We start from the raw sequence: 166,693 nt of genomic DNA, 5'->3' as shown, positions 1-166,693 counted from the left end.
CGTCAGAGACGATGACGTAGATAGGTTGCAGATGTAAAGGCAGTAATGTCAAAGTCGAGCAATACTAATCACCCGTGACTTTCGGTTTTCACAGGACGTACGTTTCGAAGTTTATAATTTAAGTGCATTGTTTTCGCTTCTGCTTTCAATACGGATCTTTTTTTAAAAAGAAATTAAGGTGGTTATAGCACGAGGGTCCCACCTCTTCCCATACCGAACAGAGAAGTTAAGCCTCGTCACGCCGATGGTACTGCGCAAAGTGGGAGAGTAGGTAGCCGCCACATAAAGGAGCCTTGTCGGAAGGGGGAGATGACCCCCGGAAGATCAGGCTCCTGTTTTATATGTACAGACCAAGAACATCAGATCAATACCCAATACCCACACCCATACCACACTCACACCCATACCACTACCATACTATTATCCATACCACTTCATCCCTGAAGAATTACCTCTCCCCACAATCCCGTACAGCCCCTTCCCAGTCTGCCCGGTTACGTTACCGTCAGTCCCTCGAAGCCCCGGGAATCCCCGATGTTTAAACATGAACATGCGGTGAGGGGATTTTCTTATCTCCTTTTTCTTACACCTTATTTATTTTAATCCTTTAGCCGGATCTTGTAGCCGAAAGGGACATGAGGTATAGATATATTTTTGTTTTTCTGTATACATTTTCTTGTTCTCTTAACAATAATAATAACTGGTATGTTATGTTTAATTGTGGAATGTGATGTGTTGTAAATAAGAATATTGCAAATTATAATAATTTTATTTTGTAATTATTGTATTTTACAACTATCTTTGCATCAAGTTTATGGTTTTCATTTATATGGAAGTCATAGGAAATTAAAAAGAACGAATATGAAAAAAATGAGTATGCTGTTTATTGCAGCAATGTCGGTATTGTCGGTATTAGCCGAAGGATACCAGGTAAATTTACAGAGCGTAAAACAAACCGGGATGGGGCATGTAGGTGCGTCAATGAAATTAGGGGCAGAGAGCATGCATTTTAATCCGGCGGGATTGGCTTTTACTAAGAATGCGATAGATATTTCCTTAGGTGCGTCTTGTATATTTTCTGAAATTACCTATAAAGATAAAGGAACAGGGATAAAAGAGCATACGGATAATAGTGTAAGTACTCCTCTTTATGCTTATGCTTCTTTCAAAATTTATGATAATTTGTCTGCTGGAATAAGTTTTACTACCCCTTATGGCAGTAGTCTTAACTGGGGGAAAAATTGGTCCGGTGCAGATTTGGTGCAGGATATATCTTTAAAAGCATATGTCGTACAGCCTACTGTATCGTATAAGATATTACCTAATTTGAGTATCGGTGCAGGTCTTATGATTGGATTTGGTAATGTGGAGCTTTCCCGTGCTTTATTACCGGCGGGCTCTATTCCTACTTTACCCGGGGTGATTCCTGTTTCTGCAACGTTGACGGGGAATTCGGCTGTCAGGGTCGGTTATAATGTTGGCGCCATGTGGGATATCACGGATCGCCTTACAGTAGGAGCTTCATTCCGTTCTAAAGTTAGTTTGAAAGTAAAAGAGGGTACGGCGCGTCTTGATTATGCGAATGAACAAGTAAAACAATTTGTGCAGCAAAATCCCAGTTTTCCAAAATTGGATGAAGGGACATTTTCTGCAGAAATGCCGATGCCTGCAAATTTGAATATAGGAGCTTCTTATCGTTTAGGTCAACGTTGGTTATTGGCTGCCGAAATACAGACTGTGTTTTGGAAAGCATATGATGAGCTTAGTCTCCAGTTTACAGAAGAAGTTTTAGGCGGATACAATATTACTGCCCGCAAAGATTATAAGAATACTTTAATTTACAGGTTAGGTGCCGAGTGTGAGGTGACTAATCGTTTAGATCTCAGAGCCGGAATTTATTACGACCAGACTCCGATCAGGAGTGATCTGTATAACCCGGAGACTCCTGGTATGGATAAGCTTGGTATGTCTGTCGGACTTAGTTTCCGTCCTATAAAAAGTCTGTCGGTCGATTTTGCTTTCTTATATATACAGGGAATAGGGAAGGACGGTTCATATCCTCATCCAGAAATATCGAATCCTGGTAAATTATTTGAAGGGCATTATACTTCACAGGCGTTTACTCCTACTTTAGGAGTTACTTACCGTTATTAATAATATATAATATACTTTTTGCCTGGAGAGAATGTGTATTTCTTTTCAGGCTTTTTTTTGAAAGGAGACGAATGAAATTTCTGTTAAGGAAAAAGTTATAAAAAAAGTACGAAAGCTTTTGGAATTCAGATAAAAACAGTACCTTTGCAGTCCGATTATTACCAAAATTAGAGACAAATTACACAGTGGATAGTGCTTCTGTGTCCGAAGCCTGTATGTGCTGTGTTGTAATTAAGTAATTAACAATTAAACATTTAAGCAGTGGATACTTTAAGTTATAAGACCATTTCTGCAAACAAAGCAACTGTAAAAAAAGAATGGGTTGTAGTTGATGCAACCGATCAAGTGTTGGGTCGTTTGTGTGCTAAGGTTGCCAAGCTTTTGCGTGGCAAATATAAACCGAGCTATACCCCTCATGTAGACTGTGGTGATAATGTAATTATTATCAATGCCGACAAAGTGAAATTAACAGGTAAAAAATGGACAGATCGCGTATATCTGAATTATACCGGATATCCTGGAGGTCAAAGAGAAATTTCTCCCGCCGAATTGATGAAGAAAGGTGAAAGCAGACTGTTCAACCGAGTAGTTAAGGGTATGTTGCCCAAAAATAAATTGGGAGCCCAGTTGCTGGATAACCTGTATGTTTATGCTGGGAGTGAACATCCGCATGACGCACAACAACCGAAATCAATAGATATAAACACCCTTAAATAAGAAGTATGGAAGTAGTTAATGCAATAGGTAGACGTAAAGCTGCAGTAGCACGTGTATTCGTAAGCGAAGGTACAGGGGTAATCACTATAAACAAACGTGATTTGGCAATATACTTCCCTTCATCCATTCTTCAGTTTATCGTAAAGCAGCCTCTTTCGAAATTAGGCGTTGCCGAACAATACGATATTAAAGTGAATTTGGATGGTGGAGGTTACAAGGGTCAAGCGGAAGCATTGCGTTTGGCAATTGCCCGTGCCCTGGTAAAAATCAACCCTGAGAACAAACCTGCACTTAAGGCAGAAGGATTCATGACTCGTGACCCGCGTGCTGTAGAGCGTAAAAAACCTGGTCGTCCCAAGGCTCGTAAGAGATTCCAGTTCAGCAAACGTTAATATTATTTGTGAGCTTCTGGCGACAAGTATGCAAGCGTTTAGTATCCAAACGGCAGGGACTCCCTATAATGGAACTACCCTGCAGTTGAATTAGTAGAAAGTAAACGAATTAAAAAAAAAATGGCTATTACAAATTTCGAACAATTATTAGAAGCCGGTTGTCATTTCGGACACCTGAAGAGAAAATGGAATCCGGCTATGGCTCCTTATATTTTTATGGAGCGCAATGGTATTCATATCATTGACTTATACAAAACAGTTGCAAAAATAGATGAAGCTGCGGCAGCCCTCAGATCGATTGCAAAATCGGGTAAGAAGGTTTTGTTCGTAGCAACTAAAAAACAAGCTAAACAGGTTGTTGCCGATAAGGCTTCTGCCATAAATATGCCTTACGTTATAGAACGCTGGCCTGGTGGTATGTTAACGAACTTCCCTACTATACGTAAGGCGGTTAAGAAAATGACCACGATCGATAAAATGACTAAAGACGGTACGTTTGATAATCTTTCCAAACGTGAAAAATTACAGATTACCCGTCAGCGTGCCAAATTGGAAAAAACTCTGGGAAGTATCGCCGACCTTACGCGTCTGCCTTCAGCTTTGTTCGTTGTAGACGTTATGAAAGAGCATATTGCTGTTCGCGAAGCTAACCGTTTGGGTATTCCTGTATTTGCCATGGTAGATACAAATTCCGATCCTTCAAATATTGATTTCATTATTCCGGCTAATGATGATGCTTCTAAATCTATAGAAGTTATTCTGGATGCTGTTTGCGGTGCAATGGCCGAAGGTTTGGAAGAACGTAAGGCAGAAAAAGTAGACACTGCTGCTGCTGAAGGTGAGAATGCTCCCAAAAAGGAGAAAAAGGCTCGTGTGGCAAAAAGAATTCAGAAAGAGGACGAAGAAGCTCTCAATGCTAATGTAGCAGAAAAGTTCCTCAAAGATACTGAAGAATAATAATTATCCGGTAACGGAATAAAGAGTGAGAGCCCGAAAAAGGTCTTGCTCTTTGTTCGTTTCTTAACTAAAACTTAAAGGAGATAAAAAATATGGCAGTTACAATGGCAGAAATCAGTCACCTCCGTAAATTAACCGGAGCTGGTATGATGGATTGTAAAAATGCTTTGAACGAAGCAAACGGCGATATGGAAGCCGCGAAAGAAATTATCCGTAAAAAAGGTCAGGCAGTTGCTGCAAAACGAGAAGATCGTGAGGCTTCCGAAGGTTGTGTACTGGCCGCTCACAAAGGAACATTTGCTGCTATCGTTGCTTTGAAATGCGAAACGGACTTTGTTGCTAAGAATGCAGATTTTGTAGCGCTTACCCAAGCTATTCTTGATGCTGCACTTGAGAATAAACCGGCCGATATGGTGGCTTTAAAAGCAATGACGTTGAATGGCAAAACTGTTGCGGAACTTATTGTGGAGGAAATAGGAAAGACAGGTGAAAAAATGGAACTCGGTTATTATGAATATCTTGAGGCTCCTTCTACCATGTCATACATACACATGGGAAGTAAATTGGCTACAGTTGTCGGCTTTAATCTACCTGAAGTTGATTTCCAGGTTGGTCGCGACGTGGCTATGCAGGCTGCAGCAATGGCTCCTATTGCGGTTAATCGTAATGAAATGCCCGCCGATGTTGTAGCTAAAGAGTTTGAAATAGCAAAAGATAAGGCTCGTCAAGAAGGAAAGAAAGAAGAAATGCTGGATAGGATTGCCGAGGGCCGTCTTAACAAGTTCTTCCAAGAAGCTACTTTGCTGGAGCAAACTTTTGTAAAAGATCCTAAGAAAACTATCGACAGTTATTTGAAAGAGCAAAATAAGGATCTTACTTGTGTTGGATTTAAACGTGTTACTTTGAACGAAGAATAATCTCTGCTTCACATAACAATTATGGTTAGGGCTATACGTAATCGTATGGCCCTAATCTTTTTGCTTTATCGGTAGTAACAAATTACGCCGGTATGTTATTTCTTTTAAATCAATTACCTTTGCAGAAAAAATGTATGGCGAAAGACAAGCTTGTCACATCGAATTATTGTTATATTTTGTGTGCTAATTTTTTATTGTTTTTTGGTTTTTATCTTTTATTGCCGGTATTGCCGTTTTATCTGACTGAGATGTTCGATACGGGTAATGCCGTAGTAGGTATAGTATTGTCTTGTTATACGTTAGCAGCATTAACGGTTCGTCCTTTTTCCGGTTATTTACTCGATACATTTTCACGCAAGCCATTGTATTTACTGGCCTATTTTGTTTTTACCGCTATTTTTGCCGGTTATCTGTTAGCCGGTACGCTGTTTCTTTTTACCGTGTTACGTATTATTCATGGTCTCGCGTTCGGTATGGTGACGGTATCGGGTAATACCATTGTTATAGATATAATGCCTTCATCCCGTAGAGGAGAGGGTTTGGGGTATTATGGCCTGGCTAATAATATTGCAATGTCTATAGGGCCGATGACCGGACTTTTCTTACATGATTATTATTCATTTACCATAATTTTTTTGTGTTCTCTTTTAGCATGTACTCTCGGACTTGTTATGGCTTCATTGGTTAAAACGCCTGTTAAACAACCTGTCAAGAGAGAACCGGTATCTTTAGACAGATTTATTTTGCTAAAAGGAATTCCGGCAGGTATCGATTTGCTGTTGCTTTCTGTTCCCTATGGTATGACTACCACTTACGTTGCTATGTATGCCCGGGAAATCGGAATAGCGGACGGCACAGGTGTTTTCTTTACTTTAATGGCTGTGGGACTGGCGGTTTCGCGTTTGTTTTCGGGCCGGCAAGTAGATAAAGGACGCATTCCCCAGGTTATTTCTTTTGGTATGTATCTCGCTTGCTTTTGTTTTTTTGTGTTGTCGTCTTGTGCGGCATTGATGTCCTGGAATGTATTATTGGCGACTTCGGTCTTTTTTTCCGTGGCCCTTTTTCTGGGTATTGCTTTCGGTACCATGTTTCCTGCTTTCAATACTTTGTTTATAAATCTGGCTTCCAACAACCAGCGGGGAACGGCGACTTCTACCTATCTTACTTCCTGGGATGTGGGCATAGGAATAGGTTTGGTGATAGGAGGATATATAGCGCAAGTCAGTACATTTAATAAAGCTTATCTGTTCGGAGCTTGCCTGACACTGGCTTCTGTACTGTATTTTAAATGGAAAGTTGTGCCTCATTATAACCGGAACAAACTAAGATAGTTTTGTTTTGTAAAGAAAACAATCGGATTTGTTTTTATTATAATATTGTTTCCTTATTTTACTAAAGGAAATAGCCGGAACGAAAATCGTGAGGGTGATAGTTCGTTCCGGCAGAATAGAATTAAGATTAAGGAGATAATTTAATTGATAGATAGGCGGGATTTTATGTCCTTTTTGTCCGAAAGTTTTTGCCCGGAAGTTTCTGCGTCACATTTTATCTTGAGAGTATATGTTTTTTCTCCCTGATGGGTATTGGCTTTTACTTTACAGCCTTTTATGGGGCTTGGAGATATTTCGGACGGCTGTGTATATTCATTGATCCGGAAAGAGACTATGCCCCAAAATTTTCTGTCAATAGGGGATATATCTTCTTGTAAGTTGTTATAACGGAATTCAAGCTTTAAATATCCTTCTTCGTCGGGGTTATTAATAATGTTATAGTCCTGTACAAGATTAACCATATGTTTACTGCCGGGTGCTCCCCAAGATTCGAATTGTACGGTCAGGTATTCGTTACTTGCCCATATGCTTAATATATTTACTACATCGTTACCGATACTATCTGCAGTTTGGGGGGTAATGGGAATGATATTTTTGACGAGAACGGTATCTATATCGTTGATTCGTGCATAATAACTGTATCCCTGATAGTTTTCTTCCAGCAACGTGAAATTAATAATAACTCTTTTTCCGTCTTGTCGGTAGATGGAAGGTATCGCATTTCCGTTTGAAGGTAAAATAGTACGTTTACAATCGTCTAATTTCAAATAAGGCATTTCTCCATCTTTTACAACCATGTTTCCTACTGCCAGTGAGCCACTGTAAATATATGCGTCGTTATCGTTATCGTCACAGGATTGAAATAAAGAGCCCGTGAGTATTAGGCATCCTAATAATAGATATGTCCGAATTCTTTTCATGTTTGACTATTTTATAAGTTATGGTTAAATAATAGTTAAGAGAGTTTTATTGAACTGCTTGTTGAATAAACCGTAAATACGATAGAATACTGCATATAAAAATGTTAAAATGATGAAATAAAAAAATAATCTGTGAATGGTGCAGTATTTTTAATTTACTTGCATTTTTATATAAAATACGATTTATCGGAATGAGTGAAGAGGAATTGGCCGAACAGTGCCGGAAGAAAGATATGTTTGCTCAGAACCAATTATATAAATTATATGCAGGCGGATTGTTTACTCTTTGCGTGCGTTATTCAGGGGATAAAGAGACTGCAAAGGATCTGCTCCACGATGGTTTTTTGAAAATATATACTTCTTTCGATCAGTTTACTTACCGTGGTGATGGTTCACTACGGGCGTGGTTGAGCCGTGTTATGGTCAATACCGCCCTCGAATATCTTCGTAAAAATGAAAAAATGAACATGGGCTTTACGATGGATGAAATACCTGAAATATCCGATACGCACGAAGATACTGATGAAATTACTTTGCTTCCTCAAAGTGTCTTGATGGAATATATCTCGGAACTTCCTACCGGATATCGTACGGTATTCAACCTGTATATTTTTGAGGAAAAATCTCATAAAGAAATAGCTGCTTTATTGGGCATACATGAGAAAAGTTCTTCTTCTCAACTCTGCCGTGCGAAAATGATATTGATGAAACGTATCCGGGAGTATGTAAATAAAAACGAATATGAAACAGGAAGATAATTGGTCTGCTAAATTCCGGGAAAAGATGAGCGATTATTCGCTGTCAGCACCCGATGAAGTTTGGGAAGAACTTGAGAAGGAGTTGTCTTCAGCCAAGATCGTAAAGATACGTTATTGCCGTTTAAGGGCAATAGCAGCTGTTATTCTTTTGTTTCTGTTGTCATCGGTAGGAGTTTATTATATAATGAATACGGCGGAAGAAAAAGATTATCCTGTGGAATTATCGGAGAGTATTTTGCCTGTTGATGAGAGTTTTATACCGGACTTACCTGTTAAAGAAGAATATTTTGTTACGGATAATGATGTGAAACTAAAGTCTTTGAAGCAGCATAATATAGTAGTTACTTCTTATAATGTCCCTGTTGTAACGAAGATGGAAAGAACCGTAACCGAAGATACGACAAATACTACGGTCGGGATACCTGGTTCGCATGAATGTATTTCAGAAAAAGATAAAGTACCGGTAACGTATGGTGGGGAGAGGCCTAAAAAGCAAAATATTCCCGTTATTAATAAAAGATATCGGGAAAAAGATAATAGCTGGACTCTCGGATTATATGCAGGAAATCATATACTTGCTTCTGAAAAAAAACAATATGGGTTCAGTAACCTGAACAGGAGAAATGTCCCTGTACTTTCATCGCTGGCCGCAGTAGCTAATCCTGCCGCGAACGAAGCGGAAAGAGCCTATCGTGATATTATGTTTAATAATATCAATGATAATCCTCGTACAAGTATTACCCACCATTTTCCTTTATCGTTCGGAGTGACAGTGCGGAAAGATATTAATGATCGTTTTTCTATCGAAAGCGGTCTTACTTATTCGTTATTATCGTCGGAGTTGACTGCCGGGAATGCATCTTATTATGTACAAGAACAAAAGTTACATTATTTGGGTATTCCTTTGAAAGGGAATTGGAATTATGTTAAGAAAAAATATTTTACATTATATCTATCGGCAGGGGGGATGGTAGAAACTTGCATATCATCGCAGCTCAGAACAAAATATAAATTGGACGGTTATTCTTCGTTTTCTCATGATGAAGAACTAAAAGTAGATAGATTACAGTGGTCTATTTCCGCTTCAACCGGTGTACAATATGATATAATCCGCCATATAGGAATATATTTCGAACCGGGTATCGTTTATTATTTTAATGACGGCACACAAATCTCTACCATTCGTAAAGAAAAACCGTTCAATATTAATATTCAAATGGGGTTACGTTTTGGATTTTAATATATCCGGTTTTTATTTCGCATGGGGGAACAGGGGTATGTTTCTTCTTTGTTATTTTAATCCTCCGTTTTTCTTGAATGCATAAAAAGTATCCCTGCTTATATTGAAATAACGGCAAATAGATTTTGTCGTATATCCTTGTGCCTGCATTTCCAATATTTTTTCTTTATTGTGGGCTAATCTTTGTTGTTTATAATTATCTCCTTTAGCCCGGCCTAGTTTCATTCCCGATGCTTTGCGTACAGCGAGAGCTTCTTTGGTACGTTGAGAGATAAGTTTGTGTTCTATCTGTGCTGCCAGCCCGAAAGCAAATGCCATTATCTGGCTGCTTATACTGTCATCAAATTCATATCCGTCTTTCGTACTGTATAATAAAACTCCCTCTTCAAGTAAAACTCCCAGTATGGACATGATGTCCAGTAGGCTACGGCTAAGCCTGGATATTTCGGTAACTATAAGTATGTCTCCTTTTTTTATACGTTTTATTAATTTACCCAATTCCCTGTCTTTTTCTTTCTTTTTTCCACTGACAACTTCTTTTACCCAACGATCAATAACCAGCCCTTTGCGTGAAGCGAATTTCTCAATTTCTTCTTTCTGATTATTCAAGTGCTGTTTGTTCGTACTAACTCTCAAATATGCAATAACCATGATAATAGCTGTGTTTTAATTTTAAAATTAAAACAACAATATATATCTATAGTTACTAAATAAGAATAAAAAAATGTGATTTTAAAAGAATAGAATGTTAAAGAGATACGGTTTTAACGTTCGTCATAACCATATGTTTAATTGCAAAATTAAACAAATCTCCGTGAATAGCAAAGAATTGTTTATAAAATTATTATTCCAAGAGATTATTTTAATATATAATATATATAAATTTTTACTCATTTTCATTCTTATATAATTACTTTTTCTTTATCGAATATGACGAACGTTATAATCATAATAATTAGGTGTTAGAAATTGATTGTATTTTCAGGATTGATAATTTGTGAAGAAAGAAGACGAGAATAAAGAATTTATAAGTACCGTTTTGAGATGAAAAAACCTATGAAAGAAGGAACCCGGGTGTGGATATTTAGTGAGTCCATTCGTAAATTAGGTTTTCCGGATATTATTCGTCGTTCCGATAATCATTTTCTCAATATATTTTTCTATGTTATGAAAGGCTTCGATTGTGTAAAAGAAGGGACTATTGTAGACATTGAACCGTATGAGGAGGAAGATGCAAAGGGAAAAATAATCACCGGATATCGATATAAGTATATATTTCGCTATAAATATTCAAATAATAGATGAATAATGGGAGATTTAATTCCCGGGTTTATTATCTCATGTGAATGACCGTAATAGACCCTTTTTTATTTTTTATATTTCTGCAAAAATTTCTTTCTGTTGTACTATGGTGTTTAATCCTTTTAAAAGTGAATAATTAAATAGCCCTTAAGAATTTTTATTAACTTAATCTTTCTTGTCTGTTTGCAAGGATATATATAATTAAAGCTGGTTTAAGGAATAAATTTAGTCAAGAAATTACAAATAATTTTCGGCAGATAAATATGGCTTTTTTTCGATATGACATGGGTTCTGTGGTTCTTTTATATATTAATGATAGATTTTTCTTGTTTGCGTATTAATGTGCCTGAAATTATTATTAAGTGAATAAATGTCGGTTAATTTATCCAAAGGTTGCGCATAGGTACTTCGGTAATTGTATATAAAATCTGAAAAAAGAAAATATTAGAATATGAGCCGTAGTTTGTGTGAATCCGGATTTTTTTGCTTGTTTTATTATGCGGTTACCGGTTCGGATTATATCTTATATCAAAATAGTAAATCATACGAGATACATTCTGTCTATTTTATATAATGAATCCGGTATTTACGTGAAATATAAGATATAATCTGGGAGAGTATGTATGAATAATGTACGAGGAGAATATAAAATAAAAAAAATTGATTGTCTCACGACAACCAATCTTCGTTAACCTTAATTCTAATACCATGAAAAACACAGTGCAAATATACGCCTCTTTTTAAATCTGTCAATGATTTTATCGTAAAAAAGTCCATGGTTTAACATATATTAAAAATGAAGGTTTGTTTCTGTCATTTTGTAAACAGATATTTGTAATATTATTACATTATGATTACAAAAGGTGGTTATGCTGGCTATGTTGTGTTTTATTTTTTATTTTGTTTCTGTGAAATTAATAAGAATATCTGTAACTTCCTGATGGCTTTTGTTAAATTTATAGTAGCTGTTGATATCAACGGCAGATACCGTATTTAGTAGATCCAGACAAAAAGACGCTTTATATGATGCCTGCAATGCTTTTTTCAAAATTCTTATTTGTTCTTTTTTTTCCCGGGTATGAGCTGCAGTTTCAATGAGTCCTCCTACAGCTACTATCTGTTTTATTAATTCCTGTGTCAGCTGATTTTCGGCAAGTCCGTGGCTCATGCTACGTGCCAGAGACATCATATTTTGAGCCATTTCCATTTTAGGCCCGTTGAGTTTGCATATATCCATTACGGTTTTGTTTAAGTTTATTATTCATGTAAACAAGTAAGTGACTTTTTTTGTCCTGAAAATATCTGAAAAGAATCCGGATAAATGATAAATGGCGTTTTATTATTTAAAACTATGTAAATCTTTGAAATATATATAGTGGGTTTTGTTATAGATAATATGAATTAAATTTATAAGATATGAAGAAGATTGATAGTTGGTTTATATTATGTTGTTTGCTTATACCTATATTATTTGTTTCTTGTCATGATGATGATAAGATTGATTATAATGATATGCCGGAGGCCATTCATACTTTTATTAATGACTATTTTCCGGGAACTACCGTTACAAAATCAGAAAAAATCAGTGGGGAAGCACATTATAAAGTGAATCTGTCAAATGGTTTCGAACTGAAATTCTATAAAGAAGGAGGTTGGCAGGAAATAGACGGAAATAATCAGCCATTACCTCAGGCCTTGTTGTATGAAATATTACCTGGGAATGTTATAACGTATGTGGCTACACAATATCCTGCCGCTTCTGTTGTTGAAGCGGAACGCCATGATTATGGTTATAAGATAGAGTTGAATACAGCTCCGGAAGTAGATTTGAAATTTGATAATGACGGTTTGATTATTCAGTCATAAATTAATTAAAGCGTTTTCCTGCGGTAGCGGGTAAAGCAATAAGAATAGGGATGACGGTCGTCGGCCGGCATTTCTGTTCTTTCTGTTTCTTCCCATTTGTCGGTGTCAATGGCAGGAAAAAAGGTATCGGCATCGTCGAATATATGATGTATGTGAGTGATATATAGATTCTCAGCCATTCCGATAGTTTCTTTGTATAGTGTAGCTCCACCGATGATGAACAGTTCTTCATTATCCGGATACTTGGAGATTGCATCCTGAAGGGAGTGAAATACTTTGGCCCCCGGAAACAACGCATCTTTACGACGGCTGAGAACGATGTTCTCCCGGTTGGGGAGAGCTCCCTTCGGCAAAGATTCAAAAGTTTTTCGGCCCATGATAATAGTGTGTCCTAATGTCAGCGTTTTAAAATGTTTCAGGTCATTGGGAAGATGACATAGTAAATCTTGCTCTTTTCCGATGGCGCCGTTTCCGGCGACTGCAGCTATTAGAGATAGTCTGGCCATAGTTATTATAGTTAAACAGAGACAGTACCTTTAATGGCCGGATAAGGATCGTATCCGGTCAAAGAAAAATCTTCGTATGTGAAATGGAAAATGTCCTTAATTTCAGGATTTATGATCATTTTAGGCAAAGGACGGGGTTCTCTTGTTAACTGTAACATCACTTGTTCTCTGTGATTGTTGTAGATATGCGCATCTCCCAGAGTATGGATGAAATCACCCGCTTTGAGCCCGGTAACCTGAGCCATCATTTGTAACAGTAAAGCATATGAAGCGATATTAAAAGGTACTCCCAGAAATATATCGGCACTTCTTTGGTATAATTGAAGACTTAGACGGCCTTCGGCTACATAGAACTGAAAGAAGGCATGACAGGGAGGCAGATTCATCTGAGGCAAATCTGCGACATTCCAGGAACTGACAATAATACGACGGGAGTCGGGATTGTGCTTAATTGTTTCTACCGCATTCTTTATTTGGTCTATATGTCCTCCGTTATAGTCGGGCCAGGAACGCCACTGGTATCCGTAAATATGTCCCAGGTTTCCTTTTTCATCGGCCCATTCATTCCATATCCTTACGCCGTTTTCTTGTAAATATTTTACATTCGTATCACCTTTAAGAAACCAAAGCAGTTCGTGTATAATGGATTTCAAATGTACTTTCTTAGTAGTAAGAAGAGGAAAGCCGTCTTCCAGATTGAATCTCATTTGATAGCCGAAAACACTTGTGGTGCCTGTACCTGTCCTGTCTTCTTTCGAAATCCCGTTGTCCAGGACATGTCGTAATAATTCTAAATATTGTTTCATAAGTTCGGACGTAAAAAACTTAAAGATCATACCTGTACTTTATCTTTTGTGCAGGACGATTTTCTTTTATTGCAAATGTAATAATAAAGCGGAGAAAAATACAGATATTATCTGTATTTTGAGTATTGCTCCGAAGCATATCTGTATTTTATTATTATAAATATGAAGATACCGGATTGTGATAATAAGTTAAAAAATAGTGTGTTTTGCAACTAATTTTCAGGGAGGTAAGTCTATTATAATAAATATATCTACTTTTACTTAATATGGTGATGCGAACTGATATTTTTCTATTCATAAAAACGATTAATTATAATTTATATTTCTGATGGTACGATTGGAAGATGTAAACAAAACTTATTTTGGAGGAAGTCCTCTGCATGTGCTGAAGGGTATAAATCTGGAGATAGCGAAAGGCGAAATGGTCTCGATCATGGGTGCGTCGGGTTCCGGAAAATCCACGTTATTAAATATTCTGGGAATTCTTGATAATTACGACTCTGGAAACTATTATCTGAATGATGTTTTGATAAAAGGCCTTTCCGAAACGAAGGCTGCCGAATACAGAAACCGTATGATCGGCTTTGTGTTCCAGTCTTTCAACCTTATTTCTTTTAAGAATGCAATGGAGAATGTGGCTTTGCCGTTGTACTACCAGCATGTATCGAGAAAAAAGAGAAATGAAATGGCTATGGAATATCTGGACCGTGTAGGCTTGCGAGAACATGCTTTACATTTGCCCAGTGAAATGTCGGGAGGTCAAAAACAGCGGGTCGCTATTGCCCGCGCTTTGATTGCCAACCCTCAAATGATTCTGGCCGATGAGCCTACAGGCGCATTGGACAGTACGACTTCTCAGGAAGTTATAGACCTGTTGCGTGAAGTGAATGAGACGCAAGGAATGACAATGGTGGTTGTGACCCATGAACGCGATATTGCGGCACAAACAGATAAAGTGATACATATTAAGGACGGGATCATTGGTTCCATTGAAAACCTGAGATAAATATAATATGCTGGATATTTGGGAAGAGATATGGAGTTCTTTACAAAAGAATAAATTACGTACGTTCCTTACGGGATTTTCTGTCGCGTGGGGTATTTTTATGCTTATACTTTTACTGGGATCGGGGAACGGACTGAAAAACGGAGTCAAAAAACAATTCGGAGATCGTGCTAAAAATTCGATGGTCGTGTGGCCGGGGCGCACTTCTTTGCCTTGGAACGGCTTGCAAAAGGGACGTAAAGTCAAATTTGGAAATCAGTCTCTCCGGTATTTGAAACAACAACATCCCGAGATCAGTAAAATTACTCCTACATTCAGTTTATGGAATACTACTATTTCGTATGGAAAAGAATATACGAATAACAGTACTACCGGAGTATCGCCTGATTTTAAAGAGATCAGGAATATAGAGGTTAAGCCGGGTAACGGGCGGTTTGTGAACGAGACCGACATACGAGACCGTAGAAAAGTAGTAATACTGCATGAACGAACTGCGGAATTATTGTTTAAAAATGAAAGAGAGAAAGCCCTGGGAAAATATGTAAAGATCAATAATCTTGCTTTTCAGGTAGTGGGTATTTATAGTGATGAGAATCTGAGCCGTACCCCTTCGGTATTTATGCCTTTAACGGCTGCTCAGTTACTAAGGCCTGATACATGGGGCTACGGCAGTTTCGAATTTACCGTGGATGGTATAAAAAGCAAAGAGGAAGGGAGTGCTTTTGAGCAATCTGTACGCAAAACTTTAGGTCAGGCTTTGTCTTATAATCCTCAGGACCAGCGCGCTGTATGGGTGTGGAATGTTCTGGAAAACTATATGCAGACTATGGGAATATTTAACGGGATATCTTTTTTCATCTGGATCATAGGGATAGGAACATTAATAGCCGGAATTGTCGGTGTGAGCAATATCATGTTGATAACAGTAAAAGAACGTACCCGGGAATTCGGTATTCGTAAGGCATTGGGAGCCTCTCCTGTATCTATATTGAAGCTGGTGGTCGTGGAGTCAGTACTGATCACTTTATTTTTCGGATATATAGGAATGGTTTTGGGTATCGGCGTTACCGAAGGAGTGGCATGGATATTGAACCAAAATCCGGTAGGAGAAGGAGGCTTTGCGGTATTTACAAATCCTACGGTAGAATTGCCTATAGCCGTTGCAGCGACTGCTGTTCTGGTTTTGGCAGGTGTTTTGGCAGGATATTTTCCGGCTCGTAAGGCGGTGAAAATAAGACCTATCGAAGCTTTGCGTAATGAATGATAAAAGAAGAAAAATATGTTCGATTTAGATAAGTGGCAGGAAATATGGCATACGATTACCCGAAACAAGATGAGGAGTGTCCTTACAGCTTTTGGTGTATTCTGGGGTATTTTTATGTTGGTTGTCATGTCCGGCGCCGGACATGGATTACAATCGGGAATAGAATCTAATATCAAGGGATTTGCCAACAATACTTGTTATTTTTTTTCGAACCTGACTACCGAGCCTTATAAAGGGTTCAAAAGGGGGCGTTGGTGGGATTTGCATACTACCGATATGGATGCGATACGCCAAAAATTTCCCGAGGTGAAATATATTTCGGCTATATTGTTCGGTTATAATAGTGATAATAATACTTTACGAGGGGATAAATACGGGACCTATTCTATTAAGGGGCTTTCTCCTGATTATAGATTTATCGAACCTCAGGAGATGATATATGGCCGTTATATCAATGAGGTTGATATCCGGGAGATGCGTAAGGTTTGTATTATCGGCAAGCGGGTGTATGAAGAGATGTTCTTGCCGGGAGAGAATCCGTTGGGACAGATATTACAGGTAAACGGCATTGCTTACCGGGTTATCGGAGTTAACAATCCGGTTACACAGGTGCAGATCGGGGGACGTTCCGAAGAAACTATTATTATCCCGTTTAGCACTATGCAAAAAAGTTACCAGTTTGGAGACCAGATAGACTGTATCGCTTTGACCGCTTATGACAGTTATCCAGTGACCGATTTGGAGGAACCGGTTAAAATGCTTATTAAGGAGCGTAACCGGATAGCCCCCAATGATCTGCAGGCTGTAGATAGCATGAATGTCGCTAAAGAATTTAAAATGTTTAACGGATTATTCATGGGGATAGCGTGGCTTATCTGGATAGTGGGAACAGGAACTTTACTGGCCGGTATCGTAGGGGTGAGCAATATTATGATGGTTACGGTGCGTGAGCGAACTAAAGAGATAGGAATCCGCAGAGCTTTAGGGGCTAAGCCTTTTACCATAATGGTTCAGATTTTGAGTGAGAGCATGGTTCTTACATGTATTGCCGGTTTTTTAGGCCTTCTTTCCGGAGTGGGTTTATTGCAAATCGTGGATACTTTTATGAGTAATTTTGCAGAAAGTGGAAGCGACAAAATATTTTTCGGTTCGCCTCAAATTCCGTTCAGTACGGCGATTATGGCTTCTGCCGTATTGCTCGTATTGGGTACCTTGGCAGGGCTGTTGCCGGCTTACCGGGCTTTACAGATAAAAGCGATAGATGCCATACGCGAAGAATAATAATAAAATAGATAGATTGGTTATGAGAAAGTATGTAAAGATTTTTTTTCTGGTTATAGCCCTTCTCCTTTTGTTGGGCACATTTGTTTTCCTATGGATGAAATCCCAGCCAAAGGAAGAGCGTTATGAAGTGATAAGTCCGGAGAAGACTTCGATAGAGAAAAAAACGGTGGCTACAGGAAAAGTCGAGCCCAGAGACGAAGTGCTTATAAAACCCCAGATATCGGGAATTGTTGCCGAAGTATATAAAGAAGCCGGGGAAATGGTGAAAGCCGGAGATGTATTGGCTCTGGTAAAAGTGATCCCTGAGATGGGAACATTGAATGCTGCAGAATCCCGTGTAAATGTAGCTAAAATTAACGAAGAGCAGGGCCGCAGGGAATTTACCCGTACTCAGGATCTTTATAAATCGGGAGTTATCTCCAAAGAAGATTATGAAAAAGCAAAAGCCGAATTTGACAGACAGAAAGAAGAACTGGTGAATGCGCAGGATAATCTTGAAATAGTCCGTGACGGTATAGCCAGGCGTTCCGCTCAATACAGTAATACGCAGATACGTTCTACGGTGACCGGTATGATTCTGGATGTTCCCGTGAAAGTCGGTAATTCGGTTATTCAGTCCAATAATTTCAATGATGGTACGACAATCGCTACTATTGCCGATATGAGTGATATGATTTTTAAAGGAAAGATAGATGAGACGGAAGTGGGACGTTTGAAAGAAGGTATGCCTATTTCATTGACTGTAGGAGCGCTTACCGATGAGAAATTCAATGCGGTGCTTGAGTATATATCGCCTAAAGGTACCGAGGAAAATGGTTCCATTCTGTTTGAGATAAAGGCCGCAGTGACGATTCCCGATACGGTTTTTGTCAGATCCGGCTATAGTGCTAATGCTGAAATTATTCTTGAAAAACGAGACAGTGTTGTCGCAATACCTGAGAGTGCCGTAGAGTTCGAAGGAAAAAAAACTTATGTACAGCTGGTGACCGATACCATAAACAAACCTCAGCAATTTAAAAAGAAAGAAGTGGAACTTGGGCTTTCCGACGGTATTAAGATAGAAGTGAAAAAAGGAATAACGGTTAAAGATCTTATTCGTGGAAATAAAATAATCGTCCGGTAAATGTGTAATGCCATATATGTGAATGATCTAATTTAATAATATGATACATATGAAATTATTATATAAGTTATTTGTCCTTTGTATTGTTTTATCTTGTTGTGTATTTAATTCGTATTCTCAGGAAGAGGGGTGGACTCTGGGCCAATGCATCGATTATGCGATTACTCATAATATTGAAGTTCGTCAAAAACAGTTGGCGAAAGAAAATACGGAGATTTCATTGAATACAAGTAGAATGAGCCGTTTACCGGATTTGAATGCCGACGCCGGACAAGGTTTTTATTTTGGGCGTGGACCCGGTCGAGAAGGAAATTATATAGATCAGTCTCAGGCGAATACTTCTTTATCGGTGAGTTCCAGTATCCCGATTTTTACAGGAATGCGTATCTACAATGAGGTGAAAGCCGGGAAAATGGATCTGTTGGCTTCGGTTGAGAACCTGAATAAAGCAAAAGAGGATATTTCTTTGCGTGTGACATCTTATTTTTTTCAAGTCCTTTTTAATCGGGAATTGTTGGAAATCGCCCGGAAACAAGTGGAACTAAGTAAAGAGCAGGTTGTTAAGACCGAGGCGTTGGTCGCTGCCGGAAAAAATCCTGAATCGGCTGTTTATGATAGTAAAGCTACATTGGCAAGTGATGAGTTGGCTTATACTCAAGCCGCCAATGATCTTACGCTGGCTCTTTTGGACCTGGCACAGCTATTAAATTTACCGGCTTCGAAAACATTTGACGTCTCGGCTCCGGACATAGAGCGAATGGAGGTAGAGCAACTGGCGTCGCTGGTGCGTCCGGATTCTTTGTATGCATTTACGGTAGACCGCCGTCCCGGTATACGTGCTGCCCGTTTTTCTTTGGAATCGAGCAAGTATGAAGTAAAAGTCGCTCAGTCCGGATTTTATCCGACATTATCTTTAGGCGGTTCTTATAGTACGGGGTATTATCATTCTTACAGCAGTGAGAGTGTAAATGATGCATTCGGAAATCAACTGAAAAATAACTCCAGCGAGAATGTGAGGCTATCGTTGAATATTCCTATCTTTAATCGTTTGGCTACTCGTAATAGGGTGAAACAGGCTAAAGTGCAGGTTTTACAGCAAAGTCTTATGCTTGAGGATGCAGAACAGGCTTTATATAAAGAGATTGAACAGGCGTACTATACGGCGGTAGCCGCTCATAAAAAATTAAGTTCAAGTCGGCAGGCTGTCAAGGCCGCCCGTATCTCGATGGAATATGAGCAGATAAAATACGGAGCTGGAAAGTCCACTTCTTTCGAATATAACGATGTAAAGACGAGGTATGAGAAAGCTTTATCGGATGAAGCTCAGGCTCGTTACGAATATTTATTCCGCACGAAAATCCTTGATTTTTATAATGGGAAGCCTTTAAGTGAGTAGTTTTTATTTATAGAAAAGGAAGAGCCCTGTTTAGCTGAGCAAAAACAGGGGCTTTCTTTTTTATCTTATTTTTATCATATTACCGAATCCGCTGTACATGATGGAAACGCCTATTTGATATCCCTGTGTTTCGACAGGAGCTAGCAGATTATATTCACCCCGGGTAAGATATATACGTGTACGTAAACTGGACGTGAACATTTCCCTGTGTCCCAGGAAAAAAGAGGGTACCATAGAGACGATAGAAGAAAAGCGATAGTCGAAGTTAAGTCCTATTGTCCAGTTAAAATCCGATTTAGTAATATTGGTCGATTTACGGTTTTCTGTTTCCAGTACGCGGGAATAACAGGTTCGGGCACCCCCGGCGAACGGAGTAAGAGCGAAGTAACGGGTAGAAATAATATCATATCCTACAGTAACACCCATGGTCGAGTATGTCGTATGTAATCCCTTCCGCCAGTTATCCGATACGTCTTTGTACTGAACATGGATATCTTGTTTTATGCCTGATGTCCCTACACCTATGTCACCGAACAGGTGTAGGCGTTTGTATGCTAAATCCAGTCCGATATTAAATTGCCAGGCGGGAGTAAAAAAGTCCGAGATATTTCCTGCGGGAATGGAAATCCCTCCTCCTATATTCAGTCCGTACCCGAAGGAACGCGGTATAAATGTGGGTATATCGGGAATCGGAGTTTCAGCCAGTTCTTTTCCTACATAGAATTCCCATTCCTGTAGTTTCTGCTCATTGGCTCCGTGGAGCGTTTCTTCCGCCATTTTTTTCTCTTGTTCATGGAAAAGCTCCATATAATATTTATATTGGTTGTCGGCTTCGAATTCGGATAATCCGGTGTTCAATTCAGCCTGTAACCGGCGACGGTAAAGTTCCAGCAGATCAAATTGTGCCTGATAATATCTGAGTGAATTTTCGTTTTGTGCTTCATCCGATACAAAAGATTGTGCACGGTCTACGAAAGCTTTGGCAATCGGGCGGATGGTCTTCTGGTTATTATGTTTTGTTTTTTCTATATCGACTTGTATGCCCGCCTTGAATTTTGACGGGATTCCTTTCCATTGTATAGTATCCTGAAAATCTTTCCAGGTCAGAGCTCCGCCGTCCCAGTAGCGATAACTTGCCGGATGCCTGCCGGATGCGTAAACGCAGAAAGCAAAACATGCACATAATAAAAGAAAGTACCGTTTCATAATAGTTCTGAATAAGTAATTATAAACTTTCGAGCATTCGTTTCAAAACGACCTGAGCTGAAATTTCCCGGTTTGCTGCCTCCGGAATAACTAAAGAACAAGAGCTTTCAATAACGTCATCCGTTACGATCATGTTACGCCTTACCGGCAGACAGTGAAGAAAATAGGCCTGGTTGGTAAGCTTCATCTTTTCTGTGTCAACCGTCCATGAACGGTCTGTAGAGATCACTTTGCCATAGTTCGGTTCCTCATAGGCACTCCAGTTTTTCGCGTAAATAAAATCGGCCCCTTCAAAAGCTTTTCTTTGATCATATTCAATTCGGGCTTTTCCTGTAAATGCCGGATCCAGTTCATAGCCTTTTGGATGAGTGATTACAAATTCATAATCTGTTTTGTTCATCCATTCGGCGAAAGAGTTGGGGACAGCCTGGGGAAGTGCCCGGGGGTGAGGAGCCCATGTCATCACTACTTTGGGACGTTCCGTCTTTTTATATTCTTCGATGGTGATGAGGTCTGCGAAACTTTGCAACGGATGCCGTGTGGCCGCTTCCATGCTGAATACGGGTCTGCCCGAATATTGTATGAACTGGTTTAATATTTTTTCTTCGTAATCGTCCTGTTTGTTTTCAAATTGTGCGAAGGCGCGCACCCCGATAATGTCGCAGTAACAGCCCATTACGGGAACGGCTTCCAGCAAGTGCTCGGGTTTGTCTCCGTCCATAATAACACCCCGTTCCGTTTCCAGTTTCCAGGCACCTTGATTTATGTCCAGTACTATTACGTTCATTCCCAGGTTCATCGCGGCTTTTTGGGTACTTAGCCGTGTTCTTAAACTGGAATTAAAAAATATCATCATCAGGGTTCTGTTATGTCCCAGGTGCCGGAAGGCAAAGCGGTCTTTCTTCACTTCAAAAGCCTCTTTGAGTGCGATCTTCAAATCTCCTAAATCATGTACGTTCGTGAAGTGTTTCATTTTATCTTTGTCTTAGTTTAATTTCTGGTTTGCCCGTTTCCGGTAATAATGTATTTATAGCTGGTAAGTTCGGGTAATGCCATAGGTCCGCGCGCATGTAATTTTTGGGTACTTATCCCTATTTCGGCTCCGAATCCGAATTGTGCTCCGTCGGTAAATGCGGTAGAGACGTTAGTATATACGCAAGCTGCATCGATCTCTTTGCTGAAACGGCGGCTATATTTTTCATTTTCGGTAATGATACATTCGCTGTGTCCGGATGTGTATTTGGATATATGTCTGATGCCCTCGTTTATATCTGCTACTGTTTTTATTGCCATTTTATAATCGAGGAATTCGGTTCCGAAACTATTTTCTTCGGCCGGCTTCAACAGTTTTTCGGGATAATGTCCGTTGAGTGCAGAGAACGCTTCATTGTCGGCATATATGATAACATCTTTTTCCTCCAGCTTTTGACAGAGAAGAGGCAGGTCTTTTAACCGGGAGCGGTCTACTACGACACAGTCCAGTGCGTTACAAACACTGACACGTCTGGTTTTCGCGTTGAAAATAATATCTGCTCCCTTTTGCGTATCTCCCGACGACTCAAAATAAGTATGACAAATACCGGCTCCGGTTTCTATAACCGGAACTTTGGAGTTTTCACGTACGTATTGGATCAATCCCTTGCTTCCTCTCGGAATGATCAGGTCTACATAATCAACAGCAGTTAATAACTCGGCGGTAGCTTCCCGGTCAGGCGGTAGTAAAACTACTGTGTCAGAGTTTATTCCGAAAGTTATCAACACTTTGTTGATAATGTTGATAATGGCAGAATTGGAGTATTGCGCGTCCGAACCCCCTTTGAGGATACAGGCGTTTCCGGATTTCAAACAAAGAGAAAAGACATCGAAACTTACGTTCGGACGGGCTTCATAGATAATACCTATCACGCCGAACGGAACCGATATTTTGGAGATTTTCATACCGTTGGGTCGCGTAGTCTCTGATAATATATGCCCTAACGGAGAAGGCAAGGCCGCTACCTTACGCATATCTTCTGATATACCGGATATACGTTCTGGAGTAAGCATTAATCTGTCGTATTTAGGATTATTCTTATCCATTAAAGCCAGGTCGCGTGCATTTTCCCGCAGAATATATTCTGCGCATTTTTCCGCTTCATCCGCTACCGACAGCAAAATACGGTTAATCGTGTTTTCATCTGTCAGGTTGAGTTCTCTCGATGCAGCTTTTACTGCTTTAAATGTTTGGTTCAAAGATGACATATAATCGTTTTCTTAATGCAAAAATAGAAAAAAAGGATAGGAACCCGATGAAAAACGGTTTAAATTTTAAGTATCAAGGTAATAAAGAATAATATTTATTATCTTTTTTGCCGGATACCCGTAAAAGTGTAAGATAACAAAAGGTTACTGTACCCAAAAGCCTTTTGTTATATATATTTATATACGGTTCAATCCAGGTATAAATAATCGTAATGAATAAGGGGGCGGCTTCCCTGTTTACCTATCTTTGCCCGGGCGGTTTCACTGTCGCAACCGATACGTCCTACTCCTATGGCATCTCCATTGTGATTGAAGATTTTTACGATATCATCTTTTTCAAATTCGCCTTCGATACGTGTAACACCTATTGGCAGGAGGCTCGTAGCTTTAGTAGAAGTCATGGCTATGCATGCTCCTTCATTGATATGTATTTCTCCTTTTGCAAAACCTTCGGAGTGTGCGATCCATTTTTTTACGCTGGATGTCGGTTTCCCCGAAGGTGAAAAGCGGGTGCAAACTACCCGGCTGCCTGTTGCTGCCAAGTCCGGCAGGATATTGTCCCTTTTGCCGTTCGCAATGATGACCTCTATTCCTTCATCCGCTACTTTACGGGCTATATTATATTTGGTCAACATTCCACCTCTTCCAAAGGAAGATTTCCCTGTTTGGATATATTTCGATATGTCTGGCTTAGAATGGTTTATTTCCGTAATGACCTGTGATCCAGGATCTGCCGGATTTCCGTTATATATGCCGTCGATGTTGCTTAAGATGATCAATGCTTCTGCATTCATCATAGTAGCAATAAGTCCGGATAGTTCGTCATTATCGGTAAACATAAGCTCGGTAACCGATATCGTATCATTTTCGTTAACGATAGGGATGACTTTATTTTCCAGCATCACATCCATGCAGTGTTTCTGGTTCAGGTAGTGCCGGCGCGTGGCAAAGTTTTCTTTCATGGTAAGAACCTGTCCGCAGGCGATGCCATGATCGCGGAACAGCTCGTAGTACCGGTTGATGAGTTTGGCTTGCCCCACTGCGGAGAAAAGTTGCCGGGCCGATACCGAATCCAGTTTCTGGTGTTTTTTGAGTTCGCTTCGTCCTGATGCAACGGCTCCCGAAGAAATGATGATTACTTCCAACCCTGATTTGTGCAATTCGGCTATCTGATCCGTCAAGGATGACATCCGGGTAAAATCCAGAGTTCCGTCCTTACGGGTAAGTACGTTACTTCCGATTTTTATGGCTATGCGTTTGTATTTATACATGGATATTACAGATTTGAAATAACGAATTTGGCTATCATCCCGGAATATTCGGACCATTCGGGATCTTGTTCTACCCCTATGGTGATGGGAAGAGCGGGAAATCTGCTTAATGTCGTGTTAATTATTTCGGACATGTTGTCGATGTTCGAAACATAAAAAACATACAGAACCTGTCCGGCGCCGGTGTGCATGGCTGTCATAACGGCTACAGGCTTTTTCTCAAGTTCTTCTTTCAGCAGATTCATGATGTGGTCTATAATTTCCGCTTCATGATCGGTAGGCATTCCGTTTTTGTTCCCCGTATATTTCCATTGTATTTCGGCCCGTACCGGAAATTGTCCGGAGTTTCTTATGTTGTCCAGATGAGTCCTTCCCCGGGTAATGATCTTTCCCCCGTCCGATTCGGATTCGCCGATAAACCATTCGTTGCTTATTTGCATGATTCGCTTCTTACTGATTGTTTTTATTCCGGATTTCCACCCGGCGGATTTTTCCGCTTATTGTTTTGGGCAATTCGTTCACGAATTCGATAATACGCGGGTATTTATAAGGAGCAGTGACTTTCTTGACATGGTTCTGTATCTCTTTGATGAGCTCTTCCCCCGCCTTATCTTTATAGTCGGCCGCCAGAACGATCGTGGCTTTTACCACTTGTCCCCGTATTTCATCGGGTACACCTGTTATGGCACATTCAACTACGGCCGGATGAGTCATTAATGCGCTTTCCACTTCGAACGGCCCGATGCGGTATCCGGACGATTTGATCACATCGTCGGCACGTCCGACAAACCAGAAATAGCCGTCTTCGTCTCTCCAGGCCACATCTCCTGTATAATAGATATTATCGTGATAAGCTTCCCGGGTGAGCTCGGGGGCCCTGTAATATTCTTTGAATAATCCCAGAGGCTTTCCTTTTTCGGTGCGGATGACTATCTGACCTTGTTCTCCGTCTTCGGCCCAGCGTCCGTCGCTGGTCAGTAAATCGATATCGTACTGAGGATTGCGTATGCCCATAGAACCCGGTTTAGGATTTATCCACGGATAAGTGGCGATTGTTAAGGTCGTTTCCGTCTGGCCGAATCCTTCCATCAGTTTAATACCTGTCAGTCTCAGCCATTCTTCATATACTTTAGGATTGAGAGCTTCGCCTGCGATCGTACAGTATTTAAGGGAAGAGATATCATATTTACTTAGGTCTTCCCGGATGAGGAAACGGAATACGGTAGGAGGAGCGCAGAACGATGTAATACGATATTCTTCGAACATGCCAAGGACGTCCGACGGTGTAAATTTGTCGAAATCATATACGAAAACATTGGCACCGGCTATCCATTGTCCGTAGAGTTTTCCCCATACGGCTTTTCCCCAACCCGTATCGGCCAGTGTCAGGTGGAGACTGTCTTTATGCAGGTTGTGCCAGAATGAACCGGTAATGATATGTCCGAGGGGGTAGGTGAAATCATGAGCAACCATTTTAGGTTCTCCGGTAGTACCGGAAGTGAAATATAAAAGCGATGTGTCATCATTGTTGTTCACATGTTCCGGCCGGGAGAATGCGGGTGCTTTGTCCAATCCTTCGTGAAAATTTTTCCAGCCATCAGGAGTGTCCGGACCGATAGAAACGATATGCTTTAGTGACGGAGATGCAGGGATTGCCCGGTTTATGTGCCCTGTAACGATGTCTTCGCCTACGGCTACGATCATTTTTATATCGGCTGCATTACAACGGTAAATAATATCCTTTTCGGTAAGCAGGTGTGTGGCGGGTATGCACACGGCTCCTAATTTATGAAGGGCTATAATAGAAAACCAAAATTCATACCGGCGTTTGAGAATGAGCATGACCATATCTCCGTGCCCGATACCGAGTGATTGGAAATAGGCTGCCGTCTTGTCGCTTTCTCTTTTTATATCGGCGAAAGTAAAATCTATTTTTTCTCCTTTGTCATTTGTCCATAGTAAGGCTTTTTTATCCGGTTCGATACGAGCCCATTCATCGACTATGTCGTAGCCGAAGTTAAAATTTTCGGGAACCTTTACTTTGAAGTTTTGCATAAAATCCTCCTGTGAAGAAAAGGAGGTTTTGTCTAAAAATCTTTCTACCATAATCCTATTTTATGCAGGCATAAGCCTTTTTACTGTAATCTTGAAATGATGTTTATAATATAACAGCCAGAAATTTGACGGGTTTATTTCCAAGGGCTTTCATTCCATGCTCGCGCATAGAGTCGAACATGATACTGTCTCCTTCTTCCAGAATAAGTTCTTTTCCTCCTATCCGGAGCAGACATTTTCCTTCGATAATCAGATTGAATTCTTGTCCGGGATGAGTATTCAGGGTAAAGGGAACTTCATTCCTGTTCGGCTCTACCGTTACCATGAAAGGGTCGGCTTTTCGGTTGATAAATCCTGCGGCAAGAGACTGGTATTTATAAGCTTTCGTTCTTTCTACGGCAGCACCTTTACCTTTTCGGGTCAGGAAATAAGAACTCATGCGAGGTTCGTTGCCGAACATGAGGGTAGGCAATTCGATGCTGTAATGCTGGGCGATCTGGTGCAGCACGCTTACAGGTATATCTTTTACTCCCGATTCATATCCCAGATACGTATTCGTGTCGATGTTGCAAACTTGGGCCATTTCTTCAGGCTGGAGTTCCAGTGCGTCCCTCAATCCTTTGAGCCTGTCTGCTATTTGTTTGATTTGTTCGTTCATTTCTGCGGTCCTGTTTAGAAATGTTTGGATTGAAAATTTTATATTCTGTTTACAAAGGTAACAAATGTGTTTTAAAAATATAATTATTGTCTGTAAAAACTGACGACTTATTATTTCAGAGGGGGATTTTGTTTTATGGAGATCGTATTTTCCGGATATAAAAAATATATTGTTTTTTTATGTTCTGCAAAGTTGCGTTTCGTGTCATATTCCCTCTTTATAATTGAAAAATCTATTCCGTTTGAAAAAATAATTGTTACATTTGTGGAAATTTAATTTCATATTGTATGTTGAGTATTGCGGAAAGACATAAATATATACTTGAAAAACTGGCAAAACAAGGTTTTGTAAAAGTTTATGAAATAGCTCAGGAATTAGATGTAACTACGGTTACCGTAAGAAAGGATCTAAAGTATCTGGAAGATAAAAAGTTGCTTTTCCGTACTCATGGAAGTGCCAGTCCGGTTAATCCTCATGCTCCCGATATGAATATCCTGATAAAGGAAAAAAGGAATAGTGATGAGAAACGGCGTATCGCTTTGGCTGCTCTGGAGCAAATCGAGCAGAACGATTCTATTATTCTGGGTTCGGGAAGTACCGTATATGCCGTGGCGGAGCAAATCAAGCAAGGCGGCAACCTGACGGTCGTAACTTCTTCCTTGCAGGTTTCTACCTTGCTTAATTCTTTGGAAGATACGACGGTTATACAGTTGGGAGGAACTTTGCGTAAAAGTTCTTTTTCAGTAGTCGGAGATACCGCTATTAAGGCTTTTGATGAAATAGCCTGTTCGAAATTTATCATGGGGGTAGACGGCATAGACCTGGATTATGGTCTTACCACTTCTAATATAGATGAAGCGCGACTTAACCGTAAAATGATAGAATCTTCTCTCCGACTTATTGTTGTCGCTGATTCGTCCAAATTCGGTCGCCGTGGTTTTGGGAAAATCTGTAATCTGGATGAAGTGGACGTTATTATTACCGATTCCAATGTTCCTGAAGCGACAGTGCGTGTGCTGGAAGAATCGGGCGTACAGATTGTTATTGTATAAGAAATCTGTTTCGATATTATTATGAAGCCTTTTTTTAAAGGCTTTTTTTATTTAATAAATATAAACAAAATATTTTTGAATGAATATATTTTGTTAATAAAAGAAACAAAAGGTGTGGTGTTGGTTTCTTTTTATGTATATTTGATTGCGAATAAATATTGAAAGTAATTATAAACGAAAATAGGAACATCATATAATCGTAATTTAAAATCTAATATATGAGAACAATAATGTTTTTCGGAAGTATGGAAGAGATTCCTTTCAGAAGAAATAATGGTTGCTTATTGCGTAGTATGTGAAGCGTATTGTATATGTTGCGATTGTCTTGATAATAGAAGAGACTTTTCATATAACAGAGAGGAGTTAAATCAAAATAGATAAAGAAAATGGAGCATATGGATCAGGATACCTCCAAACGGTTTAAATATTGGCAGACGCGGACGATTATCGCTACGATGGTAGGCTATGCCTTGTTTTATTTTGTAAGAAAGAACTTTAGCCTGGCTATGCCGGGTATGGAAACCGACCTGGGCATTACAAAAACCAGCCTGGGGCTTTTTCTTACGTTGAACGGTCTGGTCTACGGTTTGTCCCGTTTTGTGAACGGAATACTGGCAGACAGGATGAATGCCCGCTATTATATGGCAATAGGCCTTGCATTGTGTGCTTTGGTGAATTTTGCATTCGGTTTTGCGGAATCCGTGTCCGGAACGTTACTGGGATGGGGTATCGGCAAAAACCAGATGCAGGCGATGATTCTTTTCATGGGGGTTATGTGGGTTTTGAATGGTTTCTTGCAGGGGACGGGTTTTCCTCCCTGTGCCCGGTTGCTCACACATTGGATTCCCCCTAAAGAGCTGGCGACGAAAATGTCGGTATGGAATACCTCTCATTCCATCGGTGCAGGGCTGGTCGTTATCCTGTGCGGATATATAATGGGACATTACGGAGCCGGGGGATGGAAATATTGTTTTTTTATTCCGGCAGCGATTTCTTTTGCAGGAGCCATTGTTTTATTTATCGCTTTACGTGATACCCCTACGTCGGTAGGTCTGCCGGAAATACCGGGAACCGGAGCAGAGTATAAAAAAGATGGTAAAAAAGAAACTTCGGCTGAGAACAAAGCGTTTTTAAGGCGTAAAGTTTTCGGTAATCCTTTGATATGGATTCTGGCGATAGCCAATTTTTTCGTATATATCGTTCGCTTCTCTGTGTTGGATTGGGGACCTACCCTTTTAAGCCAGTCAAAAGGACTGTCTTTGGAGAATGCCGGCTGGCTGGTAGCACTGTTTGAAATATCGGGAATTCTGGGTATGCTGTTCTCCGGCTGGGCTACCGATAAATTCCTGAAAGGACGTGCCCACCGTACCTGTGTATTTTGTATGTTAGGCTCCGCCTTGTTTATCTTTATATTCTGGCAATTACCCTCAGGAGCTCCCGTATGGCTTTTGTTCGCTTCGCTGTGTGCCGCCGGTTTTTGTATATACGGTCCCCAGGCCCTTATCGGCATAGCTGCTGCTAACCAGGCTACGAAACGTGCTGCCGCTACGGCTAATGGCTTTACCGGACTGTTCGGTTATGCCAGTACTATTGTATCGGGTGTAGGTCTGGGTGCGCTGGCCCAGCATTGCGGTTGGGGATATGCCTATATGGCCATGATAGGTATTGCGGTAATAGGCATGCTCGTGTTCCTGATGATGTGGAATGCGAAAGCCGATGGTTATGAAGAAGAACAAGTTTAAAAACAATTGAGACTATGAATTTCGATAAAAAGATACTCGAACGTGCGGCCCGCATCAAACATGTCGCATTAGATATGGACGGTACCATTTATAAAGGAGGCACTCTATTTCCTTTTACTATTCCTTTTCTGGATAAGTTGAAAAGAATGGGTATCGGTTATTCGTTTCTGACTAATAATCCTTCCAGAAGCTGTGACGATTATTTAAATCATTTGTCACAGATGGGTATAAAGGCGGCCCCCGAAGAATTATATACGACAGCTTTAGCGACGATAGATTATATTAAAACTCATTTCCCTGCATACAGGCGGTTATTTATATTAGGTACGCCCAGCATGATCGGAGAGTTTGAAAGAGCCGGGTTCGTGTCAGTAGGGGAAAATGCATGCGACGTACCCGATGCCGTGGTAGTTGCATTCGACAGTACGCTTGTATATAAGCGGATGTGCAGGGCGGCCTGGTGGATAGAGCAGGGAAAAACTTATATAGCGACAAATCCCGACCGGATATGTCCTACGGACGAGCCTACCGTATTGGTGGATTGCGGTTCTATTTGTGCCGCGTTGGAATATGCGACCGGCCGCAAGCCGGATATCGTAATGGGGAAACCCGATCCTAATATGCTTACGGGTATATTGAACCGCCATCGTTTGGAACCTTCCCAGGTAGCCATGGTGGGCGACCGGGTATATACCGATTTGCTTATGGCGCACCGGGCGCATACTCTTGGGGTACTGGTTCTTTCGGGAGAAACAGCCCGGGAAACGGGAGAGCGTGCCGATCCCCGTCCCGACGTTATTTTAGAAAATCTTGAAAGCCTCGGCAAGCTGTTGGAGGAAGCCCGGCATAACTGATCTTTCTTTTGGAATATTATTATGCAACGCATGCCAAATGAATGCTATTGGCATGCGTTCCGTTTTTATTTATTATTGGCCTGCCGGATACTTGTTCGGTTCGTTTCTCAAACTTCCTATCCATTCCATATACATTTTTTCAGGTATTCTCCGGTAACCCAGACGATATAAGTCGGCGTATGTTTTTTCTATCTCCAGATACATTTTTTTTATGGAAACATCTTCAAATAGATCTTCTGCTTTTCGAACCTGTTTTTCTTTCATTAATGATTGTATATATGACTTTCCCGCTTCCGCTTTTGTCAGGATGGCATTGGCGTTTGTCTTATGATATTTAAGAGCCGTATTGCAACATTTTATGATAAAATCGGGGTTTTGGTTGCCGTATTTATGCCGGTAACCGTGCGCCAGGTCTACCAGGCAATTTGCAATAGCCTGCCGGGTATTGACGGTATCCATATATAAATTGTTACAAATGGCTTCGGTATTTATATATCCCGATGCCATGATCCAGGCATCTACCGGGAAAGTAGCGCTGGTAAGTTCTGTATTATACCACCCGGTCATTTCCGAAAATAGTTTGATATATATATGATTGGGAGCATAAGCGAGGTAACAGGGTATGCCCAGTTCGTCCGATAATATCTTATACAAATAAGGAAGAGAATGGCAGTTGCCTGTTCCGCTTGCTAATAATTTAGAGACGAACATTTGAGACCAGTCTGTTTCACCCCATACGTCGTCAAAATCGTACGTATAAGGCAAATGTACCATAATATGAGTGGAATCCAGAGAAATTGCGATGCTGTCGGTAAGAATTTTAAACAGCGATGAGTGCATGATAACATTATCTTTATCGGTGCCATTATAATCAATGAGGGGTGAACTGGATATCATTTTTGTCAGTCTTAATAATATATCCAGTTCTTCGTTCAGTTCGTCTGTATTTAAAGCACCGTCATAATAAGCGTTCTCCGTTGCAAAAACCGCATTCGTAAAATCTGGAGGTATTTCGTTTTCCAGCATTTTATTCAGAAAATCGTAAGCTTTCTCGTAGGTATCGGGTAACTGAGCCGCTAACGGCTGGAAAAGTAACAGCGTTATTATATTTATAAGAATTTTTTTCATGCTAATTAATACTTTATGGGTTAATTAACCGGTTGTCAGTATAATAAATCTTTTTACTTGGAGATGATATTTTTGTGTCATTCTTTTTTATCGGTATTTTTTAATCAAAACTACGATTAAATTATTTTTTATCACAGTCCAGTTCCGGTTGTTTATACCATCCCATCGCTTTGTTTGTAACTACTTTTTTATAATTTTTCAGGTTGTTCTTGCAGAAATAGTAGTCAGCTCCTTTTTTCTTTTCGGATATTCCGGATGCGGGAATGGCAACAAAACTGTCCACGTTCATGGAGTCTATATGGTTGTATTTTTGTAATACGTCTACCATCTCTTTGGTGATGATATGGGGAAGTGTATCGCTCCACCAATAGAATAATTTTCCGTCCACAATCATATATTTGTTTGGGATACCTTTTGAATAAGAGCCGATTTTATCGTTAGATCCGGGAAAAAGTTTATCTTTGTCCTGTCCGAAAATACTTACTCCTAATATGTCTTTATCGTCTATGTATGCATATATGGAAAAAATACTGTCGTCATTTCTTAGATAACAGGTGTTCATAAAATCGGTTATGGCATTTTCAATGGCTTCGTTCGTTCCTCCTTTCGATACGAGAAGTTGTTTCCATGGGGAGCAACTGCAGATAAGTAGGATAAAAATAATGAGTATGGAATTGGATGCTTTCATGATATTAATATTCTATGGTTGGATAACCGGTTGTCAGAATGATAAATCTTTTTACTTGGGGATGATATTCATGTGTTTGGTTTTTTTGTAGATAATTTTTGATGAAAATTACAATTAAGCTATTTTTTATCACAGTCCAGTTTCGGTTGTTTATACCATCCCATCGCTTTGTTTGTAACTACTTTTTTATAATTTTTCAGGTTGTTCTTGCAGAAATAGTAGTCAGCTCCTTTTTTCTTTTCGGATATTCCGGATGCGGGAATGGCAACAAAACTGTCCACGTTCATGGAGTCTATATGGTTGTATTTTTGTAATACGTCTACCATCTCTCTGGTGATGATATGGGGAAGTGTATCGCTTTTCCAATAGAACAATTTTCCGTCCACAATCATATATTTGTTTGGGATACCTTTTGAATAAGAGCCGATTTTATCATTGGATCCTGGAAAATGTTTATATTCATTCCTTCCAAAAATACTTACTCCTAATATGTCTTTATTATCTATATATATACGTATTGAAAAAATACTGTCGTCATTTCTTAGGTAGCAGGTGTTCATAAAATCGGTTATGGCATTTTCAATGGCTTCGTTCGTTCCTCCTTTCGATACGAGAAGTTGTTTCCATGGGGAGCAACTGCAGATAAGTAGGATAAAAATAATGAGTATGGAATTGGATGCTTTCATGATATTAATATTCTATGGTTGGATAACCGGTTGTCAGAATGATAAATCTTTTTACTTGGGAATGATATTCTTGTGTTTGGTTTTTTCTGGCTATGTCCTTTCTTGACGATTGTAGTTTGTCGCTTTCCGCCGCAAATCTGGGATGGGTATGAAAATCGGTATTATGTTCCGCTTTATTATACAGGTCGGGTCTTGCCCGGTATAGCATAAAAGAGCTTTTAGCCTCGTCATATTTATTATTCCTGTAAGGAGCTACTCCTATGTATTTGATATCGCTCCCCCCTTTATCCGTCAGATAATATCCGCCGATCTCTTTTCCGACAAAATCGGAGAATTGCGTAATAAAAGATTCGAAACCTCCCACCGAGGCCTGGTTTTCTCCCCCTATATCTATTACGTTATGGTTGGTCATAAAATTGATACCGTCTTTTAAGATTCCCTTTTCTATATTATCTATTTGTGTTTTTGCATTTCCCCTTTTGTCGGTCTTTAAGGTATACGTATCGTTCTTTTTGTCATAAGAGAATTTTCCTATCTGGTCATATTTATCTTCGTTCTTTACGGCTAAGATAAGGTTTCCCGTTTCGTTGTCGTACCTGTAAATATCCATTCCGTCGGTATCCACGAATCTCATGGGATTATTGGCACAATAGGCATAAGGACTGATCCAGGGGTATTTCTCGCAGAGAGGATCTATGGAAAGGAACCGGCTGGATATCTCTCCCTGATAAGCGGCGGCCGTCGTATCATCGGAAAGCAAACAGACTATTTTCCCCGATCGTGTATCCAGCAGTACGGTTCCTATCTGCACGGTTTCTTCCTGATTGAATGTTTCGGGATACCGTCCTTTGCTCAGGGTGAGGGTTTCTTTTTCAAACCCGTGCAGCCGGAATATGTCCTGTGCGTGTACGCCGTTTATAATGAACAGTGTGAGCGCGAGCGATAATATTCTTTTCATATAATTGTATTTTAGTCTTTTTTATTTCCGGAATAGCGGATATTTTTATATTTTCTTTGTTTATTCTTTCACCATGTTTTTCCTCCATGTTTCGTATATTTCCTGAGGTATTTCCCGGAATCCCCGGCTGTCGATCCTGCGGTATGTTTCATCGCGCTTTTGCCATAAATCGTATATCCGGGGGAAACGTGTTTTGAGGACTTCGGGATGGGGACGTCCTGCCTGTCTGACGGTGTAGTCGAACAGCAAGGTCAGGTAGTTGGACCTGAGTACCCATCCCGATAAATTTTCGGGGTCGTATTTCAGGATGGAATCGGTACACTGCTCTGTAAATCCGTCGAAACCGAATTTACGGGAATATCCCATAGCCAGATCCGCCAGGCACTGGGCGACCGTTTGCTTCCGGCTTTGGGGCGACATATAGGTGCCGTTTTTTATCGCTTCCGCCGTTATGAACCCGGAGCCTGCGATAAATGCGTCGCTGACGACGCGTCCGTTGGTGAGTTCCAGATTATGCCATGTTCCAGTGTTATCCCGGAATTTTACATACATGTGGGAGGGGGAATAGGCCGGGAATGCTTCGGTTCCGGTCTCTTCGCAAAGAATAAGGTAGAGCAGCGGCAATGAGTGGCATTGCCCTGTACGGGTAGCCAGCAGTTTATTCACGAACATTTTAGACCACTCTTTTTCCCCTTTGGTATCTTCGAAATCATACCTGAAAGGATAAGATATCAGCGTACTTTCCCGGGAACGGTTCTTTAGCCTTAATGTATCGGACATCGCCCTGAAAAGCATGATGTTTCTCGTTACGGGATTGTTCCAGTCATGGCAGTCTTCTTTTGCTTTTTCCCGGGCTGTTCGTATTATATCTCCGATGGCTTTGTCGTACGTATTCCTGTCCAGCGTGTTTCCGAAATAAGCATTTTCTACCATGAATACGGCGTCTTTTATATTAACGGGTATATCACCCCTGAGCATACCGGATAGCATACCCGCGGCATCGCGGTAGAATTCCGTTCCCTGCATCCATTCCCTGGACGGAAGTTCGTACCGGATAAAAGCTTCAGAACGGTATATTTCGTTTATTATCTGCCGGTTCTTTGCATTCCTAAGCTGTATCTCTCCCCGTTCGTTCTCGAACATATCTGCCTGATTGCGGGAAGCGGAATTTTCCGGCTGCGATATAGGGACAGTCTCTTCGTGCGGGCTTCCTATCGTGACCGGAGGCAGCAACGGTGCCGGCTGGGGAGGGAGGAATGAGGGAAGCCGTGTCTGCCCCGAAATTCCTGTTACAAACAGGAATACACTGAGTAGTAGTAATATAGAATGGCGGTATTTCATTATTTTAAGGTTGTAATACAAATATAATTAAATTTTTTGTATAACTCAAAATAATGAATAAAAACAGAACGAGATTTTGTTTTTACCGGAGAAAGTCAAATTTGTATGACAGTAAAAAATCAGGCTGCTTTATTTAAACTGTCTGGTGAGGTATAACGGATCGCAAATTTATTCTTTTTCTTCGCCCGGTAGATATTGGTAAGCCCCGATATCTACAGATGAAAAACGGCTGTTCCCGTACATATCTGTATCGAGCGGAGGTTTGCAATAGAGTGGATTACCATTCCCGATAGCGTCCGACTTATCCGAAGCTATCCGGAAATCGAAAATATAATCGTCTCCTGTCGCTATAAAGTAAGGCTTGCCTGTCCATACCGTATTCATGAAGTTGGCATCGTCCGAACCGTTTGCCCGCAACAGGCAATTGTTTAAATGAATTTCTGTTCCGGTTAAATCGCCCGGATCTATTTCGGATGTGTTTCCTGTGACTATACAATTGTTGAAAGAGGCTTTGAGCCATTGTGTTTCTGCGGGAGCCCCATCCTCTGGGATGAGACGCGACATGGAAACTATAGGGGATAGAATGACACTGAATATATTATAGTTGACGATCGTACAATGGGTGAATTCATGTTTACCTCCGATTAACGCTACGACAGATCCGCCGGCATTAGAGAATTCGCTGTTCCAGGAATAAGTTTGGCATTCGGTCCCTGTAAACAGATTTTTCGTAGCGTTCCGCATAACGGAGTTTCCTATTTCCAGTTTCATCCGGTCCGTATCGCAGGAATCCAGTTGAATGCCGTTCGTAGTACCTCTTACCGAGGTATATATCATCCGGTTCCCGTAGCTTTCTTCTTTAAAGTATATGCCATCCCATTGACCGGGGGTCCAATCGTACGGCAGATTGGAAAACAGCCGGTCGAGGCGGTCGCCCCGCAGTGTAACCGTTTTTTCCCGAGTACCTTCCGAGATAAGCCGTCCCTGAACGATAAATTTCGCTTTATCATGGAAATGCAGGGTTGCGCCGGGGGAAAGCTGAAGTTCCGCATTCGGTGCTACGACCAGACTATCGTAGATAAGGTAAGGGCGTTCCGCATTCAGTACGGTATTCCCGGTAATAGTCTCTCCCCGTTTGATAATTACGTCCTGCCCGTAAGCCATCAGTTTTACATCCTGTCTTACTCCGTTGGTCATGAAAACGATGGAATCTCTTATGAGTATGGGGTTATTCCTGTCCGTAGGATTTATATTCGCCCCTACATAGATAAACAGGCTGTCCTTTCCCCTGATTTCTATATCCGATAATTCTTTACCGGAGAATCCGTCCACGTTCATGAAGAATCCCGAATTCCCGGCATCGGCCAGTTTTATCGAAGAGATATTCAGTGATTTTTTGCTCCGGTTATACACCTTGAAGATACGGGTAGAGGTTCCGATGTCGGTAAATACCGTATCGAAGCGTACCGTATCGGTCGAAAAAGTAAGCACATCGTTAGGGCTGCTCGAAAAATCATCTTCGATGCAACTCGTCAGCAGACCGCCTGAAAGAGCGGCTAACAACAGGAATATCAAAACTAAATGTTTCATCTCTTTATTAACGTTGCCCGTATCCCTTTATTGTTTCCGCTCATTTGTTTTTCTCCGGAATCCCGGCCGGCTTTATTGCAGGATAGGGAAACAAAATGTAAATTTGTGCCGGACCAAAACGGACTATTATGAAATATTACCTTATTGCAGGAGAAGCATCGGGCGATTTACATGCGGCCAATCTGATGAAGTCTTTAAAAGAACAGGATACCGCTGCTGAATTTCGCTTTTTCGGAGGCGATCTTATGGCATCCCAGGGCGGAACTATGGTCAGGCATTATCGTGAAATGGCTTATATGGGATTTATTCCGGTACTGATGAACCTGAATAAGGTACTGCGTAATATACGTGACTGCAAGAAGGATATAGCCGAATTTCATCCCGATGTAGTCATATTGGTGGATTATCCGGGGTTCAATCTGAAAATTGCCGGATATGTCAGGGAAAAACTGAATATCCCGGTTCATTATTATATCTCTCCTAAGATATGGGCCTGGAAGGAATACCGGATAAAAAGTATACGCCGTTATGTCGATAAGATGTATTCCATCCTGCCCTTCGAAGTCCCTTTTTACCGGAAGCACCGTTATGAAATAGATTATGTGGGAAACCCTACGGTGGACGAGATGGCGGTACGTCCGATGGCGGATGAAACCTTTCAGGATTTTATATCCGCTTGCGGATTGCCTGACAAGCCCGTTATTGCTTTGTTGGCCGGAAGCCGGATCTCTGAGATAAAGAGTAATCTTCCGGTTATGCTGAAAGCAGCTTCCGTTTTTCCCGAATATCAGATGGTGATAGCCGGGGCTCCCGCTATCGAAGATTCCTTGTATAGGGACCTTTCGCAAGGATATGATGTTTCGGTGGTTTCGGGAAAGACTTACCGTCTGTTGCAGCAGGCTTCTGCTGCACTGGTTACTTCGGGTACGGCTACTCTTGAAACAGCATTGTTGCGCGTACCGCAGGTCGTTTGTTATTATATGGGAGGAGGGAAATTTACTTACAATCTGTTTAAGCGGTGGCTGAATGTACGGTTCGTTTCTCTGGTGAATCTCATCGCCGATGATGAGGTCGTAAAAGAGTTGCTTGCCTGCTATTGTACTCCGGATAATGTCCGGGACGAGCTGAGACGTTTACTGTATGATAAAGATTACCGGGATAAGATGTCGGACGGCTATGATCGTATGGCCGCATTGTTGGGTGAGCCGGGTGCTCCCGTCAGGGCGGCCCGTGAAATAATCAAGACGTTGCGTGCCGGGCACTGATTCTCTATTGAATGCTTTCGATAAATGAGCCGAAATTAGTGAACCGGCTTTCTTTCCCTTTTTCCGTGAATATGATCTCGTGGGCTGAAACTACTTGTACGACAGGGAGGCGGTCGCGTTTGTTTTTATCGAAAGTGCAGGCGATGTGGTTCCGGTTCAGGGCGTTTACCGTCCAGTGCGTAAGAGTTTCGTCCGGAGTATCTACGAAGATTTCCCGGGACCATTTGACAGTCGGGTAGTATACGCCGTGCAAAAGGTCGAACCGGATATCGTCCTTACTGAAAAGGGAGTCCATGTATCCGTCCAGAATAATATCTTCGGTAGTTCCGCATACCAATCCTCCTTCCCGGGAAAGAAGCCAGAGTTTATCCGCTAATATGAGAGCCTGTTCCATGTCGTGCGTGGACAGAAGAATGGTCTTTTTCTGACGGTTGGCTATCTGGTGGAGCAATGACATGATTTCTATACGACTCACTACATCCAGAAATGCCGTAGGTTCGTCCAGCAATATTAAAGGACATTCTTGTGCGAGGGCTTTCGCTATCATTACTTTCTGCCGTTCACCGTCGGATAGCTCGGCCATATAGTTTTTCTTTTTATGCCCTATACCTACGGCTTCGATAGATTCTTCCACGATTTCTTTATCATGGCGGTTAAGACGTCCGAAGAAACCGGTGTGCGGTTGTCTTCCCAGTGATACGAGCTCGTATACCGAGAGTCCTCCCGTTTGTGTCTTATCGGTGAGCACTACTCCTATTTTACGGGAAAGCTCTCGTTCGGAATACCGGGAAAGTATTTTCCCTTCCAGTTCCAGAGTTCCTTCGATAGGGGGTTGTGAAGCCGCCATGGTTCTCAATAATGTCGATTTTCCCGCGCCGTTAGGTCCCAGCAAGCAGGTGAGTTCTCCCGGAAACAGATCGAGGGCTATATGTTCATGTATACGTTTTTCTCCTTTTTTCCCGGAGTTATAACCGATACACAGGTTCTTTGCCGATATGACGGGAGCTTTTTTCATCAGTTAAAATATTGTATTTTACGCTGGTTGATAATTACATAAATAATAACAGGTGCTCCCAGAACGGGGGTAATGGCATTTAGCGGAATGATGCCCGATTCTCCGGGAATCACACATATCAGGTTGCATAATAAAGCAATAGCGCTGCCCGATAACAATGTAACGGGGAGCAGGGTATTATGATTGGATGTTCCCAGCAGAAGGCGTGCTATATGAGGTACTGCGAGTCCTATAAATGAAATAGGACCGCAAAATGCCGTGGTTACGGCTGTCAGCAGACCGGTAGCGATCAATAACCAGTTTCGGACTTTTTTAATGTTGATACCCAGGTTTTCGGCATAACGGTTGCCCAGTAATAAAGCGTTTAACGGTTTGATAAGCAATAGTGAAATACCTAGCCCGGTCAATGTAGTAAAGCTGAAAAACGGAAGCTGGCCGAGCGACACGCCGCCGAAATTTCCCATACCCCATATCATAAAAGAGTGTACTCCTTCGGCTGTCGCGAAAAAGTTAAGCAGCGATATTGCCGAGGAAGTGATATAGCCTATCATAATACCGATGATAAGCAACATGATATTGCTTTTAACGAGAGTGGAAAAAAATAAGATAAGTCCCATGACCAGGACAGAACCGGCGAAAGCTCCTGCTATAATGGAAAAAAAACCGGTAAGGGTGTAAGTTCCTGCTCCTATGCTTCCGCCGAATAACAGCATAACTAGAGCTACCCCCAGACTGGCTCCCGTATTAATACCTAATATAGAAGGTCCTGCCAGGGGATTGCTGAAAGCCGTTTGCAGCATCAGTCCCGATACGGCGAGTGCCGCTCCGGCTAAAAGCGCTGTTATGGTTTGAGGCAGCCGGGATTCCAGGATAATAAAACGCCAGCTATCTTTTTCTACTTCGTTTCCGCATAAGATATTCCATACGGCTTCTGCCGGAATGCGAACCGAACCTATCAGCAGATTTCCTATGATCAATAACAGGATAATCACTGAGAGCAGGAGGGCATACCGTGTTCCTCTGGATATGTGCACTGCATGTTTCATTCGGACAAAGAAGTGAAATATTCGGGTTGATATCCGGGAAGCAGCTCGGGATGAAAAATCTTTATCAGGTCTTTCAAAAGCCGTTCCGGATGGAAAGGAAATTCTTCGTAATACGGGATTTTAGCCGTATTGCATCCGTATATATTTTTTTTCTGAAAAGCTTTGAAATTGGCGTAAGGTGCATAATCTTTTTTTATTTCGTTATAGGTTTTGTCTTTATCCTGATAGTATTTGATCAGCCAGAAATCAGCGTCATGAGCCTGGTCGAACACGACTTCGAAAGAAAGAGGAAAAGAGCCGCTTTGTTGGTTCCGGTTCCATATATAGTTCGCACCTGCATCGGCAAATATACGGGCCATGTAGCTTTTACCTCCGGGGACGTACCAGGCCGAACCGCTTTTCATTTCGCTGAAAACAGAAGGAGTTTCGGATGAATTTTGAGCTTGTTTCTGCAGATCGGTATATTCCTGTTCAATCCGTGAGAAAAGAGAGTCGGCTGCTGTCTCTTTTCCGTATAAAAAACCGAATAATTTTATCCATTCGGCTCTTCCTAAGGGAGAGGTCTCCATATAATCGGCACATTCGACAAGGGGGATACCTGTTTTTTCTATCGGTCCGTAACCGCTGTTTTCAAAAGGAGAAAGCAGTATGGCGTCCGGATTCATATCGATGATTTTTTCTATGTCGGGATTCATGGAGTTTCCGGCATCGGTTATTTTGCCGGCAGTACAACGCTCCAGTATGGCCGGTTGGTTACTATACCGCAGGTCACATACTCCCCCGATCTGTTCCAATGCTCCTAATTCCTGCAGTATACCTGTATGTACCGAAGAGTAAATTACCGTATTGGTTAATGGAATACGTAGTACGGTTCCTACCGGGAGTTGTTCCGGTACGGGGCTATCTTTCGGTATGGCAATGTAAGTATGCAATGTCCCGGTAGAATCCCAAGGATTGAGTATGTCTATGCGTGTATAATCTCCGTAAGAGGTCATAGTAAACCCTTCGGCGTATTTGATAGCGGTTTTAATTCCGTCCCCGGTAGTCGGTTTTTTGTTTTGCCCGCAGCCGGAGAGAATGAACAGAATCAGTAAAAACAGGATGAATGGTTTTATTCTCATCGCATTGTTGTTGCTTTACAGATTGTTCAGGAAACCGAAATTTCTGGGCGAAACACCTGCATCTAAAGTTGAAATATAATTTCCGTTATTGTCAAAGACAAAAACTTTTCCTTTTCCGGTATAGTTTTTATTGCTTTGACCTATATAAATATAGTAGGTAATAGGATCTATTCCCAATGAATAAGGAGTGTCGATGACGGACGGGTCTTTCAGAAAGTTCGTGTTGATAATTTTTTCTGATTTTGTGTCCAATACGACATACTCGCGCGTAGCAGATCCGTAGGGATTATTGATCAGGTATAGATATAATCCGTTACGTACCATTATATTCGCGCCTTGAGGCAAGACGGTAACATTTCCGTCGGGTGAGATGCGTTGCAGGATACCCGGTTCTCCGTATACGCTCAATGAAATTACATATACGTCGTTGAACTGATCTGCACACATATTGATGGGATTGGCTGCTACCGGAATTGTTGTTTCTTCGGTAAAAGATTCCAGATTGACTACAGACACGGTGTTATTATATCCTGTCATATATTGTTCTCCTCCAGAATTAGCGACATATAATTTACCGTTGGCTATAGCCATTTGTTCGGGATTCGGGCCGACTGCCGCAACCGCTTCTATTTCCAGGTTGGCCGTATCGATGCGGGCTACATGTCCGTCGTACAAAGATACATATATTTTATTGCCGTTTGTTACGAAATATCTGGGTTTCTGAGTTCCGCTTAGTTTTATGCTCTTGAGTGTTTCACAGGTAAATTTGTCCATCACTTCTATTGTTTTGGATTCGGATACTGTTACATACATTTTAGATCCGTATATCAGGATATCTTGTCCTGTGTCTCCCAGTTGTTTTTTTCCGTTGTTTATATTGCCCGTGTACAGGTCGATGTAAGAGAGATTCGAATTATCGGCTCCCCATACGCCTTCATTAAGGACATATACGCCGTGAGTTGTTGGTACAAAATAATCGGGGTCGTCGTCTCCCCAGCAGGAAGTAAGGAACATGGTCAATATTGCCGCACTGTACAATAAGATTTTTTTCATAAGAATGATGTATTAGTTTAATGGACCTTCAAAAGCAAGCATAAAGAGATAAAAAGACAAAGATCTTTCTTCCCCTTATCGCTTTTTCCGGCCGATAGTTTGTTAATTGTTTGTATAATAAGTAATACCGGCTCCATACCGGATTTTGCATAAAGCTGTGCAAAGATACTTTTTTATTCTGAATCTGAGGCACAAGAATGAAATTGCGCGATTTTTTAACGAACCGTGATATGGAAGCATCCTTGTTTTATTTCATATTTTACATAACATTGTCCGGTGTTACGAAGATCCAGCAGCACTTCTCCTAAAAGATGGCGTAACTCTTCTGTTTTTATTTCATATAAAGAGTCGGTTTTGTTATAGCGGTTATAAGCAATGTCGAATGTCGTACCAAACCGGTGTGCCGAATTTTCACTGGCATTCACATTGCGCTTTCTTAATTTTTTTACAGTGTTATCTGTCCTAAGTATGCTGGTGACAACAATCTGGTAGCCCGACGCTCCCCGGCTTTGTAAAGAGTCTGTGAAATTCTTGCCTATGGTCATAAGCAGCCATTTTGCTTTGGGAACAAGATAAGGAACCGAGAATTTGAGAGGATCTATTGTAAAATACTGACAACTGTCTACGCGAGCCAGGGTCCAGAATCCTTTATTTTGAGCAGTCTCGAGTGAGGCTAAAGGGCTTATTCCGTTCTTGCGTGCTGCTTCGAGATGCAAATCGTTCATGTCATTGAAAACAGTTTTGAATTTGCCGAAAGGGATCGTTTTTATTGTTGTTTTCACAGGTCCTTCCGGGATTATTGTGCGACTGTTGTCTTTACAGGAAACGAAAATGCCGATGCTGATTAATATCCATATCCAGCCGTACCATTTCATCGAGGGCATATTAATCTCTTTTTAAATTTATTTTTTCGGATAACCGATCGTTTGGCATAATAGAATTTCCTGATTTTCATTTAATTTGAGTATACGGGAAAGCTCGTTTTTGTCAAACGATCCTCTTACTACCGTTCCCAAGCATTCCGAAGCACTATATAGATAGATATTTTGTGCAATAAATCCGCAATCGGCATAAGCCATCTGTATGTTCGGCATTTTAGTTTTATCACAAACAAATACTAAATTTACAGGAGCCGTATATACAAAATCTTGTGATCCTGCAGCTTTTCTGTAGTCTCCCTTTGTTATTTCCTTTAATTCGTTAAGTGATGCATCGTATATAAATGTACTTTGGGAAGTTATGATATATATAGCTATTTCCTGTCGGTTCATTGCTGAAGGAGCGGTGCGTTTGCCTTCTCTGTTATATCCGAAGCCGGCCCATAAAAGATTTGATAATGTTTGGTCAGAAAGAGTCCGGGACGTATCGAAGTCTCTTGTAGATTGTCTTTGCGACAAAACTTCCATCAGAGGTTTACCTCCTGTTTTTTGTGGTTCCGGAAGTTTTATCGTTTGAGCAAATGTAGAAATAGCGGGAATAATAAGTCCTGCCAGAAAAAGAGTATACCGTTTCATTTTATCTATTTTTGTGTGTTTTTGCAAAGATAACTTTGTTTATAAAAAAAGCATAGGATGGATAATGCTTTTATAAAAAAATATTACTTTTACGTGTTATTATGTATTCTATGTTATGATGATACGCATCAGGGCTATTTTAATATGCATGCTTTCTCTTTTAGGATGGGTAAGCGGTAAAGCTCAACCGAACGATTCATTGAGTATAAGTTTGCTTACTTGTTCTCCGGGAACTGAGATATATGAACTGTTCGGTCATACGGGTATCCGGGTTCAGCAATTCGGGGAAACGCCTTTCGATATAGTTTTTAATTATGGAATGTTCAGTTTTAACGCTCCTAATTTTGTTTACCGTTTTACCAAGGGAGAAACAGACTATTGTTTAGGAGTAAATGATTTCAGGGATTTTATTACGGCCTATGTCATGAGGGATTCCCGGGTAGACGAACAGATACTAAACCTTACCGGATCGCAAAAAAGAGCCCTGTTGGATGCTTTGATAGAAAATGCGCGTCCCGAAAACCGTACGTACAGGTATTCTTTTCTTTTCGATAATTGCGCTACACGGCCCAGAGATATGATATCCCGTTTTGTGGCCGGGCGTATAGAATATGCCGATCCTCGCGATACGATTTCTTTCCGGCAGGAAATAGACCGCTATGCCGGCCGTTATAGCTGGTTCGTTTTCGGTATAGACCTGGCGTTGGGGGAGCCCTTGGACCGGCCTGCTACTTACATGCAACAGATGTTTGTTCCAATGATCTTACAACAGGCTTTCGAGAGTGCGAAGGTAATACCGGAAGACGGGAGAGATTCTTATTATCTGGTGGAGCGCAGTGTGGTACTATATGTCCCGGACAAGCCTTTGGAAGTGGAGCTTACTCCGCCCTGGATATCACCTTTGGCTTGTTCTTTTTATTTATTGCTACTGGTATTGCTTGTTTCGTTATGGGATGTAAAAAGGAAAAAAGTAACCCGTTTGTTCGATACCGTTTTTTACTCTATGTACGGACTGACGGGCTGTTTGCTTTTCTTTCTGATGTTCATATCCGAGCATCCGGCGACTTACCCTAATTATTCCGCTTTCTGGCTGAATCCTTTTAGCCTGTTCCCTGCTGTTTTTATTTGGGTAAAAAGATTTAAAAAAGTAGTTGGTTATTATCATTTTGCTAACTTTGCGGTACTTTTTGTATTCCTGCTGTGCTCTCCGTGGATACCGCAGTATTTTCACTGGGCGTTTTTGCCTTTAATATTAGCTTCGATGACACGTTCATTGAGTTATTTGGCGGTGATGAGTTTGCAGGATAATGATTGGATAACGAGGAATAGATGAACAAAGTTTTAGCATCTCTTTTATTAGCGCTTATGACCGCGCCTTTACGGGCTCAAATCCCCGCGGATGTGCCTCAGCTTGTAGTGGGTATCACTGTGGACCAGTTGCGTACCGACTATATTATGGCGTTGCAGCATTTATTCGGCGAAAAGGGTTTCAAACGCCTGATGAAAGAAGGTCTCGTATATGAAAATGTCACATTTGGTTTCCCTAATGTGGATTGTTCTTCCGCCTTATCTGTTATCTATACCGGTACATACCCTTTTTATAACGGGATACCTTCCGACAAAGTTTACAATCTTTCGTTACGCCGGGAAGAATTTGCATTGAACGATCCTGAAAAGATAGGAAATTATACCGATGAGACATATTCTCCGAAGAATCTGAAAACTTCTACCCTGAGCGATGAAATAAAGATCGTAGGAAATGGATTAGGACGGGTCTTCTCTGTAGCTCCTTCGGCCCAGCATGCTATTATAAGTGCCGGACATGCCGCGAACAGTGCTTTTTGGCTGAATGAAAAGAACGGTAAATGGGCTACTACGACATATTACCTGGATGTTCCCGTATATGTGGAGCAGCGTAATTATAATCAGTCGTTGTCGTTGCGTATCGATACTCTGGCGTGGGTTCCTCTTTTGTCACCGGAAAAATATACGGCACTTCCTTATTTGCGGAAAGATTTTCCTTTTAAACATATTTTTCCTAAGAACCGGTACGATAAATATGCACAGTTTAAGACGACGGCACTGGTGAATACAGAAGTGACGGCTGTCGCTAAAGATTTTTTGGATAAAGGACTTTTGGGACGCCGGGGGTATCTGGATATGCTGAATGTGGGATATACGGCCGGCACCTATCAGAATAAAACGATTCAGTTATACAGTCTGGAAATACAGGATATGTATGTTCGTCTGGATAAAGAGATTGCTGATTTACTGGATTATATAGATCGTACTGTCGGATTGAAACGTACGGTTATATTCCTGGCTTCTACCGGTTATTTCCGGGGCGAGGGAAAAGAGTCGTCTCAATACAATATACCTGATGGAGAATTTTATCCCAAGCGTGCGGTTTCTTTGTTGAATATGTATCTGATGGCTCTTTACGGTCAGGGAGATTGGGTGGCCGGTTATCATAACCGCCAGATATATCTGAACCATAAACTGGTTAAAGAAAAAGACCTGAAGCTGGATGAGATCCAGTCTCAGGCGGCTGAATTTCTTATTCAAATGGCCGGAGTACAGGATGTATTTACTTCACGCCGTTTATTATTGGGTAACAGCAATGAACATATTGACGCGCTGCGCCGGGGATATTATCCGAAATTGTCCGGGGATATTTTATTGGAACTGAATCCGGGCTGGGAAGTCGTATATGAGGATGTGCATGATACGAGAGAATATGTACGTGGAAATGCTATCCCCTCACCTTTATTTATCCTGTCAGAAAAAATAAAGCCGCAACATATTACCCGTCCTATCAAAGCTACGGAGATAGCTCCCACTGTAGCCAGATTACTTCGCATTCGTTCTCCAAACGGCTCTACAGAATCTCCATTGCCTGAAGTAGAGTAATTCGCTATTTTATATGGAGATAGCAAGAATTTTCATTATTTTTGTAAACGATAAACAAAAATTGCCGGCAGGCAATTGGATTTCCTGAATAATAAAAAACAATATATGGCATTTAATGATTTACTTAAAAAGCTGTTTGGCAATAAGTCGCAGCGGGATTTAAAAGAAATAGATCCCTATATCGCTAAAATTAAAGCGATATCTCCAACTCTTGAAAATATATCGAATGATGAATTACGCGGTCGTATTGATGTTATTAAGCAATCGCTCCGTGACCGGGTTGCCCCCGATCGTGAACAGGTAGCAGAGCTTAAGAAACAGGTGGAAGATATGGATTATGACAAGCGCGAAGCGGTATGGGAGGAAGTTGATAAAATAGAAAAACATATTCTGGAAAAACTGGAAGAAGGACTGGACGAAGCTTTACCTGAAGCTTTTGCTGTTATGAAAGAGACTGCCCGCCGTTTTAGTCAAAATGAAACGATAGAAGTAACTGCCACGCAATTTGACCGGGACTTGTCCATCAAACACGATTTCGTGCGTATCGATGGTGATAAAGCTATATATGTGAATCACTGGATGGCCGGAGGTAATGAGGTTACCTGGGATATGGTGCATTATGATGTACAGCTGATCGGCGGTGTCGTTCTTCATAAAGGTAAGATCGCCGAAATGGCGACAGGTGAAGGTAAGACTTTGGTGGCTACATTGCCTGTATTCCTGAATGCTCTTACAGGTAACGGAGTACATGTTGTTACGGTGAATGACTATCTGTCTAAACGTGACTCCGAGTGGATGGGACCGTTATATATGTTCCACGGATTGTCGGTAGATTGTATCGACAAGCACCAGCCGAATTCACCTGAAAGACGCGACGCTTATAATGCCGATATTACTTTCGGTACAAATAATGAATTCGGTTTCGACTATCTTCGTGATAATATGTCCGGCTCCCCGCTGGATCTGGTGCAGCGTATGCATAATTACGCTATTGTCGATGAGGTTGACTCCGTGTTGATCGATGATGCACGTACCCCGTTGATCATTTCCGGGCCTATTCCCAAGGGGGAAGACCAGCTTTTCGAAGAGTTATGTCCTAAGGTAGAGCAGGTGGTTAAGGCTCAGCGTACTTTTGTGACAAAAATACTGGCCGAGGCCAAAACAAAGATTGCGTCGGATAATAAAGACATACGTAAAGAAGGTGCGACATTATTATTTCGTGCATTTAAAGGTTTACCTAAGAACGGTGCTCTTATTAAATTTCTGAGCGAACCCGGTATAAAACCATTGTTATTGGAAACTGAAGCTTATTATATGGCGGAAAATAACCGCAATATGCCGCAGGCAACGGAGCCGTTGTATTTCGTTATTGATGAAAAGAACAACAGTATAGAGCTTACCGATAAAGGACTCGATATGATTACCGGGAATTCCGATGATTCCCAGTTCTTCGTGTTGCCTGATATTACTGCGCAGCTTTCTGCTTTGGAGAACGAGAGTCTTACCCCTGAGGAGAAGCAAATCAAAAAAGACGAGTTGATGCAGAATTATGCTGTAAAAGCCGAGCGGGTACATACGGTTAATCAATTGTTGAAAGCTTATACACTTTTCGAACGGGATACGGAATATGTCGTTATCGATAATAAAGTAAAGATTGTTGATGAACAGACCGGACGTATTATGGAAGGACGCCGTTATTCCGACGGGCTTCACCAAGCCATAGAGGCAAAAGAAAGGGTAAAAGTGGAAGCTGCTACTCAAACGTTTGCAACTATTACGCTCCAGAATTATTTCCGTATGTACCATAAACTGGCAGGTATGACCGGAACGGCAGAAACGGAAGCCGGAGAGTTTTGGGATATCTACAAGCTGGATGTGGTAACTATTCCTACGAACAAACCTATCGCCCGTGCCGATATGAACGATAGGGTATATAAGACCAAGAGAGAAAAATATACAGCGATCATAGAAGAGATCGTCGCTATGCATGAAGCCAAGCGTCCGGTATTGGTTGGTACGACTTCGGTAGAGATCTCTGAATTGATAAGCAAGATGCTCGATCTTCGTAAGATAAAACATAACGTATTGAACGCCAAGTTGCACCAACGCGAAGCCGATATCGTAGCCCAGGCAGGACAAAGCGGTATGGTGACGATTGCTACCAATATGGCCGGCCGTGGTACCGACATCAAGCTGGCGCCCGAAGTGAAAGCTGCCGGCGGTTTGGCGATTATCGGTACCGAGCGTCATGAGTCCCGTCGTGTGGACCGTCAGTTGAGGGGGCGTGCCGGACGTCAGGGAGATCCGGGTTCTTCTGTATTCTTTGTTTCTTTTGAAGATGCTGTAATGCGTCTTTTCGTAGCCGATAAGGTGGTTAAGATGCTTGACCGTTTGGGATTGAAAGACGGTGAAATGATCGAGGCGAATATGGTTAACAACGCTATCGAGAATGCTCAGAAGCGGGTTGAAGAAAATAACTTCGGTATACGTAAACGTTTGCTGGAATATGATGATGTGATGAACGCCCAGCGTAATGTGATTTATACCAAACGCCATCATGCCCTTATCGGTGAACGTATAGGTCTCGATATTATGAATATGTTCTACGATGTGGTGGAATCTATGGTCGAAACATACAGTAATCATTCCGATTACGAAGACTTCTCGATGGATATATTCAAAACCTTTGCTATCGAAATGCCGTTCGACGCAGCCCAGTTCCGTTCTTTGAAAAAACAGGAGCAAATAGATATGCTTTATGATGCAATTGTAGCAGCGTTTAAACGCAAAGCGGACCGGATGGCTGAGATCGCTGATTTGAATATACGTCCTATATTAGAGGAACGCGGTCTTAAAGGCATTATTAGAGTTCCTATCACCGACGGTAAACGTGCTTACGGCATTGCTTGCGACATCGAAGAATCTTGCAGGACAAATGCCAAGTCTGTGGTGAAACAATTCCAGAAAGCCGTGGTGCTTATGACGATAGATGATTCGTGGAAAGAACACCTTCGTGAATTGGATCAGTTACGTCAGTCGGTACAAAATGCCAGTTATGAGCAAAAAGATCCTTTGTTGATTTATAAACTGGAGTCTTTTAACCTTTTCAAGGAAATGGTGGAAAATATGAACCGGAAAGCGGTGGCGATTCTTATGAGGGGACAAATTATCGTACAAGAACCGGCAGCTGTACATCAGGCTCCTCCGGAACGACGTCAGGATTATAGCAAATATAGCGCACAGAAAGAAGCTTATCCGGGTCAGCAAGCCCAGGCTCAGGCAGCGGCTGCGCCGCAGGGTGGGCGTCCTAAAACAGAGCCTGTAAAGGCCGGTCCGAAGATTGGTCGTAATGATCCTTGTCCTTGCGGTAGCGGAAAGAAATATAAGAACTGCCATGGCAAATTAGCTTGATATTTTGATTAATAGTTCCATATAAGCATAGGGACAAAATATATCCTAATAATGGGCCTGTCTAAACTATTAGACAGGCTCGTTTTGATAAAGTAAAGTTTTCTTTTACTCGGAAAGAAAACTTTACTTTATATAATAAGTATTTTGTATTTCTGCTTGATGGCATTTAATATAAACCGGTTGAATGGTTATGATAACATTTGTATTAAAAATAAAGTGCCAAAATAATTGGGGGGCTGTTTCTCTCTCGCTTGAGATAATTAATTAAAATCATCCGGTTTCGTTTAGATATTAATTGTCTTGTATAAACAGGATTGGTCGGAGAAAAATAGCGATATATAGCAAGGTATATTTTTTGTGAGTAATTTATTAAAATCGGTAACTAAGTACCGAACGAATAACCGCTATTTATTAAATAACGGTTTATGTATAGTTGGATAATAAAACTTAAGGATGGAATTAATCTTTCGTTATATGTAAAAAAATGAGACTAAATAACTTTTATTATTAGATAGTCTTATTTGTGTTTTCAGGTAATCTTTGCATTTCCATATAATAAGATGAATATGCACATCTTTATATATGGAAATATTTTGCTTAGTATAGATATAACCCTTACAATACTTGTATATGCAGCTGCTTTTCTAATATATCGATACGTTTACTTAGTAAATCAATTATTTTACTGTTTGCCTTAATAAGATCCCGCAATTCGTCGGAAGCTTCTATCTTGATCGTGCTGCTGTCTTTGGCTATTCCTATATTGGTTCCGATTGTCCCGGCATTATTAAAATAAGCGCTTCCGTCAATTCTTTTAAATAACTCTAAAGCAGACATGTTTAGTACTTCTGCAATTTTATTTAGTCTTGTTAGAGTTAAATCTGTTTCCCCGTATTCTATTTTGCAATAGGCGCTTGTCGAGAGATTTAACTTTTCTCCCATTTGTTCCTGAGTTAAGTTTTTTTCTTGCCGAAGCAGTTGTAGCCGTTGTCCGATAATCTTTTTTAAATCAGTTTCCATAAGTTTTCAAAATTAGGAGAGTTACTCTTCTTTTATTGGGTAAATGTAGTAAGAATAGTGGATATAATGAGTGTTAATCTGTGCTTATCTTTGTAAAAAATAAACAAGATAGTTATTGATAGGAAAAAATAGAGCATTTTTTGTTTTTCAATTTCTAAAACCATTATGAAATATCTATGGAATAAGTTTTGTCTAAAAGGGCGAAATTACATGTGTATAGGGTTGTCTTAATGGGAAGCAATTAATGCAGTATATGTTGAGAATTGCTTATAAATATAAAGAACTTTGAGTGGAGCACCGATGCTGAATACCGTGAGATGATGATTAATTACATTTGCATCCCTTGTAAGTGTTTTCTTTTATTTTGTCTGGACTCATATTTAGAGATAATTTAATTATAGTTTAATCGGCTTTCTTTGAAAGAGAGCATAATCTAATTTACGTATGAAAAAAAACATCTGTTTTCTATTGTTAATTTTTTCTGTATCAGTATTATTCCCTTCATGTGGAGGCTCGAAAAAAGTGGCTGTGGCATCTTATCCTGAATATACGGGAGAAGGTAATACCGGGTCTAAAAGGGTAACTAAGGTAAAAGAGATGATTGATGAATGTGAGAAATTGTCTTTAGAAGCTCCGAGTGGAGAATTGCGTGCTTATGCCAGTGCTATTGATGAAGATCGTGATTTTGCTCGCCAGCAGGCAGTGTTATATGCGAAAGCACAAGTTGTTTCGGATGTTGAACAGTTGGTATTGAATGTGATGAAAGGATATAGGGCTAAAACGAAGAAGAATGGTGTAAGTTCCAGTTCCTCGGATACAAGGCAAGATATAGGTGGTATGGCTGAAATGTTGGTGGAAGGAAGCCGTATTATCTGTTCCAATCGTTATGCATTATCTGATGGTACTTATGAATGCTCTGTATGCGTTGCTATAGATAATCCTGCAGTAGAAAAAATGGCAGGTGCTGCTGTACTTTCGGATGATGAAAAATTGGGGGTAGAATTTGAAGCTCAAAAGTTTCGTGACTCTTACAAAGAAGAATTGGAAAAATATCGAGTTATGAAGTCCGCAAAGAAATAGGTATGAGAAAACTGTTAATTCTATTCTTTTTGCTGTGTATGTCAGGTTTGGGGAGCTTGAATGCACAACAAAAGTCCGATCGTTTGCGTCCGCGTTGGCTTACCTCATCATTACCAGTCGCTAAGTCCGCTTCGTATATTTTTTTAGATGCGTCTGGGATAGGAAATACGTTAGAAGAAGCTCGTCAGCGTTCTTTTGTGAATCTTTCGACTAAACTGGAACATGAGCGGGGTATAAAAGTGAATAGCTCTATGAAAGTGAACAGTCAGTCTATCCGTCAAGGAGGTGAACGTGAGCAGAAAACTTATCAATCCTATCAAATGGAGTGTGTTGAAAAGGGCAAAGAACTTGTTATGACAACTCGGATCGTGGATGAATACTGGGAACGGGATAGTCGTGGCTATACGTGTTATGTTCTTTATACTGTTACTGATAATAAGTGTGCAGGCGGAAGTTATGAAGATGAAATCCGTTTAACTACTTCTTACGGAGCAAAAGGTTTCTTTTATTCATTAATTCCGGGTGTGGGACAACTATATAAAGGAAGTAAGCTGAAAGGAGGTTTGATACTGGGGGGAACAGCTGCTTGTGCAGGTATGATTGTTGTGGCCGAAAATCAGCGTTCTACATATATAAAGAAAATGCGGGAAAAGCCTAAATTCAAGGAATTTTATAGTGATAAGGCTGGAAACTGGGAGAATGTACGCAATGGATTCATTGGTGCAGCAGCAGCCTTGTATGTCTATAACCTGATAGATGCAGCGGTGGCTCCTGGGCGTAGGCGTGTTATAGTGGAACAAAATCAACGTGTTCACGTGTCATTTATTCCTGCTTGGAGTATCGATGGCGTGGGAATGTCATTGGTGATGAATTTTTAATATAATTAATCGATAAAAAATGAAGCGTATATTTTATTTGCTGGTATTATTTTTAGCAGTTTCATGTACAAAAGAACCAGAGGTAATGACCGGGGATATTATGGGTGTTGTTACGGAGTCGGGAAGTGGAACGACTCTTTTATCGGGTGTAACTGTTAGTATTGTTTCTAATGGAAAGAGTACGACAACAGGAAGTAATGGACAGTTTCTCTTTGCCGCTCTGGAACCGAAAACTTATAGTTTGCAGTTTGTGAAGGATGGTTATGTGTCGGATACTCGCTATGTGACTGTTATTGCAGGAGAAGAGGCTAAATGTGATATGCAATTAGTTCCGGAAAAGAACGATGCCAATATAAAAATAACTCCTACTTCATTAAATTTCGGAATAACACAAACTCAATTGTCTATAACTATTACTAATAATGGAAATACTGAAACCGAATGGACGTTAGATTTGGGTGGTGTTTCGTGGTTGGAAGCCGATCAAATCTCCGGACGTATAGCTTCCAAAAAGACACAGAGTGTTGTATTCAAAGTGGATCGTGAGAAATTGGGGAAAGTGGAAAGTGTAATTGTAAAACTATACGCATTCGGTAACTCATATCCGATTTCCGTGTCTTGTGCTCCTGAAAATGCAAAGTCTGATATGTATGTTTCTCCTTTGACATTGAATTTTTCGGATGTTGCATTGGAACTGCCTTTAACTATAACGAACAGAGGAACTGCCGATTTGAATTGGACTTTAACAGATTTGTCGGTTTCTTATATATCGGTTCCAGAAAAACAAGGTACGATAGTTCCGGGCGGAAATAAAATCTTGCAGGTGAAATTGAACCGGGAGATGATACCCGATGAAGTGAATACTAACTTTGTCATATCGGATGGAATTAAACAAGAGGCTGTGACGGTGAAAGCCATCAGGGCTAAAGCTGTCATGTCTGTATCTCCGTTATTATTAGATTTTGGGGAAAATAAGAAAGAGTTATCGTTTAATATTGCTAATACAGGTAATAAAGAATTGAATTGGACGATAGCGTCTTTAGATGAGTCATGTTTATCTGTATCTCCTGTTTCTGGTCGTGTGCCTGCACAAGGATATACGCAGGTTAATGTAACATTGAACCGGACGGCAATGCCACAGACCCTAAATACCGGGATACGGATTTCGGATGGAGAACACTGGGAAACGATTAATGTAGTAGGGGCTAAAGGTAATGAAGTTGCCGATGTGGTAGTATCGGAAGGGCTTTATACTTATTATAAGTTTGATGATAATTATAATGATGCTACAGAAAATGGGATACATGGATTCGGCTCCAATTCTCCTTCTTTTGTGACTGGAGTTACTGCCGATTCAAAAGCTGTGAAATTTAGCCGAACGGATGGGAGCTCTTTTGTTGTGCCTAAACCTATTATTGATTCTCGAAACATGACTGTCAGTTTTTGGGGAAAAGGATTCAGTGACGGAAATATTTTTTATATGGTTTCTTCTATTCAGAACACTCCCATGTTTACTTTGAGTATGAGCGGCGGTTCATTGAAGTTTGTTGTGTCACGCTACAATAATGTGTACCAGTATAGTAATAGTGGTACTTTTACACATCCTGCTTTAATGGATAACCAATGGCATCATATAGCATTAGTATCGGATTATGAGTTGACTACTTACTCTACGGTTACTACGATCTTGTATGTGGACGGACAGGCTGTTGATGTAGTAACTGAGGAGGCTAATCACTTTAGTGAGAATGGAGGAAGCCAGTCGTCTTATGGCACGGGAATTAAATTTGTGATGGGGGGAAGCGTAAAATTGAACAGTACTACTACGCTGAATGCTACTAATATGTCTATCGATAATTTACGAGTATATGACAATCGTCGTTTGTCTGCTAATGAAATCAAGAATATTTATAATGCGAAGCAATAAGACAAAATAAGGACTTTATATGAAACGATTGTTCCTTTTTCTATTTGTTTTTTGCAGTGGAATTGCTTTTACGCAGACTTTTTCGACTGAATTCCAGGAGTATAGAAATAAAGTTAAGGCAGAGTTTAACGAATATAAAAATAGAAAACAAACGGAGTTTGAAAATTATCGTAAGGTAAGGAATGAAGAGTTTGCTGTTTATTTGGCAACATCGTGGAAAGATTATATGTCGTTTTCTGCTAAGACGTTGAAAAACAGGAGTAAACCCGTTGCTCCTGTTATTTATGATGAACAGGATTTACATGTGCCTTCAAAACTTCCGGTATCTCAGGTAATTTCACCACCTTCTGTTATTCAAGACGTACCCTTGAGTATTGCTCCTCCGATAAGTCCGGGAGAAAAGAAAAATCTGTATCGTTTTCTGTTCTATGGCACAGCTTGCTATATGCATTATATTCCCGATGAAAATATTGGGTTAGAAAACTTGACTGAAGAATCTGTGAGCAAATGCTGGAAACAGTTGTCTAAAGATAAATATGCGACTTTGATTGATGATTGTGTAAGGTTGAAGAGTGAATTGAATTTGTGTGATTGGGGATATGTGAAACTAGTAGAAACTGTATCGGCCCATTTGTTTCCAGGGTTATCAGATTTTCAAGCTGTGGTCAGCACTTATTTGTTAGTGCAGTCTGGTTATGATGTCCGGTTATGCCGCATGGGACAAAGTTTACAGATGCTGATTCATTCAAGCGATCAATTATTTCAATTGAATTATTACATAATAAACGGGAAAAAGTATTATCCTACACATCCCATAAAACAAGGACAATGTATCCAGACCTATCCGGACGATTTTTCAGTAAAGTGTATACCTGTAAGGATGCTTATGAATAAATATCCGAATTTTGATACAGATATAGCAGATCGGTATACCTATGTATCTTCTTCTTGGAAAGAAGTCGCTCCGTTTCGTATATCGGTTAATCCGGCTGTAATCCGGTTTTATAAAGATTATCCACAATGTGAATGGAATCTTTATGGACAGGCAGCTTTAAGCCCGGAATTTAAGAAGCAAGTATTACCTTTTTTTCAGCGGCTACTTACAGGAAAATCGCAGTTGGAAGCTGTCGGCTTATTAATAAATTACGTACAGTATGGTTTCTCATATAAAACTGATCATGATCAATTCGGTTATGAGAAACCCTTCTTTGTGGATGAAAATTTCTATTATCCGTTTAATGATTGTGAAGACCGTTCTATTTTATTTGCCAGTCTTGTAAAAGAATTGTTGAAAATGGATGTTGTATATTTGTATTATCCAAATCATTTGGCAACTGCAGTCTTGTTTTCGGATTCGGTAGAAGGTGATTCGGTTATGGTGGCGGGTAAAAGATATATTGTATGTGATCCTACTTATATAGGTGCTCCGATAGGACAAGCCATGCCTTGTTATAAATCGGTTGCGGCAAAGGTGATATTCATAGATTAATACGATTTCTTTGAAATATAGCTGTAATGATAATAAAAGGCTTCCTGATTCAGGTGGCCTTTTGTTGTTTAAACTACATTTGAAGAACAAATCACAAGACAAAAGCAAATAAATAAATTGTATAAGAGGGAAGATAAGACGGTTTTTTTAATTGCGGATTTTTTCTTATATTTGTAGTATGACTTCTCTCTCGGATGCCAATTTGGGAGATACAGGTGGGTAAATAAAGGATTTTATTATTACTATCGGTCGGAGAGGACGGATGTAATGATTGCTGAAATGGTGATCCATTTTTTTATAAGATTCTTTTTTCCGGAATATAAAAACACGATTTGTCCGGAAAATAATCCGTTGAAGTTTATATAAGTTGTTAGCTCTGTATAGGATAAATTATAGAGAAATCGTAAATGAAATATACAGGAAGAGTTAATTCTTATAGGATTGAATTATTGTTTGATAAAACGAATATCAGTCTTTTAAAAAAGGCCTTTCATAAATAGGATCACGGATAACGTTCGTGTAAGAGAGAATGAACATTTTCAGGCTTTGTATGGATTTTTCATCCCGGGCCGTTAACCAAAACTGAGATTAAGATGAATAAACACAAAACGTTACATTCATTTACGTTGCACAATTACCGGGAGATCCCCCAAATTGCCGGATTGTCGCAGGAAAGTATCGAAGCTATCGAAGTAGTAGGGAGAGTTTTACCGTTCAAAACAAATAATTATGTGGTGGACGAGTTGATAAATTGGGATAATGTTCCGGATGATCCGATATTTACGCTGAATTTTCCCCGTAAAGCAATGCTGGAAAAAACTTATTATAACCGCGTGTTGAAATTAATGGAAGCGGGAGAGCCGTCCGGGAAACTGAAAGAAGAGATAAATGCGATTCGTCTTTGTCTGAATCCCAATCCGGCGGGACAAGAGCATAATGTTCCTATGCTAGGCGATATAAAGCTGAAAGGAATGCAACATAAATACCGGGAGACCGTACTTTTTTTCCCCAGCCAGGGACAGACATGTCATGCTTTTTGTACTTTTTGTTTTCGATGGCCTCAGTTCTCGGGAATGAGCGGTTATAAATTCGCGATGAACGAAACGGAAAAGTTGTTGAATTATTTGAGAATACACAGGCATGTGACAGATATTTTATTTACGGGCGGAGATCCTATGACAATGTCGGCTTCTATATTAGAAGCTTATCTTGTTCCTTTGCTTTCACCGGAATTCGAACACGTGCGTACTGTCCGTATAGGAACAAAATCGTTGGCGTACTGGCCTTATCGCTATTTGACCGATCCTGACGCGGACGATATTTTGCGCCTGTTCGAGAAGATCGTTGCATCAGGTAAGAATCTGGCTATACAAGCTCATTTTAATCATCCTGTAGAATTATCTACCGATGCCGTTAAATCTGCTATTCGTCGTATTCGCAATACCGGAGCGCAGATAAGAACACAATCTCCTATGCTTCGTTACATCAATGATTCTTGGGAGACATGGGCGCAGATGTGGAGAAAACAGGTAGATCTGGGATGTATTCCGTACTATGCTTTTGTAGCCCGTGATACCGGAGCCAAGCATTTTTTTGAAATTCCGCTTGAACGATGCTGGAATATTTTCAGAAAAGCTTATAGCTCGGTGAGCGGTGTTTGTCGTACAGTGCGCGGACCCAGTATGAGCGATACTCCGGGAAAAATACAGTTGTTGGGGGTTACCGAAATAAAGGGAGAAAAAGTTTTCGTTTTGAGATTCCTGCAAGGGCGTAATCCCCGCTGGGTAGATATTCCGTTTTTTGCAGAATATGATCCTAAAGCGACTTGGTTCAACCAACTTAAACCGGCGTTCGGAGAAAAAGAATTTTTCTTTGAGAAAGATAAAGAGTATGTGGGATTAAATAAAGACTCTTCCTTCCAGCTTTTTGAGTGACCGGTCGTTAGTAAATATATTTGTAACCTATAGAAAGAAAAATATACGGGAGATGTAAGTTTTTCTTTCTATAGGCTATCCTGTTTTTTACAAGGTCCAGCTAATCCCAATGGAGAATGGTCTTACATCGGGACCTTTTCCTTTCTCGAAAAGGCGATCAATCGAGTAACGTCCGTAAATTCCCAGTTCTCCTATTCCCATATGCAGGAATATATTTCCTCCTCCGGGCTCGGCATTTCTGTCTCTGTAATTTTCCGTATGTTTTTTACCGTTCTCGTCTTTATATTTTACCGTACAGCCCGGAATGGCTCGTATGTCGGCTTCTATACCCCCTTGTACGAAGAACGGATTTTTTTTCCGGGGAGTCTGCCAGGATAATAATACGGGGATTATCGTGGAGAAATGATAAAAACTGCTGCTTGTATATACTTTTCCTTCCGGGGCCGGCAGCCATTTTGTTACACCGTTTTCTTCTCTGAAAGCACGGTTGCCGTTATAGCCGTACCAGTTTCCTTTAAATCCGATACCGGTTACAATAGACCATTTTTTACTTTTGCCCAGAGGAATATCTGCTTCGAAAAGATACATGCCAACTTCCCATGAACGAATTTGCGACAGATTGATATCTCCTTTACAAGCGAAATTATTCATGCCTAAGTAGAACCCGACCAGATTGTTCTTGTGTTTGCGGTAAAATGGAGCGGATAATATAATTCTCCTTTCTGTACTTTTTCCATCCTTATAAACCCCTTCGAAGATTTGGTCGTTTTCGATCGTATCGCCTGAGGATGACGGTTCGAATATTTTTACCTTGATTTTTTCGGCCGATTCTTTAATTTCAAGTTTTTTATTGCCGATAAAGATAGTGGTATCGGTATAGGCTTTTTCCTGAGCTATGGCGCATACTGGCAAAAGGAGAATAAGTCCTGATAAAAAAATGTGTTTCATTTTGTGTAAGTTATGGGTTAATCTTTTTTCATGAATAGCATGGTGACCAGGTCGTCGGCATCTAATTCACCTTCGATATATAGTAGAGTTGCCGATCCCTTCTTTCCTGTTTTAAAAAGAATAAAACGATTTATCTCTCCCTTTTGAGGAGGTAGTTGATAATAGCCTGATTTTACTTCTCCTTCCTCAATTATTTCTTTGATCTTTCTGGCCCGTTTTTTATCGCTTTCCAGACAACGTCGTATTTCGGGCATGAATTTTTCTGTATCCTTGAAACTAATGCTTTTATATAAAGTCATTTCATAGGTTTCCAGCATTTCTTTGGAAAGTTCCACAACCGTCACACCTTTTTGCTTTCCATATTTTTGAAACAAAGAGGCTATTTGTAATCCTTGCTGGGCATAGCTTTGACCGACGCCGCTAATGATAAGGATGAAGAGAATGATGCGGATTATTTTATTCATGGTTTTGAGTTTTAATAAAATTAATCGTTGAATAAAAGATTGAATGTATCCGGTTCGTCGAAAGAAACATCTTTAAAGGCGGACTGTGCTTTTTCTCTTATCAGGTATTCATTGGTATATAGCTGTCCGTCAATAATAACATAATTTTTATAATCACAAAAGCCTCTTTCCTGATAGAATATGCTTATGGCAAGGAAAGCACAGGCTGCTATGCTGCCGATCGTATATAATATTTTTTTTCTGTGCCTACCGATGTGCAAAGATGGAGTGCTTGATTTGCTCTCTTCGACGAAGTATGAAAATAGCGGACGATAACGTTCCCGCTCAAAAGGAATATTTTCTTGTGTGAAATATTTTCTTAATTGTAATTCTTCTTTTCGTGAAGTCTTACCTTCAAAATATTTATGTAATAAATCTTCGATATTCATGTTTTTAATTTGTTTTTTCACAAGTCATTTTAAAATATATATCCCTTACTGTTTTCCTGGCCCTTGAAAGGTTTTTACGTACCGATTCGGCGTTAGTTCCGGTTATTTCAGCTATTTCTTCCGTTTCATATCCTTCAATATCTTTCATTTTGATAATGGTTTTTTGTAAATAAGGAAGAGATAATATGATTTCCCGTATCAATTGTATGTTATCTTTTTGTTCCAGAAGGGTGACAGGGTCGTACCGGGTACTGACTTTCTCGATAATTTCCAGAGGCTCGGTTTCTATTTTTTTTCTTCTCCACTTGTCTATGCAGGTGTTTTTTGTGATTTCTACGGCTAAAGCTTCTATATTATTGTATTTCTCCAGGTCTTTTCTCATATGCCAAAGTTTCAGAAAAACATCTTGTACTGCGTCTTCCGCGTCTTCGTTGTTTTCCGTCATTTTCCTGGCATAGTTCAGTAACCTGTCCCGGAGCGGTATGACTTTTATTTTGAAAGCTTTGATCTTCATTTATATTATGGAGACGGTAATAATAGAAAAACGTGACATGAAATATAAAAAAATAGCAGCGGAAACAGGGACTTATGCAGGGCGTCTTTGGGGACAAAGAACATTAAATTATTTGCAGAATGACTGATAATGTGATAAGTCCTAATCCGATATAAAATGGAAAATTCAATTCTTTTGTCTCATTTAATAAGATAAAATATAGGCCGGTTCCAGATTATAACTCCGGTTTACGGTGAATGCCGATAATTGTTTAAGTACTTGAATTTGCGCAGGTATAATCCGGTGGTACAGATATGGCAGAACAGCAGGAGACAGAAGATATCTTTATCTTTCATAGGAGCATTTTGTCTGTAAAAGAACACAAAAGTAATGTTTTTTACCCATACTCCGCATGTAGATATTGTCTTTAAAAATATCAGAAAGGGTATCCGATCGCCAGATGAAATGCCAGACTTTTCTTAAAAGAAGTCATGTTATAATAGCTTTTTTTATCGGGATTCTCATAAGGAGTGTGTATCCCTATGCCCAGGTCGGCGCGTAATACGAGCATACTGATGTCGTACCGAAGTCCTATTCCGGTTCCTAAAGCAATATCTTTGAGAAATGTTTTGGCGTTCAGTTCCCCGCCGGGACGTAGAGGATCTTTTTTCAATAACCATATGTTTCCGGCATCGACGAATATCGCACCATGCAGGTTTCCGGCTATTTTAAAACGGAATTCCACATTTGCTTCCAGTTTGAAATTCCCGGTCTGATCGAAATAACCGTAGGAGTCGTCTGCTGGCGGACGGTAACTTCCCGGCCCCAGAGAGCGTATGGTGAATGCTCGTATGCTGTTGGCTCCTCCGATATAAAATTGTTCGCTATAGGGCATTTGCTTGGAGTTTCCGTAAGCATATCCGGCTCCTATGAGCAATCGGGTTGCCAGCCAGTTATCGGTTCTTATCCTGTGATAATATTTCACTTCGTTCGTCCCTTTGATGAATTGTGAAAAGGGGCTTCCGAACAGTTTCTTTTCCCCTTTTTTCCCGAAAACTTCCATGATGCTCCATAATATATTTCCGGCAGAGGTTCCTGATATCTGCCATACCCACCGGTCGTTTTTTTCCCTTTGCCGGTTATCGAATGTGTAGGTGTAGGAAGAAGTGGGTATAAATTGGTTGCTAAAGCTCATCGCAATAGCAGGATTTTCTTCCATGGTCTTGTCGAAGGCTTCCGTCGTATTCAATAGTTTCGTGTAAGTCAGCTTCGCTATGGTTAGGTTGTGAAAACGTGTTGATGCTGATTGATAATCGTAACCATACGAAATGTTGAACGATGCCATACGAAAATAGTGGGGCCTGTTCAATAAGTTTGCTCCTAACTGGAAATTGGTATTGGTATCGAATCTCCGGCTGTGCGGCATAAATTTCAGACCTAACAGCCGTGGGATGGAGAGGGTACTGTTCAAGCCTATTTCATAGGAATTGAATAATGATGATTTACCTTTGGAGGATCCTCCTCCCGTTTGCCATTCGTAACTGCCGTTCAGCTTTACCGAAAGTTTTTCTCCTCCTCCGAAAATGTTCCGGTGATTGATTCCGAATACCAGTCCCGGCCCCAGATAGCTGTTCGACTTGGAAGATACGTTTGCTTCCAGTGAGGCTTCCAGCGGAATGTCGAAAGGAGTTTCGATAGATACGTCCAAAGAATCTTTTCCTTTCAGGGAATCCAGCGGCGTTACATTTACCGAAACCGACCGGAAAATACCCAAGCGGGTGAGCTTCGTTTGTGTGAGGTTCTCCTGATTAACCGAAAAGTATTGTCCTGTATGGAGCAGAATATTCTGGGGAAGTACCGATTTTCTCAGGTGTATAGGTTTTTGGAATGCGACGGTCATGTCCCGTTGCCGTATCGTATCCCATTCGCCTTTGCCTGATGCACTGGGTAGAGATATGTTTATTTTTCCCACGCGGTATGCTTTTAGTGCTTCGGCCGGTATACCTTTGCGGAGGATGAGTTTCAGGTCTACACGTTGATCTTTTTGTGTTGTGTCGGCCAGATATTCTATATATTCCGGTCTAAAATAATAATATCCCATATTCCGGACGACTTGGGTAACATTATTCCTGACCGAAGCGAGTGAATCGAGGCAATACCGTGTTCCCGGTTGTATAGGGGAACGGCTGTATATACTGTCGATGATCTGAGTGAGACGCGTATTGTTTTCGGGCAGATAAATGCTGTCCAGTGTATAGGCCGGAGCAATTTCCACCCAATAGTTTATCCTTGCTTTCTTTTTATTTTTTTTATTATATAGTATTTCATATTTGGTTTTAGACCCGAAATATCCGTTGTTGTTAAGGATATCCTGTACAACGCGCAACCTTAATTCGGGCTGTACGGTAGAGATGAGAACGGGTTCTTTTGCCAGTTTTTCATATATCCAGTGTTTTAGCCCTGTATTTTTAGAAGGTTTCATGTAGTTGTATACCCATAGCCCTATAGGAAAGGGTGAACGTATATAAGGTGCATATAATGAATTATTGGCAGGTACAGATAAAGTGGAACGTACTTGCGACGTAACACTTCCGGGCACTTCTACTCCTTCTTCGGGTTCTATCTTCATTTTTTTTACACCTGTATACAATACTTCACCTTCGCCTAACCTGCTGGTCGTCGAGCAGGAAACCAGAATGGTTCCCGATATTAAAGCGTATAGTATTTTTTTCCAGGCTTTCATAGTTAATTTTCTTTCTTTTTACGGTTACTGAACCGGAATAGATCAAGTAGATTCGATAACTTTTTACGTACGACAAACCCGACTCCCGTTTGAGTTATTTCTCCTTCCAGTATGCTTTCATAATCATTATGGCGGAATATCTTAATATACATGTTTTCCCTTTTGTTGAGCATGTATTCGAGAGATATATCGTCTATGAGGTTTTCTTTCAGATCTTCGTTCGTGGTCGCGTCGGGACTGAAACTTCCTCCTATCACGACTTTGAACCGGTCGTCGAATAGTGTTTTGGATACTTTGTACGAATAATCGGTGCGCGTTGTGGCTCCTCCGGTTCTTTGATCGTCATATTCGCTGATTCCGAACGAAAGGTCTATATTTTTGAGATTATTTTGCGCCCATTGATTCAATTCCTTTTGCAGGAATGAATTTAGCGGATTACCTGTAAGATTAGCTTTGGCGGTGGTTCCGGGACCTGTATAAGTATTATATAGTAACAGATTCATGGCTTGCGAGGCTCTTTGCTCCGCAGTAAGAGACTGGAGCTGGTTTTGGATGGTAAGATCCTGGGGGGCGGACAGCCCGAAAGATACGGATAACCGTTCCAGGGTATTTTTTATTTCTATACTGATGTCAAAATTTACAATCCGGCTGTTCTGGTTTTCTTCGGTTACACTGGTTCGCAAGGTTTCTATTGCGGTAATATTGAGTATAGGGTCGAGCATATTACCGTTCCAGGTCACATCGCTTCCTTGTTGTATTTTAAATAACTTTTGTGATATGATAGGCGGGTTGTAACGCACATATCCTCCGCTCAATACATATTTCCCGGTAAAACGGCTGTCTCCCAGTGTATTCATGGTATAGGTGAGAGATCCTCCCCCTTCCAGGTCTATGCGGTTACTTCCGTCTGCCGAGAGATTTATGGCCATTTTTACCGATGGCGCTATATTCAGATTCATCAGGATATCCATACCTATGATGGTGTTTTTGGGTACAGAATCTGTTTCTTCTATAGCGGTCGAGTCATTAAATGCGACGAAAGTCACCATATTATTTTCCTGCTGTTTCAGTTCGAGCGGCGAATCTCTCATGACATAAGTAACTTCGGTTCCGTTCAGCAGGTCCACATTTCCTCTGATGGTCAGTCGATCGAGTGGTCCTTTGACTGTCGTTTCAAGGTCAATGATAGCTTTTCCGTATACCATGGATTTACTGTTTTTGTCTACACGGATAGGCTGGAACTCCGAAGCATGCAAACGCAGATCGGTATATATGTGGGAAAAATCTTTTAAATTTATATCACCGCTTACGTATAGAGGTTTTTGATTGGGACCTGTGACGGAATATTCGTCAAAGTGTAATATTCCCTCATCGATAAGTATTTTATTATCAGATAAATTATACGAAGTCCCTATCATAGGAACGGAAAAAGCTGTCGTGTCGGTCTGTAACCATCCGTTAAGCAAAGGCGATTCTGTTTTTCCGGTAACGGAGATTTCCCCGTTAAGACCTCCCTGAAGATGTGCCATGTCACCGGGAAGAAACGGATTTGCCGTAGAAAGGGGAAGCTGGTTTAGTTTAAGTGTAATGTTCAGCGGCTCAGGCGAGTTTCCTGCATAATATCCGCCTATGCGTGCAACTTCTTTTCCGTCTATATCCATGTTCAAGGCTGCCTGTTGCCTTCCTATGGAATCCAATTGATAAACAATTTCCATATTTACGGTTCCGATGCGTTGCTTATCATATTTTAAATTTTCTATGCCTAAAGAACCTTTCACATTTGTAGTGTTTTGTGGAAAGTTGAGTAATAAGTTAGCCGACAATAATCCGGCGACGGGAGGGGCGAACGGTGATAATTGGAGCCAGGATTCTATATCCACTCCTTTCATATCTACGTGCAGGGCTTCCTGGAAATTAAAGCCGTTTTTATGTTGTGTTTCGACGATTAAATGCCTGTCATTGTGTTCCAGTCTTATATTTGCGTCGAAATGTTCGCCGAACTTGTATTCGAAAAAATTATCTTCATTCAGGTTCCATGATTCAAAACCTATGATCGGTTGATTGGGGAAAAAAGAAATTCGCAAAAGGGAGTCCTGCAGGCTGGCTTTGCAACCTATGTGGAACCCTTCGTTCCCTTGCTGATTCTTTTGTATGCATAGGAATTGGGAGCTATTTCCCGAAACATATCCGTCCAGATCAAATGCGGCGGTCTGCCCTAATAAATTATCCGGGCGATTACGTATGTTAAGATGATAATATAAACGTTCATTCGATTCATTTACTTTCATGCGTACCGTATCCAGAATAATACCGCTTACCTGAAAACGGTCGATACCTGCAGACAGATTCAGGAGCGAATCATTCTCGGCTTTCAAATTTAGATTATGAAAATTCATTCCCATACTGGATAGATACTGGTTCAGCAAATTTTTTCGGGCTGCATTAACAGACAAGCTGAAGTCCGGCATAGCATGCTGCAGGCTCTCTATATCCAGACGTTTGTTATTAACCTGTTCGTTTAATATGGGTATTGTGCGGTTAATTGCGGACAGAAAGTTATTGGGACCGGATGGTGTGGAGAAGTCTATCGACATGTCTCCCGATCTCAGATTTCCTTTTATATGAGTGGAATCTGTTTCTGCCTTTAATAAGAGTTGTTCGAAATTGATCTCTGCCTTATCTGCCAGTAGTTCGAGCTTTGTTATTTTAGCTTCGAGGTCATATATTTGATCGGGTAGTGCGGCGTTCCCCTTAATAGAGAAATTCATGCTGCCTTTGAGAGGAGTGGCTGATAGTTTAACAGCTTGCAAATCCATGTGGGGAATATTTCCTGTAAGGTTTCCGGTATATTTTTGTTTCGATATATATCCGTTGAATTCCAGATGCGCTTTAAGGTCGGGAATAAGAGACGTAATTCCGGCTATGAGTCGGTTATCAGCCAGTGAAACATCTGCTTGTATGCCGTTGAAATCGTATGCTTTATATTGGAGCTGACGAATCTTTGCCGATATTTGAGCGGTCGTTTTACCTGACAGAAAATCGAAGCCTTTGCCATTTGCTTCTATTTGTGAACTTATATAACCCAGCGAATCTTTTGGGAGAAATCGGAAAAGAGGAAAACTATCCAGCGATAATGTTGCATCGTATAGTTCTTTTTGTGGGGAATAGCTTCCTTCAAGAGCCAATTTTCCTTTTCCTGCATAGCAAATTAAATGGGCTGTCATATCGTCCGGTAATACTTTTGCTTCACCTTTTAAAGTTAAAGAGGGTATAGATAAACGATTTTGTAAAGCCGTATCGGGTACCATGTATCGGATAAATCCCATATTAGTAAAATTTCCGTTCAGTTGTACCGAAGCTGATAATTTTTTAGGTTCCGTTATGTTTTGCGCATTTCCGGAGAGATGCAATAGGAAATGGGAAGGCAATTCGGCTTTTAATTCGGATAAATTCAGCCTTTTAAGACTGCCGGTAGCGGTCAGGTTCATATTAATACGTGAAGCCGGAGACAGGCTTTGTGTATATTTTTTTGTGTCGCCATAGAATGAACTTATGTCGTTCAGACTTATCCAAGCATTTATTCGAGCAGAAACCGGTGCGTTATAATCACTGGTTAATAATCCTCCGCCAGCGGATAAGTCGGCCGATAACTCAGAATCCCGTGTCGCTAAAGAGAATTTTTGTAATGCTATCCTTGTAGAATCCATGATGAATGTTCCGGATGTACGGATAACCGAAATACCCGATCTTTCGTTAAAAGCGAGTTGACGGATGGGTACGGTAATCTCGGTACCCCTGTTATAGAAAGAATCTACTACGATGGAGAAATCCGATACTTCAATATATTTTGGATCGAATCCTGATAAGGGTCGGTATCCGTTTTCGGCATATATAGCTTGGTTATGAAGAATTTTGATGCTGTTAGCTGTAACGGTCCAAGGTGCGGATGTAATAGTGTCGGCGGGTATTTTCTCCTTTTCATTATTAATTGTTACCAGGGTCGGTGGGGGAGTGAGATAGCGGTAGGCTCCTTGTTCTAACGTAATAGATTTTATGTTGACAATGTGTGCTCCCATGTCGACGAGCCCTTTACGCAAATCGGCCTGTGGAACCGAAGCTGTGAGCAAGTCGATAACCGGAAGCATTTTCATTTCATAAAATATTTTGTTCAGGCTAATGCGGTCGGCCTTGATTTTCCACTTCATAGAGGAATTGTCTTTCACTGTCGTATCCGGCGAACTTTCTTTCATGTGGAGTACTACATTTCCTTCGTTAAGGCTGATATAAGGAATGCTTATCGATTCGTTTTTCAAGTCTATTTCACCTGCTGTAAGGATTAAAGATTGTAGTTTTGCCGATAATGATAGGGTTGAATCGGAGGTTATGAATTTAAAGGAAGTGTTACGTATATCTATTTTTTGTACATTTAGTTGTTTATGGAACAGCGGTAACAGTTCTATGTCTATTTTTATGTCCCCGCTTTTTAAGATCGTGTCTTTTGACTGGCTGAGCAGCAGACTGTTGCGGACTGAAAGGTCAAATGGGAATGCCAGATGTATATCCTCGATGGTTAATGCCATTCCGGTTTTTTCCGATACTATTGTAATAAGCTCATTCTTAGCCCATTTTTGCACAGGGGGCAGATAAATGAGCAGGGGAAGCAATAGTAAAAGAATCAGAAACGATACTATCGCTATGAGTGTATATTTAAACCATTTTCTCATATACGTTTTTTATATCGCCGGTTGCGTTAATTAATCGGATATCAAGTAAACATTTGGGTAAACGTTTTGTTTTAAAAATACGACCATCTTAAGCTGTAAATATATGAAAAAGTTTTTGTTATTGATGGTTTCTTATGCAATGATTGCATTTGGAAATTCCTCTTCTTTGCCACTTGTAGCCCATAATCAGTCGGTTAAGTTCGATGATTTACCCGAAACAGCCCAGCGTTTTGTGAAAAAATATTTTCCTGGAGTCGCCATTCGCCAGTGTTCTATAGGAAAAAAGAGAAACTTCGATATAAAACTGGTTAACGGGTATGAGATAGGTTTTGACAGGGAAGGAAACTGGACAGGGATAGAGAGTGATAAACATCCGTTTTCTCCGGAATTACTGGAAGAACTTCCCGGAGAGTCGGTAACTTACCTAAATATGCAATTCCCACGTACTCCCATTCATAAAATGGAACATAAAGGTTCGAAATATAGGGTATGGGTGAAATCTACTCCAAAAGCTGAAATTTCTTTTGATGAAAAGGGTAAATTATTGAAGGCGGATTATAAATTGATTAAAGCTAACCGCCCTCATAAATGATACTATTGACTATACGCCCGAGTAACTGACGGCTACACCGATAAGCCGGTCGTAACGAGCTCCGATGGGGCGCTGATATACTTTGACCAGGTATTCATTGACCGTTTCATAATAATTGCCTTCGGTAAAAGCCGGTGTTGCTTTACTTTTGTTATGCGGGATAAAAAGATAATTATAATTGTACGAGCCTTGTTTCAGCAACAATGCTTTTTCATATCTGTTAGTTGCCGGATTCCATGTCATACGGCTATTCTCATTGTACAAATGGTTTGTTAATTCTCCGTCGATATATACGTCTCCGTTTAACGGATGGTCGGTTTCCAATGAAAAGTGAGTAACAAAATAATCACTTTCCAGATCGCTGTTGTCCGCGTCGGTCTGCCGGATGACAAATCGTCCGTATTGGGTTTTATCGTAAGTATAGTTTCCGTTGACCCGGGGTAGAGCCGGAAAAAGCGTAGCATGGTAGTAGGGATTATAATAACGGATATTCTCTATTCCCATTCCGGCATAGCGAAGGTTTGTCGTCTCAAATCGGCGGTATTCATTACCGGCTTCGAAGATAAGTGACGGCATATGTTCGTACCGGATGTTGTTTCCTTGTACCATCATAGGCCGGGTGATTAACACCTCATTATCTCTTCTTCCATTTTGGGAAACATATATTTTCAGCTCGTTGTAAGGGTCTTGCAGCCCGAAATGACTGGTATTTATGTCTATGGTCACTTGTTGATGTTCCCGGTTATAATCGATATCGGTGCGGGAAGATACAGACGGGATCACGGTTGTAAGTCTTTCATATACCGAAAAGCAGGCCTGTAAAAGCACCTTTTCCGGCTGGTTCTCAGGATATACGAGCAGTACGTAGTTTCCCGACACCTTGAACCGGACCGATTCGTTCGGTAATTCTATCTGGTAATGAACATAATGGGCAAATGTTGCAGAAGAAAAATCGTAATTTTCTACAGGGTTGGTATTGAATCCGTCCAGATATTCAAGTTCCGATAAGGCTGAGGGTCTCCAATCGGCGTTACAATGTATAAGACTGTAACTCATATATCTTACGTCTTCGGCCAGTTCGTCGAACGAAATTATTATACGATCGTTGCTGTCCAGTTCTATTAAAGGAGGGAAAAATTCGTTATTTTCATTTTTTACTTCGATAGTGTGTATGCCGGAGGCCAGTGGTTGTGTCTGATATACCTGATTCTGGCCTGGCAGAGGAGAGATTAATCCGATGGTAAGAAAAAAAAATGTAAGGATTCGAGCAAACATAAGCTATCGTATTAATATACAAATATAATGATTTATACCGTTATAGTATTGCTGGGTAAACAAAATCTAACAGTTGGTATATCATATATAAGAAATATTACTATAAGTAGCTTATTTCCAGTAGTAATATTTTATTTCCTCCATGTTTGATTTTATTTTTTATCTTTGCAAAAAGAAAAAGTCGATTAAAATATATAGTATGCTTAAAAAGAGTTTGTTTGTGACTTTGTTGTCTTTTTGTTCTGTGTGTATTCTGGCACAGGAAACAGACACGGCAAAGGTAAAAAAAGGATATGAGTTTACCGATATAAAAGTGCTTAAAACTACGCCCGTCAAAGATCAGGACAGATCGGGGACTTGTTGGAGTTTCTCCGGTATAGGCTTAATTGAGAATGAATTGTTGAGAATGGGTAAGCCGGAAATTGATTTGTCTGAGATGTTTGTCGTTCGTTATTGCTATCTGGATAAAGCTATCAAATATGTGAGAATGCATGGTGAAACGAATTTTTCCGGTGGCGGAGGAGTTTCCGATGTTTTTTATGTTATGAAAAAATATGGAATGGTTCCCGAAGAAGTGTATAACGGTTTGCATTATGGTACCGACAGCCACAAACACGGTGAATTGGATGCTGTGGTTAAATCTTATATCGAGACGGTGGTGACTAATCCTAATAAAAAACTTACTACAGCCTGGATAGAGGGCCTGAATGGAATCCTGGATGCCTATTTGGGAAAAGTTCCTGAAAAATTCGTTTATAAGGGAAAAGAATATACGCCTAAAACATTTGCTGCGTCGTTGGATATCGACCCCAATGATTATGTGGCGATCACTTCGTTTACACATCATCCTTTCAATCAGCCGTTTGTACTGGAAGTTCCGGATAACTGGTTGTGGGGGAGTTTTTATAATTTGCCTTTAGATGATATGAAAACAGTTTTGTATAATGCAATAGAGAATGATTATAGTATTTTATGGGCTGCCGACGTCAGTGAAAAAGGATTTGCTTGGAAGAAAGGTTATGCTATAGTTCCTAAGGATAGACCGGTGAAAGATAAAAGTGGAACCGAAGAGGCTAAATGGGTAAAAGAAGCTGAGAAAGAGAAAAATGAAACAGAAGGGAATGAATTGGCAGAGGAAAAAAACATTACCCAGGAAATGCGCCAGGAAGCTTTCGATAACTATGAGACGACCGATGATCACGGAATGGTTATCGTGGGTGTAGCGAAGGACCAAAACGATCGTAAATATTTCAAGGTGAAGAATTCCTGGAATACCGATCAGATATATGAAGGATATTTTTATGCTTCGGAACCCTATGTTTTGTATAAGACGACCAGTTTTCTGGTGAATAAAAACGCAATACCAAAGTCAATAAAGAATAATTTAAATATTAAATAAGAAAAAGGGAGCATAAAGTTCCCTTTTTTATTTGTCATATTTTATTTCTAATATATTATATTCGCAATTAATAAATGAATGTCATGATGTTTATTTTATTATTGCGTTTCAAATTATTATTACTCTTTATGGGACTCTCTTTCTGTAATGCTGTAAAATTTGTGCATGATGAGAAGAATGAAGACCGTTTGTGGTTGCATCGTTGCAATTCTGTAGAGAAAATAAAGGAATTCGAATCCGAATACCCCAATTTTGAATGTGATGTCATTTTCAGGTCTGAGAATTATTTTGATGTTACACATGACTATGATAAAAGTAATGGGGTCGTACTGGAAGATTATTTTAAAGAGTTAAAAGGCAATGACCGCCGGATGTGGATAGACCTCAAGAATCTCGATGAAAATAATTGTGCCGACGCTTTGCAGGAAATGGAAAGGCTGGTCTGTACCTATAATATTGCTCGTGAAAGATTGATTATAGAGACACGTCAGTGGAAAGCTTTACGAGATTTTACCCTCAAGGGTTATTATACGTCTTGTTATATAGATATTAAAGCTCCCGGCAAAATGACGGAAGAAGAAAGGTCGCAGTGTCTTGATTCGTTGAGAAAAGTTGCCGACAGCGGATATGTGCGGGCGTTGTCTTTTTATGCTGCGTATTATAATTTTCTGGATAAGAATTTGATGAGACCTATAGATTTTCTTACCTGGGAACATCGCAGGAAAAAAGAATTTTTACCTTTATTTCCGCGTTCCAGACGTATGATTTTAGATCCTCAGGTTAAAGTCATTCTGGTAAAAGATAAAGGTCATTATCATAAGTAAAGCTATTCTTCACTGTTGATTTTTTCTCCTACGATACGTGCTGCTATTCCTACATATTCAGCACACGGACGCCGTTTATAATATCCTTCGGTACGTTCTTCCGGAACGGGGTTGTCGCTTTTATGGTCGAGCTTAAGCAGGTCCCGGCAAACAATAGAACCGTTTTCTTTTCGATAACTCTCGGCAAGTTCCTGTACGATCTTGTATATTTTGGTTTTTGCATCTTTATCGTTCGGGATAGGAGCTTTGTAATGAAGTCCGGCGACAATGAACATGCCGCTTACTGCTCCGCACACTTCACGTAAACGTCCCATACCGCCGCCTAATGGAGCCGTTATGTTTGCAGCTAACTGCTTATCCAGCCCCAAAAAGTCGCAGTATGCCAGTAATACCGATTGTGAACAGTTATATCCTTCTTTAAATAAAGATTTTGCCTTCTCGGCGCGTTCTTCTGCATTAACTTTCATATGAATGCAATTTACCATTGAATAGGAGCAATGCCGTGTTCGCTCAGATATTTGTTCGTTTTACTGAAATGATGGTTCCCGAAAAATCCCCGATGGGCCGATAATGGGGAGGGATGGGGAGAAGATAGTACCAGATGCTTGTTACGGTCTATGAAATCCCCTTTCCTTTGAGCATAAGAGCCCCATAGAATGAATACCAGATGCTCGCGTTCTTCGGCTAAACGGTGGATAACAGCGTCGGTGAATGTCTCCCAACCTTTGTTTTGGTGTGATCCGGCCTGATGTGCCCGGACTGTTAGCGTTGCGTTAAGCAGAAGGACTCCTTGTTCTGCCCATCGTGATAAGTTGCCACTGCGCGGCATGGGTATACCCAAGTCGGTTTCTATTTCTTTGAATATATTTAGTAGAGATGGAGGAAAAGGTATTCCGTCATTGACTGAGAAACATAAGCCGTGTGCCTGACGAGGCTCATGATATGGATCTTGTCCCAAAATAACGACCTTAACCTTTTCGAAGGGACAGGCATCGAAGGCAGAAAACATTTGGCTTCCGGGAGGATATACTGTCGTAATAGCATATTCGTTCCGGACAAAATCGGTAAGGCGGACAAAGTAATCTTTATCAAATTCCGGTTGTAAGCGTTTTTTCCAGCTTTCTTCTATGCGAACATTCATAACTCTTTTTGTTAAGTTTTATAGTTATCTGTTTGCAAAGCTACAAATATTTCTTACTTTTGCCACGCGAAAGGGTTACTACTTTTAGTAAAATAGTATTTTCGCTTTCGAAAACATATATCCGCACCCGTAGTTCAATGGATAGAATATCGGATTCCGGTTCCGACGATTGGGGTTCGACTCCCCACGGGTGTACTGAATAAGTGTAGTACAAAACAATAATCCCTTGATTGTCAATAGATAATTGGGGGATTGTTTTTTATGAGGGTAACGAATAGGGCAACGAATAAATTTTTTCTAAAACAATAATTGTTGTTAAATAATGTAATTTTTTTTGCCCAATTAATTTGATGTAACTAATATTAGTACTATCTTGGCAGTATCAAATTAAAAAAATGAGACACATTATAAACTGTAATAAAAAAATGAAAACAATAAATTTAGAAACTATAAGGGAAAAAGGAGAATATATATCCCAGCATCGTCCCGGTATAGCTTTTGGCGTTGTATACGGGCTCGAATATAGCGAAGATAATGAGAAGCTATTTCTTTGCCGTTACAAATATCCGAAATGGAAAATGGAAATAGAAGAAAATATGGTAGATAAATTACAATTTGCCAACTCTTTAAAAAAAGCAGCCGAATGGCTTAGAAAATGTAATGAATGAGATAAGTAAAAATAAAAAGATTATTGGCGAAAATCTGAAAGCCATCAGGGAGAAAAAAGGTCTTACTATTTATAAGGTTGCTAAACAAGGAAATATTCGAATAGAACAAGTTAATTCCATAGAAATAGGAGAAAAAAATTATACGATAGATGCATTAATAGGATACATATTAGGAGCTAATATATCTATTGATTTTAAAGAATAGGTTTCATGTTGGATATTTCCAATGTGTTTGCATAATATAATAATCCCTTAATTGTCAAAAGATGATTAAGGGATTATTATATTATTTGGAGATGTTAGTAGAATATTTTACTATTGATGAGTTATTATTTTGAAAGATATTGAATTCTATTAAGATCATTGTTATTTTAGTTTTTCCAGTAGTTTTTCCAGATTCTTTTTGTCTACCGGGTATTTCTTTAATGAAGAAATATTACTGGGACTTTCAGAAGCTGGAGCATAGGTAACCATTATAAAAGAAGAATTGTACACTGACATTCCAATAACGGTATTTGCTGCATCTGGTGATAACGCATCCATAAACATATATACCCCATTGATATTGGTTATAAATAAATATCTTTCACCTAAAAATTTTACTAAGTCCGAAGCATAATCTGCCTTAACAATTACGGTAAAACTATTCAATGATCCGTACTCATCAAAAAATAATAACAATACGGGAGCCTTATCGGAATAATTGAGATACTCTGTTCCATCGGCTGTTTATTGATCTGGTGTTCCAAGTTTTAAAATAGATACGGTTCTTGGTTCTCCGAATCTTACATTAGGAAGAGTGTATAAATTATATTTAGGTGCAACAGTTAATTTAAATTTTTTTGAATTGTTCCCATTGTCCAACCGGATTTTTGTTTGTCCGACAAATGCAGCCGTAACGAGACTGGATTCCGATACGGTGGCATGATATTTATTTTCTACGGTGTAAGTGATAGCATCATTTGATTTGGCATTAATTTGATATTTTTCGCCGGAATAAAGTGTTTTTTTATATATTTTCAATGATATTTTATCTTCTTCTTTGGTACATCCTACGGATAAAAGCGATACTATCGCTACGAAAAGAAGTTAATAGTTTTTCATGATGTTGTGTGAATTAAGTTTTAATATAAGTTTATTCAATATCTTCTTATGCAACCGACAACGAGTGTCATATTGTATTATACGCTAAAGGAGTAAGCCATGAATAATTTTAAAATATATATCGTTTTGGAAATTTCCGATAAATGGTTTGCTTTGAATGGATGTATCAACAAGAATAATGAATTTTCCGGTATATTTGAAAATAGGGATAGTCTGATATATGTTGAGCACATTGTCCCTAAAAAATTCCTTTTTATTAAATGGGGGGGTAAAGAAAGGAAGCAAGAAATAATATCTAAAAATCTAAATACTAAAATATTGAGTGCTGAATATATCAGCATACGAAAATAATACTTCAAATGTAGTTTACTTTGTTGAGGATATTTTGCTGTGAAGTAAGATATCCTTTCCTTTTAAATGTTAAATCTTACATTCTTAGAAAAATAAATTAGAAATAATCCCTTTAATTCCTGCATATTAATCAAATGATTATTATCTTTAGAGTGTCAATAATTAATAACAGATATAGATAACGAAAAAACGAAAAGAACTATTAAAAACCGTTCAAATGGAAAAGATTGCAGTAAAAATGGAACTGAACCGAATTAGTTTTCTTTTGAAGCAAAACAAAATTTTCCAAAAAAGAATGGATGCTTTACTGGATCGGCTAAAAATGCTGGAAGAATTGGAAAAAGAGATAAGCAAACAAAAGTAATTAACAAGCCCTCGAAAGGGGGCAAAAAACTAACAAATATGAATTTACAAGCAGAACTTGAAAAACTGAATCAGTATTATTTTGATACAGATCAGGAAAAGTTTCAAAAGCAATATTTATATGTTTGTGAAAAGTATCCAAACGACAAAGAACAAATAGATAACTATTTGGCGAAAATCATTGATAATTCAATTGAACGTGTAGATGATTTTATTGAAGCAACAAAGGTAAAAATGCAATTAATGGAAGTTACGGAAATTGTATCACTATCTTATATTGCAAAAAACTACTTCCATAAAACAAGAACGTGGCTATATCAAAAAATAAATGGGAATAAGGTAAATGGAAAAGAAGCTTCTTTTACAAAAGAAGAAATAAATACGCTGAATTATGCGATTCAGGATATAAGCAAAAAATTAGGCTCAACAGTTATTTCGTTATAACCTGTTATTATTGACAAAAAGCCGGAATTGAGCCGTTCCGGTGGCCCCAGTATCATTCATTTGGTATCGGGGTTTGTTTTTCCACTGAAATACGGGTGATCTACCAAACGTTTGGCGTTATCTTCCGCCGAAACTTTAATATAAGATATGGTTTGTTCTATCTTTGAATGCCCCAAAATATCTTGTATAAATTTTAAGTCTATCCCGGCAAGATACATATTAGTAGCTCCTGATCTCCTGGCTGTATGAGAAGTAATAAATTCATATTTGGATTTTACGGTTTCAATCCGCTTTCCGCCTCTTGTTTTGGAAAGAATAACTTCTTCATTAATTCCTGCCAGTTTACCGATAGCTTTAATTTGTTGATTATGCTTTTGATCTGATATAGGTTTGGGCAAAATATTATATTTCTTCGTTTTAATAACTCTCTAAGCTGGTAGTGCATAGGTATAAATACCTTCTTATCCCTTTTTACCGTCCATATTCGAATGATATCATCTTTGAAATGAACTCATCCAGCCGGGAATAATCGGAATGCCTAAGGGCTGTAAAACATCCCAAAAGAAAACGATCCCTTTCCTCATTCAACGATTTAATAGTAGATTTAAATTTTTTTTGATATCCGTTCTTTTTCAGTAATTCTTCGGTAATATCCAGATCATATATTTTTTGTATTTCGTTTTTTGTTAGATAAATTGAATCGGTTTGTTTGAACGGAATTTTAAATTCAGCATCTTTATATCCGGTAAAATCATGCAATTTACTGTGAGATGCTGACATAAATTTAGAAATACTTTTGAATATGGAACCTATATAGTTTTTTGTATAATGCATTTCCTCACCGCCTTTTGTATAGGTCTATTAAGCATCCAATAATTGAATTTATTGTGAAAATTAATGTCAACATCGATGAATCTAAGTTTTATTTTATAGTTAAAGGGATGGTAAAGAGAAATGGTTTTCTGCATTAATATATAGTCTATTTTTCTACATTATTTTTTTGTTTATAATAATAAAGGATTTCTTTTTTTGTTTCAGTAATATACAAATTAGTTAATACTTAATTTTGCCAAAACTTTATTAGTTTTGTAAACATAAATAATAAAGTTGAAATTTTATGAAAAAGCTATTAGTTGCAATAATTTTTATATTGTCATTATTTTTATGTCATGCGCAGCCTTTTATTTATGAAATAAATTTGTCAGCTACTTTAATTAATAGGTATGAAGGGTTTGAAAAAGGCTCACAAGTTAAGATCTCCGGTGTAATTCATGAGGCTCTTGTAGAACCGTACAACCAAAATCGCATTAAGGATTTATATTATATTCGATTAAATGAACAATTGAGTTTAGTTACAAGAGGATTGGTAGATAAACTTAATTTTGAATGTAAAACGGTACAAGATATTTGGAATTCTGAAATTATAAAAAAGGTATTTGTTTCCTTACAAAATAAGGGTATACAAAAAGAATTGAGACTTGAGATGGAGCAAGATGCATTGGAATATATCGAAAGATTGAATTCCAATGGATTACGCTATAATGAACCATATCTCGAAAATTATATATATGGTTTGATTGCAAAAATTGCTCCTGTGGATTTTATTGATGGCAGGCCGGAGAATGTTAACGTGATAATATTAGATGATGCTTCTTTAAATGTAGGTATGTATCCCAATGGAACTTTAATGATCACTACGGGAATTTTGTCTTGTTTACATTCAGAGGATGAATTGGTTGCCGTACTTAGTCATGAAATAGCTCATTTTGTGTTAGATCATCAGATACAAAATGTGAATAAAGCCGTTTCTCGTAAAAAAAGGGCGGAATTTTGGACCGCTTTTGCGACCGGAGTGACAGCTGTGGCAGAGGGTGCTATAGCTGCAAATAATCAAAATTATGTTCCGGGAATGGCGACGATAGGTATGGCTATATTGTCGAGCTCAATTGCATCGCAAATGATAGATCGATTAGGAATGAAATATAATCATGAGCAGGAGGGGGAGGCTGATAAACTCGCCAAAAGGATTCTTTCTATTCTTCAATACGATACTAATGCTTTATCGACCGCATTAGCGCATATACGAGAAGTTATGGAGACAGAACGAAGTGATGGAATGTATTTTGCGTCTTTTACTCATCCGGCATTGTCAGATAGAATTATGTATTTAGGCAATTCTCAGATGCCTCCTGATCCTAATTTTGAGAAAGAAATATCGTTCGCTGTTACAAGTACAGCCCGTAAGAAATATGGGAATGGGCGATTTAGGCAGGCTATTGATCTTGTTTCTCAAAATATAGTAAATGAAGTAGCGATTTCTGAAGATTTTATTTTGAAGGCATACTGTTTATTTGCTTTGTATAATAATTATCAATCAAATCATGAAGCCATGTCTCTTATTAATTCTGCTAAGGAAATAAATCCTTCGGATATCAATATTTATAAAGCTGAAATTTTGGCATATCTTCGATTAGGTGAACGAGAGACCGCTTTGCGTTTGTTGCAGGAGTACGAATCTAAATTAATCTCATTGTTCAGAAAAGATTATTCAGCTCATTTCATTGAATCTGAATTGAGTTGGAGCAAGAATATGCAAATAAAATTAAAAGGTATGTAAATGTCGGTTAATGGTTAGATAAAGTAAGTTGCCCTTTCTTGATAAAATCTATATCTTTGAAATATGAAAAATAAGAGTATAGACTGGAAAAAAACGGATAGTATCTTGTTCGATATGGACGGTACTTTATGGGATGCTATAGATACATATGCCGATATCTGGAATGAGGCCTTCCGGGAAATCGGTTCGGATCAACGAATTACAAGGGATATCCTTTATCGGTATATGGGTATGAATATAGAAGAAATTACTTCTAAAGTAGTTTCAGATTTTCCTCCTGGCAAGCTTAAACCTTTTATCGGAAGTTTGTACCGCATACAGGATCAAATACTTCCGGAAAAAGGCGGCATTCCTTATGAAGGGATGAAAGAAGGCCTGGCTGAATTGTCGAAATATTACAAACTATTTCTGGTAAGTAATTGCGGAGATAAGACTTTGCCGGCCTTTATGGATTATACAGGTATACGGCCTTATGTTACCGATTGGTTGTCCTATGCCGATACCTGGAAGGTGAAAAGCGAGAATATGAAGATATTGCAGGAACGTTATTCTTTGAAATATCCGGTTTATGTGGGAGATACCGACGGTGACAGCCGTCAGACGAGACTTGCCGGACTCCCGTTTGTTTTTGCCCGTTACGGGTTTGGTGAAACAGATGATTATGATCTGGCGTTTAATGATTTAAGATCCATGATTACTTTTTTTCTGAATTTAAAACAAGAATAAAAAATGTTTAGCGAATTGTCCAAAAATGAAATAGACCTCAGAAGGAATGCTATGCAGGCCGCTATGAAACAAGCCGGGGTAGATGCTCTTCTTTTGAGTACCAATGCAAATCTGTATTATTCTTCCGGCAGAGTATTTGCCGGTTATACTTATGTTCCCTTAGAGGGTGAGCTTATTTATTTTGTTCGCCGTCCTGTCGGACTGCAAGATAGCCGGATTGAATATATACGTAAACCTGAGCAGATTCCCGGGTTATTGACGGTTCGGGGAGTTGTAACACCGAAAACTCTTGCGATTGAGTCCGATTCTGTCCCTTATACCGATTACATGAGATTAGCTTCGGTTTTTTCTGGTTCAGAATTATCCAACGGTTCACAAATAATGAGAAAAGTACGTTCTGTAAAAACAGCGTATGAGACAGATCTGGTGCGTCAATCCGGTGCAAAGCATTCCGATGTATATAGGAAAATTGAATCGGTTTATATAGAGGGTATGAGTGACGTTGAACTGTGTATAGAGATTGAACGGATAATGAGGTTGCACGGCAATTTAGGTATTTTCCGTATAAACGGATCCAGTATGGAGATCTTTATGGGCAGCCTTTTATGCGGGGATAATGCGGACAATCCCTCTCCTTATGATTTTGCTATGGGAGGAGCGGGTCTTAATCCCTCTTTGCCGGTAAGTTGTAATGGTACGTTGATAAAACCGGGTATGACCGTAATGGTGGATATGGGAGGAAATTTTACAGGTTATATGACCGATATGACACGGGTGTTCTATGTGGGCGATATACCTATGCTGGCGAAAAAGGCGCATCAGGTATCCATAGATATTCATAATGAAATAATGAAGATGGCTAAACCGGGTGTTCCTGCATCCCAGCTATATGATTTGGCATTGAATATGGCAAAGAGTGCCGGTCTGGAAGATTATTTTATGGGCTATACCCAAAAAGCCGGGTTTGTGGGACATGGAGTAGGCATAGAAGTAAATGAGGCTCCGGTATTGGCTCCTCGTTCAAAAGATATTCTGGAAGAGGGAAATGTTATAGCTTTGGAGCCTAAGTTCGTAATACCTCATGTCGGAGCTGTCGGAATAGAAAATACCTATGTTGTCAATTCGGACGGAATTGAGAAGCTGACTCATTTTAAGGAAGAGCTTATCCCTTTATTTTAAACAAATTGCTGTATGAAAGCTATGGGAATACTTTCGCTTGCTGCTGTTGAAAAATATGGAAAATATTTTTCCGATTCCGGTTTTTGGAAAAAACTTAAGAAAGTAGCCCGTAAAGCCGGTAGCAAAGTCATATATGTCTCGTTATTACTTTATTATATGATGACAGGTGGTACAGTGTCATTAAAGGATAAGGTGCTTATAATGGGTGCGTTGGGATATTTTATTTTTCCGTTAGACCTGATACCGGATTTTTTGTTACCTCCGTTAGGGTATAGTGACGATTTAAGTGTCCTACTTTTTGTTTACAGTAAGATTAAAGCCGGTATTACCCCTGAAATAAAAGCCCGGGCCGATGATAAATTGAAGAAGCTGTTGGGCGATACGAAAACATCCTCTTTGTAAAATATAAATAGAGTTATATATATCCGGCTGAAATTTATTTTTAATTTCAGCCGGATATTACTTTTTTTAAATGGTAAAACGTTTGCCTTATTACGAAAATTTCGTAGATTTGCGAATACTTCGTAATTTATTGATTTGTAAGATAAACATAGAATAATAGAACCATGGAAAGATTAACGAACCAAGAAGAAGAAATAATGCTTGTGATATGGAATAAATCAGGTGGGTATATAAAAGACTTTCTCGAAGCATTATCAGAGCCTAAACCTCCTTATACGACTGTGGCGTCGATCGTAAAGAATCTAGAAAGAAAAGGATATATTTCTTCGAAACGTTACGGAAATACTTATTATTACTCTCCGGTTATCGCGGAAGGGGATTATAAGAGAAAGTATGTTTCGGGAATAGTACGCAATTATTTTGAGAATTCATATAAAGAAATGGTCACGTTTTTTGCCCGGGAACAGAAAATATCTTCTGAGGATTTACAGGATATAATTGATATAATAGAGAAAAAAAACAAATAATTATGGATGCGTTTTTTTTGTTTTTGTTCCGGGTAAATATTGCAATAATCTTTTTTTATATTCTTTACAGAATGTTGTTTTGCAAAGATACCTTTTTCAAGACGAGACGTTTTATTTTGCTGGCAATCCTGTCCTTTTCCTTATGTTATCCTTTGATAGATGTAACCCCGTGGTTTGTGCAGAGCCGGGAAGTACAGGAATATATGGAACCGTTGTTGCTGTCAGGGGGTATGTTGCCTATTATTCAGATATTTCCCGAAGTCCGAGTGGGAACTTCGTTTTTAAGTATACTGGAATGGTTATATATGGCAGGTGTGGTCTTTTTCGGGGTTAGGATCTTGTTAGAAGGATATTCTTTGTTTCATTTGTGCCGTAAAAGTGTGTATGATAATTGGAATGGCTGCCGGATAGTACATATTAAAGAAAAAGTATCTCCGTTTTCTTTCTTTAAATATATCTTTATAAGTAACCAAAAGTATGACGGAAGTGAACTAGACGAGATACTGATTCATGAGTCAGTACATATGCGTCAGTGGCATTCAATTGATATCCTGTTTATGGAATTTATATCTGTGGGTTGTTGGTTTAATCCATTTTTATGGCTTATGCGTAAAGAGTTGAGGCTGAATCTGGAACATCTTGCCGATTGCGGAGTGATATCGGCAGGATATGATCCTAAGATGTATAAATATCATTTATTACGCATTTCTATGGGAGACAATATCTCTGTCGGTTGCGTAAATTATTTTAGTATATCTGAATTTAAACGGCGTATCAGGATGATTGATAAGAATCGTAGCTCCGGATTCTCTTTTGTGAAATATTTATTGGTTGTGCCGTTAGCCCTGCTTCTCGTATTTTCAGTCAATGCCAGGGATGTAGTTGAGGGCTTGAAAGATAAATTATCTGTGATTGTCGTTCCTACGGGCCAAGAGAGTAAAACAATTGAATATGATCGGGTTATGGCTGGCTCTCTGGAGGGTAAGGACGAGTTGACGTCCAAGGTGTCAGATAATCAGTCTGATGAGAGAGTTCAAATGGTAGAATATTTAGATAAAGAGGAGCCTGATTTGGGTATAAATAAAGATAACCTTGATTCATATTCTGTTTTGTACGAAATGTGTGATAAATATCCCCAATATCCCGGTGGTACAGAAAAGCTGATGGACTTCTTCAGGAAAAACCTCACCTATCCGGTATCGGCTTTACGGGATAGCGTGGAAGGCATGGTTGTTATTCAGTTTATTGTAGAAACTGACGGATGTCTTACGAACAAGAAAATAGTAAAGGGGATAAGAAAAGATTTAGACGATGAGGCATTAAGGATGCTGGCCTATATGCCTAAATGGGAATCTGGAGAACAGGACGGACGAAAAGTAAGAGTTCGTTATACATTACCGATTCTTTTTACGAAAAATGAGAAATAATTTAAATTATAGTATCCTGCAAGGGAAGATGATTCCGGATGCTCTTCCTGTTTTTATAATTTAAAAAATAAAGAAATGGGGAAAAATATTTTAATTATTGTCATGTCTTTGTTCGTGGGGATGGGTGTGTCATATTCTTTCGGGAACAAAACAGAAAATGCTTCAGTTCCCGGGTGGATTATAAGAAATGAGTAAGTATTTAATAGAAAATCTTAAATATTCACAGAAGGCGGTAAAAGAAAAAACTGCTGGAAGAGTAATTGCGGCTTTTGTTGTTAATGTGGATGGCACATTGTCCGATATTGAAATGATCAGGGGCGCATCTCCTGAATTAGATGTAGAAACTTTGGGGGTTATATCCATTATACCTAAGTGGATACCCAGCTAAGATAAAGGTAAAATAGTGGCCGTAAATATGTTTTGCCTGTAGATTTTAGATGCGATAATTGATGGGTGTCTGATAAAAGAAGGGAGTGTATGGCATATTTTTTTAAATCTCTGCTAGTTGAATGTTTTAATCTGATCCCAGATTTAAAGATACATGTAAAATATGGAAAGAGGTATTCTATATGTTTGGATATTTCCTGCTAAAATTATTATTTATGAAAATAAAATATTTTTCATCGATTTTATTGGTTTTATTTGTCGGTTGCCAGTCAATAAAAAGCCCATTTCATTCCAATAATAGATATATAAAAGACTTTTACGGTCTTTATTATAATGACAGTTTAAAAATATCTATTGATTTTTTCGGAGATTATACCGCTTTAAATCAAAGTGTTGTAAAAAGAAACGAGTTTAATTCATGTGTCAATTTTATAAAAAAAAATTACCCTGACTTAAAAATCAAAAAGGAAAATTTTATTATCAAATTGAAAACAGAAGTTGAACCATGGATTCATTGCACCTTATTTTATACTTCGCAAAACAATACCATCCAAGATACGATGCTTCAGTCCTCCTATAATAATATAATATTATTTACCAAGAAAGATATAGAAAATAAAAGAACATATTTTTTAGTATTTAATCTCGATAAACAATATAAAAGCAATAATCTATTTGATCTATTGAAAGCGGAATCTTCCAATATTTTTTCTACTTTAACGATTGATGAAAATTATAATAAATCTCACCCGAAATCTCCTTTTGCAATAGCAGCTTCTGCTTTTATAGAAGATAGCGCAAACTATATTAAGCCAATAAAAAGCCTAGAGGATAAAAAAAGTAATTATAAAACCGAACAGGAAAAAAACATATGGCTACAAGCTGTTTTAACCTATAACTCGTTTATTAAAAATAATTCTCAATGGGAATTCTATTTATCCGAATTCTATCACCCCCAAGACAATACGATTAATAGTTCGATTTATGATGATGATGCTTTTAACTTTTTAACAGAACAAATAAAAGGGCAACAGTTGGTTATTATGAATGAACAACATTGGCAGCCAAAACATAGATACCTTGGTAATTTATTGTTGAAATATCTTTATGAAGAAGGTTTCAGGTATTTGGCTGTCGAAGCCATATATGGAGATAATGAGCAATCCTTAATCAATAAAAGAAAATATCCGCTTCAATCGTCAGGCTTCTATACAAAAGAGCCGACTCTAGGTAATTTTATACGGAATGCGCTCCAAATAGGATTTAATGTCATAACGTATGATACCGATTCGAATGACAGAGAGCGTGTCCAGGCAAACACTATTTACAAAAAAACTTTTAGAAATGATCCAAATGCTAAAGTTTTTGTTTGGTGTGGAATAGGTCATATTTTAGAAAATGAAAGAGAAAGTCCGAGTATGGCTTATTATCTAAAAAAGGTATCAGGAATAGACCCGTTAACCATACAACAAACATCCGGGGATTTTAAATCCAAATTTTTAGGAAGTCATTATTTGGCAATAGATGCGGATACAATGTTCCGGCAGGGATCCGACATATACATATATAATAATATAAAAGAAAATAATATTGATGTTCAACCAAATAAAGAACACAGGACTATAACGGTTCCTGTGTCTGATAACCTGCGGGAAAAAATAAAACAACATGGACAAATCCTGTTAATGATATATGATAAGGATGAATTTAAAATTCACGGATTCGATGCAGTTCCTATTTTAAATTATTTAATGGAAAGTAACGTTTCTCCTTCGATAAAATTGCCTAAAGGGGAATTTCTACTGATAAAGCGTAGCCCTTCAGGATTTATAATAGAACAAAATGATTTAGCCGTAGACTGATTCCTGTTCTGTTTCATATTTTTTAAATCGAATCTTTCTTTTTCTGCATTATTTATCTATAAAGATAAAATGCGTATTTTTGCAGTCGTAAAGATGAAAAAAATATGAGACCTGATAAAGATTTGATAGACGAGCATTTAGAACATCCCGTATTTTCTATTATTGGTAAAGTTGCCGATGAAAAAAATCAACCGTGTTATGTAATAGGAGGATATGTGAGGGATATATTTCTTTACCGGGAATCAAAGGATATAGATATCGTGACGGTAGGCAGCGGTATCGAGCTGGCTACAGCCGTGAGCCGGAAAATGGGTAAAGGCGTTCATTTATCGGTATTTAAGAATTTCGGAACGGCGCAGGTAAAAGCTAAAGACTTAGAGGTGGAGTTTGTGGGAGCGCGTAAGGAATCGTATCAAAGGGATTCCCGTAAACCGATTGTGGAAGACGGTACGCTCGAAGATGACCAGAACAGACGGGATTTTACGATCAATGCTCTTGCATTATGTTTGAATAAAGAGCATTTCGGAGAGTTGGCCGATCCTTTTAACGGAATGGAAGATATGGAACATGGAATAATCCGTACTCCTCTTGACCCTGATATTACTTTTAGCGATGATCCTTTGCGTATGATGCGTGCGATACGCTTTGCCACACAACTTAATTTCAAGATTGAAGAAAAAACCTTTGCTGCTATCGAACGTAACAGGGAGCGCATTTCTATCATATCAAAGGAACGTGTCATTGACGAGTTGAATAAGATTATGCTTTCCGATGAACCATCCCGCGGTTTTCTTTTGTTGGACGAGTGTAAATTACTTCCGTTAATCTTTCCTGAGCTTGATGCATTGAAAGGTGTCGATACGGTTGCCGGCCGTGGACATAAAGATAATTTTTACCATACACTTATGGTACTGGACAATGTGTCTTTACGCACCCGTGACTTGTGGCTCCGGTGGGCTGCTTTGCTTCATGATATTGCAAAACCAGTGACAAAACGATATGATGCTAAATTGGGATGGACTTTTCATAATCATAATTTTGTCGGTGAGAAAATGATTCCTGGTATATTCAGACGCATGAAGCTTCCTTTGAACGAAAAGATGAAATATGTACAAAAAATAGTCGGATTGCATATGCGTCCGATTGTCTTGGCCGAAGAAGAGGTTACGGATTCTGCAGTTCGCCGCCTGTTGTTCGATGCAGGCGATGATATAGAAGATTTGATGATGTTGTGTGAGGCCGATATTACTTCGAAAAACCAAGAAAAAGTAAAGCGATTTTTAGAGAATTTTGCGTTAGTACGTACAAAACTCAGGGAGATAGAAGAAAAAGACCGGGTTCGGAATATGCAACCTCCGATTTCGGGAGAAGAAATTATGGAAATATTCGGGCTTTCCCCGTCTCGTACTGTAGGGGATATCAAAAGCGCAATAAAAGATGCCGTACTGGATGGTATTATTCCTAATGAACGGGATGCTGCATATCGATTCATGCTCGAGACCGCAGAGAAGTTAGGATTGAAACCCGTCCATCCTTTACGTTGATTCTTATAAAACGATTCTTTCTTTATTTAGTTACGATATAGTCCTTGTGCGCTTTTAAAACAAATAATATTTATTTAAAGGGATAGAGGTAAGTTGACCTGCCTATCCGGTGAAGCGAGAGATTTTATAGTCATCTTTTAGCCAATGGCGCAGAAAGAATGAAATGTCTCGTTGAAAGTTATGTTTTACAATATCAGTTTTTCATAAAATATTTTAGCAACGGATTTTTTTATTTTGACAAAAATCCTTTTTTGGGTATTTATATTGTACAATTTGCTTTAAAAATTCAGATATTATATTTTTTTGAAAGAATTTTAGGTAAAAAGGTTGCAATTTATAAATTTATTTTTCATCTTTGCATTCGAAACGAAATATGAGGAGCTCTCCTTTATTCTACTCAAGAGAATTGAACTGAAAATTAATTATTAAGCGATGAAGGTACAAGAAGTATTAAACGACTTACAAAGACGTTTTCCCAATGAGCCGGAATATCACCAGGCTGTAGAAGAGGTGTTGGCAACAATCGAAGATGTTTATAATGAACATCCTGAATTTGAGCGTTACAATCTGATAGAACGGTTATGTATACCTGATCGTATCTTCACGTTCAGGGTTACATGGGTTGATGATAAAGGACGTGTACAGACGAATATGGGATACAGAGTGCAGCATAATAATGCTATCGGCCCGTATAAAGGAGGAATTCGTTTCCATTCTTCTGTGAATCTTTCCATCCTTAAGTTTCTGGCTTTTGAACAGACGTTCAAAAATGCACTTACGACTTTGCCTATGGGTGGTGGTAAAGGTGGTTCCGATTTTAGTCCTAAAGGAAAATCGGATATGGAAATCATGCGTTTCTGCCAGGCTTTTGTAACAGAGTTATGGCGACATATAGGTCCCGAAACCGATGTGCCTGCCGGAGATATAGGTGTCGGCGGAAGAGAAGTGAGTTATATGTACGGAATGTATAAAAAACTGGCCCGGGAAAATACAGGAACATTTACAGGTAAAGGTCTGGAGTTTGGAGGATCTTTAATACGTCCGGAAGCTACCGGCTATGGAAATGTCTATTTCCTGCTTGAAATGTTGAAAACTAAAGGTATAGATATAAAGGGGAAAGTCGTAACTGTTTCAGGTTCTGGTAATGTAGCCCAATATACGGTAGAAAAATTAATAAGTCTGGGGGCGAAAGTGGTTACTATGAGCGATAGTGACGGATATATCTATGATCCGGAGGGAATAAACGCTGATAAATTGAAATACATATTCGAACTCAAGAATCTGTACCGTGGCCGTATTCGGGAATATGCCGAAGAATATGGCTGCAAATACGTGGAAGGTGGCCGTCCCTGGGGTGAGAAATGCGATATAGCAATGCCTAGTGCCACCCAGAATGAGCTTGATGGTGATGATGCGCGTACTTTGCTGGCAAACGGGTGCTTTGCTGTATCGGAGGGAGCAAATATGCCCTCGACTCCGGAGGCTATAGACCAGTTTTTGAATGCAAAGATATTGTATGCGCCTGGAAAGGCTGCTAATGCGGGCGGTGTTTCGGTGAGTGGTCTTGAAATGACCCAGAATTCCATGAAGATAAGCTGGACTGCTGAAGAAGTGGATAATAAACTGAAACAAATCATGCATGATATTCATGAACAATGTATTCGTTACGGAAAACAAGAAGATGGTTATACCAACTATGTGAAAGGAGCTAATACCGCAGGATTCATGAAAGTTGCAAAAGCTATGATGGCGCAGGGTATTTTGTAAACAATAGGTTATTAATAAAAAGATTGTTAAAAAGAAAGGACGGATAATACTATCCGTCCTTTCTTTTTATTATATAAAAATTACAATAATGCTTTGATTTTGGTTTCTAAATCAGATTTAGAGGTGGATCCCACGTGTTTATCTACTAATTTCCCGTCTTTAAAAAAAAGCAGGGTAGGAATATTACGGATACCGAATTCGGAGCTTAATTCAGAATCATCATCTACATTATACTTACCTATGATGACTTGTCCTTCATATTGGACGGCAAGTTCTTCGACCGAAGGTGCTATCTGTCGGCAGGGACCGCACCATTCTGCCCAAAAATCAATGACAACTGGTTTGCCCGATTCTATCAGTTCTTTTGCGTTAGCATCTGTAATTGTTAAAGCCATTTCTCAATTTATTTAGTTTTAGGTTTACGTTTACTGCCTTATGGCGTAACAAATTTAGATAAACAAAGTAAGTTCTACAATACCTAATTGTTTATTTTGAATGAAATATCCTCATTTTCCTTTAAAAAATCAATTAATTCCTTTGTAATACGCGGTCTTCGCGAAGAACGTAATTTTACCGATTTTTTATGTTCGGGATCGTATATCTGGAAGTATAAGTCCGATTTATGCTGATGAGCGGCCGGGAGAAAATCAGATAAAGATTTGATTATTCCCCTATTTACTGCATCTATCGACATATTAATGGTAAGAGAATGAAGTAGTTTATCCTTTACATCCTGTAGAAGCTCGATAGAAGTTATTTTCAGATCAACTCTGTCTGGGTTATATCTGGAACGTTGGCAACGGGCATGTACAAGTATGAACATGCCGTTAATACCATATTTCCCATAATCGATGTAATCTTGTCCGAATAATGCCAATTCTTCGGCTCCGGAGTAATCTTCTATTTTCAGGAATCCACAAGATGTACCCTTTTTGGTAAGGGCTGTCCGGTAATCGATGACAATACCTCCGAATGTGATATCTTTATTTTCGAGGGCTTCACGATCTTTTAATTCAATCATGCGAGTGTTGCATCCGTATTCGAGTTCCAATGCATAAGTATCCAGTGGATGAGCGGAAAGATACATGCCTACCAGCTCTCGTTCTTTATCCAGGCGTATTAGATCGGGCCAGGATTCGGCATAAGGAACTTCCGGGGTGGCTGTGGAAATGGGAGCTATATCACCGAAAAGAGAATTGGTCTGCATCATTTTGTCAGCTTGTACTTTCTGACCGTACCTTACTAAAGAATCAAGGAAGGGTTCTCCTTTGGTGTTCATACAGCTCGCATCGAACACTTCTCGTTTAGTTTCGGAGAATGCATCGAAGGCTCCGGCTATTGCCAGAGATTCTATGTTCTTTTTATTACAAGCGGAAAGATTTACCCTTTCTACGAAATCGAAAACAGATTTATAGGGACCGTTAGCTTCACGTTCCTGAATAATCGCCTGTACAGCAGCTTCTCCGACACCTTTGATGGCGGCTAATCCGAATCGTATGTCTCCATGATTGTTTACGGAAAATTTTGATAAACTCTCGTTGACGTCAGGCCCAAGTACCTGGATCTTCATGGATTTACATTCATCCATATATTTTGTTACTTCTGTCAGGTCATTCAGGTTCCGGCTTAATACTGCCGCCATATATTCTGCCGGGAAATTAGCTTTCAGATAAGCTGTTTGAAAAGCTACCCAGGAGTAACAGGTTGCATGACTTTTGTTGAATGCGTATGAAGCGAATTTTTCCCAGTCTCCCCATATCTTTTCCAGTACTTTCGGGTCATGACCGTTGCTTACTCCGCCATTAATGAAAAGCGGTTTGAGTGCATCCAGTTTGTCTCTTAGCTTCTTACCCATTGCTTTGCGTAATCCGTCGCTCTGGCCGCGGGTAAAGTTTGCCAATAAACGGGAGAGGAGCATGACCTGTTCCTGATAGACCGTAATACCGTATGTATCTTTCAGATACTTTTCCATAATGGGGATATCGTATTCGATAGGTTCCCGTCCGTGTTTACGGGCAATGAACTGCGGTATATAATCCATTGGGCCCGGGCGATACAGGGCGTTCATGGCTATAAGGTCTTCAAAGGTTGAAGGATGTAACTCTCTCAGGTATTTTTGCATACCTGCCGATTCGAACTGGAACGTACCGGTTGTTTTACCGGCACAGTAAAGTTCGTATGTTTTAGGGTCGTCAATGGATATATTATCAATATCTACATCAATATGCTTGGATATACTGATGTTTTCGACCGCATCTTTAATGATAGACAGGGTTTTCAAACCCAGGAAGTCCATCTTGATAAGCCCCGTCGACTCAATTACGCTTCCTTCATATTGAGTAACCAGCATTTTTTCTCCCGTCACTTTATCGTCGGCGGTACTGACCGGTACCCAGTCGGTAATATCATCACGGCCTATGATGACGCCACAGGCGTGGACTCCCGTATTGCGAACATTTCCTTCCAGCATTTTGGCATATTTAAGCGTATTGCTTAATTGCGGGTTACTGGATTCTTCAGCCTGTTTCAACTCAGGAACATAATCTATGGCAGCCTGTAATGTTATTTTTTTAGTGTCGGGTATTTTATCAGGTATAAGTTTTGCCAGCCGGTTCGATTCACTTAAAGGCAGTTTCTGTACGCGTGCTACGTCCTTTACCGAAAGTTTGGTGGCCATGGTTCCGTATGTGATGATATGGGCTACTTTTTCATATCCGTATTTGTCGGTGACCCATTGAAGGACTTCGCCTCTGCCGTCGTCATCGAAGTCTATATCTATATCGGGAAGTGAGATACGGTCGGGGTTCAGGAAACGCTCAAACAGTAAATCGTATTGTATAGGATCAATTTGAGTAATTCCGAGACAATATGCTACGGCCGATCCGGCAGCCGATCCACGGCCAGGCCCGACCGAAACACCCATATTTCGGGCTGCAGCAATGAAATCCTGCACGATGAGGAAATATCCCGGGAATCCCATGGATTTGATTGTATTCAATTCGAAGTCCACACGTTCTTGTTGTTCTTCGGTAAGTGTTCCCCAGCGTTTCTTTGCTCCTTCCATCGTTAGGTAACGGAGATAGTCGTTGTCATCGGAAAAACCTTCCGGAAGAGGAAAATTAGGAAGTATCGGGTCGTGCTCTATATTATAAACTTCAACTTTGTCTAAGACCTCTACCGTGTTTGAGAGCGCTTCTGGTATATCGGAAAAAAGCTCATTCATCTCTTCTTGAGTTTTCATCCATTCCTGCTTGGTATAGAGCATACGTTTCGGATCATCCAGGTCTTTGCCTGTACTCAGACAAATAAGGTGATCGTGGGCTTCGGCGTTTTCTTCATCTACGAAATGTACGTCATTGGTACAAACTAGTTTTATATTATGTTTCCGGGAAAATTCTATCAGATATTTATTTACGTTTTCTTGTAAAGGATATGCTTCGTGATTGGCGCGGGGAACAGTCGCTTTATGACGTTGCAACTCCAGATAATAATCTTCTCCAAACAGATTTTTGAACCAGAGAACAGCTTCTTCTGCTCCGGCTATATCTCCATTGGTGATTTTTTTGGGTATTTCACCACCCAGACAGGCAGAACATACGATAAGTCCTTCGTGGTATTTTTCCAGTTCCGCCCGGTCGGTACGGGGACGCATATAATAACCTTCGGTCCAGGCTTTGGAAACAAGCTTGATGAGATTATGATAACCGGTATTGTTTTTTGCCAGAACGACCAAGTGATATCCGCTTTGGTCTTCTCGGCCGTTTTTTTTAAGTAAGCCGTTTCGGGCTACGTACATTTCGCAACCCAGAATAGGTTTGAAAAGTTTCTTCTCTGTATCGGCTATTTCCTTTTCGATGTCGGCTATAACGGCTTCCTTGTCTTCTGCTTCTTCATTCCCTTCTTTAATGTCTTTAATCCGTTTTTTTAAAGATTTGATGGCCTTATTGTAGTCCCCGTTCTTTTTGTTACATATATCGAACAGTTCTTTTATGCCGAACATGTTTCCATGGTCTGTGAGTGCAATGCCCCTCATTCCGTTTTTTATGGCTTTGTTTACTAAAGCCGATATGGAAGCCTGTCCGTCAAGCAATGAATATTGTGAGTGGACATGTAGATGTACAAAAGGTTGCATGATTCCGGATTTTTTGTTTTCGAGTTGTAAAGTTACAATTCAAAACGGTTTAAAAAAAGAAGAATCAATAAAAAAATCTTTTCGGAACGTTAATGTCTTTTTCTTTTCATACGCAAACGAAAAACATATTTTGATTCTTTATTTCTTTCCGGGTTCTTCTCCGTATTGTTTGTCGCTATGTTTCAATACTTTGGCATCAATGTAGAAAATAATGGATTCGGCCATATTGGTTATATGATCGCCCGAACGTTCCAATTTCCTGAATACACTTACCAGATCGAGGCATATTCGGGTGTCCTCTGGATGATTGAGTAAATGTGCGGACATGGTTCCGGTTATTTTCCGGTTTATCTCATCCAGCAAGTTATCTTTAGAAAAAATTGAGGACGCTATTGAAATATTCTCCTCATCGAGGGCCTCCCGGGTCAGTTTCAGCATGGTGAGAACCTGATTCCCCATTTTATCATATTGCAGGGATTCCAGTAATTCCCGTGATATAATATATTCTTTGTTATGTATGACAAACCAGGCAATGCCTTCGGCAAAATCTCCTAATCTTTCGAGATCTGAGTTTATTTTGAGCATGGCCAGGACAAAACGAAGGTCGACCGCTACGGGACTATAAAGTGCAATAATATTTTCGATCGTACTGTCTATTTTCAGTTCGTAGGTATTTACACGTTTTTCTCTGACTATAACCTGTTGAGCCAAATCGGTATCTACAGTATTGACTGCGTTTATAGCTTTTTCCATCTGGTTATAGACAAGAGCCCACATATCGTCAACTTCTTTTTTGAGCAGAGATAAATGAGATTCTATAAATTTTACCATATATCTATGTTTTTTTAATTCATTTGATGATTATCCGAAGCGTCCTGTAATATAATTCTGGGTCGATGTTTTCGACGGATTGGTGAAAATTTTACGTGTATCGTCATATTCTATCATTTCACCCATATAAAAATAAGCGGTTTTGTTGCTTATCCGGGTGGCCTGTTGCATATTGTGGGTGACAATGATAATCGTATAGTCTTTTTTCAGTTCATAAATAAGTTCTTCTACCTTGGCAGTCGATATAGGATCCAGTGCCGAAGCAGGTTCGTCCATAAGTAGTACCGACGGAGAAACCGCCATGGCGCGGGCTATACATAGTCTTTGCTGCTGTCCTCCGGAAAGAGCGTATGCCGATTCTTTCAGTTTATCTTTTACTTCATCCCATAGGGCAGCACCTTTAAGTGTTTCTTCAACACGCTGGCGGATGAATAATTCGTCTTTTATGCCATTCACTCTTAGCCCATAAGCTACATTTTCAAAGATACTTTTTGGGAAAGGGTTGGGGCGCTGGAATACCATTCCTACATTTTTACGAAGTTCATCGACTTGTACGCCTTTAGCATAAATATCGTTTCCGTCTATCAGTACTTTTCCTTCCAGCCGGGTATCCGGAATAAGATCGTTCATTCGATTGAATAGTCTCAGAAAGGTCGATTTTCCGCAACCGGAAGGTCCGATAAAGGCAACGACCGATTTTTCCTCTATTTCCATGTTTATATTTTTTAGCGCATGGAAGTTGCCATAATAGAAATTGACATCCTTTGCTTCGATTTTTATCATATAGGTGCTATTTATTTGTTCTTACTTTTTTAGAGAAAAATTTTCTTAGAGTATTAGCCAAAATATTGACAAGTAAAATGATAACAATGAGTACCAGGGCGGTTCCGTAAGCGATGGGTAGCTGGGCTTCCATGTTGGTTCCGCTGGTAGATATAACGTATAGGTGATAGGGTAATGCCATACACTGGTCTAGTAAACCTGAGGGAAGATTCGGTAAAAAATAGGCGGCACAGGTGAATAATATAGGTGCTGTTTCTCCCGAGACGCGCCCCAGAGCCAGAATGAGACCCGTGATGATGTTTGGCATTGCCATCGGAATGATTACATGCCAGATAGTTTGTAATTTGGTAGCTCCCAAGGCTCGGCTGTTTTCTCTGAAACTGTCCGGTATAGCTTTTAAAGCTTCTTCTGTAGTACGTATAATGAGAGGAACACATAATAAACCTAAGGTGAGAGAGCCGGCTAAAATACTGTCTCCGAAATCCAGATACTTGACAAAGAGAGCCATTCCGAAAAGTCCGAAGACGATTGAAGGTATGCCGCTTAGATTATTGGTCATAACCCGTATGAACCGTATTAATTTTCTTTTTGGGGCATATTCGTTCATGTATATCCCGCTCATAATACCTGTGGGAAAAGCAAATATCGCGCTACCTATCATCAGATAGAATGTTCCTACGATAGCAGGCCATATACCTCCGGATGTCATCCCGTCAGCCGGATAACCGGAGATGAATTTCCAGTTTATGACTCCAGCGCCTTTGTAAATAATAAATCCTAATATACCGAACAAAAGAATTACGATGCTATAACTTAATAAAGAAAATATCCCGAAAGCCCATTTTTGCGATCTGGTTTTACGTCTTTCATATCCGGACGGGAATACAGGTTTGTTCATTATTTTTGCTTATTACTGATGTATTCTACACTCAGGTTGATAATGAGAGTAATGAAAAAGAGGATAACTCCGAGCAAGAAAAGTGCTTGGTAATGAGTCCCTCCCGAAGGGGTTTCTCCAAGCTCGGCTGCTATTGTTGCGGGTATCGTTCGTAATGGTTCCAGAATGGAATGCGGGATAACGGCAGCATTTCCTGTTACCATGAGCACGGCCATCGTTTCACCTATAGCTCTTCCGATACCCAATACGACTCCTGATGTGATACCAGAGATGGAGAAGGGAATCACTACCTTATATATAGTTTGCCATTTCGAGGCTCCTAATGCCAAGCTTGCTTCCCTCATGGAGTTCGGGCAATTTCGCATAGCATCTTCACTGACTGTAATGATAGTAGGAAGTGCCATAATAGCTAATACGATACTGCCTGCAAGTCCGGTTTCTCCGACGGGTAAACCGAATATTTTTTGTATGAACGGAACGATGACGATAAGTCCGAAAAAACCGTAAACGACCGAAGGAATCCCGCTTAAAAGTTCTATTACAGGCTTAAGTATATTACGGATCCGGTTATTCGCTACTTCGCTCATATATACCGAAACGGAAAGCCCGAAGGGAAGTGCGAATAAAATAGCGAATGCACTTACCCATAGAGTTCCACCGATAAGTGGTAGTATTCCGAATTGTGCAGCTGGTGTAGCTGTAGGAAACCATTCTGTACCGAATAATACGTCTCTCATGGGGATTGCATTGTCTTTCAAGATACGGCTTTTGGGATTTTGGGGAATAAATTCTTCAGGAATAAAAGCTATCATTCCGGGTGTCATATGGATGAGAGAATCTATTTTGGTGGAGGCATGTTCATATTCTTTTCCTAGCTCTGTTTCTGTAAAATAATGCGTAAGGTCGTTCAAGCGGAAAACGGTTATAGGCTCTCTGGGGCCACCCAATTGTTCCCAGTTCAATATTTCTTCGTCAAAGATGTCTTTGATTTGTGAGGCATTTAGCTTTTTTACGGTGTTATTTTCATTGAAGGCCAGTACATATCCGTCTTCTATGGTTTTCTTATTGAACAGGCCGAATGCTTCGGTGAACAAAAAAGCGATAATAAGTAAAACTACTATACTGGTAAGGAATCCGCTGCATTGTATTATTCCTTCTATGATACGTTCGAAAATTCTTTTCATGTTTTTTCTTTCTTATACAAAGAAGGCTATCTTGTATGAAGTATCTGTGAAGAAAGTTTTAAGAATGTGTGTAGAAAATATTTCGTTAGCATTACAAGAATATTATGTGGTGGACAGATTGCTATGATAAAGTAACCGAAATGTCATATATATGTAATTTTCGGACTGTTCTTTTGTAAATAATAAATCAAGCATTTATGAAAGAAGTACTCTGTTTTTTCCTGATGTTTTATTCTTCTATATCGATTTCGGTGGCTCAAAATGTCAAAGGAAGCGATACGGTACTGCCTGTTTCCCAGATTGTGGCCGAAAGTTTTCTGAAACAAAATTCTTCGGGAGATATAACAGTGACCGGAGGAGGAACCGGAGTAGGATTTTCTTCATTGATGAACGGTACTTGCGATATTGCAATGGCATCCCGTGAAATCAGCTTTAGCGAAAAAATGAAGTTTAGAAAAGAACATAGAGAGATAATAGAAAAGGTGATCGCACGTGATGCTCTGGCTGTTGTTGTGAATCCGGCAAATAAGGTGAATAAACTGACGAGAAAGCAACTGGAACAAATTTTTAGAGGCAAGATTACCAACTGGAAAGATGTGGGAGGGGATAACTTGAAAATAATCGTTTACTCCCGGGAAACATCCTCGGGTACATACGAGTTTTTTAAAGAAAGTGTACTGGACGGGAAAAATTATATGAGCGGCAGCTTGTCTATGCCGGCTACAGGAGCTATTATTCAATCCGTTGCTCAGACTAAAGGGGCGATAGGGTATGTAGGTTTGGCTTATATAAATAAAAAAGTTAAATCTCTGGCCGTTTCTTATGATGATAGAAATTATTCTTATCCTACCGTGGAAAATGCTTTGAGTGGAAAATATCCTGTAGTGAGACCTTTGTTTTATTATTATGACAAAGTGCGTGAAAAAAAAGTTTCTCCTTTTATTAATTATATGCTTTCTCCAAAAGGCCAGAAACTCATAATGGAAAGCGGTTATATTCCTGTGAAGTAAGTTTACGTTATATTTTTATTTCTTTTGGCTCCAAAAAAGTATATTAATTAATGCTGGAGAAATATCTATTAATTTTTTCTGTCAAAAAGTTTGTTATTGATAACTTTAATATATTAATTATATATGTTTTTTTAAAAAAATATTATATAAAAGAATCATTGCATTTGTAAATGATTACCTTTGTTGAATATTAACAAAAAAACTTTATACGTAAATGAAACCCCAATGTTTAAGATTGCATTCAGAATTTGTCAATTATATGGTAATAATTTTGTGTTGTATACTTTTTTTATCTTGTGAAAGAGGTTCCGAAAATTTAGAGAATACCGATGGAAAAGGACATACTGGAACGAGTTGTGATAATGAACTTTCACCTGCCATAAAGCGTTTTGTAGGAAATTGGTCACGACAAAGTGGCTACAATTTTCCTCAAAGTTGGATATTTTTCGCTGACGGTACCTGTGCATCTATAAACCCTGATAATAAAGGTAGTTGGACCTATGATGAGCAAACAAAAAGACTGGCAACTACAGCTGGCAGTTATGTCTATATCGTAAATATTTCTACTGATACAGAATGGTCGGGTACTTCACCATCTACTAATAAGACCACTTCTTTTGCAAAAGAATCGGAATCCAGTTCCACAACCATGTTTGGTTTCAATATATTTTATCACTATGAATGGATTAATGCAGATGGCGTAAAAATGCGTTTTGAAAAAGAGACGAATGACTTTTCTCCTACTACAACATATGGTAGATATTACCCGGACGTTGACAAAAATGAATGTGAAATTACAAAATACAACTACTCTTTTGTAGAATCCGGAGTTTGTAAAATTATGATTGATATATATAATATTAAGACGTTTCGTAAAGACTTTGAGAAATCATTTTATATCTATATAAAAGACATGAATAAAAAGAAACCTTCTCTTGTTACAAGTAAAGGGGCAGTCTTTACTGCAAATAAGGTAATTGAATAGATATTTATACAAAACGACCCGGAATATTAATATTCCGGGTCGTTTTGTATAATATTATATGTTCTGGTTATTATTCTATGATCGTGTTCCAGTTATGAATGTCCGGTTCGTCCCCGTATTGTATAGCACGAAGTTTATGATATAGTTTCTCACATACGGGGCCTGGTTTTCCGTCTTTTGAAAATACATAAGATTTGTTCTCGTCCAGGTCGTCTATACGTTCGATGGGACTGATAACTGCTGCCGTACCGCATGCTCCGGCCTCGTCAAAAGTGGAAAGTTCTTCTTCCGGAACATGGCGATGCTCTACCGTCATTCCCAGGTCTTTTGCCAGTTGCATCAGGCTTTTATTGGTAATAGAAGGCAGTATGGATGTAGACTCTGGTGTGATATAACTGTTTCCTCGTATCCCGAAAAAGTTTGCAGGTCCGCACTCATCAATGTATTTTTTTTCTTTGGCATCTAGATAGAGTACGGCTGAATATCCCATTTCATGAGCTTTTTCTCCGGCGACCAAACTGGCAGCATAATTACCGCCGACTTTATATCTGCCTGTTCCCAGTGGTGCTGCACGATCGTATTGGCGCAGAATGACCATAGGTGTAGGTTTGAAACCTTCTTTAAAATAAGGGCCTACCGGAGTTACGAATATTAGGAAAAGATATTCTTTAGCAGGTTTTACTCCTACTTGTGCCGAAGTGCCGATGAACAGAGGTCGTATATAAAGAGATGCTCCGCTTTCGTAAGGCGGAACGAAACGTTCGTTCTTTTTGATTACAGTAATAACAGCTTCTTTGAATTTTTCGGTGGGAAGTTCCGGCATCATTATACCTCTGCAACTGCTTTGCAGACGGGCTGCATTTTCTTCGAGGCGGAATACCCTGATTTTCCCGTCTTTCCCTTTGAACGCTTTCATTCCTTCAAAGGCTTCTTGCCCGTAATGAAGACAGGTCGCGGCCATATGCATGTCAATGCTTTGTGAATCTGTAACAACGATATCTCCCCATTTGCCCTCTTTGTAGGTGCAGCGTACGTTATAGTCGGTGGGCATATAACCGAAAGAAAGGTTAGACCAGTCTATATTTTCCATATGATTAAATATTAGTGAAAAAATAATTCTTATCTTTTACAAATGTAATGAATTTACAGTTTAACATCCCTGTTTTCCGGAATAGTTTTTATTAATCGGAAATGTTTAGTGGATAGATTCTGTAAATTTATGAATATAGTTATAATGCGACTTTTTGGGTAACAGATCCTACCTTAACGATATAAATACCCCGGGTTTCAATCTTTAGTTGTGACGTTCCCGGGTTTATATATGCTTGTGAAACCAATTGGCCTAAGATAGTAAATACTTGTACTTGTACCCGTTTGGGAGTACGGATATAGATAAAACCGTCATTGCTGTATACTTCGATAGGATCTCCGCTCTTGACGGTAGAAGGGAGCCGGGTCGTGTTTTGACCGTTGGAGAGAGTAATTTCTTCGGAGGTTACTTCCTGCCAGCCGCTTTTAGGAGACGCAGCTTGTATAGGCAATGTCATTAAAAGGGACATGCTGAAGAAAAGAGCTGCAGTAATCAATCTTATGGCTTTCATCTCCCAAATCGATTTTGTCATTATTTTAACACACAAAAATAAACATTTTCATTGAAAAAAGGAACCGTAAGAGGTTAATTATGAAAAAAATCATAAACTTTTCCAATTAAGAATCCTCATGTTCGGATAACGGGCCGAAATACTTCAGAATTTATATGTACGTTTCGGATTTTTAGGAAACCAGCCTTTGCGGACTCGTTCCTCCTGTTCGAATAGTTCTTTTATGGTCCAGAAAGATGAAAAGGCGAACACACCGAGAAGTGCCGCAAAGAGGACGTTGTCGGTGAGCAGGGAAAGAATAATGCCTGTAATTCCTGTTACGAGGAATATCCACCAGCAACGTGTCCCCCAGTAATATTCTGCTTTTACAACAATAGGATGGAATATTCCTATAATAAGAAATGTACTTATTCCTATTATCAGCCCTAGCAAATGATTGTTTTCTAAAAATTGCATCATAGTTATGGAAATATTTATTTACAAAGATAACTCCTGAGACGGGAAAAAGATTTTAAATAGAAGGAAAAATACGGGAATTTCTGTCATAAGAATCACATTCTCTTGTCATGCTGGAGTAATAGCGGACAGTTATTTTTACATCAAAATCAACAGATTGGTATGAATAGAAAAAAAGTTTCTACGGTTATTATTTCCGATGTCCATGTAGGGTCGGAACATTCAAAAGTTAACGAACTTATTTCATTTCTTCATTCGATAGATTGTGAAAAACTTATTTTAAACGGAGATATTCTGGACGGATGGAAATTGCATCGTAATCCTTTCGGGCGCTGGAAACGGGAATATACCGATCTGATAAAGGTAATTATGAAAATGATGGAAAAACATAATACCCGGGTTATTTATGTAAGAGGAAATCATGACAGTTTTCTGGACAGTATATTGCCTCTTACATTGTCGTCTGTTTCTTTTGTTCAGGATTATATACATGTATCTCATGGGAGACGTTATTATGTGACTCACGGAGATGTGTTTGATCATATAAGTAGCCGGATGGTATGGCTTGCTAAATTGGGAGATTATGGTTATACTTTCTTGTTATGGATAAATAAAGTATTAAATGCCTACCGGAGGAAAAACGGTAAGCCGTATTGTTCTTTTTCGCAGAGAATAAAACATAAGGTAAAATCGGCAGTGTCTTATATTTCGGATTTTGAAAGGTCTTTAACCGAGATAGCCGGGCGTCAACATTATGACGGGGTTATTTGTGGCCATATTCATCAACCGGCCGATCTTTGGTTCGGGAATGTGCATTATCTTAATTCCGGGGATTGGGTGGAATCGTTAAGTGCTCTTGTCGAAAGGGAGGATGGAATATGGGAAATATACAAATATGAGGAAAATTATGCGAAAGAGATAAAAGCTTCCTGAAACCGGACAACCGTATAAAGCATGTTTTTGTTATGATTAAAAATGAAAGACGAAATGAAATTTCTTTTTATTATACAGGGGGAGGGAAGGGGACATTTTTCCCAGGCATTGGTTATGCAGGATATGCTTCGCAGGCAAGGGGATGAGGTGGTGGCCTGTCTGGTGGGAAAGAGCGAGTCCCGTATATTGCCCGATTATTTTTTATCGCAGATGAAAGCGGATATACTTCCGTTCGAAAGTCCTAATTTTTTGCCCGCAGCTCAGAATAAACGTCCTAACCTGATAAAGAGTGTTGTTTATAACTTGGTTAGATTGCCTGTTTATATTGCAAATATGGTATTTATAAAAAAGAAAATAGCCGATTATAACCCCGATATTGTTCTTAATTTTTATGAGTTACTGGCCGGCCTCACTAATTTCTTCTTTTCTGTCCGGGTTCCTATAGTATGTATAGGACATCAGTATATGTTTTTGCATCGTAAATATATTTTTCCGAAAGTATCCTGGTTGGAGATCAATTTATTACGTTTTTTCACTAAGATGACTGCACTGGGAGCCTCTTCCCGGCTGGCATTATCATTCTATCCGCTTTCCGATGACCGGAAAAGCGGAATAGCCGTAGTCCCTCCGTTGTTAAGAAAGGAGGTCAAACAGCAAAAAAATGAAACAAGAGATTATATTCATGGATACATGCTTAATAGCGGTTATTTGTCCGAGATTGAAGATTGGCATAGAAAACATCCTGATGAAAAATTGGAATTCTTTTGGGATAAAAAAGATGTTCCGGATGTTTTACGGATTTCCGATGGGTTGAATCTGCATCGCATCAATGACCAAACTTTTCTTTCTTATATGGCCGGTTGTAAGGGATACTCGACTACCGCAGGTTTTGAATCGGTGTGTGAGGCGCTGTATCTGCAAAAACCTGTAATGATGGTCCCGGTTCATATAGAACAAATCTGTAATGCATACGATGCATTAAAGGTGGGCGCCGGAGCCGTTGCCGGGTATTTTGATCTGGACGTATTGCTGGATACTATACCGGATTATAAGCCTAATGAGATGTTCAGAAAATGGGAGAGTCATGCCGAAGTACTGATATATGCCGAATTGAAAAGCATTTATAATTCATATAGCCGGGAGGGGATAAAAATCTCTCCGTCTTTTCGTTGAGCATTTGTTTTTCTGGTATAAAAAAATAGAGGGGCTGTTATAGCCTCTCTATTTTTATGAATTACCGGTATTAGTAATTGTTTTTCTTTCTTTCAAAATAAGCTTGCGGGTGCTGGCATGCCGGACATAACTGAGGCGCTTTTTTACCTTTATGAACATATCCGCAGTTACGGCATTGCCATTCTATTTCGGTTTCTTCTTCAAAGAATTTGCCGGTTTCTACGCGTTCCAGTAATTTACGGTAACGAGCTTCGTGTTCGGCTTCTACGCGGGCGACCATTTTAAATGTAGTGGCGATAGCAGGAAAGCCTTCTTCTTCGGCTATTTTTGCGAATTCAGGGTATAAATCGGCCCATTCCTCATTCTCTCCTTCGGCAGCAGCGCGCAGGTTTTCTGCTGTTGTACTGATGATGCCTGCGGGATAGGAAGCTGTGATTTCTACCATACCGCCTTCAAGATATTTAAAGAATTTTTTAGCATGTTCTTTTTCTTGTTCGGCGGTTTCCATAAATACGCCGGCTATCTGTTCATACCCTTCTTTTTTAGCTACGCTGGCAAAGAACGTATAACGGCTTCTTGCCTGTGATTCACCTGCAAAAGATTTCAGTAAATTTTGTTCTGTTCTGGTTCCTTTAATGCTTTTTTCCATTGTCTTGTGTTTTGATTGGTTATACAATTGTGTTTATATCTATTTTTTTGTACCTACGATTTGTATTTTTATCTCTTTCATTCGGAATCCGGGTATATGATGTGTGTCGAAATATTCCCGGATCATCTGGTTAAGTCCCGGGTCCCGGTAATCTGCTATGTGCTGGGTATCTTCGAAATAAAGGTGCTGATGCTCACTCGTGTCCCAGTCGAAATACATTTTGTTGTCGTCGGTATGTACTTTTGTTATAAGTCCGGTTTTTACAAGACTGTCCAAAACATTATATATAGTACCGGTTGTCACAGTGGGATGTGTTTCACGTACATGTTTCAAGACATCTTCGGCACATGGATGCTTCAATTCCGAGAGAGCATAATAAACGGCAATTCGCTGAGGGGTTGTTTTTAATCCTTTCTGATGAAATATTTCCTTTATTTCCTGAATAGTCATTTTGTCGTTTTATTATTTTGTTCGGCAAAGTTAATTAGAATAATTCTAATATAAAAATAATTTCAAATAAAAATCTCGGATAAGTTATTATGATTTTGATAATGAGTGAATAAAAAAGTCACTGAAATTTTCAGTGACTTTTTATCTGTTTTTTTCTTTATGTATTTTACATAATTCCTTTTTCCCGTAATTTCAACTGCCATTTCCACGCCGAAGCCAACGTGTCTTCAATGGTTTCTTTTGCCGTCCATCCGAGTTCATTGTTGGCCCATTCAGGATTTGCCCATACTTGTTCGATATCTCCTTCACGGCGGTCTACGATTTTATGAGGAACTTTAACTCCGGTAGTCTTTTCAAAAGCATGTATAAGTTCCAATACGGAAAGTCCTTTTCCTGTTCCCAGATTGAATATCTCTACATTCTTTTTTGATTTTCCTTGTATCATACGGTCTACAGCAATAACGTGTGCTTTTGCAAGATCTACCACGTTGATATAGTCGCGTATGCAGGAACCGTCAGGCGTATTATAATCGTCACCGAATACACTTAATTCTGGACGTATGCCTATTGCAGTTTGAGTGAGGAACGGTATCAGGTTCTGGGGAACTCCATTGGGTAACTCTCCTATTTCTGCTGTAGGATGTGATCCGATGGGATTGAAATAACGAAGTATAATTGATTGGAATGGTGCATTTGCATGGATGGTGTCCTGGATGATTTCTTCACAAATTTGCTTTGTATTGCCGTAAGGGGACATGGCGGGTTTGATAGGCGCTTTTTCATCTACCGGAAGAACGTCGGGTTGTCCGTAAACAGTGCAGGAGGATGAGAATACAAAACCTTTTACTCCGAATTCAGGCATCAGTTCCAACAGATTGATGAGAGAAACAAGGTTGTTACGATAATAAAGTAACGGTTTTTTCACCGATTCTCCTACAGCTTTGCTGGCGGCAAAATTGATGATTCCCTGTATTCCGGGATTTTCTTCAAATACCTTTTTTAAACCTTCTTTATTTGTGATGTCAAGTTGTACGAATACGGGACGTTTTCCTGTGATGTGTTCAATTCCGTCGAGAACGCCGATGTTGGAGTTAGATAAGTCGTCTACAATTACGACTTCATAACCTGCGTTCTGTAATTCAACGGTGGTATGAGAGCCTATATATCCAACACCGCCGGTAACCAAAATCTTTCCTTTCATAGATATGCGATTTAATAAATGAATTCTGGACAAAAGTAGATAAATAAATCAAACCGTCCTATGGATTTAATGCAAAAAATCATGGACATATACCGGTCATTCTGCACATTTACAGAGAAATATTTGCGTTGAGAAAAAAAAGTTATAACTTTGCACCGCTTTAAAATTCCGTGTGATGGGAAATTAAGGAGCGAAACTGATAACTTAATTTTGAGTAACACAAAAACAAAACAAAATGAAAACATTTAAACTTGAAGGTACTCCCAGAACCGATTTGGGTAAAAAAGCAGTAAGAGAGTTACGTAAACAGTCTTTGATTCCTGCCGTTCTTAATGGCGGACAAATTGTAGAGTTGCCTTTTAAAGGTAAATTGAATGCCGGAGAGAAACTGGTTGAAATGGAAAACAACAAAGGTATCATTGTAACCGACTTTACTGTTTCTAAAGATTCAGTGCGTAAATTGGTTTATACACCTGATATCTATGCCGTGGAGCTTACTATAGGAGATAAAAAAGTAATGGCTGTTCTTAAAGACATTCAGTTCCATCCGGTAAACGATTCTATTTTGCATATGGATTTTCTGGAAGTGAACGAAGAAAAACCTGTGGTAATGGAAGTTCCCGTTGCTTTGGAAGGTCACTCCGAAGGTGTGAGAGCCGGTGGTAAGTTGAGCCTTTCTATGAAGAAATTGAAAGTAAAAGCCGTTTATACTAATATACCTGAAAGACTGGTAATAAATATCGATAACTTGGGATTGGGTAAAACTATGCAGGTAGGCGATCTTCATTTTGAAGGCCTTGAACTGATGAATGCCAAGAATGCAGTTGTATGTGCCGTTAATTTGACGCGTGCTGCAAGAGGTGCCCAGGCTAAAGGTAACTAATCGGAATTAAATGAAATATTTGATTGTAGGGTTGGGGAATATCGGACCTGAGTACGAAAATACCCGGCACAACATAGGATTCAGAGTGTTGGACGCTTTAGCTAAGGCGTCCAATCTTGTTTTTACAGATGGCAGATACGGGGCTACGTGTGAATTGAAGATAAAAGGACGTACACTATTGCTTTTGAAACCTTCTACATACATGAACCTTAGTGGTAATGCGGTACGTTACTGGCTGCAAAAAGAGAATATTCCGGTTGAGAATTTACTGGTAGTCGTGGATGATCTGGCACTCCCCTTCGGTATGTTACGCCTGAAACCCAGAGGGAGCGATGCAGGACATAACGGATTAAAACATATTCAGCAAATTCTGGGAACAGATAATTATGCTCGTTTAAGGTTTGGCATCGGCAATGATTTCCCGCGCGGAGGGCAAGTGGATTATGTGCTGGGATGTTTTCCTCCTGAACAAGAGTCGGAGCTTCCTTCCAAATTAGAACGTGCCGAAGAAATGATAAAAAGTTTTTGTCTGGCAGGGATTCAGTTGACTATGAATCAGTTCAATAATAAGTGATATGGCAAAAGAAGAAGTGAGAATTGACAAGTGGATGTGGGCTACCCGTATTTTTAAGACCCGGACCATCGCTACTGAAGCGTGCAAGAAAGGAAGGATTTCTATCGATAATGTTACGGTAAAACCTTCCCGTACAGTGAAGGTTGGCGATATCATACAGGTGAGGAAACCTCCGGTGACTTATTCTTTCCGGGTTATCGCCTTGGCTGAGAACCGGATGGGGGCGAAATTGGTTCCCGGTTATTTGGAGAATGTGACTACTCCCGACCAGTATGAATTACTGGAATTAACAAAAATAGGAGGGTTTGTAAAACGTCAGAAAGGGCTTGGACGTCCTACAAAACGAGATGCCCGGGAGATGAAAAGATTTACGGAAGAAGAATTTTATGATGATGGATTCGATTTCGATTTTGATTTTGAAGAAAGCGATGAATAGTCGCTTTTTTGTTTTGATAGTTTAAAATAAATTAAAATAACATCGGTCTGATGGCTATCTGTGTGAACAATTCATATTGCTGATTATCTTTGTATTTCATTGAAACAGAAATGTATTTAAAAAGACTGTACATAATTCTTCTGGTTTTTGCCACAAGTATGATCGTGGTATCTACAGTTCTTCCTCATCATCATCATGAAGATGGGCATATCTGTTTACTCTTTTCAATGAATGAACATAGTGCCGAGAAAGATGAACCGGATGGCAAAGGTTGTACCGATAATTGTTTGGTGAAATTAAGCTCTGTTGATGCTTCTTCTTTGAATCACCATGTTATTAAGATGATGCCGGTCGTGCTTACGTCCTTGTTGTCTTTTTTTCCGGAAATAGTTCCCGATATATTGAAAACAACGGGTTCCGGACCGTATTATCTGGAACGGCTCCATAGCATATTACTAACCTGTAGTGCCGGATTGAGGGCACCTCCCTGTTTTGTTGCATAAAGTATGAGACTCCTTTAAAGGGAGTCGTGTTTTTTATTTTGGAGCTTTTGAAAAAAAGTTCTGTTTGTCTGTTTTTAATTATGCAACATGAAAAATATATTTTTTATTATAATAATTTGTACTTATATTCTGTTGACAGGATGTAACGGGACTTCTTCTCCGGTAAAACCGGAACATGTTCACGTTCACGATCATGAAACTCATGATCATGAGAATGAAGAAGGGGCCGGGCATGCGCTGGAACATGAAAGTGAGGAATATGCTCGTTCCGAAGAAATTATACTGAAACAAGGGGAAGCGGAGTCGATAGGACTTACTACAAAAAAGATGGTTCCAGAAGATTTCAGCGAAGTTATTAAATGTTCCGGTCAGATTCTGGCTGCGCAGGGAGACGAATCGACATTGGTGGCTCCTGTTTCGGGAGTGGTTTCGTTCGGGAAAAAAGTTTTAGCTGATGGTACGGCAGTCCAGAAAGGTTCTGTGTTATTTGTTATATCGGGAAAAGGATTGGCAGAGGGTGATCCTGTGGAGAAAGCCCGCATTAATTATGAGACGGCCCGAAAAGATTATCAACGTGCCGAAGAACTGGTAAAAGATAAAATCATCTCGGAAAAGGAATTTAACCGTATATACCAGGAATATGAAACTGCCCGTATGGCTTATCAGGCAATAGGCAGGAATATGCAATCCGGTGCGGCTGTTTCGGCAACGATGAACGGATTTGTAAAAAGCTGTCTGGTAAAGGAGGGCGATTATGTGGAAGTAGGTCAGCCACTTGCTGTTTTATCCCAAAACCGAAAATTGCAGCTGCGTGCCGAAGTTTCGGAGCGCTATTATAAATCGTTACCTTCTTTGATTTCGGCTAATTTTAAAACTCCGTATGATAGTAAAGTTTATGATTTAAAAAAGCTGAACGGGCGATTACTTACTTACGGCAAGTCTTCGTCGGGCTCATTCTATATTCCGGTGACTTTCGAGTTTGATAACAAAGGAGAGGTTATTCCGGGCTCATATGTGGAGGTCTATCTGATAGCATCTCCTTTAAAAAATGTATTGAAAGTTCCGGTATCATCCCTTAGCGAGGAGCAAGGGTTGTATTTTGTTTATCTGAGGCTGGATAAAGAAGGCTATAGAAAACAGGAAGTGACATTAGGTGCTTCCGACGGAAAAAATGTACAGATACTTTCCGGCTTGAAACCTGGGGACGAAGTAGTGACCAAAGGTGTCTACCAGGTGAAACTGGCTGCGAACAGCGGTGTTATTCCCGAGGGTCATACACATAATCACTAAGCCGGAAAGGAGATATTATGCTGAACAAAATAATAAGATATTCGCTTCATAACCGCCTGGTGGTGCTGGTAGTTTCTATATTGCTGTTGTTTGCCGGCACTTATACTTCCATGAATATGGAAGTGGATGTGTTCCCGGACCTGAATGCCCCTACGGTAGTGGTGATGACCGAAGCTTCCGGAATGGCTCCCGAAGAGGTGGAACGGCTTGTAACATTCCCGGTTGAAACGGCTCTGAACGGAGCTACAGATGTACGGCGCGTACGATCTTCTTCAACTACGGGATTCTCCGTAGTATGGGTAGAGTTTGACTGGGGTACCGATATTTACAAGGCACGTCAGATAACTTCCGAGAAATTAGCGGTATTGGGAGAAAGTTTGCCTGCCGGTGTGGGAACTCCCACATTGGGTCCGCAATCCTCTATATTAGGAGAGGTTATGATCCTGGGTCTTACTTCGGACAGCACCTCTTTACAGGAGTTGCGTACTTTGGCCGATTGGACTATCCGTCCCCGTCTTTTATCTACGGGAGGCGTTGCCCAAGTTACGGTAATAGGGGGTGAAATGAAAGAGTACCAGATATCTCTTGACCTGGCCCGTATGAAACATTATAATGTAACGGTCGAAGAGATTATGGCCACAGCCCGCGGAATGAACCGGAACGCTAACGGAGGTGTCCTTTACGAATATGGTAATGAATATATAGTAAGAGGAGTTGTTTCTACCAATAAAGTTCAGGATTTTGCCAAAGCGGTTGTAAAACGTGTGGATGGAGTCCCCGTGTTACTTGAAGATGTCGCCGACATACATATTGGAAATAAGGCTCCTAAATTAGGGGTCGCTTCGGAGCGGGGAAAACCGGCCGTATTGGTGACTGTTACGAAACAGCCGAATACAGGAACGATAGAACTTACCGACAAGCTGATTGCTTCGGTAGACGAACTACAGAGGAGTCTTCCTCCGGACGTAAATATCTCTACGGATATTTTCCGCCAGTCTCATTTTATAGACAGTTCGATTGATAATGTACAGAAATCATTGTTCGAAGGAGCTATCTTTGTAGTGATCGTGCTTTTTTTCTTTTTAATGAATCTGCGTACCACGCTTATTTCGCTGGTAGCTTTGCCTTTATCATTATTGGTCTCTATTCTTACGCTTCACTTTATGGGACTTACCATCAATACGATGAGCCTCGGCGGAATGGCTATTGCCATAGGTTCGCTGGTAGACGATGCTATCGTGGATGTGGAGAATGTTTACCGGAGGTTAAAGGAGAATAAATTGTTACCTCCAGAAGAACGAAAGAAAACGATAGATGTCGTATTTGAGGCATCTAAAGAAGTGCGTATGCCGATTCTTAATTCTACTTTGATTATTATTGTGAGTTTCGTTCCTTTATTTTTCCTGACAGGGATGGAAGGCCGTATGCTCATGCCTTTGGGAGTCGCTTTTATTATCGCTTTGATTGCTTCTACTATTGTTGCGCTTACTCTTACCCCCGTGTTGTGTAGTTATTTACTGGGAGGTAAAGAAAAGGAGGAAAAGAAGCTGGCGCGCGAGCCTTGGTTAGCTCGAAATTTGAAGGGTGTTTATTTGCGTTCCTTGAATTGGACCCTGTCTCATCGCAAGTTGGTAATAGGTGGTACTCTTGCTCTTTTTATTGTGGCTTTAGGAGTATTCTTTACTTTAGGCCGTAGTTTCCTGCCTTCGTTTAATGAGGGGTCTTTTACGATAAATGTAAGTACTCTTCCCGGTATTTCTCTGGAAGAAAGCGACCAGGTGGGACGCAGGGCCGAGGAATTACTTTTGCAGATACCCGAAATAAAGACAGTAGCCCGTAAGACCGGTCGCGCCGAGCTTGACGAACATGCTTTGGGAGTAAACGTGTCGGAAATTGAAGCTCCTTTCGAATTGAAGGATCGTTCTCATTCCGAGGTAATGGCTGATATACGAAATAAAATGTCTATGCTCCCCGGTGTGAATGTCGAGATAGGACAACCTATATCCCACCGTATAGATGCTATGCTGTCGGGAACACAAGCTAAAATAGCAATAAAGCTTTTCGGAGATGATCTGAACCGTATGTTTATGATCGGAAATCAGATAAAAAAATCCATTGGTGGTATCGACGGAGTAGTGGATTTGAATGTGGAACAGCAGATAGAGCGTCCTCAGTTGAAAATTAATCCGAAGCGAGAGATGCTGGCGAAGTATGGAATTACCGTACCTGAATTTGCGGAATTTGTGGATGTCGCCCTGGCTGGAGAGGTTGTCTCTCAGGTATATGAGGACGGTCGCGCCTTCGATCTCACAGTAAAAGTGAAGGATGAAGATCGTACGAGTGCCGATAAAATACGGAATCTTATGATTGACAGTCAGGAAGGCAAGATACCGTTGTATTATGTGGCGGATGTGGTATCTTCTACCGGTCCCAATACGATCAACAGGGAGAATGTAAAGAGAAAGATAGTTATTTCGGCCAATGTCGGGGACCGGGATTTGAGAAGTGTCGTAAATGATATACAGAAGAAAGTAAATGAAGAGGTACAGTTGCCGGAAGGTTATTTTATTCAGTACGGAGGACAATTCGAGAGCGAAGCGGCTGCTTCTCGTACGCTTATGCTTACTTCTGTGATGTCGATACTGGTGATATTTCTGTTGCTATATAATCAGTTCCGTAATGCGAAGGAGGCAGGTGTTATTCTGCTCAATCTCCCTCTTGCCCTTATAGGAGGTGTGTTTATGTTGCGCTTTACTACAGGAGAAGTCAGTATACCGGCCATCATAGGTTTTATTTCTTTGTTCGGTATCGCCACGCGTAATGGTATGTTGCTTGTGTCTCATTATAATTATCTCGGAGAACAAGGACTTTCGCTCCGGGAAACTATTATAAAAGGTTCTCTGGATAGGTTGAATCCTATCTTAATGACGGCGCTTTCTTCTGCTTTGGCTTTAATACCACTGGCCTTATCGGGAGATCTGCCTGGTAATGAGATACAAAGCCCCATGGCAAAGGTGATTCTCGGAGGACTTATAACGTCTACTTTCCTGAACGCTTTCGTTGTGCCTGTTGTTTATTTGATTATGAACCGTAAAAAAGAGGAAGCATGAAAATTTTAAGATTAATTCTGATAATAAGTCTGTTCTCCAGTATGGCGGAAGCCCAGACAATAGAAGATGTATTAAGTAGCGTCGCCTCCCATAATAAAGAAATGAAAGCTGGGGAACAACAGCTTCAGTCTCAGAAACTGGAGGTCTCTACTATGAATAGGCTGGAAGATCCTATGGTTGAGTACGGGCATCTGTGGGGGCGTAATTCGGAGATTAAGATGGATTTCTCTGTTACACAGGAATTTGATTTTCCCACCGTATATTTCAATCGTCATAAAATGATGGGGTTGAAATCATCATTATATGATAATCAATATGCAGCTTTACGCCAGCAGATATTGTTGCAGGCAAAAGAGGTGTGTCTGGATATTATTAGCCTGAACCAGAAACTGGAACTTTGGGACGAGCGTCAGAAAATAGCTGAAGAGCTTTCAGCGTTTTACACTAAACGGTTACAGCAAGGTGATGCCAATATTTTGGAAACTAATAAGGTGAAACTGGAGTTATTGAATGTGAAAACGCAAAGGCGTATGTTGCTATCGAATTTACAGAATAAATTACGAGAGCTGCGTACACTGAACGGAGATGAAGATATTTCTTTTACCTCGTCGGCTTATCCGGCTGTTGAATTTCCCCGGAATTTCGATGAACTTTTTGCCCGTGTATTGGAAAACGATCCGGAGATGAAGCTTTTAAAGGGAGAGCAATATCTTGCCGACCGGCAACTTTCTTTAAGCAAATCCCAGTGGTGGCCTAAACTTGCTGCTGGTTATCGGTTCGCTAATGAAGAAGGAATGAAGTTCAACGGATTTACCGTGGGAGTTTCTATTCCGCTTTTCTCGAACAGGAAACAGGTAAAAATTGCCCGTTCTCAGGCTGTCTTTACCGATTTGAGGACGGATAATACAAAATCCCGGCTTCTCCAGGAATTTCGTAGTAATTATAATGAGGCACTTGCGTTGAAAACATCTCAGGAAGAATATGTAGAGGTACTGGGAGAGCAAAATAATCTTTCGTTATTGACGAAAGCATTGAAGGCGGGAAATATCTCTCTGGTCGATTTTTTTGTCGATGCGACTCAGATATATGAAGTTATGGATACCCGTATCAATCTGGAAAACCAGTATCAAAAACAAATGGCCAGATTGCTGCGTTTTGAATTATAATGTATTGAGAGAGTAATAAAAGAAGAGGCCGGTAATTATTACCGGCCTCTTCTTTTTTATAATTTCTTATCGGATTAGTTCCGGGAAATAGCTTCTTTCACGATCATCTGACGTCCTGCATATTCTGCACCGTTCAGTTCGCGAATAGCGTTACGTGCTTCTTCGTCGTTTGGCATTACTACGAAAGCGAAGCCTTTTGAGCGACGTGTTTCGCGGTCAATGATAAGTTTTGTTGATTCTACTGTACCGTAATCTTGCATTACCTGGTGGAGATCCGATTCCTTAACGTTATAGCTAAGGTTGCCAATGTAAATGTTCATAAAAAGAAATTTGTAAATGTAATTAAATAAAATAATTTGAAACAAGGTAGTTTGTAATGATCAGTTCGTCGATAATAAACTCCGGTAGAACCCCGGTATTGTAGTACAGAAGATAAAGAACAAGACAAGCGTCTTTTGTTTATTTTTCAAAGGACGGTATAAAAATCGAATATTCGGTCATGTTTTGTCATTTATTTTTTGGTGTGCTCACAATAAAAGTTAAATGGATGGTTGAAAGTATGAAAAGAAACATTTAGCCCCTGTTATAGAGCTTTCTTTTTGATAATTAATTGTCGTATGGTCTTCTCTAATGGACGGGAAAGGATGATAAGGCTGACCGCTGTGATGATCGCTAATATACCGAAAGCGATAGGGGCAGTGAAAGGATCGCTGAAAACGATTATGCCTATGCAAACGGCTGTTAAAGGTTCCATGGCTCCTAAAACCGACGTCAATGTAGAACCTATGTGGCGTATGGCGTAAACCAGTGCCAGGTTTGAAACTACGGTAGGTATAATGGCCAGCATAACCAGGTTGAACCAGGAATGTGTATCGGGTATCCACATGAATGTGTCTCGTACGGATGTTGTGATCAGAAATACGATAGCACCGAGCGACATTACGTAAAAGGTTAGCTTCATTCCGGTCATCATACGGACCCGGGTTTGTTTAACTCCTACGATATATAGGGCGTAAGCTACACCCGATAAAAAAACGATAGTGAATCCGAAAAGATCGAACGGTGAAGTTTCCGAGAAAGCCGAAAGTAAGTAAACGCCGGCTACGGCAAGAGCCACTGCCGCATATGTAACGAGGGAACCTCTCTCGTGGAAGAAACCAATCATAACCAGTGTTACGATGACCGGATACAGGAAATGTATAGTAGTAGCAATACCACTGGGCATAAAATCATATCCCCATAACAAAAGTACGGAAGAAAAACAATAGAACATACATAGTATTCCGAGGGAAGGAATTTCTCTTTTCTGCAGACGGAATGATTCTTTTTTTATCAACATCAGTATAGCCAGGGCGCAAGCGGCAAAGAGAAATCGGTAAAATATCATGGTGTTGGGAACCATACCTGTACTTCTTACCGGAATACTGAATAAAGGAATGAAACCGAATGCAGCGGAACTGATAATTCCGGCTGTGAAGCCTTTTAGTTTATTCCCCGGCATTTGTATCCTCTTTTTTTTCGTTACAGATATTCCGGAATAAACTGAAATTGACACTGCCGTAAACGCGCTGTTGGTCAAATTGGGCCAGACTGGAAAAATCATTATTCCTGGAATGTTCAAGGACAAATATACCATCAGGCTTTAGTAGTCCGGCTTTGAATACCAGAGAGGGAATAGTTTCTAACTCCGGAAGGTCATAAGGGGGATCGGCAAAAATAAAATCGAATTGTTCGCGGCAGGAGGGAATGAACTTGAAAACATCTCCTTTAACGGGAACCAGATTCTTGTCTCCCAGCTGTTGCATGACTTTACGAATGAAATTGTATTGTATGCTGTGGGCTTCTACACAGATTACTTTTCGGCAATCGCGCGACAACAGTTCGAAACTGACGGCCCCCGTACCTGCGAATAGGTCCAGTGCCGTGAGCCCTTCAAAAGAAATATAATTTTCCAGGACGTTGAATATATTTTCCCGGGCAAAATCTGTTGTTGGGCGTGCTTTGATATTGGTAGGAACATCAAAACGCCGACGGCCGTATTTTCCGCTTATGATTCTCATATTATACTGAATTGGCTGTTCTGTACTGCAAACTTAGATAAAAATAGGCATTTAGTCGCGTGTACTGATGTGAAAAAATAGAATAATTATCTAAATGGAATTTCATATGGTTCTTGCTTTGTCTTTTTGGTTAAGCACATAAGGATCGCTGGCAATGAATGCTTGTTATTGTTGGTCTGCTGGAATACTTTGATAGTCATAGTTTTAAATGCAAACAGGGTATAGTTTTTTGCAATTTACCGATATGTTTTCCTGAGTGCTTTATTTTATCTTTGTTTTTCACCGGTATGAATTAATTATGTTCTTGATCTTATGATAATGTTGAAAGCTGTTTCTTCGGTAATTACAATTCGGCCGTGAAATTGCCGGTTCCGTTTCCCAGACCGGTTAGAATAGCTTTTTTATTATTAATTGTATTATTAAATCCGATGGAGGAAAGGAGATTTTTTTATGAATGACAAACTTAGAAGAACACATGAGTTTTTACAGACATCCAAAACTCATGATGGCAGGGTATATTTTCATCCTATATTAATGATGTATGCCGCAAAACTATTCGGCAGGAGTTATACCGATTTTATGACCGATTACAGGATATTGGTAGAATCGAATATGAAATGCCTGGAAATGTACGATCATGATGCGGTTAGTGTAATATCCGATCCTTATCGGGAAACTTCTGCATTTGGAGCTAAAATAACGTTCGATGGGGATAATTCCCCGAAAGCGGAAAAATTGATAAGGTGTCCCGAAGATGTCGATAAATTAGTTAATCCTGATGTATATGCGTGTGAACGGACGATGGACAGGATAAACGGAGTGAAATATTACAGACAATTATTGGGTGAAAAATTTCCGGTAATCGGATGGGTTGAAGGGCCGCTGGCCGAAACTGCCGATCTGTGCGGCGTATCGGAGACGATGCTTAATATGATGATGGAACCCGATATGGTAAAAAAGATATTACAAAAGTGCTTGGTCACTGCTAAAGACTTTGCTTTGGCGCAGATTAGGGCCGGTTCTAATATCATGGGAGTGGGGGATGCTGTATGTTCCCAGATCTCGAAAGAGATGTATGATGAATTTTGTCTGCCACTACATCAAGAATTATTTGACTTTATACATGATTCCGGGGCAATCGTCAAGGTTCATATTTGTGGTAACATCACCCATATACTGCCTTCTCTGGCTCGAACCGGAGTCGATATTTTGGATATCGACTGGATGGTCGACCCTGTTGAAGCCTATAACATAATGGGAGACGGGGTGATGATATGTGGTAATCTTGATCCGGTCTCTGTCATAATGGAGGGGAATAAAGAACTTATCGAGGAAAAATATTTGCAAATAAAGAACAATATCCCCCGGGAAAATTGGATTGTGATGGGAGGATGTGAAATTCCGCCTGCTACCCCTTCTGAAAATATGGATTTCTTGAGATCTGTTTCCAAGGTCTATTGACATTTAGTATGATAAATAAGTTTTTGATATTCAGCCTTGTATAATATATACTGGTTTGTGATTATTACGAAAGTGAAAATGTATTGAATATATTATATTTATAAATAAAAATAAGAAAATAAAAATTATTTCCTATATTTGAAAAATGGGAATGTATTATCGTACAGGATATTGCTGGTGCTGTTGAAGTAAATTGTTGCTAATTTAAATTCTTTATTATGAAAAAAAATTACTTTTTTTTAGCTGTATTATTCTTCGGATATATAGGAACTTTTGCACAAATACCGGTTTCTTATTATGTAAATACCCATGGAAAGAAAATGGATGAATTGAAAACTGCATTTCATCAAATCATATCCGAGCCGTGCGATGTTCTGCCGTATGGCTGGGGAGCCGGCTGCCTGGCTACACAGTTCGTCAAGACCGATAATTACGGGGATGGCCGCGTATGGGATATGTATTCCGATGTGAAACTTTATTACCCTAATACATACGGTGTGAATATAGAACATTCACTTCCGAAAAGCTGGTGGGGAGTGTCGGACGAAACTTCCGACATTTATGTAGGTAATGTAAAGGCTTATCAGGATCTTCATCATTTATCCCCTTCCAATGTTGCCGCCAATACGGCGAAAGGCAATTATGCGCTGGGTGAGGTAGAAGGCGATATTCCTTATAATGATAATGGAGATATTTTGCCGTTTAATAATTATGTTTCTAAAGTCGGACCCGGAAAATCTTTTATGGGATATGAAGAGAATACTGTTTTTGAGCCGGACGATGAATATAAGGGTGATTTTGCCCGTATGTACATGTATATGGTAACTTGTTATGAGAATCTCAGCAACCGCTGGCGTTCGGTGGGAACCAGATCCATGCTGCAAAAAGATACGTATCCGGTCTTCACGGTAGGTGCACAGCGGTTATTGCTGAAGTGGAGCCGGGAAGATCCCGTATCACAAAAAGAGATAGACCGTAATAACGCAGTCTATGCTATCCAGCATAACCGTAACCCGTTCATCGATTTTCCTAATTTGGCCGAATATATTTGGGGGGATAGCATTATGAGGCCTTTTTTGTTGGATAAGACTGCAAAGTCGGGTGCTTTTGACGGAATATTGCCTGTACTGCCGGATGCTCCGGTTGAAGGAGATGTTTTATTGTCGACTACTTTTATGACATCGTTACTCCCGTTTCAGCCGGTGTCTGTAACAGGGGAGCAGGGTTGGAAATATACCTCCGGTTATGGTGCGCAGATGTCAGGCTATCTGGGACATTCCATTAGTAACGAAGACTGGCTGATATCTCCGCCTATGGATTTTTCCGATGTGGTATCAGCTACTCTTAAATTCATGCATGTGTGTAATAAAGGAAGTGTAGCGAATATGAAAGATAATCATACGCTGTGGTATTCTGTTTCATATTCCCGGAGTGGTGAAATACGTCCGGAAGAATGGATACAGATACCTGTACCGAAGTATTCGTCCGGAACCAGTTGGAATGATTGGGCTGCACCGGAGATTGTTTTACCATCGGAACTGAACGGGCAAGGAAAGGTTTTTATTGCGTTTAAATATTTGAGTACCGATAGCGAAAGTGCTACCTGGCAAATAAAGAATCTTTCTTTGAATGTAAGCCGGAAGTCTTTGGAAGTGGGGACTATTCCGGGTGAAAATGCAGATATTCATATATGGTTTGATGGTAATGGAACTTTGCGGATAAGTGCTCCGGAGAAAGTGGAACGTGTGTCTATCTACGGCATAGGAGGAGAACTTTTATATGAAGGACGTGGTGTTGCGGGTGTTTCCGGGATTAGCCTTCCGGCGGGATTGTATCTGGTGAAGGCGGTATGTGCCGGCGGACGTGTTTTTTCCGAGAAGGTAATTTGCAGATAGATTGTCTGTAAAAGGAGAAATAAAAGAAAAGGGTCCGGTATTTCCGGACTTTTTTTATAATTCGCACAGAGGTAATATGACCAGATCGAACGGCGCTCCGTGTGTTTCTTCCCCGAGCTCGAACAGATGTGACGGAAATATCGTGGGCATTACATAAGTAATATATTCTCTCATAAGAGGAGTAATCTCGTTGCGCAGATTTTTGTCGCCGGATAGTTGAAGTTCGTCGTTCATTTGGTCGTATTCCAGCTGCTGCCAGGCATTAAGTATGTAATAAGCCGCATCGTTGATGTGTCTGAAACGGAATGTATTTGCGAGCAATAACCCTTCCTTATTGAAACACAACAAGTCCAGATTTCCTTTTTGCAAATGGGCATACATTTTCGCATTGTTGCCCAGCCTGCTTTTGCGGTAAAAGTATTCACATAAAGGAGTAAGGTGGTGAAGTATCTGAGGGCGGTCGAAAGTTCTCCGCAAGAAATCCGAGACATCCGGAGCAATGCCGAACAGCAGTTGTGACCCGCAGCGGCTCAGATTGTTTTCCAGTATTTCGTCCTTTGATTCCGGAAAACAAAACCGGAAATAGATTTCGTTATCGCGGGAAGAGGCGAAAGGCAATGGGATAAAAGTAAAATGTTCCGGTTGTACGAGTATCTGTGTCTTTCGGAAATTCTGTAAGAGAACGGGATAGGAATAGACTGCGTTTTCCAAAGCGAACAGGTAATTATGCAGGTTGAGATCGAATGTCTCTTTGCGGTAGATATAAGAACCGTTTACCGCCGGGTTATACAGGGCGAACGAAAAACCGTTATCGTCCAGTTTTAAGGCCAGATGATATTGTCCCGTATGTTCCAATTCGATATCTTTATGTTGCAGTGTTCCGTTCATGCCGTTCCTGTTAAACTTTTTTGTCACATTTATGTTTGCAAATTTAAAAAAAGAAAATGTAAGTGCTATTTTTGTAGCTCTCTTTATTTATAATAAAAGATGGTAAACGACATTTTTGTTCAGCAAGTAAGACAGAATTTACCTTATCAGCCTAATCCTTCTCAGGAAGAACTGTTATATCGGTTAGCCGGTTTTGTCCTGGGACCGGAGACCGATTCCCTGTTTCTGCTTACAGGTTACGCCGGGACAGGAAAGACTTCCCTGATCGGAGGAGTGGTGCGCACCCTTTCTTCTCTGTCGTTCAAAACGGTCTTGCTGGCTCCGACAGGGCGTGCCGCAAAAGTTTTTGCCGGCTATGCCGGACAACAAGCGTTTACCATACACAAGAAAATATACCGGCAAAGGTCTTTTTCTCCTGATATGGAAGGTTTTCTTATAACCGAAAACCTGCATAAAGATACCTTGTTTATTGTCGATGAAGCTTCCATGATAGCTAACGATTCGGCCGATAGCACGGTATATGGTACGGGACATCTGCTGGACGATCTGGTAGAATATGTATATTCGGGAGAGAGATGCCGTTTGTTGTTATTGGGAGATACCGCCCAGTTGCCGCCCGTGGGGAGAGAAGAAAGTCCCGCTCTGGAGCGTGATCTTCTGTCCGGTTACGGATTGCGGGTCATGGGATACGAGCTGGATCAGGTGGCTCGCCAGACAAGTGAATCGGGTATCCTGTTCAATGCCACCCGGCTGAGAGAGATGATGACGTGCCACCCTTTACCGGTTCCCAAGCTTCGTTTCGCACCTTTTCGCGACGTTACCGCGTTGAACGGGGAAGAACTCGTTGAGAAGATTTCAGAGGCTTACGACCGTGACGGTATCGATGAAACCATTATTATAACCCGCAGTAACAAAAGGGCTAATATATTTAATCGGGGAGTACGTAACCAGATACTGTACCGGGAGGAAGAACTATCTTCCGGGGACTTGCTGCTGATTGCCCGGAATAATTATTTCTGGGGAAAAGAACATAAGGAAATAGGCTTTATTGCCAACGGGGATGTGGCAAGGGTAGAAAGAGTGCGGAGAGTTACGGAGATGTACGGTTTCAGGTTTGCCGATGTTCTGTTGTGGTTTCCGTACCTGGAAGCGGAGATAGAGGCGAAGATCATCCTGGACACTTTGACAAGTGAATCGCCGGCGCTTACCCGTGAACAGGGTAACGACCTGTTTATGCGGATTCTGGAAGATTATGAAGATCTGTCTTCTAAGCGTGAAAAAATGAAACGCCTCAAAGAAGATCCCTGGTTCAATGCTTTGCAGGTAAAATTCGCCTATGGTATGACTTGCCATAAGGCGCAGGGAGGACAGTGGAAAACGGCATTTATAGATATGGGATATATCGATCCCTCAGCTGTGGGTTTAGATTTTTATAGGTGGTTATATACAGCTCTTACCCGGGCTACCGGACGGGTATATATCATTAATCCGTCCGAATCTTTTCAGGAAAAAAAGTGATATCTTTCACTTTTATTTAAATGTATTTTATAGTGTTTGTTTTTATTTTTAAAATAAAACTATATATTTGTAAAAAAATAAGATTTAATTCAGATATTATGAAAAGACATTCCTTCTTTCTTTTGCTTTCCGTTTTGTTTGTAAGCGGCGTTCTGTTCTCTTCTGCCCAGCCCCATACGGTCGACAGGGAGCATCATGGTATGCGTGGAGGAGATACCATTTTCAAATGCCAGGTTGAATTTAAAGATCCGGGACGTACCGGAAAAAATGTCCTGTGGGATTTCGGAAAACTCAAAGAGATAGACAAAGGATATAAAGTCGCTTACCTGAGCCTTAACGACAGTATCCTAATGGAAAGGGAACAGCAAACCAATTATTTTTATACCGACGGAAGAGATACCTTGTATCATACGGGATACGATAACGTCACCACTCACGTGGACAATCTTCGGCCCGAATTCAGGATACGTTATCCGTTCTCTTACGGGGATTCGGTACGTGAATATTATTACGGGGAAGGAATTTACGGACGCAAGATATATTTCCGTACAGCCGGACATACTACCGTTAAAGCCGATGCCTGCGGTTCGGTGATTTTGCCCGGCGGAGATACTTTGCGTAATGTATTACGGGTACATTACGTGCGGCAGATCGTAGAGCGGATGGCCAATGAAGATAGCATCCTGTTTACGGTAAATAATGACAGCACATTGTTTCTTCCCGACAGTATCGATGTTCATATTGCATGTGATACCGTACGTTTCGAATCCGATATCTGGCGCTGGTATGCCCGGGGTTACCGCTATCCCGTATTCGAGAGCCGTCAGAGCCGGAGTATAGTAAAAGGAGATTCCTGTGAATATTACCAGACTGCGTTCTGTTTTCCGCCCGAAGAACAATTGTTATTGGAAGACGAGGAAAACGAGAAAGTGAGGGCGGCCGATGATGAGGTCCGGCGCAAGGAGGAAGAGGAGCAGGGAAAAGATCCCGGACGGGAGTTGAGGGAAGAAGATATAATTTACAATATCTATCCCGTGCCTGCGGTTACGTGCGCAACGATCGAATATTACCTGATGAAAGATGCGGCCGTTACTTTGAAACTATATGACCTGCGGGGTAACCTGGTATGGAGCCGTCCGAAACAAGAACGGGAAGCCGGGGTTTACACCGAGTCTTGCGAGATGAGCAGTATGCCCGTAGGGGAATATTTGCTTCACCTTTCGTTCGGCAGATTCGATTATGTGGAAAAATTGATGAAAAAATAATATAATGAACCGTTGTTTATCCCTTTTGTTGTTAACGGCCCTGTGGATGCCGGTTCGTGTTTACGCCTATCCGCCGCCCGACAGGTCGTTTGTCCAGGAGCGCATTATGCTGGACGAGAGCGGCTCGCGTTATTTGTCGGGTAAAAGATGTTATTACGACGGTCTGGGAAATCTCTGTCAGGTATGGCACATGGGCGTTACTCCTGCCGGGGCGAATCTGATTATATGGCCAATTACCGACGGAGCTAAATAAAAAACAGATTATGAAACGTACGATTTTGATTATATTATTCTGTACTTTAGGATTTGTGTATATAAAAGGAGAAACGCCCTATATCCGTCAGTAATTGAAAGATATATTCAATAAAGAACTGCTTTCTTTTTATCGTGGAGATCCTGAACCGTTATTGATAAAAGGCTCGGATGAATCGTATTTAAGGGATACGATAGACTCAAACCTGCCGAGAGTAGTTTATAAATATAGACGAAGATACCGATCGGGATGGTACGATAAACTGGATTTTTCCATCGAATCGGATACGGTTTATATACTGGAGAACGATAGAAGTCCACGCATTACTACGGTATATAGCAGTAAAGATACGCTGGGTTATTATCCTAATGTGATGCAAGGGATTACCTATAGAAAAACATTTCTTCATCCATATATACAATTAACATTATTAAGACAATGGAATGTAAAAGAGTTACAACGTCTGGGCAATGATCCTGATAGGGCTTTTATCTCTCCCCGTATAGTTTATGTAACCCGTATTATTTTCCGGAACGGAAAATATAGAATAGATTGTACAAAATATTTTAATTTTCGTTGAATCTTATTTGCCTTTAAGAATTTATTATCAGAATAACGGTGTTGATTCCGGTTATATTCCTGCCGGTTAAAATAGTTAACGATGAAAATAGGTGCTTTTTATATGATGACTAATTACCGATGGAACGATTCTATTAAATATAGTAAACGCACTCCGTATGCAGTTTAACGTTATAAATTAAGAGATATATCTTGTTGGTATGAAAAACTGGATTTTCGTGTTGAATCGGATACGGTATTTATAATAAAAAGCATTTCTAATGATAATTCTACATTTATTACCATTATTTGTAGTCGTATGGATACTATCGGTTATTATAGAGATGGAAAAGAAGAGAATAAAAGATGGCTTTACCTTCATAAGGTTATGGAATGTAAAAGAGCTACAACGGTTGGGAAATGATCCTAATTATGCATAATTGCTCCTAATACAATTTATGTAACTCGTATTATCTTGCGAAAAGGAAAGTATAGAATAGACTGTATGCAGTACTTCGGATTTTTTTATAGAAGTGAAAAATGAAAAAGAAGAATTTTATCAGAATGATTCTATAAAAATAGTAAAAGGAGACCTCTGCATAATGAATTGTATATGCAAAATGTAAAACAATATCCCAATTATTATAATATGAATGACTAAATATATAGTATCGGGTGTATTGATATTTTTTATATTTTATCAATGGCCGTAATAGAAAGAGTCGGGTTACGGATTCTTTTTCATTGAAAAAATGCGGATGGGGCTGTCACTCTTTTGGACAGCCCGTTAAAATATTTTGTCTTAATCTTTCGTTTTCTTTTTTGCCGGATCTTTTTTTAATCTCAGAACCTGTGCCGAACGGGCCGGTATGTATAACCGCAGCCATTCTTTCTTTGCTTTTTTATATAAAGGATCGGGCATGGTAAAATGGACTATATCGGGATTGACGAGACCATATCCTCCGAATTCCCGGGCATCGCTGTTCAGGATCATTTCGTAGGCCCCTGCGGGGGCCAGAATGCCGTAATCGGTAAATGATTTGTTCGGATGGAAGTTGAATATAAATATCAGATCTTTCCGGCGGAAAGCGAGTATCTGGTCTCCGTCGTTATCCCATAGTTTTTCGATGGGGGTCTTTTCAAAATGTCGTATCGATTTTATAAGTCCGATCATGGCCCTGTCGAACTCTCCCAGAAATTCGTATTTCAGGTCTTTCCTGTCAAATAGGCTCCATTGCCTGCGGGCGTATTTATAAGACCATCCGTTCCCTTCCCTCGGAAAATCTATCCATTCGGGATGGCCGAATTCATTTCCCATAAAGTTCAGGTATCCCCCGTTGATTGTGGAGAGGGTAACCAGCCGTATCATTTTGTGTAAGGCCATTCCCCTGTCTACGGTCATATTATTATCGTTTTTGGACATGTGCCAGTACATGATATCGTCTATCAGCCGGAAGATGATGGTCTTATCTCCTACAAGCGCCTGGTCGTGACTTTCGGCATAACTGATTGTCTTTTCATCACACCTCCGGTTTGTCAGTTCCCAGAATATAGAAGTTGGTTTCCAGTCTTCGTCTTTCTTTTCTTTGATGTTTTTTATCCAGTAATCCGGAATACCCATGGCCATGCGGTAGTCGAATCCCATACCTCCGTCCTGAAAAGGTGCGGCCAGGCCCGGCATACCGCTCATCTCTTCGGCGATGGTGATCGCATGAGGATTTACCTCGTGTATGAGCAGATTGGCCAGGCTCAGATAAGCTATGGCGTTATTGTCTTGTCCTCCGTTATAATAATCGGCATAGGAACCGAATGCTTGTCCCAGACCGTGGTTATAGTAAAGCATGGAGGTTACGCCGTCGAACCTGAAGCCGTCGAATTTAAATTCTTCCAGCCAGTATTTACAATTGGATAGCAGGAAGTGTATGACTTCGTGTTTACCGTAATCGAAGCAAAGAGAATCCCAGGCGGGATGTTCCCGGCGGTGATCTCCGTAAAAGTATTGATTGTGTGTACCGTCGAATCTTCCCAGACCTTCCACTTCGTTTTTAACGGCGTGGGAATGCACGATATCCATAATTACGGCGATACCCAGTTCGTGTGCGGTATCTATCAATTGTTTCAGTTCGTCGGGAGTCCCGAACCGTGAGGACGGTGCGAAGAAACTGGAGACATGATAGCCGAAGGAGCCGTAATAAGGGTGTTCCTGAATGGCCATGATCTGTATGGCATTGTATCCCATGCGGGCGATGCGGGGGAGTATCGTTTCCCTAAATTCGGTATATGTGCCTATTCTTTCTTCCTCCTGTGCCATTCCTATATGACACTCGTAGATAAGGAGGGGTGAAGTTTTGGGTATGAATTTTTTCTTTTTGAAAGTATAGGGTTCGGCAGGATCCCATACCTGGGCCGAAAAGATATAGCTTTTTTCGTCTTGTACTACCCGTGTGGCCCAAGCCGGAATGCGTTCTCCTTTTCCTCCTTTCCAGTGCATGGACAGTTTATACAGGTCGAGATGGTGCAGGGCTTCCGGTTTTAGTTTGGTTTCCCATACACCGTTTCCTATAGGTTTTAATTTGTATTGGGCCTGTTCTTTCCAGTCAGAAAATGTCCCAGTCAGATATATTTCAGTGGCATTAGGAGCCCATTCACGGAAAATCCATCCTTTGTCGGTTTTATGCAAACCGAAATATAGATATCCGTCGGCAAAGCCGGAAAGGGATTTTCTTCCTGTGAGAGCTTTTTTCGTTTCCAGTGTGTACTGGTGGCGTCCTTCGATAGCCTGACTATAGGGTGCCAGCCACGGGTCTTGTTGCAGAATCTTTAAAGGCTCCATATAAATAAAGTTAAAGCGGTGGGATGTTCTGCCAAACATATCCGCTGATTAGTTTTTCGGGTTACCTTCTGCCGGATAGATAAAAATCTTTCGGCTTATGCAAATATAAGAAAGTATCTCGGATTTTGATATAACCCGGAATAAAAATCGCCGCACTTATTCTCCGTTTTTGGGAGAGATGGCGACCGACTTCAGTCCTTGGGGAATATATCCGCTGCGTATTCTCCATTCTTGCGGATAAAGGTTGTTGGCTCGGTTGCCCACGTTCTTTACCCACCCTATAGGATGCCCCTGATAAGTGAGCAGTAGATATCCCCGGGGCAAATCTGAAGATAACTGCAGGCCTTCCCTTCGGAGGTAAGATATGGCTGTAGGCAGATCTATTTCAACTTTGTCGGTGTAATTTAGATTCAGAGAAGTAGATAAAGCCAGGGCATGGCAGGGGATCAGGTCTTTTCCTTTTTGCTCGGCTATAGGTATTCCGGCGTGGATGATCTGTAATTTGTTTCGCAATAATTGGTAATCTTTCCGGTATATAGAAGGGAAAGCTGTAAATGTGTTTGTTTCATGTATGAAATCGAATCGGTCCGGATGTAATAACATCCTTTTGAGTTCTTCCGGCACGGCCGGAGAGTTCTCTTTATTTTGTTTTCGTTTAGTAGCTTTGTCATTTTCTCTAAACAAGATCCCGGGCGACGTAGCCTCACTATTTTCCGGTTTTCGGAGGATGGTCATGAATAGACCTTCTCCACGTGTAAGATGAGGCATAAATCTGTAAACGGGTATGTCGCCCAGTAAGGAGTTTTTTATGCTCCATTCAGGATGCGTTTTTACGGGAAGAGGAATGGCTCCGAATTGTTTTTGCAGAAAAAGAATCATCTCTTCGTTTTCTTCCGTATTGTAAGTGCAGGTGCTGTATATGAGCAGTCCTCCGGGCCGTAGTGCACTCCATATATCGCGAAGGATATTCTTTTGTCTGTCTGCACAACGAATTACATTTTCAGGCGACCATTCCGAAATGGCTTCTTTATCTTTACGGAACATTCCTTCCCCCGAGCACGGAACGTCTGTGGCTATTACGTCGAAATAATGGTGTAGTGAAGAGAAATCGGAGGGTTCGTTGCGGGTTACGATCGCTGAAGGATTTCCCCATTTTATTACATTCTCGGCCAGGATATGGGCCCGGCTGCGCATAAGTTCGTTACTTACGACCAGGCTTCCTTCGGGCAAAGAGGAAAGAGCGTCTGTCGTTTTACCTCCCGGTGCGGCGCATAGATCGAGATAACGTACGGGATCGTGAATATACTGCCGGATAATGTGCCCCAGAAACATAGATGAGGCTTCCTGTACATAGTAGGCTCCTGCATGAAAAAGCGGGTCGAAAGTAAATGGAATTCGTTCGGGGAGGTAGAAGCCGGTTTGAGACCAAGGCACGCGTTCGAAATCGGTCCCGGATATATTTCCTTTTTCTCGGTTGCAGCGAATGCTTACCGGAGAATCCGATAGAATAGCCTGTTCCAGCAGATCATATTCTTCGGGTAGTAGAGTCCGGGTACGTCGGACAAATGTGTCAGGTAATTTCATCTACATATTATTTTCCCCGCAAAAATACGTATTTTTGTGGAAAATTACTGTAAAATCGTAAGTTATGCTGCAAGTTGCTTTATATCTGATTCCTGTACCTCTGGGTGAAACTTCTATTGACAGAGTATTACCGGATTATAACCGGACAATTATTGCCGGAATAAAACATTATATTGTTGAAAATGTGCGTACCGCCAGACGTTTTCTCAAAAAAAGCAATCCTGATATCGTGATAGATGAATTGACTTTTTATACACTGGACAAGCATACTGCTCCTGAAAGCATATCGGAATATTTATTGCCATTGGGAAATGGCTTGCCTATGGGGGTCATATCGGAAGCGGGTTGTCCTGCTATAGCCGATCCCGGTGCCGATGTCGTGGCTATAGCGCAGCGGAACGGTTATCCGGTGGTTCCGCTGGTAGGACCGTCGTCCATTTTGCTTTCTTTGATGGCTTCGGGTTTTAACGGACAGAGTTTTGCTTTTCATGGCTATTTGCCTATCGAAGGGAATGAGCGTACAAAAAAGATAAAGCTGCTGGAACAACGCGCCTGGAATGAAAACCAGACCCAGATATTTATCGAGACTCCGTATCGTAATCATCGTCTTATGGAGGATCTGATACGGAGCTGCCGTCCTCAGACTCGTTTGTGCGTAGCTTGTAATGTGAGTTGCGAAGATGAATACATCCGGACTTGCACATTGAAGGAATGGAGTAAATTGAAGTACGATTTTCAGAAAAAGCCGGCTATTTTTTTAATCTATAAATAGCAGATTAGGATTTTTTTATTCGGATAATAGCGCTAAAAAAATTATCTTTGCACGACTTGAGCAAAAAGGGAAGGAGATTATGGATTTACGATTTATGAGCCTGGCCAGCGGAAGCAGTGGAAATTGTTATTATCTGGGAACAGACGAATACGGTATTCTGATTGATGCGGGGATAGGGATAAGAACGATAAAAAAAGCATTAAAGGATAATGGTATCTCTTTCGAAAAAATCATAGCTCTTTGTATAACTCACGATCATGCCGATCACATCAAATCTGCCGGAATTGTAGGTGAAAGATATGGCATACCCATTTATACGACCGAAGCTATATTGCAGGGTATGAACCGTAATTATTGCATGGTGGAGAAAGTATATAGTGCCCACCGGAATATTGTGAAAGAGGTCCCGTTCAGGATCAGGGATTTCGAAATTACAGCTTTTGAAGTACCTCATGACGGAACCGACAATGTGGGTTATTTTATTCGTTTCGGCCGGCATAAATTTGCTTTTGCTACCGACCTGGGACATATTACCGATATTGCCGCTCATTATCTGAAACAAGCGAACTTTATGGTTATTGAAGCTAATTACGATGAAGAAATGCTTATAAACGGAACGTATCCGCCTTATCTCAAGAAAAGGATCCTGGCAGGCAGCGGTCATATGGACAATGCCGCTACGGGCGAATTTCTGGCCCGTAATTTCACCTCGGATCTCAAATATATATTTCTATGTCATTTAAGCCGGGATAATAATCATCCGGAATTGGCTTATAAAACGATAGAATACAGATTGTATCAGGAAGGCATACGTGTAGGAAAGGATGTGGAACTGGTCGCTCTTACCCGTAACCATCCTTCGGAGTATTATAATTTCGGAGAATAATAGATTTGCCGTAATTCCGATTTATTTTTTTGAGAGATAATTTGAAGAATGGATAATTTTTTCGGCTGAAAACTTTGGCAGGTACTTCAAAAAGTATTACTTTTGCACCCGTTACCAGCGAATGACTCCGTAGCTCAGTTGGTAGAGCAAATGACTCTTAATCATTGGGTCGAGAGTTCGAGCCTCTCCGGGGTCACACAAAATGAAGCACTTACAGTAATGTAGGTGCTTTTATTTATTATGCGGTGCTTTGGATTTTTAGTTTTGAAATAATTCCTTTTTTATATATAATTACATTATCTTCGAAAGAGATATATTTTCCCGAATCGGGAATTTATTTTCATTGGTAAATAGGATTGATAGAATGTTCTTTTTCTAAAGGAAGGAGAATATGTGGATATGACTCGATGGACTTCAATGATAATATAGAAATAAAAAACGGTACTGTAACGGTACCGTTTTTTTGAAAAGGATATGTTCTATTAATCTTTATTTAAGGCAATGATGCCTCTTTCCGAATGCTCTATAAAGTCGAGGATACTTCTTATCTCAGGAGACATGGGTATTTCTTCCTTTATTCTTTTTACTGCATTGGGCAGGCTCGTGCTGCATTGGTATATCTGACGATATGCTTTGGCTATATTGTCGATAATTTCGTTGTTGAAGCCATGACGTGCCATGATTACGGCGTTTATTCCATAATAAGTGATAGGATTGTGCGCGGCAACTATGTAAGGAGGAATGTCCTTATTGGAACGACAACCGCCTTTTATCATGGTCCAACTGCCTACACGACAACCCTGATGGAGTATGACTCCGCTACTGAGTATGGATTTGTCGTTCAGAATGCATTCACCTGCGATTTTCGATCCGTTTCCTATGATGCAATCATTACCTACTTTCGTATCATGAGCAATGTGTACACCTTCCATCAGAAAGCAACCGTTTCCTATTTCGGTAATTCCTTCCCGGTTAGTGGCCCGGTTAATGGTAACTTTTTCACGTATGGTGTTATTATCTCCGATTTTCAGGATAGTATCTTCTCCTTTGAATTTGAAGTCCTGAGGAGTTGCTCCCAATATGGCACTTTGGTATACTTTATTTCCACTTCCCATGCGTGTCCCGCTAAGAATACTGGCATGGGCCATAATAGTACAATTATCTCCGATCACTACATTCTTTTCGATGTATGCAAACGGAAGAATGTCAACGTTCTGACCGATTTTCGCATCAGGATCTACGTAAGCTAAAGGACTAATCATAATATTCTAATTTTAAGGTTTTTCTTGTTCATCGCCCGCCTCCCAATGCATGGTACAGATTGATGACGGATTGTATCTTCTGGAAAGAGTCCGAAGTTTCGGACAATTGTGCGCTAAGCAACGATTGTTGGGCTGTGAGGACTTCCAGATACGTTGATGTTCCTAAAGTTAGTAATTCCTGCGTATATTCCACCGATTTTTCGAGAGAATTTATCTGTTTTTTTCTTTCTATACTTTTCTCTTCGGCTGTCTGGTACAATGTGAGCGCATTACTTACTTCCTGTCCCGCATTTAAAATGCTTTGCTGGAACGCAATTAAGGCTTCTTCCTGTTGGGCTTTGGCGACTTTGAGCCGGGCGATGTTCGTACCTTTATTAAATAAGGGTTGTGTAAGTGAACCTACGGCGTTGGCTATCATTGTGAACGGGTCTACAATTTGTCCCCCGGCCAGATTAGTCCACCCGAGGGTTCCGCTTATGGAAATTTGCGGATAGAAGGCCGAGCGTGCCACATTTGTATTATAGTAAGCACTGGCCAGAGACATTTCAGCTGATTTTACGTCGGGACGGTTGGCGAGCATTTGGACAGGAATGCCCGCGTTCAATTGTTCCGGGAATGTCTGGTCTTCCAGTTTTCCTCGCTTGATCGTTTGCGGGGCTACTCCCAGAATTACGGATAATGAATTTTCTGTTTCTCTTATCTGGCGGCGGATATCGGGAATAGACGCTTCTATCATGTGGCTATTGGCTTCGCTTTGCACAACTGCAGCTTCATTCACACGACCGGCTTCTTTGAGATATTTCATTGTTTCAACATTTTTTTTCCAGTTTGCTGCTGTTTCTTCCGTAATGGCCAGTTGTTTGTCCAGCATCAGCAAAGTATAATAAGTATTTGCTATGGTAGCAATTACCTGAGTTTGTACGGCTTGCTTATATGCTTCGCTTTGTAATAAGGCTGCTTTTGCACCTCTTTTAGTGTTTAATAAACGTCCGAACAAATCTATTTCCCAACTTGCAGTGACAGGGAGGTTGTAACTCCATTGGTGAGGAAGCATATCCTGTATCCTGCTGAATGTTCCCTGGGGAGCCAGATTTAAAGAAGGTACGTAGGATAGTCGTGCCGACAACAGTCCGGCTTCGGCTTCTGTTACGCGTAGTGCAGCTGTTTTCAGGTCGCTGTTCTGTTCCAGACCTTGGCTTATAAGCGTTTGCAGATAGGGGTCGGTAAAAACTTTTTGCCAGGGAAGATTTCCCATATTGGCCGTATCGGACGCTAAGGTATCGTTGACAGATATGGTGTCCCGGTACATCCCCGAGGTATTTACCTCGGGGCGGTTATATGGTTTGTAAATATGACAGCTGCTCATTATGACTGTCAATATGATTGCATATAAAATGATAGGTTTCTTCATATTTTATTTTTTTATACGGTATATGAAATGCCCGGTTTATTTCGCATATTGTTCAATTTCCGGTTCCAGTTCTGTGTTATCCAAGTCTTTCCATTGTATAGGTTTGATGCGTTCCTGAATGTTCTGGAAGACGACAAATAACGCCGGTACGACAAATATTTGACATATCATACCGATAAGCATGCCTCCGACGGCTCCTGTACCGAGTGTGCTGTTACCGTTGGCTCCTACTCCCGATGCGAACATCATAGGCAAAAGTCCGAATACAAGAGCTAATGATGTCATGAGAATAGGACGTAAACGGGCGCCGGCTCCCTGTATGGCAGCACCCACAATGGACATGCCCGTGAGACGACGTTCCAATGCGAATTCTGTGATAAGAATAGCATTTTTGGCCAAAAGTCCCATCAACATGATCAATGATATCTGTAGATAGATATTGTTGCTTACTCCCATGATTTGTGCGAAGATAAAACTACCGCACAGACCGAACGGAATGGATAGGATAACGACCAAAGGCAGTATATAACTTTCGTATTGCGCACTTAACAATAAGTAAACAAATACGAGGCAGAGCAGAAATATAATAGCAGTGGTTCCGCTACCGTTGCTTTGTTCCTCCCGTGTCATACCGGAAAATTCATATCCGTAACCTGTAGGCAGACTTTCTGCTGCAACTTCCTGTATGGCTTGTATGGCCTGACCGGAGGTATAACCATCGGCAGGGGATCCATTGATGGTCATGGATGTGAACATGTTGAAACGTTTTATATTGTCGGGGCCGTATATTTTTCTCAATGTTACGAACTGTGTAATGGGTGCCATTTCACTCCCGTTGCGTACTTTAATGTTGTTAAGTGTTTCGGGATTGATACGGTAATTAGCGTCTGCCTGCATCATAACACGGTATAATTTACCGAAACGGTTGAAGTTTGACACATACATACCTCCGTAATATCCCTGTAATGTCGTTAATATGTCATTAGGGCTTATGCCTGCCTGCTTACATTTGGCAGCGTCTATGTCTACCATATATTGCGGGAAAGTTGGGTTGAATGTTGTCTGGGCAGCAGCTATCTCCGGTCTTTCATTCAGTTTGGCCAGGAATTCCTGGGAAATCCGGAAGAATTCGTTCAGATCTCCTCCTGTTTTATCCTGTAGGTTAAATTCGAAACCGTTAGTGACACTGTATCCGGGGATCATAGGAGGAGCGAATAACAAGACACGGCCATCTTTAATCGCTGCCTGAGCCTGCATATATATAGATCCGATTACAGAATTGATGTCTTCTCCTTTTCCTCGTTCATCCCAGTTCTTTAATCTGCAGATGAATGTACCATAGGAGTTTCCTTGTCCGGCAATGAAACTGTAACCGGTTATTTGCGTGCGGCTTTGTACGGCCGGATTTGCAGCTATGATACTATCCAGTTTTTCCATTGTAAGTTCGGTCCTTTCCATAGAAGTTGCCGGAGGTAAGTCTATTACCGCAAAGAAAGTTCCGGTATCTTCATTCGGTACAAGTCCGGAAGGAGTGATTTTCATTAAGAAAACGAGCAATACGACAGAAACGGCAACAGTTCCGAAAGATATCCATTTGTGATTGATGAAAAACTTCGTGCTGTTCTTATATTTTTTCAGGATAACATCGTATGCAGCATTAAAGGCTGTGTGGAAGCGGTCTATAGGAGACATTTTCTTTTTCTCTCCGTTTTTATCATGCGGTTTCAGGAAAATGGCGCAAAGGGCCGGGCTTAAGGTTAAAGCGTTCAATGCGGACAAACCGATAGCTATCGCCATTGTAATACCGAATTGCCTGTAAAATATACCGGAAGTACCGCCCATAAAACTTACAGGGATAAATACGGCCATCATCACGAGGGTGATAGAAACGATCGCGCCTGATATTTCGTTCATGGCGTCGATAGAAGCTATTCGAGCCGATTTATATCCTTCATCCAGTTTGGCGTGTACCGCCTCAACGACGACTATCGCGTCGTCGACGACTATCGCAATGGCAAGTACCAAAGCACATAACGTTAACAGGTTGATGCTAAATCCGATAATAAACAGGACAAAGAATGTTCCGATCAATGCAACCGGTATTGCTATTGCAGGTATTAAGGTTGAACGGAAATCCTGCAGGAATACATATACAACGAGGAAGACGAGAACGAATGCTTCGAATAGAGTTTTAAGCACTTCATCGATAGATGCGGACAAGAAGTCATTCGTATTCAACATAATTTCTATCTTAACCCCTGCCGGGAGATCTTTTGAACATTCGTCAAGCAATGCAGTAATATTGTTGATGATTTCCGTAGCATTCGATCCCGGAGTCTGAAATATCATTGCCGTTACACCCGGATGACCGTTCACGTTATTGTTGAATCCGTAAGATAACCGTCCTAATTCGATACGGGCTATGTCTTTTAAACGCAGTACTTCTCCGTCGGAAGTAGCCCGTATTACGATATCCTCGAATTCTTCGGCGGTTTGCAGACGTCCCTTATATTTCATGATATACTGGAAAGACTGGTCTCCACTTTCTCCGAATTGTCCGGGAGCTGCTTCAATATTTTGTTCGGCTAAAGCCAGGGTAACGTCGCTAGGCATTAATTTGTATTGTGCCATTACATCGGGTTTAAGCCATATACGCATAGAGTAGTCGGCTCCCATTACCATGGCATCCCCTACACCCGGTACACGTTGTACTTGAGGGATAAGGTTTATTTTGGCATAGTTTTCGATGAATTTCGAGTCATATTTGTCGTCGGAACTGTAGACTGAAAATCCCAGCAACATACTTGTCTGTCGTTTACTGGTAATTACACCTACTTTGGTAACTTCGGACGGTAAGAGACCTAATGCCTTAGATACGCGGTTTTGCACGTTTACGGCTGCCATATCAGGGTCGGTTCCCTGCTTGAAATAAATTTGTATGCTGGCGTCTCCGGTATTTGTAGCGGTAGAAGTCATGTAATTCATGTTTTCTACCCCGTTTATTTGTTCTTCCAGTGGAGCAATAACACTGTTTAGTACGGTTTGGGCGTTTGCTCCTGTATATGATGTACTTACTTGTATAGTCGGAGGTGCAATATCCGGATATTGCGTTACAGGCAACGATACAAGTCCCAGTATTCCTAATATAACGATCAGGATCGAAATAACAGTGGATAATACCGGGCGGTTAATAAATTTATCTAGTTTCATGTTTCATTGATTTAAAATACATGTGCTTTATAATTCAGCGATGATTATTTCCCGGTGTTTTTCATAGATGCTTGTTGTGTCAGTCCTTTAATTTTGGCAGCAGACTCTTCGGGCGTAATAGGCTTGATTGTCATTCCTTCTTTTACGGAAGTTCCGACTCCTTCTATAACAATGCGGTCTCCTGCTTTTAATCCGTCAAGTACGACATAAGTTTTTCCATCGTTGACCGGGGAAACTGTAATTTCGGTACTGTGTACGATGGAACTATCGTTAACCAAATACACAAATCTCTTATCTTGTATTTCATAAGTGGCTTTTTGCGGAATGATGATCGCTGCATCTGTGGTAGACGGAATGAGTACGGATCCTGTTCCTCCGCTGCGTAGTATTCTGTCAGGATTCGGAAAGGTAGCACGTATGCTGGCGGCCCCGGTAGCAGGATCGATTACTCCGCTGATAGTTTCTATTTTTCCTGATTCGGGATATACCGAACCGTCTGCTAACTTTAAAGATATTTCCGGCATCTTATCCAGTGCTTCTTTTGCCGATCCTTTTCCCTGGCGGGTCAGATCCAGTATTTGTTTCTCGTTCATAGAAAAATATACGAACATTTCTGAAATATCGGAAATTGTGGTAAGCGGAGTGGCTGAAGAAGGGCTTACAAGGCTTCCCACACGGAAAGGAATATTTCCGGCTATTCCGTTTGACGGACTAGTTACTACCGTATAAGATAGATTCTTACGGGCATTTACCAGTTGAGCATTAGCTTGAGCCAGATTGGCTTTCGCTGTTGCCAAATCGTTTAAAGCCATTTGGAGCTCGTATTGGCTTATAATATTTCTTTTAGCCAATTCTTTTTTGTTATCTGCTGTGAGCTGTGCAGTGGATACCTGGCTCTTTGCCACATTTACGGCAGCATCGGCTATGTTTACGGCTTCTTCATATTGTACTTGGTCAATTATAAACAGTGGCTGTCCTTTTTTCACGACAGAACCTTCGTCTATACATAATTTTGTGATGAATCCACTAACCTGGGGTCTTATTTCCACATCTTGTTTACCTCTGATTGTAGCCGGATAGAGACTTTCCAATTGACTATGAGTGGGCTGAACCGTAATTACAGCATATTCTTTTACAGTGTTAAAACCATTTTGGTTTTTTTTACCACAGGAAAAGAGGATCAGGCATAGTGCGATTACGACAATGCGCTGTGATTGAATAATCATAGAACTTCTAATTTTCATATTTTGCTTTTTTGTTGTGTAGAATTGAAAACCAATCTTGATACCTTTTTAAATTAGGGCAAAAGTACCTCAATTCTAAATAAGTAATTTTTGATATATATCAATTTTTACTTTTTTAATAGTGTAATTATTGTTAATAGTAATACTGTGTTTTGAAAATAGGTATTAAAATTTAACAAATAGCTAAAAAACGTTATGTTGCGTATTTGCCTGAACGAATGCGGCATAAAGTCTCGGTAGTGATTCCCAGAAATGAGGCAATTTGGCTTAAAGTCGCACGCTCGAATAATCTTGGATAACGGTTGATGCTCCATTCGTATCTTTCGCGGGCCGACTTATGTTGAAGCGTAATTACCCTATCTTCTAAAAAATGAGTGTATCGAATCAAAATTGTGTTGAGAAAAGTAACGGCCGATACGTTTGAAGCTTTAAGGGGGAGGGAAATCAAGTCGGTATGGATGGAAATAATATGAGAGTCTTCTATGAATTCGACAATTTCGGGAAATTCTAATTTGCTTAGCTTGGAACGCATGGAAATCATTATATCGTTCTCAAAAGTGAACGAATAAGTTATTTCTTTACCTTCTTTCAGATAAAAGGAACGTGCTCCTCCTTTAATGATGAAAAAGATTTGTTCGTCTACTTCTTTCGGACGAAAAAGCTTGTCTCCTTTTTTATAATGATGTTCACTAATAATAGGCTCTAACTTTTCTTGTAATTGCGGAGTTAATTTAATATTTAAATAATCGAGAAGTTCATGCATATTATATTGTTTTTATCGTTACAAATATAGTGTAATCATTCTGTAAACGATGTAAAAACAAATTATTAATTGTTTATGCTTATATATAATAATGTATAGGGTATAATATCTAATCAAAATTTAGCGGGGAAAGTCGGATGTGTAAACTTTATAATTATACAAAATCTCGCTGTTTAAAGTTTTCTTAAGCCAGATGTTTATTTTTCAGAATGAGTTTTTGCGGAATTTTTTTATTTGCATGTCTTAGTGATTACTTTGTTGTATTTATTGTGGAAAGAATGAATAAAAGAAGAAAAAGGCCTCTTCCTTGTGATAAATTATAAATTGGTGAAAGTGGCGTTTTGTAGCAAAGAGCAATTTTTGAATCCTCTCGTAAAGAGGCTGTTTTGAGGTTGTTGGTGTAATTTATTCCCCTGTTTTTAGTGTATAAAACTCGCATAAATATAATTGATATATTTATGTAATAGAAATGTACTATATATATACTATGTAATAAATCTAATTATAAATCAGTATGATAGATTGTTTTTTATATTTGAAAATATAGTTTTTTAATCCATTATGTATTTTACATTTGTGTGAAAATTTTGTTAATCACAATTCTGTTTATTAACAAAATAGAGGAGATTTTATATTTATTAAATGTGCTTTTTTTGTGTCATTTTGCTATGTTTTTACTAAAAAATCCATCTTATGGCTATAAAAATAATAATTGAACATAAAAGCTATATAAAAATATATATTGTAATTATTTTAATTGTTTTTCAATTAAATCGTTATATAATATTTGATTATCGAGTTAAATCGTAATATGTGAAAAGATTTAACACAAAAAAGAACTATTTTATTATGGTTTAAACCACATAATTATATATCTTTGCAATGTCAAAATGTAATAATTGGTGAAACTTTGCGAACAGTTTGATTGATATATGTATTTTGGAGACGTTTTTGATGTTATGTTTTTATTAAGGAGAATTCATGTAATTAATGTAAATGAGTATGGATTTTCCGAATTAAATAAGATGAGAGAGGAGTTAGGTTTTAAATAGGAGATAAGAGAGGAAAATTGTAATAAAATGAGTGATTGATAAGGCGGGTCGGAAATATAAAATAAAGTATTTCGGCTATGTGCCGTTATCTGCTTTTTTAGATATTGTTTCTGTATAAATTGAATTTTATTCACATAATAAAAAAAAATGAAGAATATTCTGCGTTTAGTGTTAGTGCTTACTTTCTATTCTGGAGTGATGTTTGGCCAGAATAAGAGAGTTACCGGTGTTGTCACCTCTGCGGAAGACGGTCTGGAAGTGATCGGCGCTTCGGTGAAAGTGAAAGATAATCCTTCTATAGGGGTCTCGACAGATATGGATGGAAAGTTTACAATCAGTATTCCGGAAAATACGAAGACACTTGTGGTTTCTTATATTGGTATGGAAACACAAGAGGTCCCGGTAAAACCTGTAATGAAGGTTGTGTTGAAGAGTAATTCACGGCAATTGACCGAAGTGGTTGTAACAGGTATGCAAAAAATGGATAAACGATTGTTTACCGGTGCAACGACAAAGATTGATGCACAAAAAGCAAAACTGGACGGTGTACCCGATGTAAGCCGTGCGCTCGAAGGACGTGCAGCCGGTGTTTCGGTTCAGAATGTGTCCGGTACTTTCGGTACGGCGCCTAAGATCCGTGTACGTGGCGCTACCTCTATATACGGTAATTCAAGACCGTTGTGGGTTGTGGACGGAGTGGTTATGGAAGATGCTGTAGATGTTTCTACGGATGCTCTTTCTTCCGGTGACGCCGAGACTCTTATCTCTTCTGCTATTGCAGGATTGAATGCCGATGATATAGAGAGCTTCCAGATATTGAAAGATGGTTCGGCTACTTCTATATATGGTGCTCGTGCTATGGCCGGTGTGATAGTTATTACCACTAAAAAAGGTGTTGCCGGTAAAAGCCACATTAATTATACGGGAGAATTTACAACCCGCCTTGTTCCCAGTTACAGCGATTTCAATATTTTGAATTCTCAGGAGCAAATGGGTATATATCAAGAAATGGAAGATAAGGGCTGGTTGGAATTTGCTAACCTGGTAAATGGTTCCGCTTCGGGTGTTTATGGCAAGATGTATGATATGATCAATACATATGATGTGAATACCGGCAAATATTTGCTGGCAAATACTCGTGCTGATAAAAATAGATATCTTCAAGGTGCTGAATTTCTCAATACCGATTGGTTCGATTTATTGTTCAGTAATTCTATCCAACAGAATCATGCGGTAAGTATTTCAACCGGTACCGATCGTGCCAGAACGTATTTTTCTCTTTCTGCGATGAACGATCCGGGATGGACGCTCTCGAGTAAAGTACAGCGTTATACCGCAAATGCGAATGCTTCTTTTAATTTGTATAAATCTTTGACTCTCTCGTTATTAACGAATGGTTCATACCGTAAGCAGAAGGCTCCGGGTACGCTTAATCAGCAAACCGATGTGGTAACGGGTGAAGTGAAACGTGACTTTGATATCAATCCGTATAGCTTTGCTTTGAATACGTCGCGTACGTTGGATCCGAATATTTACTATAAACGTTTTTATACGGATTTCAATATTTTTCATGAGCTGGAAAATAATTATATCGACTTATCTATCGTAGATTTGAAATTTCAAGGTGAATTGAACTGGAAACCTGTACGAGGACTGGAACTTTCCGGCTTGGCTGCCATACGTTATCAATCTACATTCCAAGAACATCATGTTAAAGATGATTCTAACCAGGCAAATGCTTATCGGGCCGGTGTTTATCCTGATAATCCGACGATACGGGATGCAAACCGTCTGTTATATACCGATCCTGATAATCCTAATGCGTTGCCTGTTTCTATTCTGCCGGAGGGCGGTATCTATACCGCTTCCAATTATACGATGAGGAGTGAGGATTTCCGTGGTACGGTAAATTATAATACCAGTATAAATAACGACCATATTATCAGTCTTTTCGGTGGAGTGGAACGTAATTCTACTATACGTCAGAAAGCCTGGTTCAGAGGCTGGGGATATAAATATAACGACGGAGGTATTCCTCGTTATGATTATCGTGTGTTCAAGCAGGGTAATGAAGAAAATACCGATTATTTTTCTAATGTAACGACTACATATAACCGCTTGGCTTTCTTCGCTATGGGTACTTATAATTATGCCGGCCGTTATACCATTACGGGAACTGGACGTTACGAAGGTACAAACCGTTTGGGGAAATCCAGACAATCGCGTTGGTTACCTACCTGGAACGTCGCAGGCGCATGGAACGCTCATGAAGAAGAATTTTTCAAGAATCTTCAACCTGCATTTTCCCATGCAACGCTGAGAGCTTCTTATTCGTTGACTGCCGACGCGGGTCCGGGTGATGTGACGAATGCACGTGCTATATATTTGAATAGCAATATCTGGCGTCCTAATAATGAATCTGCCGAATCGGCTATTTATATTGCAAATCTGGAAAATAGTGAATTGACTTACGAAAAGAAACATGAATTTAACGTAGGTGTAAGCTTAGGTTTTCTTAATAACCGGATAAATTTTGACGCGGATGTATATTCCCGTAAGAATTTCGACTTGATAGGTTTGCAGCGTACTGAGGGTGCGGGCGGAGAGATTGCCAAGATGGCTAACGTCGCATCTATGAATACTCATGGTTATGAGTTTACTTTGTCGACTCGTAATATCGTTACGAAGGATTTTACGTGGACAACGGACTTTATTTTTGCAAATGCTAAGACAAAAATCACAAAACTGGATACGCAAACCCGTGTGATTGATTTGGTTTCGGGCAGTGGTTATGCTTTGCAGGGATATCCGGTGCGCGCTCTTTTCTCTATCCCTTTTGTAGGGTTGAATGACGAAGGTTTGCCCATGTTTATTAACGAGAATAACGAGGTGGTTACGACAGATATCAATTTCCAGGAATTTGAGAAAAAAGGATATTTGAAATATGAAGGACCGACCGATCCGACTATTACGGGTAGCTTTGGTAATAATTTCAGTTATAAGGGATTCCATTTAAATGTGTTTATGACTTATTCTTTCGGAAACGTAGTTCGTTTGGATCCTATTTTTAAATCTGCTTATTCCGATTTGTCGTCTATGCCGAAAGAGTTTAAGAACAGATGGAGAAATCCCGGAGATGAAAGATATACAACTGTTCCGGTAATAGCCAGTATGCGTCAATATAAGAATGATTCCAATTTGTCTTATGCTTATAACGCTTACAATTATTCGACGGAGCGAATTGCGAAGGGAGACTTTATACGGTTGAAAGAAATTTCCCTGTCGTATGACTTTCCTTCTAAATGGCTGAGTGCAATAAAGTTTACAAATCTTCAGTTGAAGATACAGGCGACGAATTTATGTCTGTTGTATGCTGACAAGAAACTAAACGGACAAGATCCGGAGTTCTTTAATACGGGTGGTGTGGCTACGCCTCTTCCCAAACAGTTTACGTTAACAGTGAGATTAGGTTTTTAATTTTTAATTTGAGGAAAAATGAAAAATATATATAAAATATTATTTGTAGCAGCTGCCTTTTCCCCATTGACTTCTTGTACGGATTTTCTGGATGTTTCACCTGACAACCGTACGGAGCTGGATACCCCGGGAAAAGTAGCCAAATTACTGGTTTCGGCGTACGCTACCGGAAGTCCGGCCGTAATATGTGAGTTGAGCGGGGATAACTTTGTGGACAATAATGCTTATCTTCCGCAAGGAAATTTTCCTTATGAAGATCTTTTTCATGAAGAATTGTTTAAATGGAAAGAAGTAAAAGCATCGTCTCATCAGGATACGCCTTATTATTTGTGGGAGACCTCTTATAATGCGATTGCTTCGGCTAATCATGTCTTAGAGGCCATTGAAAAAATGGAACAAAGGAATGACTGGTCCGAGAGTGAGAAAACGCAGCTTTCTGCCAGTAAGGGGGAGGCCTATATTACACGTGCATATAATCATTTCGTTTTGGTGAATGTTTTTGCGCAGGCGTATAAGGATGAGAATGAAAGTAAAAATGATGTTGGTATACCTTATGTAACCAAGCCGGAAACAAAAGTGTCGGTGCATTATGAACGTTTATCGGTAGCAGAAGTTTACGATTTGATCGAAGAAGATTTGAAAATAGGTTTGCCTTTGATTAACGAAACGACCTACAGCGTCCCGAAATATCATTTTAACAAGCAGGCTGCTTATGCTTTTGCCGCTCGTTTTTATCTCTTTAAAAGAGATTATAAGGAGGTGGAAAAGTGGGCGAATCTGGCATTGGGCACAAACGTTTCTACCATGTTGCGCGACTGGAGCGATTCTGCTTCCGGCATCTCGAATACAAGTATCGTTTCCCAGAGGGATTCTTATTTTTCTACCTCTAAGACGTGTAATTTTATGATATCCGCAACGAATTCGTTGTTCTGGCGTATGTTTTACGGAACGCGCTATGCCCATAACGGACTTCCTTCGGAGGTTGTATCCTGGGATGGTAGCGGACCGACATGGAACGGAAGTTTGCCTTGTTACAGAGGACGCATGTATGTTAATAAGGGCCAGGAGTACGGTTCCTGGTTATTCAAAGTGTATGAATATTTTGAATTTACGGATAAGATTGCCGGTATAGGATATATTCATACGTTGTATGTTCCTTTCTCTGCCGAAGAGACATTGCTTTGCCGGGCCGAAGCGTATTTGTACCTTTCTCAGACAGAAGGAGCACAGTATAAAGAGATGGCTATTGCTGATTTGAATGCCTGGTCTAAATCGAAACAATGTACGAAAGAATTGACGGCGAGTGCCGTTGTAGACTTTTATACACCGGGTAAAGAAGGATATGTACAGGAATTTCATACGCCGGCTTCACATGTAGTGCCTTCCGATCTTAAACCCTATTTGGATTGTGTATTACATTTCCGTCGTATCGAAACTGTTTTTGACGGCTTGCGCTGGTTTGATATCAAACGTTACGGTATTGAAGTCGTGCATGAGTACGATAAAAATAAAACCCGGGATGTTTTAACTCCCAACGATGTGCGTCGTGCTATACAGCTGCCGCAGGATGTAATATCCGCAGGTATGGAACCTAATAACCGTGTCAATGAAAAGACACCTGCAGGTCCGGATGAATTAGTAACCAGAAGATAAAAGGAAGGAGATATAAAATATGAAAACAACAATCAAAATAACAACATTATTGTTGATGCTGTCTCTCTCGGTTGTTTCCTGTAAAGACGACGAGTTTGAAGAGTCGATATTCGATACGAATATAGGATATCTGGATCCTAATTCATATACATACGAATTTGATAAATGGTTATATGATAACTATATAGTGGATTATAACCTGGATTTCCGTTACCGTATGCAGGATGTAGGTTCCAATCTGGATTACAACCTGGTTCCGGTTACTTATGAAAAGGCCCAGCAGATGGCGAAGCTGGTTAAGTATTTGTGGTTCGATGTATATGAGACGAAGGTAGGTAAACAGTTTCTTCGTGATAATGGTCCCCGTATTATTCACCTGATAGGGTCGTCCGCTTATAATCCCGATTCCGGAACCGAAATTCTGGGTACGGCCGAAGGAGGGCTTAAAGTAACCCTGTATCGTTGTAACAAACTCAACCCGAAAAGTGTGGATGATATGAACGAATATTATTTCAAGACGATGCACCATGAATTTTCACATATCCTTCACCAGAAAAAAAGTTATCCTACGGAATTTAATTTATTATCTGCAGGTAAATACAATCCTAAGACTTGGCAGGATTGGAGCGATGATGAGGCTAATTCGCTGGGCTTTGTAACGAACTATGCCGGATCGGAAGCGCGTGAGGATTTTGTGGAAGTGATCGCTAACCGTTTGGTATTATCCGACGACCAGTGGAATGCTATTCTCACTCGTGCCGAAAATACTCCGAACGAGGAAGGCATAAAGGGTAAAGAATTGATTCTTCAGAAATATGAAATCGCCAAGAAATGGCTTGCGGAATCCTGGAATATAGATATTGAGGCTATGAGAGCCGAAATTCTGGAACGTCAAAATAACGTGATAATACATGCCGATAATCTGGATGATTTGTTTCAGGACCAGGCTGCAGATAATAATAACGATAACCAAGATAAGTAAATAGATAATGAAAAAGATAATAGGTGCTTTTCTGATAGCGTTGTCGCTAGTTGCGACCGGATGTTTACACGAAGAAGAAGATATTTTTGGCAAATCTGCTGCAATCCGTGCAAAAGAATTTAAGGAAGGTACGGAAGCTGCTCTGGCTGCTGCTCCCAACGGATGGGTAATGCATTATTTCCCGAATCCAACCACCGAAGGTTATACCTATCTGATGAAATTCGGCACCGGAGGCAATGTGACCATGGCTGGAAAAAATAAATATTTAAAGAATCAGTATAAGGAGGAAATTAGCCTTTGGGAGGTTATTCTGGATAACGGTCCTGTTCTGACGTTTAATTCGTATAATACGATATTTCATATTTTTGCCGATCCTATCGATCCTGACAATAATCCTGATCTGGAGGGAAAAGGACTGGAAGGAGATTATGAGTTTATTGTCCTGGAATATTCTGACAGCCAAATCAAGCTGAAAGGTAAAAAGCACGGAGCCTATGTGTTGATGAGCCGTTTGGCTGATGGACAGAATTGGGAGGATTATTTTAAATCGCTGGATAATATGAATACTTTCCTGTTCGGCAATACTCCTAATAATTTTTATCTCCGGGTAGAAGATACATATTATACGATGTATGACGGGACTACTCATATATTTAATATAGTGCCCGAGGGGGGAAATCGGTATGCCGACGGGGATAAAGTTCCTTTTATCGTAACGCCGGACGGATTGCGTTTATATTCAGCCTTTAGTGTCGGAGGTACTTCTGTGCAGGATTTTAAATTGGCCGATAAGAAATTGATATCAAACGGTTTTTCTGTGGATGGTGGTAATGCTCTGGATTTTTATAATCAGGCTGTTACTCCTGAAGAGCCTTCCCGGAGCTCGGCTAACCGCTGGGTTGTGGAACCAGCCAAAGATATGAGTCCCAAGGTGAAAGCGGTATATGACAGAATAGTGGCAAGCTGCAGTGCGGTAGGAAGAACAGTTCAGTTGTCATTTTACTATTATGGTAAAAATCAGTCGGACGTATTGAGAATCACGACTAAGAGAAGTACCGCGACAACAGAAGGGTATTTGAATTTTGAAAAAACGGTTTCGCCTGAATCTGTGGCATATAGCTATAAAGGAACCGGAGACCAACCGGGACTGATGTTCTATAAGGATTTTGACGGATTTAAGGATTTTGTAGAATTGGTAAATACGGATTTCACTGTTTCGGCAGACGAACCTTTAGTTTTATCATCTCTCAAAATGCAGTCTAAGAATGATCCTGATGTTTGGTTTTATGTTTCGTATAAATAATATTTAAGATAAAAACTCAACCGGAGCGCCGCTCCGGTTGTTATTAAATCATTTAAAACAATTGTTATGAGAAAATTTACTTTTGTATTGGCGCTATTGGCTTATATGTCAGTATCCGCTCAGGTTTGCAGACCTGTGGAAAGTTCTCTTTTAGCCAAGCAAGTGGATAAGGCTATGATTGAACGGCAAAGTGTAATAAATTCCGAGGTACGTCTTAGTGAAAGTGCTGCGGCTACAAAAACGTGGAAAACCAGAGAAGTCTGGGCGAACCGTTATGCTGCACCTGCCGCACCTGCTGCTTTAGAGGCTGAGTATCTAACTCCTGTAGGTACTTATTATAGTGGTATTATCAATAATCAGGCTCAATCTTATTCGGCTGCATGGGTGGCGGGTCCTACCTTGTGTAACTGGATGTTTGAAAATGTTTCCAGCGAAACGGCCAAGACCTTTAAGTGGACAATAGAAACAGGAAGAGGCGTGGAAACAATAGATAATGTGGATGCGGCAGGGAATGCAAATTACGCTATAGATTATATGGGTAGTGTAAATACGCCGGTGCTGGAAGTCTCGGATGGTTCTTCTAACGCTTCATATCAGTTGCTTTCTGTTAAATCCAGAACAGGCCTTCTGGATATAGCTTCCAATGAACCGACCAATTTAGTAGCCGGTGATGTTACTCAAAGTTCGGTTTATGGCGGATTTCAATCGGGTGAATATTATGGTTCCGGCTATGTTGACGAAGGAAAGAAATGTGTGAGTGTAATTGCTACTTTTGAGAAACCGCTGGCTCCTCTGTTTGTAAAGAATATGTCAGCCGTAGTAACTTCGGTTGTAGCAGGACAACCTATTATTCCGGCAGGAGTTGAATTGAACGTTCAGGTTTTGAAAGTCGATGGAACTACGATCACCGATGAAGTGTTGGCTACGGCTACCGCAACGGCCGAAGATGTAGTGTTGTTCGACGGTTCCACCTCTATGGGACGTATTATGTTTAATTTTATGGAAGTGGATGAATTTGGTTTTCCCTCGCAGGTTCCGTTGGAGCTGGGCGACTGTGCTTTTGCTCTGGCTATTAACGGTGTTGACAAGGCGAATGCCAAATTTACCTTTTGCAGTGCAAACGGTTGGGCTGGAAACGGATATATGATTTTCGACGACGGTTCTTTGGGATGTATAGGTTATTCAAATGTTCCTAATGTACCCCAGGTGAATTTGATGGTTCAGATGGAAGAAGCTATGTTCCCTACATTGCATGCTTTAGAAGGAACGAATGTAGTAGCTATTCCTGCAGAAGGCGGTGTTGGCGTAACGCAAACGGAAGATGGCGAGTCTTATAATGATGTTGATGTGATGACGAACTATTCGATAGAGGATGCCGAGGGTAATCCCAATATATGGGTTTTGGATATGCCTGATTGGTTGGAGATTTCTTATGATGACCAATATTATGATCGACTAGGAATAATGATTTTTTATTTTGAAGGAAAAGCTTTACCGGTAGGAGAAACCGGACGTAAAGCTACTGTAACACTGGAAACTTATGCCGGAGTGCAAACTAAAATATATATCGAACAAGGAGATGCAATTGGTGGAATAGATAATGTCGGTGCTACGGTTAAGCCTGTCGTTACGCGCGTAGGTGATTCTTTCGCATTGACTTATGCCGGTGCTAATTCTGTATCGGTTGTAAATATGGCCGGTCAGGTAGTCGCTTCTTACGAATTACCTGCAGAAGGAACTTTCACCATGCCGGCAGAATCGCTGTCAAACGGTGTATATATATTGAAATTTGCGGGAGAAAATGCAGCTACTGTAAAAGTAGTAAAATAATTAGCTCTAACATATATATAAAATTAAAAATCCGGGCGATATTTATCGCCCGGATTTTTAATTGGTATTTATTCAATCAGTAAAAATTATAGCTATCATAGACTCGTATTATTTTTTTATGAAAGACGATATTTTGTTTTCTTATTTAAAAGGATAATAGAATTTGAAGCTTATAAGTGTTAGAAATATATTCTAATATTAGTCTTTAGGATAAAAGAGAATTAATTAACATATTTATTAAATATTTTATTCCGGTTTTGTTGTCTTATTAGAAAACTAAAGAAAGAAATTTTTTTGTTTCCATTCTTTTTTAACATTTGTATTTGTATTTTTTTAAGTATTTATTTTGCAGTATAGTTCATTTTGTTCCGTTTATATTATAAGTTATACACATATATTATAAATAACAGGAGTTTGTTTCTTTATAAAAAAGCGTCATGCTAAAAAAGATAACATATATGTGTATGTTTGTGAAAAAATAAAGTTAATTCAAAAAAATGCCCGAAATCAGGAAAAAAAATACAGAAAAAATATCCTATTTAAAATAAGAATACTATATTTGTACTGAATGAACGGAGCAAAAGATGTTAGATGTGATAAATAAACTAAGTATTTATTTGAATTTTTTTTAAATTCTCGCTATTTTTTAGAGAAGAGTGATTAAAATACCATTTAAAACAATAATGTAAAGGATAATGTGTCAACCGATTAATATTTCTCCCGAAGGAAATTTTAAGAAGTTGCATAAGTGATAAAATACCTCGATTACTAACAAATAAATCTGATTATGAAAAAACAGTTATTACTTCTGTTATTTTCCTTTTTTGCCTTAGTAGGTTTTTCTCAGAGAGTAGTGACCGGTACGGTTACCTCGGCTGAAGATAACGAACCTGTTATTGGCGCATCGATTATGGTAAAGGGTACCACGCAAGGTGTTACGACCAATATTGATGGGAAATATTCTATTAAAGTAAACGACAACGCCGTGTTGACGTTTAGTTATGTGGGCATGAACCCTGTTACAGTTAATGTAGGAACGAAAAGTGTGGTAAACGTGACCATGCAATCTTCTTCCCAAACATTAGAAGAAGTGGTTGTTACTGCTATGGGTGTGAAAGCCGAAAAGAAAAAATTGAACTTTGCTGTGCAAAGTCTGAATGCGGACGAAGTAACTGCGGGACAGTCTGCTAACTTTGTGAATTCTTTACAAGGAAAAGTTTCCGGTGTTCAGGTTGCAAATAGCGGAGGTTCCCCGAATGCAGCTTCGCAAATTCAAATTCGTGCTATTTCTTCAATTAGCAGTTCTCAAAGTAATGAGCCTCTCTTTATTATTGATGGTATGGCAGTTCGTGGAGGTGGAACATCTGCAGGAGATATCAACCCGAGCGATATCGAGAATATGACGGTCTTGAAAGGTGCTGCTGCTTCTGCCTTGTATGGACAAGAAGCTGCTAATGGTGTGATTATGATCACTACGAAAAGCGGTAAATCTGGTAAAATGGTGGTAAACGGTAGTGCCAGTATTCAGATAGACAACGCTGTTCGCGTTCCTAAAATGCAGCAAAAATATGTACCCGGATCGTTGGGATTCTATAAGTTTAATACTACTGCCTCGGCTTATGGTCCATTGTTATATCCAGGTGAAAAAACCTATGATAATGTAGGAGAGTTTTTAGGAACCGGTATTTATCAAAAATATGATGTAAGTGCTTCGGGTGGTACGGATAAATTTACTTCGTATGCTTCTATCAATTATATGAGTAGTGATGGTGTTGTAGAAAACGACTATAGGAAACGTTTCGGTGCTTTGCTAAAAGCTACATATAATATGAATAAATGGATCAAAGTAAATATGTCGATGAATTATATAGATACTAAGTCCCGTGGATTTGGTAATTCTATGAGTTCTGTCTATAGCTGGCCTATTAACAATGATATGTCCGATTATAAAACCGGGGCAGACTTACCTAATTATGGACGGTATGATGATATTGATCAGCTTACGGATTCTGAAAAGATTAAATTGGGTGTTAGTCCGTATTGGGGCCGTAGAGAAGACAAGAGTGAAACACAGTCTTCACGTATGATATTGAATGGATCTATAGAATGGGAGCCAATTAAAGATTTGGTATTTACTGGTAAAGTGGCTTATGACAAGGGTTATTCTACTTATGATTCATATGCGAAGCCTCGTTTTGCAAATATTAATGAGTTTGAAAGCAGTGCAATTGAAAATTATAAATATAAATTCGGATCTTATACGTTCCAACCAAGTCGTGGTGAGCTTTTGACATTGCAGGCATTAGGAACATATAACAGAGAATTGTTTGATGGATTTGATTTTAATGTATTATTGGGTATGGAAGCTAAGACTAATAAAGGTTATGAAGCTTCTTTAGCTGGACAAAATTTTTTATTGGGTGGAGAATTTTATAGCTTTAATAATACAGATCCTTCCACTTGGTTAAAAAGCGGAGATTATCCTATGTATCTGAATCATTATGAAAGTAATAAGTTTGGTTATTTCGGAGAACTTCGTTTCGATTATAAAGGTATCGCACAGGTTAGTGCTACAGGACGTTTGGATGGATCTTCTACCTTGAAACAATCCGGTAATGCAGTTTATTTTTATCCATCTGTTACAGGCGGTTTGATTTTTAGTGAGTTATTTCATTTAAGTAATGATTGGTTTAGTTTTGGTAAATTGCGTGGTAACTGGGCAAAAGTAGGAAAGGATGCTACCCGTTATAAATTTACTAAGGCTTACCGAGAAGGAAGTTCATTGCCTGATATTGGTTATAGCGTAGACCCTACAGTCGGTTATGCTATTGAACTTGAACCTGAAATGACAAATTCATGGGAAGTAGGAGTTGACCTCCGTTTCTTTGATAGCCGTACTCGCTTGGATGTAGCGTATTATTCTACTACGGTTGATAATCAAATTATGTCTGGTGTACGTGTTTCTCCCACTTCTGGTACGATATTGCAAACACGTAATGAAGGAAGTATCGAAAATTATGGGGTGGAAGTTACATTCGGTCAGGATATTTTACGTTCGCGAGACTTCAATTGGACGGCTAATTTGAATTTCAGTTTAAATAGAGGTGTGGTACGCCATTTACCTGCTGATGTTGCTCAAATGCAAGGTAGTCAATTTGGTGATATCTTTTCTTCTGCTTATATAAACCAATCTACAACAGGTATCTCTGGTAAGGACTATGTTCGCTCTCCGGATGGACAAATTGTTTGTAATGTAGACGGGACGCCTCAGATTAATCCAGAAAAGTCAGTCTACATTGGTAATCGTGAACCCGATTTTTTAATGGGCTTGAACAGTACGTTTATGTGGAAAGATCTTTCCGTGTCATTTTTATTGGACGGACGAGTAGGTGGGGATGTTGTTAACGTTACAGGACGCAGTTTGTTTAGTAACGGTATGCATAAATCTCTGGAAAAATATCTGAATCGTGAAGTCATTGTGAATGGTGTAGTTAAACAGGCTGACGGAAGTTTTGTTCCTAATACGAAACCTATCGTATTAAATCAAACTAATATAAATACTTATTTTTATGGTGTAAGTTCTAATTTTATAGAAGATGGTTCTTATTTACGTTTGAGCTATGTGACGGTTGCTTATGATTTTACCAAATTCTTGAAAAAAGGAAATCCTTATATCAAAGGTTTAAAAGCTTCCATTACAGGACGAAATCTTTTCTTGTTAACGAAATATTCTGGATCTGATCCTCAGATAGCTCCTTCCGCTGCGAATGGTCCGGGTACTATGGGATTTGATAATTATTCGGTACCTTCTACGCGTAGTTTTAATTTTACACTTAACGTAACATTCTAATACATAAAGTTATGAATAAATTTAAGTTTATAGCATTGTCGTTGTTACTCAGCTTTGTGTGTGTGAGTTGCGAAGACTGGTTATACGATAATGTTGATCAAGATAAAGCTCATTTGATTGAGCCGGATAAGTCTTTGCCTGTAATTTTATATTATACGGCTCAACTTAATTTCGATCAAGCTGAATATGGTGTATATCTTTCTCAGTCTTTAACGACTGGAGGGCGTGCCCAAACCAGTTCGTTCGCTTATAAGGCCGGATGGGGAGACTTCCTCACAATGAACCGCCATCCGCAGTGGCGTCGCCACTTTTATGATATTGGTACTAATGATAAGGAATTGATTGACGCTGCAGTTGAATTAAAGGCTTATAACCTTGAAATGATAGGGCGTTCACTTCGTTTATACTCCACATTAATGACTACCGATTTCTTTGGAGATATGCCTTTGTCAGAAGCTTATAAATCTAATAGTCCTAAATATGATACACAAGAATCTATTTATGAATGGATGTATCAGGAGATTGACGAATTGTTAGATATGTATAATAATCCGGCGTATACTGAAGCTGAATCAAATATTAATATAACTCAAGCAATGGATCGTCTGTATAGTGGAGATCTTATGAAATGGAGGAGCTTTACATATGCTTTGAAAGCAAGATTATTATTACGTAAATTGCCCAATATGGATACGTCGATTACTACTTGTGACGCTATCATAGGAGCTGTAGATGCAGCATTGGAAAACTGGCCTGGGGCCTTTTATAAATTTGACGGTGGTAGCGGAGCAAAAAGTTGTCCTTGGGGAAAAGCTTTTGCTAATTCAGAGCAAGGCGGTTTAGGATGGGAATCGCGTGGAAATATGCTAGGCGTTGCTGTCCCTACGACTTTCTTTATGGAGAATATATTGGGGGTGTTCCCCTCTAATAATATCAGAAAAGGTTGGGCGGAAGATCCCCGAATACAAGCATTTATGCAGGCGCAAGAAGGTCCGACTACAGATCCGGGCGTTAAAATGCGTTATTTAGATGCGAATATAGGCATGGATGTTTCTTATGATATTAAAAATTTCCCTACTTTTTTCCCTACTTCAACTGTTGATGGTAAGACTGTAGAGATATCTAAATATACACGTAATGATAGTTATTTGCCATTTTTCTTAAAAGAAGAGTTATTATTAATTAAGGCGGAAGCTACATATTGGAAAGGTGATGTGGCTACTGCAAGAGAATTAACACTGGATGCTGCAAAAGAAAGTATGGATCGTTTAGAGATTGGTAATGATACATATTCCAAGCTTTATCGTGAAAATTATGTGGGAAATGCAAGTGGTAGTGGTACGTATGTTACTAAATATTTCCCGGCAGGAAATGAGTTTAATCTAGGACATATTATGCGTCAGAAGTATGTATGTCTCTTCTTGCAACCCGAACAATGGACCGATATGCGTCGCTACTGCTATAGTAATGATGATAATGGTATAACATATAAAGGTGCTGTTATTTATCCTGGACTGAAGCGTCCTAATAATATATACACTGCACATTGGGGAGATGATCCTAATGCTTGGATTATGCGTATAAATTATGATCCGGAAACAGAAGAAAAATATAACAAAGCCGAGTTAGAACGGTTGGGAGCATATCAGAATTATTTGTGGCTTCGTAAACCGATGATTTGGAATAATATCAAATAATTAATCGGTGTTTAATATTAAAGAATTCTGAAAATGAAAAATAAATTTAATATAGTCTTATTCGTATTTACATTGATCGGTTTTTCATCGTGTGAAATTAATGATCCGATTAATGACTGGGCTGAGGTGGGACAAAGAACACCTTATGTATATTGGGAATTGGGTAGTACGACGGTTTCTGCTGGAAATGATGTTTCTTTTACCGCATATTATTATGCAGATGGTATAGATATTAGCAGCATTGAAGTATGGTATGACGTAAATAAAGTGGAAACACGAGAAGTAACTTGTCCGTTAATTTCTTATACCTTTAAGATTGATGTGGATCAACAGATGCGTTCTGCACAGAGAATTAAAACTTATGATTTAAATGCTGTTCCATGGAATCAGGAAAAGAGGTCATATATTATGACTACTAATTTCCCTGTTTCTCCGGTTTTAGTGTCTGAGTCTTGGACGGATGTAAAACCTGCTGATTTTACGGAAGAGAAATTTGTAAAACTTTATACTGATACTTTTGAAACGGCTTTTAGAAAAGGGTTACAAACGGAGATAGAAAAAGATTATTATGCTAAAATGCGTAAAATGGTAGAAGGCTTCAGTTTGATGGAGAATATTGAAGATTATGATGCTTTGTTTACAACGGAAAAAGATCCTGAAACCGGAAAGATTAATTATATAATTTCTGATGAAGACAAAGCTATGCTAAACAATGCTTTAGCTGAAGTAAGTTTTGTTGATTTGATATATAATAGTCAAACTGAAAGCTATGTGATTAATTATTCCAGTAATTTTTATTTGAATGCTGAATTCAGGGCATATGATGCAGATGGCGTAATTGGTCGAACGGATAATAAAGTTATAACAGTAAATTAAAAAGCATAGAACAATGAAACTATTTAGATATATATTATTGACGACTGTATTGTTGTTATCATTGTCTGCTTGCGTAGAAAATGATCCTACATATCACAAGTTTCCCGGTGATAAGGTAACGTTTACTTATGCAGTCGATGGAAAATACGAACTGGATTTTTTAGTAGGTTCGACAATAAAATTTACAAATACGTCGGAAGTATCGGGTTCCTGTCATTGGGATTTTGGAGATGGTGAACCAGTTGAGGAGGGGCAAGCGACAGCTCAAAACCCTTATCATAAGTATACAAAAGCAGGTAAATTTACGGTTACGCTCACGATTGAAGGAGAAGGTTCAGTTTCAATGCCGATCATGATTAATGAAATTATACCTTCATTGACAGTAGATCCTATGGAAGATGTATGTGTTATTAATGAAACTCCTATTACAATAAGTGTAGAATTGCGTAATCCTAATGAATCGGATGTACCTGAATATACTTGGGTATTACCCGAAGGGACTACATTATTAGATAAACCGATTGAAGGAAATATTTATGTAGGGGATAATCCTGGACGGATGACTTTTAAGAATATAGGTTCCCAAAAAGTGACTTTGCAAACTGTTCTTGGTGGAAAAAAACTGCAAGATGCTACCGTGAATGTTCAGGTAGGAACGCCTACACCTGCAAAGACTATTTATTACGCAGCTAAAGCGGGTAATATTATGGCGTACAAACTTGTGACGAATGTTCCAGAAGGAACCAAGGTTCTACCTTTTGACTTAGGTGTAAAATCAGGTTCTCATCCGTTGAATATGCAATTTTATGAAACATCTCAGACTTTGTTCGTTTTTGATTGTGGAGCCCAATTTACATATACGGGTACACCGGATAATGCTGGAGATGGAAAAATTTCAGCGCTTTCTGCGGATGCATCGACTGTTGAAACCGTATTGGCAAATGGTGGTAACGCCTTTAACGATCCCTTTTATGGATATGTAGATGATACATATATTTATTTTGCAGATCGTAATACTGGTATTCGTAGGGTTGGCATTGATACGAGGAATTCTTCTTTGAGTGCCGATGAACCGTATTTTGTGCAGAATAACACTTTAGCTTATTATGGCAAGCCTTGGCAATACGGAGCTATGAATGCTTGTTTTACAAGGGTAGGAGATACCTGGTATTGGGCTAAAACGTATGGCGGGGGCGGTATATTTAGATTTAAAGACTCTGATATAAACGGTACGACTGTTCCGGCTAAGATTATTTTCCCGAATGCTTTTGTAAAATCTTTTGTGGTTGATACTGAAAATCGGATGCTATATGCTATAATTCGGGAAAAAGGTTTTTATGCTGTGCCTTTGGACGATATAGAAGCGAATGATAAGGCTGAAAAAGATACGGAAGAAGGCTCTTATTTGAAAGTTTCATTTAGTTCGGATAGTGAAGGTTCTTCCGGTGAATATATTGATGTTTGCCAGATGATTGTAGATAATACAGACGGTTCTGTTTATTTCGGTTACCGTAAAGCGGATGCTGATAAAGAGCCGACTGGATTGAAACGCTGGAATCCGGCTAATCCTACAAAATTGGAAACTATTGTAGATGGTGTTCGCATATATGGTATTGCTATTAATAATACTGAAACAAAATTGTTTTAAAATAGATTGAAATAAAAGCAGTCGGCTTTTGCCGGCCGGCTGCTTTGTTTTTATGATGAAAATTTATGAAGAAGATCGGTAAAATATGCCTTTTTAGTGTGATGTTGTTGGGTTTGAGTTTGACAACTGTTCAAGCGCAATCGCCAAAACGCGAGTTTCGTGGGGTATGGTTATCTACGGTGTGGAAATTGACGTGGCCGACCGCTACGATAACACAGACAGGCAATGCTGCACAGATTAATTCCCAGAAACAGGAGATGATTATGCTGTTGGATTCGGTGAAGAATGCGAATATGAACTCTATATTTTTTCAGGTTCGTAGTCGTTGTGACGCTATGTACAGATCTTCTTACGAGCCATGGTCGACCGATTTGGTAGCAACGCGCGGTATGGATCCTGGTTATGATCCTCTTGAATTTGTAGTTGAAGAAGCTCATAAACGAGGAATTGAAGTTCATGCCTGGATAAATCCTTACAGGTATGAAGGCGTATTGTATCAATGGAACGGAACTCCTCAGGCATATAGAACGGAGCATCCGGATTGGCTGCTTGATTATCCAGGTGCTTCTATCCTGAATCCCGGAAAACCGGAAGTGCGTAATAGAATTACCGATATTGTAAGTGAAATTGTTCGGAATTATGATGTAGACGGTATCGTATTTGACGATTATTTCTACATGGAAGGAACGACCGATGCTATGGACCAGGATTTATTTGAAGCGAATAATCCTGATAACCTGGAGAGAGGAGACTGGCGGCGCCAGAATGTAAATAAAATGGTGAAGCAGGTATATGATATGATCCAAAATACGAAACCTTATGTTAAATTTGGCATAAGTCCTGCCGGCGTATGGACAACAAATGCTTCTATAGCCAGCAAATACGGATTAACTCCTACTCCTGCATCCGGAGAATATGCTTATAATGGTATTTATTGCGATCCTGTTGCGTGGATACAGGAAAAAACGATCGATTATATATCTCCTCAGATCTATTGGACAATAGGCTCGTCCAATGATTATTCTAAGATTGCGCCTTGGTGGAGCGATGTAGCGCGCCGGTACGGGAGACATTTTTATTCCAGTCATACGGCAAGCGGTTTGTCTTCGGCCTATGCTCCCTCCAGGACTCAAGGTGTAAATAATAATTTTGTTGATTATACGGCAGATGATGAAGTTTTTGAGTTGAACGGCGAAACGGTAAGTGCTTCGGCTTTATCACAAATTGAAAGGCAGTCTGCCAGAATGGTGCAGGCTCCGGCTGCTACAGCTGCTTTTAAAGGAGGTGAATTAGTCAATCAGGTATTGTGTAACAGGGATGCCGATTATGCAGATGCTCCGGGAAGTGTATTTTATAATACGAAGACTTTCATCAGGACACCTAAAATGCTGGCGCTTATGCGGGATGAAGTATATCAAAGATTTGCATTGACGCCAGCCGTAGGTTGGAAACAAAATATTAATCCCGGTTTGGTAGACAACATAACCTTTAATGGTACGGATTTAACCTGGACCGGATATTCGGGTATGCGGTATGCGATTTATGCAGTTCCCACATCTAAAGCGACAGAAGACGGTACATGTTTCACCAGTGATTATCTTGTGGGGATTTCTTATGTTGCAAATTATACATTACCGGAAAAATACAGAGAAGGTTATACGTATGCGGTTTCGGTAGTTGACAGATATGGAAATGAATTTGCACCTCGTTTTGCCGGAGCCTATTTACAGACATCGGAAAGCGTGACGCTTACATTCCCTTTAAATGGCGCAAATGTAGCATCTCCGTTTGTGTTTACCTGGAGCGAAGTGCCGGGTGCTGTATATGTACATGAAGTAGCATTGGATCCCGATTTTACAGATGTGATTTCTTCCCGGGAATTGACGGTAAATAAATTCTCTTCATTTTTATTAGGTAATTTGGATAATAGCAAAACGTATTATTGGAGAGTAAAAACACGCAAACCTAATTCTACAGACGCATTGTCGGCAACCCATATGTTTCTGGCCGAGAATTTCAGAGTCGTTACTCCTGAAACGGGAAGTACGGAGGTTTCCATAACTCCTGTAATCAGCTGGACTTCTGTTAATTCGGTAACGGAGTATACAATGGAAATATCCACCGCATATAGTTTTGCTTCCAGTAATATAGTACATTCTGCGGTGTATACCGGTACCGAAGTGACTTTACCGGTAGGTGTGCTGGTAGGAGGAATGACCTATTATGTGAGGATGAAAGCGACCGTCGGCGAGCAAACTTATACGAGTGAAATAACGAGTTTTACTACCGAAGAAGCTATTCCTGAAGTGCCGGTAATTTTATCTCCGCTCCAGAATCAAATAGTAAATACGCGTAACGTAGAAGTTATATGGGCCGATAATTATCTGGCTAAGGGTTTCAGAGTGGAAATACATCCTTCGGAAACTTTTATCCCTATACGAAATGGAAAGGTACAAACGATTTCTAATTTCGTATACAATACGGTTTTTGACAATCTTACTGCCGATGGTGTTTATTACATTCGGGTTAGGGCCGATTATGGTACAGGATCATATACAGACTGGTCGGATACTGTGAAAATTGAATATAGAGGTTTTTCTGCAGTGGAAGATGCCAGTGCCGATGAAACTTGTTTTGTAACTCCGGGCACTAATCCTAATTTAGTGCTTAAGGCAGGTGCTAAACATGTTACGGCCGAAATTGTTGATATATCAGGACGGTATTTGGGACGTTTTGTCGATGAAACCGATTTTCAGGGTGAGCAGTCATTCCGGTTGCCCTCATTGAGTTCCGGAGTATATATTATTATTGTGAATTTGGATGGAAAAATTAAAAAAGTGAAGTTGATACAATGATAATCCTTAATCTTTTATGAATATATTGTTTTATACGATATAGATTTTAGTATTTATTTAAACTATTTTTATTATGAAAAAATTATTACTCGGAGTTGCTGCGTTATTTACCGCAACATCTGTTTTTGCAGTTGATCCAGTGGATCCTGCAATTTATGCGCCGGTTGAATCCGGTGGAACGTATACCATAACGAACTTGTGGATGAAGGCTGATAAGAATGAGAACAACCTTAATTCCGATGCTAATTTAGGAGCAGCAAGCGAAGTTCGTGGTATGGCAGTGAAAGATGGCCAGTTGTTGTTCACTTACCGTTCCGGTGGTCTTTCTAACGGTATCCCGGGCGTCAAGATTTTTGACATGAAGACAGGTAATTTCGTGAAAGAGATTATGAAAGATACTCTTGATTTCATGAGTGCTGATGGAAAGATGCTGGGTTATCCTTGTAACGACATTCAGGTAGATGATGCCGGAAACGTTATTCTTTTTAACATGACTACAAACTGGACAACCGCTCCTGTTGCTTTATATACGGTGGATCTGGAAACAGGTGCCCTTGAAAAAAGATTCGAATTGGTAGATCCGTTTTTAGGAGTTATGACTGAGGGTGATGTTGCTGGTTTCCGTGTTGACTATTTTGCTATTAAAGGCGATATTACAAAAGACGCTATTTTGCTGTTCGCTTGTTCCAGTGCTTCTCATGTAGTACGTTGCGATATCAAGGACGGTCAGTTAATAAAACAGGAAGACGACCAGTTGTATAAAGATATAACAATCCAGGGTTACTATCCTGCTTCTGGAGTAGACAACGGAACGGGTCCCCGTGTTGTTATCGTAGATGACGATTATTTTTATCTGGATGGTTTTAACTCTCATGCTACATTGTATGACAAATCGGGTTCTATTATAGAAAGTGTCGGTGATGCACCGGAAGATTGCGCTGCTACCAGTACGGGTAATAATGGTGTGGCTGAATTTGAACTGGGCGGTAAACCGTTCTGTGTGTATTCTGTAACGAATAATTTAGCAACGCCTCCTCAGTCTGTTAAACTTATAGAAATGGGTGCAGGTCCTACGTTTGCTGGTGCTAAATATTACTGGACTATTCCTGAGGGCGGTTTAGGTGTGCAGTCGAATGCTAATCGTGTGTTGTTACCTCGTATTCAGTATGAAGGTGAAAATATAGTGTATTTGTCTGTGTATGCTTGTGGTTCAGGTGCAGCAGCTTATAAAATTGAATATAAACCAGAAGGTGATGGAGTAGGTTCTGTTGCCAATGATGTTGTTGCAATTACTGTAAACGGTAATGATATTAATTTCAATGCCGCTGCAGATGCAGTTCTTTATAATATCGCAGGTCAGAAAGTAGCTGAAGTTAAAGACAATACTACTATGGCAGCTCCTGCCGCTGGTCTTTATATCGTAAAAGCGAAAGTTAATGGTGCTGAAAAAGTTCAGAAAGTAGTTGTAAAATAATACAATCATTCTTTCTGAATTACTGATTCAATAAATTAACGGAAAGGGTGATATATTATAAATATATATTACCCTTTCTTTCATTTAATACCTGAATATTTTCCTTAGTCTTTTATTAAAAAATGTCTCTATGAAAAAAATATTTACTTTTTTCCTTTTATTATTCACTTTCCTCCTGTCGTTTGCGAAAGGAAATATAATTATCGGTGGTGATATCTATTCGGTAGATACGCTGTCGCATATGAAAGTGGGTCCCGGTACATATTATACTTCTGTGCGTTGTGAGAAAGGTAGTGTAAGACTGAATGTATATTACCTGGAGGTAGATGCAAAGAATCCTTACGTGAAGTTCAAATCTGCATTGTCTTGCGATTCTTTGGTGGGGACAGAATGTATATCGCATATCGCTCCTCGAAAAAGTGTTTCCGGATTTCGATATTTTGCAGGAACAAATGCCGATTTTTTTGCTACGTCCGGGGCTGTCGGAACACCGGTTTACGGGGGAACTGTAGATGGTGAGATTGCTAATGTGTATAATGGCTCTCCTCAAGCTTTGTTTGATAAAGATCAGTTTCTTTATATTGCTCAAACAACTTTTTCAGGCTCTGTTATTGCAGGTGATAACTCTTATTCCATAGATAACGTAAATGCTGCAAGATATGAGAACAATCTGATTTTATATAATCATAATATGGGAAATTATACCCGTACAAATGCTTATGGTTATGAGATTTTGGTTAAACCTCTGGAAGGTGAACAGTTTTGTGTGAACACGGCAACAAGAGTAAAAATTTTATCATCGAGTTCCAATGGGAATATGCGGATTGAACCGGGTTGTGTGGTTCTGTCCGGCCATGGTACTGCTGCCGAATTCTTAAAAACACTGCAAATAAATGATGAAATAGAAATAAAAACAGGACTGACACTAAGTCTGAATAATATACAACCTCCTATACAGTCGGCTGTAGGAGGAGACCGTGCCATTCTGCGGGACGGAAATGTTCTGGATCCCGACTGGGCCGATCGTCATCCCCGTACTTCCATTGGGCACAATGCCGACCGAAGTAAAGTTTATATGTGCGTTGTCGATGGCCGGGGAGCTTCAGCGGGGGTTTCGACGAAACATTTAGCCGATATTATGAAATTTGCCGGGGCCACCGATGCCATGAATCTTGACGGTGGCGGTTCTAGCGGCATGTATATAGAGAAATATGGCATTATGAATGTTCCCAGTGATGGTAAAGAACGTGCTGTAGGCAATGGTATTTTTGTGGTTTCCAATGCTCCCGATGACGATAATATGGCGGAGATATTATGTAAAACACAAAATATAACTTTGCCTAAGAACGGGGTTTTTACACCTGAGTTTCTGGGATATAATCAATACGGATATTTAATTAATACCGATGTAGCCGGAGTTAAATTAAGCTGTGACGAATCTTTAGGCTATATCAAAGATAACTCTTTTGTTGCTTCCGGTTCCGGGAATGGTAATTTAAAAGCATCGTATAACGGGATTGAAACGACGATATCGGTGGAAATAGGGGGAGAATACCCTATGGCGTTACGTCTCGATTCCATTATTAACGACGGCTGTTATGAATACCCTATTGAGGTGCTGGCTACTGTGAATGATAAAAGCATGCCTGTATTATCCTCTGCATTTGACTGGACCGTCGAGCATCCCGATATATGTATGATAAATGACGGAGTTTTGAAAGGTATTAATGATGGTGTTACAGAGGTGTATTGCAAATATAAATCTTTTGAAGATACATTAAAGGTTAAGGTGATGATGCCCAAAGGACGTATTATGGCTGCAGATGATTTTTCAGATATATCTTCCTGGACCGTTACATCCAATGCGTCGAAAGATTGCAAACTGGTTTTGGGAAATAGCGGAGCCGAAATACAGTACACCTATAGCGGAGGACGCGCTCCGTATGTTCAAATGGAGAAAAGATTTGAACTCTATAGTTTACCCGATACATTTAAAATTGTGCTGAATACCGGTGTTACTCAGGTTACAAGGGCGAGTCTTACGATGAAAAATAATTCTGAACGGAATTTTGGCGTATTGGAATATAGTAGTATTCCTGTCAATGAAGATTATCAGATTGTAATACCGATGGATCAATATTTGTCAAATCCCATGGATATGGCCTGTTATCCGATTCATTTCCAGTCATTAAAATTCTTACTTAACACTTCTTCCCAGGTAGCGGGAAATCAATATACATTGAAAATTAAAGATTTTTCTTTAATCTACGGAGATTATGAATTGAGCGCTCCTAGTGTGGAATTGGCTTCATCGTTGATTGTTTATCCTAATCCTGCAGATAGGAAAGATTCTTTTGTATATTTAAAATTAACGGAAGATACCAAATTGAAGGCCGAGTTGTATGATATGGAGGGGAAATTGTTAAAAGTACTTTCCGAAAATCTTGTAGCTGCAGGTGTAGTGAGTTTGCCGGTAGATGGATTAGGTGCCGGTACTTATATTCTCAAAATAACACGCGATGGTAAGACCGACTCCGTAAAAATCATCAAACGGTAAATAATATAAAATAGGACTATATATAACGGAGCTGTTTAAAAAAAATATATTATGAAAAAAATATTTATACTGTTTATGATGACCATTACATTTTGTGCGTATGCACAAAATGTAATGGTGCTGAACGGTGTATCATATCCCGTCGATACATTGGTGCATAAACATGATGTAGGGCCCGGTACCCGATACGCTTATTATAATTTGCCGACAATGCCTTTGAGAGTGCATGTCATGGAAATAGATTTGAAGAATCCTTATGTAGACATAGAAACCTGTCTTGGCGGAGATAAAGTGGTTGCGACTGAACCTCCCACCCTGATGGCAGAAAGAAATAATAAACCAGGTCATGAAGTTATAGGGGCTACAAACGGGGATTTTTATCATTATCAATATCCTATAGAGATAGGTACCCCGCGTAGCGGACAGTTCCGTAAGAACGAATGCGTCGTAAATCCTGTAGGGCGGGCTTCTTTTGTATTAACTCCTGACAGGAAACCTTATGTGGACCGGGTAGATTTTTCCGGTACGGTGAAAGCCGGAGAAAAGACGCATCGTCTGCATGCTGTGAATATGCAGCGACTGGAGTGGGAAACCAGTTCGATTCCCAATTATATGTTGCTCTACACCAATTCTTACGGTCCTGCTACACATGAAGCCCAGGGAGGAGTGAAGGTCGTTTTAAAACCGAAAGCCGGAGAATTCTTTTTCAGCGCCAATAAGAATATAGAGTGTATAGTCGATTCCATATATGACAATCCGGGAACTACCCCTATACCGGAGGGCCGTGCTGTTTTATATGGCGTAGGAACGGCAGAGACTTTCTTAAAAGATTTGAATATAGGAGATGAAACAACTCTTTTTCTGGGAACAAATCTTCGTGACGCTCCTGGTTTAATAACCGACTTGAAAGAACAGATGGGAGGCAGTGATCATATAATACTGAGAAATGGAGAATTGGCAGACGGAGATTATGTCGATGTACATCCGCGTACAGGCATGGGATTCTCTGCAGATAGCACTAAAGTTTATATGGTGGTGGTAGATGGCCGCCGGGCGGGTTACTCCAGTGGAGTATCATTAAATGTCTTTGGAGAGCTATTTCGTGCTTTAGGAGCCTGGAATGCTGTAAATCTGGACGGAGGAGGTTCTTCTGTGATGATTGTGAATAGCGAAGTGGTAAATAATCCTTCGGATAATCTGATACGTCCGGTAGGAAACGGTGTATTAGTCGTTTCTAATGCTCCTATAGATGACGAAATTGCCTCTTTGCAATTTGAGCCTCAACGGTATATATTGCCGGTATATGGCCGTCTCGTACCTCGTATTATTGCATTTAATAAATATGGGGTTATTAAGGAACACGATTTTAAAGGATATACCTTGACGTGTTCTCCCAATGTGGGTTATATAGATGATTCCAATGCGTTTGTAGCAGCCAGTACACCTTGTAAAGGAACAATAACTGCTACTTGGAATGATATATCGGTGACAAGGGAAGTTGAAATTAGAGATGCCGAATTTTCTATGCGTTTGGACTCTGTGGTTCTTGACGGATACAGGTCGTTTCCTATTGAAATACAAGGTGAAATGGATGGCCGGGTATTGTTGTTATCGCCGGCGTCCCTTACCTGGACTGTTGAAAATCCCGATATATGTTCTGTTGATGAAGGCGTAGTAAAAGGGTTGAAAGATGGAGAGACCTTGGTAACCGGTACATTGGATGATTTTGTCGGAACTTTAAAAGTCAAAGTACAAATTCCGAAAACACAGGTGATGAAAGCCGATGATTTTATTTCATCCTGGAATGTATCATCTATATCGGCTATTAAAAATTTATCTGTAAGCAGAGACGGTGATGAAGCGGTTATAAAATATACTTATGGCGCCGGACGTGCTCCGTATGTACAGATTTCCAAAAAAATAGATTTCTATAGCATTCCGGATACATTTAAAATAACAGTCAATACAGGCGAGGTAGTAACTACCAAGGTAAGCATGATGATGAAAAGTAACCAGGACAGGAATTATCAATTGACAGAATGGCCTTCCGTGCCCAAGGGCGAGGACTACACTTATTCTGTGCCTATGGATACTTATCTTACCGATGCAGCCGATTTTGCGAATTATCCTGTGAAATTCGAACAATTGAAATTTATGATCGATGTGGCTTCTCAAACGGCAGGCCGGGAGTACGAAATACGTATTAAAGAATTTGATTTGGTATATAAACATTTTACGATGGGTGTTGGGAATCCGGAAATCATAAAATCATTGCTTGTTTATCCGAATCCTTTAAGAAACGGTGATTCTTCTATCTTCTTGAGGATTAGTGAATCTGTGGATCTTAGTGTGGAATTATATAATTTGCAAGGTCAATTGATAAGGACTAAAGATTTCGGGCATGTTCAACCCGGAGATGTGGCTCTTCCTGCAGATGGTCTGGATATGGGATCCTATTTATTGAAAATATGGCAGAATGGCCGATTTGAAACGGTAAAACTTATGGTGCGTTAAAAATTTAATCATATGAAAAAATTCATTTTAAGTAGTTGTGTGTTTTGGTTGGCCAGTATGCCTCTGTGGGCAACGATAAATATTGGCGGTGTGGAGCGGCAAGTTGATACTTTGGAATACCGGAAAGTGGGCCCGGGTGTTACTTATGTACGAATGAATTTTCCGGAATATCCGTTAAACGTATATACGATGACGATTGATTTGAAAAATCAGTATAATTCGATAGAAACTTTTCAGGGTAATGATCATGCCGGAAGTACCGAGGCTATGACAAGCGCATATAACCGTTTGTCTTCACCCGGACATCAATCCATCGGGTCTATCAACGGCAATTTTTGGATCATGTCTTCAGTACAGGGATATGATATGAGATTGAACGGTCAGCCTCATAGTGGTTGTATCAGAAATAATGAAATAGTTACCGAGCCTAATGGTTGGAACCGGGGAAGAGCTACCAATCCTGTCGATTTATTACAAGAAATAGGTTTTGCCGTAATCGATAAAAATAAAAAGATATGGATTGACGATATGGGTTTTGACGGAAAGGTTATTTATAAAGGAACCTCTTATGGTATTTCCGAGGTTAATAGGATTCGTAATGAAAACGAATTAGTATTTTATAATAGCTATTCGGGAAAAACGATGACCGACATCGACGGTACAGATGTCTTTATTAAGCTGGCAGATGGACAGAGCTGGGGCGTTAACGAAGATGTAAGGTGCATAGTAACCCGTATCGAAAAAGGTGTAGGCGGTCATGATTTACAGACCGGTGAATATGCATTATCCGGGAATAATAAAGAGTTTTTGAATGCAATGGCTGTTGGAGATGAGGTTATTATAAATATGGGAATTTATACACTTACCGACCAATTAAGGCCGTATGCTACGCAAATGGTTACAGGTAACGCTCTTGTCATGAGAGAGGGTGAGCTAACGGTACGTAACAACAATGAAGAATACAATAGCCAAACTTATTCTCGTACAGGTATAGGAATGTCTCAGGACGGTAATACGGTTTATTTAATAGTTATTGACAAGGTTGGTGGATCTAAAGGTACGAATACCGAGACTATGTGTCAGATTCTCAAACATGCCGGAGCCTGGAATGTTACTTCTATGGATGCCGGTGGCTCTGCCCAGATGATGTTAAGAGGTGCGTTGGTGAACAATCCTGCCGACGGTAAGGAGCGTGCCGTAGCCAATGGCTGGATGGTATTCTCGACGGCACCCGAAGATAAAGAACTGAAAAGTCTGGAGTTCGATACATATAATCTTGAAGTTCCGGTATATGCCTCCTTCATACCCCAGATATTAGGTTATAACCAGTATGGTGTACTGGT

General features: G+C 39.9%; 141 protein-coding genes, 2 tRNA genes, 2 rRNA genes and 1 pseudogene. 84 read left to right on the top strand and 62 right to left on the bottom strand.

The features are described 5' to 3' along the window. The 9 genes from OCV73_RS13070 to OCV73_RS13030 all read left to right on the top strand — a co-directional run. Nucleotides 1–89 (top strand): 23S ribosomal RNA (locus OCV73_RS13070); the annotation flags it as partial. An 85-nt stretch (nucleotides 90–174) separates the two neighbouring features. Beyond that, nucleotides 175–284, top strand: a 5S ribosomal RNA gene (gene rrf / locus OCV73_RS13065). Between the two features lie 57 nt (nucleotides 285–341). Then, nucleotides 342–542 (top strand): hypothetical protein, encoded by a 201-nt coding sequence (locus OCV73_RS13060; protein WP_147552886.1) that lies wholly within the window; start codon nucleotides 342–344, stop codon nucleotides 540–542. A gap of 319 nt (nucleotides 543–861) precedes the next feature. Next, nucleotides 862–2,154, top strand: coding sequence for an OmpP1/FadL family transporter (locus OCV73_RS13055; protein ID WP_147552884.1), 1,293 nt, complete (start codon nucleotides 862–864; stop codon nucleotides 2,152–2,154). Between the two features lie 261 nt (nucleotides 2,155–2,415). Then, nucleotides 2,416–2,871 carry a 50S ribosomal protein L13 gene (gene rplM, locus OCV73_RS13050; RefSeq protein WP_147552882.1) on the top strand — a complete coding sequence of 152 codons (456 nt, stop codon included), beginning with the start codon at nucleotides 2,416–2,418 and terminating at the stop codon, nucleotides 2,869–2,871. 5 nt (nucleotides 2,872–2,876) lie between these two features. Further along, the gene (rpsI, locus tag OCV73_RS13045) at nucleotides 2,877–3,263 is read left to right on the top strand and encodes a 30S ribosomal protein S9 (RefSeq protein ID WP_147552881.1); all 387 of its coding nucleotides are present in this window, start codon (nucleotides 2,877–2,879) and stop codon (nucleotides 3,261–3,263) included. 120 nt (nucleotides 3,264–3,383) lie between these two features. After that, nucleotides 3,384–4,220 (top strand): 30S ribosomal protein S2, encoded by an 837-nt coding sequence (gene rpsB / locus OCV73_RS13040; RefSeq protein WP_147552879.1) that lies wholly within the window; start codon nucleotides 3,384–3,386, stop codon nucleotides 4,218–4,220. A 92-nt stretch (nucleotides 4,221–4,312) separates the two neighbouring features. Then, nucleotides 4,313–5,137, top strand: coding sequence for a translation elongation factor Ts (tsf, locus tag OCV73_RS13035; protein ID WP_147552877.1), 825 nt, complete (start codon nucleotides 4,313–4,315; stop codon nucleotides 5,135–5,137). Between the two features lie 134 nt (nucleotides 5,138–5,271). Beyond that, entirely contained in the window at nucleotides 5,272–6,468 is a 1,197-nt protein-coding gene (locus OCV73_RS13030) for an MFS transporter (RefSeq protein WP_147552875.1), read from the top strand. 140 nt (nucleotides 6,469–6,608) lie between these two features. Here the strand turns inward: OCV73_RS13030 and OCV73_RS13025 are convergent, their stop codons facing one another. Continuing rightward, the gene (locus OCV73_RS13025) at nucleotides 6,609–7,388 is read right to left on the bottom strand and encodes a NigD1/NigD2 family lipoprotein (RefSeq protein WP_147552873.1); all 780 of its coding nucleotides are present in this window, start codon (nucleotides 7,386–7,388) and stop codon (nucleotides 6,609–6,611) included. A 191-nt stretch (nucleotides 7,389–7,579) separates the two neighbouring features. Here OCV73_RS13025 and OCV73_RS13020 point away from each other — a divergent pair, with 191 nt between their 5' ends. Then, nucleotides 7,580–8,146, top strand: a complete 567-nt coding sequence (locus tag OCV73_RS13020; protein ID WP_147552871.1) for an RNA polymerase sigma factor — start codon at nucleotides 7,580–7,582, stop codon at nucleotides 8,144–8,146. Further along, nucleotides 8,130–9,386, top strand: a complete 1,257-nt coding sequence (locus tag OCV73_RS13015; protein ID WP_147552870.1) for a porin family protein — start codon at nucleotides 8,130–8,132, stop codon at nucleotides 9,384–9,386. The genes OCV73_RS13020 and OCV73_RS13015 overlap by 17 nt, the downstream gene beginning before the upstream one ends. 51 nt (nucleotides 9,387–9,437) lie before the next feature. Here OCV73_RS13015 and OCV73_RS13010 read toward each other — a convergent pair whose 3' ends face one another. Next, the gene (locus tag OCV73_RS13010; protein ID WP_147552868.1) at nucleotides 9,438–10,037 is read right to left on the bottom strand and encodes a recombinase family protein; all 600 of its coding nucleotides are present in this window, start codon (nucleotides 10,035–10,037) and stop codon (nucleotides 9,438–9,440) included. 393 nt (nucleotides 10,038–10,430) lie between these two features. Here OCV73_RS13010 and OCV73_RS13005 point away from each other — a divergent pair, with 393 nt between their 5' ends. Next, a complete protein-coding gene (locus OCV73_RS13005; RefSeq protein WP_167551270.1) occupies nucleotides 10,431–10,691 on the top strand; it encodes a hypothetical protein in 261 nt (86 codons plus the stop codon). An 892-nt stretch (nucleotides 10,692–11,583) separates the two neighbouring features. Here the strand turns inward: OCV73_RS13005 and OCV73_RS13000 are convergent. Beyond that, entirely contained in the window at nucleotides 11,584–11,925 is a 342-nt protein-coding gene (locus tag OCV73_RS13000; protein WP_147552864.1) for a four helix bundle protein, read from the bottom strand. Between the two features lie 179 nt (nucleotides 11,926–12,104). Here OCV73_RS13000 and OCV73_RS12995 point away from each other — a divergent pair, with 179 nt between their 5' ends. Continuing rightward, nucleotides 12,105–12,554 carry a PepSY-like domain-containing protein gene (locus tag OCV73_RS12995; protein ID WP_147552863.1) on the top strand — a complete coding sequence of 150 codons (450 nt, stop codon included), beginning with the start codon at nucleotides 12,105–12,107 and terminating at the stop codon, nucleotides 12,552–12,554. 5 nt (nucleotides 12,555–12,559) lie between these two features. On the opposite strand, the gene OCV73_RS12990 is transcribed toward OCV73_RS12995, so the two are convergent. Further along, complete coding sequence (locus tag OCV73_RS12990; protein ID WP_147552861.1) at nucleotides 12,560–13,060, bottom strand: dihydrofolate reductase; 501 nt, start codon at nucleotides 13,058–13,060, stop codon at nucleotides 12,560–12,562. Nucleotides 13,061–13,071: 11 nt separating this feature from the next. After that, nucleotides 13,072–13,866, bottom strand: coding sequence for a thymidylate synthase (locus OCV73_RS12985; protein WP_147552859.1), 795 nt, complete (start codon nucleotides 13,864–13,866; stop codon nucleotides 13,072–13,074). Between the two features lie 328 nt (nucleotides 13,867–14,194). On the opposite strand from OCV73_RS12985, the gene OCV73_RS12980 reads away from it, so the two are divergent. From OCV73_RS12980 to OCV73_RS12960, 5 genes are read left to right on the top strand one after another with little or no spacing between them, the layout of a single operon-like run. Beyond that, nucleotides 14,195–14,872, top strand: a complete 678-nt coding sequence (locus OCV73_RS12980; RefSeq protein WP_147552857.1) for an ABC transporter ATP-binding protein — start codon at nucleotides 14,195–14,197, stop codon at nucleotides 14,870–14,872. A gap of 7 nt (nucleotides 14,873–14,879) precedes the next feature. Beyond that, nucleotides 14,880–16,136 (top strand): ABC transporter permease, encoded by a 1,257-nt coding sequence (locus OCV73_RS12975; RefSeq protein WP_147552855.1) that lies wholly within the window; start codon nucleotides 14,880–14,882, stop codon nucleotides 16,134–16,136. 15 nt (nucleotides 16,137–16,151) lie between these two features. Further along, the gene (locus tag OCV73_RS12970) at nucleotides 16,152–17,417 is read left to right on the top strand and encodes an ABC transporter permease (protein ID WP_147552853.1); all 1,266 of its coding nucleotides are present in this window, start codon (nucleotides 16,152–16,154) and stop codon (nucleotides 17,415–17,417) included. Between the two features lie 22 nt (nucleotides 17,418–17,439). After that, on the top strand, nucleotides 17,440–18,543 hold the full coding sequence (locus tag OCV73_RS12965) for an efflux RND transporter periplasmic adaptor subunit (protein WP_147552851.1): 1,104 nt from the start codon (nucleotides 17,440–17,442) through the stop codon (nucleotides 18,541–18,543). 49 nt (nucleotides 18,544–18,592) lie between these two features. Beyond that, nucleotides 18,593–19,939, top strand: a complete 1,347-nt coding sequence (locus OCV73_RS12960; protein ID WP_147552849.1) for a TolC family protein — start codon at nucleotides 18,593–18,595, stop codon at nucleotides 19,937–19,939. 60 nt (nucleotides 19,940–19,999) lie between these two features. Here OCV73_RS12960 and OCV73_RS12955 read toward each other — a convergent pair whose 3' ends face one another. The 7 genes from OCV73_RS12955 to OCV73_RS12925 form a co-directional block, all read right to left on the bottom strand. Beyond that, the gene (locus OCV73_RS12955; protein ID WP_147552848.1) at nucleotides 20,000–21,145 is read right to left on the bottom strand and encodes a hypothetical protein; all 1,146 of its coding nucleotides are present in this window, start codon (nucleotides 21,143–21,145) and stop codon (nucleotides 20,000–20,002) included. A gap of 19 nt (nucleotides 21,146–21,164) precedes the next feature. Beyond that, nucleotides 21,165–22,118, bottom strand: a complete 954-nt coding sequence (locus tag OCV73_RS12950; protein ID WP_147552846.1) for a Rossmann-fold NAD(P)-binding domain-containing protein — start codon at nucleotides 22,116–22,118, stop codon at nucleotides 21,165–21,167. Between the two features lie 17 nt (nucleotides 22,119–22,135). Continuing rightward, a complete protein-coding gene (locus tag OCV73_RS12945; RefSeq protein ID WP_147552844.1) occupies nucleotides 22,136–23,386 on the bottom strand; it encodes a glutamate-5-semialdehyde dehydrogenase in 1,251 nt (416 codons plus the stop codon). Between the two features lie 188 nt (nucleotides 23,387–23,574). Further along, nucleotides 23,575–24,657, bottom strand: a complete 1,083-nt coding sequence (gene proB / locus OCV73_RS12940; RefSeq protein ID WP_147552842.1) for a glutamate 5-kinase — start codon at nucleotides 24,655–24,657, stop codon at nucleotides 23,575–23,577. Nucleotides 24,658–24,662: 5 nt separating this feature from the next. Next, nucleotides 24,663–25,097 carry a DUF695 domain-containing protein gene (locus tag OCV73_RS12935; protein WP_147552841.1) on the bottom strand — a complete coding sequence of 145 codons (435 nt, stop codon included), beginning with the start codon at nucleotides 25,095–25,097 and terminating at the stop codon, nucleotides 24,663–24,665. A 10-nt stretch (nucleotides 25,098–25,107) separates the two neighbouring features. Next, nucleotides 25,108–26,763, bottom strand: coding sequence for an AMP-binding protein (locus tag OCV73_RS12930; protein ID WP_147552839.1), 1,656 nt, complete (start codon nucleotides 26,761–26,763; stop codon nucleotides 25,108–25,110). Between the two features lie 52 nt (nucleotides 26,764–26,815). After that, on the bottom strand, nucleotides 26,816–27,370 hold the full coding sequence (locus OCV73_RS12925; protein WP_147552837.1) for a helix-turn-helix domain-containing protein: 555 nt from the start codon (nucleotides 27,368–27,370) through the stop codon (nucleotides 26,816–26,818). A 287-nt stretch (nucleotides 27,371–27,657) separates the two neighbouring features. Between OCV73_RS12925 and OCV73_RS12920 the strand changes: the two genes are divergently transcribed. The 3 genes from OCV73_RS12920 (at nucleotide 27,658) to OCV73_RS12910 (ending at nucleotide 31,018) form a co-directional block, all read left to right on the top strand. Continuing rightward, nucleotides 27,658–28,422: a DeoR/GlpR family DNA-binding transcription regulator gene (locus OCV73_RS12920; RefSeq protein ID WP_147552835.1), complete on the top strand. Its 765-nt coding sequence runs from the start codon at nucleotides 27,658–27,660 to the stop codon at nucleotides 28,420–28,422. A gap of 395 nt (nucleotides 28,423–28,817) precedes the next feature. Beyond that, nucleotides 28,818–30,164 carry an MFS transporter gene (locus OCV73_RS12915; RefSeq protein WP_147552893.1) on the top strand — a complete coding sequence of 449 codons (1,347 nt, stop codon included), beginning with the start codon at nucleotides 28,818–28,820 and terminating at the stop codon, nucleotides 30,162–30,164. A gap of 14 nt (nucleotides 30,165–30,178) precedes the next feature. Further along, nucleotides 30,179–31,018: an HAD-IIA family hydrolase gene (locus OCV73_RS12910; protein WP_147552834.1), complete on the top strand. Its 840-nt coding sequence runs from the start codon at nucleotides 30,179–30,181 to the stop codon at nucleotides 31,016–31,018. A 72-nt stretch (nucleotides 31,019–31,090) separates the two neighbouring features. Here OCV73_RS12910 and OCV73_RS12905 read toward each other — a convergent pair whose 3' ends face one another. The 6 genes from OCV73_RS12905 to OCV73_RS12880 form a co-directional block, all read right to left on the bottom strand. Beyond that, complete coding sequence (locus tag OCV73_RS12905) at nucleotides 31,091–32,146, bottom strand: hypothetical protein (RefSeq protein ID WP_147552832.1); 1,056 nt, start codon at nucleotides 32,144–32,146, stop codon at nucleotides 31,091–31,093. Between the two features lie 121 nt (nucleotides 32,147–32,267). Then, on the bottom strand, nucleotides 32,268–32,834 hold the full coding sequence (locus tag OCV73_RS12900) for a hypothetical protein (protein WP_147552830.1): 567 nt from the start codon (nucleotides 32,832–32,834) through the stop codon (nucleotides 32,268–32,270). 119 nt (nucleotides 32,835–32,953) lie between these two features. Continuing rightward, nucleotides 32,954–33,520: a hypothetical protein gene (locus tag OCV73_RS12895; protein WP_147552829.1), complete on the bottom strand. Its 567-nt coding sequence runs from the start codon at nucleotides 33,518–33,520 to the stop codon at nucleotides 32,954–32,956. A gap of 4 nt (nucleotides 33,521–33,524) precedes the next feature. Next, the gene (locus tag OCV73_RS12890) at nucleotides 33,525–34,478 is read right to left on the bottom strand and encodes an RHS repeat-associated core domain-containing protein (RefSeq protein ID WP_147552827.1); all 954 of its coding nucleotides are present in this window, start codon (nucleotides 34,476–34,478) and stop codon (nucleotides 33,525–33,527) included. Between the two features lie 60 nt (nucleotides 34,479–34,538). Further along, nucleotides 34,539–35,819: a hypothetical protein gene (locus tag OCV73_RS12885; RefSeq protein ID WP_147552825.1), complete on the bottom strand. Its 1,281-nt coding sequence runs from the start codon at nucleotides 35,817–35,819 to the stop codon at nucleotides 34,539–34,541. 168 nt (nucleotides 35,820–35,987) lie between these two features. Then, nucleotides 35,988–37,409 (bottom strand): hypothetical protein, encoded by a 1,422-nt coding sequence (locus tag OCV73_RS12880; RefSeq protein ID WP_147552824.1) that lies wholly within the window; start codon nucleotides 37,407–37,409, stop codon nucleotides 35,988–35,990. A 128-nt stretch (nucleotides 37,410–37,537) separates the two neighbouring features. Here OCV73_RS12880 and lpxB point away from each other — a divergent pair, with 128 nt between their 5' ends. Further along, a complete protein-coding gene (gene lpxB, locus OCV73_RS12875) occupies nucleotides 37,538–38,674 on the top strand; it encodes a lipid-A-disaccharide synthase (protein WP_147552822.1) in 1,137 nt (378 codons plus the stop codon). A 4-nt stretch (nucleotides 38,675–38,678) separates the two neighbouring features. Here the strand turns inward: lpxB and OCV73_RS12870 are convergent, their stop codons facing one another. From OCV73_RS12870 to OCV73_RS12845, 6 genes are all read right to left on the bottom strand, one after another. Next, nucleotides 38,679–39,689, bottom strand: coding sequence for an ABC transporter ATP-binding protein (locus OCV73_RS12870; protein WP_147552820.1), 1,011 nt, complete (start codon nucleotides 39,687–39,689; stop codon nucleotides 38,679–38,681). Then, nucleotides 39,689–40,735: an iron ABC transporter permease gene (locus tag OCV73_RS12865; RefSeq protein ID WP_147552818.1), complete on the bottom strand. Its 1,047-nt coding sequence runs from the start codon at nucleotides 40,733–40,735 to the stop codon at nucleotides 39,689–39,691. Before OCV73_RS12865 ends, OCV73_RS12870 begins: the two co-directional genes overlap by 1 nt. Next, nucleotides 40,732–41,850: an ABC transporter substrate-binding protein gene (locus tag OCV73_RS12860; protein ID WP_317244129.1), complete on the bottom strand. Its 1,119-nt coding sequence runs from the start codon at nucleotides 41,848–41,850 to the stop codon at nucleotides 40,732–40,734. The genes OCV73_RS12865 and OCV73_RS12860 overlap by 4 nt, the downstream gene beginning before the upstream one ends. A 21-nt stretch (nucleotides 41,851–41,871) precedes the next feature. Next, nucleotides 41,872–42,909 carry a YncE family protein gene (locus tag OCV73_RS12855; RefSeq protein WP_147552815.1) on the bottom strand — a complete coding sequence of 346 codons (1,038 nt, stop codon included), beginning with the start codon at nucleotides 42,907–42,909 and terminating at the stop codon, nucleotides 41,872–41,874. Nucleotides 42,910–43,124: 215 nt separating this feature from the next. Next, a complete protein-coding gene (locus tag OCV73_RS12850; protein ID WP_147552813.1) occupies nucleotides 43,125–43,793 on the bottom strand; it encodes a DUF5715 family protein in 669 nt (222 codons plus the stop codon). An 18-nt stretch (nucleotides 43,794–43,811) separates the two neighbouring features. Continuing rightward, nucleotides 43,812–44,423, bottom strand: coding sequence for a nitroreductase family protein (locus tag OCV73_RS12845; protein ID WP_147552811.1), 612 nt, complete (start codon nucleotides 44,421–44,423; stop codon nucleotides 43,812–43,814). Between the two features lie 115 nt (nucleotides 44,424–44,538). Between OCV73_RS12845 and OCV73_RS12840 the strand changes: the two genes are divergently transcribed. The 3 genes from OCV73_RS12840 (at nucleotide 44,539) to secA (ending at nucleotide 50,744) form a co-directional block, all read left to right on the top strand. Then, the gene (locus tag OCV73_RS12840) at nucleotides 44,539–45,756 is read left to right on the top strand and encodes a lipoprotein N-acyltransferase Lnb domain-containing protein (RefSeq protein WP_147552809.1); all 1,218 of its coding nucleotides are present in this window, start codon (nucleotides 44,539–44,541) and stop codon (nucleotides 45,754–45,756) included. Beyond that, nucleotides 45,753–47,333: an alkaline phosphatase family protein gene (locus tag OCV73_RS12835; protein WP_147552807.1), complete on the top strand. Its 1,581-nt coding sequence runs from the start codon at nucleotides 45,753–45,755 to the stop codon at nucleotides 47,331–47,333. The genes OCV73_RS12840 and OCV73_RS12835 overlap by 4 nt, the downstream gene beginning before the upstream one ends. A 105-nt stretch (nucleotides 47,334–47,438) precedes the next feature. Then, entirely contained in the window at nucleotides 47,439–50,744 is a 3,306-nt protein-coding gene (gene secA, locus OCV73_RS12830; RefSeq protein WP_147552805.1) for a preprotein translocase subunit SecA, read from the top strand. A gap of 615 nt (nucleotides 50,745–51,359) precedes the next feature. Here the strand turns inward: secA and OCV73_RS12825 are convergent. Continuing rightward, nucleotides 51,360–51,764, bottom strand: a complete 405-nt coding sequence (locus OCV73_RS12825) for a helix-turn-helix domain-containing protein (RefSeq protein WP_147552803.1) — start codon at nucleotides 51,762–51,764, stop codon at nucleotides 51,360–51,362. Nucleotides 51,765–52,292: 528 nt separating this feature from the next. Between OCV73_RS12825 and OCV73_RS12820 the strand changes: the two genes are divergently transcribed. From OCV73_RS12820 to OCV73_RS12800, 5 genes are all read left to right on the top strand, one after another. After that, the gene (locus OCV73_RS12820; RefSeq protein WP_147552801.1) at nucleotides 52,293–52,844 is read left to right on the top strand and encodes a hypothetical protein; all 552 of its coding nucleotides are present in this window, start codon (nucleotides 52,293–52,295) and stop codon (nucleotides 52,842–52,844) included. 2 nt (nucleotides 52,845–52,846) lie between these two features. Beyond that, nucleotides 52,847–53,722, top strand: coding sequence for a DUF5683 domain-containing protein (locus OCV73_RS12815; protein ID WP_147552800.1), 876 nt, complete (start codon nucleotides 52,847–52,849; stop codon nucleotides 53,720–53,722). 19 nt (nucleotides 53,723–53,741) lie between these two features. Beyond that, the gene (locus OCV73_RS12810) at nucleotides 53,742–55,649 is read left to right on the top strand and encodes a BACON domain-containing protein (RefSeq protein ID WP_147552798.1); all 1,908 of its coding nucleotides are present in this window, start codon (nucleotides 53,742–53,744) and stop codon (nucleotides 55,647–55,649) included. A 19-nt stretch (nucleotides 55,650–55,668) separates the two neighbouring features. Further along, nucleotides 55,669–57,138, top strand: coding sequence for a hypothetical protein (locus OCV73_RS12805; RefSeq protein WP_147552796.1), 1,470 nt, complete (start codon nucleotides 55,669–55,671; stop codon nucleotides 57,136–57,138). Between the two features lie 593 nt (nucleotides 57,139–57,731). Continuing rightward, nucleotides 57,732–59,072, top strand: coding sequence for a KamA family radical SAM protein (locus OCV73_RS12800; protein ID WP_147552794.1), 1,341 nt, complete (start codon nucleotides 57,732–57,734; stop codon nucleotides 59,070–59,072). 87 nt (nucleotides 59,073–59,159) lie between these two features. On the opposite strand, the gene OCV73_RS12795 is transcribed toward OCV73_RS12800, so the two are convergent. The 7 genes and pseudogenes from OCV73_RS12795 to OCV73_RS12765 form a co-directional block, all read right to left on the bottom strand. Next, nucleotides 59,160–60,020, bottom strand: coding sequence for a hypothetical protein (locus OCV73_RS12795; RefSeq protein ID WP_147552792.1), 861 nt, complete (start codon nucleotides 60,018–60,020; stop codon nucleotides 59,160–59,162). A 17-nt stretch (nucleotides 60,021–60,037) separates the two neighbouring features. Continuing rightward, nucleotides 60,038–60,484 carry a DUF6108 family protein gene (locus tag OCV73_RS12790; protein ID WP_147552790.1) on the bottom strand — a complete coding sequence of 149 codons (447 nt, stop codon included), beginning with the start codon at nucleotides 60,482–60,484 and terminating at the stop codon, nucleotides 60,038–60,040. Nucleotides 60,485–60,504: 20 nt separating this feature from the next. Beyond that, nucleotides 60,505–60,912 (bottom strand): hypothetical protein, encoded by a 408-nt coding sequence (locus OCV73_RS12785; protein ID WP_147552789.1) that lies wholly within the window; start codon nucleotides 60,910–60,912, stop codon nucleotides 60,505–60,507. Between the two features lie 4 nt (nucleotides 60,913–60,916). After that, the gene (locus OCV73_RS12780) at nucleotides 60,917–61,426 is read right to left on the bottom strand and encodes an RNA polymerase sigma factor (RefSeq protein WP_147552787.1); all 510 of its coding nucleotides are present in this window, start codon (nucleotides 61,424–61,426) and stop codon (nucleotides 60,917–60,919) included. Nucleotides 61,427–61,529: 103 nt separating this feature from the next. After that, nucleotides 61,530–61,749 (bottom strand): annotated as a pseudogene (locus OCV73_RS12775) (EamA family transporter); the annotation flags it as partial. 92 nt (nucleotides 61,750–61,841) lie between these two features. Further along, on the bottom strand, nucleotides 61,842–64,148 hold the full coding sequence (gene tamL, locus OCV73_RS12770) for a translocation and assembly module lipoprotein TamL (protein ID WP_147552785.1): 2,307 nt from the start codon (nucleotides 64,146–64,148) through the stop codon (nucleotides 61,842–61,844). A 2-nt stretch (nucleotides 64,149–64,150) separates the two neighbouring features. Continuing rightward, on the bottom strand, nucleotides 64,151–68,872 hold the full coding sequence (locus OCV73_RS12765; protein ID WP_147552783.1) for a translocation/assembly module TamB domain-containing protein: 4,722 nt from the start codon (nucleotides 68,870–68,872) through the stop codon (nucleotides 64,151–64,153). A 103-nt stretch (nucleotides 68,873–68,975) separates the two neighbouring features. Between OCV73_RS12765 and OCV73_RS12760 the strand changes: the two genes are divergently transcribed. Further along, the gene (locus tag OCV73_RS12760; protein WP_147552781.1) at nucleotides 68,976–69,464 is read left to right on the top strand and encodes a PepSY-like domain-containing protein; all 489 of its coding nucleotides are present in this window, start codon (nucleotides 68,976–68,978) and stop codon (nucleotides 69,462–69,464) included. A gap of 9 nt (nucleotides 69,465–69,473) precedes the next feature. On the opposite strand, the gene OCV73_RS12755 is transcribed toward OCV73_RS12760, so the two are convergent. Then, the gene (locus tag OCV73_RS12755; protein WP_147552780.1) at nucleotides 69,474–70,739 is read right to left on the bottom strand and encodes a type IX secretion system plug protein; all 1,266 of its coding nucleotides are present in this window, start codon (nucleotides 70,737–70,739) and stop codon (nucleotides 69,474–69,476) included. Nucleotides 70,740–70,938: 199 nt separating this feature from the next. Here OCV73_RS12755 and OCV73_RS12750 point away from each other — a divergent pair, with 199 nt between their 5' ends. Together OCV73_RS12750 and OCV73_RS12745 are read left to right on the top strand one after the other, a co-directional pair. Next, nucleotides 70,939–72,138 (top strand): C1 family peptidase, encoded by a 1,200-nt coding sequence (locus OCV73_RS12750; RefSeq protein WP_147552779.1) that lies wholly within the window; start codon nucleotides 70,939–70,941, stop codon nucleotides 72,136–72,138. A gap of 83 nt (nucleotides 72,139–72,221) precedes the next feature. Further along, the gene (locus OCV73_RS12745) at nucleotides 72,222–72,962 is read left to right on the top strand and encodes a hypothetical protein (protein WP_147552778.1); all 741 of its coding nucleotides are present in this window, start codon (nucleotides 72,222–72,224) and stop codon (nucleotides 72,960–72,962) included. A gap of 2 nt (nucleotides 72,963–72,964) precedes the next feature. Here the strand turns inward: OCV73_RS12745 and OCV73_RS12740 are convergent, their stop codons facing one another. Both OCV73_RS12740 and ung read right to left on the bottom strand, forming a co-directional pair. After that, a complete protein-coding gene (locus OCV73_RS12740) occupies nucleotides 72,965–73,429 on the bottom strand; it encodes a C-GCAxxG-C-C family protein (protein WP_147552776.1) in 465 nt (154 codons plus the stop codon). 11 nt (nucleotides 73,430–73,440) lie between these two features. Continuing rightward, nucleotides 73,441–74,103: a uracil-DNA glycosylase gene (gene ung / locus OCV73_RS12735; protein WP_147552774.1), complete on the bottom strand. Its 663-nt coding sequence runs from the start codon at nucleotides 74,101–74,103 to the stop codon at nucleotides 73,441–73,443. 123 nt (nucleotides 74,104–74,226) lie between these two features. Between ung and OCV73_RS12730 the strand changes: the two genes are divergently transcribed. The 3 genes from OCV73_RS12730 to OCV73_RS12720 all read left to right on the top strand — a co-directional run bounded on the left by OCV73_RS12730 (nucleotide 74,227) and on the right by OCV73_RS12720 (nucleotide 74,976). Then, nucleotides 74,227–74,298 (top strand) — tRNA-Arg (locus OCV73_RS12730). 230 nt (nucleotides 74,299–74,528) lie between these two features. Beyond that, nucleotides 74,529–74,771, top strand: a complete 243-nt coding sequence (locus OCV73_RS12725; protein ID WP_147552772.1) for a hypothetical protein — start codon at nucleotides 74,529–74,531, stop codon at nucleotides 74,769–74,771. Then, the gene (locus OCV73_RS12720; RefSeq protein WP_147552770.1) at nucleotides 74,764–74,976 is read left to right on the top strand and encodes a helix-turn-helix domain-containing protein; all 213 of its coding nucleotides are present in this window, start codon (nucleotides 74,764–74,766) and stop codon (nucleotides 74,974–74,976) included. Before OCV73_RS12725 ends, OCV73_RS12720 begins: the two co-directional genes overlap by 8 nt. Nucleotides 74,977–75,137: 161 nt before the next feature. Here OCV73_RS12720 and OCV73_RS12715 read toward each other — a convergent pair whose 3' ends face one another. Then, complete coding sequence (locus tag OCV73_RS12715) at nucleotides 75,138–75,272, bottom strand: hypothetical protein (RefSeq protein ID WP_256435659.1); 135 nt, start codon at nucleotides 75,270–75,272, stop codon at nucleotides 75,138–75,140. Nucleotides 75,273–75,500: 228 nt separating this feature from the next. Beyond that, nucleotides 75,501–75,794, bottom strand: a complete 294-nt coding sequence (locus tag OCV73_RS12710; RefSeq protein ID WP_167551269.1) for an Ig-like domain-containing protein — start codon at nucleotides 75,792–75,794, stop codon at nucleotides 75,501–75,503. 180 nt (nucleotides 75,795–75,974) lie between these two features. Between OCV73_RS12710 and OCV73_RS12705 the strand changes: the two genes are divergently transcribed. The 3 genes from OCV73_RS12705 to OCV73_RS12695 all read left to right on the top strand — a co-directional run bounded on the left by OCV73_RS12705 (nucleotide 75,975) and on the right by OCV73_RS12695 (nucleotide 77,033). Beyond that, nucleotides 75,975–76,226 (top strand): DUF6549 family protein, encoded by a 252-nt coding sequence (locus OCV73_RS12705; RefSeq protein ID WP_147552767.1) that lies wholly within the window; start codon nucleotides 75,975–75,977, stop codon nucleotides 76,224–76,226. A gap of 217 nt (nucleotides 76,227–76,443) precedes the next feature. Then, entirely contained in the window at nucleotides 76,444–76,590 is a 147-nt protein-coding gene (locus OCV73_RS12700) for a hypothetical protein (protein WP_167551268.1), read from the top strand. A 38-nt stretch (nucleotides 76,591–76,628) separates the two neighbouring features. Continuing rightward, nucleotides 76,629–77,033 (top strand): DUF5053 domain-containing protein, encoded by a 405-nt coding sequence (locus tag OCV73_RS12695; RefSeq protein WP_147552765.1) that lies wholly within the window; start codon nucleotides 76,629–76,631, stop codon nucleotides 77,031–77,033. 56 nt (nucleotides 77,034–77,089) lie between these two features. On the opposite strand, the gene OCV73_RS12690 is transcribed toward OCV73_RS12695, so the two are convergent. Next, nucleotides 77,090–77,431 (bottom strand): tyrosine-type recombinase/integrase, encoded by a 342-nt coding sequence (locus OCV73_RS12690; RefSeq protein ID WP_167551267.1) that lies wholly within the window; start codon nucleotides 77,429–77,431, stop codon nucleotides 77,090–77,092. A gap of 73 nt (nucleotides 77,432–77,504) precedes the next feature. Next, entirely contained in the window at nucleotides 77,505–77,813 is a 309-nt protein-coding gene (locus tag OCV73_RS12685) for a site-specific integrase (protein WP_147552761.1), read from the bottom strand. A 337-nt stretch (nucleotides 77,814–78,150) separates the two neighbouring features. Between OCV73_RS12685 and OCV73_RS12680 the strand changes: the two genes are divergently transcribed. The 10 genes from OCV73_RS12680 (at nucleotide 78,151) to OCV73_RS12635 (ending at nucleotide 89,471) form a co-directional block, all read left to right on the top strand. After that, nucleotides 78,151–79,650, top strand: a complete 1,500-nt coding sequence (locus tag OCV73_RS12680) for a M48 family metallopeptidase (protein ID WP_147552760.1) — start codon at nucleotides 78,151–78,153, stop codon at nucleotides 79,648–79,650. A 63-nt stretch (nucleotides 79,651–79,713) separates the two neighbouring features. Then, complete coding sequence (locus OCV73_RS12675) at nucleotides 79,714–80,376, top strand: HAD family hydrolase (protein WP_147552758.1); 663 nt, start codon at nucleotides 79,714–79,716, stop codon at nucleotides 80,374–80,376. Between the two features lie 3 nt (nucleotides 80,377–80,379). Continuing rightward, nucleotides 80,380–81,555 carry a M24 family metallopeptidase gene (locus OCV73_RS12670; RefSeq protein WP_394802965.1) on the top strand — a complete coding sequence of 392 codons (1,176 nt, stop codon included), beginning with the start codon at nucleotides 80,380–80,382 and terminating at the stop codon, nucleotides 81,553–81,555. A 12-nt stretch (nucleotides 81,556–81,567) separates the two neighbouring features. Further along, nucleotides 81,568–81,957, top strand: coding sequence for a YkvA family protein (locus OCV73_RS12665; RefSeq protein ID WP_147552756.1), 390 nt, complete (start codon nucleotides 81,568–81,570; stop codon nucleotides 81,955–81,957). Nucleotides 81,958–82,121: 164 nt separating this feature from the next. Beyond that, nucleotides 82,122–82,484, top strand: a complete 363-nt coding sequence (locus tag OCV73_RS12660; protein ID WP_147552755.1) for a BlaI/MecI/CopY family transcriptional regulator — start codon at nucleotides 82,122–82,124, stop codon at nucleotides 82,482–82,484. A gap of 2 nt (nucleotides 82,485–82,486) precedes the next feature. Continuing rightward, entirely contained in the window at nucleotides 82,487–83,911 is a 1,425-nt protein-coding gene (locus tag OCV73_RS12655) for a M56 family metallopeptidase (RefSeq protein ID WP_147552753.1), read from the top strand. A gap of 187 nt (nucleotides 83,912–84,098) precedes the next feature. Further along, nucleotides 84,099–84,299 carry an energy transducer TonB gene (locus tag OCV73_RS12650; protein ID WP_147552751.1) on the top strand — a complete coding sequence of 67 codons (201 nt, stop codon included), beginning with the start codon at nucleotides 84,099–84,101 and terminating at the stop codon, nucleotides 84,297–84,299. Nucleotides 84,300–84,513: 214 nt separating this feature from the next. Further along, nucleotides 84,514–86,160, top strand: coding sequence for a hypothetical protein (locus OCV73_RS12645; protein WP_147552749.1), 1,647 nt, complete (start codon nucleotides 84,514–84,516; stop codon nucleotides 86,158–86,160). A gap of 104 nt (nucleotides 86,161–86,264) precedes the next feature. Continuing rightward, a complete protein-coding gene (locus OCV73_RS12640; RefSeq protein WP_147552747.1) occupies nucleotides 86,265–87,704 on the top strand; it encodes a CCA tRNA nucleotidyltransferase in 1,440 nt (479 codons plus the stop codon). Nucleotides 87,705–88,136: 432 nt separating this feature from the next. Further along, a complete protein-coding gene (locus OCV73_RS12635) occupies nucleotides 88,137–89,471 on the top strand; it encodes an NADP-specific glutamate dehydrogenase (RefSeq protein WP_147552745.1) in 1,335 nt (444 codons plus the stop codon). An 80-nt stretch (nucleotides 89,472–89,551) separates the two neighbouring features. Here OCV73_RS12635 and trxA read toward each other — a convergent pair whose 3' ends face one another. The 6 genes from trxA to pstC all read right to left on the bottom strand — a co-directional run bounded on the left by trxA (nucleotide 89,552) and on the right by pstC (nucleotide 97,299). Continuing rightward, on the bottom strand, nucleotides 89,552–89,866 hold the full coding sequence (gene trxA / locus OCV73_RS12630) for a thioredoxin (protein ID WP_147552743.1): 315 nt from the start codon (nucleotides 89,864–89,866) through the stop codon (nucleotides 89,552–89,554). Nucleotides 89,867–89,949: 83 nt separating this feature from the next. Then, a complete protein-coding gene (dnaE, locus tag OCV73_RS12625; protein ID WP_147552741.1) occupies nucleotides 89,950–93,603 on the bottom strand; it encodes a DNA polymerase III subunit alpha in 3,654 nt (1,217 codons plus the stop codon). A 138-nt stretch (nucleotides 93,604–93,741) separates the two neighbouring features. Beyond that, entirely contained in the window at nucleotides 93,742–94,434 is a 693-nt protein-coding gene (phoU, locus tag OCV73_RS12620; RefSeq protein ID WP_147552739.1) for a phosphate signaling complex protein PhoU, read from the bottom strand. A gap of 30 nt (nucleotides 94,435–94,464) precedes the next feature. Further along, nucleotides 94,465–95,217: a phosphate ABC transporter ATP-binding protein PstB gene (gene pstB, locus OCV73_RS12615; RefSeq protein WP_147552738.1), complete on the bottom strand. Its 753-nt coding sequence runs from the start codon at nucleotides 95,215–95,217 to the stop codon at nucleotides 94,465–94,467. A 7-nt stretch (nucleotides 95,218–95,224) separates the two neighbouring features. After that, the gene (gene pstA / locus OCV73_RS12610) at nucleotides 95,225–96,115 is read right to left on the bottom strand and encodes a phosphate ABC transporter permease PstA (RefSeq protein ID WP_147552736.1); all 891 of its coding nucleotides are present in this window, start codon (nucleotides 96,113–96,115) and stop codon (nucleotides 95,225–95,227) included. After that, a complete protein-coding gene (pstC, locus tag OCV73_RS12605) occupies nucleotides 96,115–97,299 on the bottom strand; it encodes a phosphate ABC transporter permease subunit PstC (protein WP_147552734.1) in 1,185 nt (394 codons plus the stop codon). Before pstC ends, pstA begins: the two co-directional genes overlap by 1 nt. Nucleotides 97,300–97,496: 197 nt before the next feature. Between pstC and OCV73_RS12600 the strand changes: the two genes are divergently transcribed. Then, nucleotides 97,497–98,309: a PstS family phosphate ABC transporter substrate-binding protein gene (locus OCV73_RS12600; RefSeq protein ID WP_147552732.1), complete on the top strand. Its 813-nt coding sequence runs from the start codon at nucleotides 97,497–97,499 to the stop codon at nucleotides 98,307–98,309. Between the two features lie 214 nt (nucleotides 98,310–98,523). Then, complete coding sequence (locus tag OCV73_RS12595) at nucleotides 98,524–99,294, top strand: hypothetical protein (RefSeq protein ID WP_167551266.1); 771 nt, start codon at nucleotides 98,524–98,526, stop codon at nucleotides 99,292–99,294. Nucleotides 99,295–99,364: 70 nt separating this feature from the next. On the opposite strand, the gene OCV73_RS12590 is transcribed toward OCV73_RS12595, so the two are convergent. The 3 genes from OCV73_RS12590 to OCV73_RS12580 all read right to left on the bottom strand — a co-directional run bounded on the left by OCV73_RS12590 (nucleotide 99,365) and on the right by OCV73_RS12580 (nucleotide 101,351). Further along, the gene (locus tag OCV73_RS12590; protein ID WP_147552729.1) at nucleotides 99,365–100,384 is read right to left on the bottom strand and encodes a branched-chain amino acid aminotransferase; all 1,020 of its coding nucleotides are present in this window, start codon (nucleotides 100,382–100,384) and stop codon (nucleotides 99,365–99,367) included. A 139-nt stretch (nucleotides 100,385–100,523) separates the two neighbouring features. Beyond that, on the bottom strand, nucleotides 100,524–100,916 hold the full coding sequence (locus OCV73_RS12585; protein ID WP_147552727.1) for a T9SS type A sorting domain-containing protein: 393 nt from the start codon (nucleotides 100,914–100,916) through the stop codon (nucleotides 100,524–100,526). A gap of 123 nt (nucleotides 100,917–101,039) precedes the next feature. Next, complete coding sequence (locus OCV73_RS12580) at nucleotides 101,040–101,351, bottom strand: DUF4491 family protein (protein ID WP_147552889.1); 312 nt, start codon at nucleotides 101,349–101,351, stop codon at nucleotides 101,040–101,042. 162 nt (nucleotides 101,352–101,513) lie between these two features. Between OCV73_RS12580 and OCV73_RS12575 the strand changes: the two genes are divergently transcribed. Beyond that, nucleotides 101,514–102,284: a UDP-2,3-diacylglucosamine diphosphatase gene (locus tag OCV73_RS12575; RefSeq protein ID WP_147552725.1), complete on the top strand. Its 771-nt coding sequence runs from the start codon at nucleotides 101,514–101,516 to the stop codon at nucleotides 102,282–102,284. A gap of 54 nt (nucleotides 102,285–102,338) precedes the next feature. Beyond that, nucleotides 102,339–103,457 (top strand): glycosyltransferase family protein, encoded by a 1,119-nt coding sequence (locus OCV73_RS12570; RefSeq protein ID WP_147552723.1) that lies wholly within the window; start codon nucleotides 102,339–102,341, stop codon nucleotides 103,455–103,457. A gap of 70 nt (nucleotides 103,458–103,527) precedes the next feature. Here the strand turns inward: OCV73_RS12570 and rbr are convergent, their stop codons facing one another. From rbr to galE, 3 genes are all read right to left on the bottom strand, one after another. Beyond that, on the bottom strand, nucleotides 103,528–104,106 hold the full coding sequence (gene rbr, locus OCV73_RS12565; RefSeq protein WP_147552721.1) for a rubrerythrin: 579 nt from the start codon (nucleotides 104,104–104,106) through the stop codon (nucleotides 103,528–103,530). Nucleotides 104,107–104,145: 39 nt separating this feature from the next. After that, nucleotides 104,146–104,556, bottom strand: coding sequence for a Fur family transcriptional regulator (locus OCV73_RS12560; RefSeq protein ID WP_147552719.1), 411 nt, complete (start codon nucleotides 104,554–104,556; stop codon nucleotides 104,146–104,148). A 166-nt stretch (nucleotides 104,557–104,722) separates the two neighbouring features. Then, the gene (galE, locus tag OCV73_RS12555) at nucleotides 104,723–105,757 is read right to left on the bottom strand and encodes a UDP-glucose 4-epimerase GalE (protein ID WP_147552717.1); all 1,035 of its coding nucleotides are present in this window, start codon (nucleotides 105,755–105,757) and stop codon (nucleotides 104,723–104,725) included. 235 nt (nucleotides 105,758–105,992) lie between these two features. Here galE and OCV73_RS12550 point away from each other — a divergent pair, with 235 nt between their 5' ends. From OCV73_RS12550 to OCV73_RS12520, 7 genes are all read left to right on the top strand, one after another. Further along, nucleotides 105,993–106,640: a 50S ribosomal protein L25/general stress protein Ctc gene (locus OCV73_RS12550; RefSeq protein WP_147552715.1), complete on the top strand. Its 648-nt coding sequence runs from the start codon at nucleotides 105,993–105,995 to the stop codon at nucleotides 106,638–106,640. 10 nt (nucleotides 106,641–106,650) lie between these two features. Further along, nucleotides 106,651–107,214, top strand: coding sequence for an aminoacyl-tRNA hydrolase (pth, locus tag OCV73_RS12545; protein WP_147552714.1), 564 nt, complete (start codon nucleotides 106,651–106,653; stop codon nucleotides 107,212–107,214). A 1-nt stretch (nucleotide 107,215) separates the two neighbouring features. Beyond that, nucleotides 107,216–107,650: an RNA-binding S4 domain-containing protein gene (locus OCV73_RS12540; protein ID WP_147552712.1), complete on the top strand. Its 435-nt coding sequence runs from the start codon at nucleotides 107,216–107,218 to the stop codon at nucleotides 107,648–107,650. Between the two features lie 110 nt (nucleotides 107,651–107,760). After that, nucleotides 107,761–108,153 (top strand): DUF6769 family protein, encoded by a 393-nt coding sequence (locus OCV73_RS12535; protein WP_147552710.1) that lies wholly within the window; start codon nucleotides 107,761–107,763, stop codon nucleotides 108,151–108,153. An 87-nt stretch (nucleotides 108,154–108,240) separates the two neighbouring features. Continuing rightward, nucleotides 108,241–109,443, top strand: a complete 1,203-nt coding sequence (locus OCV73_RS12530; RefSeq protein ID WP_147552708.1) for an efflux RND transporter periplasmic adaptor subunit — start codon at nucleotides 108,241–108,243, stop codon at nucleotides 109,441–109,443. A 17-nt stretch (nucleotides 109,444–109,460) separates the two neighbouring features. Next, a complete protein-coding gene (locus OCV73_RS12525) occupies nucleotides 109,461–112,553 on the top strand; it encodes an efflux RND transporter permease subunit (RefSeq protein ID WP_147552706.1) in 3,093 nt (1,030 codons plus the stop codon). After that, the gene (locus tag OCV73_RS12520) at nucleotides 112,550–113,719 is read left to right on the top strand and encodes a TolC family protein (protein WP_147552704.1); all 1,170 of its coding nucleotides are present in this window, start codon (nucleotides 112,550–112,552) and stop codon (nucleotides 113,717–113,719) included. Before OCV73_RS12525 ends, OCV73_RS12520 begins: the two co-directional genes overlap by 4 nt. Before the next feature lie 74 nt (nucleotides 113,720–113,793). Here the strand turns inward: OCV73_RS12520 and OCV73_RS12515 are convergent, their stop codons facing one another. From OCV73_RS12515 to OCV73_RS12505, 3 genes are all read right to left on the bottom strand, one after another. Next, nucleotides 113,794–114,039 carry an RNA recognition motif domain-containing protein gene (locus OCV73_RS12515; RefSeq protein WP_147552702.1) on the bottom strand — a complete coding sequence of 82 codons (246 nt, stop codon included), beginning with the start codon at nucleotides 114,037–114,039 and terminating at the stop codon, nucleotides 113,794–113,796. Between the two features lie 263 nt (nucleotides 114,040–114,302). Then, complete coding sequence (locus OCV73_RS12510) at nucleotides 114,303–115,220, bottom strand: DMT family transporter (RefSeq protein WP_147552700.1); 918 nt, start codon at nucleotides 115,218–115,220, stop codon at nucleotides 114,303–114,305. After that, complete coding sequence (locus OCV73_RS12505; RefSeq protein WP_147552699.1) at nucleotides 115,207–115,779, bottom strand: RsmD family RNA methyltransferase; 573 nt, start codon at nucleotides 115,777–115,779, stop codon at nucleotides 115,207–115,209. The genes OCV73_RS12510 and OCV73_RS12505 overlap by 14 nt, the downstream gene beginning before the upstream one ends. Before the next feature lie 450 nt (nucleotides 115,780–116,229). Between OCV73_RS12505 and OCV73_RS12500 the strand changes: the two genes are divergently transcribed. Together OCV73_RS12500 and OCV73_RS12495 are read left to right on the top strand one after the other, a co-directional pair. Next, the gene (locus OCV73_RS12500) at nucleotides 116,230–117,240 is read left to right on the top strand and encodes a uroporphyrinogen decarboxylase family protein (RefSeq protein WP_147552697.1); all 1,011 of its coding nucleotides are present in this window, start codon (nucleotides 116,230–116,232) and stop codon (nucleotides 117,238–117,240) included. A 218-nt stretch (nucleotides 117,241–117,458) separates the two neighbouring features. Continuing rightward, nucleotides 117,459–119,135 carry an endonuclease gene (locus OCV73_RS12495; protein ID WP_147552695.1) on the top strand — a complete coding sequence of 559 codons (1,677 nt, stop codon included), beginning with the start codon at nucleotides 117,459–117,461 and terminating at the stop codon, nucleotides 119,133–119,135. A 54-nt stretch (nucleotides 119,136–119,189) separates the two neighbouring features. On the opposite strand, the gene OCV73_RS12490 is transcribed toward OCV73_RS12495, so the two are convergent. Then, nucleotides 119,190–120,050, bottom strand: a complete 861-nt coding sequence (locus OCV73_RS12490) for a DUF3822 family protein (protein ID WP_147552694.1) — start codon at nucleotides 120,048–120,050, stop codon at nucleotides 119,190–119,192. A 72-nt stretch (nucleotides 120,051–120,122) separates the two neighbouring features. Between OCV73_RS12490 and OCV73_RS12485 the strand changes: the two genes are divergently transcribed. The 5 genes from OCV73_RS12485 (at nucleotide 120,123) to OCV73_RS12465 (ending at nucleotide 124,057) form a co-directional block, all read left to right on the top strand. Further along, nucleotides 120,123–121,541, top strand: a complete 1,419-nt coding sequence (locus OCV73_RS12485) for an ATP-dependent DNA helicase (protein ID WP_147552692.1) — start codon at nucleotides 120,123–120,125, stop codon at nucleotides 121,539–121,541. 98 nt (nucleotides 121,542–121,639) lie between these two features. Continuing rightward, nucleotides 121,640–122,806, top strand: coding sequence for a T9SS type A sorting domain-containing protein (locus OCV73_RS12480; RefSeq protein WP_147552690.1), 1,167 nt, complete (start codon nucleotides 121,640–121,642; stop codon nucleotides 122,804–122,806). 4 nt (nucleotides 122,807–122,810) lie between these two features. Beyond that, nucleotides 122,811–123,059: a hypothetical protein gene (locus OCV73_RS12475; RefSeq protein ID WP_147552688.1), complete on the top strand. Its 249-nt coding sequence runs from the start codon at nucleotides 122,811–122,813 to the stop codon at nucleotides 123,057–123,059. 94 nt (nucleotides 123,060–123,153) lie between these two features. Beyond that, a complete protein-coding gene (locus tag OCV73_RS12470) occupies nucleotides 123,154–123,639 on the top strand; it encodes a hypothetical protein (RefSeq protein WP_147552686.1) in 486 nt (161 codons plus the stop codon). Nucleotides 123,640–123,898: 259 nt separating this feature from the next. Next, nucleotides 123,899–124,057, top strand: a complete 159-nt coding sequence (locus OCV73_RS12465) for a hypothetical protein (RefSeq protein WP_167551264.1) — start codon at nucleotides 123,899–123,901, stop codon at nucleotides 124,055–124,057. Nucleotides 124,058–124,419: 362 nt separating this feature from the next. Here OCV73_RS12465 and OCV73_RS12460 read toward each other — a convergent pair whose 3' ends face one another. Both OCV73_RS12460 and OCV73_RS12455 read right to left on the bottom strand, forming a co-directional pair. After that, on the bottom strand, nucleotides 124,420–126,450 hold the full coding sequence (locus tag OCV73_RS12460) for an alpha amylase C-terminal domain-containing protein (RefSeq protein WP_147552684.1): 2,031 nt from the start codon (nucleotides 126,448–126,450) through the stop codon (nucleotides 124,420–124,422). 156 nt (nucleotides 126,451–126,606) lie between these two features. After that, the gene (locus OCV73_RS12455) at nucleotides 126,607–128,034 is read right to left on the bottom strand and encodes a methyltransferase RsmF C-terminal domain-like protein (protein WP_147552682.1); all 1,428 of its coding nucleotides are present in this window, start codon (nucleotides 128,032–128,034) and stop codon (nucleotides 126,607–126,609) included. Nucleotides 128,035–128,101: 67 nt separating this feature from the next. Here OCV73_RS12455 and OCV73_RS12450 point away from each other — a divergent pair, with 67 nt between their 5' ends. The 3 genes from OCV73_RS12450 (at nucleotide 128,102) to OCV73_RS12440 (ending at nucleotide 129,888) form a co-directional block, all read left to right on the top strand. Further along, the gene (locus OCV73_RS12450) at nucleotides 128,102–128,806 is read left to right on the top strand and encodes an SAM-dependent methyltransferase (RefSeq protein WP_147552887.1); all 705 of its coding nucleotides are present in this window, start codon (nucleotides 128,102–128,104) and stop codon (nucleotides 128,804–128,806) included. Between the two features lie 79 nt (nucleotides 128,807–128,885). Beyond that, nucleotides 128,886–129,692 (top strand): MBL fold metallo-hydrolase, encoded by an 807-nt coding sequence (locus OCV73_RS12445; protein ID WP_147552680.1) that lies wholly within the window; start codon nucleotides 128,886–128,888, stop codon nucleotides 129,690–129,692. A gap of 123 nt (nucleotides 129,693–129,815) precedes the next feature. Continuing rightward, nucleotides 129,816–129,888, top strand: a tRNA-Lys gene (locus OCV73_RS12440). A gap of 286 nt (nucleotides 129,889–130,174) precedes the next feature. Here the strand turns inward: OCV73_RS12440 and lpxA are convergent. The 5 genes from lpxA to OCV73_RS12415 form a co-directional block, all read right to left on the bottom strand. Continuing rightward, nucleotides 130,175–130,954 carry an acyl-ACP--UDP-N-acetylglucosamine O-acyltransferase gene (lpxA, locus tag OCV73_RS12435; protein ID WP_147552679.1) on the bottom strand — a complete coding sequence of 260 codons (780 nt, stop codon included), beginning with the start codon at nucleotides 130,952–130,954 and terminating at the stop codon, nucleotides 130,175–130,177. Between the two features lie 28 nt (nucleotides 130,955–130,982). Further along, nucleotides 130,983–132,365: a TolC family protein gene (locus OCV73_RS12430; RefSeq protein WP_147552677.1), complete on the bottom strand. Its 1,383-nt coding sequence runs from the start codon at nucleotides 132,363–132,365 to the stop codon at nucleotides 130,983–130,985. 36 nt (nucleotides 132,366–132,401) lie between these two features. Beyond that, on the bottom strand, nucleotides 132,402–135,575 hold the full coding sequence (locus tag OCV73_RS12425) for an efflux RND transporter permease subunit (protein WP_147552675.1): 3,174 nt from the start codon (nucleotides 135,573–135,575) through the stop codon (nucleotides 132,402–132,404). Nucleotides 135,576–135,619: 44 nt separating this feature from the next. After that, nucleotides 135,620–136,819, bottom strand: a complete 1,200-nt coding sequence (locus tag OCV73_RS12420) for an efflux RND transporter periplasmic adaptor subunit (RefSeq protein ID WP_147552673.1) — start codon at nucleotides 136,817–136,819, stop codon at nucleotides 135,620–135,622. Between the two features lie 193 nt (nucleotides 136,820–137,012). Further along, nucleotides 137,013–137,582 (bottom strand): Crp/Fnr family transcriptional regulator, encoded by a 570-nt coding sequence (locus OCV73_RS12415; RefSeq protein WP_147552672.1) that lies wholly within the window; start codon nucleotides 137,580–137,582, stop codon nucleotides 137,013–137,015. Between the two features lie 1,199 nt (nucleotides 137,583–138,781). On the opposite strand from OCV73_RS12415, the gene OCV73_RS12410 reads away from it, so the two are divergent. The 14 genes from OCV73_RS12410 to OCV73_RS12345 form a co-directional block, all read left to right on the top strand. Then, on the top strand, nucleotides 138,782–142,111 hold the full coding sequence (locus OCV73_RS12410) for a SusC/RagA family TonB-linked outer membrane protein (protein WP_147552671.1): 3,330 nt from the start codon (nucleotides 138,782–138,784) through the stop codon (nucleotides 142,109–142,111). Between the two features lie 18 nt (nucleotides 142,112–142,129). Beyond that, nucleotides 142,130–143,764 carry a RagB/SusD family nutrient uptake outer membrane protein gene (locus OCV73_RS12405; protein ID WP_147552669.1) on the top strand — a complete coding sequence of 545 codons (1,635 nt, stop codon included), beginning with the start codon at nucleotides 142,130–142,132 and terminating at the stop codon, nucleotides 143,762–143,764. Between the two features lie 19 nt (nucleotides 143,765–143,783). After that, nucleotides 143,784–144,746, top strand: coding sequence for a zinc-binding metallopeptidase (locus OCV73_RS12400; RefSeq protein ID WP_147552667.1), 963 nt, complete (start codon nucleotides 143,784–143,786; stop codon nucleotides 144,744–144,746). Nucleotides 144,747–144,753: 7 nt separating this feature from the next. After that, the gene (locus OCV73_RS12395; protein WP_147552665.1) at nucleotides 144,754–146,049 is read left to right on the top strand and encodes a DUF4302 domain-containing protein; all 1,296 of its coding nucleotides are present in this window, start codon (nucleotides 144,754–144,756) and stop codon (nucleotides 146,047–146,049) included. Between the two features lie 66 nt (nucleotides 146,050–146,115). After that, complete coding sequence (locus OCV73_RS12390) at nucleotides 146,116–147,879, top strand: T9SS type A sorting domain-containing protein (RefSeq protein ID WP_147552664.1); 1,764 nt, start codon at nucleotides 146,116–146,118, stop codon at nucleotides 147,877–147,879. A 787-nt stretch (nucleotides 147,880–148,666) separates the two neighbouring features. Continuing rightward, a complete protein-coding gene (locus OCV73_RS12385; protein WP_147552662.1) occupies nucleotides 148,667–151,729 on the top strand; it encodes a SusC/RagA family TonB-linked outer membrane protein in 3,063 nt (1,020 codons plus the stop codon). An 11-nt stretch (nucleotides 151,730–151,740) separates the two neighbouring features. Next, nucleotides 151,741–153,426 (top strand): SusD/RagB family nutrient-binding outer membrane lipoprotein, encoded by a 1,686-nt coding sequence (locus OCV73_RS12380; protein WP_147552660.1) that lies wholly within the window; start codon nucleotides 151,741–151,743, stop codon nucleotides 153,424–153,426. Between the two features lie 33 nt (nucleotides 153,427–153,459). Further along, complete coding sequence (locus OCV73_RS12375) at nucleotides 153,460–154,302, top strand: hypothetical protein (RefSeq protein ID WP_147552658.1); 843 nt, start codon at nucleotides 153,460–153,462, stop codon at nucleotides 154,300–154,302. A 13-nt stretch (nucleotides 154,303–154,315) separates the two neighbouring features. After that, entirely contained in the window at nucleotides 154,316–155,950 is a 1,635-nt protein-coding gene (locus OCV73_RS12370; RefSeq protein ID WP_147552656.1) for a PKD domain-containing protein, read from the top strand. A gap of 65 nt (nucleotides 155,951–156,015) precedes the next feature. Further along, nucleotides 156,016–158,805: a family 10 glycosylhydrolase gene (locus OCV73_RS12365; RefSeq protein ID WP_147552654.1), complete on the top strand. Its 2,790-nt coding sequence runs from the start codon at nucleotides 156,016–156,018 to the stop codon at nucleotides 158,803–158,805. Between the two features lie 202 nt (nucleotides 158,806–159,007). Further along, nucleotides 159,008–160,279, top strand: a complete 1,272-nt coding sequence (locus OCV73_RS12360; RefSeq protein WP_167551263.1) for a T9SS type A sorting domain-containing protein — start codon at nucleotides 159,008–159,010, stop codon at nucleotides 160,277–160,279. A 130-nt stretch (nucleotides 160,280–160,409) separates the two neighbouring features. Beyond that, nucleotides 160,410–162,836, top strand: coding sequence for a phosphodiester glycosidase family protein (locus OCV73_RS12355; protein ID WP_147552651.1), 2,427 nt, complete (start codon nucleotides 160,410–160,412; stop codon nucleotides 162,834–162,836). A gap of 51 nt (nucleotides 162,837–162,887) precedes the next feature. Continuing rightward, nucleotides 162,888–165,350, top strand: coding sequence for a phosphodiester glycosidase family protein (locus OCV73_RS12350; RefSeq protein WP_147552649.1), 2,463 nt, complete (start codon nucleotides 162,888–162,890; stop codon nucleotides 165,348–165,350). 12 nt (nucleotides 165,351–165,362) lie between these two features. Further along, nucleotides 165,363–166,693 (top strand): phosphodiester glycosidase family protein (locus OCV73_RS12345; RefSeq protein WP_147552647.1); only part of this gene is annotated, 1,331 nt, incomplete at its 3' end.

Source organism: Barnesiella propionica (assembly GCF_025567045.1).
Taxonomy (GTDB): Bacteria; Bacteroidota; Bacteroidia; order Bacteroidales; family Barnesiellaceae; genus Barnesiella_B; species Barnesiella_B propionica.
The sequence above is the reverse complement of the archived record's forward strand: the minus strand, read 5'-3'. Positions and strand labels throughout refer to the sequence as shown.

Bases quoted from the DNA above. Each gene is read 5' to 3' on its own strand.
- OCV73_RS13060 (WP_147552886.1), top strand. From the start codon at position 342: ATGTACAGACCAAGAACATCAGATCAATACCCAATACCCACACCCATA.
- OCV73_RS12500 (WP_147552697.1), top strand. From the start codon at position 116,230: ATGAATGACAAACTTAGAAGAACACATGAGTTTTTACAGACATCCAAA.
- OCV73_RS12430 (WP_147552677.1), bottom strand. From the start codon at position 132,365: ATGAAGAAACCTATCATTTTATATGCAATCATATTGACAGTCATAATG.
- OCV73_RS12870 (WP_147552820.1), bottom strand. From the start codon at position 39,689: ATGAAAAAAGCTCCCGTCATATCGGCAAAGAACCTGTGTATCGGTTAT.
- OCV73_RS12530 (WP_147552708.1), top strand. From the start codon at position 108,241: ATGAAAAATATATTTTTTATTATAATAATTTGTACTTATATTCTGTTG.
- OCV73_RS12975 (WP_147552855.1), top strand. From the start codon at position 14,880: ATGCTGGATATTTGGGAAGAGATATGGAGTTCTTTACAAAAGAATAAA.
- OCV73_RS12370 (WP_147552656.1), top strand. From the start codon at position 154,316: ATGAAACTATTTAGATATATATTATTGACGACTGTATTGTTGTTATCA.
- OCV73_RS12850 (WP_147552813.1), bottom strand. From the start codon at position 43,793: ATGCCCTCGATGAAATGGTACGGCTGGATATGGATATTAATCAGCATC.
- OCV73_RS12995 (WP_147552863.1), top strand. From the start codon at position 12,105: ATGAAGAAGATTGATAGTTGGTTTATATTATGTTGTTTGCTTATACCT.
- OCV73_RS12585 (WP_147552727.1), bottom strand. From the start codon at position 100,916: ATGACAAAATCGATTTGGGAGATGAAAGCCATAAGATTGATTACTGCA.
- OCV73_RS13020 (WP_147552871.1), top strand. From the start codon at position 7,580: ATGAGTGAAGAGGAATTGGCCGAACAGTGCCGGAAGAAAGATATGTTT.
- OCV73_RS12880 (WP_147552824.1), bottom strand. From the start codon at position 37,409: ATGAAACATTTAGTTTTGATATTCCTGTTGTTAGCCGCTCTTTCAGGC.
- trxA (WP_147552743.1), bottom strand. From the start codon at position 89,866: ATGGCTTTAACAATTACAGATGCTAACGCAAAAGAACTGATAGAATCG.
- OCV73_RS12780 (WP_147552787.1), bottom strand. From the start codon at position 61,426: ATGAAGATCAAAGCTTTCAAAATAAAAGTCATACCGCTCCGGGACAGG.
- OCV73_RS12920 (WP_147552835.1), top strand. From the start codon at position 27,658: ATGTTGAGTATTGCGGAAAGACATAAATATATACTTGAAAAACTGGCA.
- OCV73_RS12835 (WP_147552807.1), top strand. From the start codon at position 45,753: ATGAACAAAGTTTTAGCATCTCTTTTATTAGCGCTTATGACCGCGCCT.
- OCV73_RS12815 (WP_147552800.1), top strand. From the start codon at position 52,847: ATGAGAAAACTGTTAATTCTATTCTTTTTGCTGTGTATGTCAGGTTTG.
- pstA (WP_147552736.1), bottom strand. From the start codon at position 96,115: ATGAACAAACCTGTATTCCCGTCCGGATATGAAAGACGTAAAACCAGA.
- OCV73_RS12385 (WP_147552662.1), top strand. From the start codon at position 148,667: ATGAAAAAACAGTTATTACTTCTGTTATTTTCCTTTTTTGCCTTAGTA.
- tamL (WP_147552785.1), bottom strand. From the start codon at position 64,148: ATGAAAGCCTGGAAAAAAATACTATACGCTTTAATATCGGGAACCATT.
- OCV73_RS12840 (WP_147552809.1), top strand. From the start codon at position 44,539: ATGATGATACGCATCAGGGCTATTTTAATATGCATGCTTTCTCTTTTA.
- OCV73_RS12515 (WP_147552702.1), bottom strand. From the start codon at position 114,039: ATGAACATTTACATTGGCAACCTTAGCTATAACGTTAAGGAATCGGAT.
- OCV73_RS12740 (WP_147552776.1), bottom strand. From the start codon at position 73,429: ATGAAAGTTAATGCAGAAGAACGCGCCGAGAAGGCAAAATCTTTATTT.
- OCV73_RS12895 (WP_147552829.1), bottom strand. From the start codon at position 33,520: ATGAAAGCATCCAATTCCATACTCATTATTTTTATCCTACTTATCTGC.
- OCV73_RS12980 (WP_147552857.1), top strand. From the start codon at position 14,195: ATGGTACGATTGGAAGATGTAAACAAAACTTATTTTGGAGGAAGTCCT.
- OCV73_RS12360 (WP_167551263.1), top strand. From the start codon at position 159,008: ATGAAGGCTGATAAGAATGAGAACAACCTTAATTCCGATGCTAATTTA.
- OCV73_RS12645 (WP_147552749.1), top strand. From the start codon at position 84,514: ATGAAAATAAAATATTTTTCATCGATTTTATTGGTTTTATTTGTCGGT.
- OCV73_RS12445 (WP_147552680.1), top strand. From the start codon at position 128,886: ATGGATTTACGATTTATGAGCCTGGCCAGCGGAAGCAGTGGAAATTGT.
- OCV73_RS13015 (WP_147552870.1), top strand. From the start codon at position 8,130: ATGAAACAGGAAGATAATTGGTCTGCTAAATTCCGGGAAAAGATGAGC.
- OCV73_RS12560 (WP_147552719.1), bottom strand. From the start codon at position 104,556: ATGACTATTCAGGAAATAAAGGAAATATTTCATCAGAAAGGATTAAAA.
- lpxB (WP_147552822.1), top strand. From the start codon at position 37,538: ATGAAATATTACCTTATTGCAGGAGAAGCATCGGGCGATTTACATGCG.
- pstC (WP_147552734.1), bottom strand. From the start codon at position 97,299: ATGAAAAGAATTTTCGAACGTATCATAGAAGGAATAATACAATGCAGC.
- OCV73_RS12395 (WP_147552665.1), top strand. From the start codon at position 144,754: ATGAAAAAGATAATAGGTGCTTTTCTGATAGCGTTGTCGCTAGTTGCG.
- OCV73_RS12400 (WP_147552667.1), top strand. From the start codon at position 143,784: ATGAAAACAACAATCAAAATAACAACATTATTGTTGATGCTGTCTCTC.
- OCV73_RS12405 (WP_147552669.1), top strand. From the start codon at position 142,130: ATGAAAAATATATATAAAATATTATTTGTAGCAGCTGCCTTTTCCCCA.
- OCV73_RS12460 (WP_147552684.1), bottom strand. From the start codon at position 126,450: ATGGAGCCTTTAAAGATTCTGCAACAAGACCCGTGGCTGGCACCCTAT.
- OCV73_RS12700 (WP_167551268.1), top strand. From the start codon at position 76,444: ATGGAAAAGATTGCAGTAAAAATGGAACTGAACCGAATTAGTTTTCTT.
- OCV73_RS12375 (WP_147552658.1), top strand. From the start codon at position 153,460: ATGAAAAATAAATTTAATATAGTCTTATTCGTATTTACATTGATCGGT.
- OCV73_RS12415 (WP_147552672.1), bottom strand. From the start codon at position 137,582: ATGCATGAACTTCTCGATTATTTAAATATTAAATTAACTCCGCAATTA.
- OCV73_RS13055 (WP_147552884.1), top strand. From the start codon at position 862: ATGAAAAAAATGAGTATGCTGTTTATTGCAGCAATGTCGGTATTGTCG.
- OCV73_RS12945 (WP_147552844.1), bottom strand. From the start codon at position 23,386: ATGTCATCTTTGAACCAAACATTTAAAGCAGTAAAAGCTGCATCGAGA.
- ung (WP_147552774.1), bottom strand. From the start codon at position 74,103: ATGAATGTTCGCATAGAAGAAAGCTGGAAAAAACGCTTACAACCGGAA.
- OCV73_RS12715 (WP_256435659.1), bottom strand. From the start codon at position 75,272: ATGTCAGTGTACAATTCTTCTTTTATAATGGTTACCTATGCTCCAGCT.
- OCV73_RS12905 (WP_147552832.1), bottom strand. From the start codon at position 32,146: ATGAAAAAAATTCTTATAAATATAATAACGCTGTTACTTTTCCAGCCG.
- OCV73_RS12760 (WP_147552781.1), top strand. From the start codon at position 68,976: ATGAAAAAGTTTTTGTTATTGATGGTTTCTTATGCAATGATTGCATTT.
- galE (WP_147552717.1), bottom strand. From the start codon at position 105,757: ATGAAAGGAAAGATTTTGGTTACCGGCGGTGTTGGATATATAGGCTCT.
- OCV73_RS12660 (WP_147552755.1), top strand. From the start codon at position 82,122: ATGGAAAGATTAACGAACCAAGAAGAAGAAATAATGCTTGTGATATGG.
- OCV73_RS12465 (WP_167551264.1), top strand. From the start codon at position 123,899: ATGATAATTCTACATTTATTACCATTATTTGTAGTCGTATGGATACTA.
- OCV73_RS12825 (WP_147552803.1), bottom strand. From the start codon at position 51,764: ATGGAAACTGATTTAAAAAAGATTATCGGACAACGGCTACAACTGCTT.
- OCV73_RS12930 (WP_147552839.1), bottom strand. From the start codon at position 26,763: ATGGTAGAAAGATTTTTAGACAAAACCTCCTTTTCTTCACAGGAGGAT.
- dnaE (WP_147552741.1), bottom strand. From the start codon at position 93,603: ATGCAACCTTTTGTACATCTACATGTCCACTCACAATATTCATTGCTT.
- lpxA (WP_147552679.1), bottom strand. From the start codon at position 130,954: ATGATTAGTCCTTTAGCTTACGTAGATCCTGATGCGAAAATCGGTCAG.
- OCV73_RS12890 (WP_147552827.1), bottom strand. From the start codon at position 34,478: ATGAAAAGAATATTATCGCTCGCGCTCACACTGTTCATTATAAACGGC.
- OCV73_RS12455 (WP_147552682.1), bottom strand. From the start codon at position 128,034: ATGAAATTACCTGACACATTTGTCCGACGTACCCGGACTCTACTACCC.
- OCV73_RS12990 (WP_147552861.1), bottom strand. From the start codon at position 13,060: ATGGCCAGACTATCTCTAATAGCTGCAGTCGCCGGAAACGGCGCCATC.
- OCV73_RS12425 (WP_147552675.1), bottom strand. From the start codon at position 135,575: ATGAAACTAGATAAATTTATTAACCGCCCGGTATTATCCACTGTTATT.
- OCV73_RS13010 (WP_147552868.1), bottom strand. From the start codon at position 10,037: ATGGTTATTGCATATTTGAGAGTTAGTACGAACAAACAGCACTTGAAT.
- OCV73_RS12635 (WP_147552745.1), top strand. From the start codon at position 88,137: ATGAAGGTACAAGAAGTATTAAACGACTTACAAAGACGTTTTCCCAAT.
- OCV73_RS12580 (WP_147552889.1), bottom strand. From the start codon at position 101,351: ATGCAATTTTTAGAAAACAATCATTTGCTAGGGCTGATAATAGGAATA.
- OCV73_RS12390 (WP_147552664.1), top strand. From the start codon at position 146,116: ATGAGAAAATTTACTTTTGTATTGGCGCTATTGGCTTATATGTCAGTA.
- OCV73_RS12810 (WP_147552798.1), top strand. From the start codon at position 53,742: ATGAAGCGTATATTTTATTTGCTGGTATTATTTTTAGCAGTTTCATGT.
- OCV73_RS12805 (WP_147552796.1), top strand. From the start codon at position 55,669: ATGAAACGATTGTTCCTTTTTCTATTTGTTTTTTGCAGTGGAATTGCT.
- OCV73_RS12705 (WP_147552767.1), top strand. From the start codon at position 75,975: ATGAATAATTTTAAAATATATATCGTTTTGGAAATTTCCGATAAATGG.
- OCV73_RS12510 (WP_147552700.1), bottom strand. From the start codon at position 115,220: ATGCCGGGGAATAAACTAAAAGGCTTCACAGCCGGAATTATCAGTTCC.
- OCV73_RS12910 (WP_147552834.1), top strand. From the start codon at position 30,179: ATGAATTTCGATAAAAAGATACTCGAACGTGCGGCCCGCATCAAACAT.
- OCV73_RS12955 (WP_147552848.1), bottom strand. From the start codon at position 21,145: ATGAAACGGTACTTTCTTTTATTATGTGCATGTTTTGCTTTCTGCGTT.
- OCV73_RS12480 (WP_147552690.1), top strand. From the start codon at position 121,640: ATGAAAAGACATTCCTTCTTTCTTTTGCTTTCCGTTTTGTTTGTAAGC.
- OCV73_RS12595 (WP_167551266.1), top strand. From the start codon at position 98,524: ATGAAACCCCAATGTTTAAGATTGCATTCAGAATTTGTCAATTATATG.
- OCV73_RS12540 (WP_147552712.1), top strand. From the start codon at position 107,216: ATGGCAAAAGAAGAAGTGAGAATTGACAAGTGGATGTGGGCTACCCGT.
- OCV73_RS13000 (WP_147552864.1), bottom strand. From the start codon at position 11,925: ATGGATATATGCAAACTCAACGGGCCTAAAATGGAAATGGCTCAAAAT.
- OCV73_RS12420 (WP_147552673.1), bottom strand. From the start codon at position 136,819: ATGAAAATTAGAAGTTCTATGATTATTCAATCACAGCGCATTGTCGTA.
- OCV73_RS12800 (WP_147552794.1), top strand. From the start codon at position 57,732: ATGAATAAACACAAAACGTTACATTCATTTACGTTGCACAATTACCGG.
- OCV73_RS12750 (WP_147552779.1), top strand. From the start codon at position 70,939: ATGCTTAAAAAGAGTTTGTTTGTGACTTTGTTGTCTTTTTGTTCTGTG.
- OCV73_RS12795 (WP_147552792.1), bottom strand. From the start codon at position 60,020: ATGAAACACATTTTTTTATCAGGACTTATTCTCCTTTTGCCAGTATGC.
- OCV73_RS12410 (WP_147552671.1), top strand. From the start codon at position 138,782: ATGAAGAATATTCTGCGTTTAGTGTTAGTGCTTACTTTCTATTCTGGA.
- OCV73_RS12915 (WP_147552893.1), top strand. From the start codon at position 28,818: ATGGATCAGGATACCTCCAAACGGTTTAAATATTGGCAGACGCGGACG.
- OCV73_RS12640 (WP_147552747.1), top strand. From the start codon at position 86,265: ATGAGACCTGATAAAGATTTGATAGACGAGCATTTAGAACATCCCGTA.
- OCV73_RS12965 (WP_147552851.1), top strand. From the start codon at position 17,440: ATGAGAAAGTATGTAAAGATTTTTTTTCTGGTTATAGCCCTTCTCCTT.
- OCV73_RS12675 (WP_147552758.1), top strand. From the start codon at position 79,714: ATGAAAAATAAGAGTATAGACTGGAAAAAAACGGATAGTATCTTGTTC.
- pth (WP_147552714.1), top strand. From the start codon at position 106,651: ATGAAATATTTGATTGTAGGGTTGGGGAATATCGGACCTGAGTACGAA.
- OCV73_RS13025 (WP_147552873.1), bottom strand. From the start codon at position 7,388: ATGAAAAGAATTCGGACATATCTATTATTAGGATGCCTAATACTCACG.
- OCV73_RS12865 (WP_147552818.1), bottom strand. From the start codon at position 40,735: ATGAAACATGCAGTGCACATATCCAGAGGAACACGGTATGCCCTCCTG.
- OCV73_RS12680 (WP_147552760.1), top strand. From the start codon at position 78,151: ATGAAAAAGCTATTAGTTGCAATAATTTTTATATTGTCATTATTTTTA.
- OCV73_RS12785 (WP_147552789.1), bottom strand. From the start codon at position 60,912: ATGAATATCGAAGATTTATTACATAAATATTTTGAAGGTAAGACTTCA.
- OCV73_RS12720 (WP_147552770.1), top strand. From the start codon at position 74,764: ATGAATGAGATAAGTAAAAATAAAAAGATTATTGGCGAAAATCTGAAA.
- OCV73_RS12950 (WP_147552846.1), bottom strand. From the start codon at position 22,118: ATGAAACACTTCACGAACGTACATGATTTAGGAGATTTGAAGATCGCA.
- OCV73_RS12550 (WP_147552715.1), top strand. From the start codon at position 105,993: ATGAAAACATTTAAACTTGAAGGTACTCCCAGAACCGATTTGGGTAAA.
- OCV73_RS12600 (WP_147552732.1), top strand. From the start codon at position 97,497: ATGAAAGAAGTACTCTGTTTTTTCCTGATGTTTTATTCTTCTATATCG.
- OCV73_RS12900 (WP_147552830.1), bottom strand. From the start codon at position 32,834: ATGAAAGCATCCAATTCCATACTCATTATTTTTATCCTACTTATCTGC.
- OCV73_RS12525 (WP_147552706.1), top strand. From the start codon at position 109,461: ATGCTGAACAAAATAATAAGATATTCGCTTCATAACCGCCTGGTGGTG.
- OCV73_RS12960 (WP_147552849.1), top strand. From the start codon at position 18,593: ATGAAATTATTATATAAGTTATTTGTCCTTTGTATTGTTTTATCTTGT.
- OCV73_RS12650 (WP_147552751.1), top strand. From the start codon at position 84,099: ATGAGTAAGTATTTAATAGAAAATCTTAAATATTCACAGAAGGCGGTA.
- OCV73_RS12365 (WP_147552654.1), top strand. From the start codon at position 156,016: ATGAAGAAGATCGGTAAAATATGCCTTTTTAGTGTGATGTTGTTGGGT.
- secA (WP_147552805.1), top strand. From the start codon at position 47,439: ATGGCATTTAATGATTTACTTAAAAAGCTGTTTGGCAATAAGTCGCAG.
- rpsB (WP_147552879.1), top strand. From the start codon at position 3,384: ATGGCTATTACAAATTTCGAACAATTATTAGAAGCCGGTTGTCATTTC.
- OCV73_RS12350 (WP_147552649.1), top strand. From the start codon at position 162,888: ATGAAAAAAATATTTATACTGTTTATGATGACCATTACATTTTGTGCG.
- OCV73_RS12575 (WP_147552725.1), top strand. From the start codon at position 101,514: ATGAATAGAAAAAAAGTTTCTACGGTTATTATTTCCGATGTCCATGTA.
- rpsI (WP_147552881.1), top strand. From the start codon at position 2,877: ATGGAAGTAGTTAATGCAATAGGTAGACGTAAAGCTGCAGTAGCACGT.
- OCV73_RS12535 (WP_147552710.1), top strand. From the start codon at position 107,761: ATGTATTTAAAAAGACTGTACATAATTCTTCTGGTTTTTGCCACAAGT.
- pstB (WP_147552738.1), bottom strand. From the start codon at position 95,217: ATGATAAAAATCGAAGCAAAGGATGTCAATTTCTATTATGGCAACTTC.
- OCV73_RS12985 (WP_147552859.1), bottom strand. From the start codon at position 13,866: ATGAAACAATATTTAGAATTATTACGACATGTCCTGGACAACGGGATT.
- OCV73_RS12655 (WP_147552753.1), top strand. From the start codon at position 82,487: ATGGATGCGTTTTTTTTGTTTTTGTTCCGGGTAAATATTGCAATAATC.
- OCV73_RS12790 (WP_147552790.1), bottom strand. From the start codon at position 60,484: ATGAATAAAATAATCCGCATCATTCTCTTCATCCTTATCATTAGCGGC.
- OCV73_RS12495 (WP_147552695.1), top strand. From the start codon at position 117,459: ATGAAAAAAAATTACTTTTTTTTAGCTGTATTATTCTTCGGATATATA.
- OCV73_RS12485 (WP_147552692.1), top strand. From the start codon at position 120,123: ATGGTAAACGACATTTTTGTTCAGCAAGTAAGACAGAATTTACCTTAT.
- OCV73_RS12380 (WP_147552660.1), top strand. From the start codon at position 151,741: ATGAATAAATTTAAGTTTATAGCATTGTCGTTGTTACTCAGCTTTGTG.
- OCV73_RS12355 (WP_147552651.1), top strand. From the start codon at position 160,410: ATGAAAAAAATATTTACTTTTTTCCTTTTATTATTCACTTTCCTCCTG.
- OCV73_RS12935 (WP_147552841.1), bottom strand. From the start codon at position 25,097: ATGCAAATAAGCAACGAATGGTTTATCGGCGAATCCGAATCGGACGGG.
- OCV73_RS12695 (WP_147552765.1), top strand. From the start codon at position 76,629: ATGAATTTACAAGCAGAACTTGAAAAACTGAATCAGTATTATTTTGAT.
- OCV73_RS12590 (WP_147552729.1), bottom strand. From the start codon at position 100,384: ATGGAAAATATAGACTGGTCTAACCTTTCTTTCGGTTATATGCCCACC.
- rbr (WP_147552721.1), bottom strand. From the start codon at position 104,106: ATGGAAAAAAGCATTAAAGGAACCAGAACAGAACAAAATTTACTGAAA.
- OCV73_RS13005 (WP_167551270.1), top strand. From the start codon at position 10,431: ATGAAAAAACCTATGAAAGAAGGAACCCGGGTGTGGATATTTAGTGAG.
- OCV73_RS12845 (WP_147552811.1), bottom strand. From the start codon at position 44,423: ATGAAACGGTATACTCTTTTTCTGGCAGGACTTATTATTCCCGCTATT.
- OCV73_RS12665 (WP_147552756.1), top strand. From the start codon at position 81,568: ATGAAAGCTATGGGAATACTTTCGCTTGCTGCTGTTGAAAAATATGGA.
- phoU (WP_147552739.1), bottom strand. From the start codon at position 94,434: ATGGTAAAATTTATAGAATCTCATTTATCTCTGCTCAAAAAAGAAGTT.
- OCV73_RS13030 (WP_147552875.1), top strand. From the start codon at position 5,272: ATGGCGAAAGACAAGCTTGTCACATCGAATTATTGTTATATTTTGTGT.
- OCV73_RS12475 (WP_147552688.1), top strand. From the start codon at position 122,811: ATGAACCGTTGTTTATCCCTTTTGTTGTTAACGGCCCTGTGGATGCCG.
- OCV73_RS12670 (WP_394802965.1), top strand. From the start codon at position 80,380: ATGTTTAGCGAATTGTCCAAAAATGAAATAGACCTCAGAAGGAATGCT.
- OCV73_RS12505 (WP_147552699.1), bottom strand. From the start codon at position 115,779: ATGAGAATCATAAGCGGAAAATACGGCCGTCGGCGTTTTGATGTTCCT.
- OCV73_RS12520 (WP_147552704.1), top strand. From the start codon at position 112,550: ATGAAAATTTTAAGATTAATTCTGATAATAAGTCTGTTCTCCAGTATG.
- OCV73_RS12855 (WP_147552815.1), bottom strand. From the start codon at position 42,909: ATGAAAAAAATCTTATTGTACAGTGCGGCAATATTGACCATGTTCCTT.
- OCV73_RS12925 (WP_147552837.1), bottom strand. From the start codon at position 27,370: ATGAACGAACAAATCAAACAAATAGCAGACAGGCTCAAAGGATTGAGG.
- OCV73_RS12885 (WP_147552825.1), bottom strand. From the start codon at position 35,819: ATGAAATACCGCCATTCTATATTACTACTACTCAGTGTATTCCTGTTT.
- OCV73_RS12570 (WP_147552723.1), top strand. From the start codon at position 102,339: ATGAAATTTCTTTTTATTATACAGGGGGAGGGAAGGGGACATTTTTCC.
- OCV73_RS12765 (WP_147552783.1), bottom strand. From the start codon at position 68,872: ATGAGAAAATGGTTTAAATATACACTCATAGCGATAGTATCGTTTCTG.
- OCV73_RS12755 (WP_147552780.1), bottom strand. From the start codon at position 70,739: ATGTTTGCTCGAATCCTTACATTTTTTTTTCTTACCATCGGATTAATC.
- OCV73_RS12725 (WP_147552772.1), top strand. From the start codon at position 74,529: ATGAAAACAATAAATTTAGAAACTATAAGGGAAAAAGGAGAATATATA.
- proB (WP_147552842.1), bottom strand. From the start codon at position 24,657: ATGTATAAATACAAACGCATAGCCATAAAAATCGGAAGTAACGTACTT.
- OCV73_RS12970 (WP_147552853.1), top strand. From the start codon at position 16,152: ATGTTCGATTTAGATAAGTGGCAGGAAATATGGCATACGATTACCCGA.
- OCV73_RS12685 (WP_147552761.1), bottom strand. From the start codon at position 77,813: ATGTCAGCATCTCACAGTAAATTGCATGATTTTACCGGATATAAAGAT.
- OCV73_RS12745 (WP_147552778.1), top strand. From the start codon at position 72,222: ATGATGTTTATTTTATTATTGCGTTTCAAATTATTATTACTCTTTATG.
- tsf (WP_147552877.1), top strand. From the start codon at position 4,313: ATGGCAGTTACAATGGCAGAAATCAGTCACCTCCGTAAATTAACCGGA.